The 229,761-nt window shown below is 64.4% G+C and carries 209 protein-coding genes, 3 tRNA genes and 2 pseudogenes (2 of these 214 running past the window's edge); 99 read left to right on the forward strand and 115 right to left on the reverse strand.

Features of this window, described 5'->3' with window-relative positions; all coding sequences use genetic code 11:
• Positions 1-360 carry the 5' end (the start) of an SAM-dependent methyltransferase gene (locus ABIE56_RS02720; RefSeq protein WP_429242305.1) on the reverse strand. It extends 471 nt beyond the left edge of the window, so only the first 360 of its 831 coding nucleotides appear in the window; the start codon lies at positions 358-360; its stop codon lies beyond the left edge, outside the window.
• 236 nt (positions 361-596) lie between these two features.
• On the reverse strand, positions 597-2,777 hold the full coding sequence (locus tag ABIE56_RS02725) for a TonB-dependent siderophore receptor (protein WP_429242306.1): 2,181 nt from the start codon (positions 2,775-2,777) through the stop codon (positions 597-599).
• Between the two features lie 287 nt (positions 2,778-3,064).
• Here ABIE56_RS02725 and katG point away from each other — a divergent pair, with 287 nt between their 5' ends.
• Complete coding sequence (gene katG / locus ABIE56_RS02730; protein ID WP_429242307.1) at positions 3,065-5,311, forward strand: catalase/peroxidase HPI; 2,247 nt, start codon at positions 3,065-3,067, stop codon at positions 5,309-5,311.
• A 50-nt stretch (positions 5,312-5,361) separates the two neighbouring features.
• Here katG and ABIE56_RS02735 read toward each other — a convergent pair whose 3' ends face one another.
• Positions 5,362-6,480 (reverse strand): diguanylate cyclase domain-containing protein, encoded by a 1,119-nt coding sequence (locus tag ABIE56_RS02735; protein WP_429242308.1) that lies wholly within the window; start codon positions 6,478-6,480, stop codon positions 5,362-5,364.
• Positions 6,481-6,649: 169 nt separating this feature from the next.
• Between ABIE56_RS02735 and ABIE56_RS02740 the strand changes: the two genes are divergently transcribed.
• Positions 6,650-7,576, forward strand: coding sequence for an MASE1 domain-containing protein (locus tag ABIE56_RS02740; protein WP_429242309.1), 927 nt, complete (start codon positions 6,650-6,652; stop codon positions 7,574-7,576).
• Positions 7,577-7,594: 18 nt separating this feature from the next.
• Here ABIE56_RS02740 and ABIE56_RS02745 read toward each other — a convergent pair whose 3' ends face one another.
• Positions 7,595-7,771: a hypothetical protein gene (locus ABIE56_RS02745; RefSeq protein ID WP_429242310.1), complete on the reverse strand. Its 177-nt coding sequence runs from the start codon at positions 7,769-7,771 to the stop codon at positions 7,595-7,597.
• 316 nt (positions 7,772-8,087) lie between these two features.
• On the opposite strand from ABIE56_RS02745, the gene ABIE56_RS02750 reads away from it, so the two are divergent.
• Entirely contained in the window at positions 8,088-9,020 is a 933-nt protein-coding gene (locus ABIE56_RS02750) for an MASE1 domain-containing protein (RefSeq protein WP_429242311.1), read from the forward strand.
• Here the strand turns inward: ABIE56_RS02750 and ABIE56_RS02755 are convergent.
• Positions 9,017-9,487 carry a hypothetical protein gene (locus tag ABIE56_RS02755; protein ID WP_429242312.1) on the reverse strand — a complete coding sequence of 157 codons (471 nt, stop codon included), beginning with the start codon at positions 9,485-9,487 and terminating at the stop codon, positions 9,017-9,019. The two genes, ABIE56_RS02750 and ABIE56_RS02755, sit on opposite strands and share 4 nt — an antisense overlap.
• Positions 9,488-9,623: 136 nt before the next feature.
• Complete coding sequence (locus tag ABIE56_RS02760) at positions 9,624-11,174, reverse strand: ATP-binding cassette domain-containing protein (RefSeq protein ID WP_429242313.1); 1,551 nt, start codon at positions 11,172-11,174, stop codon at positions 9,624-9,626.
• A 294-nt stretch (positions 11,175-11,468) separates the two neighbouring features.
• Here ABIE56_RS02760 and ABIE56_RS02765 point away from each other — a divergent pair, with 294 nt between their 5' ends.
• Positions 11,469-11,657: a DUF6229 family protein gene (locus ABIE56_RS02765; protein ID WP_247432822.1), complete on the forward strand. Its 189-nt coding sequence runs from the start codon at positions 11,469-11,471 to the stop codon at positions 11,655-11,657.
• Between the two features lie 89 nt (positions 11,658-11,746).
• Positions 11,747-14,572, forward strand: coding sequence for a type 2 lanthipeptide synthetase LanM family protein (locus ABIE56_RS02770; RefSeq protein ID WP_429242314.1), 2,826 nt, complete (start codon positions 11,747-11,749; stop codon positions 14,570-14,572).
• A 177-nt stretch (positions 14,573-14,749) separates the two neighbouring features.
• Here the strand turns inward: ABIE56_RS02770 and ABIE56_RS02775 are convergent, their stop codons facing one another.
• A complete protein-coding gene (locus tag ABIE56_RS02775; protein WP_429242315.1) occupies positions 14,750-15,358 on the reverse strand; it encodes a type IV toxin-antitoxin system AbiEi family antitoxin domain-containing protein in 609 nt (202 codons plus the stop codon).
• A 188-nt stretch (positions 15,359-15,546) separates the two neighbouring features.
• Between ABIE56_RS02775 and ABIE56_RS02780 the strand changes: the two genes are divergently transcribed.
• On the forward strand, positions 15,547-17,337 hold the full coding sequence (locus ABIE56_RS02780) for a peptide-N4-asparagine amidase (protein WP_429242316.1): 1,791 nt from the start codon (positions 15,547-15,549) through the stop codon (positions 17,335-17,337).
• 60 nt (positions 17,338-17,397) lie between these two features.
• On the opposite strand, the gene ABIE56_RS02785 is transcribed toward ABIE56_RS02780, so the two are convergent.
• Positions 17,398-18,456 (reverse strand): hypothetical protein, encoded by a 1,059-nt coding sequence (locus ABIE56_RS02785; RefSeq protein ID WP_429242317.1) that lies wholly within the window; start codon positions 18,454-18,456, stop codon positions 17,398-17,400.
• Between the two features lie 192 nt (positions 18,457-18,648).
• Complete coding sequence (locus ABIE56_RS02790) at positions 18,649-19,110, reverse strand: YccF domain-containing protein (protein WP_429242318.1); 462 nt, start codon at positions 19,108-19,110, stop codon at positions 18,649-18,651.
• A gap of 752 nt (positions 19,111-19,862) precedes the next feature.
• Here ABIE56_RS02790 and ABIE56_RS02795 point away from each other — a divergent pair.
• Positions 19,863-20,177 carry a hypothetical protein gene (locus ABIE56_RS02795; RefSeq protein WP_429242319.1) on the forward strand — a complete coding sequence of 105 codons (315 nt, stop codon included), beginning with the start codon at positions 19,863-19,865 and terminating at the stop codon, positions 20,175-20,177.
• A 385-nt stretch (positions 20,178-20,562) separates the two neighbouring features.
• On the opposite strand, the gene ABIE56_RS02800 is transcribed toward ABIE56_RS02795, so the two are convergent.
• From ABIE56_RS02800 to ABIE56_RS02825, 6 genes are all read right to left on the reverse strand, one after another.
• Complete coding sequence (locus ABIE56_RS02800; protein WP_429242320.1) at positions 20,563-20,730, reverse strand: YhfG family protein; 168 nt, start codon at positions 20,728-20,730, stop codon at positions 20,563-20,565.
• 142 nt (positions 20,731-20,872) lie between these two features.
• The gene (locus ABIE56_RS02805) at positions 20,873-21,379 is read right to left on the reverse strand and encodes a BsuBI/PstI family type II restriction endonuclease (RefSeq protein WP_429242321.1); all 507 of its coding nucleotides are present in this window, start codon (positions 21,377-21,379) and stop codon (positions 20,873-20,875) included.
• A 14-nt stretch (positions 21,380-21,393) separates the two neighbouring features.
• Positions 21,394-22,107 (reverse strand): hypothetical protein, encoded by a 714-nt coding sequence (locus tag ABIE56_RS02810; protein WP_429242322.1) that lies wholly within the window; start codon positions 22,105-22,107, stop codon positions 21,394-21,396.
• A 2-nt stretch (positions 22,108-22,109) separates the two neighbouring features.
• Positions 22,110-23,213 carry a DUF262 domain-containing protein gene (locus ABIE56_RS02815; RefSeq protein ID WP_429242323.1) on the reverse strand — a complete coding sequence of 368 codons (1,104 nt, stop codon included), beginning with the start codon at positions 23,211-23,213 and terminating at the stop codon, positions 22,110-22,112.
• Between the two features lie 41 nt (positions 23,214-23,254).
• Entirely contained in the window at positions 23,255-24,682 is a 1,428-nt protein-coding gene (locus ABIE56_RS02820; protein ID WP_429242324.1) for an integrase, read from the reverse strand.
• A 77-nt stretch (positions 24,683-24,759) separates the two neighbouring features.
• A tRNA-Gly gene (locus ABIE56_RS02825) sits at positions 24,760-24,833 on the reverse strand.
• A 136-nt stretch (positions 24,834-24,969) separates the two neighbouring features.
• Between ABIE56_RS02825 and ABIE56_RS02830 the strand changes: the two genes are divergently transcribed.
• The 6 genes from ABIE56_RS02830 to ABIE56_RS02855 all read left to right on the forward strand — a co-directional run bounded on the left by ABIE56_RS02830 (position 24,970) and on the right by ABIE56_RS02855 (position 31,394).
• The gene (locus ABIE56_RS02830) at positions 24,970-25,722 is read left to right on the forward strand and encodes a hypothetical protein (protein ID WP_429242325.1); all 753 of its coding nucleotides are present in this window, start codon (positions 24,970-24,972) and stop codon (positions 25,720-25,722) included.
• A 26-nt stretch (positions 25,723-25,748) separates the two neighbouring features.
• Positions 25,749-25,949 (forward strand): sulfur carrier protein ThiS, encoded by a 201-nt coding sequence (gene thiS, locus ABIE56_RS02835; protein WP_429242326.1) that lies wholly within the window; start codon positions 25,749-25,751, stop codon positions 25,947-25,949.
• Positions 25,950-25,976: 27 nt separating this feature from the next.
• Complete coding sequence (locus ABIE56_RS02840) at positions 25,977-26,777, forward strand: thiazole synthase (protein WP_429242327.1); 801 nt, start codon at positions 25,977-25,979, stop codon at positions 26,775-26,777.
• A gap of 5 nt (positions 26,778-26,782) precedes the next feature.
• Positions 26,783-27,499 carry a tRNA (guanosine(46)-N7)-methyltransferase TrmB gene (gene trmB / locus ABIE56_RS02845; RefSeq protein WP_429242328.1) on the forward strand — a complete coding sequence of 239 codons (717 nt, stop codon included), beginning with the start codon at positions 26,783-26,785 and terminating at the stop codon, positions 27,497-27,499.
• 59 nt (positions 27,500-27,558) lie between these two features.
• Positions 27,559-29,292: a ubiquinone-dependent pyruvate dehydrogenase gene (gene poxB, locus ABIE56_RS02850; RefSeq protein ID WP_429242329.1), complete on the forward strand. Its 1,734-nt coding sequence runs from the start codon at positions 27,559-27,561 to the stop codon at positions 29,290-29,292.
• 284 nt (positions 29,293-29,576) lie between these two features.
• Positions 29,577-31,394: an SLC13 family permease gene (locus ABIE56_RS02855; protein WP_429242598.1), complete on the forward strand. Its 1,818-nt coding sequence runs from the start codon at positions 29,577-29,579 to the stop codon at positions 31,392-31,394.
• An 18-nt stretch (positions 31,395-31,412) separates the two neighbouring features.
• On the opposite strand, the gene ABIE56_RS02860 is transcribed toward ABIE56_RS02855, so the two are convergent.
• A complete protein-coding gene (locus ABIE56_RS02860; RefSeq protein WP_429242330.1) occupies positions 31,413-31,754 on the reverse strand; it encodes a Rieske (2Fe-2S) protein in 342 nt (113 codons plus the stop codon).
• Positions 31,755-31,834: 80 nt separating this feature from the next.
• On the opposite strand from ABIE56_RS02860, the gene ABIE56_RS02865 reads away from it, so the two are divergent.
• The 4 genes from ABIE56_RS02865 (at position 31,835) to ABIE56_RS02880 (ending at position 34,464) form a co-directional block, all read left to right on the forward strand.
• The gene (locus ABIE56_RS02865) at positions 31,835-32,125 is read left to right on the forward strand and encodes a hypothetical protein (RefSeq protein ID WP_429242331.1); all 291 of its coding nucleotides are present in this window, start codon (positions 31,835-31,837) and stop codon (positions 32,123-32,125) included.
• 72 nt (positions 32,126-32,197) lie between these two features.
• On the forward strand, positions 32,198-33,073 hold the full coding sequence (locus ABIE56_RS02870) for a methylated-DNA--[protein]-cysteine S-methyltransferase (protein ID WP_429242332.1): 876 nt from the start codon (positions 32,198-32,200) through the stop codon (positions 33,071-33,073).
• A gap of 96 nt (positions 33,074-33,169) precedes the next feature.
• Positions 33,170-34,075: a drug/metabolite exporter YedA gene (gene yedA / locus ABIE56_RS02875; RefSeq protein ID WP_429242333.1), complete on the forward strand. Its 906-nt coding sequence runs from the start codon at positions 33,170-33,172 to the stop codon at positions 34,073-34,075.
• 122 nt (positions 34,076-34,197) lie between these two features.
• A complete protein-coding gene (locus ABIE56_RS02880; RefSeq protein ID WP_429242334.1) occupies positions 34,198-34,464 on the forward strand; it encodes a hypothetical protein in 267 nt (88 codons plus the stop codon).
• A 4-nt stretch (positions 34,465-34,468) separates the two neighbouring features.
• On the opposite strand, the gene ABIE56_RS02885 is transcribed toward ABIE56_RS02880, so the two are convergent.
• The 4 genes from ABIE56_RS02885 to ABIE56_RS02900 are packed head-to-tail and all read right to left on the reverse strand — an operon-like array spanning position 34,469 to position 38,936.
• Positions 34,469-35,791 carry an ABC transporter permease gene (locus ABIE56_RS02885; RefSeq protein ID WP_429242335.1) on the reverse strand — a complete coding sequence of 441 codons (1,323 nt, stop codon included), beginning with the start codon at positions 35,789-35,791 and terminating at the stop codon, positions 34,469-34,471.
• 9 nt (positions 35,792-35,800) lie between these two features.
• Positions 35,801-36,967: an ABC transporter permease gene (locus tag ABIE56_RS02890; protein ID WP_429242336.1), complete on the reverse strand. Its 1,167-nt coding sequence runs from the start codon at positions 36,965-36,967 to the stop codon at positions 35,801-35,803.
• A 12-nt stretch (positions 36,968-36,979) separates the two neighbouring features.
• Positions 36,980-37,666 carry an ABC transporter ATP-binding protein gene (locus ABIE56_RS02895; protein ID WP_429242337.1) on the reverse strand — a complete coding sequence of 229 codons (687 nt, stop codon included), beginning with the start codon at positions 37,664-37,666 and terminating at the stop codon, positions 36,980-36,982.
• A gap of 22 nt (positions 37,667-37,688) precedes the next feature.
• Positions 37,689-38,936: an efflux RND transporter periplasmic adaptor subunit gene (locus ABIE56_RS02900; RefSeq protein ID WP_429242338.1), complete on the reverse strand. Its 1,248-nt coding sequence runs from the start codon at positions 38,934-38,936 to the stop codon at positions 37,689-37,691.
• A gap of 117 nt (positions 38,937-39,053) precedes the next feature.
• On the opposite strand from ABIE56_RS02900, the gene ABIE56_RS02905 reads away from it, so the two are divergent.
• Entirely contained in the window at positions 39,054-39,740 is a 687-nt protein-coding gene (locus ABIE56_RS02905; RefSeq protein ID WP_429242339.1) for a fumarylacetoacetate hydrolase family protein, read from the forward strand.
• Positions 39,741-39,810: 70 nt separating this feature from the next.
• Entirely contained in the window at positions 39,811-40,218 is a 408-nt protein-coding gene (gene mscL / locus ABIE56_RS02910; RefSeq protein ID WP_429242340.1) for a large-conductance mechanosensitive channel protein MscL, read from the forward strand.
• A 129-nt stretch (positions 40,219-40,347) separates the two neighbouring features.
• Here mscL and ABIE56_RS02915 read toward each other — a convergent pair whose 3' ends face one another.
• The 3 genes from ABIE56_RS02915 to ABIE56_RS02925 form a co-directional block, all read right to left on the reverse strand.
• The gene (locus ABIE56_RS02915; protein WP_429242341.1) at positions 40,348-43,356 is read right to left on the reverse strand and encodes a TonB-dependent receptor plug domain-containing protein; all 3,009 of its coding nucleotides are present in this window, start codon (positions 43,354-43,356) and stop codon (positions 40,348-40,350) included.
• Between the two features lie 136 nt (positions 43,357-43,492).
• Entirely contained in the window at positions 43,493-44,503 is a 1,011-nt protein-coding gene (locus tag ABIE56_RS02920; protein ID WP_429242342.1) for a helix-turn-helix domain-containing protein, read from the reverse strand.
• A gap of 16 nt (positions 44,504-44,519) precedes the next feature.
• Positions 44,520-44,834 carry a hypothetical protein gene (locus ABIE56_RS02925; protein WP_429242343.1) on the reverse strand — a complete coding sequence of 105 codons (315 nt, stop codon included), beginning with the start codon at positions 44,832-44,834 and terminating at the stop codon, positions 44,520-44,522.
• A gap of 149 nt (positions 44,835-44,983) precedes the next feature.
• Here ABIE56_RS02925 and ABIE56_RS02930 point away from each other — a divergent pair, with 149 nt between their 5' ends.
• From ABIE56_RS02930 to ABIE56_RS02940, 3 genes are all read left to right on the forward strand, one after another.
• Complete coding sequence (locus tag ABIE56_RS02930; RefSeq protein WP_429242344.1) at positions 44,984-45,697, forward strand: response regulator; 714 nt, start codon at positions 44,984-44,986, stop codon at positions 45,695-45,697.
• Positions 45,694-47,103 carry an ATP-binding protein gene (locus ABIE56_RS02935; protein ID WP_429242345.1) on the forward strand — a complete coding sequence of 470 codons (1,410 nt, stop codon included), beginning with the start codon at positions 45,694-45,696 and terminating at the stop codon, positions 47,101-47,103. Before ABIE56_RS02930 ends, ABIE56_RS02935 begins: the two co-directional genes overlap by 4 nt.
• A 67-nt stretch (positions 47,104-47,170) precedes the next feature.
• Complete coding sequence (locus ABIE56_RS02940; RefSeq protein ID WP_429242346.1) at positions 47,171-48,613, forward strand: M20/M25/M40 family metallo-hydrolase; 1,443 nt, start codon at positions 47,171-47,173, stop codon at positions 48,611-48,613.
• A gap of 79 nt (positions 48,614-48,692) precedes the next feature.
• On the opposite strand, the gene ABIE56_RS02945 is transcribed toward ABIE56_RS02940, so the two are convergent.
• The 3 genes from ABIE56_RS02945 to ABIE56_RS02955 all read right to left on the reverse strand — a co-directional run bounded on the left by ABIE56_RS02945 (position 48,693) and on the right by ABIE56_RS02955 (position 53,564).
• Positions 48,693-51,794, reverse strand: coding sequence for an efflux RND transporter permease subunit (locus ABIE56_RS02945; RefSeq protein ID WP_429242347.1), 3,102 nt, complete (start codon positions 51,792-51,794; stop codon positions 48,693-48,695).
• Positions 51,795-51,807: 13 nt separating this feature from the next.
• Positions 51,808-52,944 (reverse strand): efflux RND transporter periplasmic adaptor subunit, encoded by a 1,137-nt coding sequence (locus tag ABIE56_RS02950; protein ID WP_429242348.1) that lies wholly within the window; start codon positions 52,942-52,944, stop codon positions 51,808-51,810.
• 116 nt (positions 52,945-53,060) lie between these two features.
• Positions 53,061-53,564 carry a MarR family winged helix-turn-helix transcriptional regulator gene (locus ABIE56_RS02955; RefSeq protein WP_429242349.1) on the reverse strand — a complete coding sequence of 168 codons (504 nt, stop codon included), beginning with the start codon at positions 53,562-53,564 and terminating at the stop codon, positions 53,061-53,063.
• Between the two features lie 41 nt (positions 53,565-53,605).
• On the opposite strand from ABIE56_RS02955, the gene ABIE56_RS02960 reads away from it, so the two are divergent.
• The gene (locus ABIE56_RS02960; RefSeq protein WP_429242350.1) at positions 53,606-54,118 is read left to right on the forward strand and encodes an O-acetyl-ADP-ribose deacetylase; all 513 of its coding nucleotides are present in this window, start codon (positions 53,606-53,608) and stop codon (positions 54,116-54,118) included.
• On the opposite strand, the gene ABIE56_RS02965 is transcribed toward ABIE56_RS02960, so the two are convergent.
• The 11 genes from ABIE56_RS02965 to ABIE56_RS03015 form a co-directional block, all read right to left on the reverse strand.
• Positions 54,115-55,794 (reverse strand): BatD family protein, encoded by a 1,680-nt coding sequence (locus ABIE56_RS02965; protein ID WP_429242351.1) that lies wholly within the window; start codon positions 55,792-55,794, stop codon positions 54,115-54,117. The two genes, ABIE56_RS02960 and ABIE56_RS02965, sit on opposite strands and share 4 nt — an antisense overlap.
• A complete protein-coding gene (locus ABIE56_RS02970; RefSeq protein WP_429242352.1) occupies positions 55,791-57,680 on the reverse strand; it encodes a tetratricopeptide repeat protein in 1,890 nt (629 codons plus the stop codon). The genes ABIE56_RS02965 and ABIE56_RS02970 overlap by 4 nt, the downstream gene beginning before the upstream one ends.
• Positions 57,677-58,663 carry a VWA domain-containing protein gene (locus ABIE56_RS02975; RefSeq protein WP_429242353.1) on the reverse strand — a complete coding sequence of 329 codons (987 nt, stop codon included), beginning with the start codon at positions 58,661-58,663 and terminating at the stop codon, positions 57,677-57,679. The genes ABIE56_RS02970 and ABIE56_RS02975 overlap by 4 nt, the downstream gene beginning before the upstream one ends.
• A complete protein-coding gene (locus tag ABIE56_RS02980; RefSeq protein WP_429242354.1) occupies positions 58,650-59,147 on the reverse strand; it encodes a DUF4381 domain-containing protein in 498 nt (165 codons plus the stop codon). Before ABIE56_RS02980 ends, ABIE56_RS02975 begins: the two co-directional genes overlap by 14 nt.
• Positions 59,147-60,067 carry a DUF58 domain-containing protein gene (locus ABIE56_RS02985; protein ID WP_429242355.1) on the reverse strand — a complete coding sequence of 307 codons (921 nt, stop codon included), beginning with the start codon at positions 60,065-60,067 and terminating at the stop codon, positions 59,147-59,149. The genes ABIE56_RS02980 and ABIE56_RS02985 overlap by 1 nt, the downstream gene beginning before the upstream one ends.
• A complete protein-coding gene (locus tag ABIE56_RS02990) occupies positions 60,064-61,059 on the reverse strand; it encodes an AAA family ATPase (RefSeq protein WP_429242356.1) in 996 nt (331 codons plus the stop codon). Before ABIE56_RS02990 ends, ABIE56_RS02985 begins: the two co-directional genes overlap by 4 nt.
• A 132-nt stretch (positions 61,060-61,191) precedes the next feature.
• Positions 61,192-63,426 (reverse strand): type IV pilus secretin PilQ, encoded by a 2,235-nt coding sequence (gene pilQ, locus ABIE56_RS02995; protein ID WP_429242357.1) that lies wholly within the window; start codon positions 63,424-63,426, stop codon positions 61,192-61,194.
• Between the two features lie 19 nt (positions 63,427-63,445).
• Positions 63,446-63,973: a pilus assembly protein PilP gene (locus tag ABIE56_RS03000; RefSeq protein WP_429242358.1), complete on the reverse strand. Its 528-nt coding sequence runs from the start codon at positions 63,971-63,973 to the stop codon at positions 63,446-63,448.
• Positions 63,970-64,620, reverse strand: coding sequence for a type 4a pilus biogenesis protein PilO (locus ABIE56_RS03005; RefSeq protein ID WP_429242359.1), 651 nt, complete (start codon positions 64,618-64,620; stop codon positions 63,970-63,972). The genes ABIE56_RS03000 and ABIE56_RS03005 overlap by 4 nt, the downstream gene beginning before the upstream one ends.
• A complete protein-coding gene (locus ABIE56_RS03010) occupies positions 64,617-65,357 on the reverse strand; it encodes a PilN domain-containing protein (RefSeq protein WP_429242360.1) in 741 nt (246 codons plus the stop codon). The genes ABIE56_RS03005 and ABIE56_RS03010 overlap by 4 nt, the downstream gene beginning before the upstream one ends.
• Complete coding sequence (locus tag ABIE56_RS03015; protein WP_247432706.1) at positions 65,357-66,415, reverse strand: pilus assembly protein PilM; 1,059 nt, start codon at positions 66,413-66,415, stop codon at positions 65,357-65,359. The genes ABIE56_RS03010 and ABIE56_RS03015 overlap by 1 nt, the downstream gene beginning before the upstream one ends.
• A 235-nt stretch (positions 66,416-66,650) precedes the next feature.
• Here ABIE56_RS03015 and ABIE56_RS03020 point away from each other — a divergent pair, with 235 nt between their 5' ends.
• Both ABIE56_RS03020 and ABIE56_RS03025 read left to right on the forward strand, forming a co-directional pair.
• Complete coding sequence (locus ABIE56_RS03020) at positions 66,651-69,227, forward strand: penicillin-binding protein 1A (RefSeq protein ID WP_429242361.1); 2,577 nt, start codon at positions 66,651-66,653, stop codon at positions 69,225-69,227.
• A 62-nt stretch (positions 69,228-69,289) separates the two neighbouring features.
• Positions 69,290-69,940, forward strand: coding sequence for a hypothetical protein (locus ABIE56_RS03025; protein ID WP_429242362.1), 651 nt, complete (start codon positions 69,290-69,292; stop codon positions 69,938-69,940).
• Positions 69,941-70,068: 128 nt separating this feature from the next.
• Here the strand turns inward: ABIE56_RS03025 and ABIE56_RS03030 are convergent, their stop codons facing one another.
• The 4 genes from ABIE56_RS03030 to glnE all read right to left on the reverse strand — a co-directional run bounded on the left by ABIE56_RS03030 (position 70,069) and on the right by glnE (position 75,850).
• Positions 70,069-71,364 (reverse strand): citrate synthase, encoded by a 1,296-nt coding sequence (locus ABIE56_RS03030; RefSeq protein ID WP_429242363.1) that lies wholly within the window; start codon positions 71,362-71,364, stop codon positions 70,069-70,071.
• A 270-nt stretch (positions 71,365-71,634) separates the two neighbouring features.
• Entirely contained in the window at positions 71,635-71,880 is a 246-nt protein-coding gene (locus ABIE56_RS03035) for a type B 50S ribosomal protein L31 (RefSeq protein WP_429242364.1), read from the reverse strand.
• Positions 71,881-71,974: 94 nt separating this feature from the next.
• Positions 71,975-72,910, reverse strand: coding sequence for a nucleoside hydrolase (locus ABIE56_RS03040; protein ID WP_429242365.1), 936 nt, complete (start codon positions 72,908-72,910; stop codon positions 71,975-71,977).
• Positions 72,911-72,961: 51 nt separating this feature from the next.
• Positions 72,962-75,850 (reverse strand): bifunctional [glutamate--ammonia ligase]-adenylyl-L-tyrosine phosphorylase/[glutamate--ammonia-ligase] adenylyltransferase, encoded by a 2,889-nt coding sequence (glnE, locus tag ABIE56_RS03045; RefSeq protein ID WP_429242366.1) that lies wholly within the window; start codon positions 75,848-75,850, stop codon positions 72,962-72,964.
• 178 nt (positions 75,851-76,028) lie between these two features.
• Here glnE and ABIE56_RS03050 point away from each other — a divergent pair, with 178 nt between their 5' ends.
• Positions 76,029-77,924, forward strand: a complete 1,896-nt coding sequence (locus tag ABIE56_RS03050; protein ID WP_429242367.1) for an LTA synthase family protein — start codon at positions 76,029-76,031, stop codon at positions 77,922-77,924.
• Positions 77,925-78,095: 171 nt separating this feature from the next.
• Positions 78,096-79,094, forward strand: coding sequence for a hypothetical protein (locus ABIE56_RS03055; protein ID WP_429242368.1), 999 nt, complete (start codon positions 78,096-78,098; stop codon positions 79,092-79,094).
• A 107-nt stretch (positions 79,095-79,201) separates the two neighbouring features.
• On the opposite strand, the gene groL is transcribed toward ABIE56_RS03055, so the two are convergent.
• Both groL and groES read right to left on the reverse strand, forming a co-directional pair.
• Entirely contained in the window at positions 79,202-80,845 is a 1,644-nt protein-coding gene (gene groL, locus ABIE56_RS03060; RefSeq protein WP_429242369.1) for a chaperonin GroEL, read from the reverse strand.
• Positions 80,846-80,905: 60 nt separating this feature from the next.
• Entirely contained in the window at positions 80,906-81,199 is a 294-nt protein-coding gene (groES, locus tag ABIE56_RS03065; RefSeq protein ID WP_139979471.1) for a co-chaperone GroES, read from the reverse strand.
• A 257-nt stretch (positions 81,200-81,456) separates the two neighbouring features.
• On the opposite strand from groES, the gene ABIE56_RS03070 reads away from it, so the two are divergent.
• The 3 genes from ABIE56_RS03070 to ABIE56_RS03080 are packed head-to-tail and all read left to right on the forward strand — an operon-like array spanning position 81,457 to position 84,793.
• Positions 81,457-83,694 carry a protein-disulfide reductase DsbD family protein gene (locus ABIE56_RS03070; protein ID WP_429242370.1) on the forward strand — a complete coding sequence of 746 codons (2,238 nt, stop codon included), beginning with the start codon at positions 81,457-81,459 and terminating at the stop codon, positions 83,692-83,694.
• A complete protein-coding gene (locus ABIE56_RS03075) occupies positions 83,691-84,224 on the forward strand; it encodes a TlpA family protein disulfide reductase (protein ID WP_429242371.1) in 534 nt (177 codons plus the stop codon). The genes ABIE56_RS03070 and ABIE56_RS03075 overlap by 4 nt, the downstream gene beginning before the upstream one ends.
• A 17-nt stretch (positions 84,225-84,241) precedes the next feature.
• Complete coding sequence (locus ABIE56_RS03080; RefSeq protein WP_429242372.1) at positions 84,242-84,793, forward strand: DUF1415 domain-containing protein; 552 nt, start codon at positions 84,242-84,244, stop codon at positions 84,791-84,793.
• A gap of 312 nt (positions 84,794-85,105) precedes the next feature.
• Here the strand turns inward: ABIE56_RS03080 and ABIE56_RS03085 are convergent, their stop codons facing one another.
• Both ABIE56_RS03085 and ABIE56_RS03090 read right to left on the reverse strand, forming a co-directional pair.
• Positions 85,106-86,002 (reverse strand): SDR family oxidoreductase, encoded by an 897-nt coding sequence (locus ABIE56_RS03085; protein ID WP_429242373.1) that lies wholly within the window; start codon positions 86,000-86,002, stop codon positions 85,106-85,108.
• Positions 86,003-86,030: 28 nt separating this feature from the next.
• Positions 86,031-86,774, reverse strand: a complete 744-nt coding sequence (locus tag ABIE56_RS03090) for an SDR family oxidoreductase (protein ID WP_429242374.1) — start codon at positions 86,772-86,774, stop codon at positions 86,031-86,033.
• A gap of 117 nt (positions 86,775-86,891) precedes the next feature.
• On the opposite strand from ABIE56_RS03090, the gene ABIE56_RS03095 reads away from it, so the two are divergent.
• A complete protein-coding gene (locus tag ABIE56_RS03095) occupies positions 86,892-87,803 on the forward strand; it encodes a LysR family transcriptional regulator (RefSeq protein WP_429242599.1) in 912 nt (303 codons plus the stop codon).
• Position 87,804: 1 nt separating this feature from the next.
• On the opposite strand, the gene ABIE56_RS03100 is transcribed toward ABIE56_RS03095, so the two are convergent.
• Complete coding sequence (locus ABIE56_RS03100) at positions 87,805-88,221, reverse strand: DUF4156 domain-containing protein (protein ID WP_429242375.1); 417 nt, start codon at positions 88,219-88,221, stop codon at positions 87,805-87,807.
• A gap of 92 nt (positions 88,222-88,313) precedes the next feature.
• A complete protein-coding gene (locus ABIE56_RS03105) occupies positions 88,314-91,214 on the reverse strand; it encodes a M16 family metallopeptidase (RefSeq protein WP_429242376.1) in 2,901 nt (966 codons plus the stop codon).
• 386 nt (positions 91,215-91,600) lie between these two features.
• Here ABIE56_RS03105 and ABIE56_RS03110 point away from each other — a divergent pair, with 386 nt between their 5' ends.
• Genes ABIE56_RS03110 through ABIE56_RS03130 form a run of 5 tightly spaced genes read left to right on the forward strand, consistent with a single transcriptional unit; the run spans position 91,601 to position 95,418 of the window.
• Positions 91,601-91,810, forward strand: coding sequence for a hypothetical protein (locus ABIE56_RS03110; RefSeq protein ID WP_429242377.1), 210 nt, complete (start codon positions 91,601-91,603; stop codon positions 91,808-91,810).
• A gap of 7 nt (positions 91,811-91,817) precedes the next feature.
• Positions 91,818-92,282 (forward strand): tRNA (cytidine(34)-2'-O)-methyltransferase, encoded by a 465-nt coding sequence (locus tag ABIE56_RS03115; protein WP_429242378.1) that lies wholly within the window; start codon positions 91,818-91,820, stop codon positions 92,280-92,282.
• Between the two features lie 51 nt (positions 92,283-92,333).
• Complete coding sequence (locus tag ABIE56_RS03120; protein ID WP_429242379.1) at positions 92,334-93,002, forward strand: ubiquinone biosynthesis accessory factor UbiJ; 669 nt, start codon at positions 92,334-92,336, stop codon at positions 93,000-93,002.
• Entirely contained in the window at positions 92,999-94,648 is a 1,650-nt protein-coding gene (gene ubiB / locus ABIE56_RS03125) for a ubiquinone biosynthesis regulatory protein kinase UbiB (protein ID WP_429242380.1), read from the forward strand. The genes ABIE56_RS03120 and ubiB overlap by 4 nt, the downstream gene beginning before the upstream one ends.
• A gap of 8 nt (positions 94,649-94,656) precedes the next feature.
• On the forward strand, positions 94,657-95,418 hold the full coding sequence (locus ABIE56_RS03130; RefSeq protein WP_429242381.1) for a pseudouridine synthase: 762 nt from the start codon (positions 94,657-94,659) through the stop codon (positions 95,416-95,418).
• On the opposite strand, the gene ABIE56_RS03135 is transcribed toward ABIE56_RS03130, so the two are convergent.
• Positions 95,363-95,665: a type II toxin-antitoxin system RelE/ParE family toxin gene (locus ABIE56_RS03135; protein ID WP_429242382.1), complete on the reverse strand. Its 303-nt coding sequence runs from the start codon at positions 95,663-95,665 to the stop codon at positions 95,363-95,365. The two genes, ABIE56_RS03130 and ABIE56_RS03135, sit on opposite strands and share 56 nt — an antisense overlap.
• 5 nt (positions 95,666-95,670) lie before the next feature.
• On the reverse strand, positions 95,671-96,174 hold the full coding sequence (locus ABIE56_RS03140; RefSeq protein WP_429242383.1) for a hypothetical protein: 504 nt from the start codon (positions 96,172-96,174) through the stop codon (positions 95,671-95,673).
• Positions 96,175-96,326: 152 nt separating this feature from the next.
• Here ABIE56_RS03140 and arfB point away from each other — a divergent pair, with 152 nt between their 5' ends.
• Both arfB and ABIE56_RS03150 read left to right on the forward strand, forming a co-directional pair.
• The gene (arfB, locus tag ABIE56_RS03145) at positions 96,327-96,749 is read left to right on the forward strand and encodes an alternative ribosome rescue aminoacyl-tRNA hydrolase ArfB (protein ID WP_429242384.1); all 423 of its coding nucleotides are present in this window, start codon (positions 96,327-96,329) and stop codon (positions 96,747-96,749) included.
• The gene (locus ABIE56_RS03150) at positions 96,746-97,333 is read left to right on the forward strand and encodes a 1-acyl-sn-glycerol-3-phosphate acyltransferase (RefSeq protein ID WP_429242385.1); all 588 of its coding nucleotides are present in this window, start codon (positions 96,746-96,748) and stop codon (positions 97,331-97,333) included. Before arfB ends, ABIE56_RS03150 begins: the two co-directional genes overlap by 4 nt.
• On the opposite strand, the gene ABIE56_RS03155 is transcribed toward ABIE56_RS03150, so the two are convergent.
• The gene (locus tag ABIE56_RS03155; protein ID WP_429242386.1) at positions 97,334-97,690 is read right to left on the reverse strand and encodes a hypothetical protein; all 357 of its coding nucleotides are present in this window, start codon (positions 97,688-97,690) and stop codon (positions 97,334-97,336) included.
• 214 nt (positions 97,691-97,904) lie between these two features.
• Here ABIE56_RS03155 and ABIE56_RS03160 point away from each other — a divergent pair, with 214 nt between their 5' ends.
• Positions 97,905-98,303, forward strand: coding sequence for a hypothetical protein (locus tag ABIE56_RS03160; RefSeq protein ID WP_429242387.1), 399 nt, complete (start codon positions 97,905-97,907; stop codon positions 98,301-98,303).
• 4 nt (positions 98,304-98,307) lie between these two features.
• On the opposite strand, the gene ABIE56_RS03165 is transcribed toward ABIE56_RS03160, so the two are convergent.
• Entirely contained in the window at positions 98,308-99,348 is a 1,041-nt protein-coding gene (locus tag ABIE56_RS03165) for a LysR family transcriptional regulator (protein ID WP_429242388.1), read from the reverse strand.
• Between the two features lie 137 nt (positions 99,349-99,485).
• On the opposite strand from ABIE56_RS03165, the gene aceB reads away from it, so the two are divergent.
• Together aceB and aceA are read left to right on the forward strand one after the other, a co-directional pair.
• Positions 99,486-101,084, forward strand: coding sequence for a malate synthase A (gene aceB / locus ABIE56_RS03170; RefSeq protein ID WP_429242389.1), 1,599 nt, complete (start codon positions 99,486-99,488; stop codon positions 101,082-101,084).
• A 23-nt stretch (positions 101,085-101,107) separates the two neighbouring features.
• Positions 101,108-102,397 carry an isocitrate lyase gene (aceA, locus tag ABIE56_RS03175; protein ID WP_429242390.1) on the forward strand — a complete coding sequence of 430 codons (1,290 nt, stop codon included), beginning with the start codon at positions 101,108-101,110 and terminating at the stop codon, positions 102,395-102,397.
• Between the two features lie 13 nt (positions 102,398-102,410).
• On the opposite strand, the gene ABIE56_RS03180 is transcribed toward aceA, so the two are convergent.
• Entirely contained in the window at positions 102,411-104,198 is a 1,788-nt protein-coding gene (locus tag ABIE56_RS03180; RefSeq protein WP_429242391.1) for a cation:proton antiporter, read from the reverse strand.
• Between the two features lie 325 nt (positions 104,199-104,523).
• Here ABIE56_RS03180 and ABIE56_RS03185 point away from each other — a divergent pair, with 325 nt between their 5' ends.
• Complete coding sequence (locus ABIE56_RS03185; protein WP_429242392.1) at positions 104,524-105,120, forward strand: DUF6338 family protein; 597 nt, start codon at positions 104,524-104,526, stop codon at positions 105,118-105,120.
• Complete coding sequence (locus ABIE56_RS03190) at positions 105,117-105,284, forward strand: hypothetical protein (protein WP_429242393.1); 168 nt, start codon at positions 105,117-105,119, stop codon at positions 105,282-105,284. The genes ABIE56_RS03185 and ABIE56_RS03190 overlap by 4 nt, the downstream gene beginning before the upstream one ends.
• Positions 105,285-105,444: 160 nt before the next feature.
• On the opposite strand, the gene ABIE56_RS03195 is transcribed toward ABIE56_RS03190, so the two are convergent.
• The gene (locus ABIE56_RS03195; protein WP_429242394.1) at positions 105,445-106,944 is read right to left on the reverse strand and encodes a YifB family Mg chelatase-like AAA ATPase; all 1,500 of its coding nucleotides are present in this window, start codon (positions 106,942-106,944) and stop codon (positions 105,445-105,447) included.
• Between the two features lie 181 nt (positions 106,945-107,125).
• Positions 107,126-107,380 (reverse strand): ubiquinone biosynthesis accessory factor UbiK, encoded by a 255-nt coding sequence (gene ubiK, locus ABIE56_RS03200; RefSeq protein WP_247432072.1) that lies wholly within the window; start codon positions 107,378-107,380, stop codon positions 107,126-107,128.
• 180 nt (positions 107,381-107,560) lie between these two features.
• Between ubiK and glnK the strand changes: the two genes are divergently transcribed.
• Positions 107,561-107,899 carry a P-II family nitrogen regulator gene (gene glnK / locus ABIE56_RS03205; RefSeq protein ID WP_247432070.1) on the forward strand — a complete coding sequence of 113 codons (339 nt, stop codon included), beginning with the start codon at positions 107,561-107,563 and terminating at the stop codon, positions 107,897-107,899.
• 5 nt (positions 107,900-107,904) lie between these two features.
• On the opposite strand, the gene ABIE56_RS03210 is transcribed toward glnK, so the two are convergent.
• Both ABIE56_RS03210 and gpmA read right to left on the reverse strand, forming a co-directional pair.
• Complete coding sequence (locus ABIE56_RS03210; RefSeq protein WP_429242395.1) at positions 107,905-108,459, reverse strand: DUF1453 domain-containing protein; 555 nt, start codon at positions 108,457-108,459, stop codon at positions 107,905-107,907.
• Positions 108,460-108,605: 146 nt separating this feature from the next.
• Positions 108,606-109,346: a 2,3-diphosphoglycerate-dependent phosphoglycerate mutase gene (gene gpmA, locus ABIE56_RS03215; RefSeq protein ID WP_429242396.1), complete on the reverse strand. Its 741-nt coding sequence runs from the start codon at positions 109,344-109,346 to the stop codon at positions 108,606-108,608.
• Between the two features lie 144 nt (positions 109,347-109,490).
• Here gpmA and ABIE56_RS03220 point away from each other — a divergent pair, with 144 nt between their 5' ends.
• A complete protein-coding gene (locus ABIE56_RS03220; RefSeq protein ID WP_429242397.1) occupies positions 109,491-110,141 on the forward strand; it encodes a hypothetical protein in 651 nt (216 codons plus the stop codon).
• Positions 110,142-110,223: 82 nt separating this feature from the next.
• Here the strand turns inward: ABIE56_RS03220 and hemF are convergent, their stop codons facing one another.
• Both hemF and ABIE56_RS03230 read right to left on the reverse strand, forming a co-directional pair.
• On the reverse strand, positions 110,224-111,126 hold the full coding sequence (gene hemF / locus ABIE56_RS03225; protein ID WP_429242398.1) for an oxygen-dependent coproporphyrinogen oxidase: 903 nt from the start codon (positions 111,124-111,126) through the stop codon (positions 110,224-110,226).
• Positions 111,127-111,216: 90 nt separating this feature from the next.
• Positions 111,217-111,987: a YdcF family protein gene (locus ABIE56_RS03230; RefSeq protein WP_429242399.1), complete on the reverse strand. Its 771-nt coding sequence runs from the start codon at positions 111,985-111,987 to the stop codon at positions 111,217-111,219.
• 61 nt (positions 111,988-112,048) lie between these two features.
• On the opposite strand from ABIE56_RS03230, the gene ABIE56_RS03235 reads away from it, so the two are divergent.
• From ABIE56_RS03235 to ABIE56_RS03250, 4 genes are read left to right on the forward strand one after another with little or no spacing between them, the layout of a single operon-like run.
• A complete protein-coding gene (locus ABIE56_RS03235; RefSeq protein ID WP_429242400.1) occupies positions 112,049-113,239 on the forward strand; it encodes a beta-ketoacyl-[acyl-carrier-protein] synthase family protein in 1,191 nt (396 codons plus the stop codon).
• Complete coding sequence (locus ABIE56_RS03240) at positions 113,236-114,036, forward strand: beta-ketoacyl synthase chain length factor (protein ID WP_429242401.1); 801 nt, start codon at positions 113,236-113,238, stop codon at positions 114,034-114,036. Before ABIE56_RS03235 ends, ABIE56_RS03240 begins: the two co-directional genes overlap by 4 nt.
• Positions 114,033-114,803, forward strand: a complete 771-nt coding sequence (locus tag ABIE56_RS03245) for a glycosyltransferase family 2 protein (protein WP_429242402.1) — start codon at positions 114,033-114,035, stop codon at positions 114,801-114,803. The genes ABIE56_RS03240 and ABIE56_RS03245 overlap by 4 nt, the downstream gene beginning before the upstream one ends.
• A gap of 26 nt (positions 114,804-114,829) precedes the next feature.
• Complete coding sequence (locus tag ABIE56_RS03250) at positions 114,830-116,425, forward strand: NAD(P)/FAD-dependent oxidoreductase (RefSeq protein ID WP_429242403.1); 1,596 nt, start codon at positions 114,830-114,832, stop codon at positions 116,423-116,425.
• A gap of 4 nt (positions 116,426-116,429) precedes the next feature.
• On the opposite strand, the gene ABIE56_RS03255 is transcribed toward ABIE56_RS03250, so the two are convergent.
• The 4 genes from ABIE56_RS03255 to ABIE56_RS03270 all read right to left on the reverse strand — a co-directional run bounded on the left by ABIE56_RS03255 (position 116,430) and on the right by ABIE56_RS03270 (position 118,471).
• Entirely contained in the window at positions 116,430-116,861 is a 432-nt protein-coding gene (locus tag ABIE56_RS03255) for a phosphotransferase (protein WP_429242600.1), read from the reverse strand.
• Positions 116,862-116,877: 16 nt separating this feature from the next.
• Complete coding sequence (locus ABIE56_RS03260; RefSeq protein WP_429242404.1) at positions 116,878-117,828, reverse strand: acyltransferase; 951 nt, start codon at positions 117,826-117,828, stop codon at positions 116,878-116,880.
• Positions 117,825-118,133, reverse strand: a complete 309-nt coding sequence (locus ABIE56_RS03265) for a hydroxymyristoyl-ACP dehydratase (RefSeq protein ID WP_429242405.1) — start codon at positions 118,131-118,133, stop codon at positions 117,825-117,827. Before ABIE56_RS03265 ends, ABIE56_RS03260 begins: the two co-directional genes overlap by 4 nt.
• 65 nt (positions 118,134-118,198) lie before the next feature.
• Positions 118,199-118,471, reverse strand: a complete 273-nt coding sequence (locus ABIE56_RS03270) for a phosphopantetheine-binding protein (RefSeq protein WP_429242406.1) — start codon at positions 118,469-118,471, stop codon at positions 118,199-118,201.
• Positions 118,472-118,646: 175 nt separating this feature from the next.
• Here ABIE56_RS03270 and ABIE56_RS03275 point away from each other — a divergent pair, with 175 nt between their 5' ends.
• A complete protein-coding gene (locus tag ABIE56_RS03275; RefSeq protein ID WP_429242407.1) occupies positions 118,647-119,636 on the forward strand; it encodes a pteridine-dependent deoxygenase in 990 nt (329 codons plus the stop codon).
• A 53-nt stretch (positions 119,637-119,689) separates the two neighbouring features.
• Here the strand turns inward: ABIE56_RS03275 and glmU are convergent, their stop codons facing one another.
• The 13 genes from glmU to queD form a co-directional block, all read right to left on the reverse strand.
• Positions 119,690-121,063, reverse strand: a complete 1,374-nt coding sequence (gene glmU / locus ABIE56_RS03280) for a bifunctional UDP-N-acetylglucosamine diphosphorylase/glucosamine-1-phosphate N-acetyltransferase GlmU (protein WP_429242408.1) — start codon at positions 121,061-121,063, stop codon at positions 119,690-119,692.
• 89 nt (positions 121,064-121,152) lie between these two features.
• On the reverse strand, positions 121,153-122,301 hold the full coding sequence (locus ABIE56_RS03285) for a DUF748 domain-containing protein (protein WP_429242409.1): 1,149 nt from the start codon (positions 122,299-122,301) through the stop codon (positions 121,153-121,155).
• Between the two features lie 38 nt (positions 122,302-122,339).
• The gene (locus tag ABIE56_RS03290) at positions 122,340-122,765 is read right to left on the reverse strand and encodes a F0F1 ATP synthase subunit epsilon (RefSeq protein ID WP_429242410.1); all 426 of its coding nucleotides are present in this window, start codon (positions 122,763-122,765) and stop codon (positions 122,340-122,342) included.
• A gap of 42 nt (positions 122,766-122,807) precedes the next feature.
• A complete protein-coding gene (gene atpD / locus ABIE56_RS03295) occupies positions 122,808-124,220 on the reverse strand; it encodes a F0F1 ATP synthase subunit beta (protein WP_429242411.1) in 1,413 nt (470 codons plus the stop codon).
• A gap of 74 nt (positions 124,221-124,294) precedes the next feature.
• Entirely contained in the window at positions 124,295-125,203 is a 909-nt protein-coding gene (atpG, locus tag ABIE56_RS03300) for a F0F1 ATP synthase subunit gamma (protein ID WP_429242412.1), read from the reverse strand.
• Between the two features lie 61 nt (positions 125,204-125,264).
• Positions 125,265-126,815: a F0F1 ATP synthase subunit alpha gene (gene atpA, locus ABIE56_RS03305; protein WP_429242413.1), complete on the reverse strand. Its 1,551-nt coding sequence runs from the start codon at positions 126,813-126,815 to the stop codon at positions 125,265-125,267.
• Positions 126,816-126,873: 58 nt separating this feature from the next.
• Positions 126,874-127,407 carry a F0F1 ATP synthase subunit delta gene (locus ABIE56_RS03310; RefSeq protein ID WP_429242414.1) on the reverse strand — a complete coding sequence of 178 codons (534 nt, stop codon included), beginning with the start codon at positions 127,405-127,407 and terminating at the stop codon, positions 126,874-126,876.
• Positions 127,408-127,409: 2 nt separating this feature from the next.
• Positions 127,410-127,880, reverse strand: coding sequence for a F0F1 ATP synthase subunit B (locus tag ABIE56_RS03315; protein WP_247432011.1), 471 nt, complete (start codon positions 127,878-127,880; stop codon positions 127,410-127,412).
• Between the two features lie 86 nt (positions 127,881-127,966).
• Entirely contained in the window at positions 127,967-128,254 is a 288-nt protein-coding gene (gene atpE / locus ABIE56_RS03320; protein WP_247331317.1) for a F0F1 ATP synthase subunit C, read from the reverse strand.
• Between the two features lie 82 nt (positions 128,255-128,336).
• Complete coding sequence (atpB, locus tag ABIE56_RS03325; RefSeq protein ID WP_429242415.1) at positions 128,337-129,176, reverse strand: F0F1 ATP synthase subunit A; 840 nt, start codon at positions 129,174-129,176, stop codon at positions 128,337-128,339.
• Between the two features lie 3 nt (positions 129,177-129,179).
• Entirely contained in the window at positions 129,180-129,545 is a 366-nt protein-coding gene (locus ABIE56_RS03330) for an ATP synthase subunit I (RefSeq protein ID WP_429242416.1), read from the reverse strand.
• A gap of 169 nt (positions 129,546-129,714) precedes the next feature.
• Positions 129,715-130,041 carry a hypothetical protein gene (locus ABIE56_RS03335; RefSeq protein WP_429242417.1) on the reverse strand — a complete coding sequence of 109 codons (327 nt, stop codon included), beginning with the start codon at positions 130,039-130,041 and terminating at the stop codon, positions 129,715-129,717.
• A gap of 112 nt (positions 130,042-130,153) precedes the next feature.
• Positions 130,154-130,507 (reverse strand): 6-carboxytetrahydropterin synthase QueD, encoded by a 354-nt coding sequence (queD, locus tag ABIE56_RS03340; protein WP_429242418.1) that lies wholly within the window; start codon positions 130,505-130,507, stop codon positions 130,154-130,156.
• Between the two features lie 189 nt (positions 130,508-130,696).
• On the opposite strand from queD, the gene ABIE56_RS03345 reads away from it, so the two are divergent.
• Positions 130,697-131,293, forward strand: a complete 597-nt coding sequence (locus tag ABIE56_RS03345; RefSeq protein ID WP_429242419.1) for a response regulator transcription factor — start codon at positions 130,697-130,699, stop codon at positions 131,291-131,293.
• 125 nt (positions 131,294-131,418) lie between these two features.
• Here the strand turns inward: ABIE56_RS03345 and ABIE56_RS03350 are convergent.
• Positions 131,419-131,495: transfer RNA gene (locus ABIE56_RS03350), tRNA-Met, on the reverse strand.
• Between the two features lie 141 nt (positions 131,496-131,636).
• Between ABIE56_RS03350 and ABIE56_RS03355 the strand changes: the two genes are divergently transcribed.
• From ABIE56_RS03355 to ABIE56_RS03390, 8 genes are all read left to right on the forward strand, one after another.
• Positions 131,637-132,188 carry an RNA pyrophosphohydrolase gene (locus ABIE56_RS03355; protein ID WP_429242420.1) on the forward strand — a complete coding sequence of 184 codons (552 nt, stop codon included), beginning with the start codon at positions 131,637-131,639 and terminating at the stop codon, positions 132,186-132,188.
• A gap of 81 nt (positions 132,189-132,269) precedes the next feature.
• Positions 132,270-132,461, forward strand: a complete 192-nt coding sequence (locus ABIE56_RS03360) for a (2Fe-2S)-binding protein (protein ID WP_429242421.1) — start codon at positions 132,270-132,272, stop codon at positions 132,459-132,461.
• 185 nt (positions 132,462-132,646) lie between these two features.
• Positions 132,647-133,126, forward strand: a complete 480-nt coding sequence (bfr, locus tag ABIE56_RS03365) for a bacterioferritin (RefSeq protein WP_247431986.1) — start codon at positions 132,647-132,649, stop codon at positions 133,124-133,126.
• Between the two features lie 119 nt (positions 133,127-133,245).
• Positions 133,246-133,995, forward strand: a complete 750-nt coding sequence (locus tag ABIE56_RS03370; protein WP_429242422.1) for a DUF6776 family protein — start codon at positions 133,246-133,248, stop codon at positions 133,993-133,995.
• Entirely contained in the window at positions 133,976-134,404 is a 429-nt protein-coding gene (locus tag ABIE56_RS03375; protein ID WP_429242423.1) for a bactofilin family protein, read from the forward strand. Before ABIE56_RS03370 ends, ABIE56_RS03375 begins: the two co-directional genes overlap by 20 nt.
• Before the next feature lie 40 nt (positions 134,405-134,444).
• Entirely contained in the window at positions 134,445-134,828 is a 384-nt protein-coding gene (erpA, locus tag ABIE56_RS03380) for an iron-sulfur cluster insertion protein ErpA (RefSeq protein WP_157006468.1), read from the forward strand.
• A gap of 13 nt (positions 134,829-134,841) precedes the next feature.
• Entirely contained in the window at positions 134,842-135,828 is a 987-nt protein-coding gene (nudC, locus tag ABIE56_RS03385) for an NAD(+) diphosphatase (RefSeq protein WP_429242424.1), read from the forward strand.
• A gap of 47 nt (positions 135,829-135,875) precedes the next feature.
• Complete coding sequence (locus ABIE56_RS03390) at positions 135,876-136,742, forward strand: cobalamin biosynthesis protein (RefSeq protein ID WP_429242425.1); 867 nt, start codon at positions 135,876-135,878, stop codon at positions 136,740-136,742.
• Positions 136,743-136,750: 8 nt separating this feature from the next.
• Here the strand turns inward: ABIE56_RS03390 and ABIE56_RS03395 are convergent, their stop codons facing one another.
• The 7 genes from ABIE56_RS03395 to ABIE56_RS03425 all read right to left on the reverse strand — a co-directional run bounded on the left by ABIE56_RS03395 (position 136,751) and on the right by ABIE56_RS03425 (position 146,970).
• Positions 136,751-138,625 (reverse strand): MFS transporter, encoded by a 1,875-nt coding sequence (locus ABIE56_RS03395; RefSeq protein ID WP_429242426.1) that lies wholly within the window; start codon positions 138,623-138,625, stop codon positions 136,751-136,753.
• Between the two features lie 46 nt (positions 138,626-138,671).
• Complete coding sequence (purD, locus tag ABIE56_RS03400; RefSeq protein WP_429242427.1) at positions 138,672-139,955, reverse strand: phosphoribosylamine--glycine ligase; 1,284 nt, start codon at positions 139,953-139,955, stop codon at positions 138,672-138,674.
• Positions 139,956-139,994: 39 nt separating this feature from the next.
• Complete coding sequence (locus tag ABIE56_RS03405; RefSeq protein WP_429242428.1) at positions 139,995-141,353, reverse strand: AMP-binding protein; 1,359 nt, start codon at positions 141,351-141,353, stop codon at positions 139,995-139,997.
• A gap of 19 nt (positions 141,354-141,372) precedes the next feature.
• Positions 141,373-141,936 (reverse strand): L-threonylcarbamoyladenylate synthase, encoded by a 564-nt coding sequence (locus tag ABIE56_RS03410; RefSeq protein WP_429242601.1) that lies wholly within the window; start codon positions 141,934-141,936, stop codon positions 141,373-141,375.
• Positions 141,937-141,943: 7 nt separating this feature from the next.
• Positions 141,944-144,466, reverse strand: coding sequence for a DNA topoisomerase I (locus tag ABIE56_RS03415; protein WP_429242429.1), 2,523 nt, complete (start codon positions 144,464-144,466; stop codon positions 141,944-141,946).
• 96 nt (positions 144,467-144,562) lie between these two features.
• Positions 144,563-145,702, reverse strand: coding sequence for a DNA-processing protein DprA (dprA, locus tag ABIE56_RS03420; protein ID WP_429242430.1), 1,140 nt, complete (start codon positions 145,700-145,702; stop codon positions 144,563-144,565).
• 113 nt (positions 145,703-145,815) lie between these two features.
• A complete protein-coding gene (locus tag ABIE56_RS03425) occupies positions 145,816-146,970 on the reverse strand; it encodes a LysM peptidoglycan-binding domain-containing protein (RefSeq protein WP_429242431.1) in 1,155 nt (384 codons plus the stop codon).
• Between the two features lie 208 nt (positions 146,971-147,178).
• Between ABIE56_RS03425 and def the strand changes: the two genes are divergently transcribed.
• Genes def through rsmB form a run of 3 tightly spaced genes read left to right on the forward strand, consistent with a single transcriptional unit; the run spans position 147,179 to position 149,937 of the window.
• Positions 147,179-147,682, forward strand: coding sequence for a peptide deformylase (def, locus tag ABIE56_RS03430; protein WP_429242432.1), 504 nt, complete (start codon positions 147,179-147,181; stop codon positions 147,680-147,682).
• A 3-nt stretch (positions 147,683-147,685) separates the two neighbouring features.
• Positions 147,686-148,630, forward strand: coding sequence for a methionyl-tRNA formyltransferase (fmt, locus tag ABIE56_RS03435; protein WP_429242433.1), 945 nt, complete (start codon positions 147,686-147,688; stop codon positions 148,628-148,630).
• A complete protein-coding gene (gene rsmB, locus ABIE56_RS03440; RefSeq protein ID WP_429242434.1) occupies positions 148,627-149,937 on the forward strand; it encodes a 16S rRNA (cytosine(967)-C(5))-methyltransferase RsmB in 1,311 nt (436 codons plus the stop codon). Before fmt ends, rsmB begins: the two co-directional genes overlap by 4 nt.
• Here the strand turns inward: rsmB and ABIE56_RS03445 are convergent.
• On the reverse strand, positions 149,907-151,034 hold the full coding sequence (locus tag ABIE56_RS03445) for a glycosyltransferase (protein WP_429242435.1): 1,128 nt from the start codon (positions 151,032-151,034) through the stop codon (positions 149,907-149,909). The two genes, rsmB and ABIE56_RS03445, sit on opposite strands and share 31 nt — an antisense overlap.
• Positions 151,035-151,189: 155 nt before the next feature.
• On the opposite strand from ABIE56_RS03445, the gene ABIE56_RS03450 reads away from it, so the two are divergent.
• From ABIE56_RS03450 to ABIE56_RS03465, 4 genes are all read left to right on the forward strand, one after another.
• On the forward strand, positions 151,190-152,446 hold the full coding sequence (locus ABIE56_RS03450; RefSeq protein ID WP_429242436.1) for an O-antigen ligase family protein: 1,257 nt from the start codon (positions 151,190-151,192) through the stop codon (positions 152,444-152,446).
• A gap of 3 nt (positions 152,447-152,449) precedes the next feature.
• Positions 152,450-153,451 (forward strand): glycosyltransferase, encoded by a 1,002-nt coding sequence (locus tag ABIE56_RS03455; protein WP_429242437.1) that lies wholly within the window; start codon positions 152,450-152,452, stop codon positions 153,449-153,451.
• A 115-nt stretch (positions 153,452-153,566) separates the two neighbouring features.
• Positions 153,567-155,510, forward strand: coding sequence for an ArnT family glycosyltransferase (locus ABIE56_RS03460; protein ID WP_429242438.1), 1,944 nt, complete (start codon positions 153,567-153,569; stop codon positions 155,508-155,510).
• Entirely contained in the window at positions 155,507-155,830 is a 324-nt protein-coding gene (locus tag ABIE56_RS03465; protein WP_429242439.1) for a tetratricopeptide repeat protein, read from the forward strand. The genes ABIE56_RS03460 and ABIE56_RS03465 overlap by 4 nt, the downstream gene beginning before the upstream one ends.
• Here the strand turns inward: ABIE56_RS03465 and ABIE56_RS03470 are convergent.
• Positions 155,805-156,710, reverse strand: a complete 906-nt coding sequence (locus ABIE56_RS03470) for a lipid A biosynthesis acyltransferase (protein WP_429242440.1) — start codon at positions 156,708-156,710, stop codon at positions 155,805-155,807. The genes ABIE56_RS03465 and ABIE56_RS03470 overlap by 26 nt on opposite strands.
• A 56-nt stretch (positions 156,711-156,766) precedes the next feature.
• Between ABIE56_RS03470 and dtd the strand changes: the two genes are divergently transcribed.
• From dtd to ABIE56_RS03495, 5 genes are all read left to right on the forward strand, one after another.
• Complete coding sequence (dtd, locus tag ABIE56_RS03475; protein ID WP_429242441.1) at positions 156,767-157,210, forward strand: D-aminoacyl-tRNA deacylase; 444 nt, start codon at positions 156,767-156,769, stop codon at positions 157,208-157,210.
• Positions 157,211-157,388: 178 nt separating this feature from the next.
• Positions 157,389-159,257, forward strand: a complete 1,869-nt coding sequence (gene rpoD / locus ABIE56_RS03480) for an RNA polymerase sigma factor RpoD (RefSeq protein WP_429242442.1) — start codon at positions 157,389-157,391, stop codon at positions 159,255-159,257.
• A gap of 94 nt (positions 159,258-159,351) precedes the next feature.
• Positions 159,352-159,801 carry a helix-turn-helix transcriptional regulator gene (locus tag ABIE56_RS03485; protein WP_429242443.1) on the forward strand — a complete coding sequence of 150 codons (450 nt, stop codon included), beginning with the start codon at positions 159,352-159,354 and terminating at the stop codon, positions 159,799-159,801.
• Between the two features lie 30 nt (positions 159,802-159,831).
• On the forward strand, positions 159,832-160,242 hold the full coding sequence (locus tag ABIE56_RS03490) for a VOC family protein (RefSeq protein WP_429242444.1): 411 nt from the start codon (positions 159,832-159,834) through the stop codon (positions 160,240-160,242).
• Positions 160,243-160,455: 213 nt separating this feature from the next.
• Complete coding sequence (locus tag ABIE56_RS03495) at positions 160,456-161,097, forward strand: hypothetical protein (RefSeq protein WP_429242445.1); 642 nt, start codon at positions 160,456-160,458, stop codon at positions 161,095-161,097.
• Here ABIE56_RS03495 and ABIE56_RS03500 read toward each other — a convergent pair.
• The 4 genes from ABIE56_RS03500 to ABIE56_RS03515 are packed head-to-tail and all read right to left on the reverse strand — an operon-like array spanning position 161,090 to position 165,143.
• The gene (locus ABIE56_RS03500; RefSeq protein WP_429242446.1) at positions 161,090-161,500 is read right to left on the reverse strand and encodes a DUF2894 domain-containing protein; all 411 of its coding nucleotides are present in this window, start codon (positions 161,498-161,500) and stop codon (positions 161,090-161,092) included. The two genes, ABIE56_RS03495 and ABIE56_RS03500, sit on opposite strands and share 8 nt — an antisense overlap.
• Positions 161,490-162,140: an OmpA family protein gene (locus ABIE56_RS03505; protein WP_429242447.1), complete on the reverse strand. Its 651-nt coding sequence runs from the start codon at positions 162,138-162,140 to the stop codon at positions 161,490-161,492. The genes ABIE56_RS03500 and ABIE56_RS03505 overlap by 11 nt, the downstream gene beginning before the upstream one ends.
• Positions 162,137-164,425, reverse strand: coding sequence for a DUF802 domain-containing protein (locus ABIE56_RS03510; protein WP_429242448.1), 2,289 nt, complete (start codon positions 164,423-164,425; stop codon positions 162,137-162,139). The genes ABIE56_RS03505 and ABIE56_RS03510 overlap by 4 nt, the downstream gene beginning before the upstream one ends.
• Positions 164,426-164,435: 10 nt before the next feature.
• The gene (locus ABIE56_RS03515; protein ID WP_429242449.1) at positions 164,436-165,143 is read right to left on the reverse strand and encodes a DUF3348 domain-containing protein; all 708 of its coding nucleotides are present in this window, start codon (positions 165,141-165,143) and stop codon (positions 164,436-164,438) included.
• A 138-nt stretch (positions 165,144-165,281) separates the two neighbouring features.
• On the opposite strand from ABIE56_RS03515, the gene ABIE56_RS03520 reads away from it, so the two are divergent.
• From ABIE56_RS03520 to ABIE56_RS03530, 3 genes and pseudogenes are all read left to right on the forward strand, one after another.
• Positions 165,282-165,357 (forward strand) — tRNA-Ile (locus ABIE56_RS03520).
• Between the two features lie 487 nt (positions 165,358-165,844).
• A complete protein-coding gene (locus ABIE56_RS03525; protein ID WP_429242450.1) occupies positions 165,845-167,917 on the forward strand; it encodes a P-loop ATPase, Sll1717 family in 2,073 nt (690 codons plus the stop codon).
• Positions 167,918-168,318: 401 nt separating this feature from the next.
• Positions 168,319-168,896, forward strand: a pseudogene (locus ABIE56_RS03530) (transposase); the annotation flags it as partial.
• Here ABIE56_RS03530 and ABIE56_RS03535 read toward each other — a convergent pair.
• The 3 genes and pseudogenes from ABIE56_RS03535 to ABIE56_RS03545 form a co-directional block, all read right to left on the reverse strand.
• A pseudogene (locus ABIE56_RS03535) lies at positions 168,896-169,160 on the reverse strand (integrase core domain-containing protein); the annotation flags it as partial. The pseudogenes ABIE56_RS03530 and ABIE56_RS03535 sit on opposite strands and share 1 nt — an antisense overlap.
• Positions 169,161-169,331: 171 nt before the next feature.
• On the reverse strand, positions 169,332-170,147 hold the full coding sequence (locus ABIE56_RS03540) for a hypothetical protein (protein ID WP_429242451.1): 816 nt from the start codon (positions 170,145-170,147) through the stop codon (positions 169,332-169,334).
• Positions 170,147-174,793, reverse strand: coding sequence for an RHS repeat-associated core domain-containing protein (locus tag ABIE56_RS03545; RefSeq protein WP_429242452.1), 4,647 nt, complete (start codon positions 174,791-174,793; stop codon positions 170,147-170,149). Before ABIE56_RS03545 ends, ABIE56_RS03540 begins: the two co-directional genes overlap by 1 nt.
• Before the next feature lie 1,386 nt (positions 174,794-176,179).
• On the opposite strand from ABIE56_RS03545, the gene ABIE56_RS03550 reads away from it, so the two are divergent.
• The 3 genes from ABIE56_RS03550 to ABIE56_RS03560 all read left to right on the forward strand — a co-directional run bounded on the left by ABIE56_RS03550 (position 176,180) and on the right by ABIE56_RS03560 (position 180,600).
• Complete coding sequence (locus ABIE56_RS03550; protein ID WP_429242453.1) at positions 176,180-177,823, forward strand: multicopper oxidase family protein; 1,644 nt, start codon at positions 176,180-176,182, stop codon at positions 177,821-177,823.
• Positions 177,824-178,027: 204 nt separating this feature from the next.
• The gene (locus ABIE56_RS03555) at positions 178,028-180,064 is read left to right on the forward strand and encodes an alkaline phosphatase family protein (protein WP_429242454.1); all 2,037 of its coding nucleotides are present in this window, start codon (positions 178,028-178,030) and stop codon (positions 180,062-180,064) included.
• A gap of 113 nt (positions 180,065-180,177) precedes the next feature.
• The gene (locus tag ABIE56_RS03560; RefSeq protein WP_429242455.1) at positions 180,178-180,600 is read left to right on the forward strand and encodes a DUF3617 domain-containing protein; all 423 of its coding nucleotides are present in this window, start codon (positions 180,178-180,180) and stop codon (positions 180,598-180,600) included.
• Positions 180,601-180,699: 99 nt separating this feature from the next.
• On the opposite strand, the gene ABIE56_RS03565 is transcribed toward ABIE56_RS03560, so the two are convergent.
• Entirely contained in the window at positions 180,700-181,311 is a 612-nt protein-coding gene (locus ABIE56_RS03565) for a hypothetical protein (protein WP_429242456.1), read from the reverse strand.
• A 292-nt stretch (positions 181,312-181,603) separates the two neighbouring features.
• Here ABIE56_RS03565 and ABIE56_RS03570 point away from each other — a divergent pair, with 292 nt between their 5' ends.
• The 3 genes from ABIE56_RS03570 to ABIE56_RS03580 are packed head-to-tail and all read left to right on the forward strand — an operon-like array spanning position 181,604 to position 184,048.
• Positions 181,604-183,184: a Gfo/Idh/MocA family protein gene (locus ABIE56_RS03570; RefSeq protein WP_429242457.1), complete on the forward strand. Its 1,581-nt coding sequence runs from the start codon at positions 181,604-181,606 to the stop codon at positions 183,182-183,184.
• 45 nt (positions 183,185-183,229) lie between these two features.
• A complete protein-coding gene (locus ABIE56_RS03575; RefSeq protein ID WP_429242458.1) occupies positions 183,230-183,778 on the forward strand; it encodes an AAA family ATPase in 549 nt (182 codons plus the stop codon).
• Positions 183,779-183,799: 21 nt separating this feature from the next.
• Positions 183,800-184,048 (forward strand): DUF3820 family protein, encoded by a 249-nt coding sequence (locus ABIE56_RS03580; protein WP_429242459.1) that lies wholly within the window; start codon positions 183,800-183,802, stop codon positions 184,046-184,048.
• Between the two features lie 16 nt (positions 184,049-184,064).
• On the opposite strand, the gene ABIE56_RS03585 is transcribed toward ABIE56_RS03580, so the two are convergent.
• A complete protein-coding gene (locus ABIE56_RS03585; RefSeq protein WP_429242460.1) occupies positions 184,065-185,135 on the reverse strand; it encodes a LacI family DNA-binding transcriptional regulator in 1,071 nt (356 codons plus the stop codon).
• A 297-nt stretch (positions 185,136-185,432) separates the two neighbouring features.
• Here ABIE56_RS03585 and ABIE56_RS03590 point away from each other — a divergent pair, with 297 nt between their 5' ends.
• The 11 genes from ABIE56_RS03590 to ABIE56_RS03640 all read left to right on the forward strand — a co-directional run bounded on the left by ABIE56_RS03590 (position 185,433) and on the right by ABIE56_RS03640 (position 197,397).
• Positions 185,433-186,623: a Gfo/Idh/MocA family protein gene (locus tag ABIE56_RS03590; protein ID WP_429242461.1), complete on the forward strand. Its 1,191-nt coding sequence runs from the start codon at positions 185,433-185,435 to the stop codon at positions 186,621-186,623.
• Positions 186,620-187,825: a nucleoside permease gene (locus ABIE56_RS03595; protein ID WP_429242462.1), complete on the forward strand. Its 1,206-nt coding sequence runs from the start codon at positions 186,620-186,622 to the stop codon at positions 187,823-187,825. Before ABIE56_RS03590 ends, ABIE56_RS03595 begins: the two co-directional genes overlap by 4 nt.
• Before the next feature lie 16 nt (positions 187,826-187,841).
• Complete coding sequence (locus tag ABIE56_RS03600; RefSeq protein WP_429242463.1) at positions 187,842-188,717, forward strand: sugar phosphate isomerase/epimerase family protein; 876 nt, start codon at positions 187,842-187,844, stop codon at positions 188,715-188,717.
• Between the two features lie 11 nt (positions 188,718-188,728).
• Positions 188,729-190,420 carry a GMC oxidoreductase gene (locus tag ABIE56_RS03605; protein WP_429242464.1) on the forward strand — a complete coding sequence of 564 codons (1,692 nt, stop codon included), beginning with the start codon at positions 188,729-188,731 and terminating at the stop codon, positions 190,418-190,420.
• Positions 190,421-190,431: 11 nt separating this feature from the next.
• A complete protein-coding gene (locus tag ABIE56_RS03610) occupies positions 190,432-191,022 on the forward strand; it encodes a gluconate 2-dehydrogenase subunit 3 family protein (protein ID WP_429242465.1) in 591 nt (196 codons plus the stop codon).
• A gap of 1 nt (position 191,023) precedes the next feature.
• Positions 191,024-192,079: a sugar phosphate isomerase/epimerase family protein gene (locus ABIE56_RS03615; protein WP_429242466.1), complete on the forward strand. Its 1,056-nt coding sequence runs from the start codon at positions 191,024-191,026 to the stop codon at positions 192,077-192,079.
• On the forward strand, positions 192,076-192,987 hold the full coding sequence (locus ABIE56_RS03620) for a hydroxypyruvate isomerase family protein (protein ID WP_429242467.1): 912 nt from the start codon (positions 192,076-192,078) through the stop codon (positions 192,985-192,987). Before ABIE56_RS03615 ends, ABIE56_RS03620 begins: the two co-directional genes overlap by 4 nt.
• Positions 192,984-193,757 carry a 3-keto-disaccharide hydrolase gene (locus tag ABIE56_RS03625; RefSeq protein WP_429242468.1) on the forward strand — a complete coding sequence of 258 codons (774 nt, stop codon included), beginning with the start codon at positions 192,984-192,986 and terminating at the stop codon, positions 193,755-193,757. Before ABIE56_RS03620 ends, ABIE56_RS03625 begins: the two co-directional genes overlap by 4 nt.
• Positions 193,758-193,919: 162 nt before the next feature.
• On the forward strand, positions 193,920-194,294 hold the full coding sequence (locus ABIE56_RS03630; protein WP_429242469.1) for a BlaI/MecI/CopY family transcriptional regulator: 375 nt from the start codon (positions 193,920-193,922) through the stop codon (positions 194,292-194,294).
• Positions 194,294-195,856 carry a M56 family metallopeptidase gene (locus ABIE56_RS03635; RefSeq protein ID WP_429242470.1) on the forward strand — a complete coding sequence of 521 codons (1,563 nt, stop codon included), beginning with the start codon at positions 194,294-194,296 and terminating at the stop codon, positions 195,854-195,856. The genes ABIE56_RS03630 and ABIE56_RS03635 overlap by 1 nt, the downstream gene beginning before the upstream one ends.
• Before the next feature lie 35 nt (positions 195,857-195,891).
• Positions 195,892-197,397, forward strand: coding sequence for a serine hydrolase domain-containing protein (locus tag ABIE56_RS03640; protein WP_429242471.1), 1,506 nt, complete (start codon positions 195,892-195,894; stop codon positions 197,395-197,397).
• A 35-nt stretch (positions 197,398-197,432) separates the two neighbouring features.
• Here the strand turns inward: ABIE56_RS03640 and ABIE56_RS03645 are convergent, their stop codons facing one another.
• The 11 genes from ABIE56_RS03645 to ABIE56_RS03695 all read right to left on the reverse strand — a co-directional run bounded on the left by ABIE56_RS03645 (position 197,433) and on the right by ABIE56_RS03695 (position 207,840).
• On the reverse strand, positions 197,433-198,536 hold the full coding sequence (locus tag ABIE56_RS03645; RefSeq protein ID WP_429242472.1) for a hypothetical protein: 1,104 nt from the start codon (positions 198,534-198,536) through the stop codon (positions 197,433-197,435).
• A complete protein-coding gene (locus tag ABIE56_RS03650; protein ID WP_429242473.1) occupies positions 198,526-200,076 on the reverse strand; it encodes a glycoside hydrolase family 30 protein in 1,551 nt (516 codons plus the stop codon). Before ABIE56_RS03650 ends, ABIE56_RS03645 begins: the two co-directional genes overlap by 11 nt.
• Positions 200,077-200,241: 165 nt before the next feature.
• Positions 200,242-200,643: a cupin domain-containing protein gene (locus tag ABIE56_RS03655; protein WP_429242474.1), complete on the reverse strand. Its 402-nt coding sequence runs from the start codon at positions 200,641-200,643 to the stop codon at positions 200,242-200,244.
• A 140-nt stretch (positions 200,644-200,783) separates the two neighbouring features.
• Positions 200,784-201,494 carry a hypothetical protein gene (locus tag ABIE56_RS03660; protein ID WP_429242475.1) on the reverse strand — a complete coding sequence of 237 codons (711 nt, stop codon included), beginning with the start codon at positions 201,492-201,494 and terminating at the stop codon, positions 200,784-200,786.
• A 102-nt stretch (positions 201,495-201,596) separates the two neighbouring features.
• Positions 201,597-203,024, reverse strand: a complete 1,428-nt coding sequence (locus ABIE56_RS03665; protein WP_429242476.1) for an efflux transporter outer membrane subunit — start codon at positions 203,022-203,024, stop codon at positions 201,597-201,599.
• Positions 203,021-203,899: an efflux RND transporter periplasmic adaptor subunit gene (locus ABIE56_RS03670; protein ID WP_429242602.1), complete on the reverse strand. Its 879-nt coding sequence runs from the start codon at positions 203,897-203,899 to the stop codon at positions 203,021-203,023. Before ABIE56_RS03670 ends, ABIE56_RS03665 begins: the two co-directional genes overlap by 4 nt.
• 1 nt (position 203,900) lies before the next feature.
• Positions 203,901-204,119: a DUF1656 domain-containing protein gene (locus tag ABIE56_RS03675; RefSeq protein ID WP_429242603.1), complete on the reverse strand. Its 219-nt coding sequence runs from the start codon at positions 204,117-204,119 to the stop codon at positions 203,901-203,903.
• A 2-nt stretch (positions 204,120-204,121) separates the two neighbouring features.
• Positions 204,122-206,158 carry an FUSC family protein gene (locus ABIE56_RS03680; protein WP_429242477.1) on the reverse strand — a complete coding sequence of 679 codons (2,037 nt, stop codon included), beginning with the start codon at positions 206,156-206,158 and terminating at the stop codon, positions 204,122-204,124.
• A gap of 4 nt (positions 206,159-206,162) precedes the next feature.
• On the reverse strand, positions 206,163-206,624 hold the full coding sequence (locus ABIE56_RS03685; protein ID WP_429242478.1) for a MarR family winged helix-turn-helix transcriptional regulator: 462 nt from the start codon (positions 206,622-206,624) through the stop codon (positions 206,163-206,165).
• 89 nt (positions 206,625-206,713) lie between these two features.
• On the reverse strand, positions 206,714-207,076 hold the full coding sequence (locus ABIE56_RS03690) for an MliC family protein (RefSeq protein ID WP_429242479.1): 363 nt from the start codon (positions 207,074-207,076) through the stop codon (positions 206,714-206,716).
• A complete protein-coding gene (locus tag ABIE56_RS03695; RefSeq protein ID WP_429242480.1) occupies positions 207,073-207,840 on the reverse strand; it encodes a hypothetical protein in 768 nt (255 codons plus the stop codon). Before ABIE56_RS03695 ends, ABIE56_RS03690 begins: the two co-directional genes overlap by 4 nt.
• 174 nt (positions 207,841-208,014) lie before the next feature.
• On the opposite strand from ABIE56_RS03695, the gene ABIE56_RS03700 reads away from it, so the two are divergent.
• From ABIE56_RS03700 to ABIE56_RS03715, 4 genes are all read left to right on the forward strand, one after another.
• A complete protein-coding gene (locus ABIE56_RS03700) occupies positions 208,015-209,016 on the forward strand; it encodes a FecCD family ABC transporter permease (RefSeq protein WP_429242481.1) in 1,002 nt (333 codons plus the stop codon).
• The gene (locus ABIE56_RS03705) at positions 209,013-209,798 is read left to right on the forward strand and encodes an ABC transporter ATP-binding protein (protein ID WP_429242482.1); all 786 of its coding nucleotides are present in this window, start codon (positions 209,013-209,015) and stop codon (positions 209,796-209,798) included. The genes ABIE56_RS03700 and ABIE56_RS03705 overlap by 4 nt, the downstream gene beginning before the upstream one ends.
• Complete coding sequence (locus ABIE56_RS03710; protein ID WP_429242483.1) at positions 209,795-210,661, forward strand: cobalamin-binding protein; 867 nt, start codon at positions 209,795-209,797, stop codon at positions 210,659-210,661. The genes ABIE56_RS03705 and ABIE56_RS03710 overlap by 4 nt, the downstream gene beginning before the upstream one ends.
• A 69-nt stretch (positions 210,662-210,730) precedes the next feature.
• Positions 210,731-213,334: a response regulator gene (locus ABIE56_RS03715; RefSeq protein WP_429242484.1), complete on the forward strand. Its 2,604-nt coding sequence runs from the start codon at positions 210,731-210,733 to the stop codon at positions 213,332-213,334.
• 7 nt (positions 213,335-213,341) lie between these two features.
• On the opposite strand, the gene ABIE56_RS03720 is transcribed toward ABIE56_RS03715, so the two are convergent.
• Together ABIE56_RS03720 and ABIE56_RS03725 are read right to left on the reverse strand one after the other, a co-directional pair.
• Positions 213,342-214,205: a class I SAM-dependent methyltransferase gene (locus tag ABIE56_RS03720; protein WP_429242485.1), complete on the reverse strand. Its 864-nt coding sequence runs from the start codon at positions 214,203-214,205 to the stop codon at positions 213,342-213,344.
• 15 nt (positions 214,206-214,220) lie between these two features.
• Complete coding sequence (locus tag ABIE56_RS03725) at positions 214,221-216,131, reverse strand: LTA synthase family protein (RefSeq protein WP_429242486.1); 1,911 nt, start codon at positions 216,129-216,131, stop codon at positions 214,221-214,223.
• 130 nt (positions 216,132-216,261) lie between these two features.
• Here ABIE56_RS03725 and ABIE56_RS03730 point away from each other — a divergent pair, with 130 nt between their 5' ends.
• Positions 216,262-216,894, forward strand: coding sequence for a YrbL family protein (locus ABIE56_RS03730; RefSeq protein WP_429242487.1), 633 nt, complete (start codon positions 216,262-216,264; stop codon positions 216,892-216,894).
• Between the two features lie 59 nt (positions 216,895-216,953).
• Here the strand turns inward: ABIE56_RS03730 and ABIE56_RS03735 are convergent, their stop codons facing one another.
• Both ABIE56_RS03735 and ABIE56_RS03740 read right to left on the reverse strand, forming a co-directional pair.
• Positions 216,954-218,639: an ArnT family glycosyltransferase gene (locus tag ABIE56_RS03735; protein WP_429242488.1), complete on the reverse strand. Its 1,686-nt coding sequence runs from the start codon at positions 218,637-218,639 to the stop codon at positions 216,954-216,956.
• 110 nt (positions 218,640-218,749) lie between these two features.
• On the reverse strand, positions 218,750-220,327 hold the full coding sequence (locus tag ABIE56_RS03740) for a methyl-accepting chemotaxis protein (RefSeq protein ID WP_429242489.1): 1,578 nt from the start codon (positions 220,325-220,327) through the stop codon (positions 218,750-218,752).
• Between the two features lie 235 nt (positions 220,328-220,562).
• On the opposite strand from ABIE56_RS03740, the gene ABIE56_RS03745 reads away from it, so the two are divergent.
• Genes ABIE56_RS03745 through ABIE56_RS03755 form a run of 3 tightly spaced genes read left to right on the forward strand, consistent with a single transcriptional unit; the run spans position 220,563 to position 224,642 of the window.
• Positions 220,563-221,126 carry an RNA polymerase sigma factor gene (locus ABIE56_RS03745; RefSeq protein WP_429242490.1) on the forward strand — a complete coding sequence of 188 codons (564 nt, stop codon included), beginning with the start codon at positions 220,563-220,565 and terminating at the stop codon, positions 221,124-221,126.
• A complete protein-coding gene (locus ABIE56_RS03750; RefSeq protein ID WP_429242491.1) occupies positions 221,123-222,142 on the forward strand; it encodes a FecR family protein in 1,020 nt (339 codons plus the stop codon). Before ABIE56_RS03745 ends, ABIE56_RS03750 begins: the two co-directional genes overlap by 4 nt.
• 28 nt (positions 222,143-222,170) lie before the next feature.
• On the forward strand, positions 222,171-224,642 hold the full coding sequence (locus ABIE56_RS03755) for a TonB-dependent siderophore receptor (protein WP_429242492.1): 2,472 nt from the start codon (positions 222,171-222,173) through the stop codon (positions 224,640-224,642).
• Here ABIE56_RS03755 and ABIE56_RS03760 read toward each other — a convergent pair.
• The 6 genes from ABIE56_RS03760 to cyoA all read right to left on the reverse strand — a co-directional run.
• Positions 224,630-225,553 (reverse strand): DUF535 family protein, encoded by a 924-nt coding sequence (locus ABIE56_RS03760; RefSeq protein WP_429242493.1) that lies wholly within the window; start codon positions 225,551-225,553, stop codon positions 224,630-224,632. The genes ABIE56_RS03755 and ABIE56_RS03760 overlap by 13 nt on opposite strands.
• Before the next feature lie 37 nt (positions 225,554-225,590).
• Entirely contained in the window at positions 225,591-226,364 is a 774-nt protein-coding gene (locus ABIE56_RS03765) for an SURF1 family protein (RefSeq protein ID WP_429242494.1), read from the reverse strand.
• The gene (gene cyoD, locus ABIE56_RS03770) at positions 226,361-226,765 is read right to left on the reverse strand and encodes a cytochrome o ubiquinol oxidase subunit IV (RefSeq protein WP_429242495.1); all 405 of its coding nucleotides are present in this window, start codon (positions 226,763-226,765) and stop codon (positions 226,361-226,363) included. Before cyoD ends, ABIE56_RS03765 begins: the two co-directional genes overlap by 4 nt.
• Positions 226,762-227,388: a cytochrome o ubiquinol oxidase subunit III gene (gene cyoC, locus ABIE56_RS03775; RefSeq protein ID WP_247436964.1), complete on the reverse strand. Its 627-nt coding sequence runs from the start codon at positions 227,386-227,388 to the stop codon at positions 226,762-226,764. The genes cyoD and cyoC overlap by 4 nt, the downstream gene beginning before the upstream one ends.
• Position 227,389: 1 nt before the next feature.
• The gene (gene cyoB, locus ABIE56_RS03780; protein ID WP_429242604.1) at positions 227,390-229,363 is read right to left on the reverse strand and encodes a cytochrome o ubiquinol oxidase subunit I; all 1,974 of its coding nucleotides are present in this window, start codon (positions 229,361-229,363) and stop codon (positions 227,390-227,392) included.
• 66 nt (positions 229,364-229,429) lie between these two features.
• Positions 229,430-229,761, reverse strand: partial view of a ubiquinol oxidase subunit II gene (cyoA, locus tag ABIE56_RS03785; RefSeq protein ID WP_429242496.1) — the end only. The gene runs 745 nt beyond the window's last position; 332 of the gene's 1,077 nt are visible here — the last part of the coding sequence; its start codon lies off the right edge, out of view — the gene reads right to left on this strand; its stop codon occupies positions 229,430-229,432.

Genomic DNA, 229,761 nt, shown 5'->3' on the forward strand with positions numbered 1-229,761 from the left:
CTCGGCGCGCGCCGCTTCGATCGCCTTGTGCGGCGTCCACGCAAAAATGCCAGGGTGGCCGTAGAACACAGCGCAAACGCTCTTTCCTACGCGCACCTCAGCCATGATCATCTCAAGCCACTCGCGGTAGGTCAGCATGCGCGACTTACCTTCGGCGTAGTTGCCCTGAAGGCTACGCACATCCGGGTTCATCCGCTTCAGCCACTCCTCGACCAGGTTGTCGGAGAGGGCGGCGAAGACGACGTCCGCCTGCTCGATATGGCTGCGGGAGATGGGCGTGAGGTGGGAGCCCAGGGTCATGCCCATCCCGACGAGGGCGAGGCTTCCGGGTTTCGACGGTGCGTGGGCGGCGTTTTCCATCCGCGGATCGTAGGGCAAATCCGGGCGCAGCCCTATAGTCCTTTTACATAGGCCGTTTTACGGGGTGCCGGCTGGCGCGGCGGGCGGCGCCAGAATACAACGCCATATAATCAATGACTTAGTTAGCGCGCCTTGAGACGAAGCATCGCGCGCAAGCGCGCTCCTACAGTATGCCGGGGTACGGAAAGCGTGGCGCTTGCAGGAGCGCGCTTGCGCGCGATCGGGCACTAAATCAATCAGAAGAACTTGTAGTTGAACGACACCGTCCAGGTCGAGCCGGGCGCGTAGTACAGGTCGCTGGAGTCGTCGAGCACGAAGTACTTGCGATTGAGCAGGTTATCGCCGTTGAACTGCACCGAGGCATGGTCGTTGAAGGCGTAGCGGGCCATGGCGCTGACCAGGGTCTGCGACGACTGGTACAGGCGAACCACGCCGTAGCCGTCATCGATATCGGCCTTGGAGGGCCCCTGCCAGTTCACGCCGCCGCCCACGGTCAGGCCGCTCCACTCACCCGGGAGGGTGTAGGTGGTGAACACGCGGACGAGCGTGCGCGGCAGCGACGGGCGCAGCGCGCCGCCATCGGGCGACTTCACGTTGAAGTGCGACCAGCCGAACGTGCCGTTCCAGTTGCTCGAGAGCGAGCCGGAGGCCTCGAACTCATAGCCACGCGAGGTGGTGCCATCCACAGAGCGGTACGCCTGGGTGATGCCATCGGGAAGGTACACACCCGGCAGCGCGTCGGCGACGTGATCCTGCTTGGTCTCGAAGAAGACCAGCGAGGTGTTCAGCGCGCCATCGAAGTGGCGCCCCTTGATACCCACCTCGCGGCTGGTGCCGAGCACCGGCTCGAGGTAGCTGCCATCTTCCTTGCGGTTGTTCTGCGGATCGAAGATCTGCGTGTAGCTGGCGAACGCCGAGTAGTTCGGGGTTATGTCGTAGATCAGGCCGGCATACGGAATCGTCTTGCTGGCCGTCTCGTGGTAGATGCCGGCGGTGCTGTCGTTGGTGTCGTTCTTCCAGCGCGAATAGCGCGCGCCCACGATCAGCTTGAGGGGATCGGCCAGCTGCAGGCGTGCCGCCGCATAGGCGCCGCTCTGCTCAGTACGGGCGATCGATACGCGATCGGCGGTGGACGAGAAATCCGGGTACGGGTAATCACCGGTCCACTGCAGGAAATTGCCGATGTCCGGCAGATAATCGCCGTGCGGGTACTCGAAGTAATCCGTGCGGTAGTGCGAATCGGTCAGGCCAACGACCAGTTCGTGCTCGCGGCCGAACGCCTGGAACGGGCCGGAAGCGTACAGATCGAGGTTGTTCTGGCTGCCGCGCTGGAAGCTCTTGTAGGCGTAGGGGATAAGGCCTTCGCCGGTCTCGCGATCAGGCGCGCCGTACACGTAGAACAGGGACGAATCGGCATCCGTCTTGCGGTGGCTCGCCATGGCATGCAGCTGCCAGCCGTTATCGAAGCTGTGCTTCAGGTCGGCGAAGGCGGTCTGCGTGGTGTTATTCCAGTGGGTCCAATCGGCCGCCGATGAAAAGCCGCGCGGCCACTTGATGATGCCGCCATCTTGATAGAGCACCGGGTACGAGCCCCAGGTGACGCCCGTCGGGCGGGTCTTCTGCCAGTCGTAGCCCACGCTCAAGGTGGTGTTCTCGTCCAGGTCGGCATCAATGACGCCGTAGGCCACGTTCTTCTGGTTGTGGTAGCGGTCGATATACGAATCGCCATCCTCATGCGCCGCTACGAAGCGACCGCGCACGCTGCCGGAGGCGTTCAACGGTGATTGCACATCCACCGTCTCGCGCTGGGTGTTCCACGAGCCATAGCTGACCGATACATCGGCCTCGGCCGTGCGGCTATCGGCATGCTTGCGCACGAAGTTGATGTTGGCCGAGGGGCTGCCCGCGCCGCTAAGCAGGCCGGTCGCGCCGCGGATGACCTCAATGCGCTCATAGATCGACGGATCGAGCGACGAATCGGCCGAGCTGATATTCAGGCTCGATGCGATGGGCACGCCGTCATACGACATGTTTTCGATCTGGAAGCCGCGCGACCAGAACACCACTCGCTCTGAGTCATAGGCGGTGGAATTAATGCCGATCGTGTTATCGAGTACCGCGCGCAGATTGGTAAGGTTCTGGTCTTTGATCCGCTGCTCCGTGATCACGCTGATCGATTGCGGCGTGTCCTGCAGTGTCAGCGGCAGGCGCGTGGTCGAGGCGGTCTGGTCGGTGGTGTACGCCGACACGGCCTGGCCCTGCACATTCACCGCATCCAGCGTGGTCGCCTTCTTATTCACTTTCTTGTCGCCGTTATCCGTACTGTCGACGGACTGGGCATGCAGCCCGACCGGCAGCAGGGCGGCCAGCGCCAGCCAAAGCAATGAATACCGGGAAACAGCAGATGGGTTAGACACGGTGAGACCTCTAGATCGGGAACGAATACGCGCTGGGGCACCCTCCAGTCCGCCTAAGCGACTGCTAAGCCCCGTATTACCCAATCTTAACACTAATTGCGAATGGTTCGCATCCGCATATTTGTACAGGTCCCACTCTGCAAAAAATCGATAGGCACAGCCTCTTGTCATCATAAGATCAATCAATTTCTGCAATATTCATCTCGCTCCTATAGTCCAGCTATTGCGTTAGTCACGAGCCGGGTCCCTGCCCCGTCTCCGAAGCCAACCCACGAGGGAGAAACGCGATGTCGAACGAATCGAAATGCCCGTTCCACCATGCCGCGGGCGGCGGCCAGACCAACCAGGACTGGTGGCCCAACCGGCTACGGGTCGATCTGCTTAACCAGCATTCGCAACGATCCAATCCCCTGGACGAGGATTTCGATTACGCCAAGGCCTTTCAGTCGCTGGATTACAACGCGCTGAAAAAGGACCTCGAGGCGTTGATGACCGACTCGCAGCCCTGGTGGCCGGCCGACTTCGGCCATTACGGCGGCCTGTTTATCCGTATGGCCTGGCACAGCGCAGGCACCTACCGTATCGGCGATGGCCGTGGCGGCGGTGGTCGCGGCCAGCAGCGTTTCGCGCCGCTCAACAGCTGGCCCGATAACGTCAGCCTGGATAAGGCGCGCCGCCTCCTGTGGCCGATCAAGCAGAAGTACGGCAACAAGATCTCCTGGGCCGACCTGCTCATCCTTACCGGCAACGTCGCCCTGGAAAGCATGGGCTTCAAGACGTTTGGGTTTGCCGGGGGCCGCGAGGACACCTGGGAACCCGACCAGGATGTTTATTGGGGTACCGAGACCGAATGGCTGGGCGGCGATAACCGCTACGGCAAGGTCACCCCCAAGGACGATGGCGTGCTCGTCGCCGATCCCCACCTGCATGGCAAGGAAGAGGACCGCACCGAAGGCGGGCGCAACCTCGAGAACCCGCTGGGCGCGGTGCAGATGGGCCTGATCTACGTGAACCCGGAGGGCCCCGAGGGCAACCCGGACCCGGTGGCCGCCGCGCACGATATCCGCGAGACGTTTGGCCGCATGGCCATGAACGATGAAGAGACCGTGGCGTTAATCGCCGGCGGCCACTCGTTCGGCAAGACCCACGGCGCAGGCGATGCCAAGAACGTGCAGGTGGAACCCGAAGCCGGTTACCTCGAACAGCAGGGCCTCGGCTGGCATAACGAACTGCGCAGCGGCGTAGGTGCGGATGCGATCACCAGCGGCCTGGAAGTCACCTGGACGCAGACCCCCACGAAGTGGAGCAACCTGTTCTTCGAGAACCTGTTCGGCTTCGAATGGAAGCTGACCAAGAGCCCGGCAGGTGCGAACCAGTGGGTGGCCAAGGGTGCCGAACCGTCAGTGCCGCTCGCGTTCGACAAGACGAAAAAGCAGCTGCCCACCATGCTGACAACCGACTTGTCGCTACGCATGGATCCGGCCTACGAAAAGATCTCGCGGCGCTTCCTCGAAAACCCCGACCAGTTTGCGGATGCCTTCGCCCGCGCCTGGTTCAAGCTGACCCACCGCGACATGGGGCCGCGCGCGCGCTACCTCGGCCCGGAAGTGCCGAAGGAAGTGTTGATCTGGCAGGACCCGCTGCCCGAAGCCGCCCATGCGCCGGTATCCGATGCCGATGTGAAAGCGCTGAAGGACAAGGTCCTTGCGTCGGGCCTTTCCGTGGCCGAGTTGGTTTCAACGGCCTGGGGTTCGGCATCGACATTCCGCGGTGGCGACAAGCGTGGCGGCGCCAATGGCGCGCGCATTCGCCTTGCCCCGCAGAAGGAATGGCGGGCGAACAACCCCGCGCAGCTTGCCAAGGTGCTGGATAAGCTCGAAAGCATCCGCGGTGAGTTCGGCAACGGTGGCAAGAAGATCTCGCTGGCCGACCTGATCGTGCTCGCCGGTGGCGCCGCCATCGAAAAGGCGGCGAAGGATGCGGGGCACGACGTGACCGTTCCGTTCTCTCCGGGCCGCACCGATGCGACCCAGGAGCAGACCGACGTGGCCTCCTTTGAAGCCATGGAGCCGATCGCCGATGGCTTCCGCAACTTCGTGAAGGGGCACTACAGCGTGCCGGCCGAGCACCTGCTGATCGACAAGGCGCAGCTGCTCACGCTGACGGCGCCGGAAATGACTGCGCTGGTCGGCGGCATGCGCGTGCTGGGGGCTAACTTCGATGGCAGCACGACCGGCGTGCTCACCGATCGCCCGGGCAAGCTCACCAACGATTTCTTCCGCAACCTGCTTGATATGCAGTACGAGTGGAAGCCCACTTCGCCGGCGCGTCATGCGTTCGAAGCCAGCAAGCGCGGCGGTGGCAAGACATCGTGGACCGCCAGCCGCGTGGACCTGGTGTTCGGATCCAACTCGGTGCTACGTGCGTTGTCCGAGGTGTACGCGCAGGATGATAACGAGAAGAAGTTCGTCCATGACTTCGTCGCCGCATGGGCGAAGGTGATGAACCTTGATAGGTACGACCTCAAGCGGTAAACAGCGCCCGCTGAAGTACGAAAGCCACCCGGTGCACGCGCCGGGTGGCTTCATGCCATCGTCACCCTGTCGCGCCCTTCCCGCTTTGATCGATAAAGCGCGGCATCGGCACGCGCCAGCGCGGCATCAAGCGGCTCGCCCGTATGCAGCGTCGCAATCCCGAAACTGGATGTCACCCGATCCAGGCGCGAATCGCTGGCGAATGCGGCAGGAACACTAATGCGCAGGAGTTCCATGCGCGCCAGCGCGCCATGCACATCGCAACCCGGCAGCAGAATGACGAACTCCTCGCCGCCGGTTCTCGCAACGACCTCGCCTGGCTGCAGGCTGGCCAGGAGGTGGCTGGCGAAACGGCAAAGCACATCATCCCCGCCGGCGTGGCCAAGGCGATCGTTCACGTCCTTGAAGTGATCCAGATCGGCGATCACCACCACGACCGGCTGACCGCACGCACGTAACTGGATGATCGCCTCGTCGATACCCCGGCGGTTAAGCAGCCCGGTCAAGGCATCACTGTTTGCCTGGGTGCGCAGCCCCTTCATGATGTCGGCCACCACGATCAGCAGGGTCATCACGCCCGTCCCGATCATCCCCGTCGGGGTACCGATGGAAAGGACGGCGATAAACGCCTCGTTGCTGATGACGCCACCCGGGCGGGCAAGGCCCGCCGCGATCGCCACACCCACGATATACACGCCGAAAAGTGCCATGGCCCACCGGGCTATCGCTCCAGGCCCCCGCTTGTGCCAGAGCGTCGCCACGATCCAGGCGACCATGTAGGCATCGCCGGCCGCCGTCACGAACCGGGATACCGCACGCCAGGCCACGCCATGGTCAACCCAGGCGCATATCAGAATTATCGTAGCCAGTGCCCAGCCGGCGAGGACGCCCCGGGCGGTTTTCTGCTCGCGCAGGCGAAACCCCCACGCCAGAAGGCTGAAACCGCTGACCGAGGCGTGGCAGGCCAGCATGGCGAACAGGACATCCTGGCCAGGCAACAGGGCGCTGCCCGTACGCAGGCCATGGCCCAAGGCGGCCGCCGTGAACGATCCCGCCCAGAGGGCCACGTGCCGGGGCAGCTTGTAGTGCCACCAGACAACCAGCAGCGCGCAGCCGAACAGCAGGCTGATCACGACGATGCTGCTGGAGATGATCAGGTTCGATAGCACGGCCTACCCTCTGTGGCCCCATTGTAGCCTTGCGGGGGCGCCAAACCGGCAGGGTGGGCGCATAATCGGCAAGGCTTTCACAATGGGCGGGGGCCGAAGGCCTGGCGAAAGATTTTTCGCCACGCTTCATGGCACGCTACGCCCACACCGACACTCACGGGGAGTAGGCGTGAACGGAAGCACGGCCAACAGGGCGACCTGGACACAGCAATTCGCGATCGCAGCGGCTTACGCGGCGTGCTACGAGCTTGCCCGTTATTTGTCCTTCTCCCACTGGATGCTCACCGCCGGCCTGCGCCTTGCCTGCCTGTTGCTGGTCCCGGTCCGTTTCTGGCCCGCCCTGATCCTGGGCGAGGCACTTCCCGCCTTTGAGAATGCGCTGCTCAACGAGCCCCAGTTCGGCCAGGCATGGGCGCTATCCGCCGCGGTACCCATGGTGCTTCTGTGGATTCCGGTGGTGCGCCCGTTGCGGCAGCGTTGGCCCCTGTTTGCCGCCGACGGCACGCTGCGGGTGGGCACGCTGCTAACGGCGACGCTCGGTTGCACCGTAGTCAATGCCGTGGCCACCTGCATGACCCTGGAAGCCGCCCTGCTCTCCAACATCGGGGCATGGCCTGAAATCTCGGTCGGCACGTACTTCTGGGCGTACATGCTGGGTGGTTACCTGGGGGCGCTTACGCTCACGCCTACCGTGCTTGCCCTGCACGAGCGGGCGAACGCCGTGGCACATGTCAGCTTTGCTGGCGTGTGGCGCAGCAAGCTTGCACGCGATCTGGTCGCCTGGACGCTCCCGGTGTGTGGCGGCCTGGCCTGGATGGCACTCGCCACCGACGATGACCTGCTCCGCCAGATAGCGCGCCTTGCGCTCCTGCTGCCCGTATTTGCACTGGCACTGCGCCACGGCTGGCACGGCACGGCGGTGGGCGGCATGTTGGCCAGCGTCGCCCTGGCAGCCACTGGCACAACGCTACTCGACCCGGCGATGATCCGCTGCCAGGCGGTATTGGCGCTGTGTATTTCGGGCACACTGCTCATTGGCAGCAGGGTTACCCGCCGCGCCACCCAGGCACCACCGGCCGCACGCGCAAGCCGGTGATGCAGGGCAGCTCGCTACTCAGCGGAACTTGACGCTGCACTCAGCCGGGTTCTTGCAATTCACGGGCACCTGAACCTGCGCATAGGCATTTGCGTGCCCCTGTGCTGCGCTAGATGTCGCCGCGATGGCGGAGCCACCGGCGAACGAGAGGGCGATAGCAGCAAAGGCAACGGCCGAACGAATGAAAGTACGCATGGTGGATCTCCGCAGTGGTGGTTGGAGTCCCTAGCGTAGCTCTCGTTTTGCGCAGAAAGTGCTCAAGTCATGCCGCGCACCATGAGCGTTTTCGGCATCCGGTGCGTCATCTTCTTCGACGTGATGTAGATCGACGTACTCGACGCCGCTCCTAGGAATAGCAGGCTTTCTTTCCTAGGAACGGCGGATGGCCTGCGCCGCTTGCGCGCATATTCGGCAAAGCATTCGGGAAGTGCGGCGTGGGTCGCATCACGCAAGGACTTTGCGGGGCGCTTCGTGGCACGCTTGGGAATACCGACACTCAATGGGATCAGACGTGAACGGAGGCACGGCTCACAGGGCGACCTGGGCACAGCAGTTCGCGTTAGCGGGCGCCTATGCAGCCTGCTACGAACTCGCGCGTCACGTGTCGTTCTCGCACTGGATCCTGCCTGCCGGCCTTCGCCTCGCGTGCATGCTGCTCATGCCGCGGCGCTATTGGGCGGCGCTGGCCATGGGAGAAACCTTGCCCGTGGTTGAAAGCGCGCTAATGAGCGAATCAACCTTCGGTGCAGCATGGGCGCTATCGGCCTCCACGCCCATCATGCTTCTGTGCATGGCCTGGATGCTGCCCCTCCGCCGCCGTTGGGACATCCACGATAGCCAGGGGCATGTCCGCATGGGCTTCATGATGACGGCCACGCTGGGCTGCGCCGTGATAACCGCAGTGGCAACGACGCTTACCCTGGTCACCGCGCTAACGGACAACCCTGGCAAATGGCCCGAGATCTCCGTGGTCACGTACTTCTGGGCTTACCTGCTGGGTGCCTATCTTGGCGCGCTGACGCTGACGCCGAGCATCCTCGCCCTTCGCGAACGAGCCTCAGCCGAGAAGGTGGTGACGCTCGCCGCTATCTGGCGAAGCGCCCTGCTTCGCGACCTGCTCGGTTGGGCCGTGCCCGCACTAGCTGGCCTGGCGTGGCTCGCCATGGCCACCGAGAACGACACGGCACGCCAACTGGCGCGCATGGCCATGATGCTCCCGGTGCTTGCCATGGCCTGGCGCCACGGCTGGCATGGGAGCGCCATAGGTGGCATGTTCGCCAGCGTGGCCCTGGCCGCCACCGGCACCACCCTGCTCGACCCCGCCATGATCCGCAGCCAGGTCATGCTCGCGCTGCTTATCTCCGGGTGCATGCTGGCTGGCGCACGGGTAACCCGCAACGCCAGCCAGCGGGCTCAGCCACGGCCCTCAGGCACTAGCCATTAGGGTCCGCGAACGCTGCATTCCGCGGGGTTCTTGCAGTCCACGGGTACGGCCAGCAGGCTGACTGTGCCCGCGGGGCTCTTCGAGGCCGTCACGGTCACCGTGTCATCGCTGTACACCTGCTCACCGGCGGGCTGGGTGGTGTCGAGCGTGCCCTCGGTAGGGGTCACGACGTTCGCGGAGTCCGAGCCGATGGGCAGGCCCGAGATCTCGGTCGTATCCGGGTTACCCCCCGCCGCGTACTGCACCGCGGCGCGGACCACGCCAGCGGCATCGTTCACCTGCACATAGCGAACGCCGTGGCGTTCGAAAACGTACACGTGGTAGTTCGGGCTGGTACTGGCGTCGACCGCGTTGGGCCAGGCCTGGCCAAGGCCGGTCGAAGGCGGGGTAGCCGCCAGCGCCGCGCCGCAGCCAAGGGACAATGCAATGCCGGCAACTGCCATGGCAGGACGAATGAGCGAACGCATAGGTAACTCCGCTTCGGTGGGTTGGAGGCTGTAGCGTAGCGCCGCCATGGGACAGAAAGTGCGCAACGGGATGTCAGCGCCATGAGCGAAATCGGCACGCCGGCCCCATCAGCATGTTGCGATTCATGAGAATCGCTTAAGCCGGCACGCCCCCTGGCGCCCGTGCGTCCGCAATGATTCGCCCCGCATCGAGCTTCACCACGCGGTCGGCCACGCTAAAATAACGATCGTCATGGCTTATCGCCACGACCGTCTTCCCCCGTGCTTTGAGCTCCGGCAGGAGCGTGCGGTAGAAGTAATCGCGAAAATGCACGTCCTGATCGGCGGCCCATTCATCGAAGAAGAAAATTTCGCGATCCTCGGCATAGCACTGCAACAAGGCCAGCCGCTTACGCTGCCCGGTGGAAAGCGTAAGTTTTGACAGTTCTCCCTCGTGGACATTTACGTGTGCGCCGAGGCCGAGTGCACCAAGCAGGGCGTGAATGCGCTCATCCGGGAGGGGGACGCCGGCATTGTCGAGCACGTGGGGGAACAGGAAGAAATCACCAAACACCCCGGTGAAGCGCTGCCGGTGCACCTCACGCAGGCCCGCCACAGGCACGCCATCCACGCTCACGTCGCCGGTACGGGGTGTGAGTAACGAAGCAAGCAGTAGCAGTAGCGTGGATTTGCCACTGCCATTGCCGCCCACGATGAAGAGCATCTCGCCGCGGCGAACGTCCAGGTCGACGGGACCCAGGGCGATGCGCCCCTCGTCGTCGCCGGGGTAGGCGTACGTCACGTGGCGAAGCGATATGACATCCCACGCGGACGCCGTGCGCTCGCCACCGGCACCGGGCAGTTCGGTGGAGGCATCACCGAGATCGAGACCGACTTTCTGCAGGTGGCGCAAGCTGGCCGTACCCACCCCGACCTGGCGCGCCGCACTTGCAATAAAGGCGACCGGCCCACCAAGAAACAGTGCGCCAATAACGAAGCGGGTCACCGTCGTGGCCGGCAGGCCCAGTGCCGCGTAGCCCACGTAAACAATCACAAACACGGATGCGTACACCACGGCCGACGACCATGCCTCGTTGAGGCCAAGCCCCGTATGTACCTGCACCATCAGGCGCCGGGCATGGCCGATGGCGGGCCGCATGAGCTCCTCAGCCACGTGCTTTGCGCGCGCGGCATTCAGGGCCATTTCCTTCTTCCCTTCGCTCAGGTAGCGAAAGAATTCAAAGAGCTTTTCGTTTGCCTCGCGCAACGCATCGAAGCGACGGCGGAGGTAGCGCTCAAGGCACACCGACGCGACCGCGCTGACCGCGAGAAACCCCGCAAGAATGCCGAGAAGAAGGACGGATACGCTCGCCAAGTACGTCGCGTACAGCGCCACGAGTATCAGGTTGTACGCCAGCATGGGCGCCACCAGGACAAGTGGTGCGATCGCCGCCACATCCTCGATGAGCGAACCGAATATCGCATGCTTATCGTTGGCCAGCGCCTCGTACTCAAGCCGGATGAAGCGCTGCGAAAGCTCGATGCGAAGCTGCGCGACCAGGTCGCCACCTAACCGCGCGAGTATCGCCTGCGATGCCGCACCGGAAACAAGGACCGCCACCAGCCACGCGACACCGCCCGCAAGCGCGGGCACACCGTGCGCCGCGCCACTCGCTGCAATACGGTTGATGTGGGCGAGCAGCGCCATGGTGCATCCGGCGCTGGCGCAGGAAAGTGCGACGGCGATTGCTACCAGCCCGCGGTGGCGGAGGATAAAGCGCCTGACGATCATCAACGCGTTCTCCGCCCCGTGGCTGCCGGTAACGTGCACTGTGCCAGAGCACCCGTGCACTTGCGCCATGCGTTCTCGACGCAAAAACGGCAGCACGCATTAAATCACGTGCCGCCAAGCGCAGAATCGCCCAGCGTCGTCGCGGACGCGCCCGCTGCGAACGGCGATACAACCCCGGGCGCATACCCGTTACACACCAAGGAGTGTTCCATGCAGACCGACAAGATCCTGGCCGGGTGGCTGAGTGGTGCGGACAGCGTAGGTGGGTATGACAATCCGGCTGGTTCCCTCTACACCGAGGGCCAGACGCAAACGATGGCCGCGATGGTCAACGCCGAGATGGCGCTGGCTTCGAATTGCAGTTCGTGTACGGCCTCCCGGCCGGGTCTCTGCTGCTAAAAGCTGGTAGCAGTGCCGATAGCCGTGGCCGACCACCACGGCTATCCCTCCCTTCTTCATCTCCCTCACGGACTTTCGGGATTGGCCCCATGGATGCTTCGGCGTCGCGGAATGCTTTCGCTCCTGTCATCAATGTTGTCATCGCCGACATACGCCGGCGCCTCGCGGAATCGATCGCTGGCGAGCACAGGTTGCGCGATAGCGAGCGTGCGCACATCGCGGCCACGGCCGATCACGCGCTCCGCGAAAACGCCGCCCGAAAACTTAACCGCGTTCTCCTGCTCGAGCTGCATGCGGCCAAGCTAAGCCATGAACTGCCCGAAGGCGAACAGGAAGGTTTCGAGGCCTTCGTAGAACGCGCCACAACGGCCGCCTTCCTCGAAGCGATCCAGGGCCGCTATCCCGCGCTTCTGCCGCGGCTGAATCGTGCACTCGGCCAGCAATGCGATGCCGTGACCACGCTGCTTGATCGCCTTGCGAACGATCGCGATGCGCTTTCCGCCTTTGCGGGCACCGAGCTCGGCGAACTGATGGCCCTGGACCTTGGCGAAGGCGATGTGCACGAAGGCGGCCAGGCCGTGGCCCGGCTTTCGTTTGCCGGCGGCACGGTGATGTACAAACCAAGATCGCTGCGCGTCGATGCCGCCCTCGATGATTTCCTCGAGGCCCTGATGCCCGGCGATACCTGCCGTATCCGGGTGCCCGCCGTGCTTGATCGCGGCGACTACGGCTGGGCGCGCCATGTCGCGCATATCCATTGCGTGGACGATATCGAGCTTGGCATGTTCTACCAGAACATCGGCCGCTGGCTCGCCGTCATGCGCCTGCTGGGCGGCACCGACATCCACTACGAAAACCTCATCGCTTCGTCGGTCGTTCCCTACGTGGTCGATGTGGAAAGCCTGTTCGTGACCGAAGTACCTGCGCCGCCCACCGGGAAGGGCCAGGCCGTCGACCTTGCGCAGGCCTTGATCCGCTCCTCCGTGCTGCGCACCGGCCTCGTGCCCTTCCGTGCCCCGGTGCTTGGCCTGGATGGTGTGGATATCTCCGCCATCGGCGCCCTGCAGGGCGAGCAGCCCAAGATCCGCGTGCCCGAGATCATCGATGGCGGCACCACGCGTGCCCGCGTGGGGCTGGTCAGCGTCGATATCGATATCGGTAAGAACCACCCGTGCACCAACCCGGACATCTCCCGGTTCTGGGAGGACATTGTGGCGGGCTTCCGCGCGATGACAGCCCACCTGATGCATCGCTACCACGAAGGCACTCTCCTCCCGTTGATGCAACCCTTCGTCGGCTGCCGCATCCGGCGTATCCGCCGGCCCACGCAGGCCTACGTGGAGGTGATGCGGATGCTGTGGCACCCCGCCTCGCTGCACGACGAGCCTGCGGCGATCGAGCGCGCCCGTGACGTGTTGGCACGAAACGCCGAAGCCCAACCGATCGCGCCTTCCGACCCTGTCGTGATCGCGGGTGAAATCGACGATATGCGCTACGGCGATGTGCCTGTGTTCGTGAACATCCTGGCGCAACCCCAGCTTGATGAGGTGTTCCAGGCGTGGGTGGATATGCGCATGGAACTGGAAGAACTCACGATTCGCGGCGCGCTCGTCACGGCGCACCTCAACGTGCGCCTTAATGATGACAAGCGCTCGCCCTACGATCTGTCGGCCAGGCGGCCCTACGCCGACGACGTGGACCTGCGGCGCCGACTGATGGCGCGCGAAACCGTGGAGCAGTTGCTGAAGCTCTCCGTGCGCGGCGACGACGGCACCATGACCTGGATTAGCCCGATCCTCGGCCGTGGCGGCTGGACAATGCGCACCCTGCAACCCAACCTGTACGTTGGCCTGGGCGGCATCGCCCTTGCCCTCGCCGGCTATGCCGAGGAGATGCGCCACGATCGCGTGGACGAGGTCGACGGGGTGGTCGATGCCCTGCACGGCGTATTGCGCGTGATGCGCACCGCTGAGGATACCGACGAGCCCGAGGCCATCGGCGGCTTCATCGGCCTCGCATCACAGGTGCAGATGTGGCTTACGCTGGATCACCTGCGGCCGGGGGAAGGCTTCCTCGAGAACGCGGTACGCCAGGCCGAACGCATGGAGGCGTGGGATATTGAGAACGAACGCGTGCTCGATATCCTCGAGGGCGTGGGCGGCGCCATCGTGCCGCTGATCAATCTGGCGGAGGCGAGCGGCGATCGCCGATGGCTCGCCCTCGTACGCAGGGCGGGTTTGCGGCTCGAAGCGACGGCCATCGTCGATCACCTCGGCGCCCGGTGGCCGGCATCCATTTTTGATGAACCCATCGGCGGGTTTGCCCACGGCGCGACAGGCACCGGTTGGGCGTTGACGCGACTGGGCCTCAGTGACGCAGGCGACGCCGTGGACCGCCACCGCTGGCTTGATCTCGCGGAACGCGCCTTTGATTTCGAGGAATCCTTGTTCCTTGCCGAGGAAGGCAACTGGACCGATGTACGCAAGCCGGAGAGCCGCGACTTCGCCGATACGTGGTGCCACGGCAGCGTCGGGATCGGCTTCGCCGCGGCGGATCTCTACGAGCGCACGCACCACCCGCGCCATCTCGATACGCTGCGCCGCGCGGTCGATGCCGCCGCACGCGGTGGCTGGGGCCATAGCCACACGCTCTGCCACGGTGACCTGAGCACGTGGGAACTGATGGCCCGGGCGGCCCGTGTCGCCCCGGGCATCGTCCCGGAGAGCACGCCCGATGGCATCCCGCTCATTCTTTCGAGCATCGAGGAACACGGCATCGTGGGTGGCCTGGCACGCGATGCGTTCACACCTGGGCTCATGAGCGGCGTTTCCGGGTCCATCGTGCAACTGTGCCGGATGCACCCGGCATGCCGGCTACCTTCGTCGCTGCTGATGGAGTACTGCCGCGCGGCCTAGGATGCCCGTGCTTCGCATCCCTCAACACAATGGACTCGATTCAACGAGAAGGGCGTGCTGATCTCATACAGGCGAAAGGCAGCGTAAACTCGGTCACGGTGCAATTTTTTCCAAATCCCTCGCATGTGCAGAAGCCTTTGAGCGATGGAAGCTGCGGGATCCGCCATGCATAGTCCTTTATGTCGAGAGTGTTTCCAGGTACGGCCGCATTACATTCGCGACCCGGTCGATTTTTGCGAAATGCCATAGATCTGGCATGGAGACGAGACCCTTCCGCCAGGAATCAGTGAGGGCGTCGATGGCCACATCAAGGCCGAGCTTGTTCCGAAACTTGAAGCAATCAGCCACGGTCTTTGCTGGTGCGAATATTCGGACGGATACCCCGTCGAGAACCGCTTCCTCAACGCCGGCCGAAAGCGATGCCGGCGACATCCACACGTAGCGAACGCGGGGATAGCTCACGCGCGGCGACGACAAACTGCTAGGTATTGCGAGCCACACGTCGCGTGGTGATTGCGTACCAATCTGATAATGCCGGAGTGCGCTTAGCAAGCAGACAACGGCGGACGGCACGCGAAGTGAGAGATCGATAAGGGGGCGGTGTTCGCTGGTCGCGGCCTCTGGGAGTGTGTAGATGCCGCGCGTCGAGCGCTCCAGCCGACCTGACGCCACCATCCGACTCAGGATGACTGTCGGTATGCCCTCCCCAGCAAGGTCTCGGGCCCTGATCGAACCGAGCCGCTCGGCAAGACTGAGCACCAGGTCTTCATAGGTCGACTTCGGCATGTGCGCCTCATATGTTGCAATTATGGGGTACTTATATACAAATACCCCAACAATGCAACATCGACGGGCCGACCGCCCCGCATTGCCCACGAAGGGCCCGGCCTTAATCGCGAAATAAGACCACGTAGCACGTCATCCAGTCTGCTACGTTCCCCACGCAGGGGAACAATCTGTCGTGAGGGGTGGCTATGGCTGTCACGCTTGGGTTGGGCCGCAAGTTATTGCGGCTCGCGACTGTGCTCGTACTTCCTTCGTTCGTCACCCTGGCCGCATCCGCGGCTACCGCGCCCGGGTTCGTGCCCGGCTCGGCCAACGTCGCCGTGGCGGATCCCGCGGTGCCTAGGCCGCCGGGCCGCTCATGTGTGGTCCCGTTGTTCAACGGGTTCCAGTTCACCGACTTCTCGAACCACCCTTACACCTATGCGCCGCCCACCGGTTGCGGCCGCGCGTGGTCGAAGGTGGTGCTGGAAGCAGATTTCTCGGTCACGGTCGGGCGCCAGTTCGATCGCACGGCCTCGCTCTGGCTGGGCGGTGCGAACATCTACTTCGGTACCACCCAGGAGCCCTCGGCTACCGTCTCACCCAGCTGGCACATCGAGCGGGATGTCAGCGACTTCGCCAGCCTCCTGGCCAATCCGCAAAGCGGCCAGGCCATCCTGGGCAACATCGTCGATAGCACGTACACCGGCGTGATCAGTGGTTCGGCCCGACTGGTGTTCTACCCCGCCAACATCCTCGCGCCCAAGGTGGATGCGCCCGATGCGGTGCTCCCGCTCTCCGATGGCACGGCGGGTGGACCGGTCACGCTCAATACGGGGACGGATACGCTGTCGCGCACTTTCACCCTGCCTACGAATGTCGAACGCGCCTACCTCGATGTCTTCGCCCAGGGTCAGGGTGGCGATGAGTTCTGGTACTCATGCGTGCCGGACGGTCTGGCCGATGAACTGCAGAGTTGCGGCGGGGGCGCCTTTCGTGAAACGCAGGTCTCTATCGATGGCCAGGCCGCGGGTGTCGCACCGGTGTATCCGTGGATATTCACCGGCGGCATCGATCCCTACATGTGGCGGCCCACACCGGGCGTGCAGACGCTTAACTTCCTGCCTTACCGCGTCGACCTGACGCCATTTGCCGCGCTGCTCAACGATGGCTTGCCGCACACGGTAACGATCACCGTGACGGGTGCGAACGGCTACTTCGCCGTGACCGGCAACCTGTTTGTCTACCAGGACCACGGTAAGAAGAAGCTCACCGGTGCACTGACAGCGAATACGCTCCAGGGGCAGACGCCCGCAGCCGCGGTAGGCAACACCGTGACCGATGCGAACGGCACGACCGCTGGCACGGTCACCACCAGCGCGGCGCGTACGTTCCACACCGCAGGCTATGTCGATACATCGCACGGGCGGATCAGCACGGATGTGGCGCAGACGGTAGCCTTCACGAACGCGCAGGACTTCACCATTGATGCGACTCAGTACGTGCAGGCGATCGACCAACGTGCCACGGTCGCGAGCACGACGAAGACCCGCGTTGGTGCGCTCGGTATCGGCACGACCAACGTGGTCAATTACGACTTCCCGTTATCGGCGCGGTTCGCTTATGCGTTCGATGCGGATGGCAACATCGTATCGTCGCCAAGCCATGTGACCCAAGGCTTTACGCGGCACTTCACGAAGAAGCTGGGTGCATTGACGCTGTACCGCAGCGATGTCGATAACCACATCGACACGGGTGACACGCTCGCCTTCACCGGCGGCGCGGTTACGAGCCACTCCGGCCAGGCCAGCACCCAGTCGTTTCGCTTCAGCGATAACCTGGGCAGCTGCTATGGCCGCGATATCGTCACGACCACGGGCACGCTGACTTCCGCCACCGACGGCGGTGGTTGCTCCCACGGTCGCAATCAGCTGCTGTGGTTCACGCACCCCGATGGCTCGCCGGACACCTCGCGCACCGAGGATCCAGGTTCATTCTGATCGTTTGCTCTGCGAGCCATATGTGTCCCGGGGCCTGCCCGCCCCGGGACACATCCCTCGTTAGTTACTCTCGACGAAACTGATGTGCGGCGTGGTGCCGCCCGTCGCCGTGCAGGTCCCCAGGGTGAGGTTGTTCTGCTCGTACGTGGTACCAGCGTTACCCAGGCAGGTCGGTGCCGAGGTGCTGCCATCGTTCACGGCCAGGTTCACCGTCACGTGTGATCCCTTGTTGAACGACACCACCGGGTTATCGCTGCCATTGCCGAAGATGTTGAACTCCGATTGGGTCCAGATCCGGTTGATGTTCAACGTGGTGGCGGTCTGGCTCACGCTGTGCGCTGTGCCGTTTACCGAGAAGGTGACCGTATCGACGCCACCGGAGGTGGCCGAGCCGGTGAGGCGAATGGTGCCGATGCTCGACACCGGGACCAGCGCCACGCTCACGGCGTTGCTGTTGCGGTAGCAAGCCAACTGGTCGGGATACGAATACCAGCCCGAGGGGCAACCCACCGAGTTGTACTGCGACTGGCTGCCGGCGAAGAACCAATCCTGGATGAAAGCGACGGGCGTGCGGCCGTTCGCCGAGTTGCCGTCGCTATCCGTGGAGTAGATGAACTGCTCCCACGTCTGGCATGAGGAGTAGCCGAACTGGCTGCAGGTCGTTGGATTGCTCGCGATGTTGGTGTTGATCTGCAGCGAGTAGTCCGCCGTACCGGTAGTTACGCCGGTTACGGTGGGGAACGTGCCTACGGCCGATTTGGTGAGGCCGCTGGTGCGCGCTGCGTAGTCGTTGCCGTTACCGACGGTGAAAACGCTTTCGCTACGCGCAGAAGTCGTAAGGCCATTTCCGCCCGTCTCGGGAGGCACGGACACGAACGAAGGCGGCGCTTCACAGCGCTCCGCCTGCCATCCCGCACTTGGGAAGGATGCGTGGAAGCAGCCTTCCACGTTCGGTGCTTGTTGCCTGATGGTCTCGTTCCATGACGACACCGCCTGGGCTTGCGCCGCGGCGGCGATATCGAACGATTGCTCCGCTGCCGATGCGATCGATAGTGAGCTGGTGGTGATCAACGCTGCCAGGACGCCCGTCGTTAGCAGATACTTCTTTGTAGAAGCCATGCAACTCCCCTTCCTAAAAGGTTGAGTGCGGTCAGCCTCGATTCCCGTCCTTGGGTAATAGCACTACGAAATTTCTCAAGCGCAGGATGAAGTCACAGTTTGGGAATGCACGAATTCGGTAAACGAAAGGGGCGCAACGGTATCGTTGCGCCCCTTTGCCGCTCTTCACAGATGTGAGTGCGTGCTACGCGATCAGAAGCCACCGCGCATGCGCGATACAGCAGCCTGCGCGTTATAGCGACGCGATGCATCCGCCATCTCAACGCTGACGATCGTCTTGCCAATCGGCGCCAGCGCAATGCCAGCGAGCTTCAGGTGCTGGATGCCGAACGGAATGCCGATGATGGTGACGAAGCAGGCGATGGCCGACATCACATGGCCGATCGCGAGCCACAGGCCGGCGAACAGAAACCAGACCACGTTGCCGATAAAGCCTAGTCCGCTCGTTCCGATGTCGTGGCGACCGGAGTACTCCGCGCGGTTGATCGCTTCCTTGCCAAACGGGAAGAAGGCGAACTGGCCGATCACAAAGCAGGCCCGCGCCCAGGGGATGCCCACGATCGTGATCATGCAGAGCAGGCCGGCAAGCCACCAGCCCACGCCCATCACGAAACCACCCAGGACAAACCACAGCAGGTTGAAAAGCATTCTCATGGTGTACTCCCTGTTTACCTGGGTGAGAAATTACTTAGATCGGTCTGGGGGAGACAGTGCTGGAAGGCCTAGAACCGCCTTCGCAATTTCCTTATGTAAGGCTTCTTACATAAGCACCGTCCTTATGTAAGGAGTCTTACATAAGGGTTCGAGCCCGCGTCAGGGAAGGGCTTCCACGGGTGCTGCCCGAGCACCGGTACGCGATCTGCGCACGGCAAATACGGCTGGAACCGTCGGCCTTCGCAAGGGGCGGCGTAGCCCTACAGACTTTGCAGGTTCGATTTGCTACGGTCATTTCGTTGCTCGCGCCCCGCCCTCAGCGCTACGCGAGCAACCACCGCCACGGCGGTGAGAGTCGCAGGCCAGTGGTGTTAGCGCACCGCCTGGCCTGCTAACCACAACCAGCTCGAAGGAAGTTGATTATGGCTACCCCTGATCATACGGCACGCGCCCGCCCGCCGAATCCCCCCGGCGACACCTCACCGGTTAACGGGCCGCCTGCATAAGCTGCAGGCGCGGTTGAAGAACGGCTGCGACCTCCGCTTTTGAGGCAATTCTTGATCGAATGAGGCAGGCATAACGCCTGGTAAGCCTCACGGGCGGGTGTCGCTGCAAACCACTTCATCAATCAAGCCGCCCGGCGCCCGGATAGGGCCGCCGGTGAACCCGCGATCCTATGGTCCGTGGCATGGCAGGTCGTGTTGACTGTCGTGCCACGTTAGAGCGCGGTGGGCTTTGCAAGGGATTTGGGCATGAACGAGTTTACGAACACCGCGGACCACTCCACGGAAGCGGCATCTGTCGAGCCATCGCTCCACGAGATGCTCAACGAAGCGACCGAGTGGCTTCAGTACTCGCGCGGTGTCACCGCCACGCTCTCCGACCTTGTGCACGGGGCGGATACGGTCGACTGCAAGCAGATGTCGCTTTCACTCGATGCTATCGCCGCGATGACGCATGCTGCATTGCACCTAGTTAGTGAGGCGCATGCGCAGTGGCATCGAGCGCGGGCACTTCAGCCTCGCGCCGATTTCCGAACCTGCCGGGACGAAGCCGCCGCACGATAACGTGGCCTGCGATCCTCAACATCAGGCCACAAAACAGAGGTCGGCTCACATAAAGAAAGAGCCGCCCTTTTGCACACCTCAAGCGAGGTCGTGTGGCAGCCCGTGACAACGCCCTTGTACTTCAAACTAGACTCCAACAGCAAATTTCGCACCTGAGGAGGAGATATCTACCCAGTACACAGCGCCCTGCGTCCCGCACCCGAGGACGATTTTCTTCTTATGCATCAGTGAACTGCTTGCGTCCATCCACAATCGATAGACCAGCGAAAAGGAGGCGCATACCACGCAACGAAAGGATTCAAACCAGATCACATTAGGTTGAGCGTGCGAATCTACTCAGGCTGAGCCAGGAACTCGTATCGCACATAGATGCCATACGTCTCAATCACGCGCGATTTCGACGATCTTTCTTCAAAGACGACTGGGTGGACGTGCTCTTGCCCGCCACCTTCGATGGTGTACCGAAGCCCTCAAGGCGAAGACTACTCATGTAATTCCTCGCTCGCACTTTTGCGTAGTAGGCAGCTTTCTCTTTCAAAGCAAGGGGTTTCACTTGAATACCTCTTGGGCAGAAGTGCTACCACTTCCTCGCACCATCAAACAATGATTTCCTATCCATTAACGGACAGCATACGGTCTGATGCGGCCCCATCCGATGAACTGTATGAGAGCGAACAGCTAAGACCTGTCAGCAATCAGTCGAGTGGTTCTCGCCAACCCTCAAACAGGATGAGATTGTCGGGCTCTGACACGAACCATGCCGTCGTGTCCCAAGCCAGATCCGGGACCGCTTTTTTGAACACGGTGCTGCCCCTGTCCTCAAACGCAGTCATGAACCGCAGGCTCGACAGTTCGAACCCCGCCTGGGTGGCGATGTCGGTTAGCGCCTTTTTTCGATGTGCATGAACAGGGCCATCACTAGCCACCACTTCAACGAAAACCACCAAGAGCTCGGACCCATCTACCTGCCCACCCAAGTCGACAAGGATGATATCCGGAAGCGCCTTTGACGGGTCGATGTGCAGCTTCAGGCGCCTCGCCAGAAGGTTGTCCTGCTGGACTACCTTGTTACCGGACTCCGACAACCAAAGCACCACTGGATCTTTCAGGAATCGAGTGGCGTACTGCTCGATGACCGCCTTGGCTATGACGCTGGACTTGCCAGCTTTCATCGACCTCGTCTCTCCGCTGGGGAAAGTCATCAACCGAACTGCTATCAGCAAAGATGATCCTTCCAGGCAGCATCATCGTAATTTTGAAGAACAGCCGTGTACATCACCCTGTCCAGCCCTCGCACAAAACGGCTGGTCTTGGTGAGCACCTCCTTGATGTCCTTGTAACCCGTACCGGGCAACGTAGCACTGTGAGCAAGTTGGGTTCGAAGGCTTCCGATAGCTGACAGCAGTAGTTTGCTGTCCTGCCTGAGAACGGAATTCATGCTGCTAAACACGTCGCCGATGCCGATCCGGTTGAACACCGCTCGAAGGTTATCCTGGGACGGATACTTTGAGTCGCCCAGAATATCTCCGCCAACCATCACGCCGACTCCTTGAGTGGTATCGAGAAGTGCGCGAGCCGGACCCGCGAGCGAACCCGACAGCGATTTCAAAAAATCCTTTTCGCCACCTCCAGCCAAGGACTTCGCTACCAGAGCCTTCATGTTCGAGCGACGAAAGAACAGGTGAGCCCGTAGGTTTTCTGGCAGCTCACTGCAATTCCTCGCCTGCGTGACTGAAACTTGCGCAAAGCCTGAAAAAACATCGCTGATATAGTTCTCCATCTGGGCGTGTCCAAGAAAAATGGATGACGCCATGACATATTCAGCCAAACTTACGTGAACTTTCGACTTCTTTGCCAGCTTGAGCCTCTCGCGAATGTCCTTGAGCGATTCCTCAAAGGCCGCCCTGGCCTTGCTCTGTAGGTATGCCATTTTTAGTTCCCGAATGCCTCGGTAATGGCAGTCACTCGATACTTGACCTGCGCGTCGTCGCTCGTTGCCACCGAGATTGCGCGCCGAAACTTGGCATCATCTGCAATCAGACCTGCGAGCACCTGGCATGCATGGGCGGATGACATGACCTTTATTCCTTTGCCCTTCATCGCCCTCGACAACCCAATCATCAGGGCGTCGTAGAGAGCGGCATTGAACGTACTTTGGACCTTCAGGTCCTTTCCAAAAATTCTAAACGACAAGTCTCCGAATAAGCCATGCACCGCGTCGAGCGCAGCTTGAAATGACATCTTCAAAGCAGCTTTCTTCTGGGGGTTCAACGCTCTGTTCTTGTCGGCGAAATCGTTAATGAATGTGGCTAGAGGCTTCCTGTACGCATCAAACCCTTCATCAAGAGACCAGAATCGCAGAACGAGTTCTTCGGCCTTCATACGCTTGTCGACCTTGATGTCGAGCATGGAGAGGAGATGGGACGAAGAAACCGACTGCGTTGCCTCTCTAATCAGGTCTCCGTAGTACAAGCCATGTCGGAGCTCCTGCGGTGTCAGCTTAGTCGCGCCTGTATTCAGCCGTTCGAACACATCGAACTTCACCTGCGGGTGCGTATCCTTGAGGATAACAATGCAGCGTAGGGTTCGATTCTGGATGTGCCTCTGGAAGCGCGGGTCAAGCTCGTGGAATCGGTTTCCCTCCAGTTCCGGATACGCAGTCAGCCCTTTCAACACAAACTCGTTCTTCAAATACCGTGAGATTGACGTCAGTCGCTGGTTTCCATCGATGACGGAGAGCTTCTCATCTTGCTCCTGATTCATGTAAATGACCGGGACCGGGCATTGAATAATGAGCGACTCTATGAGTCTGGACGCCTGAGAGTCAGACCAGACGTATTTGCGCTGAAAATTCGGAATGAACGCACTGCCGTCATCAAGTTTCTCTACCAGAGTCTCGACCGTGAAGTCGTACGTCTCTGTGTGCAATTTCCGCTGCTCCGGCGGAATTGACAAAATACTTTCGGCAAAATCTTGCTCGTCCTTTGTAGGGAAGAGCACATCGGCCAAATCTGCCGTTTTCTTTCTCGTTGCCATTCTTTTCCCTCATCGCTTGATGATTAGCGAGACTCAAAATATTAAAACTTCTGTCGCGAAGCTTTACGCGGTATACGAAGTATGACTGCGAACTTTCCACGCTGATACGTCGGGATAACGACCCCGCCCTCAAACTTCGCCAGCGCTGAGACTCGCTCCGGCAAGCTGGGCGAATTGATGTAGAACTTCGGAAGGATCCCACCGGACAGTCCATGCCCCGTGATTCGGGCAATCGTCCCGTGACCAACACCGGCCCGGTCAAGCCGCATGGTCATCGTGTGCCGAAACGCATGAAAACCCATGCCAGTGTCGGTGACATCACGGGACTTGATGTAGGTCGAAAAATGGCGACTCATGTGACGGCCAAAGCCGTTTCCATCGGTGTTAGGCAGGTGGGGGAACAATCGCTCCTGGCCTGCCGCCTTCATGTCCTCAACAAAGGCCACGAAGCCTGCGTCAAGAAGCGGCTGGGCGATAGGAATGAAACGCAGGGAGGATTTGTTCTTGAGCTTCTGGCCGGGCTTGCCCTTGCGGATATGGAACCCAGGCGCGCCGTGCTCCGTGGCGATGTCATCTACGTAGAGCAGGGAGCCTTCCGTGATGCGGGCGCCTGTGTAGAGACCAATCAATGGCGCCCACAAGCGATGCGGGTATTTCGCCGGCCACTTGGCCAAGGCCACCGGCTCAAAGATGGCATCGAGCTCGGCTTCGGTGAATGCCCGGCCCGTGTCGTCTTCTGTATCAAATTTCGAAACCTTGTCAGTGCCCTTCAACGGGTTCTTCTGGACATGGTCGTTGTCGAGCAGGAAGTTGATGAACACCGAGAGGCGTTGCCGGTGTTTGCTCACCTCATCGAAGAACAGCCGGCAGTCGTCGGCGCCGAGCTCACCGACGGGCTTGTCGCCCACAATGCCTGCAAACAACCGCAGGGTATGACGACTATCGAGCACGGTTATCTTTTCGCGCTTGGCGCGCTCCAAGTCACCCAGATGCACGGCAATCTGGTGGGGAGGCAAGCTTACTTTTTTGGGCGCCGCCTTCGCTGGAAGACCGGCCCCCACAGGTGCCTTGACCACATGCGGGGCAATCGCCCGACTTGCGTCATCGACCATGGCTTGGAACTGCCGGGCGTCTTGGCCGTTGTCGATTTGGACGTTCCGGAGAACCGTGCCATTGGGCAACGACACCTCACCCAGGGTGAGGTCGCGGCGGCCGACACTGTGGGTAGCCTCCAATGCTTTTTTCAGGTCCACGACATTCCCCTGTCTGAGCTCACCGAACGCCTGCGAGAGTGCCACAGCCATGGTCTCGGCAACCAGCCGCGCACGGTCACCTTTGACCATCTTGAGAGGGCGGACAAGGAAGCGGGAACCGACCACACTGAGGAGGTCAGCAGGCGCACGGAAGCGGACGTAGAGTCCGGCAGGCGATGCAGGAAAGGGGGCTTCGGCACGAAGGCGATTCCTCAAACGACACTTTCTTGAAGGGCCGTGATGGGTATCGCTGATTGCCTGCAACCGTTGCGCCCAGGGGCTACAGTAGGTTGTGGAGCGGGTGAAGGGAATCGAACCCTCGTCAGTAGCTTGGGAAGCTACAGCTCTACCATTGAGCTACACCCGCATCGAGCGGCGATGTTAATACGACAGGGGCGCCAGGGGAAAGGTGGCGGTCGCCTGAACGGGCCGGAATGGCCCCACGCCAGGCGTACGCCCCGGGCGCATAATCGTGACGGGGAATTCTTACGAGGACCGCCGCCATGCGCCTTTCCACGTTATCCATCGCCGTTGTGCTCACGCTCGGTGCCGGGTCGGCGCTGGCCCAGTCGCGCACGGTCTCCACGGCCAACATGCCGAAACCTGGGGTGAGCTATATCGCAGGCCCTGGTGCGCCCGAGCGGCGCGAGACGGTCAGCACCGGCACCCTGCCCACCCCCGCAAAACTCTATGTGGGCGGCCAGGCAACCACCGGCGGCTACGATTCATCCAGCTCCCAGGTGGGTGGCGCCTACGTCGATGGCGGTTATTACGGTGGGGGCGGCTACTACGGCGGCTACCCGGGTGCCGGCGGTAACTATCCCGGTGGCTACCCGGGCGGAGGCCGCCCCGGCGGCGGTCATGACGGCGGCCACGGTCACGACCATGACCACGATGGCAACGGCCATGGGCGCCCCAATCCCGGCAACACCGTGGTCGTCGGCGGCACCTCCAACCCCAACCGTGACAACACGCGTTTCAACGTGGCCCCGGTCCGCGACAACAACGGCCGTGACCAGGGCCGTGGCGGCGGGAACAACGGCTATGGCAACGGCAATAACGGGTACGGGAACAACGGCTACGGCCACGGCAACAATGGCGTCCGCCCCGTGGTGATGGAGCCCCCGCCGCGCCCCTATTCCCCCGGCAGCGGCCAGAGCAGCGTGCCGCTCTACCAGCAGCCCGGTTCCGGGCCGCCGCCGCAGATCCCCCGTGGCGCCAGCACGCCCCAGCCCACCCGGGGCCGTGGGTACTAGCCAGCCCCTGCGGCTACAATGGGCGAATGCACATCACCCTTAATGGCGATGCGCGCGATTGCGCGCCCGGCACCTCGGTATCGTCCCTGCTCGACGCGGCTGGCTACGCGGGCAAGCGCGTGGCCGTCGAGGTGAACCTTGAGATCGTGCCGCGCAGCGCGCACGCCACCCACCTGCTCGCCGAAGGCGACAAGGTGGAAATCGTCCATGCCATCGGCGGCGGCTAAGCCGCGCCCATCGACGGAAGACCCCGCATGAACCACTTCTCCCCCGCTGGCGATGACCCGCTGATCGTCGCAGGCCGCACGTTCCACTCGCGCCTGCTTACCGGCACCGGCAAGTACAAGGATTTCGACGAGACCCGCCGCGCCACCGATGCCGCCGGCGCGCAGATCGTCACCCTGGCCATCCGCCGGGTGAACATCGGCCAGGATGCCAGCCAGCCGAACCTGCTGGAGGCCCTGCCGCCGGATCGCTTCACCCTGCTGCCGAACACGGCCGGCTGCTACACCGCCGATGAGGCCGTGCGCACCTGCCGCCTGGCCCGCGAGCTGCTGGACGGGCACAACCTGGTGAAGCTGGAAGTGCTGGGCGACCAGCGCACGCTCTACCCCGATGTGGTGCAGACCCTGGTCGCCGCGGAGAAGCTCGTCGCCGATGGCTTCGATGTCATGGTGTACACCTCCGACGATCCGATCCTTGCCCGCCGCCTGGAGGAGATCGGTTGCGTCGCGATCATGCCGCTGGCCGCGCCGATCGGCTCGGGCCTGGGCATCCAGAACCGCTACAACCTGCTCGAGATCGTCGAGAACGCCAAGGTGCCGGTCATCGTCGATGCGGGCGTGGGCACCGCGTCGGATGCCGCCATCGCGATGGAACTGGGTTGCGACGGCGTGCTGATGAACACCGCTATTGCCGGTGCAAAGGATCCGGTGCTGATGGCGCATGCGATGAAGCTGGCCGTGGAAGCAGGCCGCGCCGCGTTCCGTGCCGGCCGCATTCCGCGCAAGCGTTTCGCCTCGGCATCGAGCCCGGTGGAAGGACTGGTCGGTTAAGCAGCATGGCCCACGACAACGACAACACCACGGGCGACGACGCCCCGTTCCACCGCCGCATCCGCAGCTTCGTGCTGCGCGAAGGCCGCATGACGCCAGCGCAGCAGCGCGCGTTTGATGACCACTGGGCGCGCTTTGGCCTGGATTACAAGGGCGAAACGCGTGACCTGGCAGCCACCTTTGGCCGCGATGCACCGCGCGTGCTCGAAATCGGCTTTGGCAATGGCGAGGCACTGGCCTGGGCTTCCGAACACGACCTTGCCCGCGACTATATCGGCGTGGAAGTGCACGGCCCCGGCGTCGGCCGCCTGATGAATGCGCTGGCCGCCCGCGATGCGAGCAACGTGCGCCTGTACAAGCACGATGCCGTGGAAGTGCTGGAAAACGAGATCCCGCCGGGTAGCCTCTCCGAGGTGCGCATCTGGTTTCCGGACCCGTGGCACAAGAAGAAGCACAACAAGCGCCGCATCGTGCAGCCGGCCTTCGTGGCACTGCTTGCCTCGCGCATGGCACCCGGTGGCCTGCTGCACCTGGCCACGGATTGGGAAGCCTACGCTGAGCACATGCGCGAGGTGATGGAAGCCGCCCCGGGCTGGCGCAACCGCGTGGGGCCGGGCGAAGCAGCCGAGCGCCCCGAGTGGCGCATCGAGACCCATTTCGAGCGCCGCGGCCTGCGTCTTGGCCATGGTGTCTGGGATTTCCTCTACGAATGGCACGGTTAGACAAGCCGTAGATCCAGAAATCGGCATGATCGGGCTTCGTGTCCCCCACGGAGCCCCGCATGTCCATTTCCACCGTTGCCGATCTGTTCGCAGAAACCCTCGAGCAGGCCGGCGTACGCCGTATCTACGGCGTGGTCGGCGATAGCCTCAACGCCATCACCGAAGCCCTCCGCGAGCGCCAGCACATCGACTGGGTGCACGTTCGCCACGAAGAAGCGGCCGCCTTCGCCGCCGGCGGCGAGGCCCAGCTCACCGGCCAGCTCGCCGTTTGCGCGGGCAGCTGCGGCCCCGGCAACCTGCACCTCATCAACGGCCTGTTCGATTGCCACCGCACACGCACGCCGGTGCTGGCGATCGCCGCGCACATTCCCAGTGCCGAGATCGGCAGCGGCTATTTCCAGGAAACCCACCCCACCGAACTGTTCCGCGAGTGCAGCGTGTACTGCGAGATGGTGTCGGACCCGGCGCAGATGCCACACGTGCTCGATTCGGCTATCCGCGCCGCCGTAGGCCAACGTGGCGTCGCGGTGGTAGTCATCCCGGGCGATGTGGCCATGAAGAAGGCCGTGGTGAAGAAGGTGACCCCGGTCGCCGGCCTGCTGCCGCCCTCGCCCAAGGTGATCCCCGCCGAGCGCGAGCTCGATGCGCTGGCGGCACTGCTCAATGCCGGCAAGCGGGTAACCCTGCTCTGCGGTCGCGGCACCGCCGGTGCTCACGCGGAACTCATCGCGCTCGCGGATGCGCTCAAGTCGCCGATCGTGCATGCGCTCGGTGGCAAGGAATACGTGGAGTACGACAACCCCTTCGACGTGGGCATGACCGGCTTGATCGGTTTCAGCTCCGGCTACCACGCGATGGAGGATTGCGACACGCTGCTGATGCTGGGTACCGACTTCCCCTACCGCCAGTTCTACCCGGAGGACGCGAAGATCGCGCAGGTGGATATCCGCCCGGGCAACATCGGCCGCCGCTGCCGTGTGGACCTGGGCGTGGTAGGCGATGTGGGTGAAACCCTGCGCGCCCTGCTGCCGCGGATCGAACCCAAGCGCGTGCGTGGCCACCTGGACCGTTGCCTGGCCCACTACGCCCGCACCCGCGAGGACCTGGATGAACTGGCGGCGATCCGCGAGGGCCACGAGCTGATCCACCCGCAGCAGGTCACCCACCTGGTGAGCGAGCTGGCCGAGGACGATGCGGTGTTTACCGTGGATGTAGGCACCCCGACGATCTGGGCGGCCCGCTATCTCAAGATGAATGGCAAGCGGCGGCTGGTGGGCTCGTTCGTGCACGGCTCCATGGCCAATGCCATGCCGCAGGCCATCGGTATCCAGGCGGCCTTCCCTGATCGCCAGGTGGTGTCGCTCTCGGGCGATGGCGGCTTCAGCATGATGATGGGCGACTTCATTACGCTGGCCCAGGAGAAGCTGCCGGTGAAGATCATCGTGCTCAACAACGGTACGTTGGGCTTCGTGGAGCTGGAGATGAAGGCTGCCGGCCTGGTCGAAACCGGGGTGGAGCTGCGTAACCCGGATTTCGCCGCGATGGCTAATGCGATGGGCATCCATGGGCGCCGGGTGGCCCGGGCCTCGGACCTGCCTTCGGCCATTGCCGAGGTGCTCTCGCACGAGGGGCCGGCCCTGCTCGATGTGGTGAGCAACCGGCTCGAGCTTTCCATGCCGCCGAAGATCAGCGCCGAGCAGGTGAAGGGTTTTAGCCTGCATGCGTTGAAGGCGGTAATGAGCGGGCGCGGGGACAGCATCGTGGACCTGGCCGTTTCTAACCTGAGCCGCTAACAAGACACGCGCCCGTGCCATGGCGCGTGTCGCCCTTGTAGGGGCGCGCTTGCGCGCGATCGGGTGTGCCGCCAGCACCCATCGCGTGCAAGCACGCTCCTACAGGGTGGGCGGTACCGGACGGGGCACACGGCGGTAAATTTGCAAGATTGCTTCAGCCGGGAGCCACCCCCAGCGCGTATACTTCTGCGCCATCGACAGCAGCCTGGCGAACCGATGCCACCGCATGCCCCCATCGACCGGAACGGGACTGCCGGCTAGTGGCACTCACACTCACGCCTGAAATGATCCTCGTGCTGGGCCTGGTGGGCTTCACCATGCTCATGCTCGTGCTGGAGTGGATCCGGGCGGATATGGTGGCGCTGCTGGTGGTGGTCACCATCGGCCTCACGGGCCTGATCCCCGGCGAACAGGTGTTCAACGGCTTCGCCGGTAACGCGGTTATCGCGATCATCGCCATCATGATCATGGGTGCCGGCCTGGACCGCGCCGGCGTGCTGAACCTCACCGCCTCGTTCGTCATGCGCATGGCGCGTGGCATGGAATCGCGCCTGGGCGTGGTGGTAAACAGCGTCACCAGCCTGTTCAGTGCGGTGATCCCCAGCCAGGCCCTCGCGGCCCTGATGATCCCGGTGACCTCGCGCCTCTCCGCGCGCACGGGCGTGCCCATGTCGCGGCTGTTGCTGCCCATGGCCTTCTGCATCCTGACGGCGACGAACACCACGCTCATCGCGAACTCGCCGCTGATCGTCCTCAACGACCTGATCGCCAGCGCCAACAGCAACCTGCCCCCGGGCGCCCACACCATCCCGAAGTTTGGCCTGTTCAGCGTCACCCCGGTGGGCCTGATCCTGGCACTGCTCGGCATCGCGTTCTTCTGGCTGTTCTCGAAGAAGCTTCTGCCCGAGCGCGAGGACGAACGCCTGAAGGTGACCCCGGGCCGTACCGAGAGCTACTTCGCCGATACGTACGGCATCGCGGGCGAGATCGCCGAGCTCACCGTCACCGCCGAGAGCCCGCTGGTGGGCATGAGCATTGGCGAGGTCGAACAGCTGCATGGCGCCCCGCTCATCCTGGCCATCAAGAACGGCAACGAAAGCCGCGTGGCCCCGCCTTCGGATCAGATGATCTGGGTAGGCACGGTACTGGGCGTGCTGGCCCCGAAGGACGCGATCAATGCCTTTGCCAACAACCAGCTGTGCCGTGTCTCCATGCGCATGCGCCAGCTGGGCGAGCAGTTCAACACCACGCGGGCGGGTATTTCCGAGGCCGTGATCCCGCCCAGCTCACGCTTCATCAAGCAGAGCGTGGGCGAACTTCGCCTGCGCAAGCGCTTTGGCATCTCGGTACTGGCGGTAAACCGCGGCGATGAGGTGTTCCGCGAGGATGTGCGCGCGGTGACCCTGCGCGCCGGCGATACGCTGGTGCTACACAGCAAGTGGCGGGACCTCATGCTGGCCGAGGAAGACCGCGATATCGTCGTGGTCACCGATATCCCCAAGGAAGAGCAGCGGCCCGGCAAGATCTGGCAGGCCGTGGGTTTCTTTGTGCTCGCCAAGTGCCTGGCCCTGTTCACCCACCTGGACCTCTCGGTGGCCATGATGACCGGCGCGGTGGGCATGCTGCTCACCGGCGTGCTGAACATGGATGAGGCCTACAAGGCCATCAACTGGAAGACCATCTTCGTCACCGCCTGCCTGATTCCGCTGGGCTGGTCCATGGATTCCACGGGCACGGCCAGCTGGATCGCGCAGGAGGTGCTTGCCGTGCTCGGCCACGCACCACAGTGGACCCTGCAGCTGTCGATCGCGGTGCTTACCCTGCTGTTCTCGCAGGTCATGTCGAACGTGGGCGCCACGGTGATGATGGTGCCGATCGCGATCAGCGTGGCGGTCACCACGGGCGGCAACCCCTCGGCCTATGCACTGATCGTGGCCGTATCGTCCTCGAACACGTTCCTGCTCTCATCGGGCCACCCGGCCCTGATGATGGTGGCTGGCCCCGGCGGCTACCGCGCCACGGATTTCCTCCGCGTGGGCATCCCGCTGACGATCCTGATGCTGGTGGTGACCCTGGTGGCCATCAACCTGATGTACCGCTGAGGCTCCTACAGAAAAATCTCAGGCCAGGTGAACGGTGCCGCCGGTCACCGAGACCGGCACGGCACGCAGGCGATCCCCTTTGCACGGCCCCGTCTGGCAGTTGCCATCCCCGGCCGTGAAGGTGGCCCCGTGGGCGGCGCAGATGATCAGGCCGTTGCGCACCAGGAACCGCCCGGGGGCGTAATCGAGCCGGCGGCCCGCATGGGGGCACACGTTGTAGAAGGCGCTTACCTGGTCACCGGCACGGTATACCAGCAAGGATTCGGACTCCCCTGCCACCACGGCTTCTACTTCGATGGCATTGCCATCGGGGATGTCTTCGAGCTGGCAGAGGGGGGCGGTATCGGTGCTGGTAGTCATGGCACTTGTCTATGAGGGTTGGATGCCCCAAGGTAAAGAGGCTCACACGTATGTCATTGTGCCACACGGAATTTTAACCCATGCGCTTCGTCTTTCCGCCCATCCGCCGCTCGCGTAACCCGCTGGTTCGTGCCCTGTCCCTCGTGGCAGGTCTCGCCGTGCTCGGGGTGTTGCTCGTCTTCGGTGTGGTCGTGATCGGCGTGCTGGTGGCCGGCGGCCTGGTGTTCCTCGCGGTGCGCCAGTGGAAGCTGGCCGCGGCCCGCGCGAACGGCACCGCCGCCCCGCAGCAGGCCGCCGCCCGCCCGAAGGACCCTGACGTCCTCGAAGGCGAGTTCGTGGTCATCCAGCAGGGCCGCCCGGTCCACCACTAAGCCGCGGCGCAAGGTCCGGATAGCCGGGCCCAGGCGGCCGCCTTACGCTGGCTTCCCGTGAAGGAGGCCACCATGAACCGTCCCGCCCTCGCCATGCCACACACCGATGACGCCCTGGAACGCGTACGCCTTGCCCTTGAGCAGGACGACGCGCCGGCTGACCTGGCCAGCCTGGCCGCGATTGCCGGCCTGAGCCCCACCCACCTGCAGCGGGTGTTCCGCCGCCGCTACGGCGTTAGCCCGGCGGAGTACGCACGCGCCCGCCGCTTCGGCCAACTGCGTGAGGCGCTGCGCGGCGGCGCACCGGTCACCGATGCCGTGTACGACGCCGGCTTCGGCTCGGGCAGCCGCGTGTATGAGCAAAGCGACCGCCGCCTGGGCATGACCCCGGCCAGTTACCGTGCCGGTGGCGCGGGAGCGTCCATCCGCTATACGACAACCCACACACCGCTAGGCCAGTTGCTCGTGGCCACGACGGCGCGTGGCATTTGTTCCGTGACGCTAGGTGCCGACGATGCAGAACTCGAAGAACGCCTGGCCACGGAGTTCCCGCTGGCCGAGCGCGAGCGCGTTGATGCCGGCCGTGAGGAGTGGCTCGATGCCGTGATCGCGCGCGTGGCCCATGACCTGGGCTGGAGCGACCGGGATGCGCCCGCCATGCCCCCGCTGGATGTGGCCGCCACCGCCTTCCAGTGGCGCGTGTGGGATGCCCTCACCCGCATCCCGCTGGGCGAAACGCTGAGCTACGGCGAACTGGCCGCGAAGCTCGGCGTGCCCAAGGCTGCCCGGGCGATCGGCCGGGCCTGCGGCAGCAACAAGCTCGCGCTGCTAGTGCCGTGCCACCGCATCATCCGCGAGGATGGCAGCCTGGGCGGCTGGCGCTGGGGCATGGAGATCAAACGGCAGTTGCTCGCCACCGAACATGCCATGAGCGCCGTTCAAGGCTGACCCGCGTAGGTTTCGCTACCGCCCGCCGCACACGGGCGATATCGTTCCGGTTTGGCGCCACGCGTTCGTGGCGCGCCTTGCCCTGGTTTCCCCGCCATGCCCGACGCTGCCTGCCCCACCGCTCCCGCCGCCACGACTGAGTCGCGCTGGCTCGTACCGCTGTCGCTGTTCGCGCTGTACGTGATCTGGGGTTCCACCTACCTGGGCATTCGCTACGCGCTGGTGAGCTACCCGCCGTTCCTGCTGGCCGCGCTGCGCTTTGCCATCGCGGGCGTGCTGTTGTTTGCCGTGCTACGCCTGCGTGGTGCGGCGCTGCCCACCGCGCGCCAATGGCGTAACGCGGCCATCGTCGGCACGTTGCTGCTGGCCGGTGGCAACGGCCTGGTCTGCTACGCCGAGCAATCGGTGAGCTCCGGTATCGCCGCCGTCGCGGTAGCCAGCATGCCACTGTTCGCCGCCGTGTTTGGCGGTCTGTACGGCGAGTGGCCCTCACGCGGGGAAACCACGGGACTCGTGCTCGGCTTCGTCGGCGTCATCGTGCTGAACCTGGGCGCCGGCCTTTCGGGCTCACCGCTGGGCGCGATCGCACTGATCGTCGCCGCTTCCTCCTGGGCGTTCGGCTCGGTGTGGTCCAAGCGCCAGGATATGCCGAAGGGCCCCATGAACGTGGCAGCGCAGATGCTCTGCGCCAGTGTCGCGTTAGGCATCATCGCCCTGCTGCAGGGCGAGCGCATGCCAGCCCACCCACAGGCATCGGCCACGGCCGCCCTGCTCTATCTGGTCGTGTTCGGCTCGCTCATCGCGTTCAGTGCGTACCTGTTCGTGCTGAAGGCCGTACGCCCCGCCCTGGCCACCAGCTACGCCTACGTGAACCCGCCGGTGGCCGTGTTGTTCGGCGTGGCGCTGGCGGGTGAGCACGTCGGCCCGTTCGACCTGGCGGGCATGGCCATCATTTTGGTGGGCGTGGGCATCATCACCCTGATGCGCACACGCAAAGCCTGAGCCCGCCACTGTGTGACGTACGTCGCATTTCTGGCAGCCCTTCACGCATTTTCAGAATTGTTCGATATTCGCGGCGCGTCGCGGCGTCCTAGGCTTTCCTGCCGTCCTCGCTGGAGAGCCCCATGGATGGCCGAGCCTGCCTTGACTGCCGCTCGCGACGGCTGCGCCTTTGTGGCGCACGCCTGGCAACGTTGTTGTGCATTGCTATTGCCGCGCTGGCCTCGTGCCAGCCGTTCCGCAGCGATGATGCGGTTTTCTCTGCCCCACTGACCGACTTTGCAGACTACGACGCCTGCGTGGATCGTGGCGGGAGTTGGCTGCTGCAGGCGCACCGCTGCAAGGAACCGCGGACGCGCGGTGCAGGCGATAGCTCGCCTGCACCGCCATGATCGGCTAAAGCTCGCGCAGCGCCGTGGTCACCGGCACGCGTGCCGCGCGCAACGCAGGGAACAGCCCGCCAATGAAGCCGATGGCCAGCGCCCACTTCAGGCCCGTCCACAACAACCCGGGGCCGACCTGGAACTGAAACACGACCTGGCTGAAGTTCGCGCCGAGCGTGGACGCCGTGTAGTTGTTGAAGATGATCCAGACCAGGCCGGCACCTATAAGGCCGCCCAGTAACGCCAACAACATGGTCTCCAGCAGCACGGAAACCACGACCGGCACGCCGCGGAAGCCGATCGCACGCAAGGTAGCAATTTCACGGGCACGCGCCTGGATCGCCGCGTACATGGTGTTCAACGCGCCGAAGACGGCGCCAATGGCCATAATGATGCCCACGGTGATACCCACGATGCGCAGGGTCTTGGTAAGCGCTTCGGATTGCTTGCTGAAATACGCCTGCGTGGTGCTCACATCCACCTTCAGCCGCGGGTCGGCCGCCAGGCTGGCCTTGAACTGATCGAACGCCTTGGGCGATTCCAGCAACACCGTTACCGAAGCGACGCTGCTGCCGCGGCGATAGGCCGATGCCACGCTCTGCGTATCGCCCCACAGCTCCGACTCGAGCGCATCGTGCGACTCGAACTCGCCGACCACCGTCCACTCCTGCCCGGCAAGGCGGATGCTCTTGCCCACATCCAGGCCGGCAAACTGCCCGGCGGCGCCCTTGCCGACGATCAGCTCGCGCAAGCCCGGCTTGAACTTACGCCCCGCGATGATTTTCACGTTATCGCGCAATGCCCACACGTCATCGCTCACGCCACGGATGGGTACGTTCGAGTCGCTGTTCGGATCGCCCTTGCGCGGCAGGTTCGCGACGACCACCAGTTCGCCAGAGGCGATGGGCCGGCCTTCGGGGCCTTTCTTTACGCCAGGCGCTTGCATCACGACGTTAGCGCTGTCGCGATCCAGCACCGAGTTGAGTTCGGCTTGCGAGCCGCCGCGCAGCACGATGGCGGTGTGGTCATTGCCCGAGGCGCGCAGCGTTTCCGCAAAGCCCTCGCTCATCGCCAGCATGGCCACCAGTACGCCGACCACGCCTGCGATGCCCACCACCACGACGGATGACGAGCCGATCCGCTGCGATACCGTGGACAGGCCCACCCGGGTCACCTGCCAGGTCTGCCGGCCACGCCGGGTGGCCGCCATCCATACGGCGAGCAGCACGGCTAGCACGACCACGCCCTGCCACGGCAGCGCGGTCCACACCACGAGGAACAGCACGATGATCGCGAGCAGCAACACACCGCCGAGGAACTTCTTGAATGTCTTCATGGCTATTCCTTAGCGCCCGGCGAGCGCATCGACGATGTTGAGGCGCATCGCGCGGATCGCGGGCAATGCACCGACGATGGCACCGATCACGAGCATGAGTACCAGGCCAAGCATCCAGGTCTGTGAGCCCACGGGCGGCAGGTTCAACATGCCCCCGCTGCCTTTCGCCACGATGGGCACCAGGCCACCTGCAAGCCCCAGGCCCAACACGCCACCAATCAGGAGCAACAGCACGCTCTCGGCCAGCACCATGTAGAGCACGCTGTGGCTGGAAAAGCCGATCGTCTTCAGCACCGCCAGCTCGCTGGTGCGTTCGCGTACGGCCTGGGCCATCGTGTTGGCCGTAAGCAGGATCAGCGTGAAGAACACCGCGCCCATGATGGCCGTGACAATGAGGCCGATATCACCGATCTGCTTGGCGAACGAGGCGTTGAACGCCTGCTCGGTCTGGGTCTTGGTCTCGTGGTCCGAATTCGCCGAGAGCGCATCCACGGCCTTCGCCACGCGATCGGCATCATTCGCGGAGTTCAGCCGCAGCGCATACCAGCCCACGGTGGTGCCGATGCTCTGGAACGCGTTGGCATCCTCGAAATACTTATGGTGGAAGAAGAACTGCTGGTCGGTACCATTGGCGGCACCTGGCGCGGCGGTGTAGATGCCGACGATATCGAACGGCCAGGTCTTGTCGCCGTTACGTTGCGGGAAGATCGTGGATTGCAGCGGGATCTTGTCACCCACCTTCCAGCCAAAGCGCTTGGCCAGCGCCGCACCGACAATGGCACCGGTGCGGGTCGTCTCGTACGCCTTACGTTGTTCGGGCGAGAGCTGGATCTCGTGATAGATATCGAAGTAATTATCGCTGACGGCGAAGCTCAGCACGAAGTTCTTCGGATCCTGGTAGATACCGCCGAACCAGTTGGAGAATCCGACATCCTTGACGCCAGGGATCGCCTTCATCTGTGTCTCGAGGCTGACCGGCAACGACGTGATGATCGAGTAACGTGACGTGGTGATCAGCCGATCCACGCCGATCACGCTATCGCCCGAATCAAACGCCTTGCGCGTCGCATCCAGCATGCCAAACAGCAGGAACGCGGCCAGGATGGAAACCAGGGTGAAGAAGGTGCGTGCCTTCCGCCGGAACAGTGCCGCCCATATGAGATGGAAGTATTTCATCGCGGCGCTCCGTTACGCCGCCGACTGCTCGACAAGGGTGCCCTTGTCGAGATGCAGCGTGTGGTTGGCGTATTCGGCGGCCTTCGGATCATGGGTGACCATGACGATCGTCTTGCCGTGCTCACGGTTGAGTTCGCGCAGCAAGCCCAGGATGTCCTCCGCCGACTGGCGATCCAGGTCACCCGTGGGCTCATCGCACACCAGCAACGTGGGATCGGAAACGATCGCCCGGGCGATCGCCACGCGCTGCTGCTGGCCGCCGGAGAGTTCCGAAGGCTTGTGCGATGCGCGATCGGAGAGGCCAACCAGTTGCAGGGCGATAGCCGCGTTCTGCGCACGCTGCTTGCCCGAGAGCTTGGTAAGTAGCAGTGGCAGTTCCACGTTGCGCTGCGCGCTGAGCATGGGCATGAGGTTATAGAACTGGAACACAAAGCCCACATGCGCGGCGCGCCAGCGGGCGAGCTGGCCGGCGCCGAGCGTATCGATACGCTCGCCACCGACGCTGATGCTGCCGCCCGTCGGCGTATCCAGCCCGCCGATCAAATTCAGCAACGTCGTCTTGCCCGAGCCCGAAGGGCCCATCAATGCGAGGAAATCGCCTTCTTCGATCTTCAGGTCCACACCGTGCAGCACTTCGACCTTCTGCCGGCCGCGCTCGTAGACCTTGGACAAATCCTGGATGTCGATCAGGGTAGCCATGCTGTGTATCTCCGTAGGGCGGTCAGGGTGTGGGCTGGGTCACGCGGACGGCAGTGCCATCCACGACGGTGTCGGGTGGTGCGGTAATCACGGTGTCCCCGGCGGCAAGGCCTACGGTCACCAGGCGTACATCGTTGTTCGCTGCCTTGGCGGCGGTGACCTCATGGCGATGCGCCTTGTCGTCGGCCACGACGAACGCCACGTCGCGCCCATCGCGCTGCACGATCGCGCTGGCGGGCACCATGACGCCCTTGGGGGCGTCCGTACGGGCTTCGGCACGATGTTCCAGGAACGAGACGCGCACGCCCATGTCGGGCACGATGCGGCCATCCTTCTGCTCGATGGCCACGCGCACCTTCACCGTGGCCTTGCCGCGGTCGGCCGCAGGCACGATGGCGATCACGTGCGCCGGGATGCGCCAGTCCGGGTACGCATCCAGCACGGCTTCGGCGGACATATTCGGCTGGACGCGGCCGATGTAGGCCTCGTTGACGTCCACGTCGATCTCCAGTGAATCCATGTCGACGATCGTGCCTACGCCGGTACGGGTGAACCCGCCACCGGCGGAGAGCGGCGACACGATTTCACCGACCTGCGCTGCCTTGTCCGTGATCACGCCATCGAAGGGCGCGCGCACCACGGTGTAATCGAGGTTGACTTGGGCGACACCCACCTGGGCATCGGCGGCCTGCGCCTGGCGGCGCGCCGTATTCAGTTGCGCGCGGTAGGTGTTGGCCTGGGTACGACTCTGTTCGGCCAGCTGCTTCGAGACCAGGCCACGGCCCACCAAGGCCTCCTGCCGCGTGGCATCGCGCAGGGCCTGGTCGAGCTGGGCTTCGTTCTGGTTGACGCTGGCATGGGCCGCTGCGGCCTGGGCCTGTGCGGACTGCAGGCTGGCGCGTAGTGCGTTGTCCTCCAGCCGCGCCAGGACCTGGCCCTTGCTGACCCGGTCGCCCTCTTCAATCAGCACGTCGGTCAGCGTACCGGTGATCTGGGCGGACACGGTGGCCTGGCGGCGTGCGGTGACATAGCCCGTGGCCTGCAGCACCGCGCCGGCCTCGCCGGCTGATGCGGGCGCTACCGCCGTGGCCGTCTGCACTTCGACCGGGCGGTGCCCGAAGAAGAACCATCCCGCGGCGCCGATGACCCCGAGCAGGGCGACCACGCCGGCCATAGCGGCGATACGTCCCCAAGGGGGTCCTCCGCCCGGCGCTTCCTTGTGCGATTTGTCGATCTTCAGCTGCTTCAGCAGCTCGGTGTTCGAGTTCATGTCCCCTCACGTCCCCCTGGGCGGTGTCGACCAAGATCATGCGAACCTGGCGGACCGTGCGCCATTCGGGCTCATCAGTCATCTGCCGTGACAGGTGTCACCTGCTAGGCTTAGCCCATGAATACCGTCATCCCCATGCCGGCCCAGCCGAGCCTCCCCGTCGCCGGTCAGCCCGGCCGCTTCCCCGTCCGCCGTATCTTCTGCATCGGCCGCAATTACGCCGATCACGCCAAGGAAATGGGCGCCAGCGTCGATAAGGCGAACCCTATGTTCTTCACCAAACCGGCCGATGCCGTCGTGACCGATGGTGCGGATGTGCCCTACCCGACCGCCACAAATGACCTGCACCATGAAGTGGAAATGGTCGTGGCCCTTAGTGCCGGCGGCTCCAACCTTACCCCTCAGCAGGCCCGTGCGCTGGTTTGGGGTTATGGCGTCGGCCTCGACCTGACCCGCCGCGACCTGCAGGCCCAGGCCAAGGCGAAGGGCGCACCGTGGGACGTGGCCAAGGCCTTCGACCACTCCGCCCCGGTGTCCGCACTGGTGCCGGCCAGCGAGGCCAGCCCTTCTGCCACCACGCAGATCACGCTGGAAATCAACGGCCAGGTTCGCCAGCACGCGACGCTGGGCGATATGGTGCTCGACGTCGGCGAGATCCTCGCGGCACTATCCACGTTGTTTGAATTGAAGGCGGGCGACCTTGTTTTCACCGGCACGCCCGCAGGTGTATCAGCACTGCAACGCGGTGATCAGTTCAAGGCGACGCTGGAAGGCATCGCCTCGTTCGAAGGCAAGGTAGTGTGAATTCGCGCGATCCTTACAAGGGGGTCGCTAGGTTTGTAAGTTCGACGCGACGCAACGAGGAGTGCATTCGATGGGCATGATCGCAGAGTTCAAGAAATTCGCCCTGCGCGGCAACGTGATCGACCTGGCGGTCGGTGTGGTGATCGGTGCCGCCTTCGGCAAGATCGTCACATCGCTCGTGGATAACATCATCATGCCGCCGATTGGCATGTTGATCGGTGGTATCGACTTCTCGGACTGGAAGTGGGTACTGAAGCCTGGCGATGCCGCCACGAAGACGGCCGAGGTCGCCATTCAGTACGGCGTGTTCATCAACGTGCTGATCCAGTTCATCATCATCGCGTTCGCGATTTTCATGGTGGTCAAGGCGATCAACAAGCTGACCCGCCACGAGGATGCCCCGGCCGCGACGCCGGCCGACGTGGTGCTGCTGCAGGAAATCCGCGACCTGCTGAAGCAGCAGAAGAACCTCCCGTAAACCTACAGAAAAAAAATGGCCGCCGGTCGGGAAGAGCTCGGCGGCCTATCTGGGGAGATTGGCGCCCGGGAGATGAGCCTCACGGCTCGGGCGCCTTATTGTTGGTATAGGGTTTGAAGCAGGTGCTTCTTAGAAGTCGTACGTGATACCGAAGCGAACGTAACGCGGCGTGCTGTAGTACGTGACGCGGCCATAGTTCGTGTTCGGCGATGCCGAGGTGCCATACAGCGCGTAAGAAGCGGTCGCCTTCGACTCATTCAACACGTTGTAGACCATCACGTTGAACGCAAGTTTCTGGTCAGCCCACGTCGGGCGATACTCCGCCGACAGCGAGATGATGTGCTGCCACGGCTGGCGGCCAGCCGAACCCGGAGGCGACGGGAGGCCACCGCAGTAGTGGTAGTAGCTGCCGTAACCCACCGGGTTCGTCTCATCCGCACCGTAGTAGCCCAGGCAGGTCTTCGGGGTACCCGACATCAGCAGGATGTTGCCCGAGAGCATCCACTCCTTCGCCACCTGCCACGAACCGTACGCCTTGATCTGGTGCTTGCGATCGTTCGAGAGCAGGCCATTGGAGTACTCCATGAGCTTGCCGTAGTCCCAGTCCACCGTCGCCGATACGTCGGTCTGGCCGATATCCGAACGCACCTGGCCCTCGGTATTGCCGTAGCTCTTCGAGTACAGGTAGTCGATCTTGCCAGCCCAGGTTCCGTCAAACGGATGCTCAAGGTAGGTCTCGAGCGAGTAGTAGCTACGCTTCGCCTGGGGCATGCCGAAATCGGCGGCCGACATATCGACGCTGACGTAGCCACCGTTGCCATCCGGGATACGGTACGTGTTGGCGCGACCCGGGTTAGAGAGGTAGCAGCCGTTCATGTTGTCTTCGGAGACGTCGTAACCCAGCGATGCCGCCTTGGCCGCGATCGAATCGAGGTCGCAGATGTCATCCAGGATGTTCCGCAGCTTGCGGACCTGGCCCTTCATGCCCCAAACCCAGTCGCTATTGATCTGCTGATCAAAACCCAACTGGTACTCATCCTGGTACTCGGACTTGATATTGCTCGAGGCCACCGTCTTCGGATCCGGCGACTGGCCGTACTCGTTGTTCGCCGAAACCGCGCCGCCCGTGGACGATGCCAGCTGGGTCAGACCGGTCGGGTAGCCGTTCGCGTCGATACCGGTGTAGGTGTAGTAGGTGTTCGTGTAAAGCGAGCCCGCTGCGGCACGCAGGGCGACCGATGCCGGCATGGCCAGGTAGTAGCGGCCAGCATTGGCGTACACCTTGAGCGAGGAATCGCCATTCACGTCCCACGCAGCACCCAGGCGCGGAGCCCACTGCGGCTTGGTCAGGCGGAGGAAGGCTTCGCCATTCGGGTTGTAGTTGGTGAACTGGTCGTTACGCAGGCCGATCTTGAGCAGCCAGCGATCATCCACCTGCCAGCTATCTTCGAGGTACTGGGCGCGCTGCTTCACACGCACCGAAGCCGCGGTGCTGTAGAGGTACTTCGACACGTAGTAACCGGTCTCGCCACCCGCACCCGTATTCGGCGCGGCAACGTACGGCGCATCGCTGATGGGGTTGCCAGCCGTGCCATAGCCGTACTGCCAGGCCACGGCATCTTCGCCGTCGTCGACGTCGTGCGAATCGAGGTTGTCGATACCGCCGGTAATCGTGTGGTTACCCAGCTTCCACGACAGATCCAGGCGCAGGTTGCGCGTGGTGGCCGAGTGGTCCGGGTTGTTGATGTCCAGTGTCGACTGCGCATTGTTGATCGACGAGCCGCCCGTGACCGCGGGGTTCTGCAATTCCGGGTGCGAGATGTAGATCAGCGACGGATCGTACCCCGGCGTTTCACTGTAGTACGTCATCTTCTGCTTGCCATACATGGCGGTCAGCGTGATGTCGTCGGTGATATAGCTGGTGTACTTCGCGATATAGAGCGTCGCGCTGTTCTTGGTCGACGTATCCTGGCTGTTGAGCGCACCCGTCTGGCCGGTGTCGTAATCGTAGTCGTAGAAGTTGCCCTTGTACTGGGTCTTGCTGCTGGCACCCGTCAGTTCAAGGATATTGTTGTCGTTGATGTTCCAGTCGATCTTCGCGTACCACTTCGGGTTGTGGTACTCGTACTGGTTGTTGTACGACGTGGTGACGTCGGTTACCGAGTTGGAGTGCTGCTTGTCCTGCTCGACCGCGGCAAAGAAGAACAGTTTGTCCTTGATCAGCGGGCCACCGACGTACGCGCTTTCGGTTTCCTTCCAGGTATTGTTATCCGAATAGCGACGGAAGATCTGGCCTTCCTTCGTGCCGGTCAGGTAATACGAGCTGGGGCTGGTGCCACCGGCGAACGCCGGCTGCCACAGCAGCTGCGCACCGAAGTGCCACTCGTTAGTACCGCGCTTGCCGCTCTGGCTGATAACGCCACCATCGGAACGGCCGTAAGCTGCGCCGTAGCCGCCACTCAGGATTTCCTGCTGATCGATCGCGCCGTACGGCAGCGTGATGCCGCCGAAGCCGCTGAGCGGATCGGTAGTGTTGAAGCCGTTGAGGTAGTAAGCGTTCTCGGTAACCGACGAACCGCCGATCGAGACGAGCGAGTTGCTATTGGTGGTACCCGTGAAGCCGCTGTAACCCGGGACGACGCCCGGCGCCAGCAGCGCGATGGCCTCGGCGCTGCGCGCAAGCGGCAACTTGGCAAGCTGTTCGGAGGTGATGACGGTGCGCGAATCGACACTGGAGACGTCAACCGGCGGAAGCGTGTTCGCCGAGACCGTCACCGAGCTGAGGCTGGTCGCAGCGGCATTGCTCGCAGCGGAAGCGAACGATACTTCCGTACCGGAACCCACGCGCAGGCTCACGTCGTTACGCGAATCGACCGCCTTGCCGCCCTGCATGAGGCTGACCGTGTAGCTGCCCAGCGGCAGCGAACCGATGGTGTAACGGCCGTCGGCACCGACCGTCACTTCACGGGATACGCCGTTGGCGCTGCGCGCCACGACCGTTTCACCCTCGGCAGCCGGCGCCTGGCCGAAGATGCTACCGGTGGTGGACTGGGCGAACGTGGCGCCGGCTCCCAGAGCCAGGGCGAGCGCCAGACTGATCCGGCTGAGCCGGACCTTGGGTGATGGATGCTTTGACACTACGGGACTCTCCCCAAAGATGAAATTAGATGGCCATACCACCGGCGCAACGCCTGGCGTGCGCCATCCCCACTGCACCGGGGTAAGGCTGCGGGCTCTGCGTTATCGGCGCAGTTACCGCACTAGCAATGTAGTGTTAAATCCCTGTAGCCACGTGCAGCGAAACTCCGCCATCGCTCGGCGTTTCCTTGGCAGTATGGACGTCCATCTTGCAGGTCTGCCGCCACGCGCGTGGCGATACGCCGTACGCTTCACGGAAGCTGCGACCGAAGTGCGTCATGTCGCCAAAACCCCATGCCTGTGCGATATGCGCAATGCTGCGATAACGCAGTGATGCATCCGCAAGTTCTCGCCGGCATCGTGCAAGACGCTCGGCGCGGACCCAACGCATCAACGTCATGTCTTCATCGGCAAACAGCTCGAAAAGGTAGCTGGTTGAAAGCCCAACGCCCTTGCCGATCATCTCGGCGCACAGGCCCGAGTCCGCAAGATGCTCACGCACGTACCTGCGAACCTGTTCCTTGTGATGCTGGCGCAATTGCGACGGCGGTGGCGCGATATCGCCAACAGATACGGTCGCGGCCGCAAGCATGTGCGGAATCGCTTCAACCAGGCGATCCGCCACCGCTTCGGTCATGTCCTCCGCGTGATCGAACAACTCACGGTAGAGGCTGCGCAAGAATGTCGCGGCGGCAACGTGGCCATGCAGGCTCACGGCGGCGATCTGCTCAAGCCGTGGCACGGCATCGCGCAGCACGGAAAGGGGAAGGTAGGCGGCCTGGATCAGCGATCGGCCGGTATCGACGCGGAACGGTCGCGACAGGTCGATAAGGCAGAAGTTGCCCGGCGTGATCGTGCTACGCCGGCCGTGCTGCTCCACGCGGCTTTCGCCCTCCAGTTGCAGCACGAGCAGCGCAGCGTGGCGGTGTTCGCGGGGAAGCTGATCGCTACTGAATACGTGGGGTTTGTGGCTGAAGGTGGCAAAGCGCAGGCGATTGCCCGCGTAACCGTCCAACAGCACGGTCTGGCCTGGCTGGCGGGCCGATCCCTGGCCGAATTCGTCCCAGAAGCGCTGGGCCGCCACGAGGTGCTCGCGTGGGGCGGCCAGGGGTTGCGGCGAGCGCAAGGCGGTCTGCGAATACGGCATGACGGTTTCCTTGGTATCAGGGGCCGGCGAACGGATCGCCGTCGTCATCGTCGTCACCCAGCGGCGCCCCGTGGGGCGGGTGCGACGGCGGCGGCCCCATATGGCGCGGCGGGGGAAAGCCCTTGGAGGCCATGCACTCCGCCATCATGTCCGGTGGCACCGGGTCATCAGGTTCCCCGCCGTATTCCACCCAGCAATCATCCATGGCCGCTTCAAACTTCGGATCGTGCGGCGGGGGGCGCGGAGGGTCACGGTCTTGGGCGTAGGCGGCCGCGGCGGCCGTCATGGCGAACGCAAAAAGCGTGGTGGACCAGCGGGGAAAAACGAACATCGGGCAGAAACCTGCGTAACGACGGATACATGACAGGCTACCGGCCGCTCGTCACCCGCCGTTGTCGGCGTGTGTCTGCTTTGTGTCAGCCCCATGCCATCCCGGACACGCGCGCTGGCGCGGTTTCTGCTATCAAACGCACCATGGCCATGGATACCAACGCCCTCATCCTGGTGGTCGATGACGACCCCGAACTTCGCAACCTGATTGCCGGCTTCCTGAGCGGGCACGGCTACCGCGTGCAGGCGGCGGAAAATGTTGCGCAGATGGATCTTGCGATCTCGCGCGAACGCCCGGACGTGGTGGTGCTGGATGTGATGATGCCGGGCGAGGATGGCCTTTCGGCGGCCCGGCGCCTGGCCGCCGAGAAGGGCCCGCCGATCATCATCCTGAGCGCCCTGGGTGGGGATACCGACCGGATCATCGGGCTGGAAGTGGGCGCTGACGATTACCTGGCCAAGCCGTGTAACCCACGCGAGTTGCTGGCGCGGGTCCGGGCGATCCTGCGCCGACTGAGTTCTACCGATACGGCCGTGGCAGACGATGCGCGCCCTTACCTGTTCGCCGGCTGGCGCTTCGACATGACCCGCCGCGACCTGCGCGACCCCACGGGCATCTTCATCAACCTGTCCGACGGGGAGTTCGCGTTACTGAGGGCGTTCGTCGACCATCCCCAGCGCATCCTCAGCCGCGACCAGCTGCTGGACCTGGTGCATGGGGGGCGCACCGAGGTTTACGACCGCGCCATCGATACCCAGATCAGCCGCCTGCGCCGCAAGCTCAACGACCGCGCGGCCATGGAGATGATCCGGACGGTGCGCAACGAGGGTTACATGCTGGTACCCAAGGTGGCGCGCCCATGATCCGCTTGCCCCGCTTATCCATCTTCGCGCGAAGTTTCCTCGTGATCGTCTGCGCGTTGCTCGTGGCCGAGGCTGTCGGCTTCCTGGTATTCACCTTTAAGCCGCCCAGGCCAGTGCCCTCGGCCGGCTTCTTCGATATCGTCACCGCGTTGCGGCCGGAGCTGGAGACGTTTGGCCATTCCTTCGATGGGGGCCGCCCGTTCGATAGCGGGCGCCCTTTCGATGCAGGGCGCCCATCGGGTGACGCAGGCATGCCCGGCGGATTCGGGCCTCCGCATGGATCCGATCTTGAGATCAGCACGCAGGCCGATGCCCCGGCCGCACCGGCCGACTACGACACCAACATCTCGTCCCACCTTGCAGAACGCCTTGCAGGCGTGCTCAACACGGACCGCGACCACCTGCGCGTGTATACCTCGCTCGACGGACTGGGGCCGCTCGCGATGCCCATGCGCACCGTGGCCGGCCCCGGTTCCGTGGTGGGCCTGCGGCTAGCGGACGGTTCGTGGCGCGTAGTGACGGTACCCCAACCAGCGTTCAGCGATACCGTGCCGGCTCGCCTGCTGTGGATGCTAGGCCTGGGCGTACTGGTGATGCTCCCGCTGGCGGGGTTGTTCGCCCGTGCGCTCTCGGCTCCCATCCGTCGCTTCGCCGAGGCGGCCCATCGCCTCGGTAGCGACACCAGCGCGGCACCCGTGCCCCGGGAAGGGCCCACCGAGATGCGCATGGCCGTAGACGCGTTCAATGCCATGCAGGCGCGTATCAACCGCATGGTGCAGGAGCGTACCCAGATGATCGGTGCCATCGCACACGACCTGCGCACGCCGCTTACGCGGCTGTCGTTCCGCCTGGATGGCCTGCCCGCCCCGCTCGGCGACAAGGTAGATGCCGATATCCAGGAAATGAAGACCATGATCTCCGCCGCGCTGGATTTCATCAGGGATCGTGCGTCGGGCCCGAATCGCCAGCCACTGGATTTCCGCCTGTTGGTGGAGAGCGTGGCGGATGACCTTGTGGATGTGGGCCACGACGTATCCGTGCAGGCAGGCCAGGCCGTCACCGTGGATGGCGACCCCGTCGCCCTGCGCCGCGTGGTGGATAACCTCGTGGACAACGGCCTGAAGTACGGAGAGCGCGTGCGCATGCGCCTGCGTTTCCAGGGTGAAGCCTGCGTGCTCGAAGTGGACGACGATGGCCCCGGCATTCCCGAAAACATGCAGCGCCAGGTGTTCGAGCCCTTTTTCCGCCTGGAAGCCTCGCGCAACCGTGATACCGGGGGCATTGGCCTGGGCCTGGCCAGCGTGCGTGCCATCGTCTCCGAACACGGTGGCAGCGTGGATGTGCGCAACCGTCGCGAAGGTGGCCTGCGCGCATCGGTCATCCTGCCCGCACGCCGGCATGCATGACTTCCTACCTAGGCGCCCGCCCCCTCTGACGGGTCCATAATCGGGGTTTCCGTCCCAGGGGTCCCCCATGCGTTCAGCCTTCCGTTTCCACGTGCTCGCCGCGTGCATTGCGCTCGCCTGCTCCGCCCACGCGGCCGAGAAAGCCACCACCATTCCGGTGAAAGCCGTCGCTGCGGCCACCGAGCTGCGCGACAAGGCGATGGCCGATAACACCGGGTACGAGTTCGTTTCCGGGCTGACCACGGAAGTGGGCCCGCGCCTGGCGGGCAGCGAAGCCGACAAGCGCGGTGTCGAATGGACCGTGGCGAAATTCAAGGCCATGGGCTTCGACAAGGTGTACACCGAGAAAGTGAGCTACCCGCTGTGGGAGCGCCACAGCGAGCACGCCGCCATCGTGGCACCGTTCCCCCAGCCGCTGGCACTCACGGCGCTTGGTTATTCGGCAGGCACGCCCGCAGGCGGCCTCACCGCCGAGGTCGTGGCCTTCGATACGCTCGACGCCTTCAAGGCCGCTGACCCGGCCACGGTGAAGGGCAAGATCGTGTACGTCAGCACGCACATGGCCCAGCAGAAGGATGGCCACGACTACGGCATGGGCTCCGCCACCCGTACGCGCGGCCCGGTCCTTGCCGCCAAGATGGGCGCCGCGGCATACCTGCTTCGCTCGGCCGGCACCGACCCGCACAGCCGCACACCGCATACCGGTGTCACGGGCTTCACCGATCCGAAGGAGGCGATCCCGGCCGCGGCGCTTTCGCTACCCGATGCCGACCAGCTCGAGCGCATCCTGAAGGAAGGCAAGCCCGTTACGCTGAAGCTCGACCTGGATGTGGGCTTCAAGGGCACCTATGAAGGCTCCAACGTCATCGCCGAAGTCACCGGCCGCAAGAAGCCCAACGAAATCGTCGCGATTGGCGGCCACCTGGATTCGTGGGACCTTGGCACCGGTGCGATCGATGATGGCGCAGGCGTGGCGATCGCCGCCGCTGCGGCCAAGCTGATCAAGGACATGCCGCAGCGCCCGGATCGCACGATCCGCGTCATCGCGTTCGCTAACGAAGAAATGGGCCTGTGGGGCGGCCGCGCTTATGCGGAAGCCCATGCGAAGGACGTGGCCAGGTTCCAGCTCGGCACCGAATCCGATTTCGGCGCAGGTCGTATCTGGCGGATGTCGGCATCCGTGAAGCCCGAAGCACGCGGCGCCATTGAGCAGATCGCCAAGGTGATCGAGCCGATCGGTGTGGCCTACGATGCGGAGAAGCCGGGCGGCGGCGGTTCCGACCTGTCGCAGATGCATGCCAAGGGGATGGCGGCGCTTTCGCTCACCCAGGATGGCACCGACTACTTCGATTACCACCACAACGCCAACGATACGCTCGACAAGATCGACCCGAAGGCGCTGGCGCAAAACGTGGCGGTATACGCGACGTTCGCGTACATGGCGGCGATGGCCGACGGTAACTTCGGCTCCGCTCCTGGCGCGTTCGCCAAAGATGGCGCGCACGATTAACGCACCACAAGGAGGGCCTGGCGCGCCCCGAAGGCGCGCCAGGCCCTTGTAGGAGCGCGCTCGCGCGCGATCCGGGTCCTCAGTGGCTCGTCGCCGGTTCGCCGATCTGCTTCGGCGCCACGCGATCCTGCAGGCGGTTCATGTACAGGTAGATCACCGGCGTGAGGTAAAGCGTCAGGATCTGCGATACCACCAGGCCACCGACCACGGCCAGGCCAAGCGGCCGGCGTGTCTCCGCGCCCGCGCCAATACCCAGCGCGATCGGCAACGTACCGGCGAAAGCGGCCATCGTCGTCATCATGATCGGGCGGAAACGCACGCGGCACGCCTCGAAGATGGCATCGAATGGATTCATCCCCTCATCGCGCTGACGCTCGAGCGCGAAGTCGATCATCATGATCGCGTTCTTCTTCACGATGCCCACCAGCATCACGATGCCGACGAAAGCAAACAGATCCAGCGACGCGTTGAAGATGACCAACGTAAGCAGCGCACCCACGGCCGCGGCCGGCAGGCCGGAGAGAATGGTGAGTGGATGAATGAAGCTCTCGTACAGGATGCCCAGTACGAGGTAGATCACGAACACGGCCAGCAGCAAGAGCAGGCCCATGCCCTTGATCGAGTCCTGGAACGCCTGCGCTGTGCCCTGCACGCTACCGCTCAGGGTGGCAGGCAATTTCAGCTCCGTGGTCGCGCGGTCGATACTCGCCACGGCGTCGCTGAGCGAGACGCCCGGCGCAAGGTTGAACGAGACCGTGACGGCGGGAAGCTGCCCCTGGTGGTTCACCGTCAGCACCTGCGGCTTGCGCTCAAAACGCGCCACGGTGTTGAGCGGAATCAGCTTGCCCGAATCAGACGTGACGTACAGCTTGGATAGCACGGCCGGATCATCCTGCATGCCGCGATCGACCTGAAGGATCACCCAGTACTGCGTCGCCGAACCGTAGATCGTCGAAATCTGGTTCTCGCCAAACGCCGTGCCAAGCGCTGTTTGCACCTGATCCATGGTGAGCCCCATCGGTGCCAGCTTGTCGCGGTTCACCTCCACGACCATCGATGGGCTGTTGAGGTCCAGGTCCGTCGTGACGTCCTGGAAGCCGGGCAGCTTCTGGAACGCGGTGACGAGCTTGCCTGACCAGGCGTAGAGCGCCTGCAGGTCCGTCGACTGCACGGTGTACTGGTACTGGGCCTTCGACTGGCGGCCACCGACCTGGATGGCCGGTGGATTCTGGATGTACGTGCGGATACCCGGCACCTGGGCAAACTTGTGCCGCAGCTCCTGGATGATCTCATCGGGCGTCGTGTGGCCACGTTCACCCGCAGGGCGTAGCGTGAGCAAGATAGACCCCGAGTTGATCGTGGCGCGCGCACCACCTGCGCCCACGCTGGACATGTACCCGCCGATGTTCGGATCCTTGCCGGCAATCTCCGCCAGCGCCTGCTGGCGTGCGGACATGGCGGCAAACGAGATATCGGTCGGGCCTTCCGTCGTAACGCGCAGCTGGCCGCTATCGCCCGCCGGGATGAAGTCCTTGGGCGTCACGGCAAACAGCACGCCCGTCGCGCCCAGGCTCAGCGCGAACACCAGCAGCACCACGCGCGGATGGCGCATGCACCAGGCCAACGTGCTCGTATATCCCGACGTTACCGCACTGAAGCCAGCATCGAACCACACGACGATGCGGCTGCGCTTGTCGTGGTCATGGGCTTTGACGAAGCGGCTGCAAAGCATCGGCGTGAGCGTGATCGACACGAAGCCGGAGATCAGGATCGAGACGCTGATCACCACCGCGAACTCGTGGAACAGGCGACCGACGATACCGCCCATGAACATCACGGGGATGAACACGGCGACCAGGGAAAGAGTCATCGAGAAGATGGTGAAGCCAATTTCGTTCGCGCCCTTGACGGCGGCATCGAACGGTTTCTCGCCCATTTCGATATGCCGCATGATGTTCTCGAGCATCACGATCGCGTCATCCACGACGAACCCGACCGCGAGCGTCAGCGCCAGCAGCGAAAGATTATCCAGGCTGTAGCCCAGTGCGAACATGGCACCAAAGGTGCCCAGCACCGAGATCGGCAGTGCCACCGCGGGGATGAGCGTGGCGGATGCGTTGCCCAGGAACAGGTAGATCACCAGCACCACCAGGATGCCCGCAAGTACCAGGGTGAACTGCACGTCGTGCACGGAGTCGCGGATGGATACCGAGCGGTCGTACATCACGTCGAGCCTGACCGATGGCGGCAGCGTCGCCTCGAACCCCGGCAGCAGCGTGAGGATGCGATCGACCGTTTCCACCGTGTTCGCACCCGGCTGGCGCTGGATGGCGAGCGTGATCGCACGTTTGCCGTTGAACCAGCTGGCCTTCTGGTCATCCTGCACGCTATCGCGGGGGGTCGCGATGTCAGAAAGGCGAACCGGCGCACCGTTGCGGTAGGCGAGTACCACCTGGTTGTAGTCCGCGGCGCGCATCAACTGGCCATCCGAGCGAATGGACAGCAGCTGGCGGCTGCCATTGAGCGCGCCAGTGGCCTTGTTGACGTTCGCTGCGGCGATCGCACTGGCCATCTGGTCCACACCGATACCCGTGGCTGCCAGGCGATCGGGATTCACGGCGATACGCACGGCGTACTTCTGTGAGCCGTATACATTGACCTGCGCAACGCCCTCGACCATGGAAAGGCGCTGCGCCAGTTCGGTCTCCGCGTAGTCATCCACGGTGGATAGCGGAAGCGTGGACGATTGCATGGTAAGGAACAGGATGGGCGCATCCGCCGGGTTCACCTTGCGGTACGTCGGCGGTGTCGGCATATCCTGCGGCAACTGGCGCTGCGCGGCAGAAATGGCCGCCTGCACGTCCTGCGCCGCGCCATCGATACTGCGATCGAGGGCGAACGTCACCGTGATCGTGGTGGAACCCAGCGAGCTGGATGATGTGAGCGAATCGATACCCGCGATCGTCGACAGCTGCGCTTCCAGCGGCGTGGCCACGGACGAGGCCATGGTCTCCGGTGAGGCGCCTGGCAGGCTCGCGCTGATGTTAATCGTGGGGAAATCGACGTTCGGCAGCTCGTTGACCGGGAGCTTGGGGTAAGCCGCGATGCCGAAGATCACCAGCGCCGCCATCAGCAGCGTAGTCATCACCGGGCGGCGGATGCACAGTTCAGGCAGGTTCACGCCGCAGTTCTCCTCAGCCCTTGTCGATGCGTACGCGTGCGCCGTCCACCAGCAGCATCTGGCCTTCGGTCACCACGCGCTCGCCCTCGGCGAGCCCCTTATCGATCACGACGCGCGTCGCGGTACTGGCGCCTGTCGTGACATTGCGCTGTTCCACTGTCTGGTCAGGCTTTACGACGAACACGAACGTGCCCGACGTGGAGCTCTGCAATGCGATGACCGGGATGCTCACGGCATCGGCCAGGCGAGTGGTGGGCAACGTCACTTCGGCGAACTGGCCGGCCGTCAGCCGGCCATCGGCATTGGCGAACCGCCCCTTCAACACGATGGTGCCGGTGGTGGCATCCACCGCGTTATCGACGAACTCCAGCTCGCCCTTCAACGGGCCGCCGGTATCACCAGGAATCTTTGCCTCCACCGGAAGCGCGCCGCGGCGCTGGCTTGCACGCACGGCCGACAGGCTGTCCTCCGGGATCGCGAATGCCACGCGGATCGGGTCCACTTCGTTCAACACCACGATATCGGTGGTATCCGCCGTGAGCGTCGCGCCTGGGTAGGCGAGCGGCGCGCCGGTGATGCCATCGAAGGGCGCCGTGATCGTGGTGAAATCGAGCTGGACCTGCGCGGCGCGGGCGGCGGCGCGGTCGCTCTCGAGTGCGGCGCGAGCCACGCCGAGGTTGGCCTTGTACAGATCGAAATCGGCGCGGCTGACGAATCCCTTGCCGAGCATATTCTGGTAACGCGCCAGATCGGCCTCGGCCTTGGTGAGCTGCGCCTGGTCGCTCGCCACCTTGCCCTGCGCCTCGTCGAGTGCCGCCTTCAGTGGCCGCGGATCGACCTGGGCGAGCAACTCTCCCTTCTTCACGTGCGCTCCCGGCGTAAAGGCGAGCGCTTCGAGCTGCCCATTCACGCGCGAGCGGATATTTACCGTGGAATACGCCTCGGCACGGCCGATGATCTTCAGTGAAAGATCGATCTCGCCGCGCGTGGCGACGGCCGTGTTGACCGGGGTACCCGCCGCCGGAGCGGCACGGGACGGCTTCTGCGCGTCCTTGCCGTCTGCGCCGTGGCGCCACACCCCCACGCCGACGGCGGCGAGCGCGACCAATCCAGCGATGAGGACGAGTTTCTTCCCTGGGGAACGTTGCATGGCTACTCCGGCCGAAACCGTTGGGTTCGGTCGCCGCGCCGGGGATAGCGCGGACATGGGTTTAGTCGGGACATCCGTGTAGGAAACGCAGGCCCCCGTGTTGCGTTGACAACCGTTCAGTCTTCTCCGGAAGGCTCATCCAGCGCCTGGAGGTTATCCTTGATGCGCTCCAGAACGGCGAGCATCTTTTCGAGGTCGCCGTAGGCAATGCCCTGGGTGGCATCGCGGCGCAGGCCGCGCGAGATATCTTCCATGTCATCGATGACACTACGTGCCTGCTCGGTATCGTGCAGGCGCCAGGCACGGCGGTCCTTCGGGTCGGGGCGGCGCTCCACGAAGCCGGCCGCCTGCAGGCGGTCGATCACCCGGCCGACGGCGATGGGCTCCATGTCCAGCTGCTCGGCCAGTTCGTTCTGGCGCATGCCGGGCCGGCGGTGCAGCCACTTGAGGGCGCGCCACTGGGCGCGGGTCAGCCCGAACGTCACCGCCCGGCGGTCAAAGTGCTTCCGGAAAAGCAGCGTGACGTCGTTGAGCAGGTAACCAAACGAGATATCTTCGACTTTGAGCTGGTCGGCCATGGCGGGAAGGGTGGTCGGCTTTTCTTGCGGTTGGGATCGCATCGTATCCACCTGTGCCCACCCGTCACAAGCGAGGATGCAGCATGGCGCTGGAAGTCATCGAGGCTGATATCACCACGCTGGCCGTCGATGCCATCGTGAACGCTGCCAACGAGTCCCTGTTGGGTGGCGGCGGCGTCGATGGGGCGATCCACAGGGCGGCAGGCACTGAGCTGCTGGCGGCCTGCCGTGCGTTGCCGGAAACGCTCCCGGGGGTACGCTGCCCCACCGGTGAGGCGCGCCTCACCCCCGGCTTTGGCCTGCCCGCCCGCTGGGTCATCCATACCGTAGGCCCGGTGTGGCACGGCGGCGCCAGCGGTGAGCCCGCGTTGTTAGCCGCCTGCTACCGGGCCAGCCTGGCCCTGGCCCATGAACTGGGCCTTGATAGTGTGGCGTTTCCGGCCATAAGTGCCGGTGTTTACGGCTATCCCGCCAGTCTCGCCGCCCAGGTCGCCGTGCGTACCGTGCGCGATGCGCCCTGGGCACCGCCGCAGGTGGTCTTCTGTGCATTTGGCCAAGCCATGGCCGGGCACTACCGCGACGCACTCGGCGCCTAGCGCGGGTAAAGCGGTGGCAGCCCGCCCGTGTCGGCTGGCCCGGCCGGTGGCGCCCAATCCAGCCCCGCCGCGAACACCTCGCGCCAGCTGGCGGTATCCAGGTGGCCATCCGCGAAGCGGGCACGCTGCAGTCCGGCGATCGCGTCGCGCTGGTGTCCCGGGCGAAGGGCCCCGGCCAGGTCGCCCAGGGAGCGGATGCGTGGACGAACCGAACGGCCCCAAATGAGCAGTGTGCGTTCGATGCTGAGCAGGTCGCCGCTCGCCACAGCCCTGAGGAAATCCTCACGCGCGGCAGCCGGGCGGGGTGATTCCCGAGGCGCCGGGGGTGGCACCAGGCCACTGGCGGGCCGCCGGCGTTTCGCCCATACGAACCAGCCCACCACCGTGAACAACCAGAGCAGGCCAACGGCAAAGGCCACGGCCCGCCATGGCGTGCCTGATGCCGGTACCGCTGTGGCAACGACCGGCGTGGGGCTCGATTGCGGTTGAACCGCACTCGTGCCCGGCAACGTCACCGGCGCGGCCCCACCCGGCGCCACCTCGATATCGCGCGCGGGCAGCGTGGCCGTTTCGGGCTTATCGGTCGCCACATTCCACCAGTGCAGCGTGGTCTCCGGAATATGCAACGTGCCAGGACGCGTCGGCACGACCGCAAAGCCCTGCTGCCGGCGACCGGTAATCCATGGCCCGTTCGTGCTGCTGCCGGTCACGGCCTTGTCAGGATAGACGTCCGCGCCATCGATCTTCGGCAGCGATAGCGCAGGCAACGCCTCGAAGGGCAGGCCCGTGGCGTCGAGGCGCATCCCAAGGGTCATGGGTTGCCCGACACGGGCTTTGCCATCGGCCGGGAAACCGTCCAGCGTGAGCGTCAATGCGCGCGCGGGTAGCCACGCGCCATCAGGGGCACCGGCGGGGCGGCCGCGGACATTCACACTTATTGGCTGCGCCACCGCGTTCACGGGCTCGCCCGCGCCGAAGAACGAGTTCACATCAGTGGGATCGACTGCCGTGCCCTGGAAGCCGGGCGGTTTGATCTCGAGCGTGCCGGGGTGTTGGGGAATGATGGCGTAGTGTCGCTCGACGACGTTGAAGCGGCGGCCACCGCGTTCGGTCTGGTAGTTCGCATCGGATCCAATCCGCCGGATCTCCGCGCCTTCGGCGGAGGGATCACCCAGCTGGCCATCGGCCAGGTTTACCGCGAAATACAGGCGCAACGTGTAATCGAATTGCTGCCCCACGTAGCCAGTCGCCGGGTCGACCTTGCCTTCGAGCACCACAGGCCGGTTGGCGGCATCCGCGGGCGAGTTGCTGGCAGCCTCGACCGAGAGCGGTAGTGGCTGGGTCGCCTGGCCGCCAAGGGTGAGCGCCGGCACGGTGAGCTGCCCTTCGTGCCTGGGCCGCAGTGCGATACCGAGAATGGTGTGCGCCTCACGCCTGCCGTTAACGATGCTCAGCGTGTGATTGGTGGATGTGCCCAGCACGATGAAATCTGCCGCCAGCGGCGAGAGATCGGGATTGCCCAGGTTGTCATCGCCTACCTCGATGTTGAGCGTGACCGTTTCGCCATTACCGACGCGCGTGCGATCGAGCGATGCCACGGGCGCAGCACCTTGCGCGTACGTCACTCCCACCATCAGCGACAGGGCCAGGGCCAGCCATGCATGGCGCATCATCATTCCTCCGGCTCCGCGCCATGGCGACGCTGGTATTCGAGCATGAACTTGCGGCGCAACAGGCCGCCCGGATCATCCGGAACGCGCAGCAGCTGCCGCCGCACATCGGGGGGCAGCTTCGACGACGCTTCGGATTCGGACAACTGACCCAGGTCGTGCTGATCGTCCTTGCCGCCGTCCTTCCCCTTGCCTGCCAGCGCGGCATCCATCTTCTGTTTCAGCGCCTGCTGGGCCGCCTCAGCCTGTGCACGCTCATCGGCGGACTTGGCGCTCGCGTCGCCCTGGGGCGGTTGCGCCTTGCCTGCGTCGGTACCTTTATCCTTCCCTTCGCCTTCGCCGGCCTGACCTGGTGCGCCCTGTTGTTCTTTCTGATCCTGACCACCCGCGGACTGCCCGCCTTGCTGGCCCTTCGACGGATCGTTCTGCTGGCCCTGCTGACCCTGTTGATTCTTACCTTGCTCGCCTGGCTTCTTGTCGGGCTGGCCGTCCTTCTGGCCCTTGGCGCCCTGGTCATCCTGCTTTTGCTTCTGTTGCTGCTTCAGGAAATCTTCGACCGCTTTGCGGTTTGCCGTCGCATCCGCGTTGGCCGGGTTCGCCTTCAGTGCCCGATCGTAGGCGGCGATCGCCTCTTCGTAGTGTTGTTGCTTCGCAAGTGCGTTGCCGAGGTTGTACTGGCCGTCGCTGTCGGTCGCATGGGTTAACGCTTCCTCCGCGGCGGCGAAATCACCGGCACGATACGCGGCGGCACCGCGCAACGCGGCACTTTGTGCGACGGCCTGGGCTTTCTTTGCATCGCCTGCCGCGAGCGCATCCGCCGCCTGCTGGTCGCGTGTACGGAACGCATCGCGCACGGAAGCGGCGTGCGATGGCGCGACAGGGAGCACCGCGAGCGCGAGCAGCAACAGCCAGCCACGCCGAAACCCTAGCGCCACGAGCGGCAAAAGCGGGAGCAACAGCCAGGGGCCGCGATCCTCCCATTGCGTAGCGGTCGCGCTGTCGTCGGCCCTTGCGGCACTCGCATCACGCAACATCGCGGCCATGGCGGTGATGTCGGATCGATCATCGGAGGCGACCGCGTACGCCCCGCCACCTGCGGCGGCCAGGGCCCGCAGCGACGCATCATCGCGCGGCGCCATCACGATGCTGCCCTGTTCATCCTTCAGGAACTGGCCGTCGTCCGTGGTAATCGGCCCACCGCGCGGCGTGCCAATACCAAGCACCGAAACGCGGTCCCCCGCGGCCAGGGCGCGACGCGCTGCCGCCTGCGCACCGGCGTCGGCGCGATCTGTAACCACGACGATCGAACCGCCACGTACATCGGCGTGGTGGATAAGATCCACCGCTTGATCAATCGCCTTGCCCGCGTCGTCGCCGCCCACCGGCATGGTATCCGGCGCAAGCGCCGCAAGCAGGTCGTCGACGCTGTGTGCATCGGTCGTGAGTGGCGCTACGGTGAACGACTCACCGGTATAGGCCACCAGCGCATTCATGCCATCGCTGTTCGCGGCATAGAGCTCGCGTACTTTGTAGCGTGCCCGGCTCAGGCGATCCGGCACGACGTCGCGCGCCAGCATGTGCGGCGACATGGAGACGACGACAACCTGCGCGGCACGTTCGCTGAAGAGTTGCTCCGAGGCCCGGCTCCACGATGGGCCGGCCAAGGCGACGATGGCCAGCGCCGCTGCGGCGACCACGGCCCAGGCAGGCAGGCGCGACGCGCGTGGCGTGCCGTCCAGCAGGTAAGGCAAGAGCGTCGGATCGGCAAGGCGCGTAAGAACGCGGATCTCCGGTGAGCGGCGCAGCATCGCCCATGCCAGCAGCGGAACCAGGGTGAACAACCACAGCCAGTGCGGCTGGAGAAAATGAAAGTGAGTGAAGAACGTGGTCATGCAACCGCCCTCGCCGGCAGCCAGCGTGGCGCCAGCGCGGCGACCAGTAGCACCAGCCCCATGAGGAGCGGCCAGCGGAAGAGTTCATCACGTGGGCGCAGGGTGGCGCCTTGTTGTGGCACGGGCTCCAGCTGGTCGATCTGGCGGTAAGCCTGGGCCAGCTCATCCGTATCCGTGGCACGGAAGAAGCGGCCACCGGTCTGGTTTGCTATATCGGTGAGCATGCCTACATCGAGATCCGCCGATGGGTTTTCGATACGTGACCCGAAGAAATCGGGAACACGCATGGCCGTCGCGCCAATGCCGATCGTATAAACACGCACACCCGCGGCCTTGGCTGCACGGGCTGCCTCGCGCGGCGCGATGGAACCTGCGTTGTTCACGCCGTCGGTAAGCAACACGAGTACGCGAGCCTGTTGCGGAAGATCCGCAAGCCGCTTGACCGCCACGGCGATCGCGTCACCGATAGCGGTCTCGCGTCCAGGCAAGCCCACCACGGCATCGTGCAATTGAGCCCTCACTGCATCCAGGTCGTAGGTCAAGGGCGTGACGAGGTAGGCCTGCGAACCGAATAGGACGAGCCCAAGCTCATCACCCGCCCGTCGGTCGATAAAGTCGCCAGCGATCGCCTCGACAGCGGCAAACCGCGTTACCTGCCGACCGGCAAGCTGCATGTCATCCAGTGACATGCTTCCCGAAAGATCGACCGCGAGCATGGTGGCGCGCCCGCTGCGTTTTTGTGGTTCGGGCAGGCCCAGATGCTGTGGGCGCGCAGCCGCGACCACCAGGCAGGCCCATGCCAACACCATGAGTGCGGATGCGGCGAACGATGCACGATTGGCGGAGGCGGGCATCAATGTAATGCCCGGCTGCGGAAGATTCAGCGCTTGCGCCGGGCGCACCGGCCGTAGCACGCGGCGAAGGATCCACGGCAAGGGCAGCGCGAGGAAAAGCCATGGCCACGCAAACTCAGGAAGGTGCATGCGCCCTCCGCGAACCGCGCGCAGGCTTGCTCGAGAGCACATCCCGCACCCAGCCTTCGACATCGGCAGCGACGGCATCGATATCCAGGGTTGCCCTGGGTCGGTACATCACCTCACCCAGTACGGCCAGGTTCGATACATCGCGTTTTGGCGCCATCGCCTTGAGCGCGGCGTGCCAATCGCCCTCGCCAAGGGTGACGCTATGAGCGTCGCGCGTGCGCGCAACCCGGCGCATCAGCTGATGCGCACTGGCGGCGAACGCGGCGTCATCGCCATCATCGCGATGGCGTGCCCTGGCCATGTGTAGATCGGCAAGCACGCTATCGATGTAACGCCCGCGCCGGATCCGTTGGCGCCAGGTCCATGCAGCGAACACGGCGAAGGCGAGCGCGAGCAGCAGCAACCCCCACCACCCCGGGGCCAGCGGCCACCAGGGTACGTGCGGAACGTGGACATCGCGTAGCTCGGGTCCTTGCTGCGGCATCAGCGGGCCCTCGTTGGGCCAAGCAACTCGATGATGGCATTGAGCGGATCTGCCGTTGTATCGAGCGTGCGTTGGAGAAGGCCCAGTTGGCTGGCCAGCGCGGCAAGACGTTGCCGACCCTCACCAAGGGCGCGCGCGAAATCTGCACGCTGGCGCTCGCCATGCAGCGCGATGTCGTAGTGCACGCCATCGTGGGCAAACGGATAGCGGCCGGCGGGTGGTTCAGCCATCTCCAGGGGATCGGATACGGTGATGATGCGCACCTCCGCCTTGCTTACCAGGCTAAGCATGCGGCCATAGGCGGCCTGGTCCACGGCGAAGCCATCGCTCACCAGCAGCACCCGCGAAGCACCGTGCATGAGGCGGCCGGCACGCTGGAGCGCAGCCGAAAGACTTTCATCACCGCCAGGCGGCAGGGCATCCCAGGCTGCCAGCGCGCCGCACAGCGCGAGGGCGCCACGCGGGCCGCCCTGCGGGCGTAGCAGGCGTTGCTGGCCACCAAAGGCAAGCACGCCCACGCGATCGCCAGCGCGGATCGCATACCAGGCGGCGGTGGCAGCGACACGCGCAGCCTGCACCGATTTGAAGCGGGTGCGCGTTCCGAAACGCATGCTTGCGTTGGTATCCAGAAGGACGAGTAGCCTGCCTTCACGTTCTTCCTGGAACAGCTTGGTGTGGGCGACGCCGCTGCGCGCGGTGAGCCGCCAATCCATGCGGCGCACGTCGTCGCCCGCCTGGTACACGCGCGATTCCGCGTAATCCATGCCACGCCCATGCAGGCGCCCCGGCCGCTGGCCGCTGCGCGGTGCGCGCGACACCACCGGTGGGGGCGGCGCACGCATGACCCGCGAGCGAAGCGCCAGCAGCTCCGGCAACGTGACGTTTACGCGGGCATCCGCGGCGTGAGAAACGGCGTTCACGGCAGCGGCACAAGATCCAGCAGGCGATCGATCACCGTATCCACCCGTACGCCTTCCGCCTCGGCTTCGTAGCTGGGCAGCACACGGTGGCGCAGCACCTCGTGCGCTATCGCGTGGACGTCTTCGGGCAACGCATAGTCGCGACCGGCCAGCCACGCGTGCGCGCGGGCGCAGCGATCGAGCGCGATGCTCGCGCGCGGGCTCGCGCCCCATGCGATCCAGCGCGCCAGCTCGGCGCCGTAGTGGCCAGCCTCGCGGGTGGCGACCACCAATTGCGTGATGTAGAGCTCGAGCGGGGCGGCCATGTGCACCGCCAGCACGGCATCGCGCGCGGCAAAGACATCGGCAGGGCGCAGCACATGCGCCGGCGGCGGCACCGGGTGCATCGCTTCCCGCGCTTGTTCCCGCGCGAGGCGAAGGATCGCCAGCTCCGCTTCCGCATCGGGGTAACCGATGGTGACGTGCATGAGGAAGCGATCGAGCTGGGCTTCCGGTAGTGCAAACGTGCCTTCCTGCTCGATAGGGTTTTGCGTGGCCATGACCATGAACAGGTCGGGAAGCGGCCAGGTTCGGCGACCGATCGTAATTTGCCGCTCGGCCATGGCCTCGAGCAGCGCCGACTGCACTTTCGCGGGGGCGCGGTTGATCTCGTCGGCAAGCACGATATTGTGGAACAGCGGGCCGCGTTCAAATTCGAACGTCCCCGTCTGCGGCCGGAAAATATCCGTGCCGGTCAGATCCGCCGGCAACAGGTCGGGCGTGAACTGAATACGGTGGAAGTCTGCCTCGACCCGCGTGGCCAGCGCCTTGATCGCCGTGGTCTTGGCCAGGCCGGGGGCGCCTTCCACCAATAGGTGGCCATCGGCCAGCAGGGCGATAAGCAGGCATTCCACCAGGTGCGGCTGCCCGATGATCCCGCGGGATAGCTCTCCGCGCAGGCGGACGAAAGCCTCCTGGAGGGGCGTCGTGGCGGCAGGCAGGGTCTCGGGCATGGCAATGGCTCGTAAAAAACTGGCGACAGGCCCGATAAGACCACAGCGGGCGCTTAAAGTTTAGGCCCGGAAGTTGGGGACAAAAAAAGGGCGGCCCTGGGGCCGCCCTTGGGTACTGCCGGAAAGACGCGGTTACTGCAGCGTGTTGCTGAGGATGCGCGGCGTAACGAAGATCAGCAGTTCGGCCTTGTCGTTCTGGCGCGAGGTATTGCGGAACAGGACGCCGATACCGGGGATATCGCCCAGGCCAGGCACCTTCTTGGTGGTGTTGGCCTTGGTGATCTCGTAGATGCCACCCAGCACGACCGTCTGCCCGTTATCCACCAGCACCGAGGTGTTGATTTCGCGGGTGTCGATCGACGGGACGAAGCCACCGCCCGGCGACGGCGTGTTGCCGGCCAGAGCATCCTTCTTCACGTTGATCTTCAGGTACACGCGGCTGTCGGCGGTGATCGTCGGCGTGACGCGCAGCTCGAGCACGGCATCCTTGAACTGCACCGTGGCGTTCTGGGCACCACCACCGGAACCGGAGGCCTGGTAGGTGACGTAGCCGATCTCGGTACCCTGCTTGATCACGGCTTCCTGCTGGTTAGCCGTGATGACGCGCGGGCTGCTGATGACTTCACTGCGGCCTTCGGTCTGTGCAGCCGAGAGCTCCAGGTCAACCAGGTAGTTCGAGCCGAGGATCGCAAGGCCAAGGCTGCCGGCCGGGTTGGAGACAGGCAGGTTGACGTTGTAACCACCCGGATACGTGATGGTGCTGGTCGTCCCGGCGGCGGCATGGTTGGCGTTCCAGACCTGGGTCGCCAGGCCGGCCGTACCCTGGTTCGGGGCCGTGCCGCTGGTGAGGTCCGGCGTGGTGCCGATCACCTGGCCGCTCGAGTTGGTCTGGGTCGCCTGGACGCCCCAACGCACACCGAGATCACGGGTGAAGGTATCGGTTGCGACGACGATGCGCGATTCGATCAGCACCTGCTGCACCGGCCGGTCCAGCGTGCCGATGAGCTCACGCAGGTCGCGGATCTTGTCGGGCGTATCGTTGATCAGGAGCGTGTTGGTGCGCTCGTCGAACGAAACACTGCCACGCGCGGACAGGAAGCCACGAGTACCGCCGCCGGCGCCACTGCTGCTACCACCGCCACCGGTCAGGCTACCCTGGGTCAGCAACTTGGCGATGTCTTCGGCCTTGCCGTAGCTGATGGGGATGTAGTCAGCAACGAGTTCCGCGTTGTCCTCGGCCTTCTGGCGGGCATCAGCCAGGCTCTGCTCGTAGTTGGCCAGTTCCTGCTGCGGCGCGATCCAGATCACGTTGCCACTACGGCGCTTGTCGAGGCCCTTGGCACGCAGGATCACATCCAGCGCCTGGTCCCACGGGGTGTTGACGAGGCGGAGCGTCACGCTGCCACCCACGCTATCGGAGGCCACCAGGTTGAGCTTGGCTTCGTCGGCGATGAGCTGCAGTGCGGAGCGGACCGGAATGTCCTGGAAATTGAAGGTGAGGCGCGAACCGGAGTAGGTCGGCTCCTGGCCCTTCGCGGCCTTGCCCGTCACCGGGGCGGCCTTCTTGGGCGCGACCTCGATCACGTACTCGGTGCCGCTCTGGTAGGCCGATACGTCCGTGTCGCCCTTGGTACGGATCTCCATGCGCGTGCCGCCCGGCACCGACGAGGACTGGATCGACTGGACCGGGGTGGCGAAGTCGAGCACGTCCAGGCGCTGGGCGAGCTTGGAGGGAAGCGTCGCGCCCGTGAAGCTGACCAGTACTTTGTCGCTCTCGCGGCGCATTTCCGGCGTGGTGCCTTCGCTACCCAGGGTCACCACCACGCGGCCTTCGCCATTCTGGCCGCGGCGGAAGTCGATATTCGACAGTGGGGTGCCTGCGCTCGACGGCAACGCCTTGGTCGGGTCGGAAACGATCGCCGTGGTCGTCGTGGCGCCCGTCGGACCGTTGTTCACGGTAACGATCAGGTTGTTGCCATCCACTCGGGTCTTGTAGGCCGAATCGCGGAAGAGCTCGACCGTGACGCGGGTGCGGCCACCGGCCGACACCACGGAGACGCCTGACGTTGAACCCTTGCTTACGTCAAGGTGTCGGGTCGAGAAGGCGTTGGTGGTATCCGGCAGGTCAATGGCGATGCGCGGCGGATTCGTGGTCGTGAAGACCTTCGGTTCCGGCGCGTGGCCCGAAAAGGCGAGCGTCAGCTCGACACGGCCGCCAGGCTGGGCATCGTAGGTGACGTTCTTTAGCGCCGTCTCGGCCGCCGCGCTGCCGGCGAACCCGAACGCCGCGACAAGCGCGACGCCGAGGGTCCAGCGCCGCGTGCGAGGACGCGAGCTACCCGGCAGATGATTGGAATTGGTCGTCATGTGCTTCATCCCCGAGTTCTTATTTGTCGCCGACCGCGATGCTTGCCGGACGCTCCATCCAGCCGCCGGTACCGTTAGGCACCAGCTCGACCAGATCGATGCGGTCTTCCCCCACGGCCGTGACGCGGCCGTACGACTGCCCCATGTACTCATTGCGATGGACCCGATGGATGACCCCGCCCGGATCCTTCACAAGGGCCTCGAGGCTGGATCCACCACCTAACGTGCCAACCATCTTCAGGGTGTCCAGGGAGAACATCTCCAGCGGCTCCTTGGGACGATTCTCGTCCGGGCGCGGGCCGCTACTCGCCGAGCTCTCCATTTCCGCCGTGCTCGGGCTGAACGGATCGCGCGCGGTCTGGTCCTGGTAAGCGAACGTCTCGAACGTGCGGATCACCGGCAACGGTGGAATCGGCTCGCCCTTCTTGTGCTTCTCGGCATCGACCCACTCGCGCAGATCCGATTGCCCCTTGGTGCAGCCAGCCAGGGCCACGAGAGCAAGGCCGGCAGCCGCAAGGCGGAGGTGAATGTGACGAACGCTGGTCACTTGGCACCCCCTGCATTCTGGGACTTCTGCTGGGCCGCGGCCTCGTCATCCTCAAGATAGCGATAAGTCTTGACGGTACCCTGCAGTACGAGCTGGCCCGAGGTGCTGCCCTTCGCGGTGTCCTTCGGCTTCAGCGACACGTCGTGCAGCGTCAGGATGACGACGCGGGGAAGCGATGCCACGCCGCTGATGAAGGTACCAAACTGATGGTAGGTACCCACCATGCGCAGCGTGATCGGCTTCTCGGCATAGAAATCTTTCGGCGTTTCCGGACCCGGCTGGAACAGATCGGATTCCAGGCCAGCGGCCAGGGCCGTCTGCGAGATATCCACGAGAAGTTCCGGCATTTCGGTCCGGCTGGGCAGCTGGCGGAGCAATTGGCGCAGCATGTCCTGCATCTCGGCCAACTGCTGTTCCAGCGCCTCAAGGTTCGCCGACTTGGCCTGCTTCTGGGAGAACTCGCCCTTCAGCGATACCTCCTTCGACTCGGCGCTGGCCAGCTCATCCTGCTGCGAGCTGATTTCCACGTACCAGCCGATCCCCACCACGACGATGAAGACCAGGGCGGTGAAGAAGATCTTTACCGACTTGGGCCAGCCACCGACGTTGTTACGGTCAAGGTTGCGCAGATCGTCCAGGAAGCTCATGGCTTGCCTCCTGCCGGGGCAGCGGCACTGGCCGGTTTGGCAGCGCCCGGGGTGGGCGCGGCGGCGGGCGGAGCGGCCTGGGCGGGCGCACCGGCCACCGCCGTGGCGGCGTTGGCAAGCGGTGCCGGCACCGCAGGCGCGGCGCTTACGGCGGGCGGCGTGGCCACGGTCGACGACGACGCGGGTGCATCCGCGCTGGGCGTATTCAGCTTCACATCCAGGCCAAAGGAATACGGCATGCGCGAATCGTCGTGAGTGTTTTCCGTCTTGCGGAGGTCCGCATGGCCCATCCAGGGCGACGCCTCGATGTTGCGCATGTACTCGGCCACGCTGGAGTTGGACTGGGCCACGCCGTCCAGCGACATGGAGTCGCCCGACTGCTTCATGGAGCCCAGCCGGGCACTGCCCGGGATCGTCTTAACCAGTTCGTCGAACAGGTGGACCATCTGCGAGCGGTTGGCCTGCAGCTGCTCGATGATCTGCTTGCGCTGGAGCAGGCCGGCGCGGACCTTTTCCAGGTCCTTGATCTTCGCGATGCGATCGTCCAGCTGCTTGATCTCGCCCTGCAGGTAGGTATTGCGCTCGGTCTGGTTATCGATGCGCGCGCCCATCCAGTACGACCAGCCGATCAGCACCACCAGCGCCGCCGCGAAGGCGACACCCAGCTGCATGTAGAACTCACGCTCGCGCTGCTTGCGGCGCTCGGCACGCCAGGGAAGTAGGTTGATCCGTGCCATCAGTCGAAGCTCCGCATGGCCAGGCCGACGGCGATCATCAGTGCCGGGGCATCCTGGGCGAGGGTCTGTGCCTGGACCTTGCTGGACAGGGACATGCGAGCCAGCGGGTTGGCGACCACGCACGGTACGCCCAGTTGCTGCTCGAGGATCTCGGTGATGCCTTCGATCGAAGCACAGCCACCGGCCAGGACGACCTGGTCGACGCGGCTGTATTCGCTGCCGGCGAAGAAGAACTGGAGCAAGCGGCTGACCTGCTGAACCAGCGATTCCTTGAACGGCTCGAGGGCTTCCATCTCGTACGATTCGGGCAGGCCACCCTTGCGCTTGGCCCGGCCCGCTTCCTCGTAGGACAGGCCATACCGCCGCATGATCTCGTCGGTGAGCTGCTTGCCCCCGAAGACCTGTTCACGCGAATAGATGGTGCGCTGGTTCTTCAGCACCGCCAGGGTCGTCATCGTGGCGCCGATATCGACCACCGCTACCAGGGCATCGCGGGAAACGGCGAGCTGGTCAGCGACCATGGCGAAGGCGTTTTCCATGGCGAACGCCTCGACATCGATCACCCGGGCGGTCAACCCGCCCAAATCCAGCGCAGCGATGCGCATGTCGACGTTTTCCGTGCGGGAGGCGGCCAGGAGGATGTTGTTCATCTCCGGGTTGTCGCGCACGGGGCCCAATACCTCGAAATCGAGGCTAACTTCCTCGATCGGGTAAGGAATGTACTGGTTGGCCTCCACCTGGATCTGCCCCTCGAGATCGTCCTCGGAGAGGTCGGCCGACATGGGAATGATCCGGGTAATAACCGCCGACCCCGCGACTGCCGCGGCGGCGTGCTTCACCTTCGCGCCGGAACGGGCCAGGGCGCGACGGATGGCCTCGCCGACGGCCTCGACCTCGACGATGTTCTTTTCGACGACGGCATTGGGCGGCAACGGCTCAACGGCATAGTGTTCGACGCGATAGCGCCCACCTGCCTCGCTGAGCTGTAGCAGCTTTACTGCGGTCGAACTGATGTCGACACCGATCAACGGCGCCGCCTTGGGTGTAAAGAGCCCCACTGTGTCCCCCTTCCCCGCGCCTTGTCGGAATTTGGTCTTCGGCGCGAAGGCATTAGATCTAAAACTTAACGGATAAGCAACGGGCCGTCGGGGCCCTTATCGGCACTAATTCACAAATCCTGACGCTGGGTTAGCGTTCCCCCTTCAGACCGGGTCGAACCTTGCCCACCCCTCCCCGGGGGTGGTGAGGCTCTATACTCCGCCACGACCTATACGGCGGTGACCCCTCCCCTTCATGCGAATCCTCAAGCGTCTGCTGCGTTACGCGCTGTACCTCGCCCTGGCCGGCATCCTGTTCGTCGCGGGCGCCATTGGCGTCGCCTACTGGCTGTTGGCGCCACGCCTGCCTTCCGTGGCGGTGTTGCGCGATTACCACATGCAGGTTCCCCTACGCGTCCTAAGCGCCGACGGCAAGCTGATCGCGTCGTTCGGCGAGACCCGACGCATTCCCGTGCGCATCGCCGACGTACCGGCGCGCCTCAAGAATGCTGTCTTATCGGCAGAAGATGGCGATTTCTATAGCCACCCGGGCATCGACTGGCACGGTATCGCCCGCGCAGGCATTCACGTCATCGTGTCGGGTGGCGACAAGGGGCCTGGCGGCTCGACCATCACCCAGCAGGTGGCACGCAACTTCTTCCTCAGCCCTGAAAAGCTGTATTCGCGCAAACTGACAGAAATGTTCATCGCGTTGCGCATGGAGAATGAGCTCAGCAAGGACCAGATCCTCGAGCTTTATCTCAACAAGATGTTCCTGGGCCACCGCGCCTACGGCGTGGCCGCCGCTGCGTCGTATTACTACGGCAAGACCCTCGACCAGCTCACCGTGGCCCAGTGCGCCACCATCGCCTCGACATTCCAGCTGCCCTCCGTCGTCAATCCGCTGAACAACCCTAAGCGGATGATTGCGCGCCGTGACTGGGTGCTGGGCCAGATGCTCTCCAACCGCTTCATCACCCAGGCGGAATACGACGAGGCTATCAAGGAGCCGAACGACGCGTTCCCGCACGAACAGCAGATCGAAGTGGATGCGCCGTACCTCGCCGAGATGGTGCGCCAGCAGACCCTGGAAAAGCTGGGCAATGATGCGCTCACCGAAGGCTACGTGGTGCACACCACGGTACCGAGCGAGAGCCAGGCCGCGGCAAACGACGCCCTGCGTGGCCGCCTCTCCGCGTACGACCGCCGCCACGGCTACCGTGGGCCGGAAGGCCACGAAGAACTCCCTGCCGGAGCGGGCCCGGAGGACTTCGATCGCGTTCTCGCAGGCTACACGCCGGTCGCGGGCATGATGCCTGCCATCGTCACGGCAACCGGCGCCAAGGAGGCCACGGTGTACCTCAACGCGAAGGAATCGGCGACGCTGAGCCTGGAGTCCATCACGTGGGCCCGGCCGTACGTCAACGAGGGCCGCGCCGGCGCGGCACCGACACGAGTCGATGCCGTGCTCAAGCGCGGTGACGTCGTTCGCCTGATTCGCAGCGAGAAGGATGACATCTCCGAGGACGCGAAGGCCTCCGATACGGCCGCCACCACGACCGAAGGCAAGCCCGACTCAAACAAGGGCCCGTGGCGCCTTACCCAGATCCCCGCGGTCCAGGCCGCGCTCGTCTCCGTCGATCCGGAAGATGGCGCCGTGCGCGCACTCGTCGGCGGCTTCAGCTTCGCGCGCTCCAAGTTCAATCGCGCCGTCATGGCGGCACGCCAACCGGGCTCGAGCTTCAAACCCTACCTTTACTCGTCGGCGTTCGAGCGGGGCTTTACGCCCGCCTCCATCGTTAACGATGCACCGGTTGCCTTCCCCGATCCGAGCCGCCCCGATGGCGTGTGGACGCCATCAAATGATGACGGCAAGTTCAGCGGCCCGATGCGCCTGCGTGAGGCGCTCGTGCAATCGAAGAACCTGGTCTCTGTGCGCCTGCTCGATGCGATCGGCGTTCGCTACGCACGCGATTACATGACCCGCTTTGGCTTTACGCCGGATGCATTGCCGCAGAATCTGTCGCTGGCGCTTGGCACGGCCTCGGTCTCGCCGATGAGCATGGCGCGCGGCTATGCCGTGTTCGCGAACGGCGGCTACCTCGTCACGCCGTATTTCATCTCGCGCATCGACGACCGCGACGGTAACCCGGTTTACGTGGCAAACCCCGAGCGTGCCTGTGCGGATTGCCAGGAACGCCTGCTCAACCCGACCCCACCCGGGCCGCCCAACCAGCCAAGCACGGCGCTTATCCCGGCCAAGCCCGCTTCGTCGGCCAGCGCAGGTATCGCCGCCACCGGCGATGCCGTGCTGCCGGCCGATGCGCACGACAATGCCACGCAGGCGCCCAAGCTTGCGCCGCACGTCATCGACGTACGCAACGACTACCTCGTGACCTCGCTCATGCAGGATGTGGTCAAGCGCGGCACAGGCTCCGCCGCGAAGGCACTGGGGCGCGACGATATCGCTGGCAAGACGGGCTCCACGAATGATCACCGCGATGCCTGGTTCGTGGGCTTCAACGGCGATGTGTCCACCGCGGTGTGGGTGGGCTTCGATGACTTCAGTTCGCTGGGCAAGGGTGAGTTCGGTGCCAAGGCGGCACTTCCCATCTGGATGGACTACATGGGCGCCGTGCTTAAGGACAAGCCATCGCATACGCTGGCCATGCCGCCGGGCATCGCCACGGTGCAGATCGATCCGGGCTCGGGCCTGCCCTCACCCGGCGGCATGAACGAAATCATGAAGGTGGAGGACGTCGACCGTCTCCGCGAACAGGCACAGCAGAAGCAGCAGGAGGAGCAGCAGGACCACGCCTACGACATCTTCTGACGCGCGGCACGGGATAAAGCCGTGCGTCCATTGGCAACTCTTATCACCAACGGGGGTGATTCATGGCACGAGGCGAACACCACAGGATCCATGCCCAGGACAGGACGCAGCGCAACCGCGTCCTGGTCGCCCAGGAAGCGGCACGCCTGATGAGCGAGCATGGCATTCGTGACTTCCACCACGCGAAACTGAAAGCCGCCGAGCGGCTTGGCATTGTCGATACACAGGCCCTGCCCCGTAACCAGGAAATCGAAGATGCCCTGCGCGAGCACCAGCGCATCTTCCACGGCGATACACAGCCACAGGCGCTGCGCGCACGTCGCGAGGCCGCTATCGAGGCCATGCGATTCCTTCGCACGTTCGATTCACGGTTGGTAGGCGCGGTGCTCGAGGGCACGGCCGATGAGCACTCCGCCGTATGCCTGCATGTTTACAGCGACGACCCCGAAGCACCGGGCCTGTTTCTTACCGAGCAGGGCATACCCCTGGAAACCCAGACCCGCCGCTTGCGCTGGCCGGGCAATGAGCAAAGCGAACATACCGTGCTGCTGTTCGGCGCCGATGGTATTCCGTTCGATATCACCGTGCTTCCACTGGACGCATTGCGCCAGGCACCACTGGATCGTGTCGATGAACGGCCCATGCGCCGGGCGACGCGCGCGATGATCCAGGAACTACTCGCCGAAGAGGATATCGCGGCGTTTAACAGCTAAGACTCTGTAGGAGCGCGCTTGCGCGCGATCAGGATTGCGGAAAGCACGCATCGCGCGCAAGCGCGCTCCTACCATCTGCATCCTGTAGCGCTCAACAAAAAAAAGCCCGCTTTCGCGGGCTTTTTTTCTTAGCGCTTGTCGCTCGAAACGTAATCACGAACATCTGCGCCGGTGTAGATCTGGCGCGGGCGGCCGATGCGCGATCCCGGGGTTTCGTGCTGTTCGATCCAGTGCGAGATCCAGCCGGAGGTGCGCGCGATGGCGAACATCACGGTGAACATCTCGGTCGGGATACCCAGGGCCTTGTAGATGATGCCCGAGTAGAAATCGACGTTCGGGTACAGCTTGCGCTCGACGAAGTACTCGTCCTTCAGCGCCGCCTCTTCGAGCTTCATGGCCACTTCGAGCAGCGGATCGTTCACACCCAGCTCGTTGAGCACGTTGTGGCACGCCTCGCGGATGATCTTGGCGCGCGGATCGAAGTTCTTGTACACGCGGTGGCCGAAGCCCATGAGACGGAACGAATCGTTCTTGTCCTTCGCGCGCTTGACCGCGTTCTCGACCTTGTCGGCGGTGCCGATCTCTTCAAGCTGCAGCAGCACGGCTTCGTTCGCGCCACCGTGGGCCGGGCCCCAAAGCGCAGTAATGCCGGCGGCCACGGACGCGTACGGGTTGGCACCGGTGGAGCCCACCAGGCGAACCGTCGACGTCGAGGCGTTCTGCTCGTGGTCGGCGTGCAGGATGAACAGCAGGTCGAGCGCCTTCGCGACGACCGGGTTCACGTGGTACGCCTCGCTCGGCACTTCGAACATGGTGTGCAGGAAGCGGGTGACGTACTCGAGGTTGTTGCGCGGGTAGCGGTTCGGCCAGCCGATGGAGTGGCGATAGATGGCCGAAGCGATGGTCGGCATCTTCGCGATAAGGCGGATGGCCGCCAGCTTGCGGTGCTCCGGGTTCTCGACGTTGAGATCGTCGTGGTAGAACGCCGACAGCGACGCCACCGACGCGGCCAGCATCGCCATCGGGTGCGCGTTGTGGTGGAAGCCCTTCAGGAAGTCCTTCAGGTTCTCGTGCATCATCGAGTGGTGCGTGATGTCGTTCGAGAACTTCTCGAACTCCGGCTTGCTCGGCAGTTCGCCGTTCAGCAGCAGGTACGAGGTTTCGAGGAAGGTGGACTTCTCGGCCAGCTGCTCGATGGGGTAGCCGCGGTACAGCAGCACGCCCTTGTCGCCGTCGATGTAGGTGATGGCGCTCTTGGTGCTGGCCGTGCTGCCGTAGCCCGGGTCGTACGTGAAGTAACCGGTGTCCTTGTACAGGGTGCCGATATCAACGCACTCTGCACCCAGCGTGCCGCCGATGACCGGCAGTTCGCTTACGGGCTTGTTGGATTCATCGACCAATTTGACGGTTTTGGCGTCGGACACGGCGAGCTCCTCTATCACTTTTTCGGACCACGCCACCCGGGGAGGGCGGCGCTTGGGATGTGGATGAAACGAGGGCGTGGGGAAGCCCCCGTACCGGCCGCCGGCGGCGACCGAAGTTCCCCATTATCGCACATCGCCTGCTCGAACGACCGTTCGACCAAAGTGAAAGACACGCACGCAAAAAGACACGGGGCAAGCCATGGGCTCGCCCCGTGTCCGTCTATCCTCGCGAAACGCCACCCCGCAGGCGGCGCGCGGATCGCTTACGGCTTACTTCTTGCCGTAGCGCTGGCGGAACTTGTCGACGCGGCCACCCACGTCGAGGGTCTTCTGCTTACCCGTGTAGAACGGGTGCGAGTGGCTGGAGATATCCAGCTTGATGACCGGGTATTCGTTACCGTCTTCCCACTTCACGGTTTCCTTGGAGGACATGGTCGAACGCGTCAGGAACGCGAATTCCGACGACAGGTCCTGGAAGACAACCGGCTGGTACTTCGGGTGGATGTTCTCTTTCATGATCGTGACTTCTTGAATGGCGGGGTGAAAAGAGCGGCATTGTAGCCGGGGGCTGGTCACTTCGCAACCAACCCCCAGCCCGCCCCGCCCCTGGTCAGACCGGGTTGCCCAGGGCGCTGGCGATCAACTGGCCGAACCGGGCCTGGTCCACGTCGAGGACGATCCGGGCGTTGGGTCGGCCGCCCAGCCGCTTGTGCCAGTCCACGACGGTGGCGCCGCGGGTCAGGCGGCCATCCAGTTCGATGGCCACGTGGCGGGTCTCGGCGCGGGTCACCATCGCCGGATCCAGCGCCACGGCCATGGCCAGGGCATCGGCCGCGATGAAGCCGGTGCGCTCATGCTCGGCGTTAAAGCGGCGCGCGGTGGCGAACACATCGTGGAAGAAGGTGGCGCGCTTGTCGCCGTTCGCAACCCACTCCTCATAGACCTCGTCAGGGAATGCATGGCGAACGGTCGCCTCCCAATCCACCAGGTCGAACATCTCGAAGGCCTCGAACACCACGTGCGCAGCTTCCGGATCGAACCCGATGTTGAATTCGGCCGGTACCTTGCCGGTGTTGCCGTGGCCCGTGACCGCGCCGCCCATGATGACCAGGCGCTTCACGCGCTGCGGGAAGGCGGGATCCAGGCGCACCGCCAGGGCGAGGTTGGTGAGGGGCCCGAGCGCCACCAGGGTCAGTTCACCCGGGCGCTCGTTGGTGAGGCGAATGAGCGCCAGCGCGGCATGCTCGGCCTCGGCGGTGTGTTTCGGCTCGGGAAAGCCCACGTCGCCGAAGCCATCCTCGCCGTGCACGAAGGCCGCGTCTTCTTCCGGCGCACGGACCAGCGGCGACGGGCACCCAGCGAATACCGGCGTGGTCGCACCCACCAGATCCACCAGCGTGCGCGCGTTGCGCACTGTGTGCTTCAGGCCGACGTTACCGGCGGCCACCGTCAGGGCGGCCACATCGGTATGCGCGTGCGCCATGAGGATGGCGAGGGCGTCATCCACGCCCGGGTCGGTATCGATCAGCAGCGGCAGTCGTGTCATCTTGCGGTTGCATCCATGGATGGCCGGACAGCATAGCGCTGCTGGGCACGTTCAGACAGCCTTGGCTTCCACCGCCGCCCCCGCGCCAAAATCGAAGCCCAGCTCACTGATAACCCGGTCGACGGCGATGCACAGCGCCTCCAGTTGTGGCGTGCGTGCCGCTACGCGCGGGCGCAGGTCCAACGTGCAGGTAAGGCCCATCTGCAACAGGTCCGCGTGCGCGACGTGCAAGGTATCGGCCTGGGCCTGTGTGAAGAGACCCGCGGCACGGATTTCATCGATGAGCATGCTGTTCGCCGTGGTCTCCAGGATACCGGGGTGCTCGGCGGCATGCGCAAGCACCAGCCCCTGCAGCACGAACTCGATATCGATGAGCGCGCCCTTCCCCTGCTTGAGGTCAATGTGGGCGGCATCGGAGCGGTCGCGCTCTGCGCGCCAACGTGAGCGCATGGCACCCACTTCCGCGAACACGCGCGGCTTGTCGCGAGCGGTGGCGAGAATATCCCTGCGTACCGCTTCGAGCATGGCGCCCACCGCCGCATCACCGGCCACGAAACGCGCGCGCTGCAAGGCCTGGTGCTCCCAGGTCCACGCACGATCGCGCTGGTACGCCTCGAAGGCGTCGACACTCGCCACGAGCAGGCCCTTTGAGCCGTCCGGACGCAAGCGCGTATCCACGTCGTAAAGGCTGCCCGCGTGCGTTTGCGCACCAAGCCAGTGCATCACGCGCTGCGCGAGGCGCTGATACCAACGCGTGCCATCCACTGGCCGCGCCCCATCGCTCATTGCATTCGCACGCTTGCCGTCGTACACGAAGACAAGATCGAGATCCGAGGCGAAACCAAGCTCCTCGCCACCCAGGCTGCCGTAGCCAAGCACAGCGAAACCGATGCCATTGCCCGGGATACGTCCGTGCTGCGTGGTCATCTCGCGCACGGCCAGCGCAAGCACAGCGCCGATGACCGCTTCAGCCAATCCCGCAAGGCGGCGCGCCGTCGCAGGCGCATCCGCACGGCCATCACTGAACGCGAGGCCCAGCCGGAACGCGATGCTGGAGCGAAATTCGTTGATGCGCTCAAGTTCACGCTCGGCATCGCGCTCATCGAGCGTACCCAACGAACGGACGATCTCGGCCGAGATATCCGCGCGCTTCAAGGGCAACTGGTCAATGCGGGGGTCGAGCACATCATCGAGCAGGAGGGGCTGGGCGATCACCCGTTCGGCGAGAAACGCGCTTTCGGCGAACACACTGGCAACGCGTCGGCGCGCACTTGGCTGCTCATCGAGCAAGGCAAGATAAGACGAACGGCGCGCCACCGCCTGGACCAGGCGGACCATGCGCAGCAAGCTTGGCACCGGCGATGCGCTGGCGCGCGCCGCACCAATAAGTTGCGGCATCAGGCGCTCAAGGCGCTCGCCCGAGCGTGCGGACATGGAGCGCACGGATGCCGCCCGCGGCAGCTTGCCAAGTTCATCCGCCGCTTCATGCCCGGGTACAAAGCCCGATGCGGCCATCGTTTCCGCGGTGAGGGTTTCGTCGCGCGCCGCCTGCCACAGTTCCACGTCCGCCGCAGGCGCACTCGCCGTCTGCCCGGCCTGCGGCACCAACACCGCGGCGAACTCCGCGGATACCGCCGTACGGTGCGTGGCCAGGTCAACGGCCAGTGCATCCCACGAGGCGTAATCCAGCCCCAGTGCGAGACGCTCTCGCGATAGTGCATCGTCGGGAATATCGTGCGTCTGCGCATCGCGCAGCATCTGTACGCGATTTTCCAGGCGTCGAAGGAAGATGTAAGCGTCGCGCAGCAGCTTTGCACGTGCCTTGGGAATATACCCACGCGATTCACAGGCACGTAGTGCCGGTAACAAGCCGCGCACGCGCAAGGCGGGATCGCGCCCGCCACGAATCATCTGCGTGAGCTGCACCACGAACTCGATCTCGCGGATGCCACCCGGGCCGAGCTTCAGGTTACCCGCCAGGTCTTTACGCGCCACCTCCGCGTCGATCAGCGCCTTCATCTCGCGCAGGCCAGCGAACGCGGTGTAATCCAGGTAGCGGCGGTAGACGAAGGGCCGCAGCATATCCTGCAATTCACGGCCTGCCGTGCGATCGCCGGCCACGGGGCGCGCCTTGATCCATGCGTAACGCTCCCAGTCGCGTCCTTCGCGCTGGTAGTACTGCTCCATGGCTGCGAAGGGCAGCGCGAGGCGGCCTGCGTTACCAAACGGCCGCAGGCGCAGGTCCACGCGCGCGCAGATGCCATCGACAGTCGGCTCTGCCATCAAGCGGACGAGCTGGCGACCTTCGCGCACGAAGTATTCGCCGTTATCGAGTGGCCGCGACCCATCGGTCTCACCGCCCGAGGAATACGCCAGCACCAGATCGATATCGGAGGAGAAATTCAGTTCATTGCCACCGAGCTTGCCAAAGCCCAGCACCACCATGCGCTGTTCTTTCCCCGCCGCATCGCGCGGCATGCCGTAGCGCGCGTGCAGCGCGCTTTCGGACCAGCGCAATGCCACCGCAAGCAGGGTTTCGTACAGCGCGCTGGTGGAGGCCAGCGTTTCATCGATGTCATCCAGGCCGTTGACGTCGCGAAACACCAGGCGCACCGCCTCCGCGTGGCGGAAACGGCGCAGCACGGCCATGCAGCGCTCTTCGTCCGCAGGCAGGTCCAGCGTCGCACCGCGCGTGGAGGCATCGGTATTCGCACGTAACCGCTCCAGGCCCGCTGGCGCCAGCAGTTCCGGTTGCCGCCGGAGCACGTCGTAGGCGAAGTCCGAAGCCAATAACGTGCGGCGCACGCGCTCGGCCACGCCGGCATCGTCGTGGAGGGGAATCCGGGCGGCTCGGCATGCGGCCATCACGTCCGCATAACGCTGATCGATCAGGGCACGGAGGTCGGCGCTTTCGCGCGGGGCGGCGTTGGAGTCATTCATGGGGCAGTCATTGTGCCTGACTCGGGCGTAAGCACGCTGCGACGCCATTTGCAGGCAATTCCGGCAGAAGCGTACGAAAAATCGTATGCAAAAGCGGGACTTTTTCTGACAACCGGTTCATGTCCGCTTCGTTACAGTTCGTGTCCCCTCGCGACAGGGGCGTGACATGAGGGATTTTATGAAAGGTAATTCAACGGGTTGGCGCGAGCCCCTTGGCCGGATCATCCTCCCGGTGAGCCTGGCGCTGGCGTTCGTGCTCTATACCGGCTTCCTTGATGGCAACCCTGGCGTTGCCACGTCCGAGTGGGCCCAACGCCCCTGGCATCTGTTCGCCAATGCCTTCCCTGGCCTGCTCTGCGCCACCCTGCTGCTGGTACTCACTCGCCGGGTCATCCTGTCGTTCGCCCTGGCCTTCCTTGTCCAGGGCATCGTGCTGGCGGTAAGCGCCATCAAAATGAAGAACCTGGGTTCGCCCCTGCTGCCTGCCGACTTCCGCATGGTGGGGCAACTGAAGAACGGTGGATTCCACCTGCTGGGCGGTTATCTGCCCGCCACCCCCCTGCCCTACCTCGCCATCGCGGCCACCATCGCGCTGATCGTGGCCCTCGCCCGTTATGAGCCGCCCCTTTTCGCGCGCCGCACGCATGGGCGCCGCCTGGTAAGCGGCATGGCCCTCGTCGCTCTCATCGCCACCCTGTTCGCTGGCATGCCCGCGTGGTCGCACATGTACGACAAGGACCGGCTCGGCATGCAGCCCTGGTCCGCGTCGGCGAACGCGGGCTACAACGGCGTGGTCACTACGCTCATGCAGTTCCGCCTGCAGAACGCGGGCAAGCAGATGAAGCCGGATCCCGCGGAAGCCAATCGTTTCATCAGCGCCAGCGATGCCGGCCTGCGCGAGCATATGGCGCAGGCAGCAACAAATACGCGCCAGACGCCCGATATCGTGGTGATCCAGAGTGAGTCGTTCTTCGATCCCTCGGTGATCAGGGGGCTGGAGCACGCCGATCTGGCGCCGAACCTGCACCGTCTCGCCGAGCATGCGAGCTCCGGCCAGCTGCACGTACCCACCTATGGCGGCGGCACCATCCGCACGGAATTCGAGGTGCTGACCGGCCTGTCGCTGCGCTACTTCCCCACCATGCAGTTCCCGTACCTGCAAATGCATGCGGGCGTCATGCCTGGCATGGTGCGCGCGCTTCGCTCGCATGGGTACGAAACCATCGCCGTGCACGGCAACGATCCCGGCTTCTGGAACCGCACGTCAGCATTCCGCTCGCTCGGCTTCGATCGCTTCGTATCGCAGAAGGATTTCCCGCCGGGCGCGACGAAGAACGGCGAGTACATGCCCGATAGCGCCATGACCGACGAGATCATGTCGCAGCTGAAGAGTGATGGCCCGCCGCGCTTTGTATTCGCCATCAGCATGGAAGCGCATGGCCCGTACGATAAGTCGGCGATCGCCGATACGGCCGAACGCGATGCCATTCCGGTGCCTGAGGGCATCAGCGATGATGCGAAGCTGCAGCTGCGCAACTACATCTACCATATGCGCCGCGCGGATGCGGAGCTGGGCCGTCTGGCCGATCTGCTGAAGCAGCGCGAACGCCCGACGTTGCTGCTCTTCTACGGCGATCACCTCCCTGCGCTTACCGAGACCTACGCGAAGGCGGGCTTCACGAACGGCCGCGACATGCTTACGCAGACGGTGCCCTATATCCTCATCGATGCGCACGGCGACGGCCCCGCACCGCGCCAGGGTGATCTGGCCGCGTGGATGCTGCCGGGACGCCTGATGGAGGATGCAGGCATTCACGATGATGCGTACTTCGCACTGACGCAGCTGGTGGCCACACCGCAGCTCGCCTCGCTGACGCATGCACCAGATGCCCCGGCAGCGCCCGAAGATGGGCAGCTGAAGTATACCGATGTCTCCATGGGCAACGTGGCCATGTTGCGTATCAAGCGCAAGCTGGATCCGCTGGTGGCGCAGTTCACAACGCCCGATCCTGCACTGGTTGCGCGCCAGGCGGGCTCCGCGGAAGAGGAAGCTGCTGCGGGCGCAGGGCAGTAGCACGCACGCGGCATGAACGCCGCTAACGCCACGCGCGTCACAGTTCTCACCGGCACGCACCACTAGCCTTCGTCCTTCCACTCGCTAACCGGGTGGCGGAACGGGGGCGCGTGCTGGCCGGGGTCGGTCGGCACTTCATGGACTCTACCCACCAAGGCAGGAGTCACACGCATGAAGAGTTTCGCTTCACTGAGCAAGGCAGTGACGCGCGCGAGCGCCATTGCCGCCATGCTCATCTTCAACCTCGCAGCCCACGCTGCCGACCAGCGCGCCAGCGCACCCACGCCTGAACTCACGCGGGTAGGGAGCATGCCCGCGCAAGCGAAGCCCTCAGGCGTTCCCGACGATTACGTCGTCACGCCCAATGGCTACTTTTCACCCGATTGCGTCGCAACAGTTCACCAGGGTGACGAATTACAAGCCAACGGCTTGATCCGTCGCGCCTCCGGCGTGAGCGAGAAGGCCCCAACCTGCGGCAAGGCGAACTTCTCGCTGCAAGGTGAGCGTATTGAACCGAACGGTCGGCGCAGCCTCACGGCCACGCCGCCGGAACAAAGCGGTTGGGTACAGGCAGCGAACTATTCGAGTTCAAAGCCCATTGGCCGCATCGTTGCAACGTGGACCGTTCCGTCGGCGCCATCAACGAAAGATGACCAGGTGATCTACTTCTTCCCAGGGCTCGAGCAACTTCCCACGGTGCAATCCATCCTGCAACCGGTGCTCGGCTGGAACGGCTATGGCGACAAAGCCTGGACGCTCGCCAGTTGGAACTGCTGCGTGGACGGCACCACGTTCCACAGTGATCCCGTCCCAGCGAAGGCAGGGGATGTCGTCGTAGGCGATACGTACTCGACCTGCGCCGCGGGGCAGGCGTGTTCGACATGGAAGATCGATTCGCGGAATACCACCACCGGCCAGACAAGTAGCTTGACCACGAACCCGTACGCGGACCTGACGTGGGTATTTGGTGGTGTGCTTGAGGTCTACAACGTCTCAACGTGTGGCGAGTATCCCGGAGGGCCGATCACTTTCAGCAATATCCAGGTGTACGATCGGAACAACACGCGGGTTTCGAATCCGCCGTGGCAGGGTAGTGATACATCCAGCATCAATCCGCAGTGCAATTACGGACTGAGTACGACAGCGACTTCCGCTACGATTTCTTACTGAGGCCGATCGCGCGCAAGCGCGCTCCTACAAAGGCCTTCGATTAACAAAAAAGGGCCCCGCGTTGGCGGGGCCCTTTTTCTTGGTGCAGGTGCCTGGAAGGCGTGGACTTAGAAGTCCATGCCACCCATGCCGCCCATGCCACCCGGGGCACCGTGGCCAGCGCCGTCGTCCTTCTTCGGCACTTCGGTCACGGCAGCTTCGGTGGTGATGATCGAGCCGGCGACCGAGGCAGCGAACTGCAGGGCCGAGCGGGTGACCTTGGTCGGGTCCAGGATGCCGAAGGCGATCATGTCACCGAATTCACCATTGGCAGCGTTGTAACCGAAGTTACCCGAGCCTTCCTTCACCTTGTTCACCACGACCGACGCTTCTTCGCCGGCATTGGTGACGATGGCGCGCAGCGGGGCTTCCAGCGTACGGCGGGTGATCGCGATGCCGAGGTCCTGGTCCTGGTTGGCACCCTTCAGGCCTTCCAGCGCCTTGAGCGCACGGATCAGGGCGACGCCGCCGCCCGGGACCACGCCTTCTTCAACGGCCGCACGCGTGGCGTGCAGGGCGTCTTCGACGCGGGCCTTCTTTTCCTTCATCTCGACTTCGGTGGCAGCACCGACCTTGATGACGGCCACGCCGCCAGCCAGCTTGGCCACGCGCTCCTGCAGCTTCTCGCGGTCGTAGTCCGAAGAGGTCTCTTCGATCTGCGCCTTGATCTGGCCGATGCGCGACTGGATCAGCCCGGCTTCGCCTGCACCATCGATGATGGTGGTGTTTTCCTTGGTGATGACGACGCGCTTGGCGCGGCCGAGATCATTGATGGTGGCCTTGTCCAGAGCCAGGCCCACTTCCTCGGAGACGACCGTACCGTTGGTGAGGACGGCGATATCTTCCAGGATGGCCTTGCGACGATCACCAAAGCCCGGCGCCTTGACGGCGGCGACCTTGACGATGCCACGGATGGTGTTGACGACGAGGGTGGCGAGGGCTTCGCCTTCCACTTCTTCAGCCACGATCAGCAGCGGCTTGCCAGCCTTGGCGACGGCTTCGAGCGCCGGGAGCAGCTCGCGCACGTTCGAGATCTTCTTGTCGTGGATGAGGATGAACGGGTCGTCCAGTTCAACCTGCTGCGACTGCTGGTTGTTGATGAAGTACGGCGACAGGTAGCCGCGATCGAACTGCATGCCTTCGACGACGTCGAGCTCGTTCTCGAGGCCCGAGCCTTCTTCAACCGTGATCACGCCTTCCTTGCCGACCTTCTTCATCGCGGTAGCGATGATGTCGCCGATGTTGGCATCGGAGTTGGCCGAGATGGTGCCGACCTGGGCGATGGCCTTGTCATCAGCGGTGGGCTTGGAGAGGGACTTCAGCTCGCCGACGGCGGCCACGACGGCCTGGTCGATACCGCGCTTGAGGTCCATCGGGTTGATGCCGGCGGCCACGGCCTTGAGGCCTTCCTGGATGAACGCCTGGGCGAGGACGGTAGCCGTCGTGGTGCCGTCACCGGCCACGTCGGAGGTCTTCGAGGCGGCTTCCTTCACGATCTGGGCGCCGATGTTCTCGTACTTGTCGGCCAGTTCGATTTCCTTGGCGACCGAGACACCGTCCTTCGTGACGGTCGGGGTGCCGAAGCTCTTCTCGAGCACGACATTGCGGCCCTTCGGGCCCAGGGTGACCTTGACGGCGTTGGCGAGGGTGTTGACACCCTTCAGCATGCGCGCGCGGACGTCTTCGCCGAAGCGGACTTCTTTCGATGCCATGGGATAAATCCTTTGGAATTTAGTTTGAAAAGGGAGAGCGAGGGGTCAGGCGAGCGAAGCTCAGCCTTCGATGACCGCCACGATGTCGTCTTCCTTCAGGAAGACCAGCTCTTCGCCGTCGATCTTGATTTCCTGGCCGGCGTACTTGCCGAACAGGACCGTATCGCCTTCCTTCACCGACATCGGACGGACCTTGCCGTCTTCCTGGATGCGGCCATTACCAGCAGCGATGACCTTGCCGCGGGTGGGCTTTTCGGTGGCGCTGTCCGGAATGACGATACCGCCGGCGGAGACGCGCTCCTCTTCCAGGCGCTTGACGATGACGCGATCGTGCAACGGGCGCAGCTTGCTCATGGTAACTCCAAGCAGGTGATTGATATGAATAAGAAAATGGCCACCCCGTTAGCACTTGGCCGGGGTGAGTGCCAGAATTCTAGCCAAAGCACGCCCCTAATCGGAAGAGCTTTGGATGGCGCAGACATGGCGGCGTACCGAAACCGTTCAAGGGCCGGCGGTACAAAAAAGCTAATCCGGAAGTGTGGCAACGCGGCTGCAAGCTAATCCGCACTCACCCGGTCATAATCATCGACGCCCTGATCCATGGAGCCACCATGCCGTCGTTTGCCCGCCTGATCCGGAGCCTGGCCGCCGTGGCCACGCTTAGCCTGTTCGCCCTGCCCGCCCTGGCGCAGGACGACGACAACCTGCTGCCGGTCACCCAGGCTTTCCACCTGACCTCCGATCCCAGCCAGCCGGGCGTGGTGAAGCTGCACTGGCGCATTGCGCCGGATTATTACCTCTACCGTGGCCGGATCAAGATCAAGGCAGCCGATGCTGCCGCGGTGAAGCTCGGCGAGCCGGCGCTGCCCGATGGCATCAAGAAGCACGACGAATACCTGGGCGACGTGGAGATCTACCACGGCGATATCGAGGCCACCCTGCCTTACACCCTGGCTGATGCGGCAAACAAGACGCTGGCCCTGGATGTGCAGTACCAGGGTTGCCACGAGGTGGAGCCGAAGATCTGCTACCCGCCCAACACCGAGCACCTGAAGCTCGCCATCGGCGCCCCGTCGACCATCCCGACCGATGCCCCGCCCGCCGCCCCGGCCGCTAAGGGCAATGGCGCTGCGCTGCTCGGCGCTCCGGCCGCCACCCCGGGTACGGATGCGCAGGCTCTCCCGGCCGACCAGGCGTTTCGCTTCGAAGCTCTGGCGAAGGACGGCAAGAGCCTGCTCCTGCGCTGGACGATGCCCAAGGACTACTACCTCTACCGCGACAAGACCGAGATCAAGGTGACTTCGCCGGCAGGCGTGACCGCGGGCGAGCCGGATTGGCCCAGTGGCATCGCCCATCACGACGAACACTTTGGCGACACCATCGTCTATTTCGACCAGGTGGAAGTACCGGTGCCGCTCAATGGTGCGGCCGCCTCGAACAAAGTGGAACTGGATGTCGCCTACCAGGGCTGCCTGGAAAACGGCATCTGCTACCCGGTGATGACGCGGCACCTGAGCGCGGACCTCGCCTCGGGCGCCGTGACCGTGGGCAACGCCGGCGAATCGGCCCCGGCCACCGCCGCGCCTGCCGAGGTGGCACCGACCCCACCGCCGGCCAACCTGATGCCGGGTGGCGAAGCGAAGGTGGGCTTCATCGCCGCCATCGGCCTGGCCTTGCTGGGCGGCCTCATCCTCAACCTGATGCCTTGCGTGTTGCCGGTGCTCTCGCTGAAGGCGATCACCGTGCTGGAAAGTGGTGAGAGCCCCGCGGCTGCCCGCAAGCATGCGCTGTGGTACACCGCCGGGGTCATGCTGGCCTTCATCCTGCTGGGCCTGGTGGTGGTCGGCATCCGCGCGGCCGGGCACGGCCTGCAGTGGGGTGCACAGTTCCAGCAGCCCGTCATCGTGGGCGCCCTCGTTTACGTCATGCTGGCGATCGGCCTTTCCATGTCGGGCGTGTTCGAAGTGGGCGGCTCGCTGGGCAACGTCGGCAGCGGCCTGGCCTCGCGCTCGGGCCCCACCGGCGACTTTTTCACCGGCGTGCTCGCCGTCGTGGTCGCCAGCCCATGCACCGCGCCGTTCATGGGCTCGGCCATCGCGTTCGCGTTTGCGGCGCCGCTCTATGTGGCGTTCCTCATCTTCGTGGCGCTGGGTCTTGGGCTTGCCCTGCCGTTCCTGCTGATGGGCTTCGTTCCCGCCGTGGCGCGCATGCTGCCCCGCCCGGGCCGGTGGATGGAGACGCTGAAGCAGGCCCTCGCATTCCCCATGTATCTCACGGCCGTCTGGCTGCTGTGGGTGCTGGCCAAGCAGCGTGGCGCCGATGCCGCAGCGCTGGTGCTGGGTGGTGGCGTGCTGCTGGCCATGGCCCTGTGGTGGTACGGGCGTAGCCGTGGTGGCCGGGTCGCCTGGGTGTTCACGGCGGCACTCGGAATCGGCGCCGTGGCCGCTCTATGGACGGTGCATGGGTTGCCCGCGCCGACCACCGCCCAGGTGGCGTCGGACGGTTCCGTGCCGTATTCGCCCGCGAAACTCGCCGAACTCCGCGCCGCCGGGACGCCGGTGCTGGTCGACATGACCGCCGACTGGTGCATCACCTGCAAGGCCAACGAGCGCGCCGTGCTGGATACCGATGCCTTCCGTGACCTGCTCAAGCGCACCGGCACCGTCTATATGAAGGGCGACTGGACCGACGTGAACACCACCATCGCCGCATTCCTTGAGCAGTGGCACTCGGTCGGCGTGCCGCTCTACGTGGTTTACCCCAAGGGCGGCGGCGATGGGAAAAAGCTTTCCACCGTGCTGACCCAGGACACGGTGCGGCAGGCGCTGGATGCCGCCTCGGGCCCATGAGGCGTGGGCCCACGCTCTGGATCGTCCTGCTTGCGGTGGCGGCGGCAGTGCTGGGCCTGTGGCTTGAACACAGGCGCCAGCACCCGGCGGAAATCAACGGCGTCACGATCGCGGTCGTGGGTGACATGGCACCCGATGCCGTCTGGCTCAGCACGGATGGCAAACCGCGACCGTTGAAGGACTGGCGCGGCAAGAAGGTGCTCATCAACTTCTGGGCCACCTGGTGCGGGCCGTGCCGGCAGGAAATGCCGATGCTGAGCGCCGCCGCCAGAGAGGCCGGCCGACATGGCGTCGTGATCCTCGGCGTCGCCGAGGACCTCGCACCGGCAGTCCGAACCCACCTGGCCAGGGATCCCGTGGCGTACCCCATCGTCATCGGTGCCAGTGACGCCCCCGGCGGCTCGCTCTCGTTCGGCAACACCCGCCAGGTGCTGCCATACAGCGTCCTGGTTGGCCCGGATGGGCGTATCCTGCGCCGCAAGATGGGCACGTTCAGCGAGGCAGAACTCGCCGAATGGCTCGCGCCCTGAGTCTTTAGGAACCCCCCATGGATACCCTTCCCTCACACGAGGAAGCCATCGACGCGACGCGAACGTGGCTCGAACGTGCCGTCATCGGCCTGAACCTCTGCCCGTTCGCCAAGGCGGTGCACAAGAAGGGCCAGGTCCGCTACGTCGTGAGCGATGCCACCCAGCCGCTTCAGCTGCACGAAGATCTGGTGCGTGAACTCGAGCTCCTGCGCGATACCGACCCGGAACAGATCGACACCACCTTGTTGATCCATCCCGGGGTGCTGGCCGATTTCATGGACTTCAACGAGTTTCTCGAAGTCGCGGACGATACCGTCGCCGATCTCGAACTGGAGGGTGAGATTCAGGTCGCCAGCTTCCACCCGGATTTCCAGTTCGAGGGCACCGGCAGCGACGACATCACCAATTACACCAACCGTTCGCCCTTCCCTACGCTGCACCTGCTGCGCGAGGCGAGCATCGATAAGGCGGTTGCGGCGTTCCCGGATGCCTCGAAGATCTTCGAGGCGAACATGGAAACACTGGACAAACTCGGCATCGAAGGCTGGAACAAGCTTTTCGCCCTGTAGGAGCGGGGGGGGGGGGGGGGGGGGGGGGGGGGGGGGGGGGGGGGCGGGGGGGCCGCGGGCGGGGGGGGGGGGGGGGCGGGGGGGGGGGGGGGGGGGGGGGGGGGGGGGGGGGCGGGGGGGGGGGGGGGGGGGGGGGGGGGGGGGGGGGGGGCGCGGGGGTGGCCGGCCCCGCGCCCCCCGCCCCCGGCCCCCCCCCCCCCCGCCCCCCCCCCCGGCCACCCCCCCCCCCCCCCCCCCCGCCCCCCCGCCCCCCCGGCCCCCCCCCCCCCCCCCCCCCCCCCCCCCCCCCCCCGCTCCTACATTTTCGGTGTATCAAGCCTGCTTCGTTGTCAGCAATTCATCGATACCCGCACGGAAGAACAGCTCACGGCGCACACGATCGGCCACCCCGTTGACGATCTCGGCGCCATCCTGTGACGGATCGACGTGCACGCGGAAGGGGCGCTTGCCGAACGGCATATCCACCACCTCAACGATCTTCGTGGCAACCTCGGCGGCGTCCGCATCGGCGGGCTCCAGCGATGCCAGGCCCTTCAGGATACGGTCCGGCATGCCCGCGTACGGACCTTCCATGTACTCCGCTTCCACCGCGGTATCCGATGGCTTCCCCGAATGCGCAAAGTGATTGGTGCCTTTGGTGAAGGCACCCGGGACCATGATCGACGTTTCAATGCCCCAGCGGGTGAGTTCACCCGCATAGCTGACGGCGAGCGAATCCATCGCGGCCTTGGCCGCGAAGTACGGTGCAAGGAACGGTGGCGTACCGCCGCGCGTACTGCTGGAGGAGACCCACAGGAGCAGGCCCTTGCCTTGCTTGCGCATCGCCGGCAACGCGGCGCGGTTCACCCGCTGCGTGCCCAGCACGTTCACGTCGTAGAGCTGTGCGTACTGCTCGGCCGTGAAGGCTTCGGCCGGGCCGAACACCATGTGACCCGCGTTGTGCACGAGCACGTCGAGACGGCCGGCTTCGCGCAGCACGCTGTCGATGGCGGCCCGGGCCGAATCATCGGACGTGACATCGAGTTCAACCACGCGAAGATCGACATGGCGCTCACGCGCTTCGGCCAGCACGGCTTCGGCCTGCTTCGCGTTGCGGCCGGCGATATCGCGCATGCTGGCGTAAACGGTGTGGCCGGCATCGGCCAGGGCGCGCGCGGTGAGCAGGCCGAATCCGCTGGACGCGCCCGTGATCAGGATGATCTGTTTCATGAGGTTTCTCCTTGGGCCTGGGCGCGAGTCAGATGATGCCGCCGTTGGCGCGAAGCACCTGGCCGTTGATCCAGCCACCATCGGGGCCGGCAAGGAAGGCGACGGCAGCGGCGATGTCTTCCGGCGTACCCAGGCGCTCCAGCGGCGCCAGCTTCGCGAGGTGGCTCACCAGCTCATCCGACTTACCGTTGAGGAACAGTTCGGTCGCGGTCGGGCCGGGGGCGACCGCGTTAACGGTGATCTCCTTACCGCGCAGCTCACGCGCCAGCACCACCGTGGTGGCTTCGATGGCAGCCTTGGTCGCGGCGTACGGGGCATAACCCGGTTGCAGGAGGCCCACCACGCTCGATGAGAAGTTGATGATGCGGCCGCCCTTGCGCAGTCGCTTCGCGGCCTCGCGCATGGTGTTGTAGCTGCCCTTCACGTTGATATCGAACAGGCGGTCGAAATCATCGTCCTTCATGTCGGCGATGGGCGACAGGCTCATCACGCCGGCGTTGTTCACCAGCACATCCACGCCGCCGTAGACTTCTTCGGCCTGGTCAAACAGGCGGCGGGCGTCCGCCGGCTTCGATACATCAGCCTGGGCCGTAATGGCCGTGCCGCCGGCGGCTTCGATGGCCTTCACCACCTCATCGGCGGCCTTGGCGCTGCCAGCGTAGTTCACCACCACCGTAAAGCCGTCTTCCGCCAACCGCTTCGCCACCGCCGCGCCGATGCCCCGCGAGGCGCCCGTCACGATGGCAACGTTGTTGTTCGCTTGCTCGCTCATTTGGAATCTCCGGATCCGGCGACAGTGCCGGGCGAAGAAAGCATGCGCGTTGTCGGTCACCGGATAATCCAGCTAAATTAGGCTTCACTATTCCTTGCGGTGGAACAAACGATGACCATGGACCGTTTCGACACCATGCGCTTGTTCGTCCGGATCGTGGAACGGCGCAGCTTTACGGCGGCCGCCGCGGATCTGGACCTGCCCCGCTCCACCGTCACCCAGGCCATCAAGCGGCTGGAGGCCCGTCTTGGGGTCCGGCTGCTCCAGCGCACCACCCGCCAGGTGAGCCCCACGCTCGATGGCGAGGCCTACCACCGCCGCTGCGTTGCGATCCTGGCCGATGTGGAGGATGCCGAGGCGGCGTTCACCGATGCCCGCCCCACCGGCCTGCTCCGCGTGGATATGCACGGCATTCTCGCCCGGCGGTTCGTGCTGCCGGCCTTACCTGCCTTCCTGGAACGTTACCCTGGCCTGCGTGTGCATGTCGGTGAAGGCGACCGGTGGGTGGATCTGGTTCGCGAAGGCGTCGACTGCGTGCTGCGCGCGGGTGACCTGGCGGATAGCAGCATGGCCGGACGGCGGATCGCCATGCTGCGCGAGGTGACCCTGGCCAGCCCGGACTACCTGGAAAGGCACGGCGTGCCCGCGACCCCTGACGATCTGGATGGCCACCAGGCCATCGGGTTCTTCTCGAGCGCCACCGGCGGCACGCTGCCACTGGAGTTCGTCGTCAATGGGGAGGTGCGCCAGGTGCAGTTGCCGTCCGTGGTGACGGTGACCGGCGCCGATACGAACAAGGCGCTCGCACGGCTTGGCCTGGGCCTGATCCAGGTGCCGTACTACAACGTGGTGGAAGACCTCGCCGCGGGTCGGCTGGTCGAGGTGCTGCCGGATTACCCACCCACGGAAACACCGGTATCGCTGCTTTACCCGCACAACCGTCAGCTCTCGCCGCGCGTGCGCGTATTCATCGACTGGGTGGCCACCACCTTCGCCGCGCGAGCGGGCGAAGGGGTACGCATGCTTTGAATCAGTTCTTCAGCGGGACGGTTTCAAAACCACCCTGGGGTGCGGCGCCCTGCGCCGGCGGGGGCGGCGGGTTGTTGCCCTGCGGGCCCACGACGCGGCTGCCACAGGTGTAGGCACCCCAATCCTGCGAGCCATCGTGCGGCTCGCCCATGGGTTTGACCGTATCGGCACCGAGCTTGGCGGCCTCGTTGCGGGCGAGCACTTCAAGCTCGTCGCGCACCTTCAGGTCGTTACGATCGACAGGGCCGACGCGGCTGGTGACGGAGACGCTCACCTTGCCTTGCTCTTTGCAGCTGCCGACATCACCGTTCCACGCCGTGCGCACGTTACGCGCCTTGTCGTCGAGCTTGATGCCCCAGTCGCACGCACTAAGCGCGAAGGTGGCGAGGGGAATGAGTAAAAGGACAGCTTTGCGCATGGGTGGCTCCGGGAGGTATCGCGTTCGCGGCCAATGCTAGCCCGATGAAAGCGAAGGCGCGATGAGAATCCTCACCGCGCCTTCGCCATCAGTCACTTGCCAGCCGGTTTCGTTGCCTTGGTGGCAGGCGCGGCCTTCGCCTTACCTTCCTTCACCGGGTTGCCATCCGCATCGATCACATGCACCTCGCCAAGGTTCAGTGCACGCACCGGGGCCTCGATCTTGCGCAGGTCGCCCACGATCACCCAGGTGAGCGCATCCGGCTTCACCACCGCGGAAATGGCGGCTTCGGCATCCTTCTGGTCCACGCCGTCGATACGTGCCTTGAGCGTCTGCACGTAATCGTCCGGGCGATCGTAGATGAGGATGCCATTCATGGCCGACATCACCGCCGAGGTCGATTCAAAGCTGCCCGGCAATGCACGAACGCGCTGCGAACGCACCTTGGCGATCTCATCCGCGGTCAACGGTTTGTCGCCGACCAGGCCACGCGCTTCTTTAAGAATCTCCGCAGCCGATTCGGCGGTCTTATCCGTCTGCACCGGTGCGTACAGCAGCATCGGGCGCTGGCCCTGGGCATCGGTGAGGATGCTGCCCGCACCGTACGCCCAGCGCTTGTCCTCGCGCAGATTCATGTTGAGGCGCGAGGTGAAGCTGCCACCGAATGCACCGTTCGCGATGCCGAGGTCCAGCGCATCCTTCGCCTTGGTCGGGGGCGCCAGCAAGCCGGCGAGCACGAGCGACTGCTGCGCATCGGTACGGTTCACCAGGAACACGCGCGGCTTCGCCTGGATGGCGACTTCGGCCACGTTCTTCTTCGGAATGGCGCTTGCTGGCGGCGTCCAGTCGCCAAATACGGCTTCGAGCTGCGGGAGGATCGCGGCCAGCGTCGTATCCCCCGCGACCAGGATGCGCACGTTATCCGGACGCAGGTAGTCGGCCTGGAACGTTGCCAGGTCCGCCGCGGTGAGCGAGGCGATGGCCTTCTCCGTGCCGCTACCGGTGAACGGGATACCGTACGCGTGGTTCGGGCCGTACAGCAGCGGCGGCAGCGAACGCAGCGCGATGCCTTCGGGCTCGGTCTTTTCCTGGGCGATGCCGGCGATCCACTGCCCGCGCACGCGCTCGATATCGTCGGCCTTGAACGCCGGGTTGCGGACGATATCGGCGAAGAGCTCCAGCGACGGCTTCAGGTCGGTGTTCAGCGCATTCAGGCCCACGCTGCAGTTATCCAGCGAGCAGCTGGCACCGATGATGGCGCCGAGGCGCTCCTTGCGGCGTGCCACTTCCACTGAATCGAGCGATTTGGTGCTCTCATCGAGCAGCTGCGCGGTGAAGGCGGCCGTGCCGAGCTTGCGCCCCTGGTCGGCGGCATAGCCGGCATTGAACAGCAGCTGCACCTGGGTCACCGGTATGGTGTGGCGCTCGGCCAGCACCACTTCGATGCCGTTCTTCAGCTTGCCGCGCTGCAGTTTCGGGAAGGTGAGGTCGGGGAACGTGGTCACCGCCGGCACGCCGCTGGCGCGATCCACCGTGGATTCATCGACGGTGTAGGTTTTGGCGGGCGGCAGTACGGCCGCCGGGCGGCCCTGCGCGTCGGCGAGGCCCTTTACCGCCTTGTCTTCCGCGGCGGGATCAAAGCCGGGCGCGGCCGGCAACACGGTCAGCGTGTAGCTGCCCTTGCCCAGCCATTCCTTTGAGGTAGCGAGCACGGACGCAACGGTGGCAGCCTGTGCGCGCTCGAGATCTTTCTTGTAGGCGCCGGGATCGTTCCGGTAGACCTGGCCCTCGGCCAGGATGGTGGCCTTGCCGCCGCCCCGGCCGCCGACCTTTTCAAGGCCACGCACGAAGCCCGCGCGGTTGGTCACCTTGGCACGTTCGAGTTCGTCCTCGGTCGGGCCCTTGGCGAGGAAATCATTCCAGACCTCGGCGATGGCCGCTTCGACCTTCTTCGGATCCACGCCCTTCTTCACGTCGACGGAGAGCTGTACCTGGCTCGACAAGGCGAACGGGGAGATACCTACGCTGACGTCGTCTGCCAGCTTGTCCTGGTAAACCAGGCGCTGGTACAGGCGCGACGTCTTGCCGCCACCGAGTACCGTCGTGGCGAGATCCAGGCCCACCGAATCGTCGGTGCCCAGCTGCGGGGCAATCCACGTGCGGATGATGCGCGCCTGCGCGACCTGATCGTGCTGGACGGCGGTGGTGTTCTTCTCCAGCGGGGTGATCCACGCCTGCTGACGCGGCACCGGCGGTCCCGCCGGGATGTCGCCAAAGTATTTCGCGGCCTTTTCCTTCGCCTGCGCCACCGTGATGTCGCCGGCCAGCACCAGTGTGGTGTTGGCGGCACCGTAGTAATCGTGGAACCACTTCTTCACATCGGCCAGCGAGGCCGCGTCCAGATCGGTCATGGAACCGATGGTTTCGTGGTGGTATGGGTGGTTTGCCGGATACGCGTTGAGCAGGATGTTCTCATCCGTTCGACCGTATGGGCGGTTTTCATCCTGGCGCTTTTCGTTCTGCACCACGCCGCGCTGGGTATCCAGCTCCTTCTGGCCGATGGCGCCGAGCAGATGGCCCATGCGGTCCGATTCCATCCACAACGCCATGTCGAGCGCGGTGGTGGGCACGGTTTCAAAGTAGTTCGTGCGATCGAACCAGGTGGTGCCGTTCAGATCGGTGGCACCCGCTAGCTCGAACGGCTGGAAGTAGGTGCCCTTGTGGTTCTCCGAGCCGGAGAACATCAGGTGCTCGAAGAGGTGCGCGAAGCCGGTCTTGCCGGCGGGCTCATCCGCCGAGCCCACGTGGTACCAGACGCTGACCGCGACAACGGGCGCCTTGTGGTCTTCATGCACGACCACGGTCAGGCCGTTGGGCAGCTGAAAACGGGTGTAGGGGATGTCGGGGATCGCATCGGGGGAGGTGGATGCCGCCGACGCGGCTCCAACGACGGTCATCAGCCCTGCGGCGAACAGGGCGAGGCGTTTCTTCATGCACGGCTCCTCGGGGCCTTCATGGCCCATGGCTCCCTGAGGCTAGCCGCTGCGGTCCTCCCCGCGCAATCGGTAGCTGCCCGTGTACGCGGACGGTGTCCGCTTTTCGCAGGACAGTGTCCGCGGACAGACACCGCAGCATCGTGCGACCTGACAAATCTCATACGAATCAGCTGATTGGCGCCTCTGAAAAGCTGGCACGGCGTTTGCGTTACTAGACACGCCCCGGGAACCACCGCCCCGGCAACACAAACCTAAGGAGAACGCCATGAAGTACGAACTGCCCATGCTGGCCACCCTGCTTGCCACCTCCATGCTGCTCTGCGCCCTCGTGCTCGGCGGCATGGCGTAACACCCCCTATCGCATCATCAAAGGAACCGATGTCATGAAGCACGAACTCCTCGTCCTGCGCAGCCTGCTGGTCGCCTCGCTACTGGTTTGCGGCCTGATCCTGGGCAACATGCTCACCTATCAGGGCAACCCGGTGCAGTTGGCCGGCGATGCCAAGGTGGCCCCGGGCGCTTTGAGCCTGGTCACCGCCAGTAGCTGCGCCCTGCCGCCCGATGGCATCGTTTGCCCGCGCGCGGCGTCATAATGGGGGCATGCCCCACGTCATCCTGTTCCGACCTGAAATACCGCCCAACACGGGCAATGTGATTCGCCTCTGCGCCAACACCGGCGCGACGCTTCACCTGATCCGCCCCCTGGGCTTCGAGCTGGACGACACCCGGCTGCGCCGCGCGGGCCTGGATTACCACGAGTTCGCCTCGGTCAATGTGCACGACGACCTCGCCGCCTGCCTTGCCGCCCTGGGCCAGCCCCGCGTCTTTGCCTTCTCGACGCGTGGCAAGCACCTGCACACCGACGTGACCTACACCGACACCGATGCGCTGCTTTTCGGCTGCGAAACGGCCGGCCTGCCCGATGACGTGCTCGACAGCATCCCGGAGCCGCAGCGTATCCGGCTGCCGATGCGCCCGGGCAACCGCAGCCTCAACCTTTCCAATGCCGTGGCTGTCGCCGTTTTTGAGGTCTGGCGCCAGGCGGGATTCGCGGGCGCCGGCTAGCCGCGACATCGTGGATACGTCGCGTGGAGGGCCACGGGCTACAATCGTGGCATGACCCCCGACCGTTCCTCGGCCGACGCTGGCCCCAACCGTTTCCTGCCCCGCCCCCTGCGCGCCCTCGCCGGCCGCGCGATGGAGGCGGCGCTCAACCGCGCGGTCGATCTCGACCCGGATACGCGCACCCGCCTCGATGTGCTCGATGGCCGGAGCGTCCAGGTCCATATGACCGGGCCGGAACTGGCGCTACGGATCACCGTGGAAAAGGGCCGCCTGCGGGTGGGGCCGCCGGAAGACGGTGGCAGCCTGCGCGTCACGGCCTCACCCGGCAGCCTGCTCGCCATGGCCCTGCGCCGCGATGACGACGGCGTGGCGCCCGGCAAGGTCGATATCGCCGGCGACGCCGAGCTTGCCCGCCGCCTTGAGCGCCTGGCCCGGCAATACGCACCCGATGTTGAAGAGGCCTTCGCGAAGACCTTTGGCGACACCCTGGGCGTGGCGCTGGCCAGGGCGCTGCGCGAAGGCCTTGCCCATGCCCGCGAATCCGGCCGCCACCTGGTAGAGGACGGTGCCGACTGGTTGCGTGATGAAGGCCGGGTGGCGGTCGCCCCCGGCGAAGCGGAAGCGTTCCTCGATGGCGTGGATGCCGTGCGCGAACGCACCGAACGGCTGGAAGCACGCCTTGCCCGCCTTGAGCGCAGCCGCAAGGGGACCGGCGCATGACGCCGCTGCATCTTGCACCGCGGCTGCTGCGCGTCGCCGCCATCTTGTTGAAGTACCAGCTCGATGAACTTGTCGATGGCGCGCATCTCTACCGCCCGCTGAAGCTGGTTCGGCTGTTCTTCCCCCAGGCACCGCTCGACGTCCGCAAGCTGCCGCGCGGCGCCCGCCTGCGCCTGGCGCTGACCGAGCTTGGGCCCATCTTCGTCAAGGCGGGCCAGGTGCTCTCCACCCGCCGTGACCTTGTCCCCTCCGATGTGGCCGATGAACTGGCGCTGCTGCAGGACCAGGTGCCGCCGTTCCCGGGTGCCGAAGCACGCGCCATTATCGAGCGCGAACTGAAGGCGCCGGTCACCACGCTGTTCGCCAGCTTCGATGAGGTGCCACTGGCCTCGGCATCCATCGCCCAGGTGCATGCGGCCACGCTGCACGATGGCCGCGAGGTCGTGGTGAAGGTGTTGCGCCCCGGCATCGACAAGCGCATCGCACGGGACATCGACCTGCTGCACTCGCTGGGCGAACTGGCCCAGCGCTGGCACCCCAACGCCGACAAGATCCGCCCGCTCGAAGTGGTCGCCGAAGTGGAGAAAATGCTCGACAACGAGCTCGATCTCCAGCGCGAAGGCGCGAGCGCCAGCCTGCTCCGTCGGAACTTCGCCAGCGGCGTGGACCTGTATGTGCCCGAAGTGCACTGGGACCTCAGCACCGAGCGTGCCCTGACGCTCGAGCGCGTGCGCGGCGTGAGCGCCGATGACATCGCCGCCATCGACGCCGCCGGACTGGATCGAAAGCATCTCGCCGAGAAGGGCGTGCGGCTGTTCTACGAACAGGTGTTCCGCGACAACTTCTTCCACGCCGATGCCCACCCCGGGAATATCTGGGTCGATACATCGCGGGTGGATGAGCCGCGCTTCATTGCGCTCGATTTCGGCATCATGGGCTCGCTGCCTGAAGCCGACCAATACTGGCTGGCCGAGAACTTCATCGCCCTGTTCGAACGCGATTACGCCCGCATTGCCCAGCTCCATGTCGCCGCCGGCTGGATGCCTTCCACGATCCGCCTGGATGAACTCGAGGCCGCGGTGCGCACCGTGTGCGAGCCTTACTTTACCCGCCCGCTCTCGCAGATCTCTATCGCGGAACTGGTGGTGAAGTTGTTCCAGACCGCGCGCCGTTTCGAGTTGACCCTGCAGCCGCAGCTCATCCTGTTGCAAAAGACGCTGCTGAACATCGAAGGCGTCGGTCGCATGCTCGATCCGGAGATCGATATCTGGGCCGTGGCGCACCCGGTGCTCCGCCGCATCCTGCGCGAGCGCTACAGCGTGCGCGCCACGTTTCGCGATGTACGCCGCCGGCTGCCCGAGTGGATCCATACCGCACCGCGCGTGCCGGAACTGGTGCGCGATGCATTGCGCCAGGTCGCCAGCGGCGAACGCCGTGAGGTCGCAGACCCACGCGCGCTGGTACAAGCGCAGGAAGAGGCTCGCCGCACCCGCCGCCTGCTGGCCTTCGGCATGCTGGGGTCGTCGCTGTTCATCTGCGCCGCGCTGGTCGGCACGCTAGCACCGCGTGGTCTGTGGCCAGCTGTGGTGGTGGCCGTGCTCGGTGTGGTGGCCTTTATTGCCGGCTGGCCGCGGCGCCACGCCTGAGCCCTGCCGTGCTTGAGATTCTTTACCAGGACGACGACATCGTCGCCGTCAACAAACCTGCCAACCTGGCGGTCCATCGCTCCAAGTTCGTCGGCCCCGATGATGCGTTCCTGATCGACCTGCTCCGCGAGCAGGTCGACGGTCGCCTGCACCTGGCGCACCGGCTCGACCGCGCGACCTCGGGCGTGCTGCTGGTAGCCCGCTCCCCGGAGATGGCGAGCGCGCTCGGCGAGCAGTTCATGGGCCGCACCGTAAGCAAGCGTTACCTCGCCGTCGTCCGCGGCTGGCCCGACCCCGCCGAGGGCACGATCGATTACCCGTTACCCGGCTCCCGTGATACCGGACCGCGACGTGATGCCACGACGGACTACCGCCGTCTAGCCACCGTGGAGGTCGACATCCCGCTGGGCCGTTATGAGAAGCAGCGCTACGCGCTGGTCGTCGCCGAGCCGCGGACAGGTCGTTTCCGCCAGATCCGCAAGCACTTCGCGCATATCCACCACCCGATCGTGGGGGATAGCCAGCACGGGCGCGGTGACCACAACCGCCTTTTCAAGCAGCACTTCAGTTCGCACCGGTTGTTGCTGCATGCCGAACGGTTGACCTTCACGCACCCCATGACGCAGCACCCCATCGCGATCAGCGCCAACCTTGACGATACGTGGCAACGGTTGGTTGCGCGCTTCGCGTGGGACGACGCCGTGCAAGCGCTCGTCACAGGTGGGGTTTGTGACGAGGCAAGCGGCGCCGGGTGTGCGTCACCGCCATGATGCGGACCTCGTCCGCTTCGCCTACGTAACGATAGGTGATTCGGTACGGCATGCGCGGAATCACGCTATGCCGCCGATCATTCCCGTCAGCGGAGAACGCGAATGGATGCGCGGCCAGCAGGTCAAAGTGATCGAGGATGACCTCGATCACGCTATCGATGCACGATAGACCGCGGTTCTGCGCAAGGTAGGACATGACGGAGTCAAGATCACGCTCGGCGGCTTCGGTAAGTAGCCACACAGCCACGGCTATCAGCCCTTATGGCGCCCCGCCTTGTAGTGCAAGAGCCTTTCGTGAACGCGCCGCCGCGCTTCGTCAGAGGAAAGCATCCCCTCAGTGCCCGCACTCATACCAGCATCGACGCCATCGAGCTTCGCTTTGAGCCAGGCATCGTATTCCGCCATCTGCGTGAGGGCGACCGCCCGATCGGGACGGGACGCTCGAAGCGTGCCGCTTTCGTACTCATCGGCGATGACCAGAAAGCGGGTGACGCCCAGACGGATAAGCTGCTGGATGGCGCTGTCGGCTGTGGTGAACACACGTATGGCGCCCGTCGCCGCAGCCAGCACGGGTGGACTAGCCTCACCTGTGATGACCCGAATAACCCAACCACCACGACGGCCGACCACTTCGACGTCACCGACGAGATCGGCGGCGACAAGCGATCGAAGCTTGGGCAGTTTGATGGCGTTTTCCACTTCGAAACCGATGGCCTTGTCGGATGCGGGCACGAGGTGAAGTTTAACGTTAAACATGTAAGAGCTCCAAGCCAGGACGGGAGCACTACGATCTCAAAGGTCTCTCGTACTGAAAGTCGGCCGATTCCGCCGTGGCACGTAGGCGGCGCCCACACCAATCGCGCTGCGTCATGACGGTAGGTTCGACACTGCTAGAATCCGCCACCGTCATGCTTATCGTCAGCCCAACCATCTCGATCCCCGAAAACGAGCTCATCGAGCGCTTCACGCGCGCCGACGGCCCGGGGGGCCAGCACGTCAATCGCACCGAAAGTGCGGTTGAGCTGCGGTTCGATGTCGCCAGCTCACCCTCGTTGCCGGAGGACGTGCGCGAGCGCCTGCTCGCCCGCCGGGACCGACGCATGACGGATGCGGGCACGCTGGTAATCCAGGCACGCCGCTTCCGCGACCAGGCCCGCAACCGCGACGACGCACGCGAACGGCTTGTTGACATCATCCACGCGGCGACGATCGTCGCGAAAAAGCGCTTGGCCACGAAGCCGACGCGGGCGTCGAAGGAACGCCGCCTGGCCGGCAAGGCACAGCGCGGCCAGACCAAGCGCACGCGCTCACGCGACTGGAGCCGTGAATGAGCGGCGTGCCTGTCGATTTTCCACCCAACGTCCCACGCCTGCCGGAGTCGTGGTTTCGGCGCCTTTGCCGCTGGACCATAAAGCGCACCGGGTGGCGGCTGGTGGGCGACATGCCCAATGAGAAAAAGCTGGTGCTGATCGGCGCACCGCACTCATCGAACTGGGATGGCGTATACGGTCTGATGATGTTGCAGGCGATCCGGCTGGATCTCGGCGTGATGATCAAGCGCGAGGTGTTCGATGGCCCGCTCGCGCCGATCGTTCGGCGCCTGCGCCTCATACCGATCGATCGCAAGGCGGCTACCAACATCGTGGACCAGATGGTCGAGCGCTTCGCCAGCGCCGACAAGTTGTGGCTGGGTATCGCGCCCGAGGGCACACGCAAAAAAGTGGAACACTGGAAATCCGGTTTCCTCCGCATTGCCCGTGCCGCACAGGTGCCCATCCAGCCCGTCTTCATCGATTACCCGACGAAGACGTTCACGCTGGGCCCACTGGTCCACACAACGGACGACCCGGACGCCGACATGTCACGGATCCGCGCCATGTTCGTGGGCTACCACGGCAAACGCCACGACGCCTGATCAGCCGGTGCCGTATTTCAGGCTGACCTTGTAGTCGGTGGGGATGCCGTAGGGATTGCTGACGATCAGACGATAGGTACCGGAAGGCAGCCTTGGGAAGATGGTGGAGATTCCGGTCTTGATCTCTCGCCAGACTCCGCCATCCTGGACTAATAGCGTAAGACGCCCCTTCGCCGCGGACGCGTTGATCGCGCCATCGCAGGGACTGTGCCATTGCGTCACGTGCTTCGACTCGCCGATGGCGAGCTTTCCGTTGTAGCTCAAGCGTGCTGAGTACGCTCGACAGTTGCTTGCGTGGGCGTTGCATGCCGACGCCGCAGCAACAAGACCAAGCGCTACCAAAGTGATGTTTCGCATTTCCACTCCTGCGGTTGATGGAGTGCCGACGCTAACAACGCCGCGGGTTACCGTTGCTATGTCCTCGCACGGTCGAGCGTATCCCCTACACACATTTCGGCTTCGCCCGCACGCCCAGCGCGCTTTTCGTCCAAGGACGACGCACACTCAAGCAGTCCTCCTACACTGATCACGGAAGCCATGGATCATCGTCAAGCGCCAAGAGGAGGACCAAATGCGCCTGACGAGCCAGCCATTGCTTTATGCGAAGCCCCCACCCTCGTATATCGGCCTCTCTATTGAGTCGCGAAGGATTGTCGATCGCATCGATCCACGATCCGTTCGCCCAAGCGAATTGCGGGGATTGGCTGAGAGCCTCCATAGAGATGGCGCCATCAGTGACGCGCAGAAGCTTGAGCTTTGCATCATCAGAAAGCCGTACGCCGCGGACGTCGACGACAGCCCGCTTGATCTCGTTGGGACCATCGAATCGGGGGTCACGTTTGCCGCCGGGTTTCAGCAATACGTACCAGGGTCGGGGTGCGCCGCCTACTACGTTGGCATGGCTCGATTCGTTCACTGGCTCGATTCAACGGCGCGACTGCACCGCCCCGTCTTCAGCGGATGGGCATAGTGGGCTACCGCTCCGAATGCCCCGATTCATCGTAATCGCGATGCGTAAGTAAGCCTGGTTTGATCAAGTCAATAAACGCCCTGGCCTCCGGGCTGAGAAACTTGCCCTTCCTCATCACCACGCCATAGCTTCGTTGTGGAAAGTACTGACGAAGATTGCGCACGACGAGGCGTTCGCGGTCTGCATCGGTGATGCAGATGCCGGTGACAATGGAAATGCCCAGCCCCATGGCCACGTACTGTTTGATCACATCCCAGCCACCGACTTCGATCGCCACGGTGTACGGCACCCGGCGTTGCTGGAACACCATATCCACAAGACGGAATGTGGTGAGACGCTGCGGCGGAAGGATCAGTCCGTAAGGCGAGAGGTCTTCCAGCCGGATCGCATCCTTCGATGCCAGGGGATGGTCCGGCGGCATGATCAGCATCGGGTCGTAGTGGTACACGGGCGCCCACGCAATGTCGTTGGGCACGTCGAGCATCGAGCCGATCGCGATATCCGCTTCATCGGCGCGCAACAACGCCATGCCGTCCTTGCCGGTGACATTGGCTAGCTGAAGCTGTACTTCGGGGTAGCGCTCCCGGTACGCCTTCACCAGATCAGGAAGCAGGTACTGGATGGTCGAGGCGCCAGCGGCGACCGTCAGGCGCCCCGACTGCTTGCCGCGGGTCTTCGTGGCGAACTCGCGGTCCAGGTTCTCGAACCCCTCGACGAGCGGGCGGGCCATCTCATAGAGCACTTCGCCCGCATCCGTCAGGGTAATGCGGCGTCGGGTGCGCTCAACGAGCGGCACGCCCAGTTCTCGTTCAAGCGCCTGAAGCTGGAGGCTCACCGATGGCTGAGACAGGAAAAGCGCCTCCGCAGCCCGGCTTAAGGTACCCAGGCGGGTGATGTACACGAACGCGCGCAGCTGCTTCAGCCGGTTGCCCTTGTAGTAGAACCGGTTGACCGGGTCGGCATCGGATACCACCGCTTTGGCCGCACGCCGGCCCGCTGCCGGCTTCTGGGGCTGCTTTCTTGGCGTATTCAGCTTCCCCGGCATGGATATTTCCTCTTCAAAACCAGTGATCTACATGCGGCATTAGCTTTGTTAATGATATGGATTGAAACATATGCTTTGTCAACACACGGCGCCCGGCCGTAGCTTGAGGTCCAGACCCAGAGCTGGAGGCAGGACCGATGGCCGTTCCGAAGAGCGTGATGAATCCCCTGGCTGGCGTCCGTCTGCACGGTGCCGACGAAGCCTATGCCGACGTGCTTACGCCAGCCGCCCTGGCCTTTGTCGCCGACCTGCACCGCCGCTTTGATAGCCGCCGCCTGACCCTGCTGGCCGAGCGGACGGCTCGCCAACTGCGTTATGACGGCGGCGAGCTGCCAGACTTCCGCGCGGACACCCAGGCGATTCGCGAGGGCGAATGGGAAATCGCGCCGATCCCGGCCGCGCTGCAGGATCGCCGCGTCGAAATCACCGGCCCCGTCGAACGGAAGATGATCATCAACGCGCTGAATTCCGGCGCAAAGGTGTTCATGGCCGACTTCGAAGATTCCAGCGCGCCCACGTGGGGCAACCAGATCGAAGGCCAGCGCAACCTGCGCGACGCCGTCGCAGGCACCATCGAGTTCACCAACGCCGGGGGCAAGCGCTACGTCGTCGGCGCCGATCCGGCCGTGCTCGTGGTTCGTCCCCGCGGCTGGCACTTGCCGGAACGCCACGTGGAAATCGACGGCGATGTGCTGGCCGGCTCGCTACTCGACTTCGGTTTGTTCGCGTTCCACAACGCGACGTCCCTCCACGCTCGCGACCGCGGCCCGTATTTCTACCTGCCGAAGCTGCAGTCGATGGAAGAAGCGGCGCTGTGGGATGACGTGATGGCACACGCGGAAGATACGCTCGAGCTGCCGCGCGGCTGCATGAAAGCCACGGTACTGATCGAGACGCTCCCCGCCGTGTTCCAGATGGACGAGATCCTGCACGCGTTGCGCACACGCGTCGTCGGCCTCAACTGCGGCCGCTGGGACTACATCTTCTCGTACCTGAAGACATTCCGTGCCCACGCCGACCGCCTGCTCCCGGAACGCGGCCAGGTGGTCATGACGGTGCCGTTCCTCAAGGCCTACTCGGAGCTGCTGATCAAGACCTGCCATCGGCGCGGTGCCTTCGCCATGGGCGGCATGGCCGCGCAGATCCCGATCCGCGGCGATGACCAGGCCAACGAAGCGGCGATGGCAAAGGTTCGCGCGGACAAGCTGCGTGAAGTGACCGCAGGCCATGACGGCACGTGGGTCGCACACCCCGCGCTCGTGCCAGTCGCCAAGGCAATCTTCGACGAACACATGCCGACACCGAATCAGCTGCACGTCACCCGTGAGGATGTCACCGCCAGCCGCGATGTGCTGATCGCACCCGCTAACGGCACCGTGACCCGCGCCGGCTTCGATAACAACGTGGAGGTGTGCCTGCGCTACACGGCGGCATGGCTCGACGGCCAGGGTTGCGTGCCCATCCACAACCTGATGGAGGACGCGGCTACGGCGGAGATCGCGCGTGCGCAGTTGTGGCAATGGTTGCATCACGGCCCGGTCGAGTTCAGCGACCACGCGCCGATCACCCTGCCGCTGTTCGACCAGGCACTTTCCGCTCATACCCACCGGCTTCGTGCATCGAACCACCCCGGAGCGGCACGCGCCGACCAGGCCGCCGCATTGATCAAGGCACTGACGCACGCAAGCGAACTGCGCGACTTCCTCACCCTGCCCGCCTACGAACACCTGGCCTGATGCATTCCTTAAGGAGTACGACGATGAAGACGCACACCGCCGAACAAATCACGCTCGACTGGAAGAACAACGAACGCTGGAACGGCGTCGAGCGCCCGTATACCGCCGACGATGTACTGCGCCTGCGTGGCACCGTCCAGGTCGAGTACACGCTGGCACGCCGTGGCGCCGATCGCCTGTGGCGCTCCATGCACGAGCGCCCCTACGTGAATGCGCTGGGCGCACTCACCGGCAACCAGGCCATGCAGCAGGTGAAGGCCGGCCTGCAGGCCATCTACCTGTCGGGCTGGCAGGTGGCTGCCGATGCGAATACCGCTGGCACGATGTACCCGGACCAGTCGCTGTATCCGGTGGACTCAGTGCCCAACGTGGTGCGCAAGATCAACAAGACGCTGCTGCGCGCCGACCAGATCCACCACGCCGAAGGCAAGGACGGCCTGGACTGGCTGGTGCCGATCGTCGCCGATGCGGAAGCGGGCTTCGGCGGCGTGCTGAACGCCTATGAGCTGATGATGCACATGATCGAAGCGGGCGCTGCCGGCGTGCATTTCGAAGACCAGCTGGCCAGCGCGAAAAAGTGTGGCCACATGGGCGGCAAGGTACTCGTGCCAACCCAGGAAGCCGTGCAGAAGCTGGTGGCCGCTCGCCTGGCTGCGGATGTCGCTGGCGTGCCGACCCTCATCGTGGCGCGCACGGACGCGATGGGCGCCGGCCTTGTCACCTCGGATGTCGACGACTACGACAAGCCGTTCCTCACCGGCAAGCGTACGGTGGAAGGCTTCTACGAGAGCGAACAGGGCATTGAACAGGCGATCAGCCGCGGCGTGGCCTATGCGCCATACGCTGACCTGATCTGGTGCGAAACCTCCACACCGGACATGGACGAAGCACGCCGCTTCGCCGAGGCCATCCACGCGAAGTTCCCCGGCAAGAAGCTTGCCTACAACTGCTCGCCAAGCTTCAACTGGAAGAAGAACCTGGACGAGAAGACCATCGCCAGCTTCCAGAACGACCTGGGAAAGCTGGGTTATGCCTTCCAATTCATCACGCTGGCCGGCTTCCACGCCCTGAACTACTCCATGTTCCAGCTGGCGCGCGGGTACCGCGATCACCAGATGGAGGCGTACGTGGCACTCCAGGAAGCCGAGTTCGCGGCAGAAAAGGATGGCTACACCGCGGCCAAGCACCAGCGCGAAGTCGGCACCGGCTATTTTGACAAGGTGAACCAGGTCATTTCGGGCTCGCTGAGTTCCTTGTCAGCCCTTTCGGGCTCGACAGAAGAAAGCCAGTTCCATCCGGCTTCGGCGGCGTGATCGCCCCGGGCGATCACGCCGCGGGTGGTACGAGCGCGATGACTGTCCAACCCGGCTTCGGCTCGAGCGGCCGCTGGCCCGTGGCGATACGCAGATCGCCACGGGCCTCCACGCCAAACAGGGGAACGACGTTCTCGCCGTATTGCTCGGTGAATCGTGACCAGTCAAAGGTCTCACTCAAGCGCGTCGATTTGATCCGCCAGCCTTCACGCAGCAGATCGTCGAAGCGCGAGTGCGTCATGTCTTCCGCGAATAGCGCCGGTGCGAGCAGGCTGCCGGCGAGCGACACCCGCCCATGGCTCTCCTCCGGCGAGAGGTTGCGCAAGCGGAACACCCTCTCGCGACCAAACTCCTCGCGGTAATGCACGCTCACCAATGAGTTGAGTTCGCGATGGGTGGACATGGCCATGAGGTGGCCGATGCCCGCGAGATCGAGGCTGCGATCGGCCGCCTGCGATGCGGGGTTGCCGAAGAACGTAGGCAAACCCTCCATCCGCGCAATGCGGATGCCATGCCAGTCGTCGTCGGCGACCACGACGCGCAGCCCCTCGATCGCGTGCAGCGCACGCGCAACCTCCAGCGCCACAGCGTTCGCACCGTACACAAGCACCCCACGCGGCTCCGGCTCGGCAACACGCAGCCACCGGGCCAAGGGCCGCGCAGTGGCACCCTGGAACACCACCGTGCCGATGATCATGAGAAACACCAATGGCACGAGTTTGTCGGCGCCCGCCATGCCGGCACCTTCAAGACGAATAGCGAACAGCGCCGATACCGACGCGGCCACGATGCCGCGCGGCGCCACCCACGCTACCAACGCACGCTCTCGCCAGGTCAGGCCACTGCCGAGGCTGGATATCCATACCGAGAGCGGACGAATGATGAGCTGTGCAGCGGCGAAAATCATGAGCCCCGCGAACAGTGTGCCCTGTGGGAGCGGCCAATCCAGGCGCGCAGCGAGCAGGATGAACAACGTGGACACCAACAACGTAGTCAGGTGCTCCTTGAAATCCATGATGTCATCGATGTGTACATCGCGCATGTTGCCAAGCGCGATGCCCATGATGGTCACGGCGAGCAGGCCCGATTCATGGGCAATCGCATTGGATGCGCTGAACGCGATGAGCACGGCCGCGAGCGTGCCGAAGTTCTGCAGGTATTCGGGGATCCAGTGACGCCGCAACAGGTTGCCGTGAATGAGGGCCGCGACGGCACCGACAGCCGCACCGCACGCCACCGTGCCGAGGAATACCTGCAACGAATGCCCTTCACGATGCGATGCGATCGCTTCGTACACCAGCACGGCGAACAGCGCGCCCACCGGATCGATGACGATGCCTTCCCAGCGAAGTACGTTTGCGATGCGCGCGTTGGGCCGTACGGTGCGCAACATCGGCGCGATCACGGTAGGCCCTGTCACACAGGTCAGCGCGCCAAACAGGAACGACAGCTCCCAGCCCAGCCCTCCGATAAAGTGCGCTGCCGCAGCCAGCATCAATAGGGCGAACACCGCGCCGTAGGTAACCAGGCCGCGTACGGCATGCCCAATGCCCTTCAGCTCGTGGAAGCGGAGGGTAAGGCTGCCCTCGAAGAGGATGATCGCGACGGCCAGGGAGACGACCGGAAACAGCAGGTCGCCCATGACCTTGTCCGGCTGCAGCAGGCCGGTGACCGGCCCGGCAAGGATGCCCGCGAGCAGCAGGAACAGGATGGCCGGCAGCCGCACCCGCCAGGCCAGCCATTGGCATCCGAACCCGATGCCCAGCATCAACGTCAGCAGCATCCCCAGCTCTAAATGCATATAAACCCCTGGCCCATAAAAAGAATCGGCCTGCACCAAAACGGTGGGCCGACTAAGTGAGAAGCTTATAGAAGGGGATGTGAAGCTAAAGGCCGGTCCCGGTGCTGACGCGGGGGGAGGGAGGGGTAGCCAGCACCGGGACGGGGCAGGCAGCCATTAGCGAACCGCCTGGTACAGAATTCTCCGCCTCCCCACCCCCATTTGTCAACTAGTCAGTACATGAAATAAGTATTAACTCCGACAGGGGATGCAGCCGAACCCGACATCGGAGGGTCAGCACGGTCCCTAGCATGGAGCGTCCCTGAGTCAGTCACGGACAGCGCCCATGCCCGAACTCGCACCCGAACTGGTCGCCGTACTCCAGTACCTCGCGCCAGGCTTCATCGCAGCAGGCATCTTCTACGCGACAACGACGCACTCGAAACCAACGCAGTTCGAACGCGTGATCCAGGCATTGATGCTCACCGTCGTTGTACGTGCCGCTGTTGCGATGGAACGTCTTCTGGCTACGTCGATCGGACGGCTAATCGTGCTCGGGACATGGACAGACGAGAGCACCCTCGTTGCAAGCATTGTCACCGCGTCGATCATCGGGTTCACCGTGAGTGCGGCATTCAATATGGATACCGTGCACTCGTGGCTTCGTCGCATCGGAGCAACCCGCCGAACGTCTCATCCGACTGAATGGGTCGGCGTGTTTTACAAGAACCCTCGCTTCGTTATCCTGAATCTAAAAGATGGAACACGCGTCATTGGCTGGCCGAGTGTCTGGCCAAGAAGCGCTGAAAAAGGGCACTTTTACCTCACGAGAAGCACCTGGCATCGCACAGCGGGCGAGCAAGGCACAGAGAAACCTGAGGGCATTCTCATCAATGTGTCCGATGTCACTCACATCGAGTTCCTTAAAAGAGAAACCGAATGATATGGAAAAAGAAGGTCGACCCTGTTCCGCGTGAGTACTGGCGCCTCAACTACAACCCACCACCGACCTTCCCTCCTCCGGACTGGGTACTCGACCTCAACGAGGATCTGGCGCGTGAATGGCGCTCAGTCCCGAAGCCCCCCGAGAAACCGCAGGATAAGTGATGCGATCTCATCCACCTTCTCGTCCAGGGCGAAGTGCCCTGCATCGAGCGGGTGGATTTCCGCCGTTGGCAGGTTGCGTTGAAAAGCATCGCCGCCAGCGGCCTGCGAGTTCGAACGGATTCTTGTTCTTGCGTGGCTGGCCTTGCTTCGGCCGCCCGGCTCAAAACCGCCGGTAATGCATCGCCTCGGCAAGATGCACCTGCTCGACGCACCCACTGCCGCCTTCAAGGTCGGCGATCGTCCGCGCCACGCGCAGGATGCGGTGATACGCCCGCGCCGAGGCGCCGAGCTTGTCGAGCGCACCTTCCAGCCAATCGCGCTCGGCGGAGGGCAATGCACAGTCACGCTCGAGGTTCACGACACTGAGTTCGGCATTCGGTTGGCCCGCGCGAAGCAAGGCCTTTTCGCGCGCCGCCACGACGCGTTTACGGACCGTGGTGCTGTCATCGTCATGCGGGCCACGCACCGCGGAAAGTTCCGCGATGGATACACGCGGTACTTCCACGCACAGGTCGATGCGATCGAGCAGCGGTCCAGAAATCTTTGCGCGATACCGTGCCACCTGGTCCGGCGTGCAGCGGCACTCGTGCAGCGGATCGCCCTGGTAACCACACGGGCACGGGTTCATCGCGGCGACCAGCTGGAATTCGGCCGGGAAGGTCGACTGGCGCGCGGCGCGCGAAATGACGATCTGGCCCGACTCCAGCGGCTCGCGCAGCACTTCGAGCACGTGGCGGCTGAACTCGGGCAGTTCATCGAGGAACAACACGCCGTTGTGCGCGAGCGAAATCTCGCCGGGGCGTGGCGAGGAACCACCCCCGACCAAGGCAGGGCCCGACGCGGTGTGGTGCGGCGCCCGGAACGGCCGGCGGCGCCAGCCGGTCGGATCGATGCCCTCCCCTGCCAGCGAACGGATGGCGCAGCTCTCCAGCGCCTCCGATTCGGTCATCGAAGGGAGGATGCCGGGCAGGCGCTCGGCGAGCATGGTCTTGCCGGTACCTGGCGGCCCGATCATCAGCAGGTGGTGGCGGCCCGCCGCGGCGATCTCGAGCGCGCGGCGCGCCTGGTGCTGGCCGCGCACATCGCCCATGTCGGCACCGCCAATGGGCACATCGTAGAAGTCAGGCGCATTCGGGCTGGCCAGCTCACTGCTCCCGCGCAGCCAGGCGCATACCTCGGCCAGGCTGTCGGCAAGCAGGATGTCGCCTTCGCCGATCAAGGCGGCCTCGGCCGCGTTCGCCCGGGGCACGACAATGCGGCGGCCGCAGCGGCGGGCGCGGATAAGGGCGGGAAGGATGCCCGGGACCGGACGCAGTTCGCCGGAAAGCGCCAGCTCACCCAGGAATTCGCAATCATCCAGCCGCTCGCGGGGTATCTGCGATCCGGCGGCCAGGATGCCCAAGGCGATGGCCAGGTCGAAGCGGCCGCCATCTTTCGGCAACTCGGCCGGCGCGAGGTTCACCGTCACGCGGCGGCTGGGGTATTCAAAAGCGGTGTTCTGGATGGCGACGCGGACGCGATCGCGGGCCTCGCGCACTGCCGAGTCAGGCAGGCCAACGATGGACGTGGATGGCAACCCGCCGGAGAGGTGGACCTCGACGACCACCTGGGGCGCCGCGACACCTTCCTGCGCGCGCGAGAGCGTGACAGCGAGGCTCATGAGGCGGGGAATCGTAACCGCTTACGCATCGGAAGGGGCCGCGAACAGCTTGGATCCGTGCTGGACCGGGTTCGCATGACGCACTCCTTTGCGCAGGTTTTGGGAAATAACCGCCCCCGACCGCTCTCGGGGTGAGGGTGACGGATCGGGGGCGGTCCCGGGACCTTGCGGCCGTCCTTGTTTACTGGCCGCTAGGCGTGGCGCCGGCTTCCAGGCTGGCGACCCGCTTTTCCAAACTTTCGAGCCTTTCGCGGGTCCGTGCGAGTACCTGGCTCTGAACGTCGAATTCCTCTCGAGTTACGAGATCGAGGCGGCGCAATCCTTGAGCCAGGATATCTTTGAAGTTGGCGTGCAGATCCTCACGCGCTTGCGCCAGCCCTGGCGGAACCAACGATGCCAACCGCTCAGCGAGTTGGTCGATACCCTTCACATCCATCCTGCAAACCCCGACGTCGTGGAATAAATTCTAGGTGAACTATTTGTAGGCGCTATCAGGCTTCGCCCCTACGTAGTGTAGGGTTTTTCCTACAAACCACCCAAGGCGGTCGGGACGCAGGCCTATGGCACAATGGCGGTCCGCGTGCCTGCAGCCGGTGCGCCCCAAGGAGTTCAAGACATGAAGCTGGTGGTCGCCATCATCAAGCCGTTCAAGCTGGACGATGTCCGCGAGGCCCTCGCCGATGTAGGCGTGCAGGGAGTCACGGTGACGGAGGTGAAGGGCTTTGGCCGCCAGAAGGGCCACACCGAGCTCTACCGGGGGGCCGAGTACGTGGTGGATTTCCTGCCCAAGATCAAACTGGAAGTGGCCGTGGCCGACGACCAGCTGGAGCGGGTGGTCGAGGCCATCCAGCAGGCGGCCCGCACGGGCAAGATCGGCGACGGCAAGATCTTCGTCAGCTCGCTGGAGCAGGTGGTGCGCATCCGCACCGGCGAGCTGGATAACGACGCGCTCTAAGGCGCTCAGGCCGCCTGGGCAAGCGCCTGCCGCTTGAAGCGGCGGTGGTGGACCAGGATGCCGGCGTAATACGCCAGGTAGTAACCCAGGGTAAGGCCGATGACCGCCATGGTGAGCGGGCTATCGCCCGGTGCCGTGCCGTGGGCCGGTGCCGCTGCGCCGCTATGCATGAAAGCCCCCATCACGATGAACCGGTAGGCCAGGCGGCCAACCAGCAGGGCGGTCAGGGCGCCGCCGATCCACGGGTTGGGTATATAGGCATCGGTATCGCCCGTGCCGAGTTCGAAGCGGGTGAACTTCAGCCCGACCATGCCGAGCGCCGCACCCACGATCAGGCCGGCCAGGGCGCCTTCCGCCAGGCTGATGCTGGCAAAGCCCACCGTCATCAACAGGCACGACACCAGGGCGAACAGCCCAACACGCACCGCCATCTTCTTCGTATGAATGACCTGGCGGCCAAAGTTCCGGCGGATGCGGCGGTAGACGACCCAGACCATGAGGCCGGCCATGGCGACCGGAACGAGGGCGGGCGTGGACTGGACAGCGGCCTGGACGAGCATGGTGGGGTCTCGGGTTGTCGGTGTGGGCTTACCTTAGCGCCGTGGCAGCGAGCCCCCTATGGGCAACCGGCACCCTTTGGGGGTGACGGTTGTCAGGCAGGGGATCGCGCGCGAGCGCGCTCCTACAGGAGCGCGCCCGGCATGGGTCAGGCCTTGGCCTTGCCCTGGTTGGCCACCGCGGCCATCTTGGCGGCGATTTCGGCTTCGTCGCCGAGGTAGTAGTGCTTGACCGCCTTCAGGTTTTCGTCGAACTCGTACACCAGCGGGATGCCGTTCGGGATGTTCAGCTCCGCGATGTCGTCATCGGAGATGCCGTCGAAGTACTTCACCAGCGCGCGCATGGAGTTGCCGTGGGCGGCCATGAGTACGTTGTTGCCGGCCTTGATCGCCGGGGCCAGCACGTCGTGCCAGTACGGCAGCACGCGGGCCACGGTGTCCTTAAGGCACTCCGTGAGCGGCACCTCGGCGATGCCTTCGTAACGGGCGTCGTCGGCGAATGACATCTCGCCCGGCTTCAGCGCCGGCGGCGGCGTGTCGTAGCTGCGGCGCCAGATCTTGACCTGGTCATCGCCGTACTTGGCGGCGGTCTCGGCCTTGTTCAGGCCGGTAAGTGCGCCGTAGTGGCGCTCGTTGAGGCGCCAGTCGGTCACGACCGGGATCCACATCAGGTCCATCTCATCCTGTACGTGCCAAAGCGTGCGCACGGCGCGCTTCAGGTACGAGGTGTGGGCGATGTTGAAGCTGAAACCGGCGTCCTTGAGCAGGCAGCCGGCCTCTTTGGCCTCGGCCACGCCCTGCTCGCTGAGGTCGACATCGGCCCAGCCGCTGAAGCGGTTTTCGAGGTTCCAGGCCGACTGGCCGTGGCGGATCATCACGAGCTTGTACATGGCATCCAACGATGGGAGGGGAAAATCCCATGGTGGAACGGCGGCCCGGGGGCGTCAACTGCGGACCCCTGCCGCAAGTCACGCTAAACCTTGCGACGCCATGGCGCATCCTAGGGGTCCAGTCCACCCGTGGAGCAGCACACCATGCGTCGCACCCTGTTTTCAGTTGTTATCGCCCTGTCCTTCGCTGGTGCCGCCTTTGCGGCCGAGGACATCAGCAAGGTTAACGGCACGGCCAGCGTCGAAGCCGGCCAGCGCGCCGGTGACGTCGGCACCGTCAATGGCTCGGTCCGGATCGGTGACCAGGCCATCGTGGAAAAGGCCCATTCGGTCAATGGCTCCGTCGAACTGGGCAAGGGTGCGACGGCTGATGAAGTCCACACCGTGAATGGAAGCGTCACGCTGAACGACCACGCGCAGATCAAGGGCGAGCTGGAAAACGTCAACGGACGCGTCAAGCTGGAGCAAGGTGCGAACGTCGCCGGCCATCTTTCGAACGTCAATGGCGATATCACGCTCCAGCGGGCGCATGTCGGGGGCGGCATCGAAACGGTCAACGCCAACATCACTGTCGGCGAGGGCTCCCAGGTCGCAGGCGGCATCCTGGTGAAGAAGCCGCGCATGAGCTGGAGCAGCAGCGACAGCCGGCCGCCCACGATCATCATCGGGCCGCATGCGGTAGTCACCGGCACCATGACATTCGAGCGCGAGGTGCAGCTCTACATAAGCGACTCGGCCAAGGTCGGCAAGATCGAAGGTGCCACGCCCAAGACGTTCAGCGGCAACGCCCCGTAATGGACGCCATGTAGGAGCGCGCTTGCGCGAAACGCCAACAAGGCGGAGACGCGGCAAGTTACCATCGCGCGCAAGCGCGCTCCTACAGCCAATCCCTGGGCTTCAGGTATTCATACAGCCTTGCCTCGGCGCTTTCCGGCGCCGGGGTGTAGGCGTATTCAAAGCGCACGCGCGGCGGCAGGCTCATCAGGATGGATTCGGTGCGGCCGCCCGATTGCAGGCCGAACAGCGTGCCGCGGTCGTACACCAGGTTAAATTCCACGTAGCGTCCGCGGCGGTACAGCTGGAATTCGCGCTCACGCTCGCCATAGGCCGTGTCCTTGCGGCGCTCGACGATGGGCAGGAACGCATCGAGAAAGCCCTGGCCAACATCGCGGGTGAAGTCCATGCAGCGATCGAAGCCGCCCTCGTTCACATCGTCGTAGAACAGGCCGCCCACCCCGCGCGTCTCGCCGCGGTGCTTGAGATAGAAGTATTCGTCGCACCACTTCTTGTAGCGGTCGTACACGTCATCGCCGTAGGGCGCGCAGAGGTCCTTCGCCACGGTGTGCCAGTGGCGCACGTCCTCGTCGAACGGGTAATACGGCGTCAGGTCGAAACCACCGCCGAACCACCACACCGGCTCCGCGCCATCGCGCGACGCCTCGAAGTAGCGCACGTTGGCGTGCGTGGTCGGGATGTACGGGTTACGCGGATGGATCACCAGCGATACGCCCGTGGCGATGAAGCTGCCGCCCACCAGGTCGGGGCGATGGGCCGTGGCGCTGGGTGGCAGCGGCGAACCCGCTACCCGGGAGAAATTCACGCCGGCTTGCTCGAATACCGCGCCATCGCGCAGCACGCGTGTGCGGCCACCACCGCCTGCCGGGCGGGTCCATGCGTCTTCTTCGAAACGTGCCTCCCCGTCCGCAAGCTCCAGGGCGGCGCAGATGCGGTCCTGGAGCCCGCGCAGGAACGATTCGGCGATATCGGCTTGTCTGGACATGATGGCGCATGGCCCCTGTATGAGTTGGCGCAAGCTTACCAAGGCCGCCCGCCGGGCCTGCTGCGGCACGCGGCCGCGTCGTGCTGACAGTCAGGACAGGCGCGCCACCACGCGCTGGTTGCCGGTAAGGCGCGCCCAGCGGTAACCGGTATCGATCCACATGAGGTAGCCCGCCTCCAGCGCCATGCGGCGCACATAGCGGTAGCCGCCGGGGAACGTTGCCTCTGCCGCGACGGGCATGGCATCAAAAGCCAGCCGCCGGGCCAGGTAAAGGCAACGGGCCAGGTGGTAACGGCTGGTAACCAGCGCGACGGAAGGTACGCGGCCCTCGCGGCGCAGGATGTCGCGCGCATGGCGCAGGTTCTCCAGCGAATCGACCGACTCTTGCTCAAGCAGCAGCGGCACACTGGCCGGCCACCCCGCTCCCTGCAACCACTGCTGCCCCGCTTCGGCCTCGCTAACGGTGCCGCCATCGCTGCGGCCACCCAACAACAACACCTGCGGCGCGAACCCTTCAAACGCGTTGGCGCGGGCGCGATCCAGCCGCCCAACGAAATCGGCTTCCGGCTGCCCATCGACCAGCTTGCGCCCGAACACCAGCAAGGTACGCGGCGCCGCGGCCTGCAGTGGGCTGCGCGTCGCCACGCGCCAGACGCGGACCAGGTGCGCCACATACAGCAGGCCAAGGCTTGCCACGAGCGCTACCAGTGTGACGCCGGCGGCGATGAGGATGTCGCCATCGCCCAGGTAACGCCATGGGCCTCGACGCATCGGTTGGGTGATCCCGGTCATGGCGTGGCTGGCTTCCTCGGGGGCGCCAGTCTTGCGGATCGCACGGAACCACGCAATCGCCTGAATCACGAAATCTCGTTCACGCGACGCTACGGCGCAAAAAGGATAGGCTCGCGGCATGCCTCATCCCATGCCTCCCTTAGCCATCACTGCGTTCACCGCCACGTCCGCCCTCGGCCGCGGCGTGGATGCCCACGCACACGCCATCGCTGCCTCGACAGGCGGCCTGCGCCCCAACGATTTTTCCACCGAGCCGCTGGCCTGCTGGATCGGCCGGGTGGACGGCGTCGAGGACGAGCCACTACCGCGCGAACATGCGCAGTGGGAATGCCGGAACAACCGGCTGGCGTGGATCGCCTTGCGCCAGGACGGCTTTAGCGAAGCGGTCCACGCGGCCCGTGCACGCTACGGCGCCTCACGCGTCGCCGTCTTGCTGGGCACCTCGACCGCGAGCATCGGTGCCACCGAGGAGGGCTATCGCCGCCTTGAGAACGGCGAGATGCCCGCCGACCTGCATCGCCCGGCCATCCACACGCCCCATTCGCTGGCCGGTTTCGTTGCCCACGCGTTCGATCTGGAAGGACCTTGCCTCACCGTTGCCACGGCGTGCTCATCCAGCGCCAAGGTGTTCGCCAATGCCGAGCGCATGATCCGGCTTGGCCTCATCGATGCGGCCGTGGTCGGTGGTGTCGATACGCTATGCGATAGCGTGCTGTTTGGCTTCAACTCGCTGGAGCTCGTCTCCACCGAACCATGCCGCCCGTTCGATGCGCAGCGTAACGGCATCTCGCTGGGTGAGGCGGGCGGGTTCGCGCTGATCGAGCGCGCGACCGAACATGGCGATGCGCCGCTGTTCATCGGCTATGGTGAAGCCAGCGACGCGCACCATATGTCCACACCGCACCCGGAAGGCCTCGGTGCGGAACTGGCCTTGCGCGATACGCTCGCGCGCGCGGGCATCGAGGCCGGCGATGTCGACTACATCAACCTGCACGGCACGGCGAGCCAGAAGAACGACGACGTGGAAGCCGCGCTCGTGGCGCGGAGCTTCCCCGCGACGACCCGTGCCAGCTCGACCAAGGGCTTTACCGGCCACACGCTGGGCGCCGCCGGCATCCTCGAAGCCGTGTTTGCCCTACTTGCGATGCGCGATGGCGTGGTGCCGGGCAACCTGGGTGCGACGACCCCCGATCCGTTATGTGGTCCGCAGATGGCCTGGCAGACCGAGCGTGCGGATGTACGCATCGCCCTGAGCAACTCGTTCGGCTTTGGCGGCAACAATGCCTGCCTTGCCTTCGCTCGCCGTGGAGGCGCCGCATGAGTGCCGCGCTGACCGTATGGGTAAAGGGCATCGGCCTGTGGGCACCGGGCACGCCGACGTGGCATGCATTCCGCGAAGTAGCGACCGGCGACGCGACGCCGGGAGATGCCGAGCGTCCTGTTGCCGATGTGCTGCCCGCGAATGAGCGCCGCCGCGCTCCCGAGAGTGTGCTGCTCGCCACCGCCGCCGCCGGGCAAGCGGTGGCCATGAGTGGGCACAGCGCGGCCACCTTGCCCTGCGTATTCGCCTCCGCTCACGGCGACCAGGTGATTACCGATTACATGTGCGCCACGCTGGCGACGGCACCGGCAGAACTCTCGCCGACCAAGTTCCACAATTCCGTGCACAACGCGCCCGCCGGCTACTGGACCATCGCCACGCACTGCCATGCGGCATCGAGCGCGGTATCCGGTGGCGAGGAAAGCTTCGGCGCGGGCCTGCTGGAAGCCGCCAGCCAGGCGGTTGCTGATGACCGCGATGTATTGCTTGCCTGCTACGACATCGCCGGCACCGGCCCGATCGGCGGCATGACCAGCACGACCGGCCCATTCGCCTCCGCCCTCGTGCTGTCGCCCCGCGCCGATGGCGCGGCTATCCGGCTGGACATCACGCCGGAACCGGGCAACAGCGGCCGCGAGCCGAGTGGGGATGCCTGGATGGATGGCGTGGCCGCAAGCAACCCGTCGGCGGTCGCGGTGCCATTGTTCCGCGCCCTGGCCGCGGCGCACCCCGCCGCTTTGCGGGTACCCGCGGCACGCGGGCTCGATTTGCACATCGATCTGGATACTGTCCCATGAACGCCGCCGGCAACCGTTTCTGCGTGCTCATCCCCTGCCTTAACGAGGAGCAGGCGATCGAAGGCGTGGTCAGGGACGCGTTGTCGCTCGGCATGCCCGTCATCGTGGTCGATGATGGCTCGGACGATCGCACGCCAGCCATCGTCAGTGCGATGGGGGTTACCTTGTTGCGTCACGAAACGCGGCGCGGCAAGGGTGAGGCGCTTCGCACAGGCTTTCGCGAAGTGCTGCGCCAGGGCTTCGATGGCGTGATCACGATGGATGGCGACGGCCAGCACCTGGCGAGCGATATCCCCGCCATGCTCAATGCCAGCCAGCAACACCCAGGCGCCATTGTTATTGGCGCGCGCCTGCTTGAGCGCGAGCAGCAGCCGCCCGGCCGCCGCCGCGCCAATGCCGTGGCGGACTGGGGTATTTCATGGGCATGCGGGCGACCGATTGCGGATACGCAGAGCGGCCAGCGCTTCTACCCGCGGGCAGCACTCGACCTGGTGGAACTACCCGCGGAGGACTTCGTGTTCGAAGCCGCCGTGCTGATCACTGCCTGCCGCGAGCGCGGCATCAGCGTGGTTTCCGTCCCGATCGCATCACGCTACCAGGGCGAGTTCCGCATCAGCCACTTCAGCCCGGTGCGCGACGTGACGCGCATCACCACCTATACCATTGGCCGCCTGATTCACTACGGCCATATCGTCGACAGCTACCGGCGCTCACGCGCAATGCCCACGATCATCGGGAACGAAGCCAGCGCCGGCACTACGCATTAGCCATAGCCAACCAAGGGGTGCAGGGAATGGAGCACAAGCCATACGATGCCGTGATCATGGGCGGAGGCCTTGCCGGCCTTACGCTGGCGATGCAGCTCAAGGGTGAATACCCGGACATGGATATCGTGGTGCTGGAGCGGCATACGCGACCGTTGCCGGAAGCAGCATTCAAGGTGGGCGAATCCACCGTTGAGATCGCGGCACACTACTTTGCCGATACGCTTGGCCTGCTCGGCCACCTGGAATCCGAGCAGATCCGCAAGTTCGGTTTTCGGTTCTTTTTCTCCGATGGCCGTGACGATCTTGCCGATGTGACCGAACTGGGTGTCAGCGCGGTACTGCCCACGCCGAGCTACCAGATTGACCGCGGCATCCTCGAGAACTTCCTTGGCGAGGAAGCCCTGCGTCGTGGCATCGATTTCCGCGAAGGCATCACCGTGCGCGGCTTCGACATCGGCAGCGGTGATGCGCCGCATACCGTGCGTTTTCGCAGCGAGGCGGGCGATGGCGAACTGAGCGCACGCTGGCTGCTCGATGCGAGTGGGCGTGCCGGCCTTATCCGCCGCAAGCTCGATCTCACGCGCGACAACGGCCACCATGCCAATGCCGTGTGGTTCCGGGTCGATGATCGTCTTGAAATCGACCAGTGGTGTGACGATGCCGAGTGGAAGGATCGATGCCACCCGCCCGAGCGTTGGCGCTCCACGAATCACCTGGTCGGCCCCGGCTACTGGGCGTGGCTGATTCCCCTTGCCTCCGGCGCACATTCGGTCGGCATCGTCGCCGATGCAAATATGCATCCGCTCGAAACGATGAATACCTTCGACAAGGCGCTGGCGTGGTTGTGGGAACACCAGCCGGTTCTCGCCCGCCAGGTCGATTCGCGCAAGGACAAGCTGCTCGATTTCGCCTTCTTCCGCCACTTCTCCTACGGCTGTGCGCGGATGTTCTCGTCAGACCGGTGGGCTTTGACGGGCGAGGCGGGTGCGTTCCTCGATCCGTTCTATTCGCCCGGCAGCGACTTCATCAGCATCTCCAACACGTACATTACGCAGCTGGTGGGCATGGATCGCCGCGGCGACATGCTGGCACCGCATGCGCGCCTGTTCGAGCGGCTGTTCTTCTCGTTCTACGAAAGCACGCTGCGCATGTATCGCGGCCAGTACAACCTGTTCGATGACCCGGAAGTTCTGCCGATCAAGGTGATCTGGGATTACGCGTACTACTGGGGCGTGCTGTGCCAGATCGTTTTCCAGAAACGCCTGGGTGATGCACCGTTCATCGCGCGCATGGGCCCCGAGCTTCTCGCCGGTGCCGAGCTGAACACACAGATGCAGGTTTTCTTCCAGCGCTGGCACGCCGTATCGGAGAAACGAAACCGCAAGGTGATGCTCGATCAGCGCGACCTGACCTGGTTCGCCGATATGAACCGCACGCTGCACGATGTGCTGGACGACGACACGCTTGCCGAGCGCCTGTCCAACAACGTGAACATGATGCGGCTACTCGCCGCCAGCATCATCGAGCGCGCCGCCGCGGATCACCCTTCGCTCAAGGAAGGCAGCGAGGCGCTGACGGATATCGAAGGCGACCGGACGAAGCTATTCGATCTGGTCGCCTGACCGCTCAGGCCGGGTGGATCACCGCGGCGCGGCCACTGGCGATCTCCCGGCCGGCGTGTTCGATACGGAAGGTGTACTGCGCGCCCGCGTCGTCGGCGAGGAGGCATTCGGCGAAGACGTCGAGGCGGCCGGCAAGGTCGTCGATCCGCTCGACGGCCAGCTTCACGCCGCGCAGGCTTACCAGCATGCCTGGGCGCGGCTGCGTCGCACCGTTCGCCTTCGCATGCAGGGCGCCGTGTACGGCGGTTGCCTGCGCGCCGTACTCGGCCAGGTGAACCGCATGGAGGCCGCTGGTCCCACGCAGCGGGTGTGCTGGCGCAACGTGGGAGGTGCTAATCGCGTGGATCGTGGTGTCGTCGTGGGCGATCACCCCGTCAAGCAGGCACATGTCGCCCGCATGCGGGACCAGCGCGACGAAGTCGGCCTTCGCCAGCATGGGCGCGGGCGAGTGATCAGGCATCGGCATGCTGCACCGGCGGCGGCGCGGAAGTGGCTGCGGCGTGCGCGCCATCCATTTCCTGCCAGAAATCGTAGAAATTGAACCAGTTGAACGGGTACACGCGGCAGTAGTGCTCAATGCGCGCCGCGTAGTGGGCGATGATCGCGTCCAATGCTTCGGCGCGATTCGCACGGGGAATATTGATACCGTCCGAAAACGCTTCGAAAATCAGCCTGTAGCGATTGCCGCCAAGATAAATTCCAAAGCACAGCACCACGGGAATCTTCAGCGCGGAGGCGAGCAGCCACGGGCCCACCGGGAACGACGCGGGCGTGCCGATGAAAGGCGCCGTACGCGATACCTCGAGCCGATGCCCGCGGTCGGCGAGCAGGGCCACCATGCCACCCTCGGCGGCGCCTTCGGCCATGGCGAGCGCGACAGAGGCGCCACCCAGCGACGCATCGATGACGGCGGCACCGACATCCGGTGCGAGGGCTTCGAGTAGGGTGGTGAGCGCAGGCGTCTTCTGCTTGTCCAGCACGACGCGCAATGACACATCGGGGCGCCGCTGGCCCAGCGCCCGCAACGCTTCAAAACTACCCTGGTGCGAGCCGAGCAGCAGCACACCCGTCCGTGCATCGAGCCAGCGATCAAGCGCAGGAAGGCCTTCGACCTCCACCTGGAAGTCACGCTCGCCGCGAGCGAGGAAGAACATCCGGTCAAGCAGCGTCGAGGCGAACATATGGATGTGATGGAACACATCGCGGTTCGTTACCTCGCGGCCCAGCACGCGCGCCAGGTACAGGCGCGATGCGGCGCGCTCGGTCGCCCGGCGCAGGAAGAAGTAAAGCGCGATGGGCCAGAGCAGCAGCCTGGCGGTGCGCCGGCCCAGGCCAAGGCCGACGGTACGAATGAGCCAGATGGCGAAGAAACCGCCACCTTCGCGTTGCTGCCAGTGGCTCATGCGCTGCCCTCCAGTGTGCCGCGCAGCAGGATATCGTCGCCGCGGCGAACCAACAGGCGATACCGCCGGTCGCCGGCGTCAGTGAGTTCCACCACGGCATCCTGGCCGGGTAGCAGGGGAGCGAGGAATTTGGCGTCGATCACCTGGCGCAGCGACGCCCTGCGCCACGCATGGAGCGCCTGCGCCGCCTGCTCAAGGATCAGCACGCCGGCCACGATGGGCCGCCCGGGGAAATGGCCGGCAAAGCTCGGGTGGTCCGCCGCAAAGCGGAAGGGCTGGCTATGGGTCATGGCGGCGTCGGTCATGCTCGGGATACCGGGTTTGCGGGAAAGCAAACCACGGCAGGGATCAGCGTGACCTGAACAGGCCGTCAGGCCGCCGCGCGGTGCTGTTCGATGTGCTCGGACAGGGTGCGCAGGCTGGTGAAGATGGTGCGGTTATCGGGGTTATCCGACTTCAGCTGGAAGCCATAGCGTTTGGACACCGCCAGGGCGATCTCCAGTGCGTCAATGGAATCCAGGCCCAGGTCGCCGCCAAACAGGGGCGCCTCAGGCTCGATGTCGGCAGGCTTCACGCTTTCCAGGTTCAGGCTGGTGACGATCAGTTCTGCAAGTTCTTTTTGTGCTTCGGTCTGCGTTGCCATGGTGTTTCCAGGTCCCCGGATCATGCCTGCCTCCCCCCGGATGGCAGCGGCGGCGGAGTGTAACACAGGCCTTTTCATGCCCCTCGAAGCCTACATTCAGCCACGTGAAGGCGCGGCCACGAACGCCCGGCGGTCGCAGGATATGATGTGCGCCAGCGTTTACATGGAAGCCTCGATGCGCCCAGCCAGCGACATGCGCGAGCGATCCCCGCTTGCCGCCCGCCCGTCCCCGACGGTGACCTATAGCGACCTGCCCGCAGGCAGCCTGCCGCCCGGCACGCTGGCGGCGTTTGGATTTGGCGCGCAGGCAACGTCGCCCGGGGATGATCCGCGCTGGCTGCGCGTGGCGCTTGAGCCGCTGGCCGAGGCCCTGCCTGAACTCTGGACGATTGAGGGCGAGGTCACCTATGGGCGCGAGGGCGACCTGAGCTGGTCGCGCGGTGGCGGCTGGCTGTACGCCGCCGTTGAATGCGACGAGGCCCACCATGGCGGCCCCGAGGGCGCGGCGAAGCATGCTTACGAGCTGCTCTCGGCGTTCGTCGCCCAGGCACCGGAGCACCACGTTCAGCGCATCTGGAACTACCTGGGCGATATCAACGCCGGGGCCGGCGACGATGAGCGCTACAAGCAGTTCTGCACCGGCCGCATCGCGGGTATGGGCGATGTGTTCGCGCAGGGGTTTCCTGCGGCATCGGCGATCGGCCATCACGCACGCAAGGGCCTGCTGCAGGTATACCTGCTGGCGACCGACCGCGAGGGCACCCGGGTAGAGAACCCGCGCCAGGTGAGCGCATGGCAGTACCCACGCCAGTACGGCCGCACGCCGCCCAGCTTCGCGCGCGCCACGCTGCTGCCGGCGGATGACGTCCTGGCCATCTCGGGTACGGCGGCCGTGGTCGGCCACGCGTCGGCCCACACGGGCGACCTGGGCGCGCAGCTGGCCGAGACCCAGCGGAACCTCGATGCGTTGCTGTCAAATGGCGGCCTGCCTGAGGGCTTCGACGTGCGTGCACCGCTCAAGGCGTATGTGCGCCACCCGGACGATGCAGCCGTGGTGCTGGCCTTCGCTCAGGCGCACTGGCCTCAGGCCCCACTGGTGCTCCTGCACGGCGATATCTGCCGTGAGGAACTGCTGGTTGAGATTGACGGCTGGCGTTACCGCTAAGGGCAATCGCGTCCGAGGTCGCTCCAACAGCGACCTCCACAGGCATGTGGCCCTTATTTCTTGGTGGGGCGATGCCACCCAACGATGGTGGCCTGTCGCGCGCGGGCCAGGGTGAGCTCATCCGCCGGCGCATCCTTGGTGATGACCGAACCCGCGCCAATCGTGGCGCCATCGCCCAACGTGACCGGTGCGACAAGTGAGCTGTTTGACCCCACGAACACGCCATCGCCAATCGTAGTGCGGCTCTTGTTCACGCCATCGTAGTTGCAGGTGATGGTGCCCGCACCGATGTTCACCTTGCTGCCGATCACCGTGTCACCGAGGTAGGACAAGTGGTTGGCCTTCGAGCCGGCCGCAATGACGGCGTTCTTGGTTTCCACGAAATTGCCGATGTGCACACCTTCGGCGAGATCCGTACCGGGACGCAGGCGCGCGAACGGCCCGATCGTGCAGGGGCCGTGCGTGACCACGCCATCGAGGTCGCAGTGGGCGAGCACGACGGTGCCCGCAGCGAGCGTGGCGTTGCGTACGCGCGTGAACGGGCCGATACGCACGTTATTGCCCAGTTCCACATCGCCCTCGAGGATCACGTTCACATCGATCTCGACATCGCTGCCTGCCGTGACCGTGCCACGGATATCAATGCGCGCCGGATCGGCAATGCGAACGCCGGCCAGCGCAAGCTGGCGCGCCATGCGTTCGCGGTACATCGCCTCGAGACCGGCTAGCTGCCACGGATCGTTGGCTCCGGAGGCATCGACCGGGTCGCAATCGACGCATGCGGCTGGCGTGCCTTCCGCTGATGCCATTTCGAAGACGTCCGTGAGGTAGTACTCGCCCTGTGCATTGCTGTTGCCCAACTGCTGGGTCCATGCGAGCAAGCGGTCCGCATCGCCCGCCACGATGCCCGTGTTGACCAGATCGATGGCGCGCTGCGCCGCACTCGCATCCTTCTCCTCCACGATGTGGCGCACCATGCCCTCGGCATCGAGCACCACGCGCCCGTATCCGGTGGGATGGGGCAGCCGGGTCGCCAACATGGCCAACCCGGCCTCGCCCGAGACCAGGGCGGAGAGCACATCACTGCGGATCAGCGGTACATCGCCGTAAAGCACGAGCACCCTGCCCTCGAGCTTGCCATCGGCCTTCAAGGCTTCGAGCGCTGTGCGTACCGCGTGGCCTGTGCCCAGGCGCTCGCGCTGCTCGATCCAGCCCAAGGCGGTATCGGCCGCGAAGGCCTGGCGTACCTGGTCGCCGTTGTGCCCGTACACCACGTGGACGCCGGCCGGCCCCAGGGCGCGCGCCGCCTCGATCACATGCGCCAGGAGCGGCCGGCCGGCAAGCGGCATCAGTACCTTGGCCGAGGCGGATTTCATGCGCTTGCCCTCGCCAGCGGCGAGGATCAGGACGTGCAGCGGATGGGACATGGGCTTGCCTGCCAGTTTGTCAGGTCCGCACTTTCGCGCGTTTGGGGTTCCCGTGCCAAGTCCACCGTCCGCACTAACCGTGCGCCTGCTCAGTCCTTGTCATCGTCCGGACGCGCCGTGAGGTGCTCCAGATTGGGCTTATATGCTTCCACGAACGCGTTATGCAGGATGCCGATGACGGCCTGGCTGGTCGACATGCTGCGGTTATCGATCGTGCCGGATATGGGCACGCGCGTGGCGAACTGATCCTTCGACTGGTTCTTGAACACCTTGGTGACGCCCTCTGCCACGGCCTCGTACGCCAGTTTCAGCGGGTTCTTCTTCTCCTGCTCCACATCCTGCTTCCAGCTGAAGATCTTCAGCCCGCGGAAGAGGGGTTTGGCGTAGCCCTCAAGCTTGCGATCCTTTGCCTGCAGCTCCATGACGAAGTCGCCCTCGCCCGCCGCGAAGTCGAGACCCGAATAGGCGCGAACCAGGTCGTTTGCGCGAACCAGCTTGATGTTGTGCACGGTGAGTTCGTAGCGGAAGTCACCCGCTTCCTGCAAAGGATCGAACTCAGCCTTCGTCTGCAGCGGCGCATCGCCCAGGATGTGCGCGGTGGCATCCATATGCGCCACGCGCGAACCGCCCTCGCGCTGGACATTCGTAAGGTTGGTAATCGTGCCGTTCACGTCGGTCATCTTCAGGTCCACCTTCGGACTGGAGACGAAGTTGTGGAACGTGACGGTGCCATTGATCACGTGCAACTCGTCGATGCGCGTAGGCACGATCGCCCGGAGCTGTGCGCGCCAATCCACGCCCTTGCCGGTCTGTGTATCGCCCTCGCCCTTGCCGTCGACGAAGTTGAGTGTCGGCTCGTAGAACTCGACCTTGCCACGCAGGTGGCCACGGGTGAGTGCAGGCCAGCTAAGGGAGATATCGGTGCGTTCCGCATCGAACAACGGTACCGGCAGCTTGCCGTCGACCTTGGTGATGCGCAGATTGTCTATGGAGTACGCACCGCGCCACAGGTGGATGTCGATATCGTCGATGTGCCCGGCATAGGAACCCATGTTGGCCAACCGTGCGTTGAGCTGCCCAAGGACGATGAAGGGCAACGCGATGCGCGCCGCGATCAGGACGATCGCGAGGGCGAGGAGGATCCACAGGCTACGGCGGTAACGGACATGCATATCCGGCAGTGTGGCCGTCGCGAGGTCATCACGGGATGAAGACGGGGCGCAAAAAAACCCCGCCATGGGGCGGGGTTTCCTGGGGTGCTCTGGTAACGAGGCGCTTAGTGCTTCAGCGTCTTGCGCAGGCGCTCCAGCGCCTGGAGCTGTGCGAGGGCTTCGGCCAGCTTGGCCTGGGCCTCGGCCACATCGAGCTGCTCACCACGATTGGCCAGGGCGGCCTCCGCTTCTTCCTTCGCCTTCAGGGCCGCGGCCTCGTCCAGGTCGGCCGCGCGGGCGGCCGTATCGGCGAGGATCGTGACAACCTGCGGCTGCACCTCGAGGATGCCACCGGATACGTAGAACTGCTGGCGGTCACCGTTGGTGCCGACGACGTCCACGTGGCCCGGCTTAAGGCGGGTGATGAGCGGTGCATGGCGCGGCGCGATGCCCAGCTCGCCAAGCTCACCGGTGGCGACCACGAGCGTGGCTTCACCGGAGAAGATCTCGGCTTCGGCACTGACGATGTCGACGCGGATGGTATGGGTCATGGGCTTGGGTTCCGTGCGTTGGGGAAGGGGCGATGAAGGCGCTTACGCGGCCTTCTTCGCACCCATCTCTTCGCCCTTCTTGATGGCTTCGTCGATGCCGCCAACCATGTAGAAGGCCTGCTCCGGCAGGTGGTCCACGTCGCCGTCCACGATCATCTTGAAGCCGCGGATGGTTTCCTTCAGCGGGACGTACTTGCCCGGCGAGCCGGTGAACACTTCGGCCACGTGGAACGGCTGCGAGAAGAAGCGCTCGATCTTGCGGGCGCGCGACACGGCTTCCTTGTCTTCCTGCGACAGCTCGTCCATGCCGAGGATGGCGATGATGTCCTTCAGCTCCTTGTAACGCTGCAGGGTGACCTGCACGCGGCGCGCGGTGTCGTAGTGTTCCTGGCCGATGACGGCCGGGTCCAGCTGACGGCTGGAGGAATCGAGCGGATCCACGGCCGGGTAAATACCCAACGAGGCGATGTTACGGCTCAGCGTCACGGTCGCATCGAGATGCGCGAAGGTGGTGGCCGGCGACGGATCGGTAAGGTCATCCGCGGGCACGTACACGGCCTGGATCGAGGTGATCGAACCGGTCTTGGTCGAGGTGATGCGCTCCTGCAGGACGCCCATTTCCTCAGCCAGGGTGGGCTGGTAACCCACGGCGGACGGCATACGGCCCAGCAGTGCCGAGACTTCGGTACCGGCCAGCGTGTAGCGGTAGATGTTGTCGACGAACAGCAGCACGTCCTTGCCCTTGCCCGACTCGTCCTTCTCGTCGCGGAAGTACTCAGCCATGGTCAGGCCGGTGAGCGCGACGCGCAGGCGGTTGCCCGGCGGCTCGTTCATCTGGCCGTACACCATCGCGACCTTGTCGAGAACGTTGGAGTCCTTCATCTCGTGGTAGAAGTCGTTGCCCTCGCGGGTACGCTCGCCCACGCCGGCGAACACGGAAAGACCCGAGTGCGCCTTGGCGATGTTGTTGATGAGTTCCATCATGTTGACGGTCTTGCCGACGCCGGCGCCGCCGAACAGGCCAACCTTGCCGCCCTTGGCGAACGGGCACATCAGGTCGATAACCTTGATACCGGTTTCCAGCAGCTCGCTCGCGGCGGCCTGGTCGTCATACGACGGGGCTTCGCGGTGGATGACCCACTTTTCCTGCTCGCCGATCGGGCCGGCTTCGTCAATGGGGTTGCCGAGCACATCCATGATGCGGCCGAGCGTAGCCTTGCCGACCGGCACCTTGATGCCTTCGCCGGTGTTCACGGCGATGAGGTTGCGGCGCAGGCCATCGGTGGAACCGAGGGCGATGCAACGGACAATGCCGTCGCCAAGCTGCTGCTGCACTTCAAGCGTGATCTCGGTGCCTTCGACCTTCAGTGCGTCGTAGATCTCGGGGACCTGGTCACGCGGGAACTCGACGTCGACGACCGCGCCGATGATCTGGACAACTTTACCCTGGCTCATGAATGTGCTCCGGATGAATCTTCAATAGTGTTTCGTAGCAGCGCCGCGCTTCGCGTCGCCATCGCTTTATTTCGTCAGACTGCGGCTGCGCCGCCCACGATTTCCGAGATTTCCTGGGTAATCGCGGCCTGGCGGGCCTTGTTGTAGCTGAGCGTGAGCTCGCCGATGACCTTGGTGGCGTTATCGGACGCGGCCTTCATGGCGACCATGCGCGCGGCATGTTCGCTGGCCAGGTTTTCAAGCGCCGCCTGGTACACCACCGACTCGATGTAACGCGTCATCAGGTGCTCGAGCACCGTGCGCGCATCCGGTTCGTAGATGTAATCCCAGTCGTGGGTCTGCTCGACCTTCACGCCCTCGGCCGCGGCACCCTTGGCGTCTTCCAGTTCCTTCGCGACCAGCGACACCGGCAGCAGCGCCTCAATGGTCGGCTTCTGCACGATCGTGTTCACGAAATCGTTGTAGGTCAGGAAAACGCGATCGAGCTTGTTGTCGCTGTAAGCATCGAGCACGACCTTGATCACGCCGATCAGGTCTTCGAGCTTCGGCTTCTCACCCAGGTGCGTGGCGGTGCCGATCAGGTTCACGCCCTTGATGCGGCGGAAGAACTGCACGGCCTTCTGGCCCACGGCCACGATATCGACCTCGACGCCCTTGCCCTGCCACTCGCGGATAGCCACGAGCATGCGGCGGAACAGGTTCGAGTTGAGGCCACCGGCCAGGCCACGATCGGTCGACACCACGATGAACGCGACGCGCGCGACGTTCTCGCGCTCGGTCAGGAACGGGTGGGTGAAGTCGGTGCTGGCCTGGGCGACGTGGGCGATAACCTTGCGCATAAGGCGCGCATACGGGCGCGAGGCCTTCATCAGGTCCTGCGCCTTGCGGATCTTCGACGCCGAGACCATTTCGAGCGCACGCGTCACCTTGCGCATGTTCTGCGTGCTCTTGATCTTGGTTTTGATTTCGCGGCCGCTTGCCATGGCTTACTCGTCTTTGATGGGTAACGCAGCGGGGCGGCGTACCGCCCCGCGTGGGTACTGCTTACCAGCTACCGGTCTTCTTGAACTCGTCGGTGCCCGCCTTGAAGGTGGCCTCGATGTCCTTGTCCCAGTCGCCGGTCTCGTCGATCTTCTTCATCAACTCGGCATTGTTCTGGTGGAAGAAGGCGTGCAGGCCCTTCTCGAACGCCAGCACCTTGTTGACCGGCAGGTCATCGAGGTAGCCCTTCTCGGCAGCGAACACCGACAGGCCGAGCTCGGCGATGGACAGCGGCGAGTACTGCGGCTGCTTCATCAGTTCGGTGACGCGCTGGCCACGATCGAGCTGGGCGCGGGTAGCGGCATCGAGATCGGAAGCGAACTGCGCGAACGCCGCCAGCTCACGGTACTGCGCCAGGGCGAGCTTCACGCCACCGGAGAGCTTCTTGATGATCTTGGTCTGGGCGGCACCGCCGACGCGCGACACCGAGATACCGGCGTTCACCGGCGGACGGATGCCCGCGTTGAACAGGTCGGTTTCCAGGAAGATCTGGCCATCGGTGATGGAGATGACGTTGGTCGGCACGAAGGCCGAAACGTCACCCGCCTGGGTCTCGATGATCGGCAGCGCAGTGAGCGAACCGGTCTTGCCCTTCACTTCGCCGTTGGTCATCTTCTCGACGTATTCGGCGCTGACGCGCGAGGCGCGCTCGAGCAGACGCGAGTGGAGATAGAACACGTCACCCGGGTAGGCTTCGCGGCCCGGCGGGCGCTTGAGCAGCAGCGAGATCTGGCGGTAGGCCACGGCCTGCTTGGAAAGATCGTCGTACACGATCAGCGCGTCTTCGCCGCGATCGCGGAAGTACTCGCCCATGGCGCAGCCGGAGTACGGCGCAACGTACTGCAGGGCAGCCGCTTCGGAGGCCGAAGCCACGACGACGATGGTGTTGGCCAGCGCGCCGTTCTCTTCCAGCTTGCGCACCACGTTCGCGATGGAGCTGCGCTTCTGGCCGATGGCCACGTAGATGCACTTAATGCCAGAGTGCTTCTGGTTGATGATGGCGTCGATCGCGACAGCCGTCTTACCGGTCTGGCGGTCGCCGATGATCAGCTCGCGCTGGCCACGGCCGATCGGGATCATCGAATCGATGGACTTGTAGCCGGTCTGCATCGGCTGGTCGACCGACTGGCGCCAGATCACGCCCGGCGCGACCTTTTCGATCGGCGAGGTGCCGGCGGCATCGATCGGGCCCTTGCCGTCGATCGGGTTGCCCAGCGCATCGACAACGCGGCCCAGCAGGCCCGGGCCGACCGGCACTTCGAGGATGCGGCCGGTGGTCTTGGCGGTATCGCCTTCGCGCAGGTGCTGGTACTCACCGAGCACCACGGCACCCACCGAGTCACGCTCGAGGTTGAGCGCGAGGGCGTAGGTGTCGTTCGGCAGCTCGATCATTTCGCCCTGCATCACATCGGCCAGGCCGTGGATGCGCACGATGCCGTCGGACACGCTGATGATGGTGCCTTCGTTGCGTGCCTCGGCACCGAGCTTGAACTGCTCGATGCGGCTCTTGATCAGCTCACTGATCTCGGACGGGTTCAGAGTGGTGCTGGACATGGTCGGTTCCTTGGGTTGCGCCGCTCTCACGGCACCCGGTGGTATGAGAAGCTCGTAATCAGTGCGTCAGCACGCTGGCCAGCCGCTGCAGGCGGCCGCGCGCCGAACCGTCGATGACCTGCTCGCCCGTGTCGATGATGACACCGCCAAGCAACGCCGCATCGACGTGCGTATCCAGTTCGATCTCACGCTTGAAGCGGCGCTTGAGCGACGCGCGCAGCGCATCCGCCTGGGCGTTATCGAGATCCAGTGCGCTGGTGACCTTGACCTTCAGGGTCGACTCCGACTCCAGCTTGTACTGGTCGTAGAGCGCAGCGATTTCCGGCAGCAGGGCCATGCGGCCGTTCTCCGCCAGCTCCTCGAGGAAGCGGGCGAACGGCGCATCGGCGGCCATGCCTTGCGGAAGGTGGATCGCGACGAGCTGCTTTGGCTGCACGCGCGGATCGGAGCCGAGGCCGGCGACCTGGGGGTCGACCGCGACCGCGGCGGCAAAATTCAGCGCTGCCGACCAATCGGCGAGCGCACCGGACGCGTGCGCTACCTCAAAGGCAGCGCGCGCGTACGGACGGGCGAGGGTGAGCGCCTGGGCCATGATCAGATCTCGGCAGCGAGCTGGTCGAGCAGCGCCTTGTGGGCCGCCGGATCGATTTCACGCTGGACGATCTTTTCTGCACCCTGGATAGCGAGCGCACCCACCTGCTCACGCAGCTGTTCGCGTGCACGCTGGGCCATCGATGCGATCTCGTCCTGGGCCTGGGCCTTCAGACGGTTGATCTCGTCAATGGCTTCCACGCGAGCCTTCTCGACGATGGCGTTGGCCTGGGCCTGGGCCTTGTCGATGATCTCGGTGGACTGGACGCGAGCCTGCTTGATCTCGGCCGCGACCTTGGCGTCGGCGTCCTTGAGCTCCGCACGGGCGCGCTCAGCGGCGGCAAGGCCCTCGGCCACCTTCTTCTGGCGCTCTTCGATGGCACCATTGAGCTGGGGCCAGATGAACTTGGTGGTAAACCAGACCAGGATCGCAAAAGAGATCATCTGGCCCAGGAAGGTCATGTTGATTTCCATGATCTCTCCGAAAGACTCCGAACGCGTGTGTACTGACGGCCGCCGCAGCGCTTAGCGCCGCGGCGGCAAGACGAACGAACGGCTTCTTAGCCGCCGATGGCGGCGCGGACGACGCCAACCAGCGGGTTCGAGAACGCGAAGAGCAGCGCCACGGCGAGGCCGATAATGAACGCCGCGTCGATCAGGCCGGCGAGCAGGAACATGCGGCCCTGGAGCAGCGGGACCAGCTCAGGCTGGCGAGCGGCCGACTCGAGGAACTTCGAGCCCATGATGGCGATACCGAGGCAGGCGCCGAGCGCACCGAGGCCGATGATCACGCCGATGGCGATGGCGGTCATGCCCTGGACGTGGGCGAGAAGCGATGCGAGTTCCATGGTGTTCTCCTGGGATATACAAATAACGAAAGGTTGGAAACGAAACGATTAAAAACTGAAGTTTTTAGCGTCGGGCGGTGAGTTAGTGGTGTTCCCGCGCCGTGGCGATGTAGACGATCGTCAGCATCATGAAGATGAACGCCTGCAGGGCGATGATCAGGATGTGGAAGATCGCCCAGGCCGTGTTGAACACGACGCCAGGCACGAAGCTGATCCAGCTCACCATCAGACCGGCAATCAGCATGAACACCAGTTCGCCGCCGTACATGTTGCCGAACAGTCGCATGGCGAGCGACACGGGCTTCGACAGGGTTTCGACGACGTTAAGAAGGAAGTTGGGGATCACCAGCACCAGCTTGGCGATCGGGTTTTCCGCGTGGAACGGCGCGGTCATCAGTTCCTTGCCGAAACCGAAGCCGCCCTTGGCCTTGATGCCATGGCCGATGACGATGAACAGCACGGCGACCGAGAGGCCCACGGTGGTGTTGATGTCCGCGGTGGGCACCATGCGGAAGTAGGTGTGGTGCGCTACTTCATCACCCGCGAAGGTGTGGACGAGCCAGCCAGCCAGGTCGACCGGCAGCAGATCCATGGCGTTCATGAGGAACACCCACATGAAGATGGACAGCGCCAGCGGCGTGACCGTGCGACGGTCGCCGTGGAAGGTGTCCTTCACCTGGGTATCGACGAACTCGATGGCCAGCTCGACCAGGGCCTGGCCCTTGGACGGCACGCCCGAGGTGGCCTTGCGGGCGAACAGCCAGAACCACAGGCAGAACGCGGCACCAAGGACGAACGAGACGACGATGGAGTCGGCACGGAGATTCCAGAACCAGAAATGATCGGCGCTGAAATTCACCGTCATGTGTTCCAGATGGTGCTGGATGTATTCGGTTAGACCGCCCTGCGGTTCGCTAGCCATGCCTCAACCCTTGAATCTGAATGCAAATATGTTGACCGCGTATGCCGCTACCAGGCCGACCAATGCCGGCAAGGGTGGCAGCTTCCACTGAACCAGAATGAGCAGCAGGCCCCCGATCAGAATGATCCAGCGAAGGATCATGCCCACCAGGAACCGCATGAACGTTGCCCCTGCCCCGCCCAGCGCGCTGAACGCTCGCGCGGCAAGCAGCGCGGTGGCGATAGCGACGATCAGGGCACCTGCGAAAGCGGCCAGTCCGGCGGCGCGCCCCTGCAGGCAAAAAGCGAGTCCCGCGACGACGGCCACCGCGAGCTGCGTGATAACCACGCGCATAGCAAGGTGACGACCGGCTGCAAGACTGTTGAGCAACGCGAGGCTCCCGTGGTTTCGCTCGAAGGCGGCACCAGATGGTTCAACGGGCCACGGTTTAATCTGGAAAAGTATACCAGTGCCGTAAACAACCGGACAAGCGACGAAAGTCCATAACCACCCGCCGGCGCGACGATCCGTCGCGTCGTTGGCGAGGAGCGGCGATGGATCAGGCCCTGGCGGGCGTGCCCACCAGTGCGCCCAGCGATGTCGCCGTTTCCACGGCCACACCCATGATGTCGCCGGCGGCCGTTGCGGCCCGCTCGACGCCCTCCCGCTGCAGATCGCCGCCACGCACGAACATGGCGCGCACAGCGTCGGCATCCTGGGCCACCATGGCATCGGCCATGAGTCCCGTCGCCGCACGTGCATGCCCTTCAAGCGCCTGTAGCTGCAGATCAGCCACCCGCTCCATGCCACGCCAGGCCACGGCCTGTGCGGCGGTAGCCTGTTCGACGAACCGAGCAAGATCAGCGTAAGCGTTTACGTGCGGCATCGTGTTCCGTCGGGGAAACGGGGAGGTGCCGGAGTGTAGACCCGCCTGCTGCAAGGCAGCAACCATAATTTGTTGCGATGACAGCTTTTGTCTTGCCGAATCGGCGCCTGGCTTACGGGGTGTATTCAGCGCCCGACGTGCAGGTCTCGTGGACCACGACCTTGCACAGCAGCGGCACCTCGGGGCTGAGGTTTTCGAAGATCCACCGGGCGAGGTTTTCGCTGGTGGGGTTCTCGAGCCCCTCGATGTCGTTGAGGTAGTGGTGGTCCAGGCGCTCGTACAGGGGCTTGAACCGGGCCTTGAGGTCGCTGAAATCCATGACCCAGCCGAACACGGGGTCCAGCGGGCCTTCCACGTGCAGTTCAACGCGGAACGAGTGGCCGTGCAGGCGTGAGCATTTGTGCCCTTCGGGCACGTTCGGCAGCCGGTGGGCGGCCTCGATATTGAAGGTCTTGAAGATACGCATGGCGCCATTGTAGCCGACCGCACGAATCTGACTGGCCGCAAGGAACCTTCACGACGCAGATCGCACTTTGGCCGATCCAACCGGCCGGTTCATGGACTTTTCATGGCGTAACGGTTGCAGTGGTAACTACACAGGCGGCGCGAGGGGGCGCCCGCCGACACCGGCATCGGTTCACCGAAGGAGGCATCGATGTGCCTTGGTCGTGAGTCTGTCGACCAGCCGCAACCCTGCGCGCTGGCCGAGGGAGTGTTTTCCGCCTTACCGTGGCCCTGCGTGGTCTGGCCCAGCCAGGGCGGCCGTGCGGTCATGGTCAACAGCGCCTTCCAGCGCGAGTTCGGCATTAGCCGTGGCAGGGCCGGGCCGGCGTGGCTCGACGCCCACCTGGCCCCCACCGGGCAACCCGACGAGTACCTGTTCCGCGACCGCCACGCGGCCCCGCGCCGCTACCGGGTCACCCGGCAGACACTCGACATGGCGCCGATCACGTTCCAGGCGGTGTTCCTGATGCCACTTGGCGATGAGCCCTCAACGGCCGAGGCGGAACCGAACACGCTCACCAGCCTGCGCCCAGGGGTCGCACTGACCCGCCGCGAATCCCAGGTGCTGGACGGGATCATGCTGGGCAAGCTCAACAAGGTGATTGCCAGTGAGCTGAAGATCAGCCCGAAGACCGTGGAACTGCACCGCTCCAACCTGATGACCAAACTGCGCGTGCACAACGTGGTAGAGCTAGCCCGCGTGGTGCTGGATGCCGCACCCTCCGAACTCGAAGCCGCACCTTTGTAGGAGCGCGCTTGCGCGCGATCCGGGCGTTGCCGCAAGCACCTATCGCGCGCAAGCGCGCTCCTACAGGGGCATAACGCAGGCAAGAAAAAAGCCGCCCCGGCAGGCCGGAGCGGCTTTCTTTTTCCTGGTGGCTAGAGGCGGGCTCGAACCGCCGACCTCAGCATTATGAGTGCCGCGCTCTGACCAGCTGAGCTACCTAGCCATGAAACCTGGTCGTCCGCGAGGTGGCTCGCGAAGGCCGGGCAGTTTAATCGGGGCTGGCTCACCAAGCAAGGGGCGCCTTGAAGCGGCTTCTCGCGGTGTGGTTGAATCGACCGTAACGCGAAAGGTTCGCGGAGGCTGAATGATCGACGCAGATGGCTATCGACCGAACGTGGGGATTGTCCTCCTCAACGCCGACGGCCGCCTGTTCTGGGCGCGCCGGGTGAACCGGGACGGCTGGCAGTTCCCCCAGGGCGGCATGCGCAGCGACGAAACGCCGCTGGAAGCCATGTACCGCGAGCTGGAGGAAGAGACTGGCCTGGGCGCCCAACACGTCGAGGTGCTGGCCGAGACGCGCGGCTGGCTGCGTTACCGCCTGCCTAACCGTTTTGTGCGCCATCACCAGCGCCCCACCTGCATCGGCCAGAAACAGGTCTGGTTCCTGCTGCGCCTGACCGGTGGCGAGGATGCCCTGCGCCTGGATGCCTGCGAAAAGCCCGAGTTCGACCTCTGGCGCTGGGTGGACTTTTGGTACCCGGCCAACCACGTGGTCAACTTCAAGCGCCAGGTGTATGAGCGCGCTCTGCGCCAGTTCGCCCCCACGGTCGAGACCGTGTGCCGGGTCGAGATCGGCACCTGCCCCCAGCAGGCCGAGCTCCTGCGCCTGGCACGGGAAGCGGCCGGCCAGGGCTGAACGGCTGGCTGAACGGCCTTCACAATCGCGCAGTTGACAATCGTTCGCATTCGCGTTCGAATTCGCACCATGTACATCTGCATGTGCAACGCCGTCACCGACCACGCCATCCGCCGCCACGCGGCCGAGGGCGTGCAGACCTTTGCCGAGCTCCAGGCCCGTACAGGCTGTTCGGATTGCTGCGGCGCCTGCGAGCCTGAGGCCCGGCAGTGTTTGCGGGAGGCCATCGCGGCGCAGCCTTCCGTGCTCTCGTTTCTGCCTGCCACGGCCTGAGGCGGGGTTGCCGGCCTGAGGGCCGGATCGCGCGCAAGCGCGCTCCTACAGGCCGCACCCGTTGCGCACCCCCGTTACGCGTCTCAGCGGCCGCCAGACGCGGACGCAAACCGTCTTCATTCTCGTTACGTCATCGCTTTTACGGGCGACGTATAGTCGTGGCTGAATTCCCAGGGAGACGCCACATGAAGGGCGACGCTAAGGTCATCGAATACCTCAACAAGGTCCTCTACAACGAGCTGGCCGCCATCAACCAGTACTTCCTGCATTACAGGATGTTCAAGGACTGGGGCTACAACGAGCTGGCCAAGCATGAGTACGAGGAATCGATCGAGGAAATGAAGCACGCGGACAAGCTCATCGAGCGAATCCTGTTCCTCGATGGCCTGCCCAACCTGCAGCACCTCGGCAAGCTGCGCATCGGCGAGAACGTCGTCGAAGCCCTTCAGGGCGACCTGGACCTGGAAATGCTTGCGACCAAGGACCTGCGCGAGGCGATCGCCTACAGCGAAGGCATCCATGATTTCGTGAGCCGCGACCTGTTCAAGTTCATCCTTGGCCAGGAAGAAGAGCACATCGACTGGCTGGAAACGCAGTTCAGCCTCATCTCGGATATCGGCCCCGAGCGCTACATGCTCAGCAAGGTCGGCCCCCTGGAACACTGATTCGACGAAAGGCCGCCGCGAGGCGGCCTTTTTCGTTGGAACGTGGCGGGGTTCCTTGACCATTCTGAAACGCAGGGGCTATACCATCGGCCCTTCACGCTTCTTGCACGGAACCCTCCATGGCGCCACGCCATCCGCCACGCTTCGTCGTGCGCACGCACGACGCCGCCCGCGAGCGCCGCACCCTGCTGCTGCTGGGCGCCGGTTGGGCGGCGAGTATCGTGGCCGCCGCTGGGCTGGCATGGGCACTTGCCTCGCCCAAGGTGGGCGCTCCTGGCGCACCGCGGGCCAGTACGGGGCAGCTCCGCGCCGACAACGAGGACCTGCGCCAGCAGGTGGCCAACCTGGAACGGGCGGGCCAGGTAGCGGATATCGCCACGAAAGAGCTCAAGAAGAACCTGGCCGAGCGCGACGAAGAAATCAGCGGCCTGCGCACCGACCTGGCGTTCTACTCCCGCCTGGTCGGCGGCAATGGTCAACGCGATGGCCTGAAGATCCAGGGCGCCCGTGTGACCGCTGTGCCCGGGATGCCCAACGCCTGGAACCTCGTGGTCACCCTCACCCAGAACGCGCGCCGCGGCGAGTTGCTCAAGGGTGACCTGAAGGTGGCCGTCGAGGGCATCCAGGGCGCCAAGGTCGCCACGCTCGAGGGCGCGGCCCTGGGCCAGTCCGCCGCCTCTACGGGCATCCCGTTCTCGTTCAAATATTTCCAGCAGGTCCAGGCCAGCTTCACCGTCCCGACGGGCTTTCGCCCCACGCGCCTGCGCTTTAACGCCAGCGCGGGCGATGGTGATGCCACCAACACCACGGTGGCCTGGGCGGACGCCACTCGCACCGATGAGGTCACCGATGTTCAGCAGCAACCGTAAGAACCCCACGCCGTCGGTCGGCGCGGCGGCCACCAGCCTCATCGCACGGAGCGTCACTGTGCGCGGCGACGTGCACTTCTCCGGCGCCCTGCACCTGGATGGCACGGTGGAGGGCTCGATCCACGCCGACCCGGGCAGCGACGGCGTACTCACGGTGAGTGAGACCGGCCGTGTCGTGGGCCGCGTGGAGGTGCCGCACGCGGTGATCAACGGCGCGATCACGGGCGATATCGATGTCGCAGAACGCCTTGAGCTTGCCCCGCTGGCCCGGATCGAGGGCGATGTGCACTACCAGGTGCTCGAAATGGCCGCGGGCGCCCAGGTCAACGGCAAGATGATCCACCGGGCGCCGGTTACCGTGCGCCAGCTTGCCCAGCAGGCGATCGAAGCGGCGCCGGCCCTGAGCTGAAAGGCTTGACCTGCGGCCGAACGGCGCCATTATGGGTGGTATGAACAACCCATTCCCCATGGCCCCGACCGGCGCGCCGGACTACCGGTCGGCCGGCGCTCCGCTGGTCTTTACCGAAGCGGCCGCCCGCAAGGTGCACGAGCTGATCGAAGAGGAAGGTAACCCCGGCCTCAAGCTGCGCGTGTACATCAGCGGCGGCGGCTGCTCGGGCTTCCAGTACGGCTTCACCTTCGACGAAGACCAGGCAGAGGACGACCTCGCCATCTCGCGCGAAGGTGTCACGCTGGTCGTCGATCCGCTATCGCTGCAGTACCTCACCGGCGCCGAGATCGATTACGCCGAATCGTTCAGTGGTTCGCAGTTCGTTATCCGCAACCCCAACGCGAAGACGACCTGCGGCTGCGGCTCGTCGTTCAGCGCCTGACCGGCGCCGCCGCGTGAGCGCAGAGCAGGAGCGCGACAAGGCCGCCGCCACCCGGGCCAGGGAAAACGTCTTCGCCGGCATCGATATCGATCGCATGGCGGAGCGGCGCGATGACCGCCTCTGGGTCGAGGAAACCGAGCGTGCCGCGAGTACGCGCTTCCTTGTGCTCGATACCGAAGGCCAGGCCTTCGTCACGCCCGATGCCGATGCGCCGCACTGGATGTTGCCCGCCATGCGCGAGGAGCGCTTTGGCGATGTCCCCTCCACGCTGCTTGGCCTGGCCGATGGCCAGGCTTGGTTCACGCTGGTTCTCGACGAAGCCCACGCCGAACTCTTTGCCAGTATGACGGGCGCGCGGCGCATGTCGCTGCGTGATGCCGGCCTGTTGTTCCATGCGTTCGAAGCCGGGCTGTTCGCATTCGCCAAGGGCGTAACGCACTGGCAGCGGCAAACCCGTTTTTGCACGCTCTGCGGCTCGCCCACGGTCGTCGTGGCGGCAGGCCATCGCGTGCAATGCACGAATCCGGATGGCGCCCACCTCCACTTCCCACGTACCGACGGGGCGATCATCGTGATCGTGGAGCACGGCGATGCATGCCTGCTCGGTCGGCAGCGCGGCTGGCCCGCGGGGCGCTATTCGACGCTCGCTGGCTTTATCGAGCCCGGTGAATCGCTCGAAGACGCGGTAAAGCGCGAGGTGCGTGAAGAGTCCGGCGTGGAAGTGCTGCATGCCACCTACCACTCATCGCAACCCTGGCCCCTGCCCGCCTCGCTGATGGTCGGTTTCACGGCCGTGGCGAAGCACCGTGATATCCGCCTGCGCGATGACGAACTGGAAGATGCGCGCTGGTTCACGGTCGACGATATCGTCCAGGGCATGGCGTCGGGCACGCTGGGCGTGCCGCCACCGCTCTCCGTGTCGTACCGGCTTATCGAGCATTGGCTCAGCCTTCGCGGCGTCAGCCTGGCCGAACTGATCGCGAGCGCGCCCAAGCGCTAAGGCTTCGCCTACAATCGGGCCAACGTCCCGTTTGAAACGCGCATGCCATGGCCTTACGACTGCTCGCCGTCCTCATCGCCCTCGTTATCGCCTGGAGCGTGCCGCAGTTGGCCCGCTGGCGCGATGAGCGCTGGTTCCGCGGCTGGGTAACCCGCCTGGGCGATACGTCCGGCGCCGGCCGCGTCGCCATCGTGCTGCTGGTTCCGGTGCTGGCGTGCGCCATCATCGCTGGCATCCTCCGCGCGTTGCCCCTGTTCGACCTGGCCTGGCTGGCCTTCGCCGTGGTAGTGCTGGTTTACAGCCTGGGGCCACGCGAAATCGAAGCGGATATCGATAACGTCGTCCGCGCGCCAGACGTCCTTCGCCGCGACGAAGCCGTCGCCGCCCTGCGCGTCGATGCCGAGCCGCTGCCCTGGTTTGCCCCCGCTATCGTGGAAGCCACGTTCTATTCGGCGCTGCGCCGCCGTTTCGGCGTGCTGTTCTGGTTCTTCCTGCTCGGCCCCGCTGGTGCACTCGGCTACCGCCTTGCGCAAACCCTTGGCCGCGACGTATCGCTTGCCCTGGATAGTGCGACACGTGCCGCGGCACAGCGCCTTGCCGACACCCTGGACTGGCTCCCCGCGCACCTGATGGTGTTCGCCATGGCGCTGGTCTCGGATTTCGATGCGGTCATGGGTGCCTGGAAAGCCTGGCACCACCAATCGGGCAGCCCGCGCTCGCGCCTTGAGCCCGATTTCCTGGGCGCCGTGGCCCGCGCGGGTGTCGATGCCGATGTGGAAGCCGGCGATGGCTACGCGCAGGACGTAAGCGACCCGGTGGCCGCGCTTGAAGACGCGCGACGGGTGATCCGCCGCGTGCTGGTGGTGTGGCTGGCGGTCGTCGCGATTATCGTCCTGGCCGCGCTGGCCGCCTGAGCGTTTCCCTAGGCTTTATCACCACGCAGTTCGCTGACGCGCGCCTCCAGCACCGAGGCGCTCGCCGCGCCCACCGGCAGCGGCGCACCACCGACCAGTTCGATCCGGGACCAGAACCGGCGCGGTAACCGTGCGCGGCGCAACGCGCCATCGCGGCGGCTGAAGATGCTGCCCCACATGCCGCGCAACGCGAGCGGCACGACGGGCACCGGCCTGCGCGCCAGGATGCGATCAATGCCAGGCCGGAACGCCTGGATCGCGCCGTCGCCCGTCAGGCCACCTTCGGGGAAAATGCACACCACCTCACCGGCGGCGAGTGCGGCATCGATCTCCTCGAAGGCTGTTTCCATCAGCGCCGCATCCTCGTTCCGGCCCGCAATAGGGATGGCCTTAGCCGTACGAAACACGAAATTCAGCACGGGGATGTTGAAGATCTTGTAGTACATGACGAAACGCATCGGCCTGCGCACGCACGCCATCAGGATCAGCGGATCCATGAAGCTGACGTGGTTGCAAACCACCACCGCAGCTCCTTCATCCGGTACGTTCTTGAGGCCGTCCACGCGCACGCGGTAAAGCGTGTTCACGAGCACCCACGTGATGAACCGCATCATGAACTCGGGAACGAGCGTGAAGATGTATATCGCCACCGCGATATTCACCACCCCCGTCACAAGGAAGATGGTCGGCGTGTCGAGCCCCGCTGCGGTAAGGCCGATGCCGAATCCGGATGCAATGCAGATCAGCAGGGCATTGACGATGTTGTTGCCGGCGATGATGCGCGAAAGGCGCTCGCGCGGCGCACGGCTTTGCACGAACGCGAACAGGGGCACCACGTAGAAGCCGGCGAACGCGCCGATCAAGGTGAGATCCATCGCCGCGCGCCACGCTCCCGGCACGCTGAGGAACGCGCTCCACGTCAGTGAGGATCCTGCGGCGATGGTGGGGCGCGCGAAATAAAGGTCAATCGCGAAGACGGTGAGGCCGAAGGCGCCCATCGGCACCAGGCCAATCTCCACACGTTTGCGCGACATTTTCTCACACAGCAGCGAGCCGATACCGGTGCCCAGCGAAAACAGCGTCAGCACCAGCGTGTTCACCGAGCCATCGCCGCCAAGCACATGGCGCGTGTAATTGGGCAGCTGGGCGATCATCACCGTGCCGAAGAACCAGAACCACGAAATACCCAGCACCGCGTTGAAGATCGCACGGTCTTCGTGGGTTAGCTTCAGCACCCGCCAAGTTTCGGAAAACGGATTCCAGTTGAAACGAAGATCCGGTGCGGTCGCGGGCGCCGCCGGGATGGCGCGGCACACCAGATAGCCCGCCACGGCGATGGCGATCGTGGTGAGTGAAGCAGCCGTGGTCCCGTAACCCGCAATGAGCATGAGCGAGTTGCCGACGATCATGCCGGTGAGCATGGCCAGCTGCGTGCCCGTTTCCACCAGCGCATTGCCACCCACCAGCTCACTGCGCTCCAGCGCCTGCGGCAGGATCGAGTACTTGATGGGGCCAAACACGGTGGAATGCACACCCATCAGGAACAGCACGAGCAAAAGCAGCGACACATGGTGCGTGTAGAAACCCACTGCCGCGATCGCCATGGCGGCGATCTCGAACAGTTTCACATAACGAGTGATGCGGGTTTTCTCGAACTTTTCCGCAAGCTGCCCCGCCGTGGCGGAGAACAGAAAGTACGGCAGGATGAACAACGCAGGCGCCAGGTTCGTGTAGAGCGACACCTGGTTATCCGGCAGGCCCATCTGGAACGCCACCAGCATGACCATGGCGTTACGGAATGCGTTGTCGTTGAACGCCCCCAGCGCCTGGGTCCAGAAAAACGGCGCGAAGCGGCGCTTGCCGAGCAGTGAGAACTGGGACATCCGTGGGCTATCCTGGCGGTGTGGCCGCAGTGTAGCCGAGCCGTGCTTACCCGCGTGCGAGCGCGCGATGGGCGATATCGTGGCGGAAGAAGGCATCCGCGAAGGTGACCTTCTCGAGCGCTGCGTAAGCCTTCGCGCGCGCATCGACCAGGTCGCTGCCCAGCGCGCATACGGTAAGCACACGGCCGCCCGCGCTCACGGGGCGGCCCTGGGGGTCCAGCGCCGTACCCGCATGGAACACCTTCACGTCCGGGTCGAAATCGGCATCCGCCCCCGTGATCACATCGCCGTTGCGAACCTTCCCAGGGTAACCGCCAGCGGCGAGCACCACGCCAAGCGACGGGCGCGGGTCCCACTGGGCTTGAACCTTGCCGACGTCACCATCCAGCGCGGCTTCGACCAGGTCCAACAGATCGGATTGCAGGCGCAGCATGATCGGCTGGGTTTCCGGATCGCCGAAGCGGACATTGAACTCGATGACCTTGGGCGCACCGGCCTTGTCGATCATCAGCCCGGCATACAGGAAGCCGGTGAATGGGGCGCCATCTTTTGCCATGCCCGCGAGGGTCGGCTCGATGATCTCGCGCATCACGCGGGCGGAGACCTCATCGGTCACGACCGGTGCCGGCGAATAAGCGCCCATGCCGCCGGTGTTGGGGCCCTGGTCGCCATCGTCGCGGCGCTTATGGTCCTGGCTGGTGGCCATGGGCAGCGCGCGCGCACCATCGGCGATCACGATGAAGCTGGCTTCTTCGCCGTCGAGGAATTCCTCGATCACGACGCGCGATGAGGCATCGCCGAAGGCCTTGTCGCCCAGCATGTCGCGCAGGGCCACTTCGGCTTCGGCCAGGGTCATGGCCACCACCACGCCCTTGCCCGCGGCCAGGCCATCGGCCTTGATCACGATGGGGGCACCGGTACCGCGCACATGCGCCAGTGCCGGTTCCAGATCGGTGAACACGGCGTAGTGCGCCGTGGGGATGGCGTGCCGGGCAAGAAAATCCTTGGCGAAGGCCTTGCTGCCTTCGAGCTGAGCCGCAGCAGCGCGCGGGCCGAAGCAACGCAAGCCCTCGTCCGTGAAGCGATCGACCACACCTGCCACGAGCGGCACTTCGGGACCAACCACCGTGAGGCCTACGCCCTCGGCCTTCGCCAGCGCGACGAGGCCATCGAGGTCGGTGGCGGCGACATTTGCGTTGCGCAGGCCCGGCTCGACGGCCGTGCCGGCGTTACCCGGCGCCACGAGCACCTCATCGACGCGCGGCGACTGGCCGAGTTTCCAGGCCAGGGCGTGTTCGCGGCCGCCGCTACCGATGACGAGGACTTTCATGGGGATCTCCGGTTCGTGGACCGGCGATTGTAACCCGCCCTAGCGCTGGACCAGCGCCAGAAGGGCGCCGCGCGGCAGTTTGCCCGTTTCGTTGCGCGGCAGGGCATCCACAAGGCGCAACGGGCGCGGCAGGAAGACCGGGTCCATGGCGGCACGCAACGCGCCCAGCACGGCGTCCGTGGTGAGGCCAGGGGCCACGACCAGGCCGGCGATGCGGCGCACACCCGCGGCGTCCGGCTCGTCCAGCTGGAACAGCACGCCGTCCTCAACACCATCAATGGCAAGCAGGCGGCGGTTGAGATCGCCCAGCGAAGCGCGCTTACCCGCGATTTCCAGCAGATCGGTATTGCGGCCGCAAAGACGGAAACGCCGGCCACCGCCATGCAGGGTGACGATGTCGGCCAGCGCCATGGGCTCGTCCAGCTGTGGCGCGTCAACCAGGGTGCCATCGGGTTGAGACTGCAGCGTCACGTCGTCGTACAACGACCACTCCTCATCCACGGCTGTACGGCGGCTGGCGAACACGCAGGTCTCCGTCGAGCCAAACACTTCCTGCAACGGCGCGCCAAAACGCCTTTCGGCCTCGGTGGCGAGTTCGACCGGCATGGGTGCGGTCGCGGAGACAAACGCGGCCAGCGAGGGCAACTGCACACCGGATTCCACCAGGGCGCGCAGGTGAACAGGGGTCGTGACCAGCACGCGCGGCTCGGGCATCGAGGCCAGCGCGGTAGCGACATCGGCCGGGAAGAAGGGACGGCCCGAATGCACGCTTACCTCGGACATCAGCGGCATGACCACCGACATCTCCATGCCGTACATATGCTGCGGGGGCACCGTGGCCACCACATCGAACGGGCCACCGATCACACCACCCAGCATGCGGATGTTGCCGGCATTGCTCGCATGGAAGCTGCCCCATGTCTTGATGTTCGGCTTCGGCTTGCCGGTGGACCCGGAGGTGTAGCCGATGGCCACGATCGCATCCGCCGCGACGGCAGGTACTTCGCCGTACGCCGGCAACGCGTCGTCCAGTACCGGCATACGCAGGTAACCCGCTGGCGCGGGATCCAGCGCCAGCTCGCCGATCGCGTAGCAACCGGGGTGGTTCGCCATGACTTCATCGACGGCGTGCGGTGCGCGCGACGGCGGAAGCAGGTTCACCTGGCCGCGCATGACCAGGGCCGTGAAGGCGACGAGGAACGCATAGCGATCTTCGCAGAGGTTGACCGCGCCGACGGCGTCCGGGAGCCGTGCTGCAACCTGGCGCACATGGGCAAGGAAGGTGGCGGCGGACACCGCGTTCCCATCACGCCAGGCCACCGCGCGCGATGGTGCGCCAACCAGCAGCGGCAGCCTCGGTGCGCTTTCGCGCCCGGTCACTTCGTAGACAGTCACCAAGATGTGTTTACCCCCGTCCTCAGGCGCGGATGATAGCGCCGGTCAAGGCGTCGCGGATGATGGTGGGACGGTCAAGCCCACCCAGCGGGGCATCGAGCGCGGCCTCAAGCCGGTCGCCGAAATACCGCGCCAACGTGGCCACGTCGCGCGCCGGCGGCTGGCCATGGGGGTTGGCACTCGTGGAGACCAGCGGGCCGCCAAAGGCGCTGCACAGCGCGGCGGCCGGCGCGTGCGAGGTCACTCGCAGCGCGATGCCTGCGTGCCCGCCCGCGACCCAGTCCGGTACCCGAGCGCTACGGGGGAATACCCAGGTATTCGGGCCGGGCCACGTGGCATGAACCTGGTCCATCACCGCCGCAGGCACGGCGGCAAGGTCGATATAGGGGGCGACCTGGGCGAAATCCGCGGCGATCAGCAGGACGCCCTGCGTGGCCGGGCGCTCCTTCAGCGCGAAAAGGCGCTCGAACGCCACGCGATCGTGTGGGTCGCAACCCAGGCCGAACACCGCCTCGGTCGGGTAAGCAAGGACACCACCACCGCGCAGGAGCGCGGCAGCAGCATCCACGGCGGCCAGATCGAACAGGCGCACGTCAGGCCGCCGGCGATTTCTTTGCCGCGGCCTTCTTCACAGCCGTTTTCTTCGCCGGGGCCTTCTTGGCCGCCGTCTTCTTGGTGGCCGCCTTTTTCGCCGTCGTCTTCTTGGCGGCGGTCTTCTTCGTGGCCGCCTTCTTTACGGCGGCCTTCTTCGCCGCCGGCTCTTTCTTTGCCGCGACCTTCTTGGTCGCTGCTTTCTTCGTTGCCGTTTTCTTCGCCGCCTTGCCACCGCGCGGCTTCTTCACCGGAGCGGCGGCAAGCAGTTCCACGCACTCGGCTTCGGTCAGCGTCTTCGGCTCGCGATCCTTCGGAATGCGCGCGTTCTTCTCGCCATCGGTGATGTACGGGCCATAGCGGCCGTTGAGCACCTGGATGCCGTTGCCGAAATCGAGGATGGTGCGATTGGCGATGGCTTCGAGCTTTTCCTGCACCAGCTGCAGCGCGCGCGGCAGCTCGATGGTGTACGGATCGTCCTCAGCCTTGAGCGAGGCATAGACACTGCCCTGCTTCACGAACGGACCAAAGCGGCCCACGCCTACCGTAACGTCGTCACCCTCGTCGGACTTACCCAGGTTACGCGGCAGCTTGAACAGTTCCATCGCGTCGTCGAGCGTGATGGTGTGCATGCTCTGGCCGGGGCGCAGGCTGGCGTAAGTCGGTTTGTCTTCGTCGTCCTTCGTGCCGATCTGTGCGTAGGCACCGTAGCGGCCAAGGCGAACGGAAACCGGCTTGCCCGACTTCGGGTCGGTACCCAGTTCGCGCGCGCCGGTCGCTTCGCTGCGATCGACGCTCTCGGTCTTGTCGTCCACGAGGGTCTTGAACGGCTGCCAGAAACGCTCGAGCAGCGGCACCCACTGCTCCTCGCCCCGGCTGACGGCATCGAGCTCGTCTTCCAGCTTTGCCGTGAAGTCGTAATCCACGTACTGCGAGAAGTGGCCGGAGAGAAACTGGCTGACCGCGCGGCCCACATCCGTCGGCTTGAACCGGCGGCTATCGAGCATGACGTACTCACGGCTGATCAGCACCTGGATGATGCTGGCGTACGTGGACGGACGGCCAATGCCGTACTCCTCGAGCGCCTTGACCAGGCTGGCTTCGGAGTAACGGGGCGGCGGCTCGGTGAAATGCTGGTCCGCGACAATCGCCGACACCGGAACGCGATCGCCCACGGCCAGGCGCGGCAGGCGGCGGTTTTCTTCGTCGTCGTCGTTCTTCTGGTCGCGGCCTTCCTCGTACACGGCGAGGAAGCCCGGATCGATGATGGTGGTGCCGGTGGAGCGGAACGCCGAGTTGCCGACCGGGAACTCCACCGACACGGTGTTCATGGTCGCGTGGATCATCTGGCAGGCGACGGTGCGCTTCCAGATCAGCTCGTAAAGCTTGCGCTGGTCGTCGTTGAGGAACGACGTCACGCTACGCGGCGTGCGCATGGCCGAGGTGGGGCGCACGGCCTCATGCGCTTCCTGGGCGTTTTTCGATTTGGATTTGTAGACCTGCACCGCCTCAGGCAACGCGCCCTTGCCGTATTCGCGCCCGATCAGGTCGCGCAGCTCAGCCGTGGCGTCGTCCGACAAGGCCACCGAGTCGGTACGCATGTAGGTGATGAGGCCGACGTTGCCCTCGCTGCCGATCGACACGCCCTCGTACAACCCCTGGGCAACACGCATGGTGCGGCTGGTGGAGAAGCCGAGCTTGCGCGCCGCCTCCTGCTGCAGCGTGGAGGTGGTGAACGGCGGGGCCGGACGGCGCTTGCGCTCGCGGCTGGTCACGTCGCCAACCGTGAACTGGCCGGCGGCGGCCTTCTCCAGCGCCGCGCGTGCCTTGTGGGCATCGCCTTCGTTGGTCAGGTCGAACTGCTCGAACTTCTTGCCATCGAGCTTGACCAGGCGGGCATCGAAGGCGCCGTCAGCGTGGGTCAGGTTGGCCTGGATGGTCCAGTACTCGCGGGCCTGGAAGGCTTCGATCTCCAGCTCGCGCTCGACAATCATACGCAGGGCCGGCGACTGCACGCGGCCCGCGGACAGGCCACGCTGAACCTTCCGCCACAGTACGGGCGAGAGGTTGAAACCGACCAAGTAATCCAGGGCGCGGCGCGCCTGCTGGGCATCGACCAGATCGTGGGAGAGCTTGCGCGGGTTCGCCACGGCCTCCTTGATGGCCTTGGGCGTGATCTCGCTGAAGACCACCCGCTGGACATCCTTGCCCTCCAGCAGGCCGCGCTCCTTCAGGATCTCGCTGATATGCCAGGAGATGGCTTCACCTTCGCGGTCCAAGTCGGTCGCGAGGTAGATGCTGCTGGCCTTGCTGGCCGCCTTGGCGATGGCATCGACATGTTTCTCGTTGCGGTCGATCACCTCGTAAGCCATGGCAAAGCCGTGGTCCGGATCGACCGCGCCCTCCTTCGGCCGCAGGTCACGGACGTGACCATACGAGGCCAGCACCTGGAAATCGGCGCCCAGGTACTTGTTGATCGTCTTGGCCTTGGCCGGCGATTCGACGATGAGGAGGTTCTTTGCCATGCGTTAGCGATTCCGAAGTCCGTTGGGGCGAGTGGACCCCAGCGTATGTATATATTTAGTTGGAAACACACCGCCGGGATGTCTGTCAAGCGGCGTTTACCGCACGACCCGCTGATAACGGTTCCCTGGGAGGGCAGCGACCTCGCCCTCCAGCTCCAGCATCAGCAACATCGACGACAAGGCTCCCGGGGAGAGGGCCGTGCTGCCCACAAGGGCGTCCAAAAGGACGGGATCGTAACCCATGGCGTCGAGAAGGCGGCGATATTCCTCATCTTCACGCCAGTCGAATGGGCCCCTCGGGCGCTTTTGACCGACCGACGCCTGTCCCTTCCCGTCCAGCCGGGCCTGGAGCTCGGCCCCCAGTTCGAGGGCCGCCGGGCCAAGCACAGCAAGGATCTCATCGCTGCGCTGGACAAGCCTGGCCCCATCGGCGATGAGGGAATGGCACCCCTCGGCCAGCGGATTATGAATGGACCCCGGCAGGGCAAACACTTCCCGTCCCTGCTCGCCCGCATACCGGGCGGTAATCAGGGATCCCGACTTCAGGCCAGCCTCGATCACCAGCACCCCCAGGCTCAGCCCGGCGATGATCCGGTTGCGCATGGGGAAGTTCATGGCACGGGAGGGCGTGCCCGGCGCGAACTCGCTGACGATGGCGCCATGCGCGGCAATGCGCCGGGCCAGGGCATGGTGCTTGCTCGGATAGACCAGGTCTGGCCCTGTGCCAATGACGGCGATAGTGGGTTCGCCCGCGTCCAGCGCCCCCGTGTGCGCCACCCCATCCACGCCATCGGCCAGCCCACTGGTGACCAGCAAGCCGTTCGCCGCCAGTTCGCCGGCGAACCGGCGCGCGATCGCCAATCCCGGCGCCCGGGCCCGCCTGGCCCCCACGATGCCAATTTGGGGGCGCAGCAGCAGCGATGCATCGCCCTTCACGAACAAGGCCGCAGGCGCATCTGACAGGGCTTCCAGCTGCGGCGGGAAATCCTCGTCCGTGCACAGGAGCAGCTGCTGGTCGGCACCCTGAAGCCAGGCCATGTCCCGTGCCAGGTCGGCCTCGTTCGGCGCCTCCAGCCACGCGCGGGCATCGCGGTCCACCGATTCAGGGTGCCTGCGTAACCAATCGAGGAGGGCCGGCGCCCCGCCACGGATGGCCAGGCCCTCGCGCAGCTTGCGGCCACCGAAGCCGGGGGTACGGATGAGGATCAGCCAGTCGCGGAGTTCGGAATCGGTCATGCTCACAGTCTAGAGGGCCGCTGGCGGGGGCGTGCCCGCCGCCTGGCGTAGGCCTGCGGATACAAAAAAGGGAGGCCGAAGCCTCCCTTTTCGTACCCGCATGGCCCGCAACGTTACTCAGGCAGGACCAGCTTGTCGCCACGGCGGACCGGGCGCAGCGCGTCCATCACCAGCGCGTAGCTCACGTGGTCGAACGCCTTGAACACCATGAGGTGGCCGCCGAATTCGTCCGGCAGCTGGGCCGTGCGCGACGTGGAACGGCGGTTGTAGTTGCCGCTGACTTCGTCGGCAATGGCCTCGCCCTGGCTCATCACGGTGAAGGTGGTGCCATTGTCCACGCCATCGGCCGTGCCCGCCGAAATCGATACCACCTGGCGGCTACCCACGCCGTAGCGGGCATCGGTCAGGCCGATGACGCGCGGATCGGCCGGCATGGCCTTCGGTGCGTGCGGGTAGAAGTAGGGGTCGTACGGCTTGTCATCGACCGACATGAAACGGTCGCCCTTACGGATTTCCATCGTGGAATCGACGATGACCAGGCTGGAAATGTCGCCGTTCGTCGCCAGCACTTCGGCCGTACCGATGACCGACACTTCGACGCCCGCATCCTGGCCGGTGCCGTTATGGGTGTCGTGGAGGGTGTCTTCACGCCACGGGCTGGGGTTCATCGAGACATCGCTGTCCAGGTCGTCGGCCACGAACGCGCCGTGCTCGCGGTCGTTCACCGCATCCAGGTGGCCGGGGTCGTCGCCATGGTCGCGGAAGCGGTGGGTCGGGCGCACGATGGCCCAGCGCTGGCCCGGCGTCGCGCTATCCAGGTCACGCGCATACACCTTTCCGCCCGGCGTACCGCGCAGTTTGGCGTCTTCGAAACCGACCACATAGGGAGCGTTCTCGACGTTATCGGCGTCCATCACGCGCATATCCTTCAGGAACATGCGCAGCTCGGAGAGCGGGATGGCGGGAATGGCGTCGTCCTCGATCCGGACGCGCGGCTGCAGGCCGACACGCGGCGCGCCGCCAAGCATGCTCAGGTTGAGCACATCGCCTGGGTAAATGAGGTGCGGGTTACGGACCTGGGGGTTCGCCTGCCAGATTTCTGGCCAAAGCCAAGGCTTGCTGAGGAACTTGGCCGAGATGTCCCACAAGGTATCGCCCTTGCGGACGGTGTAGGTATCGGGCGCGTTCGGACGGAGCTGAGCCGCCGCGGCATAAACGGCCACAGTAAAAAACATGCCGCCCAGCAGCATGGCGAACTTCTTGAACATGGCGGGTTTTCCCCCTTCCCCGGTGCTGTCGCGAGTGTAACCGAATCGTTAATGGGCACAATATGTCAGCACGCTCGCCGGGCCCTCGGCGTCAGCGTAGAATGTGAACGCATCCTACAGGGTCGAAGCGCTTGGTTTTCGCCGACTTGCCCGCAATTTTCGGGGCATGGCGCGCCTCCCCCGGCCCGCAACCGTTTAAGGTGACACCGTGTCCACCCTCACCATCCTCGAATTCCCCGATCCCCGCCTGCGTACCGTCGCGGCGCCCGTCACCGTCTTCGACGCCGAGCTGAAGCAGTTCGTCGCCGATATGTACGAGACCATGTACGCCGCTAACGGCGTGGGCCTGGCCGCCACCCAGGTCAACGTCCACAAGCGTGTGCTGGTTGCGGACATGAGCGATGGCCGGGATGAGCCGCTCACCCTGATCAATGCCGAGATCCTCGAAAAGGACGGACAGCAGGTATATCAGGAGGGCTGCCTGTCGTTCCCGGGCATTTACGCCGACGTCACCCGCGCCCTCAAGGTCAAGGTGAAAGCCAACGATGTCGATGGCAACGAGATCATCGTCGAGGCTGAGGGCCCCCTGGCGGTATGCATCCAGCACGAGATGGACCACCTCGCCGGCAAGGTCTTCGTGGATTACCTCTCGACGCTCAAGCGCAGCATGCTGCTGAAGCGGATGGAAAAACAGCGCAAGGCCAGCGCCTGATCCATGGCGGTGACCTCCCTGCGCGTGGTGTTCGCTGGAACACCTGAATTCGCCGTTCCTTGCCTTGAAGCCTGCCGCGCCTCCGGTGCCGAGGTCGTGGCCGTTTACACCCAACCCGATCGTCCCGCTGGGCGCGGGCGCAAGCTCGCCGCCAGCCCGGTGAAAGAAGCCGCGCTTGCGGCCGGCATCGCGGTGGAACAGCCCGAATCGTTCAAGGCCGAGGCCGACCGTGGCCGCCTTGCCGCCTATGCGCCCGATCTGATGGTCGTGGTGGCGTACGGACTCATCCTCCCGCGCAAGGTTCTCGCCATCCCCCGGCTGGGCTGCTGGAACGTTCATGCGTCGCTGCTGCCACGGTGGCGTGGCGCGGCCCCCATCCAGCGCGCGATCCTGGCCGGCGATCACGAAAGCGGCGTCGATCTGATGCAGATGGAGGCGGGGCTGGACACCGGCCCGGTGCTCGTGGAACGCAGGACCCCGATCACGGCCAACGAAACCGGCGGCAGCCTGCACGATCGCCTTTCCCAGCTTGGCGCTGACGCGCTGGCGGAAGGGCTGCGCAGGGTTATGGCCGGCGAGACCCTGGTCGCGCGTACCCAGGCCGACGAAGGCGTGGCCTACGCCCACAAGCTCGACAAGGCCGAAGCCCGGCTCGATTTCAGCCAGCCTGCCATCATGCTCGAACGCATGGTGCGGGCCTTCGACCCCTGGCCGGTCGCGGAAGGTGATATCGCCGGGGAGCGGCTGCGTGTCTGGGCTGCCCGCGCCGTCGCCGGGCGCCCCGGTGCACTGCCCGGAAGCGTGCTCGCCGCCACGCGCGATGGCATCGACATCGCCTGTGGCGAGGGCGCGCTGCGCCTTACCGCCGTCCAACGTGCCGGCGGCCGCCGCATTGGCGCCGCCGACTACCTCAACGCGCGGCCGGAGCTCAAGCAGGCCGCTTCGTGAGTAAGGGCTTGTCGGTTCGGGCGCTTGCCGCGGAGGCCCTGGCGAGCATTGCGCTTTCCGGGCACTCACTCCGCGAGGCCGCCGATCGTGCGCTTCCCCGGTTGCCCGATTCCCGTGACCGCGCCTTGCTCACCGCACTGCTGAATGACGGGGCCCGTTGGTGGCCGCGTTTTGATGCGGCGCTGGATCGCCTGCTGGATAAACCCATCCGGCGCAGCGAACCGGTCATCCACGCGCTGCTGGTCACGGGCCTGGTGCAACTGGAAACCCTGGAGCTGCCCGGCTACGCCGCCGTGGCGGCAACGGTCGAGGCCGCGCGCGAGCTGCGCCGCCCTCGCCTGGCAGGCCTGGTAAACGCTGTGCTGCGCCGCTGGCAACGCGAGCGCGAGGCACTAAACGCCCAGCTCGATGCCAACCCGGCAACCCGGCACGCCCATCCCGCGTGGCTAGCGGATGCTATCGCCAGCGACTGGCCGGCGCATGCCGATGCCATCCTGGCCGCGGCCAACACCGAACCACCGCTGATGTTGCGGGTGAACCGCCGCCGCGCGCGCCGCGAAGAGGTGGCCGCAGCCCTGGTGGAAGCCGGGCACGAGGCAGCGCTACACCCCTGGCTCGCCGATGGCCTGGTGTTACCGCATAGCACTGATATCACGCGGCTTCCGGGCTTCACCGACGGCCAGTTCGCCGTGCAGGACGGCGCGGCGCAGGTACCCGTGGACCTGCTTGGCGTGGTCACCGGCCAGCGAGTGCTCGATGCATGTGCTGCGCCGGGCGGCAAAGCCTGCCATGTGCTGGAGCGTGCCGATGTCGCCCTGCTGGCCGTGGAATACGAGGCAGGACGCGCGACGCGCATCCGCCAGAACCTTGAGCGCCTGCACCTTCAGGCGGAGGTCGCCGTGGCGGATGCCGGGGATGCCTCGGCATGGTGGGACGGGCGCCCGTTCGACCGGATCATGATCGACGCGCCCTGTTCGGCCACAGGCGTGATCCGTCGTCGACCCGATGTGCGCCTGCACCGCCGCGCCACCGATATCGATGCGCTGGTAGCACAGCAAGCACGGATTCTTTCCGCGTGCTGGGAAACGCTAGCCCCCGGCGGCAGGCTGCTCTACGTCACCTGTTCGTTGCTTCGCCGCGAGAACGAAGGGGTCGTCAGTGCGTTCGTCGACAGCCGCGATGACGCCACGATCGTGCCTTTTACCTTGCCGGTCGGCCAGGCGGCCGCCGTCGGCTGGCAGATCCTGCCCGGCGATGGCGACCTGGACGGGATGTATTACGCCCTGCTCGAGAGAAGGCCTGCGTAGGCCTTTTCTGTTTCGTCCACGAAATGTTCGAGGCCGAATTCAGCCAGCGCATGGTCACGCGCCGCATGGCCCATCGCGGCAAGCCCCGACCGCTTTGACCACAAGGCGCGCAGCGCCGCCGCGATAGCCGCGCGGTCGCGTACCGGAACTACCCAGCCATCGCTCCCCAGCCGGATGTTCTCGGGCAATCCCGCGTAATCGCTGACCAGCACGGGCTTGCCCATGGCCATCATTTCGCGGCATGCGAACGAGATGGTTTCCACGTCCCACGACAAAACGAAACCTGCATCCAGGCACGCCACCATGGGCCGGACGTCGTCAAGGCGGCCGGTGAAATGTACGAGGTGGGCAATCCCCAGCGCCTCTACCCGGGCCAGATCATCGGCGCCAGGCAAGCCACCCGCGAGCACCACGCGGAAATGTTCACGCTCGTCCGGCCGCAGCCCGGCAAGCGCCTCCAGCAGGTCCATCCAGCCCTTGTACCGCGCCGTACCCGCATTGCTGCCGATAAGCAGCGCGGTGCCCTCGGTGGCGGGCGCGAGCCACGCGGCCCGATCATCCGGCGTGGCGGCCAGTGGCGCGAAGCGGTGGATATCCACCCCATTGAAGACCGTGGCAAGCCTGCATCGCGCGTAGGGGGACGCCTCAAGTTGCCGGCGCACGAACTCGCAGACAGCGATGACCATGTCCGTGCCGAACCGGGCGCGCCAGCGGTGCCCCAGCCCCGTCATCGGCTTGGAGTTGTGCTTGGTGAGGACGATGGCGGGGCGCTTCGGCAGGCCACGCACGGCCGCTATCACCAGCCGGTGGTCGGCCGAGCCATTTACATGGACGATATCGACGGGGTTCTGGCGAAGCCAGCCACCCAACTGGCGCAACGCGCGGCGGCGGGCTGCGAGCTTCCCAAGGCCGTTGGGAAAAGGCTGGTCGAGGACGCCAACACCATCAATGGCCCGCGCCTCCCGGTTGAGGCGACTCCCCGGGGGCGCCGCGACATGAACCGTGTGCCGCGCCGCAAGCCCGCGGGCCAGGGCCGTGACGTAGGTGGTGTGGCCCCCGCCGTCACCGGCGTGGAAATTGGTGAACAGGACCTTCATTCCCGACCTTTGCGCTAGCTGAATTGCGGCCGGACCACCGTGTATGCACGGAGCGGCATCCGCGATCCGGTAAAGTAACATGCCTCGCGTGCCCGGCCTTCCCGCCCGGGCGGCGAGCGGGCCCTTCGCGGCCGTCCACAGATGCAAGGTGCCGAGTGCAAGATAAACCGAACGCGTGGCGCCCCTGGATCCTGTCGCTGCTGATCGCCATCATGCCGCTTTCGTTCGCGCTCCCGTTCAAGGCGAAAGCGTTGCCGGCCGCCATTTTGCTGGTGGCCGGCATCTGGATGCTGGCCACCCAGGCCGAGGCACGCCAGGCGTTCCGCCGTGGCGCCCCGGTCGTGGCGCCGGTCGCGCTGGCGTTTGTGTTCTGGCTCATCAACACCCTGGCGCATGGCATCTCACTCCGGCAGTTCGATGTCATGTCGCACATCCTTGCGTTCATACCCATCGCCGCCTGCTTCGCGGCCCCGCTACGCCCCATCGTGCTGCGCCTCGGCTTCAGCGCATCGGCCGGCGCCCTGGGGCTTATCTGCATCGAGCAGCACTACATAGAGGGCATCGACCGCGTCTACGGCATCAACAATGGCCTGTGGGGTGCGATCGAGTTCTGCATGTTCATCCTGGTGCTGTCGCTGATCAGCACGATCCAGGCACTGCGCGTGGAGCTACGCAGCGGCGAGCGCCTGATGCATGGCGCCTTTGCCGCGCTGGGCATTTATGGCGCCCTGCTTACGCAGAGCCGCGGCCCCTTGCTCGCGTGCATTCCGGTGTTCATCGCCCTGGTGCTGCTGCAAGCGCGCCGTACGCACCGCTGGCGGCAGGCGGCCGTGGTGCTGTTGCTGGGCGTCGCGGTGGCTGGTGCTGCCACCACCATCTTGCACGGCGAAGTGGCCGAGCGTTTTGCCGCCGTTTCCGAAGAAGTTTCCACGTACAGCGAGCAGGACGCGACGGGCGCTGTCCGCGAGCGCCTGGAAATGTGGCGCAATGCGGGCTCGGCGGTCGCGGAACACCCGCTTGCCGGGGTGGGCCTGAACCAGTTCGGCGCCTATGCCCGCGGCCGTATCGCCGAAGGCAAGGCCGCCAATTCCATTGAACGCTACGACCACCCGCACAGTGAATACCTGGAGTGGGCCGTGACCGGCGGCATTCCCGCACTGGTGCTCCTCCTTTTCATGTTTGGCTCCGCGTTGTGGTTTTTTGGCCGCCATGCGCTCCACCGCGAGAATGGCGTCGCCATGCCCGCCTGCGCCGGCCTGGCGGTGACGGGCATGTACGCGTTATGTGCGCTGACCGATAACGTGTTCTATCGCGCCATGCCCCACTCGCTTTATTTTTTCCTCACGCTCGGGCTAGCCGTCCACATCGGGCGGGCGCTTGCGTTACGCGAACCATTGAACAGGGCCCGCTGAGCCATGGCATCGATCAACCTCATTGCCTGGGATAATGGCCGTGGGCTCACCCACGATATCCGGCTTTTCGAACAAGCCCTGCGCGACCTCGGCCACCAGGTGACAGTCACGCGCACCCCCCAGCGCAACCATGGGCTGGCGTGGCGCGCCTGGGGCCAGCGGCTCGCCATGCGCGCGCGCTGGCTGCTGGGTAAGGGCCCTGCCCGTTACGACCTTGGCCTCACCATCGAACATGTCCACCCCGGCTACCTGCCGATGTCGCGGCGCAATGCGCTGATCCCGCACCCTGAGTGGCTGAGCCGCCGCGATCGTCGCCACCTGCACCGCTTCGACACCATCCTGTGCAAGACCGACAGTGCGCGGGTTACGTTCGGTGCCATGGGGTTGCCCACGGCACAGATCGGATTCATCAGCACCGATTGCCGGCGCGATGGCGTGCCTCGCGACCGTGCGTTCCTGCACCTGGCCGGGGGTAGCCGCATGAAGGGCACGGAGTGGCTGCTGGCCGTGTGGCGCAGGCATCCGGAATGGCCGACCCTGCACGTGCTGCAATCGCCCTCGGTAGCCGCGGCCGATCGCCCACCGGCGGCGGCCAACCTCGACCACCAGGTCACGTTCCTCTCCGATATCGAAGAAATCCGGCGTCTTCAGAATGCCCACCTGTTCCATCTCTGCCTTTCCGAAGCCGAAGGCTGGGGCCACTACATCGTTGAAGCGATGAGTTGCGGCGCGGTCGTGCTCGCGACGGATGGCGCGCCGATGAACGAACTGGTGACCGATGACCGCGGCATGCGTGTCGCCGCGCACGAAAACGGCACGCTTAATGCGGCAACCCTGTGGCGCTTCGATGAGGAGGCGCTTGAGGCCTGTGTCGAGCGCATCATCCGCATGAGCGACGACGAGGCGCTGGCCCTGGGTGGTGCCGCCCGTGCCTGGTACGAGGCCAACCAGGCCGGATTCCCGCAGCGGCTGGGCCGCGCGATCGACGACCTGCTGCAACGCTGAGGCGCTCCCGGCCTACCCTAGACGCTCCGCCGACAAGCCAGGCTGTACCACGTAAGTCAGCTATTCTCGTGATCGTGCGTTTAGAATTCATGATCCTTTAACGGTGACGACGCCCTTGTCCAACAGCGCCTATACCCGCTCGGAACATCTTCGCGCCCTGTGGCCCTGGCTGCCGCTGTGGGCGGCCATGGCCTTGCTTGCCATCTTTTCGCACGGCCCCATGCCGATGTTCTCGACGCGCACGCTAGCCGTTGCGTGGGATATGTGGGCTCACCACCAGTGGCTGGTGCCCCATATCAACGGCGAAGCGTATAGCGAAAAGGTTCCGTTGCTGTTCTGGATGATCCATGCCGGCTGGGCGATCTTCGGTGTGAGCGATGTGTGGCCGCGCATCCTGGAAGTGATTTTCGGCGGTGCGCAGCTCGTGCTTGCCTCGTTGCTCGCCAGCCGGCTGTTTCCCGCGCGCCCCTGGGTCGCCAAGGCCACGCCGTGGCTACTGATGGGCTTCGCGTACGCGTTCCTGTTCGGCCTGCAGATCATGTACGAGGTACTGCTCTGCGTATGGGTGCTGGCAGCGCTGCTTAGCCTTACGCCCACCTCGACCCGGCCGGCGCCACGCTGGTGGCTGTTCGGCCTGCTTGTAGGGGCCGGCCTGCTGACCAAAGGCCCGGTCATGCTCCTGCATGTCCTGTTCCCGTTCCTGCTGGGCCCGCTTTGGAATGACTGGGCACGGCAGAACAAGGGCCGCTGGTACGGCATGGGCCTGGTAGGGCTGCTGATCGGCTGCGCCATCCTGTTGGCATGGGCCATCCCGGCCGGTGAAGCGGGAGGCGAGGCCTACAGGCAGCGGCTGTTCTTCACGCAAACCGCCGGACGTGTGGTCGATACACATGCCCGCGACCTGCAGAACCATGCGCACCCCGCCTGGTACTACCTCCTGTTCCTGCCGGTCATTGTTTTTCCGTTGAGTGGCTGGCTCCGGGGCATCGTGGCGCTTCCCACCACGCTGTTGCGCAAACCCTGGCGCCCGGGCGCATCGGCTGCCCTGGCCTGCACCGGCGCCGCCCTCGCGCTGCTGTTGGTTTCGATGTTCGCGCACTTCCCGGCCATCGTGGACAAGGCGCTGGTGCTGTTGCTTGTGGTGCCGTTGTTTATCGCCCTGCTACGTCAGCCCCTCGAACCTGGGCTGCGTTTCCTCGTGTGCTGGTTGTTGCCGACGTTCCTTGTGTTCTCGCTGATCACGGGCAAGCAGTTGTATTACGTGCTACCCGAACTGGGCGGCGTCACCATGCTGGTGGCTGCATGCGTCGCCGATCTGCGCGAACGCCACCCGGGGCTCGCGAACCATTGGGCACTCGGCACATGGCCGCTTTCCCTTGGCGCATTCCTGCTCGCGATCGTCTTGTTCGCGATGCCCGCCGTCGTGCCCACGCGCTTCCCGGACAACATCTGGCTCACGGGCATGGCGCCGTACGCACGCTTCTTCGGCGTCGTGTTCATTGTGCTGGGCGCGCTGCTGTTGCTGCGCGGCCGTGGCGAAATGCGCCGGCTGGCGTTCGCCGGCCTGATCGGCACCGTGGCGCTCAATGCCCTGTTCACCATGGGCCTTTGGTACCGCTACGACCTCACGCCCGCCTCGCTCTATCTGGCGCAGGCGGATAGCGCCGGCCGCCCTATCGCCAACCTGGGCGTGTCGTATAACGGCCAATATCACTTCGCCGGCAGGCTCATGCACCCCATCGCCAAGATCAAGGTGCAGCCGGGCATGGCGGCCGAATCCAGCGACGACGATGACGACGACGTGGTCCACGACGGCGACAGCCTCAGCGACTTTGCCCAGCACCATCCCGATGGGTTGATCGTCTCTTACGCCAAGCATCCCCCGGCGACGGCCTACCGGTTCGCGCGGCTTATCCAGCCATCGCGTACCGGCTGGCTCATGATCTGGGATGCCGCCACCCTGGATGCCCTGCAGGACGGCCGCGTGCCCGTCGAGCCGAGCGTTCCCACGCAGCTGTATCCGCTCGATTACTGGCGCACGCGCGCAGCCGCCCGATGACCGATCCGCTGATCGATCGCCTTCGCGCGCAGGTCGGTGGCGTACGCGATGGCGCGCTGCTGCGTTTTTCCATCGGCAATGCGTTGCTTGCCGATGGCCAGTACGAGGCCGCCGTGCACGCGTTCCGCGAAGCGCTCGTGTTCGACCCGACCTACTCGGCGGCGTGGAAGCTGCTGGGCAAGGCGTTGCTCGCCATGGATAACGAAGACGGCGCTGCCCATGCGTGGCAGCAGGGTATCGATGCCGCCACAGCGCGCGGCGACCTGCAGGCCAGCAAGGAAATGGCGGTGTTCCTCAACCGGCTGTCGCGGAAGCGCTGACCTTGTAGGGGTCCGGGCGATCGTGGGCGGTGAAGCGCTTGTAATGCCACTGGTACTGCGAGAACGCCAGCTCCACGCACTGCTCCACACCGCGATTCAGCGCCGCGCAGGCCACCTTCAGGTCAGGATCCGCAACGCCGGCCGGGGCGGGCAGTACGTGGATGCGAAAGCCTTCCCCTCCCTCCAGCCGCTCGGCAAAGCTGAACAGAACAGTGGCCCCCGTTCTCGATGCCAGCCGGGGTAGCAGCACCATGGTCAGGGCATCCACGCCGAAGAAGGGGGCGAATTCGCCTTCGCCCTCACGCGGCTTCTGGTCGGGCAGGATGCCTACGGTGCCGCCGGCAGCGAGCCGTTTGAACAGCGTGCGCACACCTGCGCCTTCCGCCCTCACCTGCTCCGGCGCCAACTTACCCCTCACCTTGCGCAGCAAGGCTTCGATCGCCTGGATGCGTGGCGGCCGGTACAGGATAGCCATGGGCGTCTTGCTGCAAAGCCAGTAGTTCAGCAGCTCCCAGCAGCCCAGGTGCGGCGCGGCGATGATCACGCCCTTGCCCGATGCCAGGGCCGCTTCAAATAGCTCGCCGCCCACCACCTCGCGCACCAGGCCAAGGGCCTTGTCCGATCCGCCGCCCCAGATCGCGGCGATCTCGGTGGCGCCCTTGCCCTCTTCCTCCATCGTGCGGCGCAGGAGCGCCGTGTGCTGCTCGGCCGGAAGCTCCGGACGGGTCAGGCGAAGGTTCGTCGCCGTGTAGCGCGCGCTACGGGAATTCGAACGCAACGAACGGCGGCCGATCCAGGCACCCAGGGCGTGAACGGTACGCAGGGGCAGCAGGCTGACCAGGCGCAGCAAGAGATACAGGAGGTAAATGTCCGGACGCATTCCCGGAATGGTAACTGCTCCTTTAAGCTTGGCGCCCATCCGCCGCTACAGAACCCATGATTGCACTCATCCAGCGTGTCGAATCCGCGCACGTCGAGGTCGACGGGGAGACGGTGGGTGCCATCGGCGCCGGCCTGCTTGCTCTCGTGGCCGTCGAGCCCGGCGATGGCGAGCCCCAGTGCAGGCGCATGCTGGAGCGCCTGCTGGGCTATCGGGTGTTCTCCGATACCGAGGGCAAGATGAATCTTGGCCTGGCCGAGACCGGCGGTGGCCTGCTCCTGGTCAGCCAGTTCACCCTGGCCGCCGATACCCGCAAGGGCATGCGCCCCAGCTTCACCACGGCCGCGCCGCCCGAGGAAGGCCGGCGCTGGTTCGACCGGCTGGTAGCCCTGGCCCGCGATGCCCATCCCCCGGGGGTGGAAACCGGGCGCTTCGGTGCCCATATGAAGGTTCACCTGATCAACGATGGCCCGGTCACCTTCCGCCTGGAGGTGCGCTGAGGCGTATCCAGAGGGGTTTCTTCCCCGCACTCACCCCTGTCCCGACGCAACCGCCCGGCTCATAAGGCTTTCTGGCGCGATTCTTGCGTCCCCCAGATGGGGCCAATCCACTTGAAAACTGGTCAAAAAATCATCAAATGACTATACTGATCGGTTCCTGTAACCCGCGGCGGTCGGCATGACTAACAAAGCTCACGAGCAACAGTCTGAAATCAAGCAGCTCATCTCCAAAGGCTTGGAGCAGGGCTACCTGACGTACGCGGAAATCAACGACCACCTGCCCGACGATATTGTCGATCCGGAGCAGATCGAAGACATCATGGCGGTGCTCAAGGGCGTCGGCATCGAGGTCCACGACTCGGCCCCCGATACCGACACCATCAGCGATGGCGGCGCCCCTGGCTCCGGCACGGATGACGAATCCGCCGCCGAAGAAGCCGTTGCCCTGCTTTCCGCCGTCGACTCGGAGGTGGGCCGCACCACCGACCCGGTCCGCATGTACATGCGCGAGATGGGTACGGTTGAACTGCTTACCCGCGAAGGCGAAATTGCCATCGCCAAGCGCATCGAAGAGGGCCTGAACCAGGTCCAGACCGCGCTTGCCTCGTTCCCGCTCACCATCCAGCTGCTGCTCGAAGAGTACGACCAGCACCTGGAGGGCAAGCGCCGCCTGAGCGAAATCCTGGCCGGCTTCGCCGACCTGGAAGCCGCCGCCGATGAAGCCCAGGCCGCCGCCGATGCGGCCGACGTCGAAGTGGCCGATGGCGACAGCGACGACGACGCCGAAGAAGTGGAAGGCGCGAGCACCGACGACGAAGAAGCCGGCCCGACCGGTCCGGATCCGGAGGAAGTGAAGCGTCGCATGGACGAGCTGCGCTCGCTGCACGCCAAGTTCCAGAAGTCGGCGCCCAAGGCCGAGATTGCCGACAAGAAGGTCGCCAAGATCCGCGAGCAGATGTCGGAGGCGTTCCTCAACCTCAAGCTGCCGTCGGCGCTTATCGACAGCTTCGTGCGCAAGCTGCGCGAAGTGGTGAACGATATCCGTCACCACGAGCGGATCCTCATGGACATCTTCGTCAAGCAGGTGAAGATGCCGCGCGCCGAGTTCCTGAAGAGCTTCCCGTCCAACGAGGGCAACCTCGAGTGGGCCGCCGACCTGTCGCGCAAGCGCCAGAAGTGGTCGCCGAACATCAAGAACTTCCGCGAAGCCATCGATGGCGAGCAGGAGAAGCTGGCGCAGATCGAGCGCACGCTGTACCTGCCGCTCACCGATATCAAGGAAATCAACCGCGCCATGTCCGTGGGTGAGGCGAAGGCTCGCCGCGCCAAGAAGGAAATGGTCGAGGCCAACCTGCGCCTCGTGATCTCCATCGCCAAGAAGTACACCAACCGCGGCCTGCAGTTCCTCGACCTTATCCAGGAAGGCAACATCGGCCTGATGAAGGCCGTGGACAAGTTCGAATACCGCCGCGGTTACAAGTTCTCCACGTACGCCACGTGGTGGATCCGCCAGGCCATCACCCGTTCGATCGCCGACCAGGCCCGCACCATCCGTATCCCGGTGCACATGATCGAAACGATCAACAAGCTCAACCGCATCTCCCGCCAGATGCTCCAGCAGTTCGGCCGTGAGCCGACGCCGGAAGAACTGGCCAAGGAAATGGAGATGCCGGAAGACAAGATCCGCAAGGTCCTGAAGATCGCGAAGGAACCGATCTCCATGGAAACGCCGATCGGTGATGACGAAGATTCGCACCTTGGCGATTTCATCGAGGACACCAACGCCAGCTCGCCGATCGATTCGGCGACGGAAACGGGCCTCATGGAAACCGTGCGCGACGTGCTCGCCGGCCTCACCCCGCGTGAAGCGAAGGTGCTGCGCATGCGCTTCGGCATCGATATGAACACGGACCACACGCTGGAAGAAGTCGGCAAGCAGTTCGACGTCACCCGCGAGCGCATCCGCCAGATCGAAGCCAAGGCCCTTCGCAAGCTGCGCCACCCGAGCCGCTCGGAAACGCTGCGCTCGTTCCTGGATATCGACTAAGTCCAGAACGGCCTGTTGTACCAAGAACGCCCGCGCAAGCGGGCGTTCTTTTTGGCACTTGAGGTGGCGCGGCCTGCCTGCCACGATCGGCCGCATGGCCAGCCAAACCGACCCGGCTAAGCACCTCCGTGACCTGGCGCGTTTGCGACGTGTGCGCGACCGCATCGATCGTGAGTACGCCCAGCCACTGGATGTCGAGGCATTGGCCCAGGGCGTGCATATGTCTGCCGGGCACCTCAGCCGGCAGTTCAAGGCCGCCTACGGCGAATCCGTCTACAGCTACCTCATGACCCGGCGCATCGAGCGGGCCATGGCGCTGCTGCGGCGCGGCGATATCAGCGTGACCGACGCCTGCTTCACCGTGGGCTGTTCGTCGCTGGGGACGTTCAGTACGCGCTTCTCCGAACTGGTAGGCATGTCGCCTGCGGCGTACCGGCGCGAGCAGGGCAACGCCACAGAAGGCATGCCCTCGTGCGTCGCCCGGCAGGTGACGCGTCCCGTCAGGAATCAAGAAGCGCCCGCGCCTGCGCCCGACCTAGACTGAGCTCCCTGACACCACCGCAAGGAGATCAACATGGATATCACGATCAACGCCAGCTTCCTGGCCCAGAACGACCCGGATGCCGCCCTCGCCTTTTACCGCGACACGCTCGGCTTCGAGGTACGTAATGACGTGGGTTATGGCGGCAAGCGCTGGATCACCGTGGGGCCCGTCGGCCAGCCGCATACGTCGATCGTGCTTTACCCGCCGGAGGCCAGCCCGGGCATCACCGACGACGAACGCCGCACCATTGCCGAGATGATGGCCAAGGGAACCTTCGGGATCATCCTGCTTGCCAGCAAGAACCTCGATGCCACCTTTGAGCAACTGCAGGCACTGAAGGCAGATATCGTGCAGGAGCCGACGGACCAGCCGTATGGCGTGCGCGACTGCGCGGTACGCGACCCGGCGGGGAACATGATTCGAATTCAGCAGGCAGGCTGACCTGTAACGCCCCGGCGCCGGATGTCGGAAAACTCTCACGTCATAATCATCGCTCGCTGACAGCAAGGTTGGCCGCGAACCCTTAAAACAGAAAACCCGCCTTTCGGCGGGTTCGTACTGCCAAACCTAGTTTCGTCACCAGTAAGGGTGGCTGGGAGAGGAAGCTCTAGGGCTGCGGCGCCAGTATAGCTAACGGATGGAAGATGACAACTCATGGACTGGGAAACGATGGAGAGGCACTTCTCGCGTGCGCGTATGGCGCGATATTGCGCGCAACGTGGCGGCTGCCGCGTACTGGCCGCCAAAGACTATCGTGCGAATTTGCTCATAGCGGGGGGACTTATGCCGGTACTTCAGATTCTTGAAGTCGCTCTGAGAAATGGCATCGCCGCAAGGTTGACAGAGAAGTACGGGAGGTCTGATTGGTGGATCAACTGGGAGAGCAATCCGTCTTTTTCCGCGCAAGTTCGGGATATCGCGGTGGCACGACAGCAAATCCGGCGGCGCGGTGAGCACGACTTACCCGACAAGATAGTGGCCGAACTGACGTTTGGCTTTTGGTCGGCCCTCTTCAACGCAAAGCTGCAGGGCTACTTATGGAAAGACCTTCGGCTGATCTTTCCACACTGCCCTAAAGCCGTGCGCAAGAGACACGAAGTATCCCTGGTGCTTAACCAGATGCGCGTACTCAGGAACCGGGTATTCCATCACGAGCCGCTTCTCTGGCTCAGGCCAACGCTCACCGAGCAACACGGGCTGGGCAGGCAAGCCGTTGAATGGATCGATCCACAGCTTGCGAGCTGGCTTGATGAGCTTGATACGGTGCCCTCACTTCTCACGACCACAGCTAATTAGACGGTGCTTCCTTCGTCCTTCGTGCTTTAGGCTTTGCCTTCGGCTTCTTCGTTCCAATGGTCGCGGGACGCGGCGCCTCTTTCTCGGGCGCCGCAGCCGCCACGCTCAGCCGCTCCATCCAGGACAGATCATCAACGTACGACAGGAAATGCTGAAGATAGCCCCGCGATAGCTCACGCATGAGCTCCGTCGCGCGGTGCACCAACGCGGCAGAATTCAGCGGGCCCGTGCTTTCCATTTCCGGTACGTTGATTTCAGCCTGCTGCAGCTGGCTGCGCGCACGCACCTTGTCCCATAGCTTGCGCACGCGCGCCAGCTCCGCATCCAGATCGACGGTGGGGCTCTGCTGGGTCGAGAGGTGGCCCAGCAGGTCGGCGAGCGGGCCGGGCGGCTTACGGTCCATGGGCCTTGGCATCAGTGGCCGAAGGCTTCGGGATGGGAGCAATCTCGACGCGGCGGTTCTTCGCGCGGCCTTCCTCGTCGGCGTTTGAGCCCACGGGTTGCTCCGAGCCAAACGCCGCGGAGAACACCGACGACGGCGGCACACCCTCTGCAATCAATGCGCGCGTGACCGTGAGCGAACGCTCCGCCGAAAGTTCCCAGTTATCCGCAAAGCGGCGGTTGCCGTCGTGCACGGCCTGGTCATCGGTGAAACCGCTGACCATGAGGATCTCTTCGCGCGACTTCAGGTAGTTGGTGAGCGGACCGGCGATGCTTTTCAACACATCACGGCCTTCGGGCTGCAGTTGATCGGAGTTCAGGGCAAACAGCACGTTGCCGCGGATGCCGATGCGGCCGTTGACCAGCGTGACACGCCCCGCTGCCAGCGGCGCAGCAAGCGCCTGCTCCAGCGTGATGCGCCGCTGCTGTTCTTCCTGGCGCTGCTTCGTTTCCTGCTCCAGCTTGCTGGTGAGCTGCAACTGCATGCCAATCACGCCCACCAGGATCAGCACGAAGGCGCCGAGCAGCACGGACATCAGGTCACCGAACGCGGCCCAGATGGGTGCATTCGACTCGCCGTCGACTTCGAGCTCTTCGCTCATGCCTTCGCCGCCCCGTTGCGCTTGGCGGCCAGCTGCTGCATATCCTCCAGGATCTGCTTCTGCGACAGCACGCTCAGGTCCACGACCTCGCGGGCTTGTGCCACGTAGTACGCAAGCTGTTCATCGCTACGGACCAGGGAGCGATCGAGCGCTTCGCCGATGTCCTGCAGGCGCGCCAGCAAGGCATCGTTTGACTGGCCGAAGGTTTGCACCGCGCCGCTGAAGGCCTCGCCGAGGCTTGCCACGTTCTCCGCGCTACCCGTGATGCGCTCAGCCACGCCTTCGAGCTTGCCCGTCTCGCCTTCGATGTGTTCCACGAAGCGCGTGCCGACGCGATCGAGCAGATCGGCCGATGTAGTCACGAGGCCATCGATGGCCGCGCGCTGTTCGGTCGAGGCGTGGTTCACGGCACCGAGCAGCGTTTCAACGGTTTCGAGCAGGTGGCTGCGCTCTTCGAGCATCGCGGTATCGCGCACCATGCTGTCGGAAAGCTTCTGGCGAAGTTCGGCGACGACATCGGCGGCAGCCTTCGGTGCTTCCGAGGCGGCATCGACCAGCCGCGAGATCTCGGCGATGGTCGCGCTGGCATGCTGCTGCGATTGCGCGGTGATCTCGCTCGCGGCCTGCGCCAGCGAGTCGCTCATGGCCGCCTGCTGGGCTGCCGTGGCTTCGCTCGCCTGCTTCCACTGGGCCATGGCATCGTCGCCGGCACGCTTCCACTGGGCGGTCGCGTCGTCGCCGGACTGCTTCCACTGCGATGCCAGCGCGGCAGACATGTTCTCCAGCGCGCTCGTCCATGCGACAAGACGTTCGGCATCGCGCGACGCCAGCGAGGCCTGCAGTTCGCCCTGTGCCGTGTGCACGGCAGCCACAAGGGCGGTGGCCTGCTCGCCGAAGGCAGACGATGCGGCATCCATCGCCTGCTCATGGCGAGCGACGAGTGCCTCCTGAGCAGCGGCGCTGCTCGCCGCAACCGCGTCGTTCGTGGCAGCACTTCGCGCCACGATGGCTTCGTTGGCGGCCACGGCACGATCGACGAGCGCATCGTTCGCCAGCGTATTGCGTGTCACGATCTCGTCGAGCGATGCCACCTGCTTCGACAGCGTGGCCGACCACGCTTCCGTCGACGCCTGCGCGGACGCCTCGAAGCGATCAGAAACCGACGCGACCATCGCGGTAGCGCGTTCGTCGAAGCTCGTGGCGAATGCCTCAAGCGCGCCACGCAGGTCCTGCGCCTGCGATGCATTGACCTGGCGCTGCACGGCGATCGCATCGTTCCACGCGGAGGTGACACCCGCGGACGTCGTCGCGAAGCCGTCCTTCATGCCATCGAGCTGCTGGCTTACCGCCTTGTTGATGCTCTCGTGCAAGGTGGCCGTTTCGCGGGCGATGCCGGCCATGGTGGTCTCGAAGATCGGCTGCAGCGCCGCGCTTGCCGCGCGGGCGCTATCGGCGACGCCATCCTTCAGCGACTGCTCCACCGACGAGGCGAGGCGCGCGAAGGTGGCTTCGGCCTTTACATGGAACGCGTCCTGGCTATCGGCGTGGCGCTGGCCGGTCGTGGCGTTTTGCTGTTCGATGGTCGCCATCATCGCCTGCAGGCGATCGATGAGCGCGGGCATCAGCTCGGTCTGCTGCTGGAGCAGGCGGAAGGATTCGTCGCGCTGGTGCGCCTGGGAGAACACGCGCAGCGTGGTCGCAGCTTTCACGTCGAGCTGCTGCACCGCATGTGTGCGCTCACGGCGGGCCAATGCGGATAGCAGGCCCAGCATGGCTGAGGTGGCCACGCCGGCGATCGACGTGCCGAACGCGAAGCCCAGGCCCTTCACCGGCGCGGCCAACGAACCGCGGATGGACTGGAGGTCGGTCGCGCTTTCCAGCGCAATGCCGGTGCCGCGCAAGGTCGCCATCATGCCCAGCAGGGTGCCCAGCATACCGAGCAGCACCAACAGGCCAACCAGGTACGGCGTGAGCGATGGCGACGGCAGCGCAACGCGCTCGCCCTCAACGCGCAGGCGCACCGCGTTACGCAGGCTCGGGTGCAGGCGATCGAGCCACGTACCGAGGCTGGCCGGTGCGGCGGAGAGCTCAGCATTCGCCGATTCCAGCGACGCCGTTGCCTGGCGATAACGATACAGCTCGACCGCACCTGCGATGTACGCCAACGCGATAACCGCTGCCACCAGCGCACCCAACGGATTGGAGCCGACGTAGCCGAAACCCACCCAGCACACGATGGCGAGGCCTGCGAGGAACACGACGATGGAAAGGATATTTCTGCGCATGACTTACCAGTTATGAGCCGTGAAGGGCGGCAACCAGCCCTTCCAGCGGTTGAAAACGTACGTCCAGTTCCGCGAGCAGCACGTCCTGCATCTCGCGGAGGAAAATATCGAGCCACACCGACGAGGGATTCGCGGCTTCCGCAGCCGCGGCCCTCGCCTTTTCAAAGCGCGCTTCGAGCAAGGCCGGCACGCCACCCAAAAGGCGCTGCTCACGCGGGCTGAGTGCGCCTTCCATCACCGCATCGACGTTGGCCAGCCGCGCCAGTTCCGGCGAGGCGGCGGCCAGGTGGTCACGCAGTTCGCCACGAAGCTTGCCGGTGGTGCCCTGAATCGAGCGTTGCATCATCAGGTAGCGCTCGCGCAGCGCCGAATAGTCCACCCGCGTGGCGGGGTCGCCTTCTACGGCACCTGCGCGCGAGGCCGCACGGCTACGTGCGCGTGCCCAGCCCTGGGGATCGATTATCGCTTCGACCAGGGCCGCCCGGGCCCCTGCCAGCAGTGCGTCCGAGGGCGCTTCGCCTTCCGGGGCCTCGTCGGCCGGGCTGTCCTTGCCATCCAGGGCCGACGAGAGGGCGATCGACTGCGTCCAGCTGAGCCATTGGCTCAACCGGTCCGGCAGGGATCCGCCAGGCTGGCCCGCGTCGACCTCCCCCAGGCGCGCCAGCAGGCGCACGAAGGTCGATCCGCGGATAGCCGCTCGTGGAGGGCTTTGCTGCATGCTAAGTCGCTAAAAAACCGCAAGTTTACCCTATTAGGGTTACCTGCTGGCCGGTGCCGGGATATCACGGCACAAGAGATCGCTGGCGGCGGGTAGCACGCGGCGCCGCGCCGATTGGGTAAACTCCCCGTCCCGCAGGGGCCTATAGCTCAACGGTTAGAGCAGGGGACTCATAATCCCTTGGTTCCAGGTTCGAATCCTGGTGGGCCCACCACATATGCCAGCGTGCCTTGGAGCGTGGAGATGCCACGAAATATTGTCGCGATTGACAGAAATCAGTGGTTTGCCGCTTGACGCCAATCGGTCGCTTTATGGAAGTAGGCTAGGGGACCATCGTCGGTGGCACGGATGTGCAGATGGGCCGCCCACCGAACCAAAGACCGTCTTCTCCCGGGCGCTTGGCACTTTTTTTGCTCGGCGCCCCCGGCGAGTCGGGTCAATCTGTTCGGCCCCTACCGGCCTGAACCGGCAGGCTCACGGCACTTGGTCGCGGTCGGTGTCGGTCCGTGTGACACGAGCTGATCGCTTCGGCATGAGTTGACCGCAGAACGCAGCCGTCAGAGCACCATGGTCGGCTCCCGGAATCATGACGTCAGACATGCCGGGGCTACAGGCACTCGCCGTAGCCGGGCCGCTCCCAGGCTGCTTCCATCTTTGCTCAGCATTGGTAAGCTCGATCCACCGATGGGGGAGGTAGCGCTGTGCGACAGCAGTCGCTAGGGGATGTCCGCGCCGAACATGACAAGGGGATGCTGGAGGCCGCATTCTATGAATCGGCCGACTACCGCACCCTAATCGAATCGGACAGCAAGTCAATCGTCGTGGGACGACGGGGCACTGGTAAAAGCGCCCTTTACCTTCGCTTAGCGGATTACTATCGCTCTAGCGAAAAGACGGACGTAATCCTGTTGTCGCCCGACGAGCATGACATGCTCGGCCTCCGCCCCCTGGCCGATCTTTTTGGTGGCCAGTTCAAACTTACACGCGCTGCTATGCGGATCGCATTTCGCTATGCGTTCTGCATGGAAATCGCATCGGTCATATCGACGCGATATAAGTTCGCGAAGTCCGATAGCAGTGACTTCCTGACGCAACATCTAACGCGGTGGCGCATCGGCGGGACCATTTTCGCTGCTTTGCGAAAAGTCATGCGCGACATCGCGCAGGATGAGCAAAGCTTCGAGGGCAGAGTAGCCAACCTCTCAGACCTCTTGGAGGTGCATCGAGTAGAGGGCGCCGTGCGAGAGACGCTTACGGCTATGAAGCGAAATGTTGTGGTATTGGTCGACCGCACCGACGAGGGTTACGAACCGGACGAAAAAGGCGTCGGCATCGTTGACGGTCTTACCCAGGCATTGATCGATTTGCGCGATCACATCGCATCTGTTAGATCCATCATCTTCTTACGCGATAACATTTATCGCAGTGTCCAGCAAAAGGATCAAGATTTCTCGCGAAATCTCGAACAGTCAGTACTCCGTCTGCACTGGGATGAAAATGCGCTTCTCAACTTAGTGGCCAATCGGCTGCGTATCGCGTTCCAGTTGCGCGCGGAAAAGTCGCTTCGCGTTTGGGACTCCGTGACTCAGGAAGGCTTGCAAGGTGAGAACGGGTTTCAGCAGTGTCTTCGCCTGACGCTCTACCGACCGCGTGATCTGTTGCTTTTACTGAACGAAGCATTTCGGCGAGCACGCATTGCCGAGCGCCACGCAATCATTCCCACGGACATCAGCGATTCGGCTCGGTCAATCTCGGAAAATCGATTAGCTGACTTGGTGAAAGAATACGAAAGTCAGATACCTGCACTTCCCAAGCTCGTCGCTCGCTTTGCCAATCACGCACCAGTCCTGTCGGTGAAAGATGCCGCCGATGAAGTGGAGGACGTCACATCGTCAGATGCGTATGATTCACGAATCCAGCAGGACATGATGCTATTGGCGGAACCGGTAGAGGCCATCCGCATGCTTTATAGCGTTGGCTTCTTCGGCGTCAAAGACTCGAGCTCCGGTTACTTCATTTTCTGTCACGATGGCCGGAAGCCGGACAAAGACCTGTTGATGGATGGCCAGTTGCTCGTTCATCCATGCTATTGGATGGCACTCAATCTTACGTCGCCCGAACTAGACGAGAACTCGGCGTCGGAAATCTATGACGAGTATGAGGTCACGGTCAAATCTGAGACCCCTGAGGCCCGGGTTCGTATGATCGGCATGCTCGAAGCCGAACTGCGAGACATTGACGAAGGCCAGGATGGCTGGACAGCATTCGAGCAATGGTGCCTAAAGGTCGTTCGGGTGCTTTGCGCCTCAGGCCTGAGAAATGTGCAGCTCAATGCCAACAAGAGCAATTTACAACGCCGCGATATCGTTGGGACCAATCACGGCGAGACTTTTTTCTGGAAACGAGCTCTGGAATCACATAATGCTCGCCAAGTCCTGTTCGAATGCAAAAACTTCAAAGGTCTCAGTCGCGAACACTACTGGCAGATGAACTCCTATCTTTCCAAGGAGTACGGATCCTTAGGTTTCTTTATCACGCGCGATGAAGACATCAATCTCCAGAAGGAAAAAGAGCTGGCGTGGACCCGTGAGCTTCGCAATGAGCACCAAAAGGTGGTCATTAAACTCACGGCGAAATACCTGGTCAAGATCCTTGGAAAGCTGCGCAGCCCTGCCAAGCACAACGCAGCCGATCAGGCATTTGATTCTCTTCTGGACACGTACTTTCGCAACTACTTCGGGGAATCATCTCGATCAACTCGCAAGAAGAGATAGCGATGCCTTCCTGCGCGGCTGCCCTGGTTGACTTGACAGCACGACCGACCTCGCCGAAAGCGCGGCGGTATTCGAGAAGGGAGCAAGGAGCAGCTGTAATGCCGCGTTCTTCTCATCAACGGGGCGAGATCAAGGCTCGGCACCGGGTACCGATCTTGCGGGGGCACCAACCGAATTGTCAGGCTCATGCTTGACCATACCTTCAATTGCGCACCGTTGCCCCGGCAGTGCTCATCACGCACGCTCTGGCGGAACGACTTTTCCCTGGACGCTCGGCGCTGGTGCAGCGCATCGCCATCTCAGTCCCCGGGCAGGTCTCCGCGTCTTTCCCCTGGTAATCCCCCGCAGGTTAGCTGACGCCAAAGGTGGAATTTTCTCGCAACCTATCCCGAGGAGGTTCCATGAAGGAGTCCCGATTCACCGACAACCAGATCCTGGCTGTCATCAAGCAAGCCGAGGGCGGTGCGCCCGTGCCGTAGCTGTGTCGCGAGCACGGCATCAGTACGGCCACCTTCTACAATTGGCGCAGCAAATACGGCGGCGTGGACACGTCGATGATGGCGCGCATGAAGGAGTTGGAGGATGAAAATCGCCAGCTCAAGAAGATGTATGCCGACTCACAGATGAGTGCCGACATCCTGCGTGAGGCCATGCAAAAAAAATGGTGAGGCCATCTCAGCGCCGGGAGACGGCTAAGTGGGCGGTAGAGGTGAAAGGTGCAACGATCAAGCAGGCCTGTGGCGATTTCTCGCTGAGCGAGACGGCCTACCGATACACGCCCAAGGGCAGCGACGAGAAGGCGTGCATCGCCGACCGGCTGGTGCGCCTGACCTCCTCCTATCGCGACTGGGGCTTCGGCCTGTGCTTTCTGTACCTGCGCAATGTGAAAGGCTTCGGCTGGAACCACAAGCGCGTTTATCGGATCTACCGCGCCCTGGAGTTGAATCTGCGTATCAAGCCCAGGCGTAATCTCCCCCGTCAAGCAGACACTTCATAACTAGAATTTTTAGCGTGTGTGTGGCGATATTCGACGGGGCTTAGCCCGCCCAGACTATCGTGGGGTCGTACTTCGTTGTAATCGATCATCCACCAGTGCGCTGCCTCGCGAACGTCTTCAAGGCGAGCAAAGAGATACTGGTCGAGGACCTCTTCGCGGAACCTGCGGTTGAAGCGTTCGATGAAGGCGTTCTGGTTTGGTTTGTCGGGCAGGATGTATTGGATTGACACGCCATTGCCTTTGGCCCACTGCGTGAAGGATTCAGCGGAGTTCGGCCGAAGGATCCGTAGGCGGACCCCATGCTCCAAGCCACGAGCAGCATAGACACCTCACCGAGCGACTCATGATCATGTTTGTGACCACGGACATCGCTGCACAACAACTGACGGCATCGCACGCCATGCTGGCTTCGACACTTCATTCAATCCCGCTGCAAGATCTCAGCGCGACAGCCAGGTTTTGGCCGGCATCAGTGATGGCGCCACTTTCGTAATCGATGCGGTATACCTTCCCGTCCTCACTTCCTTGGATGACGCCCAACCCTACCCGATCATCACGATCGGCGATGATGTAGCAATTGAAAGCGTCCAACGCCACCAACCGAACATGGATCGGCTCGTGGACGACGAACCCTCCGTGCCGCACCGATGCTGCGAGCAGCGGCAGATAGTCTTCCGGTAGACGCGCGTCGATGACGCCTTCGGCCAGCTGTCGGCGCCATCGTTCAACCTTTGTCTCGTGCTCGACTGCCGCCATGGAACCGTTGTGTGAATCAAGTCCGTCACCGTTCCGGGCCGTCCCCGGGGCTTGGTCGCCGTCGAGGAAAAGGTCCGCCCGCAGACGGACCCGTTCCACATGCACTCGCGCATGGTTGACAGTGCGCCCGGGCGGCTTTGCAAAAACAAGTGAGAAGAGCCGCCCACCAACCATTCGAACGCTCGCGCTGTTTCGAATGTTCCTGTCGTCGGCCGTGAAGTCGACCTTGGCCAGCTCCAGCTCATCTCGCACCGGAAACAGCAAACGCTCGGGAAAGTCTGGACGCCCGCTGTGTAAACAATAGAGATTGACCTCTTTCCCTTGAGCCAAGCGCTGAACGCGATTGATGACATCCAGTTGCGCGCGAAAATGGTGCCGGACCGGAGGATTCATGGCCTCCACTACGGCATCGAGAATGTCGCGCTCCAGGAGCGTGAATACCTCGGCAGGTTTCAACCATGATAGAAAGTTCCACATTACTGGCACCCGCAGTCGCCCTGGCTCAGCACTTCATCCGCACCGATTAGGCCGCCAGCGAAAAGTCCGCGGAGCGCGTACGGGACACGGTTCAACTGCTGGACCAGCATGTTCGGCATGGGGTTTAGATTCTTCCACGCCGCCGGGGCGAAGCGATAGCGGTAGGGGTCAGACAATGCGTGCTCGATGGGCGTGACATAGTTTCCGTTCCACAGTGACCCACTTCCGCCAAGTCGGCGCGGAATCCAGTGAGAAAACTCTTTCCCCACCCCGCGCGTCCCCGCGGCTTCCAAACCCGCTGCTCCGCCAGCAGCAAAGTCGAGCGCCACGCCGGCAACCTGACCCGCGGTGTAGCTTCGTGAACAATGATCCACTACATCGTTGGTCCCCAATTGGTCCCGCGTCCAATCGGTCAAGCCGAACGAGACGGTATCGCCAAATCCCGCCGCGAAATCGACCAAACCCTGCGGCAGCGGATCGCCCCAGGCCCAAAGCCCATAAGGATCTGAGAACCGGAACGGGTTGCCCAGCGCATAGACATAGGTTCCCGTTCCACCCATCAACCCGATGGGGTCACTCTCAAGGTAGCGCCCAGTGTCGGGGTGGTAGTAGCGGTGGCCATTGTAGAAGAGCCCAGTTTCACTATCGAAGTACTGGCCTGGATACCGCAGATTGAACACATAGCTTGCCGAGAAGTTGCGCTCGCCGAAAGGGTTGGCGGTCGGCTGCCACTCCCAGTAACGCCCACTCCCATCGGCAGCATCCGCCCGGCGGGGTGTGCCCAGCGCATCGACGACCACATACGCGGGAGATGCACTGTCCATCGATCCGATCAGCAGGCCGTCCATCCACACGTAGTCGTGCGGCAGTCCGCCGGACTCGGCCAACAGCTGTCCTTCTTCATCGTAGACGAATCTCAACTGCTGCCCATCGCCGGTTGCCTTGAAGATGCGCTGATTCATTACATTGTAGCGATATGCATTGCTTTGTGAGCCGTCAGCACTGGCTTGCACGAGATTGCCACGACCGTCATAGGCGTAAGTCCTGCTGCCTCCAGGGACACTTCGCTGCGTCATCGCACCATTCGCGTCAAATACTGAGCCACTTCCTGCGACATCCACAAGGCGATGTGTTCCCGGAGCGTAAGTATAGACGCCCGTCGACGCAGCCGTTGGCTTATCTGACACCTTGCTTAGCCGGTTCCCGCTCTTGTCGTAGGTGTAGGACTCATTGAAGGTGGCCGACGCAATGCTCGACAGGCGATGCAGTCCATCGTACGTGTAGGTCTCCAAGACAGGCCCCGTCGCGGAGCCGCGAAGTGCGATGACCTGCCCGGAGGCATCAAGATCGTAATGAACATTGAAGGAAGGGCTATTGATATCGGTGATAACGTAGTTGGCATTGTAGGTGCGCGTCACCGCCTGACCGTTTCCGAGGGTATAACCCGTTGCCGGCCCGAACGGGAGGTAGGTCACGTTGCTCACCAGTGGAATCGCCGCATGATTGGGCGGCGTGAGCGTGATCGAAGTGATCTGACCAAGTGTGTTTCGAGCGTATGCAATCAGATTTCCGCTTGGCGGCGCGATGCCGGACAGCCGGCCGGCACGTGAGTAGGCGTAGTCGACGGCATCGGTAACACCGTTCTGCGTCTGTCGCTTTTCAGTCACTCGCCCTTCGTTGTCGTAGCAATAAGCTGTGGTCACTTTCGCTTCTACGATGCGCGTCAAGCGGCCAACCGGGAACGATTTTGCACACCCCGTGGCGCTGTCGGACTCGTCGTAGCCGTAGATGGCGTTTAGCGACGTATCCGCATAGGTGAGCGCCGTTGTGCGACCAAGTGCATCGTAGGCGCGGCTCTCCACGACACCTTTGGCGTCTGTGCGTGTCGTGGCGTTGCCCGCAGAATCAAAGGTCATACTCAAGGGGCCGGTGTCGGGGCTGGTCCTCCCAATCGCATTGCTCAGGCCGTCCCGGGTGAATGTCGTGATCAACCCATCAGGATCCGTGAATGACTTGATCTGGTCGAGGGCATCAAATGTGAAACCGGCGGTCGAGGCTTTGGTAGCACTGTTGGTGCCATTGGCGTCCGCGATGCTCGTGACTACCCGACCGAGTAGGTCTACCGTGTCTTTACGGGCGATACCCAAGGCATCTTTGCCGGATATCAGCTTGCCATCGCCGTCGTAGCTTCCCGAGGCTGTGGCATCGAAGGTGATATGGCCCAGGCCGTCGGTCGTGCTGACGAGCTGACCGAGTGCGTTGTATTTTTGGGATAGGCTTCGACGGAGTGCTCCCGTCGCGTCAAACGTTTGCTCTTTGGTCCGGTTGCCAGATGGGTCGAGGGTATAGTGGACGTGATTAGCCTGCCCGTCAGCCATGTCGATCAAGCGGTGGGCGTCATCATAAGTGTAGGTCAAGGCCACACCATCTGCGTCGGTCACTGTTTTGAGCGCACCGGTGGGCTCGTAGGTGAGCGTCGTTGTCGCGTCCGCGGCCGATGGTGAGCCGTCGGGATTAGCCCGAACAACTTTCGAGATCAGCCAGCCCCGAGGCGAGTACGCAACGTCAGTGATGACCCCATTGGCGTCTTTCTGGCGCAGCAAGCGACCATGCCTGTCATAGCTGACAAACGTGGTGACATGCCCAACTTGGTCGGTGACCGTCGCCGCGTCGCCTGCCCGGTGGCACGCGCCGCCTACTGTGGCGCATCCACTTTCATCGGTGGTGAGATAGTAGGAGTATCGGATCACGTCTGTGACGTCTGTCCGCGGGCCATCTGCCGTCAACAGCAGGCCGATTTTCGGGCATTGGGTGCTGTCGACCGCATCGCAATACGTGTAGCGCGTCTGCCGAATGCCCTCGGGGGCATGGGCCTGACTGCCGCACGCGTAGGGGACGGTCACAGATGGGTCAATCGCACACTCGGCGGTGGCTTGGCCACGGGCATTATAGGACCATGCGCTCTTGGCCACGACGATGCCCGCGGCATTCGACATGGCCCGAGTCAACGGTCGACGATGGGGCACATCCCAGGTCGTGCTGGTGGCACGCTGGGCATCGGTGCCCGATGCTTCGACCTGACGGGTTAGCAAGCCGTTGGCGTCGTAGGTTGTCGTCGTGATGGCGCCCCGGAAGTCCGTGTAGCTGGCCGGGTAGCCGTTGGTGTCATAAGTGATCTTCTTTGACTGCTGGTTGCACTGGTTGCCGCAAGGCACGTTTGTTCCGCTCGGCTTCAGAGTTTCTGCGCCATCGTCCGCGAACGCCAGAGTCACCGATAGCCCCAACGGCGTTGTCATGCCGGCCGGAGTTCCTCCGTTTTGGTAGTAACCGTAGTAGGACAGCGTCATTTTGTCGGCGCCGCCGGCGTACTGAGACGACACGGCGTGATTCTTTGCGTCATAAGCCGTCGTCTCAAAACGCACGCCCTTTTCATCGATCACTCCGGTCAGTTCTGACGGATAGGTGGCAGCTCCTGGCGCGTTGAGCGGCTCTGCGTACACATACTGACGTGTCGATAGGTCCGGGTAAGTCACTTTGCTGAGGTTGCCGTCAGCGCCGTAGGTGTACGTGGCCGTCTGCCCGGCTGGATCGATGGCTACGGAGAGGCGGCCCTGGGAGTCATAGCGCAAGCCCAGCGCTCGACCTTGGGGATCAGTGACGGTGATGAGCAGGCCGGCGCTCGGCGCGACTGCGGGATCGGTGGCAGCGGTACTGTAGGTCAGTGTCGTCGTCTGGCCGTTGTCGTCCGCGATCGAAAGCAGGCGACCATTGGCGTCGTAGGCTTCGGTGTCCTGGGTCGCTGCCACCCGCAACGCATAACCGGTCGTCGCTCCCGATTTCGGGTCTTTTTGAATCGTCAGCGTCTCGGCCGAATCCGTATCTGCCGTCCAGATGCCGTTGGCGCTCCGAAAGCGCACCAGTGATCCATCCGGGCGGCGGGCGTAAAGCAGACCCGCATCGGGGCCGCTGTTGGGCATCAATTGGATGCTGCGATCGAACGAGTGTCGCCATTTCGGACCCAGCGTGCTCGCGACCACGAAGCTCGATGAGTTGTAAAATCGACGAAACGTCAGCCAATCGGACGTATGGAGGTCGGTGTCCTGACGATACGCGTTGCCGTTGGCGGCATTGATCGGGTCCCCTTCCATGGAAGTTCCGGCATTGCCCGATGCCGTTTTTGTGTCTCCCTCTTGGCTGCTTCCGCGGGGCCCAAGCGAATCGCCAGGCGCTCCGTTGCCCCCCGTGCAACCGGTCTGACAGCCGCCCGCGTTCTTGGGCTGGAAACCCTGGCCCGTGACGTCCGTCGCCCAGATGTAAGAGAACCAGCCGCTGCCCGTAGAGCCATCGGCGTTCACCCAGTTTATGGTGATTGTCGCCGCGGTGCCCGTGCTGCCGTAGGCAGTCGAGAAGGTATGCGGCTTGCACGTTAAGGTCGTCGAGCAGTCGTTCTCGTAGTGCGCGATGAGGTCGTTGACAGCGGCATCGACGGAGGTAAACCCGCCCGCTGCTCCATACGCGCCGTTGTAGCTGTAGGGTGGCCCATACACATAATCGGCATGGGCGGTGAACGAAGCCAAGCAGACTGCGGCAGTGGCAGTGGCAAGGATGCGCCGGCGGCGCGCTTTCATGGAACTCATGAGGAACATATCCCTATCCCTTGCGAATGAGTGGGCGCGAGCGTAGCCGAAGCATCCCGTCAGGGTTCGCTGAAATGCGCGTAGGGCTTTTCTGACACGACTGGCGCACACAGGCACTGAGAACTGTGCCGCATTTGACACAATCGTCTGTCACAGAGAGCTGGACCAGTTTCAGGAACGCGCGACCCACGGTCACAACTGGAGAATACGGAAGAATAAACGTCTGCAAGCGTGTGGGTGGTTGAACGGATGTCACGTACGCGACCATTCGCGCTCGCCCCCGCTTCTCGGCTCGACATGCTTCCTACGGCGCCGCTTGACCCCGACGCAGCCCGCCTTAGTGGTCGCTTCACCTGACGACCTGGGCAACCACGGACAATCCCTGCGCGGCGATGATGGCAGCCACTGATGGGCAACCTACGAGATAACTTCCTAGTGGAACCTTAATCGTCAGCCACCGCACCATAAAATGTCCGTTCGGACACTATATGGCCTGATTAAAGCCCCTCCATCCCGGATCGTCGCGCTATCCATGATGCTGGCGACGGTATACCGAGCCACGGAGGGCCGTCACCCCCAAGTTTTTTTAGAATGCAACGACCGGCGCTGCTCCGGACATCAACTGGGATCGCTGCCCCGTTAGACAACGCCCGGGCAACGAATTGAGGCATTCATGACTCCCATGTCGCCTTCTCGTAGGCCTGCCGGGGACCAGAGAGCAATGGCGCTCACGCACCTACAGCGTGCGGAGCCACGCTCTATACGGGTCAGCAGCCACTCAATCAAAATCGGTTCGAGACGCACCTTAGTGGATGCCAAACGTATCGCGAGCCGCGAGCTTTTACCCGGCCGCCCAAGGCGTCGCAATGCATTGAATCGCTATCGTGACGCTATTCCATCCAGGCGGCGATCGCAGAACGCCTAATCGGCCTTTCAAGCGCCTCCGGCCGCCAACTCATCGAGGACCTCGGGGCGTCGAGCATTTATCCACTCGCGCAATTCTGCGACGTAGGGTGCCCAACGATGGGAAATTGAGGCGGCCCCTACGATCTTGTTGAGGCATACCGGTCTCTGCATGTTGAGCGTCTGCACGATCAAGTCAATGAATGAATGAGGATCAACGACCACCTCAATACTTCGCGCAAGCTCAATAATTTCATTAGTTCCCGGGTCAGCTTGCTGAGGGAGATCACAGATCATCCTGTGAATCTGCGCCTCGGGCGTCAGCGAGCCCGGACCATCACCAGAGCGTGCGGTCCACCATGGGAAAACTCGTGCCGTGGGATGAACGCCATTCGCAATACATTACGCGCACCCATGACGTGGATTGAAATGTCCTCGTCATTCAGGCGACCTACGTTGGGTTGCTCAACAGCCAACCAACGATAACTGCCCATGGACAATTCCCGACGCCGTTTCCTGGGCGTCGCCGGCGGATTCGCCGGTGCATGCGTCTTCGTCGATACCTTGCGCGTGGCCCAGGCGATGGATATGCCGATGGCCATGCCGATGAAACAGCGCATGGCCATGCCGGGCCTGGCCGCACCGAACGTGCCGCTGGTGAACCCGGTGACCATGGCGAAGTTCGTCGATGCGCTGCCGGTGCCACCGATCGCCGTGCCCACGGGCACGCGTACCCACGTCGCATTTGGAAGCCGGCAGCTACCGTTCTACCGCATGCCGATGCGAGCATTCAGTGCGAGGGTCCACCGGGATCTGCCGCCGACACCGCAATGGGGTTACGCAGGCTCCACGCCGGGACCCACGATCGTGACCCGCCGTGGCGAGCCGGTACTGGTGGAATGGGCGAACGAGCTTCCCGCCCGGCACTTCCTGCCTATCGATCACGGGATTCACGGCGCGGAGAAATCCAAACCCGAGGTTCGCACTATCACGCATGTGCACGGTGCGCGCGTCTCCGCGCCGAACGACGGTTGGCCCGAAGACTGGTACGTGCCGGGTAAATCGCTGACCGCCCTGTACCCGGGCGACCAGGACGCCACCACCTTGTGGTACCACGATCACGCCATGGGCATCACGCGGCTGAACATCTATGCGGGCCTGTTCGGCAGCTTCCATGTGCACGATGACGACGAGCAAGCCCTGGGGCTGCCCTCGGGCGAATTCGATATGCCGTTGATGCTCTACGACCGCCTGCTCGCCAAGAGCGGCAAGCTTTACTACCCGGTGTCGGACGATCCCGAGGCGCCTTGGGTGTCCGAATGCCGCGGCGATGCCGTGCTGTGCAACGGCAAGCTGTATCCGTATCTCGAAGTGGAGCCACGCCGCTACCGCTTCCGGCTGATCAACGCCGCCAACACCAGCTTCTTCAACCTGTCGCTGTCACATGGCAAGCCGTTCCAGCAGATTGGCAGCGACCAGGGGCTACTTGTAGCGCCCGCCGATCGGATGAATATCGAACTCTACCCGGCCGAACGTGCCGAGGTGATCGTCGACTTCAGTGCGTATGCGGGCCAGTCAGTGCAGCTACGCCACCAGGCCGACGGCATCGTCGAGTTCCGTGTCCGCGCCAAAGGTCGCCGCGACACCTCGGTGGTGCCGGCCACGTTGCGGCCGGTCCAGCGCATCGATCCTTCCACGGCGGCGCAGGACCGGGTGCTTGCACTGGGCGAACAGGACGATTCGGGCGGCAACCCGATGACGATGCTGCTCGATGGAAAGATGTGGAGCGATCCCATCAGTGAAAAACCCAGGAAGGGCACGGTGGAAACCTGGACATTCGTCAATGTGACGGGTGATGCGCATCCCATCCACCTGCACCTTGTGCGCTTCCAGGTACTGGAGCGCCGCCCGTTCGATCTCTACGCGTGGAATGCCCGTAAGGAACTGAAGTTCACCGGGCCATCGATACCACCGGCCGCGGAAGAAGCCGGCTGGAAAGACACCGTGCGCTGCGACCCCGGAATGGTCACGCGCATCATCACGCGCTTCGATGGTGAGCCAGGCAAATACGTCTGGCACTGCCATTACCTGGAACACGAAGACAACGAAATGATGCGTCCCTACGAACTGGTCTGAGCCCTCCGGCTTGTTTGTTGCGGTGGTAACGATTGTTCGCAAGATTTTGCGTTGACACGTTAACGTCATCACGTTCTCGCGCATTGTCGCCACCATGCCAACGATTCGTCACATGCGGGGCAGATGCTCACGCGGTCGACCGGCCATCCATAACCCAAGTCGATAAGCATCAGGGGGAAGACTTCCAGTAGGGAGAAATCGCACATGGTTACTTGGTTGCGCCGCACACGGCTTTCGCCGTTGTTGCTTGGTGCGCTCTCCGTCGGCCTCGCCGGCATTGTCAGCGCCCAGGACACCACTCCGCCCGACCACGATGCACAGTTCCGCCAGAATGTGCCCGTGGCTCCCTTCAAGAGTCAGGCTGGCCTTCCCGGCGGCGTCGTTGTACTGCACAAGCCGCCGCACGGCCAGGACAACAGCGACAACACCGTCACCCCGATCAAGCACGTGATCCTGCTGATCGGCGAGAACCGCACGTTCGACCACGTGTTTGGTACCTACACCGCGCCGAAGGGGCAGTCGGTCGATAACCTGCTCTCCAAGGGCATTGTCAATGCCGACGGCACGCCGGGTCCGAACGTGGACCTTGCCACGCAGTTCATGGCCTCGAGCACCGGCAAGTTCGACATGTCGCCGAAGAAGGCCGGCAAGTACAAGACGCTTCCGCAGATGAACACCGGTGGCGCACCCACCGCGGCACCGTTCGCTTCCGCAGCGCAGGCACAGGCGATTGAGCCGGCGCTGCCCGATGGCACCTACGACATGCTCGCTGCCGGTGGCACGGGCTTGCCGAACGGCGTGGTCGATACCCGTTTCCCGGCGAAGCTCGTCAACGCGCCGGTGGATATGCACGCGTCGATCAGCTATGACGCCTACGCCAACAGCCCCGTGCATCGTTTCTTCCAGATGTGGCAGCAGCTCGATTGCGACACCAAGGCAGCGACCGCCGCCAACCCCAGTGGTTGCCGCAACGATCTGTTCCCCTGGGTCGAAACCACCATGGGCGCGGGCAACAACGGCGCGCCGCTGCCGGCGAACTTCAACGACCAGACCACCGGTGAAGGCTCCACCGCCATGCAGTTCCTGAACATGGCCCAGGGCGATGCGCCTTACTTCAAGAAGCTGGCCCAAAAGTATGCGCTGAGCGACAACTTCCACCAGTCGGTGATGGGCGGCACGGGCGCCAACCACATCATGCTGGGCTACGGCACCTTGATCTACTACGCCGATGCCAACGGCAACCCGGCCACACCGCCGGAAAACCAGATCGAGAACCCGGATGCGCAGTTCGGTACCAACAACTGGTGGGTGCAGGACGGCTACGGTGGTGGTTCGTACGTGGAGTGCGCTGACGAAAGCCAGCCAGGCGTGAAGCAGATCAAGAACTACCTGCGCTCGCTGCCCTACCTTTCGTTCAAGGGCACGGACTGCAAGCCCAAGGCCTACTACCTGGTGAACAACTACAACCCAGGCTATATGGGCGACGGCACGCCGGCTCCGCTGGGCGCCGATCAGTTCACCATCCCGCCGACCACGCAGGAGAACCTGGCGGTGCTGCTGGAGAAGCACAACGTTTCCTGGAAGTACTACGGCGAGGGCTTCGGTGGCGGCAAGGAAGACGGCGAGGCCGGCACCTTCTGCAACATCTGCGACCCGTTCCTGTACTCCACCCAGGTCATGACCAACCCGGAACTGCGTGCCAAGAACCAGGACATCAACGACCTGTACAGCGACATCCAGAACAACACGTTGCCGGCCGTCTCCATCGCCAAGCCGGATGGCATCCTCGATGGCCACCCGGCCTCGTCGAAGCTGGACCTGTTCGAAGGCTACGTGCGCAAGATTGTCGAGATGGCCGAAGCGAACCCGAAGGTGTGGGATGACACCGTGATCATGGTGACCTTCGATGAAGGTGGTGGCTATTACGATTCGGGCTACATCCAACCGATCGACTTCTTCGGCGACGGTACGCGCATCCCGCTGCTGGTCGTGTCGAAGTACTCCCTCGGCGGTAAGGTCGTGCACACGTACTACGACCACGTCTCGTTCGATAAATTCGTCGAGGCCAACTGGGACCTGAAGGACCAGATTTCCGCCCGCAGCCGCGACAACTTGCCTAACCCGGTGTCGTTCAGGGGGAATCCGTACGTACCGGTGAACGCGCCGGCCATCGGCAACCTCATGGACATGTTCAACTTCACCAAAAAGGATGTCAGCGATACCACTGCGATCGCTGACTGATCGATCACGGTTCACTCGATGCTGACCGTGCCCGCGAAAGCGGGCACGGTTTTCGTGTTGCAAGGAGTCAAATGATGATGAAGCGTTTGCAGCTCAGCTTTCGGAGCAGGCCAATGCCCTTGGTGCCTATCGCCGCCGCATGTGCACTTGCTATAACGGTGGCCGCACCTGTCCACGCCGATCCCGGTGACTTCGGCGCCATGCCCGGGCTGTGGAAGATCCTGGTTCGGCACGTGACCAACGGCAAGGCCGGTGCACCGGAAGTGCACTGGCATTGCGTGGATGAAGGTGCCGATCCCTGGACCACGTTCGCCGCGTGGACGCCGGCGGAGGGCGAGTGCACCGCGACGAACCAGCAGCGACGCAGCACCTCGCTGGCGTGGAAGCTCACCTGCAAGGGAGCGTCGACGGCGTCCGCACACGTGGATTTCGATAGCGCCAAGCACTACACAGGCAGCGTCATGGTCGAAGGCCACGGCGAGGTGACGCAAGTGGAAGGCGCCCGTTACGCTGCCTGCACCAGTCCGCAAGATTAAGGCTGCGGGCGCGGTTTCCGGCGCCCCCAGGCTTACGTAACACGTGCACTAGGCCGAACTATCTGAGGTCGCGAACGGCATTGATGGGATTCACATTGCTCAGCAGAACACGATGGCAGAGCCGGTGGCCACCGATGCTTCGGCTGCTGCCATGAGCCGAAGGCAAGTGAACGACTCGATGCCATGCTGCATCCATTTGGGACCGGGCTGTTGGCGTGCTTCTGCAGCATCCCAAACATCCTCGCTCTCCGGATCCAGGCCGGGTGGCAACTCGAGCCAAGCAGCAAGGCGGAGGCACTCTGCAAGGAGTCGGGATGACGAGCCGAGCATACCGCCGGGAAGGCCGATGGCTTCGCGGGGGAAAACGACTGATGCGAAATCCTGCGGCACATAGAACCCCTCAGCATCACTGTGCAACACCAGGTGTTCAAAACCGGGGGCCATAAGGTCGTAGTACTTCTCCAGTACCGGATCTTCCGCCGGGTCTCCGCCGGCAAGATCAGGCACAGGTAGCCCCTGCCCGATATATGCAGCGAGCCGTCGTACGTAGTGAATTCCCGAGTAACCCCACATGTCGCACGAGAAGGCAGGCTCATCTCCGTCGCTCGGTGGCTCGCGATGCGGTGCGAGACCGGCCTCTTCCAGCGCTTCCGAAATCTGCACGAACATCTCTGGATCTTCAAACCCACCGACTTGGATACTCAGGCCCATTGCGTTGTCCTTGTGGTCGCTCTGTTGAAAACTACGCTCAATGAGTTTCCATTATGAGGCTGACATTGGCATAGGGTGTCAGCGCCTTGCAGCGCACCCCATGCGGTTTTGACGCTTGCGGCTGCGCGCGTGTGCGGAGGAAATGCGGCACCGCATCATCAATCCGTTCGTTCGCCCTGCAATTAGATCGATTGAATCTCCGAACGATATGCGATATGAACTCCAGCTGCCTTCCTGGGCTCGGGCTTCGTCCCGACCGCTTTCTGATAGCCACACGGAGATCGCAGCGCATATGTCGGACACACCGAAGCTCGATAACGAGAAGCAAACCGCCGTCACTGGGGAGGCACCCGGCGACACGCTGGGGAACATCAAGCTCTCTCGCCGCAACTTCCTGGCAGGCTCGGCCATCGCCGCCACCGGCCTGTTGATCGTGCCCCGCCATGTGCTCGGCGGCACCGGACATACCGCGCCCAGCGATCGCCTGAACATCGCCGGCGTCGGTGTCGGCGGCATGGGCGGGAACAATATCCGTGCCCTTGCCAGCCAGAACATCGTCGCCCTGTGCGATGTGGACTGGGGCTATACCGATAGGAACTTCCACAAGATGTTCGCTGACATCGGGCAGATGCAGGCGAAGCTCGACAAGGCCACAACGGCCGCGAAGCGCAAGGAACTGCAGGACCGGATCGAGCAGACCAGGCTGCTCTCCAAGAAGTACGACTCGATCAAACGCTACACCGATTTCCGCCGCATGCTCGAGCAGCAGAAGGATATCGACGCGGTGGTCATCGCTACGCCTGATCATCTGCACGCGACGATCGCCAGCGCAGCGATGGCCCTCGGCAAGCACGTCTACGTGCAGAAGCCGCTGACGTGGTCGGTGTTCGAAGCCCGTGAAATGGCGCGGAAGGCCCGGGAAAATCCCAAGATCGTCACCCAGATGGGCAACCAGGGCCATTCGACCGACGATACCCGCCTGATCCACGAATACATCGACGCCGGCGCCATCGGCGAAGTGCGCGAAGTGCACGCCTGGACGAACCGTCCGCTGGGCTATTGGCCGCAGGGCGTGCCACGCCCGCAAACCGTGCCGGCGCCCTCCGCCACGAGCTGGGATATGGACGCGGTGAACGCGCGGCTCGCCAATGCCATGGCCGGTAACTATCCGAAACCGCAGGGACTGGAATGGGATCTCTTCCTCGGTCCCGGTCCCGAGATCGAATACCACCCGCTCTATCACCCGTTCAACTGGCGCGGGTGGGTCGACTGGGGCATGGGCGCGCTCGGCGACATGGGCGCGCATCTGATCGACTCGCCGTTCTGGTCGCTCGACCTTGGTTTCCCGACGTCCATCGAAACCGTCTCGACGCCGTTCAACAACGCCTCGTACCCCACGGGCACCATGACGTACTACGACTTCCCTGCCCGTGGCGACAAGCCGCCGGTGCGGCTGACCTGGTACGACGGCAACCTGCTGCCGCCCGACCTGGAGGCGCTGGGCGCCGGCCAGATGCACGACGGCGGCACGCTTTACGTGGGCTCCAAGGGCAAGCTGGTCCACGAAACCTACGGTGATAATCCGCGCCTGTTGCCGCAGTCGCTGCATGATTCCGTGGGTACGCCGCCCAAGAAGTTCGCCCGCATCACCACCTCGCACGAAATGAACTGGGTCGATGCCTGCAAGGGGAAGGGCAAGACCACCTCGCCGTTCGAATACGCCGCCCAACTTACGGAAGTGATGCTGCTCGGTATCGTCGCGCTGCGTACGGGCCACCGGATCGAATACGACGCGCAGAACATGCGGGTCACGAACATCCCGGAGGCCAATCAGTTCCTGCGTCGCGATTATCGGGCAGGCTGGACGCTCTGACCCAGGTCACGGCATGATCGCGCTGCTCAAGAAAGGCCGCATGCCGTGACTGATCTTCGCCCTCTAAGTGAGCTGGGCCGGCGGATCTGTATCCTCGGCCCGTCGAACAGCGGCAAGTCGACGCTCGCTGATGCGATTGGCAGGCGTATTGGCTTGCGCGTAATCCATCTGGATCAATTCCATCACCTGCCCCACACGGCATGGAAGCCACGCCCTCGCGACGCATTCCATGCCCTCCATGACGCGGCGATCCAGGAGAATGACTGGGTGATCGACGGGAATTACTCGTCCTGTATGCCGCAGCGGTTCGCGCGAGCCACAGGGTTGATCCTCCTCGATGTATCCACGTTGACGAGTCTGGGCCGCTACCTCTATCGAACCCTGTTCGACCGCAGGCGCGTTGGCGGTCTTGAGGGTGCGCCCGAACGTATTCACATGGATATGCTCCGCCACATCGTCGTGGCGACACCGGCTAACCGTGCACGCTATGCGACCATGTACGATGCGCTGCCTCTGCCAAAGGTCCGGTTGGCATCCACTCGCGCGATCAACGAAGCCTACACGTCGTGGCAGCTCGATCGTGTCCGCGCGTAGGGGATCAACCGGATTGCCGGAATGACGTCCAAGGAGCCACGCCTGAAACCCGAAGACCTGAAAACCCTCGTGACGCACCCCATGCCCTATGGCAAGTACAAGGGGCGCCTCATTGCCGACCTGCCCGGTGCTTACCTGGCCTGGTACGCCCGCAAGGGCTTCCCGCCGGGGCAGTTGGGCGTGCTGCTGGCCCTGGCCCTGGAGCTTGATCACAACGGACTGAAGGGCCTGCTTGATCCGCTACGGGCGGATCGCAAGCCACCGCGCTAGTGCGATGGGGGGTGCATCACCGTAGGCACGGCCCGGTCGACCCCCGCACCACCAACTCGGCGGACAACACCCGCTTCCGCGTTGGCACCTCGGGCTCGTTGAGAAGCTCGATCAACATGGTCATGGCTTCGCGGCCCAGCGCGTTCTTCGGCTGCGACACCGTGGTCAGCGGCGGCGAGGTGTAGCGTGAATAACGGATGTCGTCGAAGCCCACCACGGAGACGTCTTCCGGGATGCGTAGGCCATGCGAGATCAGGGCACGCATCGCGCCGATGGCCATTTCATCATTGGCGCAGAACAGCGCGCTGAAGGACTGGCCTTGCGCCAGGAACATCTCAACCGCGCGTTCGCCGGCTTCGATCGAGAAATCGCCCACGGCCGTGAGGGCGGGGTTCGGCGCAATCGTCGCGCGCTGCAGCGCCAGCTGGTAACCCTGCTCGCGGTCGACGCAGATAGGGCTCGACGCAGGGCCGGCGATGAAGGCGATATCGCGGTGACCCAGGGTCACCAGGTACTCAACCGCCGTGGCCGCCGCAGCGACGTTATCGACATAGACGCTCGAGATGGCGCTGTCCTTGACGTACTCGCAGGCGTTGACGAGCGGCAGACGGCCCTCCATGGGAATGGCCGGCACACGGTGGAACATGGTGATGATGCCATCGGCCTGCCGCGCCGCGACCATGTCGGCATAGGTCTGCTCGCGCACGAGGTTGCTCTGCGTTTCGCCCAGGAGCACCGAGTACCCCTTCTCGAAGGCGACCTGCTCGATGCCGCGGATCACCTCGGAGAAGAACGGATTGGTGATGTCGGGCAACAGGGCAATGATCAGCCGCGTGCGCGCGGTGCGCAGATTGCGCGCCAGCGCGTTGGGCGTGTAGCCGAGCCGCTTGACCACTTCCTGGATGCGCTGGCGTGTTTCCTCGCTCACCATCTCCGGGCGTTGCAGCGCGCGCGAAACGGTTGCGACTGAAACTTTTGCGGCGGCGGCAATCTCCTTCACCGTACGCACGCGCACAGGCTGCGCCGCAGCATCGGCGCCTGGCGCTTTGCCCGGCTTCCGCTTTCGCTTTGATCCCTCGTCACTCACGCGATTTCCATCCCTCTGCCTGCCCGTGATGCTTCGCCCGACGGCCACCAACCACGCCGCGATTATGCTGCATTGCAATGTAATGGATTACATAAAATCGTTGCAGGTGTCTTTACCTGTCTGATACATATCTTGGCATGTTCAGGCCGCCCTACCCACCGGTGGCCCGGGGAAACCAAGCTATTCCACGCAGCTGAAGGGCCTTTGGCTCCGGTCGCCACGCGGATGTAATCGAATACATTTTGGGAAGAACATGGCAAGCCAGTCGGTATCGACAAGCGCCGGGATAACCGGACCATGAAACTCGGCATGGGCCTCGTCGGCCCCGGCTTCATTGCCGCCCACCATCTGGATGCCGTGCGCCGCCTGGGCGATGTCGAGGTGGTCGGCATCGCCGGCTCCAGCCTCGAATCCGCGAAGAAGCGGGCACGCGAATTGAACGCCGGACAGGCCTACGCGGGCTACCGCGAGTTGCTGGCCGATCCGGCCATCCACGTGATTCACAACACCACGCCGAATCACCTGCACCGCGAGGTGTCGCTGGCGGCGCTACGTGCCGGCAAGCACGTCATCTCCGACAAGCCGCTGGCCGCGACGCTGCAGGAAGCGCGGGAGCTCTACGAGGTCGCGCGAGACGGCAACCTCGCGCATGTCGTCACCTTCAACTACCGCGGCTACCCGCTCGTGCAGCAGGCACGCGCGATGATCGCCAAGGGCAAGGTGGGCAACACCGTCTTCGTACACGGCTGCTACCTGCAAGACTGGCTCACCGACGAGCGCGCCTACACCTGGCGCCTTGATCCGAAGCTGGGCGGGAACAGTTCCGCGCTGGGCGATATCGGCTCGCACTGGTGTGATTTGGCCGAGCACGTCACGGGGGCACGCATCACCGCCGTGCTGGCCGATCTGCACACGGTAGTACCCGTGCGGGAGGTGCCGGCCACCTCCGCCAAGGCATTCTCGGGCGCGGCGAAGAAATCCACGCAGCAGCGCAAGATCTCCAGCGAGGACCTCGCTACGGTGCTACTGCGTTTTGATAACGGGGCACGCGGCTGCGTCACCGTCGGCCAGGTGCTTCCCGGCCACAAGAATGACCTGCGCCTGGAGGTCAACGGGCGTGAAGGCTCGCTGGCGTGGCGCCAGGAACAGCCCAACGAGCTATGGCTCGGCCACCACGCGAAGCCGAACAAGGTGCTCACGCGCGACCCCGCCCTGCTCGATCCCACGGCGCGTGGTTACGCCCACTTGCCAGCGGGCCATCCGGAGGCTTGGGCGGACGCGTTCCGCAACGTGATCGCCGATGCCTATGCGTGGATCCGAAGCGGCGCAAAGCCGAAGGCCAAACCACCCGCCCTACCCACGTTCGCCGACGGCTACCGCAACAGCCTGTTGGTAGACGCGATGCTGAAGAGCCATGCCGCCGGTGGCGTCTGGCAGCCGATCGAAGACCCTCTCGCCCCCACACGCACCACGAGGAAACGCGGATGAAATGGCGCCTTAGAGTAATGATGCTGTTTGAGTTCGGGATCTGGGGCGCGTGGTACGTCACCGTCGGTACCTGGCTCGGCAAGACGCTGCATTTCACCGGAACGGAGATCGGCGCCGTCGCGGGCACCACGGCCATCGGCGCGATCATCTCGCCGCTGTTCGTCGGCCTGCTCGCCGATCGTCTCTTCGATACACGCCGCGTGCTCACGCTGCTGCACCTGCTGGGTGCCGTTTTGCTCGCCGTCGCCGCACAGCAGACCAGCTTCACCATGGTCTACGTGCCCCTGCTGGCCTACAGCCTCTGCTACATGCCGACCCTGGCCCTCACCGCCTCGCTCGCCATGCGGCACATCACGTCGCCGCAGGAAGAGTTCGGCGCCATCCGCGTGTTCGGCAGCATCGGCTGGATTCTGGTCGGCCTGGCGGTCGGTGCGTGGGGCGTGGAAGCCACGGCATCCCCGCTTCTGCTCGCTGCCGGCCTGTCGGTCGCGATGGCCGGCTACTGCTTCACCCTGCCGCCGACCCCGCCGCTCGCGCGCAATACACGCTTCGAACTGCGCCATGTGTTGCCGCTCGAATCGCTGCACCTGCTCCGCGAGCGCTCCATGGCGGTGTTCGCCCTGGCTTCGTTCCTGATCTGCATCCCGCTGCAGTTCTACTACGCCTTCACCAACCTGTTCCTCAACGAAGTGGGCGTGGTGAATGCCGCCGGCAAGATGACCGGTGGTCAGATGTCGGAGCTGTTCTTCATGCTCCTCATTCCCTGGTTCTTCCGCCGCCTTGGCGTGAAGTGGATGCTCGCCGTGGGCATGCTGGCTTGGGTCGTCCGCTACGGCATGTTTGCCTTTGGCGGCAGCGGCGACCTGATGTGGATGCTCTGGCTCGGCATCGTGCTGCACGGCGTCTGCTTCGATTTCTTCTTCGTCGTGGGCCAGATCTATATCGATCGCGAAGCCCCGCCTGCGCTGCGCGCCGCGACACAGGGCCTTATTACGTTCCTGACCTACGGCCTGGGCATGTTCGTCGGCTCGTGGCTCTCCGGCATCGTGGTCCAGACCTACACGCGCGCCGACGGCACGCATGACTGGCACGGCATCTGGGTCGTCGCCGGCGCCTTTGCTGCCTTCGTCTTCGCCCTGTTCGTCCTGCTCTTCAAGGATCGCAAGGCCACCGCCCCCGCCGCCGTTGTCGGCACCCACTGATTCCGGATAACCGTTCATGATGAATCGCAGGCAATTCCTCGCGCGCTCCGCGCTGTGTGGCACGGCATTGGGCCTCGGGCTCGGCGCGCCCGGCAAGCTCCTGGCGGCTGCATCGAAGGCCAAGGGCATGGGTATCCAGCTCTACATGGTGCTCGATGCCTACCCGAAGGATCCCGCCGGTACGCTCAAGACGCTGAAGTCCATCGGCTATACCGAAATCGAGGCCATCGTCACGAGCACCGCCGAGACCCTGCGCGATCAGCTGAAGGAGGCCGGCCTTGCCTGCCCCAGCATGCACTTCGACAGCATGGGCTTCGACAAGGGCGTGGGCGCCGCGCATACGCTGGGCTCAAAGTACATCGTCAGCAGCATGCTGCCGGGGATCATGCAGAAGGAGAAAGGCGGCAGCGGCGAGCCGACGTATACGCTCGACGATGCGAAGCGCACCGCCGAGTACGCCAACAAGCTCGGCCAGAAAGCCAAGGCCGCCGGACTTCAGTACGCGTACCACAACCACCACCTTGAGTTCACCGACGTGGGCGGTGGCAAGACCTTCTACGACGTGCTGCTCGCGGAAACCGACCACACGCTGGTGCAGTTCGAACTCGACTGCGGCTGGGTGCACGCGGGCGGGAAGAACCCCGCCGATTACTTCAAGGCCAACCCCGGCCGCATCCCACTGATGCACGCGAAGGATTTCCTGCCGGGCAATGCCAAGGATTACCCGGGCGCCGAACTGGGCCGCGGCACGCTGGATTACAAACCGATCATGGCGGCAGCTGATGCCTCCGGCCTGAAGCATTGCTTCGTCGAGCAGGAAGGCCCGTTTGCCCGCATGAGCTCGCTGGACGCCGCGCGCGTCGATTTCGACTACCTGCGCCCGCTGCGCTGAAGGGAAAGACCATGGAAAAGAACACATTTGACGCCATCGTCGTCGGCACCGGCGTGAGCGGTGGCTGGGCCGCCAAGGAACTCACCGAGAAGGGCCTGAAGACGCTCGTGCTCGACCGCGGCCCGATGGTGAAGCACCTGGATTACCCGACGGCCATGAAGGCACCGTGGGAGCTGCCGTACGGCGATGAGCCCACGCAGGAAGATCTCGCCCGCTGGCCCAAGCACACGCGCCCGTCGTTCTACGGCATCACCCAGTCCACCAAGCACTGGTTTGTCGATGACATCGACAACCCGTACGAAGAGACCAAGCCGTTCGACTGGTTCCGCGGCTACCACGTGGGTGGCCGCTCGCTGATGTGGGGCCGGCAGAGCTACCGCCTGAGCGAGATGGATTTCGAGGCCAACGGCAAGGAAGGCGTGGGCGTGGACTGGCCGATCCGCTATGCCGACATCGCGCCTTGGTACGACAAGGTCGAGCATTTCATCGGCGTCAGCGGCAACAACGACCACCTGGCCCAGTTGCCGGACGGCAACTTCCTGCCGCCCATGGACCTCAACTGCGTCGAGAAAGACTTCCAGGGCAAGCTGCAAAGCAAGTTCAACCGCAAGCTCATCATCGGCCGCACCGCCAATCTCTCGGCGCCGCTCAAGCACGACCAGAGCCCGCAGCGTGGCACCTGCCAGTATCGCAACCTGTGTATGCGCGGCTGTCCGTTCGGCGGCTACTTCAGCAGCAACTCGTCCACCCTGCCCTCGGCCGAGCGCACGGGCAACATGACGATGGTGACCAATGCCATCGTGTACGAGCTGATCTACGACAACGACAAGGGCAAGGCCACCGGCGTACGCGTGCTGGATGCGGAGACCGGCCACCAGACCGAGTACTTCGCCAAGGTGATTTTCATGTGCGCGTCGACGTTCGGCACCGCACACATCCTGATGAACTCGACCTCGACGCGTTTCCCGAATGGCTTCGGCAACGACAGCGGCGAGCTCGGCCACAACATCATGGACCATACCTTCGGCACCGGCGCGCGCGCCATGGTCGACGGCCACCTGGATCGTTACTACTCGGGCCGCCGCCCGACCGGCTTTTACATCCCGCGGTACCGGAATGTCGGTACCGACAAGCAGAAATACCTGCGTGGCTTCGGCTTCCAGGGTGGCGCTGGCCGCCAGGACTGGACCCGCCTTGTCGAACAGCATGCGCTGGGCGCGGAGCTCAAAGAGGCGGCCCAGGAGCCGGGCCCGTGGTATGTCTCGATGATGGGCTTCGGCGAGATGCTTCCCTCGCACAAGAACTTCGTGAGCCTGGACCGTAACCACAAGGACAAGTACGGCATGCCTGTCCTGAACTTCGATGCCGCGCACCAGGAAAACGAAAAGATGATCGGCAAGGCGATCATCGAAGATGCCATGGAGATGCTGTCCGGCGCGGGCTATAGCGACGTGAACTCCTTCACGATGCACGCCAACGTTGGCGCGGGCATCCATGAAATGGGTACCGCGCGCATGGGCCGCGATCCGAAGACCTCGGTGCTCAATGGCTTCAACCAGATGCACGCCTGCAAGAACGTCTTCGTGACCGACGGCTCGGCCATGGCATCGTCCGGCTGCCAGAACCCGTCCCTCACTTACATGGCACTGACCGCACGCGCGGCCAACTATGCCGTGGAAGAACTCAAGCGCGGCAATATCTGAGGACTGACACCATGAATCGTCGCGAATGGTTGAAAAGCATGTCCGCGCTGGCCGTCGGTGCCATCGCGGGCCCCTCGTTGCTGGCGGTCTTCGACGCGCACGCCGCGTCGCAGAAGCCCACGGCAAAGCCCGAGTTCTTCAATCCGGCGCAGTACAGCCTGGTCGGTGCCGTGTCGGATATCGTGATTCCGCGCACGGATACACCTGGGGCCGTGGATGCCGGCGTGCCCTTGTTCATGGATCAGCTGTTCAAGGCGGTCTACGCCAAGGCAGACCAGACCCGTTACCTCACCGCCATGGCAGCTTTCGACAAGGCGGGCGGCAAGCCGTTCCTCCAGCTCGATGCCGCCCAGCAGAAAGCGCTGGTCACCAAGCTGCATGCCGAGGCGCTGGGCGTGCCCAAGGGCGGCAAGCCCGCGCCGGCGGCCGACTTTGTCATGATGACCAAGAAGCTCACGATGCTCGGCTTCTTCCTGTCGCAGCCGGGGTGCACGCAGGTGCTCCAGTACGATCCGGTGCCCGCCGCGTGGCACGCCGATATCCCGTTGGCCCAGGCGGGTAACGGCAAGGCATGGGCCGTCGAGGCCGAACTGAAGATCTGACATGAAGACACTCAAGGGTCCAGGCATCTTCCTCGCCCAGTTCGCATCGGACGAGGCGCCGTTCAACACGCTACCCGCCATCGCCCGCTGGGCGGCATCGCTGGGTTTCGTTGGCGTGCAGATCCCTTCCAACGATCGTCGCCTGTTCGATCTTGAGCAGGCAGCGGCGAGCAAGGCGTACTGTGACGACATCACCGGCATGCTCGCCGAGCACGGCCTGGCCGTCACCGAGCTTTCCACGCACCTGCAAGGACAGCTGGTGGCATCACATCCGGCCTACGATCGCCTGTTCGATGGCTTTGCTCCGCCGGAACTGCGCGGCCACCCCCAGGAGCGCCAGGCATGGGCGGTGCAACAGCTCAAGCTCGCCGCCAAGGCAAGCAAGAACCTTGGGCTGACCGCGCACGCCACGTTCTCCGGCGCACTGGCCTGGCAGCTGTTCTACCCGTGGCCGCAGCGCCCGGCAGGACTCGTGGAAGAGGCCTTCGCTGAACTGGGCAAGCGCTGGAAGCCGATCCTGGATGCGTTCGATGAGGTGGGCGTGGATGTCTGCTACGAACTCCACCCGGGCGAGGACCTGCACGACGGCGTTACCTTCGAGCGCTTCCTGGATGCGGTCGATCACCACCCGCGCGCCAACATCCTGTTCGATCCGAGCCACATGGTGTTGCAGCAGATGGACTACCTGCAGTTCATCGACAACTACCACGAGCGCATCCGCGCGTTCCACGTGAAGGACGCCGAATTCCGGCCCAACGGGCGCTCGGGCGTGTATGGCGGCTACCAGAACTGGATCGATCGCCCCGGCCGCTTTCGTTCGCTGGGTGATGGCCAGATCGATTTCGGCGCGATTTTCAGCAAGCTCGCGCAGTACGACTACCCCGGCTGGGCCGTGCTCGAGTGGGAATGCTGCATCAAGGATTCACAGCAGGGCGCGAAGGAGGGGGCACCTTTCATCCGTGATCACATCATCAAGGTCACCGAGCGCGCCTTCGACGACTTCGCCTCGAGCGGCAGCGACCGTGCCTTCAACCGCAGCATCCTGGGGCTCGAATGACCACATCGGATCACTCTCCTGACACTGGCCGGCGCGCCGCGCTTGGGCAGCTCGCCACGGCCGTGGCCGCGTTCGGCGCCGCGCCGCTGCTCGCTTCCGCCGAGACACTCCCCGGTAAGCCGGCCACCGGTAAAACCGGCCCGGGGCGCCTCAAGCAGTCGCTGAGCCGCTGGACCTCCAAGGCGCCGCTGCCTGAACTGTGCAAACGCCTGAAGGCCCTCGGCTTCGTCGGCGTCGATCTGCTCTACACCGATGAGTGGAACACGGTGATCGATACCGGCCTGACCGTGACGATGGGTTACCCCGCCAAACGCGATAACTTCATCGAGTTCGGCTTCAACGACCCGGCCAACCATGCCCAGTTGCTGAAGGAGCTCGAAGCCACGATACCGCTGGCCAAGAAGGCCGGCGTGCCCAACGTAATCACCATGTTCGGCAACCGCAAAGCGGGCATTGATGATCGCCACGCACTCGATAACTGCGTGGCTGGCCTGTCGAAGATCGCCCCGCTTGCCGCCGAGAACGGCGTCACTGTGTGCGTCGAGCTGCTCAACAGCAAGGTCGACCACCACGGCTACCAGGGCGACAGCACGAAGTTCGGCGCCGAAGTGATGAAGGGCGTCGGCTCACCCAACGTGAAGCTGCTTTACGACATCTACCACATGCAGATCATGGAAGGTGACGTGATCCGCACCATCCGCGACAACATCCAGTGGATCGGCCATTTCCATACCGGCGGCGTACCCGGCCGGCACGAGATCGATGGCACGCAGGAACTGAACTACCACGCCGTTGCCAAGGCGATCGCCGATCTGAACTACCAGGGTTACATCGCGCACGAGTTCATGCCGGCGCGGCCCGACTCCTTCGAATCCTTTGCCGAGGCCTTCAAGATATGCACGGTATGACGTTCCTGCGCACCAGCGCTGCCACCCTCGCCGTTCTCGTTGCCGGTACCTCGGCCGCGTGGGCGCAGACGGACCCCAAGGCCACGGAGCAGTGGGAACCGGTACCCAAGGTCGTCACGCCGGGCAATCCGAACAGCGCGCCCCCTTCCGATGCCGTCGTGCTGTTTGGCGGCAAGGACATCTCGCAGTGGGAAGCCTCCAAGGACCACTCGCCCGCGCACTGGAAGGTCCACGACGGCATCCTCACCGTCGACAAGACCTCCGGCAACATCCAGACCAAGCAGAAGTTCAAGAGCTACCAGCTGCATCTGGAATGGCAGGTGCCCAAGGACATCACGGGCGAAGGCCAGGGCCGCGGCAACAGCGGTGTGTTCCTTGCTTCGACGGGGCCTGGCGACGAAGGCTACGAAGTCCAGATCATGGATTCGTTCAACAACCCCACGTACGTCAACGGCCAGGCAGGTAGCGTTTACAAGCAGGCCGCGCCGCTGGTCAACGCCATGCGCAAGCCGGGCGAATGGCAGACCTACGACATCGTCTGGACCGCGCCGGTGTTCGCCGCCGATGGCACGGTAAAGACGCCCGCCTACGTGACCCTGTTCCACAACGGCGTGCTCGTACAGAACCACACCGAGCTCGCTGGCGAGACCTTCTATATCGGCAAGCCCAAGTACAACCCGTATACCGAGGCACCGATCAAGCTACAGGCGCACGGGGACCATTCCCAGCCGATCAGCTTCCGGAACATCTGGGTACGGCCGCTGGACTGATGAACGGCTCGCGCTCCGGCGTGTGATACGTCCGGAGCGCGCCGGGCTCCAGCCTTTTTTGCCTCCCGGTTGCGGTATCTACTAAATACATAGTTGACAATGCCGCCGCCCCTGGCCTATACCTACTACACCTTTAGTAGATAACGGCGCGGGGAACCACCTATGAAGATCTCGCTCACCGACCGTGAGGCGGATGTCATGCAGGTGCTATGGGACCACGGCCCCTCGCTGGTGGCCGAGGTGCGTGAACACCTGAGCGACAAGCTCGCCTATACCACTGTGCTCACGGTGCTCCGTACGCTCCAGACCAAGGGCTACGTCGGTTACGAAGAAGAAGGCCGCGGGCACCGCTACTTCGCGAGCGTGAAGCAGCAGGCGGCGCGCAAGAACGCGCTACAGCACCTCACCGACAAGCTGTTCAAGGGCTCGACCGAACTGTTGCTCACTCATCTGGTCTCCGAGCAGAAGCTCACCCCGGAGCAGATCGCCCGCATGCGCAAGCTGCTCGCGGAAAGGAACGACAAGGAGAAGCCCTGATGCTTGCCTGGATGATCTACGCCGTACTTGTCGCGATAGCACTGAGTGCGGCGGGGCTGATCGCCGAGCAAGCGACCAAGTCGCGCCGGTTGCCGACGCGCTGGCCGTGGATGATGGCCATCGTGGGTTCATTGCTCCTTCCCATCGTGATTGCCACGGTTTCGATACGACTTCCAGGAGGCCTTCAGCCGACGGCGGCTAGCGCACCACTCGCGCTGCGCGATACGACGTCCATCCCACTGGCCTCCACCGTTATCGACTGGAGCGGCACCGGAACGTATACGGCATCCACGACGGTCAACACGATCCTCACGGATATCTGGCTGGCCAGTTCCTTCACCCTTGTGCTGTTCCTTGCCGTGAGCACCGCCGTGTTTCACCGGCGCAAACGCCGCTGGGCGCAAGGAAGCCTCTGCAGCGTTCCGGTGTTCGTATCAGAAAGCGTCGGTCCCGCCGTTGTAGGCCTGATTCGCTCGCGAATCGTGGTGCCTGCCTGGGTCATGCAGGAAGGGCCGGCGCAGCAGCGCTACGTCATGGCCCATGAGCAATCCCATCTGAAGGCGCGTGACCCCTTGCTGGTCGCCATGGCGCTGGTGCTGCTGCTGGCCATGCCGTGGAACCCCTTGTTGTGGTGGCAGTTCCATCGCCTTCGCCGTGCGATCGAAGTGGATTGCGATGCACGTGTGCTGCAGGGCGGCGGCGATATCGGGCAGTACTGCGAGACGTTGATCCAGGTGGGGCAGAACCAATCCGAGTTCATCGGTTCGGTGACTGCCATGTCGGAATCCAGGTCGTTTCTCGAACAGAGGATAAGGATCATGCTTGCCAAACCCAAAAAGTGGGCCGGCGCCTTTGCATTCGTCCTGATCAGCATCGCGCTGGGCATGGCGGTGTTCGCCGCGCAGGTCACGCCACCGGGCGCACCCGCGCAGCACGCCAACGGTGCCGTGGCGATCGACCCCAGCCTGCTCGATGCCTACGCTGGCGAATACGAGCTCAGCGATTACTCGCTGGTCACCGTGGCGCGCAAGGGCGATGGCCTGACGGTCGCGCCCATTGGCCAGTTCATGGCCCAGGGCATCATCGATGCGCCCACGCTAAGCGATACGGAGTTCTCGATTCCGAGCCTCGATGCGCGGCTCAAGTTCAACAAGGGCGCCGACGGTCGCGCGACCTCCATGGACGTGTTCATCCACGGCTGGCCCGCCGCCTCGGCGGCCCGCGTGGACGAGGCGACCGCGGAGCAGATTCGTCGTGACCTCGCTGCCCGGATCCAGGGCCAGACCGCCTTTCCCACCAGCGAGAAGGCCCTGCGCATGATCCTGAGCAATGTGGATGACCCCGCCCTGTGGTCGCCATTCGCGAAGGGCGGCAAGGCCGACCTTTCATCGCAGCAGGCATATTTCGACCGCCTCGGCCCCGTCGAGTCGTACCGGTTCGAAGGCGTGAGCGATTACGGTTGGGATATCTACGACGTGCAGCATGCGCACGGTGCCCAGCAGGTGTTTATCCAGATGGACAAGAAGGGCCTGCTGGTCAGCTCGGTCAAACGTCGCCAGTAAGGCGCTGCGCTTACCCCACCCAGAGGGAACGAAAGATGCTCAGATTCAAAGAAGTCGCCTTGCGCGGCTCGGTGGCGCTCGCCTCCGTGTTGCTCGCCACCCCCATGATCGCGCGGGCCGACCACTGCGCGGCGCCCGCCGAAGCGGCCGGAGGACCGGCCAATGCACACACCCGTTACGTCGAAACCCACCTGCAGCCTGCCATCATCAAGAAGGGCGACAAGCCCTCCAGCCTGGCGCAACGCATGCAGCAATACGCGGTACCAGGACTGAGCGTTGCCGTGATCCACGACGGCAAGCTTGCGTGGGCACGTGGCTGGGGCGTTCGCGATATCGCGAGCTGCGCGCCGGTGACACCGGATACTGATTTCCAGGCCGCCTCCATCAGCAAAGTCGTGACCGCCATGCTGGCCCTGCGCATGGTGGAAGAGGGGAAGATCGGTCTGGATAAGAACATCAACGATGCACTGCGTTCCTGGAAGCTGCCGGTCGATCAGAATCTGGCACCCAACGGTGTCACCCTGCGCCAGCTGCTGAGCCACACGGCGGGCATCGGGATGCACGGCTTTCAGGGCTACAAACCCGGCGACCCATTGCCCACCACCGTACAAATCCTGGATGGCCTGCCGCCCGCCAACACAAAACCTGTGCGTAGCGTGCTCCCGGCCGGCGCGCAGTTCGAATACTCCGGCGGCGGCTACGTGATCACACAGCTTGCCTTGTCCGATGTGGGTGGCCTGCCCTTTGCTGACCTGGCACAGCGCGAAGTGTTGGGGCCGCTCGGCATGACACACACTGCGTTCTCCATGCCGCCTTCGCCAGCCATTCAAGCCAACATGGCCCTTGGCCATGCCAACGGCAGCCTTCTTCCCGATAAATACGTGGTGACCCCAGAGCTCGCACCGGCGGGGTTGTGGACGACGGCGGGTGATCTTGCCCGCCTGCTGCTGGATCTGCAGGCGTCCGCCGCTGGCAAGGCAGGCCATCGCCTCTCGCCCGGCATGACCCACACGATGATGACGCCGGTGAAAGACAACTGGGGGCTTGGGGTAGCGGTGTATCCCCAGGGCACGCCACGCTTCATGCACGATGGCGTGAACCCCGGGTTCGACGCTTTCATGGTGGCCTCCACCGGCAAGGGCGATGGCGTCGTCGCCCTCGCCAATGGCGGTGATGGGCGGCGCTTGATCGGCGAAGTCGTCCGTGCCATCGCCACCGATTACGGCATGACCGACATCGCGGTACCGTCCACCGAGGAGAAGGCGATTTCGTTGGCAGAGCTCTCCAAGGCGGCCGGTCACTTCATCGGCGGCGACCTCGATGTGATGATCGAAGCGCGGCCGGACGGCCTGTACGCGAACGCGGGCGCGCCCGTGCCAGAGCGCCTGGTTACGCTATCGCCGACACGCTTTCGCGCCGAGTCCATCGGTGTCACCGTGGAATACGCCAACGATTTCTCGAGCATGACCATGATTGAGGGGGCGCCGCCGATGAAGCTGGTGCGTGTGCCAGCGAAGCCTCCCGGAAACCAGGCGAATTAATCTGAACGATGCAACGGCGCGGCAGCGCCGTGTGCCTAGCTCAACAGCTCCTGCTTCATTCGCTTAAGCCATGGCTTGAGGCGCTTGGGGTCATCGAAGACACGCATGTCGTACTCACATGCCTTCGTGAATTCGCGCAGACTAAGGATGTTCTGGGAAAGCTGCCGCATGACCCCCTTTGTTGATAAGCGGGCATGCGGCGGTATACCGCTGCGAACGGCAAAGCCATAGGTGACCTCGTCGAGTTCCATGTCAAGGTTGCGTAACTGCTCCCTCAACGTGGCGTTCCAGCGCTTGAGCCGATCCTCGGTCACGTTTGCCAGGGAGGCCTTGTCGATGTGTTCCAGTTCGAGCTGCAGCTCAAGCAGATCGAGCAAACTCTTACTCGCATAGGCCAGGTTGACGCGCTGCATGAGCATCGCCTTGCGCTCTCGTTCGATTGGATCGGTCTCGCGATCGGGGTGCAGCGCGCTCGCCAGCCTGCGATAAACATCGCGAAGCGACAGGTGAGCCTCGGCTTGCTCCGTGCGTGCGCGTTCTTGCGCGGCGGCGCGGCGCGCGTCGGCCCGACGGCGGGCTTTCGCCTCCTCGCGGGCGTCGCCTTCCGCGCGCTCCTGAGCATCCAGCTTCTCGAGCTCCTCCTGCAGTTTGTTGAAGAGCTCTTCGGGTGAATCGAATTCGAATTCATCCGGTGACTCCGTGCCGAAAGCAGCCGCCAGGGCAGCCTGGAGCTCAGCCTTGGCAGCAGCGTCGGCCTCGGCCGCCGGTGGCTCGTAACGGCGATAGATCTCTGCCAGGGCGGGATCGTCAACATGGGTAAGCAGTCCCCCTGCGACATAGAGGATGAGGTCCTCTATTGTCTGTCGATCTGCCTTCGTCAGCCCCTTCGCATCGTGCGCCTGGTCGAGACATTGCACCAGTTGAATGCGTATCGCGACGAACGCTTGTTGCGATGGTACGTATTCACCGTGGTATTTCGCCTGGAACTCGGGCTCGAACGCCTGCCAGGCGGCGAGCTCGTCACGACGCTTGTTGATCTTTCCGATCAACGTGTTGAAGGATTTTTGCTCCTTCGTGAGCGCCTTATCGCTACCTTCGCTAGTGACCAGGACGTTGTCGTTTCGCGATTTACCCGTCATGCACGCTCATCCAATGCAGCGCACGCCGTATCCACGCGGCCGCCATGCTCTGGTGCCATACGAATGTCGCCACGCTCTCGGCGGGCATCTCGTACTCAAAGCGAGATGTTCCTTCCGTTACGGATACGCGACGCGCTTGCTTGTTGATATTGACCATCACCATGACGACCGACCCATCAACGGCATTTTGAAATGCCACGTTGGCCAGGCCCTTCTCCTTGTCGGTATCGGTGGACTTGACCCGCAGGGCGCCAGGCAGCACAAAACGGCTGAAGTGCGCGATGGCGTAGTACTCATCGTTACGGGTGACGTCGCCGGTCTCTGAATCAATCGTGATGATGCCCTTGCACAGCCGGCAGCCGCCGAACTGTGGGCCGTGGTTTTCGTCGAGCGCCAGGTTCCAGTAGATAACGCCACGTGCCCATTGCCGCGTGCCGGTCACCAGCAGGTTCCGTGAGAACCACAACAGCTCCCCGTTCATATCCAGGGGCCAGTCACCGCCGGTGCATTCGGTGATGTACGTGTCCTTGTCCGGATGCGCGCGGTGCACCTTGCCCTGTTCGAACGGGCTGCCTTCGTAGCAATGCCAGGCCACGCCATCCACGTAGCGGGCCACGTCCGGATCGGAGAGCACCGCGAGCGGCTGCTGCGGCACGGCCCAGTTGTGGTCCCACTCCAGGATCTGCGTCCGTGGCGTGCGCTTTGCGAGTTTCGGGCCGAGGTGCTTGATCACACGCGCCCGCACCTCCGGGTCCATGGTCATGCCTGGGTAGGCCACCGGTGCGTAGAGCGGCTCGTTCTGCAGCGTAAGGGCGAAGATGGGGATGCCGAGGTCGCGGTACGCATCAACGTACCTGACCAGGTATTCGGCAAAGGTGCCCTCGTATTGCGGGAGCAGCTCACCGCCCGTGAGGTTCTGGTTGCCCTTCATCCAGGCGGGCGCCGTCCACGATGACGCGACGATCAATAGCCCCGGGTTGATGGACAGCGCCTGCCGGATCACCGGCACCAGGTCATCGAGCGTGGGCGCCACATTGAAATGCCGCAGTTGCGGATCGGACTGGCCGAACGGCATGTCGTCCATCGTGTACAGGCCCAACGAGAAGTCCGAGGCACCAATCGGCAGGCGCATCATGTTCAGGTTGAGGTTCGGCGCCTCGCCATAGAGCTCATGCATCACGCTGTCGCGCTGATCGGCGCTCAGCTTGTTGTGGATCAGCCACGCCGAGGCATCGGTCATGGAGGCACCGAATCCGGTCATGGACTGGTAGGTGGTGGCGATATCGACATCGATATCTGCCGGATCCGTGCCCCGGGGCATGAGCGCGAGGTTGGATTGCTGAGCGAGCTTAAGCCGATGATCGGCGGTACTTAGCCATACCTCGACAAAAGGCGTGGTGGGCAGTGCCGATACCTGCGGTGCGGCGGACACCCTGCGCGCGACAAACCGCGGCGCGTACAGGGCGGCCAGGGTGAGCAACGTGATCAGCGCAACGAAGACGCTCGTGACCCGGTGGGAATCCGGCTTCCGCTCATCCATGGCGCCTGAGCGTCCCCTCGCTTGCTTTACCCATCACCAGAATGACACCGCGCGCCCTGTCGTTGGCGCCCAGTCTATGCCAAGGCGGCGTTAGCCGGGAATCTCGGGTTCCACTCGCAGCGTCAGCATCTGCAGCGATGCCTGCCGCCACGCGTCCGGCTGCGACTATCTGGCCCACTCCACCAGCGGCTTGCCCTTCTGCACCACGTAGGTACCCAGCTCCGCCGCATTGTCCTTGCCCACATTCTTCGCGCTGTGGACCACGCCCGCTGGCACCACGAGGACATCGCCCGCCTTCAGGGTGAGCGGCGGCTTGCCGGAAACGTCGTACTCAATCGTCCCCTCGATCACGTAGATGATCTCTTCGCCGGGGTGCTTATGGTTCGAAACGGACTTGCCCGGGTCGAAATCCACCCGCACCTGGTACTCCTCCCAGCCCGGGATGCTGAGGTCGTGCTGGGAAAGCTGTTTCCGATGGGTGCCCGAGGTGTCCTGGGCGGAAGCGGCGGCGGCCCATGTGAAGCCGAGCGCAAGAAGGGTGGCGAGCCTGACGTGGGCGTGCTTCATGGCGATGACCTCAGCGGGGCGGGAGTGACCAGCGCCCCGCCACGCAAGCCGAGGCAACCAGTCCGCCCACCCTACCGCAACCGCCGCCGGAACGATTGGAGGTGCCGACCGCACGGCCGAGCAGCCGGCCCTCGGGTTCGTCAGGGCGAGCCGGCTGGCTGCAAGGCACCCACCGTCACATGCCCGGTCCAATCCTCAAACACGTTGTTCGCCTGCTTATCCACGTACTGCACGATCTGCGCGGTCGGCGGGCACGATGGCTGCGTCTTGCCCTGGGCCAGGTCGCGGAAATCCTGCGTGCCTTCCATGCAATAGCTCGTGCCTGGGGTGTCCTTTAGCGAGGCCATGCCATCGTGATAACGCCGTTCAGCCCGGGGCGCAGCGACCGCATCGGCGTAGGTGTTACGCATGTCCGCCAGCAACGCCTCGGCCTTAGTGGCCTCGTCCTTGGTCAACGTGGCCTTCAACGTATCGCGCGGCTGCACGAACCGTGGTGTATTGCGCTCGGCCGCGAGCGTGAACCACGCATAGGCCAGTGGCCGGTTCATCGGCTGGTGGTCACCGTTCAGCGCCATGATGCCGAGCACGTATTGCGCCGGCTTGCTGGCCCAGCTGGCCGCTTCCTTGAAGAACCGCTGCGCGGCTTCGATGTGCTGGGTGCCGTAGTTCTGTGCGCCCAGGCAGTAGAAGTAATCGCCTGGCAGGAACTTCTCCATGCCGATGGCGCACTTCGCGTCGGATAGTTGCTTGTCCGTGACATGCGCCGGCGCATCATCGGCGTATGCCGCCGCGCCCACGAACACCAGGCCCGTGAATACCAGGGCCTTTGCTACTCGTATCAGGTACCGCATGTGTCGCTCCATAGATCGTGCTGGCTCCCGGCCCAGCCTCCCGCGGCGCAAGGTGTACCACTTCGTGCCACGGGACGATACGACAATATTTTGCGATACGAATCAGGCGCCGTCCTGCCAGCCGCCGCCCAGCGCATAGAACACATGGATGCGTGCCTCGGAGACCGCGGATTCGGCATCCGTGAGCGCGGTTTCCGCGGCGACGCGCGTACGCTCGGCATCCAGCGCGTTGAGGTACGGCGTGCGGCCCGCATGGTAGAGATCCGCCGCCTGCTTCGATGCGAGCGTCGCATCGGCCAGCGCCTGGCGCAGCGTTTCTTCGCGGTCGAGTGCGTGGGCGTAATCGCTTAATGCGGTCTGCGTTTCCTTCAACGCCTGGATCACGGTCTGGTCGAATGCGGCCAGCGCGACATCCGCACCGGCCTTCGCCACTTCCACGCGCTCCCTGGCCGAACGCGTCGGCAAGGTCCAGCTAATCAGCGGGCCGATGGACCAATAACGCGCGGGCGCTTGGCCATAGTCGGCAAGCAGGCCGTTGGTACCCGCACTAGCGCCCAGCGATACGCTTGGGTAAAGGTCGGCGGTTGCCACGCCAATGCGCGCGGTGGCGGCGGCAAGCTTGCGCTCCGCCTCGCGGATGTCCGGCCGGCGGCGAAGCAAGGCCATGCCGTCACCCACCGGGATAGGCTGGGTCGGTTGCGGCACGCTGGTGCAGGACTTTGCCGCGTCGGGAATATCGCCCGGCACATGACCAAGGAGCGCCGCCAGTGCGTACTGTGAGGCCTCATGACGTCGCTCCAGCGGTGGTAACGCGGCACGTGCCAGATCGAGCTGCGCGGTCGCACGGGTGACATCCAGACGGTTGCCCAGCCCGGCATCAAACAATCGCTTGGCCACATCAGCGCCGCGCTCCTGCACCTGCACCGTGCGGTGCGCCACGTCCAGGTCGTGCGCCGCTTCGCAGATGCCCACGTAGCTTGATGCCACCTGCGCAGCCACCGTCACCCGCACGACATCCCGCGCCGCCGTGGCGGCCTCGGCATCGGCTGTGGCGGCTTCCACGCCACGGCGCAGTTTGCCGAACAGGTCGAAGTCGTACGAGGCCTCGATACCGGTGGTCGCGACATTGAACGTGGGCAGCTTTTCTTCCTGCAGGTACGATTCCGCCGAGATCAGGGTCCGCTCGGCGGCCGCCGAGGTCTTCGCCGTGATTTCATGTTCCGCTTCCGCCGCGGCGAGCAAGGCACCGGCGCGGCGCAGGTTCGCATCCGCGGTGCGCAGGCTGGCATTGGCCTGGAGGGCCTGCCGCTCGAGGCCGTCCAGGGTGGGGTCGTTGTACAGCTTCCACCAGTCGTCGCGTGCCGGCGACGTGGCATACGCGGCGCCTTGCCCCTCCGGAAGGAACGTACCGTTCGCACGGGGATCGTTGACCATGGCGTGGTCAGGCACTTTGTAATCGGGGCCCACTGCGGCGCAGCCCGCGAGTGCGATAGCGATGACGAGCGCGGTGGTACCAGCACGCAAACTCATGACCTGGGCCCCGCGCGTTCCTCCGTGCGGATCGTCACCGTGGCCGTACGGCCGGCGACCAGCAACACGTCCGGCGCGGCATCCTCGATGCTGATCCGGACGGGAATGCGCTGCGCCAGGCGCACCCAGTTGAAGGTAGGATTGATATCCGGGAGGCCCTGGGTGCTGTTGGCGCGTTCGCGATCGGCAATACCGCCCGCCACGCTCTGCACGCGGCCGTGCAGGATGCCCTGCTCACCCATGACCTTGATCGTGACGGGTTGGCCTGGCTTTACGCCGTGCAGCCGGGTTTCCTCGAAGTAACCATCCACATGGAACGAGTGGCCATCGACCATGGCGAAGGGAGCGTGGCCCGCAGTCACGTAATCGCCCACGCGCACGACATGGTCGTTTAGCGTGCCATCGGCCGGCGCCTTGACCACCGTGCGCTCCAGATCGAGCCGCGCCGTATCGGCTGCGGTCTCGTCGGCATGCAGGCGTGCTTGGGCGGCGGCCAGCTTCGAGGTCACCTGCTCGGCGGCTTCGCGTGCCACCAGGTCGCTCACCGCGCGGTTGCGCGCATCTTCACGACGCAGTTCGGCAACGGTGGCGCGCTGTTCTTCCACCGCGGCCTCGGCACGACGCACGGCGAGCTCAAAGCGCGCACGGTCAACGACAAAGAGCGGCTGGCCGCGCTTCACCACATCGTTATCGTGCACGAGTACATCGGTCACCAACCCCGATACATCGGGCGACACCTGCACGGTATCGGCGCGAATGTGGGCGTCGCGCGTCCATGGCAGGTCATCATAGGCATGCCACACGTGGATGCCGGCAGCGATGGCTGCGACAACGACAGCAAGCGTTACCGCGCCAGGAAGCATCCTGCGAACCATGTTAGCCACGAGCCACCTCCGGCAGCAGTGCCAGCACGCCGGCCAGGGCCAGCACGTACACGGCAAGGTTGAACAACGCCGGATGCCACACCCACGCGTAGAAGTGTGTCTTGCCAAGGGCGAAGCGCACGACGCTCTTTACGAGGTAGGCCGCGGCCATGACGGCCAACAAGGTGGGGATGTACACGCCGTAAAGGCTGAACTCGCCGTAGAGGGGGATGTTCACTGGGAGAGGATGGACAAGGTGGGTTGGGTGGATGGGGATTCGGGGTGGGTGACGGGCGGAAGCGCCATCAGCGCCAGGCGGTAACGAAGCAATGCAGCCGCGGCGTCGTCGTGGGTAGCGGCAACCTCGGCCATGGCCGTATCGATCACGGTCAGCAGACTGGCCGGTGGCACGAGCGATGTGCGCGATGCCAGGCAACGCTGGAAATAGGCGTGGCTGGCATCGAGCACGGCATCGATGGCCGTGATGCCCCGGGCGCGATGCTCGCGCAGGTCGATCAGGGCGACACTCACACGCAGGTCGCGCACGGCATCCATGTGGGACAGGGGCCTGCCGGTGGTCAGCGCCAGGCGGGGCATCCACTGTGCGGTGCGATCGACGATACGCGAGAGCGCGGCCTGCCGGTCCAGCCGGATGTCCCGGCGCGACAACGCCACTTGTTCGCGCCAGTTGGCGAGCGCCAGCCGGCGGGCGCCGATCTGGGCGCCGAACGGGCGCGTGGCGGCGCTCCACACTGCGGCGAACGCGAGCCCGCCCAGCGCCGCCAGGCTGCTGTTCGCGTAATCCTCGAAGTTGGCTGCCGAGTTGTTATGCAACGCGATGCCACTGATCGTCTGCGAGGTCACCAGCAACACGCCCATGTTGAACGCAGGCCGCCCGGTGAGCGTGCCAACCAGGATGAGTGGCGGCGCGAGCGACAAGGCCACGCCTGCGAACGTCGTCACCTGGGGAAAGATGTAGAACAGGTACACCAGGCCTGTCGCGACGCTGATCGTCTGCCACAGGAGAAACCGCCCAATGAGCGCCGCGGGTGCGTCGGATGCAGCGAAAAATGCGGTGGATACCGCGACGAGCACAACGCCGGCGGCGCCGCCCGGCCAGCCGCTGTAAAGCCACGCCGTGGCCGAGATGACAAACGCCAGCGCCGGCGAAAGCGCGGCATGCAGCATCATGACGTGATCGTAGAAGCGCTTGCTCGCGTCGGGCACGGCATCGCGGTAGGCCAGGGGCGGCGTGGTGGCGGCCCTGGTCACGAAGGCGCCGTGCAATACCAGGCAGTCTTGCCACAAGTCCACCAGGTCGCGCAGGCGTTCTGTCGCGTTGGTGACAGGCAAGCTTGCTGCCGCAGGAGCGCCCTGAGCATCGCGCAATGCCGCGATCGCGTCGCGCAACGCATTGCCCCGTTCCACTGAACCATCGACGCCTTCCCGCAGCCACGCGATCACGTCATCCAGCACCGCAGCGCAGACGTGGCCCGCACCGCCGTCGTGCGTTGCCGCGTGGCCTAGCGCATCGGCGAGCGATGCAACCTGCGGTATCAACATGGTCATGCGGTAGCGCACCTGGCGCGCTTCGCGGGCCTCGTTACGGCGCGTGGCGTCGTGACCGAGGTGGGTGATCAGCGCATCGAGCGAGGCAATGTCGCTCAGCAGGTTAAAGCGCAGCGGCGGCGTGGTACGGCGTGCAGGATCGGTGAGCCGGCGTACGGCCCATGCCGAGGCGTCCCGCATCAGCACAGCGACGCGCTCATGGAACACCGGCCCTACGCGATCGGGCAAGAGCACCGTGCTGACCACGCTTGCGCAAATGATGCCGAGCAGGATCTCCTCCGTACGCGCCACGGCAGTATCGAACACGGTACCGGGCGCAATGATCGCGGATACCGCGATCAGGGGCGTGGTGTACGAAGCGAGCAGGAAACCATAGGCGCTTGGCGTGTTATCGCGCAGCGACAGGTACAGGGCGACCGCGCTCCAGGTGCCCATGGCCACGACCAGCGTAAGCGGGCTCGAGGCAAACAGCGAGACAAGGAGGACGGCCATCGTCGCGCCGAGGACGGTACCGAACGCGCGGTAGATCGACTTCGAGCGCGTGGCGCCCGAAAGCGGGTGCGACACGATGTACACACTGGCGAACGACCAGTACGGATTGGGCAGCGGAATCTTCAGCGCGATATAGAACGCCAGGGTCGCGGCAAGGAACGCTTTCCCCGAGTAAAGCCATTCGGAGGTCGTGGGCAGGACGAGGCGCATGGGCTCAGGCTTCGCTGTCGTCCTGGCCATCGAACACAAGCGCCGCATTCAGCGCCTGGTGCACGCGCAGCGCAGCGCGCACATCCTCCTCGGGCACCGCGGCAAGGATCTCGCGGCGCATCTGCACCATGCGGGCTTCCATCTGCACGGCCATGGCCTCCCCTGCTTCGGTCAGCCACAGCGTCTTGGCCCGGCGATCTGCCGGATCGCTTTCACGGCGGACCAGGCCGAGCTCGACCAGCTTGTCCAGCGTGCGTACCAGCGAAGGGCCGGTCACGCCGATCTGGTCGGCCAGGGTGACCTGATTGATACCGCCACCGGAGCGGCCCACCAACAGCATGGGCACCACGGTGGCCGATGTGACCTCGAAATCGGCCAGGCGCACGTCCAGCATCCGCTGGAAACGGCGGCTGGTGGCTAGCGCAAGGGTGGTCAGCTGCATGTGCAGCCGGTCGAGGGGCGTCATGGGATAAATGATAGCATGCTAATAATTGCAGCATCCATATCGCGTCGCCGAGCCCGTTCAGGCAACGCTTGGGCGAGGCCTTTTGGGCGTTACGCCCCTGGCGATTCCGAGCACGTGACTGGCTTCACCCTGCCCGTATCTGGATCCATTCCCGCGTTGTAGAGGTCGGCATGGCGCCCCTTGGTCCACCAGATGACTGAGCCTGCGGCGTAGCGCACGCCGCTGCCCGATATCAGGCTCACCAGCAGTGTGGGCTTACCATCGATGGGCAGCAGGGCGAAGCTCTGTCCGTTGTCGCCATTCCAGTAGGTGACCGTGAACGGCTTGCCGGTAGGGCAACGGTAGGTGCCCGTCGTGGGCTTGCCGGTTTTCACGCCTGGGATGGCAAGGGATTGGGCACCTGCCGGCAAGGCGACGAACGAGAGCACCGCAAGGGCAATCAAGGGTTTCATGGAAGGGCGAGCTCCGTGGCGGCTTGCTGCAAGGGCGCGCCGGAGACGCGCAACAGGCCGGTGTAAGGGGATTCCAGCTCCATCACCAGGAAGATCGACCCTGAGAACGCCAGGGCGGCACAGAACAGGACGATCCGGACCGATGCGTTGTGCATGGCGAACGTGCCCATGCCGATGAAGATGAGGACGATCCACGCGGTGACGACGGCCAGCAACGGCAACGGCTCGGATGATTTCTCGTGCTCGGAGGTGAGGATGCGCTGGCGGGCCAGGTCGGCCGTAACGTCGAGCGCCCGGCGCTGGAACCACCACTTTGCTTCGGTATCCGGGGTCAACGCCAGGATGGAGCTTTGCAGCTGCGTGATCAGGCTCAGGCTCGTGTGCGGCAGGCGGAACACGATTTTTTCCATCTCCCCGTCGGGGGCGACGCGTTCGGTGGCACGCGCCAGGAACGCGCGCAGGTCCGCGCGGATCGGCGCGGTTTCCGGCCCGTAGCCCGACAAGGCGCGATCCAGCAGCAGGATCGATGTCGAGACCCCGACGATGTCATCGTTGGCGCGGTCGAACGTCGCCCGCGCCGAGGTGACCATGAAGCCAAGCACCAGCGCGGCCAGCGTGGCCATCATGCTGATCCCGAACTGCGCGGCCTTTTGCGCCTCGTAGACCAGGTGATCCTCGGGCATGCGCCGCGCGATCCAGCCGCCCAGGTAGAGGCTGCCACACGCAAGCAGCAACACGCCCAGCGAGACGAAGATGGCGAACATGGGTGGCTTCCCCGTTTGGATAGCGCTGGCTACATCCTCGCCGCAGACGCGGCTGCCAGCTTTCGAAATAGCACGGTCCTTTGTGAAAAGGACAGCCCGTCGCTGCTATCCTGCCGAGCTGTTTGGCGGGAGCGTCGCAGGGTGCGAAGCGCAGCGACAACGCGGGTTCCGCGAATGGCCACGTTCGGGGCAGCCCTTCGGATCTGGGCCGGCCTGCTCGTGCTCTCGGCCCTGGTGGTGCTGGCCTCGGTGCTGCTGGGCGGCGATGGATCCACGCTCCGCGCGTCGTGGCATGGCCTGGCCGGTGCGGCCGAAACGCCCATGCACACCATCGTCCACGAACTGCGGATTCCACGGGCACTGGCCGCGTACGGCGTCGGCGGCCTGCTCGCGCTTTCCGGCTGCCTTATGCAGATCCTGGTCCGCAACCCGCTGGCCGATCCCTACACCCTGGGCCTCTCGGGCGGTGCCGCCGTGGGGGCGCTTGGCGCCATGCTGGCCGGCGCGGGTGCCGTCGTGACGGCCGGTGGCGCCGCCCTGGGTGCCTTGTTCGCCTGCGTTGCCGTGTTCGTGCTTGCCCACCGAGATCTGATCGCCCGTCGCCGCGCGGCGCACCGCGACGATGCCACTGACCTGATCCTGATCGGCGTCATGCTTGCCTCCGGCTTCGGCGCCATCGTGAGCATGATGCTGGTACTGGCCCCCGACCGTAATCTACGCGGCATGCTGTTCTGGATGATGGGTGACCTAAGTGGCGTCGCCACGCCGTGGCCCCCGTTGCTCTCCCTTCTGGCCGCCCTTTTCCTGGTAGCGCCCCTGGGGCGCCAGCTGAACCTGCTCGCGCGTGGCGAGGAATCGGCCAGCGCCCTTGGGGTAAGGCCGAACGCCGTGAAATCGGCGATCTTCGCCATCGCATCGCTCGCCACGGCAGTGGCCGTGACCACGGCCGGCACGGTGGGCTTCGTCGGCCTTGTTGTGCCGCATGCATTGCGCCGCGTGGTCGGCAACGACCAGCGCGTGCTTATCCCGGCAAGCGCGCTGTGCGGGGGCATGCTCGTCGTCATCGCCGATACCATCTCGCGCATCGTGGCCGATCCTATCCAGCTCCCCGTGGGCGCGGTCATGGCGATCATCGGCGTGCCTACCTTCCTCTTCCTGCTGGTCCAACGCCGGTGAGTGCCACGCTATCCACCGCGCGCCTGCGCCTGGCCGTGCGTGATCGCTGCCTGGTCGATGCGCTGGACTTACAGATCGAGCCTGGCCAGGTGTGGTGCGTGCTGGGTCCGAATGGCGCCGGCAAATCCACCCTGCTGCGCACGCTGGCAGGCCTGCGTGACCCCGACGGCGGCCACGTACTCCTGGATGGTCGTGACATCGCCACGTGGAAACCCATGGACCTGGCGCGTCGCCGTGGCTTCCTGCCGCAATCGGTGGTGGATGCATTCAGCCTTACCGTCATCGAGGCCGTGACCGCCGCCCGCCATCCGCGCCTGCCGTTCTGGGCCTGGGGCGATGAAGACCTGGGCGCCGTACGCGCAGCACTGGCGCGGTTCGAACTGGGTAACCTCGCCGAACGCGATATCACGACGCTATCCGGTGGCGAGCGCCAGCGCGTCAACATCGCCGCGCTTTTCGCGCAGGATGTCGGCGTCATGTTGCTCGATGAACCGCTGTCGTCACTCGACCTGCACCACCAGATGAAGACCCTGCAAGAGCTTGTGCTCGCATCACGCGCAGGCCGTGCCGTCGTGTTCACGGTGCATGACATCAACCTTGCCATGCAGCACGCGACCCATGCGGTGCTGTTGGGTGGGCATGGCGGCGCACTCGCCGGTGCGAAGGAGGCCATCGTGACACCGGCGCACCTCACTGCCGCGTTCCACCATCCGATCCGCGGCATCACCATTGATGGTGAGCTGTTCTTCCGCGCCGCACGCCTCACGGACAAACGCACATGATCCATCGCCTTGCCTTGCTTGCCCTGTTCCTTGCAGCGCCCGCCATGGCGGCTGTGAGCGTGACCGACGATGCAGGGCGCACGGTCACGCTGCCCGCGCCCGCGCACCGGATCATTAGCCTGGCGCCGAACATCACCGATACGCTGTACGCAGCGGGTGCCGGAAGCTTTGTCGTCGGCACGTCGCGCTTCAGTGAGCACCCGGATGCGGCACGGCGCATCCCGGTGGTGGGCGATGCCACCATGCTCGATCTCGAACGCATCGTCGCGCTCAGGCCCGACGTGATCTTGGTGTGGAAGAGCGGCACGCCCGCCGCACAGGTCGAGAAGCTCGCACGGCTGGGTATTCCCATTTATTACGCCGAGACCACGCGACTGGCCGATATCCCCATGGCAACGCGGCGGTTTGGCCAGCTGGCCGGCACGGCGCCCGTAGCGAATGCCAATGCCAACGCGTTTGTCCAGGCCCTCGACGGGCTGCGTCGTTCGTACGCCGGCAAGAAGCGAGTGACGGTGTTCTTCCAGATATGGGATCGCCCGCTAATGACCGTCGGCCGCGCGCAGATGATCTCGGACGCCCTTGACCTGTGTGGCGGGCAGAACATCTTCGACGATCTCTCGCAGGCCGCACCCACGGTGGGCCGCGAGGCCGTGCTGGCACGCCGGCCGGACGTGGTGATGACCGCGGGCGGCAACGGCGATTCGCTGGACGCCTGGGCCCACGCCGCGTCGCTGCCCGCGGCACGGAACGGCAATGTCATGGTGATCGATGCCCCCACGCTGGCCCTGCCGTCGCCCTCGATCCTGCCCAGCGTTCGCACGTTGTGCATGAAGCTGGATGAAGCGAGGAAGCGCACGCCTTAGCAACGGCCTTGCGGCCGCCGTCACATTTGCCGTGGTTACATTTCAACCGCTGACCCACCGGCGCCACCCATGACCGATGCCACCACACCCACCGTGAACCGCGATCTCACCTGGCTCGACGGGGGCGGTGAAGTGGGCGCACTCATCCGGGCGTTCAACTGGGAAGCCACGGGCCTTGGCACCCTGGAAACGTGGCCACAGAGCCTGCGTACCGCCACGGGCCTGCTGCTGCTCTCACCCGTCCCCATCGTGCTGCTGTGGGGCGAGAAAGGCATCATGATCTATAACGACGCCTACTCGGTCTTCGCCGGTGGGCGACACCCCCAGCTGCTGGGCTCGGAAGTGCGCCGCGGCTGGGAAGAGATCGCCGACTTCAACGATAACGTGATGCGGGTGGGACTCGCCGGTGGCACGCTCGCCTACAAGGACCAGCGCCTTACGCTGCAGCGGCATGGCAAGCCCGAGCCGGTGTGGATGAACCTGGACTACTCACCCGTACTGGATGAGAGCGGCAAGCCCGGCGGCGTCATTGCTATCGTCGTGGAGACCACCGAGCGGGTCCGCGCCGAAGAGCGCCTGCGGGAAAGTGAAAGCCGCTTTCGCGCACTGGTGAATGCCACATCCGATGTGGTTTACCGGATGGACCCAAGCTGGGCCAGCATGAACGCCCTCGACGGGCGCGGGTTCATCGCCGATACCACGGAACCCTCCCCCGACTGGATGGCGGGCTACGTACCGCACGACGAGCAACCACGCATTCGCTCCGCCATCGACCGGGCCGTGCGTAGCAAGGGCATCTTTGAACTGGAGCATCGCGTGAAGCGCGTCGATGGTTCGATTGGCTGGGTGCAGTCACGTGCCGTGCCAGTGGTCGATGAGGACGGAGCGATCATTGAATGGTTTGGTGCCGCCGGTGACATCAGTACGCGCAAGTCGGCCGAACAGGCCCTGCGTGAGAATGAAGGACGCCTGCGCTTCCTCGATGCACTGAACGAGCAGACCGCACGCAGCACCAATGCAGATGACATCCTGCGTACCAGCACACGGATGTTGGGCGAGCACCTTGGCGTGGCGCTGTGCGCGTACGCCGATATGGATGCGGACGAAGATGCGTTCACCATCCGCGGCGACTGGACACTACCAGGGTATGCCAGCATCGTCGGCCGCTATCGTTTGGCCGATTTCGGCACGCTGGCCGTGGAGCGCCTGCGCGCGGGCAAGCCTCTCATCATCGAGGATAACCAGCGCGAACTGCAGCCTGAGGAAGCGAAAACCTTCCAGGCCCTGGGCATTTCCGCCACGATCTGCATCCCCCTGATCAAGGGTGGCAAGCTCACGGCGCTCATGGCCATTCACGATGGATTGCCGCGCCAGTGGCAGCTACGTGAGCTTGCGCTGCTCGACGAGGTAACGGAGCGCTCGTGGGCACACATCGCGCGGGTACGCGCGGAGGCCGAGGTACGCGACGGCGAGCGGCGGTTCCGTGAAGAGCTCGAGCAGCAGGTCGCCGAACGTTCGGCTGCCCTCGAGCGATCGCAAGCGCATGTTCGCCAGGCGCAAAAGATGGAAGCCCTTGGCAATCTGACGGGCGGTATCGCGCACGACTTCAACAACCTGCTCATGGCCGTGCAGGGAAGCCTGGAATTGCTGCGTGAACGTATTCCGCAGGAGCCCCCGCTGCTGCGCCTGGTGGATAACGCGCGTGCCGGCGCAGAGCGCGGCAGCTCACTCACCCGCCGCATGCTGGCGTTCGCACGCCGCCAGGATCTTAAAGCCGAGCGTGTCGATCTGCGCGCCCTGGTGATTGGCATGACCGAGCTGATGGAGCGCTCGCTGGGCGCCACCATCACCGTGGAGACGCGCTTCGAAACCGGCCTGCCTGCAGTGGAGGCCGATGCAAACCAGCTGGAGTCCGCCTTGCTCAACCTCGCGGTGAATGCACGCGATGCCATGGATGGCGTGGGCACCATCGTCATCACCACCGGTGAAGCATGGGTGGGCCAGGCCGATGAACGCCTGGCGCCGGGACGTTATGTACGGTTGGCGCTGACCGACTCAGGCGCCGGCATGGATGAGCACACGTTGAAGCGGGCCACCGAGCCCTTCTTCACGACCAAGGGCGTGGGCAAGGGAACCGGCCTGGGCCTCTCCATGGCCCAGGGCCTGGCCGAGCAGTTGGGCGGCATGCTTGCGCTGCATAGCGAGGTCAACAAGGGAACGACGGCCGAAATATGGTTGCCCGCCATGGCGGATACGGCGCCCATGGATCCTGCGCCCGCGATGACGCCACTAGCCAAGCCGCGCTGCCCCAGTGCACGACGGCTGAGCATCCTTACCGTGGATGATGACGACCTCGTCCGGGCCACCACGGTGGAGATGCTGGAGGACCTTGGCTACGACGTGGTCGCTGCACGTTCCGGTTTCGAAGCGTTGCGCCTGCTGGCCGAGCACAGCGTGGACCTGGTTGTCACCGACCATGCCATGCCGCAGATGACCGGCGCGCAGCTTGCCGCGCAAGTGCGTGGCCGCTGGCCGACACTGCCTGTGATCATGGCGACCGGCTACGCCGATCTGCCTGCGGGCGAGCAACTCGATTTTCCCCGGCTTGCCAAGCCTTATTCTCAGGCAACACTTGCCGAGGCCATCGCCCGCGCGCTGCCCTGCGTAGACTGACCCGCGCTCAGGCCTTGGCGACAATGAGCCAGGCAGGTGCCCAGCTGTAGTCGTGCACGTGCGTGGTCGATGCCACGCGATATCCCGCGCGCACCAACTCTTCCTGCCAGGCCGTGATGGGTTGTTCCCAGTTGGAGGGGGTTGTCGCCCGAAGCTGGCCCAGCAACATCGGCGCAAGAAAGCCGCCAGCCACCAGCGGGGCATCGTCGCCATACTCATGCGCCGCGCGTTCATAACGCTCGGCAAGCGAGGCAAAGCGCTGTTCGGCATTCGCGAACACCGGCACATCGAACTCTACGATGGCCAGCCGGGTAACATGGCGCCGCAAACGTTTCAACGCGTTGAGGCGATCACCCGGTGGGATGGACTGCAGCGCGAACGTCGATTGCACAAGGTCCCATCGGCGCTCTGGGCCAAGCTGCGTAAGAAAGGCTTGCAAGGTGAGCTGCCACGCCTTCCCTGCGGGCAGCCGGGGTCGCAATGCATCGAGCAGGCCGCCCGATGGCTCCACCACATCCACCGTAACCGGGGCACGCCGGGTCTGGCCCAGCGCGGGCAGCAGCGCCATGCCATCGCCCACGCCGATATCGAGCAGGCAACGCACGCCCAGCTGTTCATAGAGTCGAGCCAGCGCTGCGCTCACTTCGCCATACAGCGCTCGATTGCCGCCTGCGCGAATGAAGATTTCGAACGCGCGCGGCACATCGTAGGCGCCGCGCTCTTCGTCGCCCATGGCCGCGTGTGCAAGGGCGGCCGCCATGAGCGAGCCCTCGTCCCGCGCCCTGGCCAGAAAAGGCCCGGCATCGCCATGTTCGCCGAGCAGGCGCAGGGCGCGGGCGAGTGAAGGGATCATCGGGGCATGGTAGGCCACGGGCGATCCCCTGACTTACGGGCGCTCTGCGCCAGGCGTCGGCGCAAGCCGATAGCGCTGATGGCTGTATGCCCAGCTCGGCCACAAGGCGTGGGCCAGCGCGACCTTCTCCAGCTGCGGATCGACCGACTCCGGATCGAGCTTCTCGCCTTGCACGCCGTAGTGGTACTGCGTGGGCGGCTGGTTCGGGCGAAGCACCAGCAGCGTATCGCCTTTCAGGTAACCGTAGTTGTCGCCGTACTGCATGATCGCGCGGTCCGGATAGCGCTGGGTGAGGTCGGCGCCGAGCATGGGATGCTCACTACTGATGCCGATCAGTGAAAGCAGAGTAGGCGCCAGATCGACCTGGCTCACGATGTGCTCATCCTTCTTCACCGGCACACCCGCGCCAAGGATCAACGCAGGGATGTGGAAATGACGCACCGGCACCAGGCTGGCACCGAACACACGCGCATCGTGGTCGGCCACGATCAGGAACACCGTGTGATTCCAGTACGGCGAGGCCTTGGCCTTTTCAAAGAACTGCCCGATGGACCAATCGGCGTAACGCACGGCGTTTGCATTGCTGGCCGGGTCACCCTCGGCCTTGATCCGTCCAGCGGGATATTCCCACGGGGTGTGGTTCGAGACGGAGAACGCAACGGTGAGCGTCGGCTTGTCACCATCATCCATCAGGCGGTGGTGCAGCTCGTTGAACATGTCCTCATCCGAGGCACCCCACGAGCCGACGAATGCCGGCTTCGTTTCAAAGCTCGCGCGGTCCACCACCTCGTTGAAGCCGTTGCCGAAGAAGAACGAACGCATGTTGTCGAAATGCGCTTCGCCGCCATACAGGAACCGGGTGTGGTAACCGTAGGTATCGAGCAGGGCTCCCAACGTGAAGAAATCACGCTGGCTGCGCGGCAACTTCAGTACGGCTTCGGCGGGCGTGGGCAGGAAGCCGGTCGTGACCGCTTCCAGGCCGCGCGCGCTGCGCGTACCGGTCGCATAGGTGCGTTCCAGCCACCAGCCTTCGTTTGAAAGCTTGTCGAGCTCTGGCGTGTAACCTGCGCCCCCCAGGCTGCCGACGAACTGCGCACCCAGGCTTTCTTCCAGGATGATCACCAGGTTGAGCGGTTTGCCGTCCTGGCGGGACGCGACCTGCTTGTGCAGCGATGGATATTGCGGATCGAGCGGGGCGCCCGTGAGGCCCGCCGTATCGCGCACGATCTGGTTCATTTCGTCATCGGGCAGCTTGCCGTACACGGCCGATGCAGAACGCTCGTTGCCGAGGGCAAGCGCGGCGTTGAGCACGTTGTACAACGAGTTCAACGGCAGCGTGTTGACCATGGCATCGTTGGTGAAAGCCACTTGCGAGGCATTCAACGGGCGATGCTGCAAGGTGCCGCGCCCCGCCAGGAACAACACACAGAAGACGAGCACCGTGGCCACCGGGCGCACCCAGCCACGTACCGCGCGCGCATCGGGGCGGCGCGTGGGCAGCAGTTTGAAGCCGATCCAGCCCAGCAGCGCGAAGACGATAAGCCCCGCCCCTACCGAGAGCTTGTAGCCGTTCCACAGCATGGACGCGACTTCATGCGGGCTGGTGAGGTATTCGAAGTACAGACGGTTGGGGCGGGTGTCGTATTCGACGATGAACTGAGGGGTGGAGACCTCCAGCAGCACGTACAGCAGCCACCACAACCGCAGCCACCATGCGGTGATACGGGTAGGCCATGCCCGGTGCCCTAGCCAGGGCGCCAGCAGGGCCGGTGCCGCGATCACCATGGCCAGCAGGGAAAGATCGATGCGCCAGCCGCCCAGGAGCACGGGCCACAGGCCGCCGGCATCATGGACGCGCGACCATTGCCAGGCCGAGAACCCAAGGCGGGCAAGGGTCAGGAAGACGAGGACGGCGGCGACGAAACGCCAGATAAGCTTGCGCACGAGGGTGGTCCGGGCTGGGCGCGGCGCAGCGGCCACGCGGTGACGGGCATGTTACAGCCCGCTCACTTTACACTGTGCGCCTTGTCAGCAACTTACCGCAGCCTTTCGGGGCGCCCTGCGAGGAACCACGATGTTCAGACTGGCCGACGCCACGCCCATCGCCACCGGCCATGTCCGCGAGGTGTACCAGCACCCGGATGACGAGAGCCTGCTGGTGAAGGTGATCTCCAGCGCCTCGATCGAGACCCGCTGGAACCAGGCCCCCTGGTACCGCCGTATCGCCCGCTGCGGCCCGTACAAGGATTTCGTCCGCGAGTTCCGCGAGTACGTGACCAGCGTGTACGTGGGCAGTTATGAAACGTCGCCGATTGCGCGCGTGGTAGGGCTGGAGATGACCGATATCGGCCTGGGCCAGATCGTGGAAAAAGTACGCGCGCCGGATGGCCGCCTTGCCCCGACCCTGCATGACTGGGTCAAGGCCGAAGGTTTCACCGAACGCACCCGCGCTGAAATGGAAGCCTTCTACGCCCGCCTGCTCAGCCACGACACCATCGCCGCCGACCTGCATGCGTGGAACGTGGTCTACGGCGAAGATTCCCGCGGTGGCCCCCGCCTGGTGATGATCGATGGCTTCGGCGAGAAGAACATCATCCCGCACCAGTCGATGAGTCGCTCGCATAATGCCGCGCGCACAAAGAAAAAGTACGAACGCATGCTAAAGCGAACGATCGCCGAAGCCCCGCAGCGCCCAGCGCCCCTGTAGGAGCGCGCTCGCGCGCGATAGCCCGCTGCCCCGCCGCCGGTTCGCGCGCAAGCGCGCGCCTACAGCGGCGTCGGAACACAGCCGGGTTTCGTGGCATCGGCAGGCAGCAGCAGGAAGCTCACCCGGTTTGCCGTGCCCAGAGCCACGGCACGGTCAGCCGCCACGCAGCTATCCAGGGCATCGGCATTGATGAAAATGTAGCGATGGCCGGGGTCCGCAGCCTGCCACGCGCGCGCGTCCGCAAGCTGCGCCGCGGCGGCGCGGGAGAATCCAAACTCGGTCACGGGGCGCTTTGCCTGTAGCAAGTTCTCTTCTCGCCACGCCACGAGCCCTAGCTGGCCATCGGGGCCGATGGCCTGGTCAGCCGCTGTCATGACGGCCTGCGTGGACTGGTTCGCGTTGAGCAACGGATACGTACCCAGCGGCCAGATGATCCAGCCAAGGGCCATGCCGCACAGGAGCGCGCCCACCCCGCGGCGCGGACGGAACGCGACAGCCGCCACGAAGAACGCGACACCAACGGCAATCACCCAGACCCATAGCGCCTCGCCGTGGCCCGCCAGTTCGTAGCCTTTCGCGATACGCCGTGCGGCGCCCGGCGCGGTCGTCAATGCCCACACGCCTGCGCCGGTGAATACCAGCCCGCAGGCCACGGCGATGCCGAAGGCAACGCGCGGCAGCCAACGCGTCTTCGCCAACTCGACCACATAAGGCGCCATCGCCAATGCGAGCATCGGCAACATCGGCAGGATGTAGATCTCGCGCTTGCCCTTGGGGATCGAGAAGAACAGCAACACCAACACGCACCATGCCAACGGAAGCCATACGCGGGGCTCACGCAGGCGCAGCGCATTGCGCCAGCGGGGAACCACGGCGGGAATCAGCAACCATGTCGGCAACCAACCGCTAAGAATGACGACGAGAAAGAACCACGGCGCCTCGTGGTGCTGCCACGAGTTCGCGTAACGCTCGGCCGTCTGGTGGAAGAGAATATCGTTGACGTAGGCAAGGTACTCCGGCGTCTGCTTTCCGTACGCCGTCGCCAGCATCGGGCCGAGCCACACGGCTATCGCGAGAAGGAACGCGATGGCTCCGCCGGCCCAGCGCCAGCCATCGCCACGCGTACGTGTCAGGCCTGGCCACCCGCGTGCACGGCAAACGGCATAGGGCACGAGCATGAACAGCGCAATGACGCCTACACCCTTCGTGATGACGCCCAGGCCTGCCGCGAAGCAGCCCAGCCAGTACATGCGCCAGTTGGGCCCACGCAGGCAATGCAACAGGATGCCGGTGTTACCCAGCGTGATCCAGAACAGATTCAGCGGGTCGATCTGCGCATGCCGGATCACATCGATGAACGGCATGGACATGAGCACGATAGCCGCGGCATACAGGCCCGTACGCTCGTCCCACAAACGGCGGCCCAGGTGCCACACCAGCGCAAGCGTGCCCAGGCCCGAGAACAACGAGGTCAGCAGGAATGCGCCACGCCACCCGCCGGTGATCCACATCCATGCCGCTTCGGTCCACATCAGCATGGGCGGCTTATCGGCATAGAGCTCGATGCCCCGGTGGGGAAAGAGCCACTGGCCGGAATCGAGCATTTCTTTCGCCACCAGCGCGAAGCGCGGCTCATCCGGCGGCCACGGATCACGCAGGCCGATGCCCGCGGCGAGTACCAGCAGTGCGATGAGCATGAACCAGGCGAGGTGACGCCAGGCGGTTCGGTCTTCAGTGGGAAGCATGCAGCGGCCGACCGGGAGGGATGGATGCATCCTAGCCCAGCGGCCGTGTCGGAGCCCTTACAGAAGCCTTATGAATGGCAGCCTTTTGTCGGCCCTCCGATCGTTCCGCGTCAGGCGGCCTCGGTGCGGAAGAAGGCCACGCTCTCGACCAGTCCACGTGCACGTGCTTTCACTGCATCGGCTGCGGCCGCCGCCTGCTCCACAAGGGCCGAATTGCTCTGCGTCACCTCGTCGATCTGGCGTACCGCCTGGTTGACTTGCAGGATGCCCGCAGCTTGCGTATCGCTGAGGGTGGCGATCGCGCGTACCGACACGGTGACCTGGTCGACATCGTTCGCCAGGCCTTCCATGCGCTTGCCAGCATGGCCGATGAGGTGCGATCCATCCGCGATGCTCTCGGTCGATTCCTCGACCAGGGCGCGGATCTGGCCGGCCGCTGTCTTCGAATGGGCGGCGAGCACGCGAACCTCACCGGCCACGATATGAAAGCCCTTCCCGGCATCACCCGCGCGGGCGGCTTCGACCGCCGCGTTCAGTGCGAGGATGTGTGTCTGCGAGGCGATGCGTTCGATCACCTCCGTGATCTCGGTAATGCGTGCCGACACCGATGCAATGCGATCCATCGCGACCACGGCATCACGCATCGCCTGCTCACTTTCGCGCGCACCTTCCAAGGACTTCTCGGCCGCGCTTCGCGCTTCACGTGCGCTCGTGGCGTTGGCGTGCACACTACCGGTGAACTCCTGCATGGAGGACGCCGTTTCTTCCAGGGCCGCGGCCTGCTCGCTCGTTCGCGACGAAAGATCGAGGTTGCCCTCGGCGATCTCGCCGGTGGCTTGCGAGATTTCTTCCGCACCCCGGCGAATCGCTGCGACAACCTCGCGGAGCTTTGTGTTCATGAGCGAAAGCGCACCAAGCAGCAGGGCCGTTTCATCGCGACCCTTGGCCACGATGACGCTCGACAGGTCGCCGCCGGCAACGGCTTCGGCGACTTGCACGGCATGGCTGATTGGCCGGGTGATACTGCGCGCCAATAGAATGGTGACGATGACGCCGAGAGCCACGGCCAGCCCAACGACCGTCGCGAGCAGCATGAGCACCTGTTGGTAGACGGCAGCGCTTGCGGCCTCTAACTGACGCGCCGATGTCGCGGACGCTGAGCGCACATGCTCGACGATCCCATCAATGGCGGCGGTGGGCGGCCGGTCGATGCCTTTCACAAGACCATCCACCACGTGGGCGCTGCCCGGGTCAGCCGACTTGAAGTGGGTCAGCGCGGCGGTGTATGTCGTGAGCAAGCTTGCGTGCGTCGCCAGCGCGGTATCAGCCTCGGTCGCTGGCAATCCAAGCCGGACCATGTCCCCACGCAGGCGCTCCAGGTCGCCGCGGACCGCGCCAGCCATGGTTGAGAACCCCTGGCGGTGCTTCTCGAACTCGGCCGGATCACCGCCGCGCAGCAGCAGATCCTTCCATTCCTGCACCTGGCGCTTGAAGTCGACCTGGGCCACTCGCGCTGTATCGGCAGCCGCGGCGAAGGCCAGGGAGGTGGTCGCCGACCGGACCTGGAAATCATGCATGCGCGCCAGGCCGCGCCAGCCCTCGGCACCGACCAGCACGGTGGCGCCAAGCAGGAGCAGACCCAGGACAGCCAGACGGGTGGCGATGCGAAAGCGATACAGCAACGACATGGACAGCAGACCGGGAAAATGACGCAGTCCGCTTGCATCGTGAGGGGGTAGGTAATGCCTTATCGGCATGATCCAGCCCCGGCTTGACCGAAAAGATGTGAAGACCCGAGGGACCCATTTCAATTTTCCGGGGCTGGCACGTCTAAGGGGTTCGCCGGTGCGGAAACTGGCGTGCGTCCCTGCCCGTACGCACTCCGGTTCCGCACCGTGCGACCCTATATCCGGAACACCCCCCATGAACGCGGTACCCCAGACGATGGACCCATCCGAGGCGACTGGCGCGCCCCGCGGACGACGCGCCGACCAGGTGGTCGCGCTTTTCCGCGAGCACAACGCGGCGCTCGTCGCGTTCCTGCGCGTACGGCTGAATTCGCATGCCGACGCCCAGGAAGTGGCCCAGGAGGTGTACCTGAAACTGCTTTCGCTGGATGAATCCACCAAGATCGACTCCCCGCGGGCGTTCCTGTTCCGCGCGGCGGCGAACCTGGCGGTTGATCGCCTGCGTATGCGCAACGTGCGCGCCGCGGCACCGGTGGACCCGGACCACGACGACTGGCATGTCACCCCGATTCCCGAGCAGCACGCCTCCGCCCTGCAGCAGTGGCGCGACATGCGCGAAGCGCTGGATGAGCTGCCGCCCAAGACCAGCCGGGCGTTTGTCATGCACGTGATCGACGGCCGTGATTTTGCGTCCGTCGCCAAAGCGATGAACCTGAGTGAGCGCATGGTGCGCTACCACGTCGGCCATGCGCTTGCGCATTGCCGTGACCGCAGAGACCGTGCGGAGACCCCACGATGAGCCCTCCAACCTTCGCCCCTGGCCACCGCATCGAGCACGCCGCCGCCGAGTGGTGGGCACGCCTGCGCGACCCCGCCCTGCCGGACCAGGCGCTTGCGCAGTGGACCGCGTGGCTGGAAGCCGATCCCCGCCACGCCGCCGCGTTTGATCGCGCCAGCGCCCTGGCCGAGGAAGCCGCTGCCCTGAAAGGCGACCAGCGGGCCGACCTGGTCGCCCGTTTTGCCCCCCACACGGCCACGCGACGCCGCGCACCCGCACGTGCCGCCCTGGCATGGGCGGCCGGGCTTGCTGCCGTGGTGGTACTGGGTGGCGGGCTGTTCCTGGCTTACCGCCACGGGCCCGAGGCACCGCGCGCCTATGCCAGCGAACGCGCTGGGCATCGCGATATCGATCTGCCGGATGGCTCCAGCATCGAACTGGGCGGGGCGACCTCCATCACGGCACGCTATGGGCACGATATTCGCGCCGTGGACCTCGACGCCGGCGAAGCCTTCTTCCGCGTGGCCCACGCGGAGCGCCCGTTCATTGTGACGGCGGGCCCCCTTCGCATCCGCGACCTGGGCACGGCCTTCAACGTGCGTCGTACTGGCGATCGGGTCACCGTGGCGGTGACCGAGGGCCGCGTCCGCGTGTCGCCATCGGCCGATGAGGGCGATGGCGGTACCGTGGAACTGGGTGCCGGGCGTGAAGTCTCGTTCGATCCTGAGACGCAAGCCATGCGTATTCTGGATATCGACCCGGTGGCGGCGACGGCCTGGCGTGAGCACCGCCTGGAGTTCGTCAACGAACCGCTTTCCTCCGTGCTGGAGAACGTGAACCGCTATAGCGTGCGCCCCATCCGGGTGACTGATCCGGCGCTGTCGCGCCTGACGTTTACCGGCACGGTCCAGGTCGATACCATCGACAGTTGGGTAGCGGCCTTGCCACGCGTATTCCCTGTTCGCGTGGATACGTATGCCGACCACCTTGAGCTAACGCGACAAACATCCATGGCGCGGGGTCCAAAGCCGCGCTGACCCAATCGAAGTCTTGGGGCCGCAGGTCTTGCAGCACACCGTTCGCGGGCGCCGGCGCGTAACCACCGGCGCGCTCGCGCTTGCGTTGGTTCTGGCGCTACGCCCGGCCCAGGCCGGCGAAGGGTCGCCCGCTGGCGAGCCAGGCTCCGTGCTGCCTTTTGCGATCGCGCCGCAGCCCATGGCCACCGCGCTGCTCGCCTGGGGCAAGCAGGCCAACGTGCAGGTGCTCACGGCGTCGGGGGCCATCGCCAACTGGCGCTCCTCCGGGGCCAAAGGCTTGCTCACCCCCGATGCAGCGCTTGATGAACTGCTCGAAGGCACTGACCTGGAGCGCGAATCGTATGATGCCCATACGGTGGTGGTCCGGCAGCGCCAGCAACCCGAAAACGCGGTACCCGCGCCCGCCGATCCGTACATCGCCTTCGATCCGCACTCGGTCACGCCACTGGCGACGGTCGATGTCCGCGGCATCCTGGCCGATGACGGCTTCAAGGCCGATACCTCGCGCACGGCTACGCGCACGGAGACCAACCTCACCGATGTCCCGCAATCGGTCAGCGTGGTCACGCGCGAAGTCATCGCTTCCCAGCAGGCGGTGAGCATCGGCGACGTGGCGCGGTACGTCGCTGGCGTGCAGTACGTCGATGGCTATGGCGGCTCACCGTTGTTCCTTATCCGCGGTTTCGACGCCGGCAATGGCATGACGGATGGCATGCCAAATGGCATCGCACGCACGGAAGATCTGCCGCCGCTGATCGGCATTGAGCGGGTAGAGGTGCTGCGCGGGCCCGAGGCAATCCTTGGCGACGCGTCGCAGAACAACAACTTCGGCGGCTCGATCAATGTGGTGATGAAGCGGCCGCAGGCGGAAACCGTGCGCACGCTCACCTGGTCGGCCGGTGAATACGATGGCGCGCGCCTGGGCCTGGATCTCGCCGGCAAGGCATCCAGCGATGGCGCATGGACCTACCGCCTGGTGGCCGCGGGCCAGGCCGCCGAACGCACCCAGCAAGGACATGGCAACGGGCGCGGCGCTTACCTGGCTCCGTCGTTCGCATGGCAGGGTGCCGATACGCGCGTGATGGGCGGCCTGGAGTATGTGGATAACCGGGTACCGGGGCCGGAACATACGGTGCTGCTGGGCGCATCGCTCTCCACGGCATCGCCGTACCGCGACCTGCCCGATGTCCCCGACGACTACTCCACGTACCGCACCACGCGTGCCGTGTTCGAATTCGATCACGACTTTACCGATGACTGGGCCTTCCACAGCCAGGCGCAATACGTGCGCCAGCACAGCGACGGACGCAACTGGTCGTATGCCGCCAGTGGCTACAGCAGTTATCTGGTACCGGTGGCGCGTAGCTTCCGCTACCAGGGTAGCTACTGGACCTGGCAAAACGACCTGCGCACGACGTTCAGCCATGGCGACACCACGCACACCGTCTTGATGGGCTTTGATGTTGCCCGTACGCACGCTGGCGACAGCGGCGGCGGCAGCACGGTCGAAACACTCGAGACCTCCGATACCGATCGCGATGCGCAGATCGTGACGCGGCCGATCGCGTTCGACCTCGCCACCGGTACACGCATGTCCGCCAAGTACAACTCGCTGGTCGCACCGGTGACCACGGTGCAGAACCTGGGCGGCTCGTGGCAAACCAACGCCGGGCTGTACCTGCAGGACCAGGTAGCGATCGGCGAGCGCTGGAACATCCTGGCAGCGCTTCGTCGCACCACCTACCAACTGGATACGCACTGGGAAGATGGCATGCCGCGCCGCCAGCGCAAATCGCGCTGGGTGCCCAAGCTGGGCGTCGTCTACAAACTCACGCCTACGGTAGCGGTGTATGCCGATACCGCGGTGGGATTCCAGCCGGATCCGCTATTGGGCAAGGATGGCCAGCCCCTGCCGGCGGTGACCTCGCGGCAGGTAGAGCTGGGCGGCAAGTTCGATCTGTTCGACCAGCGCGCACGCCTGACCGCGGCGCTCTACCGTATCCATGTCGATCACAGCGTAGACCTGGTCTCGCCCGAGCCACCGTTCTTCGCGACGCCAGGCCCAGGGCAGACCAACCGCGGCCTGGAAGTGGAGTTCAGCGGCAATGTCGCGCCCGGGTTTGATGTGCTGGCCAGCCTCACCGAAACGCGCATCCATAACAACGACGACACCCGCCCCACCGGCACGCCGAAACACCAGGCAGCCGTGTGGGCGAGCTACCGTTTCGGCCAGGGCCCGGTGCAACCATGGGGAGTGGCCGCTGGCATCCTTGGGCGCAGCCGGAGCCTGGGCCGCACGAGCGTGGATGGTCAGTACTTCGGCATCCCCGGCCAGGCCAGCGTGGAGACCAACGTCACCCGGTATGGCGAGCACTGGCGCGTGACGCTCGGCATCAAGAACCTGTTTGCACGCACGCTGTATGCCGTGAACTTCGATGATACGTTCGTGCCGATTCGCCAGGGCCGCACGGTGTTGCTTACCGGTTCTTACGATTTCTGAAACGCCTTGATCACCACCTCGCAGGCTTCGCGCCTGAAGGCATCCCGCACGGGACGCCCGGTGGGTAACCCCTGCACCGGCACTTCGTAGCAGCCCGCCGCACCGGCGACGCCGCCGTGGCGACGCCAGAAGCGATCGTAGGCCGTCGGGGTCACGCCGTCGCGACGATCCAGCGGATGCGAACCCGCCGACACGCCGCGGATCCGCTCGATCCCGTAATAGGTGGCCATGGCGCGGACCACAGCCAGCAGCAACTCGCGCGGATGCAGGCCGCCCGTGGCGCGGGTGAAGCCAGCGATGGCGGCCCGGCCCAGATACGCCCAGGAGCCCCTCATGGCGCCGAGCAACAGGCCTTCCGTGCCGGCGAACGTGATGGCGCAGGACGAGATCACTTCCTTGTCGGCATTGAGCAGGAAAAGCCCGAGCTCTCCGCACTGCTCGCTCTCAGGAGCACGGGCATGCACGTACGCCAGCTGGCCATTACCGAGGGGGAGCGTGGCTAGACGGACGTCATGGCCCTTGAGCAGGCGCAGGCGGAGGCGCTCGGGAAACTCGCGCGATACGAAACGGTAATGCGATTCGATGATTCGCGCCCGCTCGACCAGGTCGAAGCGGCGGGAAATATAGTGGGGCTGCCAGCGCTCGTAGAGCGCGGGATTCACCTCCGCTGCCTCGCGCATATCGCGCGAGCGGCCCACCAGGCGCAACCAGGCCGCCTGGCGCGGGAACGCGCGCAGGGTCCGCCATAGGTAGCGCATGCGGTTTTCGGTGAGCGGAAAGCGATGGCGCTGGGCCGCCCGGCGGCGGAAGTGCGCCAGTACCAGCCGCAACCCGCCCGCGTTGGCGGCGGGCGGGGACCAGGCCAGGGGCAGGTCGTGGAGCGTGCGGCTGTGCGGATAGCGGGACGACATACCCCCTAGACGGTTGGGGGCTCAAAAATTGAAATGCCTACCGGCGTTTACGTTCATCCCGCCAGACCACCCACGCGCCCACGAGGGTGAGCAGTGCCAGCGCATACCAGGTCAGGGCGTACTGCAGGTGGTTATCCGGGAAGGCGATGACGGTGAGGCCACCCACCGGCGCATCACTGCCATCGGTGCGGCCCGGAGCCGAGGCGGCGTCGGCGTCCACGAAGTACGGCGCAGCGTCGGCAACGCCCCCAGCCTTGGCAATGGCAGCCACATCGCGCGAGAACCAGCGTTCTCCCGCCGGGTCATTCTTTTGCAGGAACGCGCCCTTGGGCTCCGTCATCCGGAGCAGGCCGGTGACCGTCGTATGGCCGGCTGGCCCGGTGGTGCACGTCGCCTTGCCGCTGCACCATGCGGGCGTAACGAAGCCCCGGTTTACCAGCACCACCTCGCCGTTATCGCGGCGCAACGGTGTCATCAGCCACGAGCCGAGGCCCAGCTCGGTACTGGCGCGCACGCGCACGCTTTTCTCGGGGAGGAAGGTGCCAGCGAGCTTCACCCGCCGGTATTCATCGCCCTCGGCCGTGACCTGGGGCCACTGGCCACGACCCGGCGCATCCACCGGCTGGGCGTGGACGCGGGCATCCACGCGTGCGATCAACTCGTGCTTCCACGAGCGGCGATGCACCTGCCAGGTGCCCAGCGCGACGAAGGCGGCAAACACCACCGCGCCGAACAGTGCCAGCAGGCCCAGAACGAAGACGCCGCGCGGAGAGCGCGGCGTTTCGTGGTTTGTTGCGGGCGACGCGCTCAAGGCAGGTTCTTCACCTGCTGGCTCATGTCGTGCGACATGCCCGGCATCATGTTGGCGTTCATGTGGAACATGACCCAGATCGAACCCGACAGGGTGATGACCACCAGCACCAGCGTGAATATAAGCGCCAGCATGTTCCAGCCACCCTGCGATTTCGTATCCATGTGCAGGAAGTAGATCATGTGCACCACGATCTGGATGGCCGCGAAGGCCAGCAGGATCACGGAAAGCGTGCGGGTATCCGGCACCACCTTGCCCATCACCAGCCAGAACGGGATGGCAGTGAGCACCACGGCGAGGAAGAACCCGAGGAGGTAACCGCCCAGCGTGCTGTGGCTGACGACTTCGTCGTCGTGGTGGTCGTGATCGTGGTGATCGTGCGATTCAGCGTGCGCGCTCACGGCAGCACTCCCATCAGGTAAACGAAGGTGAAGACGCCGATCCACACCACATCAAGGAAGTGCCAGAACATCGACAGGCACATGATGCGGCGCTTGTTCGGACCGGTAAGGCCATGCTTGCCCACCTGGAACAGCAGCGTGATCAGCCAGACGATACCGAAGGTAACGTGCAGGCCGTGGGTGCCTACCAGGGTGAAGAACGATGAAAGGAACGCGCTGCGCTGCGGGCCCGCACCCTCATGGATGAGGTGGGCGAACTCGTACAGCTCGATGCCCAGGAACGCCAGGCCGAACAGGCCGGTGATGATGAGCCACGCCATCATCGTGCCGCGGCGGTTCTTCTGCATCTCCAGTACGGCAAAGCCGTACGTGATCGAAGACAGCAGCAGCATGGTGGTGTTGAGCGCCACCAGCGGCAGTTCGAACAGATCCGCACCTGAGGGGCCGCCGGCATAGCTGCGGCCCAGCACGCCGTAGACGGCGAACAGGCAGGCGAAGATCAGGCAGTCACTCATCAGGTAGATCCAGAACCCGAGCAGGGTTCCGTTCTCCGGATGGTGATCCTTGGTCATCCAGAACTGGGTCTGGTTTTCCGCGACAGCCGCGGACGGGGTAGCGTGCATATCAGACATGGGCGGCAAGCTCTTCCGTACGGGCGGTCTCAGTACGCTCCACCACGTCAGCGGGGATGTAGTAGTCGCGCTTGTAGTTGAAGGTATGCGTGATGGCGCTCACCAGGATGCCGAGGAACGACAGGCCGGCGATCAGGAACATGTGCCAGATCATGGCGAAGCCAAAGACGAAGGCGAACGCGGCGATGATGAAACCGGCAGCGGTGTTCTTCGGCATGTGGATCGGCAGGTAGCCTTCGGTGCGACGCGTGGCGTTGCGCTCCTTCATGTCCCACCAGGCATCCGCATCGTGGATGAGCGGGGTGAACGCGAAGTTGTATTCCGGCGGCGGCGACGAGGTGGCCCACTCCAGGGTACGGCCGTGCCACGGGTCACCCGTGACATCGCGCAGCTTTTCCTTGTTCTTGATCGAGACGAAGATCTGGATCAGGAACGAACCGATGCCCAGGGCGACAAGGCCCGCACCGACGGCGGCGATCTGGAACCAGATCTGCAGCGACGGATCCTCGAAGTGGTTCATGCGGCGGGTGACGCCCATGAAGCCCAGCACGTACAGCGGCATGAAGGCGACCCAGAAGCCCACCAGCCAGAACCAGAACGAGCACTTGCCCCAGAACGGATCGAGGCGGAAGCCGAAGGCCTTCGGGAACCAGTAGTTGATACCGGCGAACAGGCCAAAGATGACGCCGCCGATGATCACGTTATGGAAGTGCGCGATCAGGAACAGGCTGTTGTGCAGCAGGAAGTCGGCCGGCGGCACGGCGAGCATCACGCCGGTCATGCCACCGATGGTGAACGTGACCATGAAGCCGACGGTCCACAGCATGGGCACGTCGAACTTGATGCGGCCGCGGTACATGGTGAACAGCCAGTTGAACAGCTTCGCACCCGTCGGGATCGAGATGATCATCGTGGTGATGCCGAAGAACGAGTTGACGCTGGCACCCGAGCCCATGGTGAAGAAGTGGTGCAGCCACACCAGGTACGACAGCACGGTGATCACCACGGTGGCGTACACCATCGACGCGTAGCCGAACAGGCGCTTCTGGCTGAAGGTGGAGACCACCTCGGAGAAGATACCGAACACCGGCAGCACCAGGATGTAGACCTCGGGGTGGCCCCAGATCCAGATCAGGTTCACGTACATCATGGCGTTGCCGCCAAAGTCGTTCGTGAAGAAGTTGGTACCGGCGTAACGATCAAGCGCCAGGAGCACCAGCACGGCCGTAAGGACCGGGAAGGCGGCGACGATCAGCACGTTGGTGCAGAGCGAGGTCCAGGTGAAGACCGGCATCTTCATCATGGTCATGCCCGGCGCGCGCATCTTGACGATGGTGGCGATCAGGTTGATGCCGGAGAGGGTCGTTCCTACACCGGCCACCTGTAGTGACCATATGTAGTAGTCGACTCCCACATCCGGGCTCTGCGCCAGGCCGGACAGCGGCGGGTAGGCCAGCCAGCCGGTGCGGGCGAACTCGCCCACGAACAGCGAGGCCATCACCAGCAGCGCGCCGGATACCGTCATCCAGAAGCTGAAGTTGTTGAGGAACGGGAACGCCACGTCGCGCGCGCCGATCTGCAGCGGCACCACGTAGTTCATCAGGCCCGTCACCAGCGGCATGGCCACGAAGAAGATCATGATCACGCCGTGGGCGGTGAAGATCTGGTCGTAGTGGTGCGGTGGCAGGAAGCCGGGGTTGCCGTTGAAGGCGATGGCCTGCTGCAGGCGCATCATCAGCGCATCGGCGAAGCCGCGCAGCAGCATCACGATGCCCAGCACCATGTACATGATGCCGATCTTCTTGTGATCGATGCTGGTGAACCACTCTTTCCAGAGGTAGCCCCACAGCTTGTACTTGAAGAGCAGCCCCAGCACGACCGCGCCGCCGAGGGCGACGCCTGCAAACGTGGCGAGGAGGATGGGCTCGTGATAGGGGATCGCCTCAATGGTGAGGCGTCCGAAGATCAGTTTGGCTAGATCGGGCGTATTCATTACCGGACTCGGCAAGCTTAAATCGGTGGGGGCGACCGCTTAGAGCGGGCGTCCGGCGGGCGTCATGGCTTCACCGGCGGTGCCGCGGGCGGCGCACAGTGCGCCTACATAGCGGCGGCCGTCGTCGTTCAGGCCAAGGCGCGAGCGGGTGCTGGCATCGAGCGCGGTCACGTTGTACGTGCCCACGATGCCCTGCCCGCCAGCCTTGTCCAGCGCCATCATGTCGCTGGCGCACATGCGGTTCGCTTCGACGCAACGGTTAAGGATGCGGTTGTACAGGCCTTCCGCGACCGTGCCGTAGTAGTGCACCGGCTCGCGCTCGCTGGGCTGCTCGAGCTTCAGGTAATCGTCGCGGTCGAGCCTGTCGCCGC

It is taken from the genome of Luteibacter sp. 621, assembly GCF_050435445.1.
Taxonomy (GTDB): Bacteria; Pseudomonadota; Gammaproteobacteria; order Xanthomonadales; family Rhodanobacteraceae; genus Luteibacter.

Coding starts and splice junctions, on each gene's coding strand:
- katG (WP_429242307.1), top strand. CDS start 3,065: ATGTCGAACGAATCGAAATGCCCGTTCCACCATGCCGCGGGCGGCGGC.
- ABIE56_RS02745 (WP_429242310.1), bottom strand. CDS start 7,771: ATGCGTACTTTCATTCGTTCGGCCGTTGCCTTTGCTGCTATCGCCCTC.
- ABIE56_RS02755 (WP_429242312.1), bottom strand. CDS start 9,487: ATGCGTTCGCTCATTCGTCCTGCCATGGCAGTTGCCGGCATTGCATTG.
- ABIE56_RS02760 (WP_429242313.1), bottom strand. CDS start 11,174: ATGGCGCTGCTCGCCCACATCAACCGTATTGCAGCGAGTGGCGCGGCG.
- ABIE56_RS02765 (WP_247432822.1), top strand. CDS start 11,469: ATGCAGACCGACAAGATCCTGGCCGGGTGGCTGAGTGGTGCGGACAGC.
- ABIE56_RS02770 (WP_429242314.1), top strand. CDS start 11,747: ATGGATGCTTCGGCGTCGCGGAATGCTTTCGCTCCTGTCATCAATGTT.
- ABIE56_RS02775 (WP_429242315.1), bottom strand. CDS start 15,358: ATGCCGAAGTCGACCTATGAAGACCTGGTGCTCAGTCTTGCCGAGCGG.
- ABIE56_RS02780 (WP_429242316.1), top strand. CDS start 15,547: ATGGCTGTCACGCTTGGGTTGGGCCGCAAGTTATTGCGGCTCGCGACT.
- ABIE56_RS02785 (WP_429242317.1), bottom strand. CDS start 18,456: ATGGCTTCTACAAAGAAGTATCTGCTAACGACGGGCGTCCTGGCAGCG.
- ABIE56_RS02790 (WP_429242318.1), bottom strand. CDS start 19,110: ATGAGAATGCTTTTCAACCTGCTGTGGTTTGTCCTGGGTGGTTTCGTG.
- ABIE56_RS02795 (WP_429242319.1), top strand. CDS start 19,863: ATGAACGAGTTTACGAACACCGCGGACCACTCCACGGAAGCGGCATCT.
- ABIE56_RS02805 (WP_429242321.1), bottom strand. CDS start 21,379: ATGACTTTCCCCAGCGGAGAGACGAGGTCGATGAAAGCTGGCAAGTCC.
- ABIE56_RS02810 (WP_429242322.1), bottom strand. CDS start 22,107: ATGGCATACCTACAGAGCAAGGCCAGGGCGGCCTTTGAGGAATCGCTC.
- ABIE56_RS02815 (WP_429242323.1), bottom strand. CDS start 23,213: ATGGCAACGAGAAAGAAAACGGCAGATTTGGCCGATGTGCTCTTCCCT.
- ABIE56_RS02830 (WP_429242325.1), top strand. CDS start 24,970: ATGCGCCTTTCCACGTTATCCATCGCCGTTGTGCTCACGCTCGGTGCC.
- thiS (WP_429242326.1), top strand. CDS start 25,749: ATGCACATCACCCTTAATGGCGATGCGCGCGATTGCGCGCCCGGCACC.
- ABIE56_RS02840 (WP_429242327.1), top strand. CDS start 25,977: ATGAACCACTTCTCCCCCGCTGGCGATGACCCGCTGATCGTCGCAGGC.
- trmB (WP_429242328.1), top strand. CDS start 26,783: ATGGCCCACGACAACGACAACACCACGGGCGACGACGCCCCGTTCCAC.
- poxB (WP_429242329.1), top strand. CDS start 27,559: ATGTCCATTTCCACCGTTGCCGATCTGTTCGCAGAAACCCTCGAGCAG.
- ABIE56_RS02855 (WP_429242598.1), top strand. CDS start 29,577: ATGATCCTCGTGCTGGGCCTGGTGGGCTTCACCATGCTCATGCTCGTG.
- ABIE56_RS02860 (WP_429242330.1), bottom strand. CDS start 31,754: ATGACTACCAGCACCGATACCGCCCCCCTCTGCCAGCTCGAAGACATC.
- ABIE56_RS02865 (WP_429242331.1), top strand. CDS start 31,835: ATGCGCTTCGTCTTTCCGCCCATCCGCCGCTCGCGTAACCCGCTGGTT.
- ABIE56_RS02870 (WP_429242332.1), top strand. CDS start 32,198: ATGAACCGTCCCGCCCTCGCCATGCCACACACCGATGACGCCCTGGAA.
- yedA (WP_429242333.1), top strand. CDS start 33,170: ATGCCCGACGCTGCCTGCCCCACCGCTCCCGCCGCCACGACTGAGTCG.
- ABIE56_RS02880 (WP_429242334.1), top strand. CDS start 34,198: ATGGATGGCCGAGCCTGCCTTGACTGCCGCTCGCGACGGCTGCGCCTT.
- ABIE56_RS02885 (WP_429242335.1), bottom strand. CDS start 35,791: ATGAAGACATTCAAGAAGTTCCTCGGCGGTGTGTTGCTGCTCGCGATC.
- ABIE56_RS02890 (WP_429242336.1), bottom strand. CDS start 36,967: ATGAAATACTTCCATCTCATATGGGCGGCACTGTTCCGGCGGAAGGCA.
- ABIE56_RS02895 (WP_429242337.1), bottom strand. CDS start 37,666: ATGGCTACCCTGATCGACATCCAGGATTTGTCCAAGGTCTACGAGCGC.
- ABIE56_RS02900 (WP_429242338.1), bottom strand. CDS start 38,936: ATGAACTCGAACACCGAGCTGCTGAAGCAGCTGAAGATCGACAAATCG.
- ABIE56_RS02905 (WP_429242339.1), top strand. CDS start 39,054: ATGAATACCGTCATCCCCATGCCGGCCCAGCCGAGCCTCCCCGTCGCC.
- mscL (WP_429242340.1), top strand. CDS start 39,811: ATGGGCATGATCGCAGAGTTCAAGAAATTCGCCCTGCGCGGCAACGTG.
- ABIE56_RS02920 (WP_429242342.1), bottom strand. CDS start 44,503: ATGCCGTATTCGCAGACCGCCTTGCGCTCGCCGCAACCCCTGGCCGCC.
- ABIE56_RS02925 (WP_429242343.1), bottom strand. CDS start 44,834: ATGTTCGTTTTTCCCCGCTGGTCCACCACGCTTTTTGCGTTCGCCATG.
- ABIE56_RS02930 (WP_429242344.1), top strand. CDS start 44,984: ATGGATACCAACGCCCTCATCCTGGTGGTCGATGACGACCCCGAACTT.
- ABIE56_RS02935 (WP_429242345.1), top strand. CDS start 45,694: ATGATCCGCTTGCCCCGCTTATCCATCTTCGCGCGAAGTTTCCTCGTG.
- ABIE56_RS02940 (WP_429242346.1), top strand. CDS start 47,171: ATGCGTTCAGCCTTCCGTTTCCACGTGCTCGCCGCGTGCATTGCGCTC.
- ABIE56_RS02950 (WP_429242348.1), bottom strand. CDS start 52,944: ATGCAACGTTCCCCAGGGAAGAAACTCGTCCTCATCGCTGGATTGGTC.
- ABIE56_RS02955 (WP_429242349.1), bottom strand. CDS start 53,564: ATGCGATCCCAACCGCAAGAAAAGCCGACCACCCTTCCCGCCATGGCC.
- ABIE56_RS02960 (WP_429242350.1), top strand. CDS start 53,606: ATGGCGCTGGAAGTCATCGAGGCTGATATCACCACGCTGGCCGTCGAT.
- ABIE56_RS02965 (WP_429242351.1), bottom strand. CDS start 55,794: ATGATGATGCGCCATGCATGGCTGGCCCTGGCCCTGTCGCTGATGGTG.
- ABIE56_RS02970 (WP_429242352.1), bottom strand. CDS start 57,680: ATGACCACGTTCTTCACTCACTTTCATTTTCTCCAGCCGCACTGGCTG.
- ABIE56_RS02975 (WP_429242353.1), bottom strand. CDS start 58,663: ATGCACCTTCCTGAGTTTGCGTGGCCATGGCTTTTCCTCGCGCTGCCC.
- ABIE56_RS02980 (WP_429242354.1), bottom strand. CDS start 59,147: ATGCCGCAGCAAGGACCCGAGCTACGCGATGTCCACGTTCCGCACGTA.
- ABIE56_RS02990 (WP_429242356.1), bottom strand. CDS start 61,059: ATGCCCGAGACCCTGCCTGCCGCCACGACGCCCCTCCAGGAGGCTTTC.
- pilQ (WP_429242357.1), bottom strand. CDS start 63,426: ATGACGACCAATTCCAATCATCTGCCGGGTAGCTCGCGTCCTCGCACG.
- ABIE56_RS03005 (WP_429242359.1), bottom strand. CDS start 64,620: ATGAGCTTCCTGGACGATCTGCGCAACCTTGACCGTAACAACGTCGGT.
- ABIE56_RS03010 (WP_429242360.1), bottom strand. CDS start 65,357: ATGGCACGGATCAACCTACTTCCCTGGCGTGCCGAGCGCCGCAAGCAG.
- ABIE56_RS03020 (WP_429242361.1), top strand. CDS start 66,651: ATGCGAATCCTCAAGCGTCTGCTGCGTTACGCGCTGTACCTCGCCCTG.
- ABIE56_RS03025 (WP_429242362.1), top strand. CDS start 69,290: ATGGCACGAGGCGAACACCACAGGATCCATGCCCAGGACAGGACGCAG.
- ABIE56_RS03035 (WP_429242364.1), bottom strand. CDS start 71,880: ATGAAAGAGAACATCCACCCGAAGTACCAGCCGGTTGTCTTCCAGGAC.
- ABIE56_RS03040 (WP_429242365.1), bottom strand. CDS start 72,910: ATGACACGACTGCCGCTGCTGATCGATACCGACCCGGGCGTGGATGAC.
- glnE (WP_429242366.1), bottom strand. CDS start 75,850: ATGAATGACTCCAACGCCGCCCCGCGCGAAAGCGCCGACCTCCGTGCC.
- ABIE56_RS03050 (WP_429242367.1), top strand. CDS start 76,029: ATGAAAGGTAATTCAACGGGTTGGCGCGAGCCCCTTGGCCGGATCATC.
- ABIE56_RS03055 (WP_429242368.1), top strand. CDS start 78,096: ATGAAGAGTTTCGCTTCACTGAGCAAGGCAGTGACGCGCGCGAGCGCC.
- groL (WP_429242369.1), bottom strand. CDS start 80,845: ATGGCATCGAAAGAAGTCCGCTTCGGCGAAGACGTCCGCGCGCGCATG.
- groES (WP_139979471.1), bottom strand. CDS start 81,199: ATGAGCAAGCTGCGCCCGTTGCACGATCGCGTCATCGTCAAGCGCCTG.
- ABIE56_RS03070 (WP_429242370.1), top strand. CDS start 81,457: ATGCCGTCGTTTGCCCGCCTGATCCGGAGCCTGGCCGCCGTGGCCACG.
- ABIE56_RS03075 (WP_429242371.1), top strand. CDS start 83,691: ATGAGGCGTGGGCCCACGCTCTGGATCGTCCTGCTTGCGGTGGCGGCG.
- ABIE56_RS03080 (WP_429242372.1), top strand. CDS start 84,242: ATGGATACCCTTCCCTCACACGAGGAAGCCATCGACGCGACGCGAACG.
- ABIE56_RS03085 (WP_429242373.1), bottom strand. CDS start 86,002: ATGAAACAGATCATCCTGATCACGGGCGCGTCCAGCGGATTCGGCCTG.
- ABIE56_RS03090 (WP_429242374.1), bottom strand. CDS start 86,774: ATGAGCGAGCAAGCGAACAACAACGTTGCCATCGTGACGGGCGCCTCG.
- ABIE56_RS03095 (WP_429242599.1), top strand. CDS start 86,892: ATGGACCGTTTCGACACCATGCGCTTGTTCGTCCGGATCGTGGAACGG.
- ABIE56_RS03100 (WP_429242375.1), bottom strand. CDS start 88,221: ATGCGCAAAGCTGTCCTTTTACTCATTCCCCTCGCCACCTTCGCGCTT.
- ABIE56_RS03105 (WP_429242376.1), bottom strand. CDS start 91,214: ATGAAGAAACGCCTCGCCCTGTTCGCCGCAGGGCTGATGACCGTCGTT.
- ABIE56_RS03110 (WP_429242377.1), top strand. CDS start 91,601: ATGAAGCACGAACTCCTCGTCCTGCGCAGCCTGCTGGTCGCCTCGCTA.
- ABIE56_RS03115 (WP_429242378.1), top strand. CDS start 91,818: ATGCCCCACGTCATCCTGTTCCGACCTGAAATACCGCCCAACACGGGC.
- ABIE56_RS03120 (WP_429242379.1), top strand. CDS start 92,334: ATGACCCCCGACCGTTCCTCGGCCGACGCTGGCCCCAACCGTTTCCTG.
- ubiB (WP_429242380.1), top strand. CDS start 92,999: ATGACGCCGCTGCATCTTGCACCGCGGCTGCTGCGCGTCGCCGCCATC.
- ABIE56_RS03140 (WP_429242383.1), bottom strand. CDS start 96,174: ATGTTTAACGTTAAACTTCACCTCGTGCCCGCATCCGACAAGGCCATC.
- arfB (WP_429242384.1), top strand. CDS start 96,327: ATGCTTATCGTCAGCCCAACCATCTCGATCCCCGAAAACGAGCTCATC.
- ABIE56_RS03150 (WP_429242385.1), top strand. CDS start 96,746: ATGAGCGGCGTGCCTGTCGATTTTCCACCCAACGTCCCACGCCTGCCG.
- ABIE56_RS03155 (WP_429242386.1), bottom strand. CDS start 97,690: ATGCGAAACATCACTTTGGTAGCGCTTGGTCTTGTTGCTGCGGCGTCG.
- ABIE56_RS03160 (WP_429242387.1), top strand. CDS start 97,905: ATGCGCCTGACGAGCCAGCCATTGCTTTATGCGAAGCCCCCACCCTCG.
- ABIE56_RS03165 (WP_429242388.1), bottom strand. CDS start 99,348: ATGCCGGGGAAGCTGAATACGCCAAGAAAGCAGCCCCAGAAGCCGGCA.
- aceB (WP_429242389.1), top strand. CDS start 99,486: ATGGCCGTTCCGAAGAGCGTGATGAATCCCCTGGCTGGCGTCCGTCTG.
- aceA (WP_429242390.1), top strand. CDS start 101,108: ATGAAGACGCACACCGCCGAACAAATCACGCTCGACTGGAAGAACAAC.
- ABIE56_RS03180 (WP_429242391.1), bottom strand. CDS start 104,198: ATGCATTTAGAGCTGGGGATGCTGCTGACGTTGATGCTGGGCATCGGG.
- ABIE56_RS03185 (WP_429242392.1), top strand. CDS start 104,524: ATGCCCGAACTCGCACCCGAACTGGTCGCCGTACTCCAGTACCTCGCG.
- ABIE56_RS03190 (WP_429242393.1), top strand. CDS start 105,117: ATGATATGGAAAAAGAAGGTCGACCCTGTTCCGCGTGAGTACTGGCGC.
- ABIE56_RS03195 (WP_429242394.1), bottom strand. CDS start 106,944: ATGAGCCTCGCTGTCACGCTCTCGCGCGCGCAGGAAGGTGTCGCGGCG.
- ubiK (WP_247432072.1), bottom strand. CDS start 107,380: ATGGATGTGAAGGGTATCGACCAACTCGCTGAGCGGTTGGCATCGTTG.
- glnK (WP_247432070.1), top strand. CDS start 107,561: ATGAAGCTGGTGGTCGCCATCATCAAGCCGTTCAAGCTGGACGATGTC.
- ABIE56_RS03210 (WP_429242395.1), bottom strand. CDS start 108,459: ATGCTCGTCCAGGCCGCTGTCCAGTCCACGCCCGCCCTCGTTCCGGTC.
- gpmA (WP_429242396.1), bottom strand. CDS start 109,346: ATGTACAAGCTCGTGATGATCCGCCACGGCCAGTCGGCCTGGAACCTC.
- ABIE56_RS03220 (WP_429242397.1), top strand. CDS start 109,491: ATGCGTCGCACCCTGTTTTCAGTTGTTATCGCCCTGTCCTTCGCTGGT.
- hemF (WP_429242398.1), bottom strand. CDS start 111,126: ATGTCCAGACAAGCCGATATCGCCGAATCGTTCCTGCGCGGGCTCCAG.
- ABIE56_RS03235 (WP_429242400.1), top strand. CDS start 112,049: ATGCCTCCCTTAGCCATCACTGCGTTCACCGCCACGTCCGCCCTCGGC.
- ABIE56_RS03240 (WP_429242401.1), top strand. CDS start 113,236: ATGAGTGCCGCGCTGACCGTATGGGTAAAGGGCATCGGCCTGTGGGCA.
- ABIE56_RS03245 (WP_429242402.1), top strand. CDS start 114,033: ATGAACGCCGCCGGCAACCGTTTCTGCGTGCTCATCCCCTGCCTTAAC.
- ABIE56_RS03250 (WP_429242403.1), top strand. CDS start 114,830: ATGGAGCACAAGCCATACGATGCCGTGATCATGGGCGGAGGCCTTGCC.
- ABIE56_RS03255 (WP_429242600.1), bottom strand. CDS start 116,861: ATGCTGGCGAAGGCCGACTTCGTCGCGCTGGTCCCGCATGCGGGCGAC.
- ABIE56_RS03260 (WP_429242404.1), bottom strand. CDS start 117,828: ATGAGCCACTGGCAGCAACGCGAAGGTGGCGGTTTCTTCGCCATCTGG.
- ABIE56_RS03265 (WP_429242405.1), bottom strand. CDS start 118,133: ATGACCGACGCCGCCATGACCCATAGCCAGCCCTTCCGCTTTGCGGCG.
- ABIE56_RS03270 (WP_429242406.1), bottom strand. CDS start 118,471: ATGGCAACGCAGACCGAAGCACAAAAAGAACTTGCAGAACTGATCGTC.
- ABIE56_RS03275 (WP_429242407.1), top strand. CDS start 118,647: ATGCGCCCAGCCAGCGACATGCGCGAGCGATCCCCGCTTGCCGCCCGC.
- glmU (WP_429242408.1), bottom strand. CDS start 121,063: ATGTCCCATCCGCTGCACGTCCTGATCCTCGCCGCTGGCGAGGGCAAG.
- ABIE56_RS03285 (WP_429242409.1), bottom strand. CDS start 122,301: ATGGCGGGGTTTTTTTGCGCCCCGTCTTCATCCCGTGATGACCTCGCG.
- ABIE56_RS03290 (WP_429242410.1), bottom strand. CDS start 122,765: ATGACCCATACCATCCGCGTCGACATCGTCAGTGCCGAAGCCGAGATC.
- atpD (WP_429242411.1), bottom strand. CDS start 124,220: ATGAGCCAGGGTAAAGTTGTCCAGATCATCGGCGCGGTCGTCGACGTC.
- atpG (WP_429242412.1), bottom strand. CDS start 125,203: ATGGCAAGCGGCCGCGAAATCAAAACCAAGATCAAGAGCACGCAGAAC.
- atpA (WP_429242413.1), bottom strand. CDS start 126,815: ATGTCCAGCACCACTCTGAACCCGTCCGAGATCAGTGAGCTGATCAAG.
- ABIE56_RS03310 (WP_429242414.1), bottom strand. CDS start 127,407: ATGGCCCAGGCGCTCACCCTCGCCCGTCCGTACGCGCGCGCTGCCTTT.
- ABIE56_RS03315 (WP_247432011.1), bottom strand. CDS start 127,880: ATGGAAATCAACATGACCTTCCTGGGCCAGATGATCTCTTTTGCGATC.
- atpE (WP_247331317.1), bottom strand. CDS start 128,254: ATGGAACTCGCATCGCTTCTCGCCCACGTCCAGGGCATGACCGCCATC.
- atpB (WP_429242415.1), bottom strand. CDS start 129,176: ATGGCTAGCGAACCGCAGGGCGGTCTAACCGAATACATCCAGCACCAT.
- ABIE56_RS03335 (WP_429242417.1), bottom strand. CDS start 130,041: ATGCCGCACGTAAACGCTTACGCTGATCTTGCTCGGTTCGTCGAACAG.
- queD (WP_429242418.1), bottom strand. CDS start 130,507: ATGCGTATCTTCAAGACCTTCAATATCGAGGCCGCCCACCGGCTGCCG.
- ABIE56_RS03345 (WP_429242419.1), top strand. CDS start 130,697: ATGTGCCTTGGTCGTGAGTCTGTCGACCAGCCGCAACCCTGCGCGCTG.
- ABIE56_RS03355 (WP_429242420.1), top strand. CDS start 131,637: ATGATCGACGCAGATGGCTATCGACCGAACGTGGGGATTGTCCTCCTC.
- ABIE56_RS03360 (WP_429242421.1), top strand. CDS start 132,270: ATGTGCAACGCCGTCACCGACCACGCCATCCGCCGCCACGCGGCCGAG.
- bfr (WP_247431986.1), top strand. CDS start 132,647: ATGAAGGGCGACGCTAAGGTCATCGAATACCTCAACAAGGTCCTCTAC.
- ABIE56_RS03370 (WP_429242422.1), top strand. CDS start 133,246: ATGGCGCCACGCCATCCGCCACGCTTCGTCGTGCGCACGCACGACGCC.
- ABIE56_RS03375 (WP_429242423.1), top strand. CDS start 133,976: ATGTTCAGCAGCAACCGTAAGAACCCCACGCCGTCGGTCGGCGCGGCG.
- erpA (WP_157006468.1), top strand. CDS start 134,445: ATGAACAACCCATTCCCCATGGCCCCGACCGGCGCGCCGGACTACCGG.
- ABIE56_RS03390 (WP_429242425.1), top strand. CDS start 135,876: ATGGCCTTACGACTGCTCGCCGTCCTCATCGCCCTCGTTATCGCCTGG.
- ABIE56_RS03395 (WP_429242426.1), bottom strand. CDS start 138,625: ATGTCCCAGTTCTCACTGCTCGGCAAGCGCCGCTTCGCGCCGTTTTTC.
- purD (WP_429242427.1), bottom strand. CDS start 139,955: ATGAAAGTCCTCGTCATCGGTAGCGGCGGCCGCGAACACGCCCTGGCC.
- ABIE56_RS03415 (WP_429242429.1), bottom strand. CDS start 144,466: ATGGCAAAGAACCTCCTCATCGTCGAATCGCCGGCCAAGGCCAAGACG.
- dprA (WP_429242430.1), bottom strand. CDS start 145,702: ATGACCGATTCCGAACTCCGCGACTGGCTGATCCTCATCCGTACCCCC.
- ABIE56_RS03425 (WP_429242431.1), bottom strand. CDS start 146,970: ATGTTCAAGAAGTTCGCCATGCTGCTGGGCGGCATGTTTTTTACTGTG.
- fmt (WP_429242433.1), top strand. CDS start 147,686: ATGGCGGTGACCTCCCTGCGCGTGGTGTTCGCTGGAACACCTGAATTC.
- ABIE56_RS03445 (WP_429242435.1), bottom strand. CDS start 151,034: ATGAAGGTCCTGTTCACCAATTTCCACGCCGGTGACGGCGGGGGCCAC.
- ABIE56_RS03455 (WP_429242437.1), top strand. CDS start 152,450: ATGGCATCGATCAACCTCATTGCCTGGGATAATGGCCGTGGGCTCACC.
- ABIE56_RS03465 (WP_429242439.1), top strand. CDS start 155,507: ATGACCGATCCGCTGATCGATCGCCTTCGCGCGCAGGTCGGTGGCGTA.
- ABIE56_RS03470 (WP_429242440.1), bottom strand. CDS start 156,710: ATGCGTCCGGACATTTACCTCCTGTATCTCTTGCTGCGCCTGGTCAGC.
- dtd (WP_429242441.1), top strand. CDS start 156,767: ATGATTGCACTCATCCAGCGTGTCGAATCCGCGCACGTCGAGGTCGAC.
- rpoD (WP_429242442.1), top strand. CDS start 157,389: ATGACTAACAAAGCTCACGAGCAACAGTCTGAAATCAAGCAGCTCATC.
- ABIE56_RS03485 (WP_429242443.1), top strand. CDS start 159,352: ATGGCCAGCCAAACCGACCCGGCTAAGCACCTCCGTGACCTGGCGCGT.
- ABIE56_RS03490 (WP_429242444.1), top strand. CDS start 159,832: ATGGATATCACGATCAACGCCAGCTTCCTGGCCCAGAACGACCCGGAT.
- ABIE56_RS03495 (WP_429242445.1), top strand. CDS start 160,456: ATGGACTGGGAAACGATGGAGAGGCACTTCTCGCGTGCGCGTATGGCG.
- ABIE56_RS03500 (WP_429242446.1), bottom strand. CDS start 161,500: ATGGACCGTAAGCCGCCCGGCCCGCTCGCCGACCTGCTGGGCCACCTC.
- ABIE56_RS03505 (WP_429242447.1), bottom strand. CDS start 162,140: ATGAGCGAAGAGCTCGAAGTCGACGGCGAGTCGAATGCACCCATCTGG.
- ABIE56_RS03510 (WP_429242448.1), bottom strand. CDS start 164,425: ATGCGCAGAAATATCCTTTCCATCGTCGTGTTCCTCGCAGGCCTCGCC.
- ABIE56_RS03515 (WP_429242449.1), bottom strand. CDS start 165,143: ATGCAGCAAAGCCCTCCACGAGCGGCTATCCGCGGATCGACCTTCGTG.
- ABIE56_RS03540 (WP_429242451.1), bottom strand. CDS start 170,147: ATGTGGAACTTTCTATCATGGTTGAAACCTGCCGAGGTATTCACGCTC.
- ABIE56_RS03545 (WP_429242452.1), bottom strand. CDS start 174,793: ATGTTCCTCATGAGTTCCATGAAAGCGCGCCGCCGGCGCATCCTTGCC.
- ABIE56_RS03550 (WP_429242453.1), top strand. CDS start 176,180: ATGGACAATTCCCGACGCCGTTTCCTGGGCGTCGCCGGCGGATTCGCC.
- ABIE56_RS03555 (WP_429242454.1), top strand. CDS start 178,028: ATGGTTACTTGGTTGCGCCGCACACGGCTTTCGCCGTTGTTGCTTGGT.
- ABIE56_RS03560 (WP_429242455.1), top strand. CDS start 180,178: ATGCCCTTGGTGCCTATCGCCGCCGCATGTGCACTTGCTATAACGGTG.
- ABIE56_RS03565 (WP_429242456.1), bottom strand. CDS start 181,311: ATGGGCCTGAGTATCCAAGTCGGTGGGTTTGAAGATCCAGAGATGTTC.
- ABIE56_RS03570 (WP_429242457.1), top strand. CDS start 181,604: ATGTCGGACACACCGAAGCTCGATAACGAGAAGCAAACCGCCGTCACT.
- ABIE56_RS03580 (WP_429242459.1), top strand. CDS start 183,800: ATGACGTCCAAGGAGCCACGCCTGAAACCCGAAGACCTGAAAACCCTC.
- ABIE56_RS03590 (WP_429242461.1), top strand. CDS start 185,433: ATGAAACTCGGCATGGGCCTCGTCGGCCCCGGCTTCATTGCCGCCCAC.
- ABIE56_RS03595 (WP_429242462.1), top strand. CDS start 186,620: ATGAAATGGCGCCTTAGAGTAATGATGCTGTTTGAGTTCGGGATCTGG.
- ABIE56_RS03600 (WP_429242463.1), top strand. CDS start 187,842: ATGATGAATCGCAGGCAATTCCTCGCGCGCTCCGCGCTGTGTGGCACG.
- ABIE56_RS03605 (WP_429242464.1), top strand. CDS start 188,729: ATGGAAAAGAACACATTTGACGCCATCGTCGTCGGCACCGGCGTGAGC.
- ABIE56_RS03610 (WP_429242465.1), top strand. CDS start 190,432: ATGAATCGTCGCGAATGGTTGAAAAGCATGTCCGCGCTGGCCGTCGGT.
- ABIE56_RS03615 (WP_429242466.1), top strand. CDS start 191,024: ATGAAGACACTCAAGGGTCCAGGCATCTTCCTCGCCCAGTTCGCATCG.
- ABIE56_RS03620 (WP_429242467.1), top strand. CDS start 192,076: ATGACCACATCGGATCACTCTCCTGACACTGGCCGGCGCGCCGCGCTT.
- ABIE56_RS03625 (WP_429242468.1), top strand. CDS start 192,984: ATGACGTTCCTGCGCACCAGCGCTGCCACCCTCGCCGTTCTCGTTGCC.
- ABIE56_RS03630 (WP_429242469.1), top strand. CDS start 193,920: ATGAAGATCTCGCTCACCGACCGTGAGGCGGATGTCATGCAGGTGCTA.
- ABIE56_RS03635 (WP_429242470.1), top strand. CDS start 194,294: ATGCTTGCCTGGATGATCTACGCCGTACTTGTCGCGATAGCACTGAGT.
- ABIE56_RS03640 (WP_429242471.1), top strand. CDS start 195,892: ATGCTCAGATTCAAAGAAGTCGCCTTGCGCGGCTCGGTGGCGCTCGCC.
- ABIE56_RS03645 (WP_429242472.1), bottom strand. CDS start 198,536: ATGACGGGTAAATCGCGAAACGACAACGTCCTGGTCACTAGCGAAGGT.
- ABIE56_RS03650 (WP_429242473.1), bottom strand. CDS start 200,076: ATGGATGAGCGGAAGCCGGATTCCCACCGGGTCACGAGCGTCTTCGTT.
- ABIE56_RS03655 (WP_429242474.1), bottom strand. CDS start 200,643: ATGAAGCACGCCCACGTCAGGCTCGCCACCCTTCTTGCGCTCGGCTTC.
- ABIE56_RS03660 (WP_429242475.1), bottom strand. CDS start 201,494: ATGCGGTACCTGATACGAGTAGCAAAGGCCCTGGTATTCACGGGCCTG.
- ABIE56_RS03665 (WP_429242476.1), bottom strand. CDS start 203,024: ATGAGTTTGCGTGCTGGTACCACCGCGCTCGTCATCGCTATCGCACTC.
- ABIE56_RS03670 (WP_429242602.1), bottom strand. CDS start 203,899: ATGGTTCGCAGGATGCTTCCTGGCGCGGTAACGCTTGCTGTCGTTGTC.
- ABIE56_RS03680 (WP_429242477.1), bottom strand. CDS start 206,158: ATGCGCCTCGTCCTGCCCACGACCTCCGAATGGCTTTACTCGGGGAAA.
- ABIE56_RS03685 (WP_429242478.1), bottom strand. CDS start 206,624: ATGACGCCCCTCGACCGGCTGCACATGCAGCTGACCACCCTTGCGCTA.
- ABIE56_RS03690 (WP_429242479.1), bottom strand. CDS start 207,076: ATGAAACCCTTGATTGCCCTTGCGGTGCTCTCGTTCGTCGCCTTGCCG.
- ABIE56_RS03695 (WP_429242480.1), bottom strand. CDS start 207,840: ATGTTCGCCATCTTCGTCTCGCTGGGCGTGTTGCTGCTTGCGTGTGGC.
- ABIE56_RS03700 (WP_429242481.1), top strand. CDS start 208,015: ATGGCCACGTTCGGGGCAGCCCTTCGGATCTGGGCCGGCCTGCTCGTG.
- ABIE56_RS03710 (WP_429242483.1), top strand. CDS start 209,795: ATGATCCATCGCCTTGCCTTGCTTGCCCTGTTCCTTGCAGCGCCCGCC.
- ABIE56_RS03715 (WP_429242484.1), top strand. CDS start 210,731: ATGACCGATGCCACCACACCCACCGTGAACCGCGATCTCACCTGGCTC.
- ABIE56_RS03730 (WP_429242487.1), top strand. CDS start 216,262: ATGTTCAGACTGGCCGACGCCACGCCCATCGCCACCGGCCATGTCCGC.
- ABIE56_RS03735 (WP_429242488.1), bottom strand. CDS start 218,639: ATGCTTCCCACTGAAGACCGAACCGCCTGGCGTCACCTCGCCTGGTTC.
- ABIE56_RS03740 (WP_429242489.1), bottom strand. CDS start 220,327: ATGTCGTTGCTGTATCGCTTTCGCATCGCCACCCGTCTGGCTGTCCTG.
- ABIE56_RS03745 (WP_429242490.1), top strand. CDS start 220,563: ATGAACGCGGTACCCCAGACGATGGACCCATCCGAGGCGACTGGCGCG.
- ABIE56_RS03750 (WP_429242491.1), top strand. CDS start 221,123: ATGAGCCCTCCAACCTTCGCCCCTGGCCACCGCATCGAGCACGCCGCC.
- ABIE56_RS03760 (WP_429242493.1), bottom strand. CDS start 225,553: ATGTCGTCCCGCTATCCGCACAGCCGCACGCTCCACGACCTGCCCCTG.
- cyoC (WP_247436964.1), bottom strand. CDS start 227,388: ATGCACGCTACCCCGTCCGCGGCTGTCGCGGAAAACCAGACCCAGTTC.